Origin of the sequence: Streptomyces sp. NPDC013157 (assembly GCF_042899865.1) — a bacterium.
Lineage (GTDB): Bacteria > Actinomycetota > Actinomycetes > Streptomycetales > Streptomycetaceae > Streptomyces.
Window position 1 is genome coordinate 165,729 of record NZ_JBIBAK010000011.1, and the last position, 186,696, is coordinate 352,424.

175 protein-coding genes, 4 tRNA genes, 5 pseudogenes and 1 riboswitch (1 of these 185 cut by a window edge) are annotated in these 186,696 nt (G+C 69.6%); of the genes and pseudogenes, 121 read left to right on the forward strand and 63 right to left on the reverse strand.

The genetic code is table 11. From position 1 onward, the window contains the following. Positions 1 to 1,234: the 5' portion of a sigma-70 family RNA polymerase sigma factor gene (locus ACFY6U_RS30125; RefSeq protein WP_390043239.1), read on the reverse strand. The gene continues 302 nt to the left of window position 1, outside the view; 1,234 of the gene's 1,536 nt are visible here — the first part of the coding sequence; the start codon lies at positions 1,232 to 1,234; its stop codon lies off the left edge, out of view. A 196-nt stretch (positions 1,235 to 1,430) separates the two neighbouring features. On the opposite strand from ACFY6U_RS30125, the gene ACFY6U_RS30130 reads away from it, so the two are divergent. From ACFY6U_RS30130 to ACFY6U_RS30150, 5 genes are all read left to right on the forward strand, one after another. Beyond that, positions 1,431 to 1,781, forward strand: coding sequence for an SsgA family sporulation/cell division regulator (locus ACFY6U_RS30130; RefSeq protein ID WP_351487492.1), 351 nt, complete (start codon positions 1,431 to 1,433; stop codon positions 1,779 to 1,781). A 220-nt stretch (positions 1,782 to 2,001) separates the two neighbouring features. Beyond that, positions 2,002 to 4,977 (forward strand): BTAD domain-containing putative transcriptional regulator, encoded by a 2,976-nt coding sequence (locus tag ACFY6U_RS30135; RefSeq protein WP_390043241.1) that lies wholly within the window; start codon positions 2,002 to 2,004, stop codon positions 4,975 to 4,977. Further along, positions 4,974 to 5,870 carry a prepilin peptidase gene (locus ACFY6U_RS30140; protein ID WP_390043243.1) on the forward strand — a complete coding sequence of 299 codons (897 nt, stop codon included), beginning with the start codon at positions 4,974 to 4,976 and terminating at the stop codon, positions 5,868 to 5,870. Before ACFY6U_RS30135 ends, ACFY6U_RS30140 begins: the two co-directional genes overlap by 4 nt. A gap of 84 nt (positions 5,871 to 5,954) precedes the next feature. Beyond that, positions 5,955 to 7,154 carry a cyclic dehypoxanthinyl futalosine synthase gene (gene mqnC, locus ACFY6U_RS30145; protein WP_390043245.1) on the forward strand — a complete coding sequence of 400 codons (1,200 nt, stop codon included), beginning with the start codon at positions 5,955 to 5,957 and terminating at the stop codon, positions 7,152 to 7,154. 7 nt (positions 7,155 to 7,161) lie between these two features. Continuing rightward, the gene (locus ACFY6U_RS30150) at positions 7,162 to 7,611 is read left to right on the forward strand and encodes a hypothetical protein (RefSeq protein ID WP_390043246.1); all 450 of its coding nucleotides are present in this window, start codon (positions 7,162 to 7,164) and stop codon (positions 7,609 to 7,611) included. A 109-nt stretch (positions 7,612 to 7,720) separates the two neighbouring features. Here ACFY6U_RS30150 and ACFY6U_RS30155 read toward each other — a convergent pair whose 3' ends face one another. Beyond that, the gene (locus tag ACFY6U_RS30155; RefSeq protein ID WP_390043248.1) at positions 7,721 to 8,767 is read right to left on the reverse strand and encodes a chitinase; all 1,047 of its coding nucleotides are present in this window, start codon (positions 8,765 to 8,767) and stop codon (positions 7,721 to 7,723) included. A 305-nt stretch (positions 8,768 to 9,072) separates the two neighbouring features. Between ACFY6U_RS30155 and ACFY6U_RS30160 the strand changes: the two genes are divergently transcribed. The 4 genes from ACFY6U_RS30160 to ACFY6U_RS30175 are packed head-to-tail and all read left to right on the forward strand — an operon-like array spanning position 9,073 to position 13,941. Beyond that, a complete protein-coding gene (locus ACFY6U_RS30160; RefSeq protein WP_351487509.1) occupies positions 9,073 to 9,450 on the forward strand; it encodes a hypothetical protein in 378 nt (125 codons plus the stop codon). A gap of 22 nt (positions 9,451 to 9,472) precedes the next feature. Continuing rightward, entirely contained in the window at positions 9,473 to 11,887 is a 2,415-nt protein-coding gene (locus ACFY6U_RS30165) for a bifunctional polysaccharide deacetylase/glycosyltransferase family 2 protein (RefSeq protein ID WP_390043250.1), read from the forward strand. Next, positions 11,887 to 13,221 (forward strand): acyltransferase, encoded by a 1,335-nt coding sequence (locus ACFY6U_RS30170; protein WP_390043252.1) that lies wholly within the window; start codon positions 11,887 to 11,889, stop codon positions 13,219 to 13,221. Before ACFY6U_RS30165 ends, ACFY6U_RS30170 begins: the two co-directional genes overlap by 1 nt. A 24-nt stretch (positions 13,222 to 13,245) precedes the next feature. Then, the gene (locus ACFY6U_RS30175; protein WP_351487518.1) at positions 13,246 to 13,941 is read left to right on the forward strand and encodes a demethylmenaquinone methyltransferase; all 696 of its coding nucleotides are present in this window, start codon (positions 13,246 to 13,248) and stop codon (positions 13,939 to 13,941) included. 15 nt (positions 13,942 to 13,956) lie between these two features. Here the strand turns inward: ACFY6U_RS30175 and ACFY6U_RS30180 are convergent, their stop codons facing one another. Together ACFY6U_RS30180 and ACFY6U_RS30185 are read right to left on the reverse strand one after the other, a co-directional pair. Then, positions 13,957 to 14,268 carry a PASTA domain-containing protein gene (locus tag ACFY6U_RS30180; RefSeq protein WP_351487521.1) on the reverse strand — a complete coding sequence of 104 codons (312 nt, stop codon included), beginning with the start codon at positions 14,266 to 14,268 and terminating at the stop codon, positions 13,957 to 13,959. A 110-nt stretch (positions 14,269 to 14,378) separates the two neighbouring features. Next, positions 14,379 to 14,915 carry a GNAT family N-acetyltransferase gene (locus ACFY6U_RS30185; protein WP_390043254.1) on the reverse strand — a complete coding sequence of 179 codons (537 nt, stop codon included), beginning with the start codon at positions 14,913 to 14,915 and terminating at the stop codon, positions 14,379 to 14,381. Positions 14,916 to 14,963: 48 nt separating this feature from the next. Between ACFY6U_RS30185 and ACFY6U_RS30190 the strand changes: the two genes are divergently transcribed. Next, entirely contained in the window at positions 14,964 to 16,298 is a 1,335-nt protein-coding gene (locus ACFY6U_RS30190) for a geranylgeranyl reductase family protein (protein WP_390043256.1), read from the forward strand. Positions 16,299 to 16,304: 6 nt separating this feature from the next. Here the strand turns inward: ACFY6U_RS30190 and def are convergent, their stop codons facing one another. Together def and ACFY6U_RS30200 are read right to left on the reverse strand one after the other, a co-directional pair. Further along, the gene (gene def, locus ACFY6U_RS30195) at positions 16,305 to 16,931 is read right to left on the reverse strand and encodes a peptide deformylase (RefSeq protein ID WP_390043258.1); all 627 of its coding nucleotides are present in this window, start codon (positions 16,929 to 16,931) and stop codon (positions 16,305 to 16,307) included. Between the two features lie 230 nt (positions 16,932 to 17,161). Continuing rightward, positions 17,162 to 17,968, reverse strand: a complete 807-nt coding sequence (locus ACFY6U_RS30200) for a C40 family peptidase (protein WP_390043260.1) — start codon at positions 17,966 to 17,968, stop codon at positions 17,162 to 17,164. Between the two features lie 815 nt (positions 17,969 to 18,783). Here ACFY6U_RS30200 and ACFY6U_RS30205 point away from each other — a divergent pair. From ACFY6U_RS30205 to nuoN, 14 genes are read left to right on the forward strand one after another with little or no spacing between them, the layout of a single operon-like run. Further along, positions 18,784 to 19,143 (forward strand): NADH-quinone oxidoreductase subunit A, encoded by a 360-nt coding sequence (locus ACFY6U_RS30205; RefSeq protein WP_007383963.1) that lies wholly within the window; start codon positions 18,784 to 18,786, stop codon positions 19,141 to 19,143. 13 nt (positions 19,144 to 19,156) lie between these two features. Continuing rightward, positions 19,157 to 19,711: an NADH-quinone oxidoreductase subunit B family protein gene (locus tag ACFY6U_RS30210; RefSeq protein ID WP_152885510.1), complete on the forward strand. Its 555-nt coding sequence runs from the start codon at positions 19,157 to 19,159 to the stop codon at positions 19,709 to 19,711. After that, on the forward strand, positions 19,708 to 20,451 hold the full coding sequence (locus tag ACFY6U_RS30215; RefSeq protein WP_390043262.1) for an NADH-quinone oxidoreductase subunit C: 744 nt from the start codon (positions 19,708 to 19,710) through the stop codon (positions 20,449 to 20,451). Before ACFY6U_RS30210 ends, ACFY6U_RS30215 begins: the two co-directional genes overlap by 4 nt. Beyond that, positions 20,448 to 21,770, forward strand: a complete 1,323-nt coding sequence (locus ACFY6U_RS30220; RefSeq protein ID WP_390043264.1) for an NADH-quinone oxidoreductase subunit D — start codon at positions 20,448 to 20,450, stop codon at positions 21,768 to 21,770. The genes ACFY6U_RS30215 and ACFY6U_RS30220 overlap by 4 nt, the downstream gene beginning before the upstream one ends. Then, positions 21,767 to 22,645, forward strand: coding sequence for an NADH-quinone oxidoreductase subunit NuoE (gene nuoE / locus ACFY6U_RS30225; RefSeq protein WP_390043266.1), 879 nt, complete (start codon positions 21,767 to 21,769; stop codon positions 22,643 to 22,645). The genes ACFY6U_RS30220 and nuoE overlap by 4 nt, the downstream gene beginning before the upstream one ends. Then, positions 22,645 to 23,991 (forward strand): NADH-quinone oxidoreductase subunit NuoF, encoded by a 1,347-nt coding sequence (gene nuoF / locus ACFY6U_RS30230; RefSeq protein WP_390043268.1) that lies wholly within the window; start codon positions 22,645 to 22,647, stop codon positions 23,989 to 23,991. Before nuoE ends, nuoF begins: the two co-directional genes overlap by 1 nt. After that, positions 23,988 to 26,492, forward strand: a complete 2,505-nt coding sequence (locus tag ACFY6U_RS30235) for an NADH-quinone oxidoreductase subunit G (protein ID WP_390043269.1) — start codon at positions 23,988 to 23,990, stop codon at positions 26,490 to 26,492. Before nuoF ends, ACFY6U_RS30235 begins: the two co-directional genes overlap by 4 nt. Next, positions 26,489 to 27,853: an NADH-quinone oxidoreductase subunit NuoH gene (gene nuoH / locus ACFY6U_RS30240; protein ID WP_390043271.1), complete on the forward strand. Its 1,365-nt coding sequence runs from the start codon at positions 26,489 to 26,491 to the stop codon at positions 27,851 to 27,853. Before ACFY6U_RS30235 ends, nuoH begins: the two co-directional genes overlap by 4 nt. Beyond that, the gene (nuoI, locus tag ACFY6U_RS30245; protein WP_390043273.1) at positions 27,846 to 28,454 is read left to right on the forward strand and encodes an NADH-quinone oxidoreductase subunit NuoI; all 609 of its coding nucleotides are present in this window, start codon (positions 27,846 to 27,848) and stop codon (positions 28,452 to 28,454) included. Before nuoH ends, nuoI begins: the two co-directional genes overlap by 8 nt. Beyond that, positions 28,451 to 29,293, forward strand: a complete 843-nt coding sequence (locus ACFY6U_RS30250) for an NADH-quinone oxidoreductase subunit J (protein ID WP_390043275.1) — start codon at positions 28,451 to 28,453, stop codon at positions 29,291 to 29,293. The genes nuoI and ACFY6U_RS30250 overlap by 4 nt, the downstream gene beginning before the upstream one ends. After that, entirely contained in the window at positions 29,290 to 29,589 is a 300-nt protein-coding gene (nuoK, locus tag ACFY6U_RS30255) for an NADH-quinone oxidoreductase subunit NuoK (protein WP_046726439.1), read from the forward strand. The genes ACFY6U_RS30250 and nuoK (ACFY6U_RS30255) overlap by 4 nt, the downstream gene beginning before the upstream one ends. A 14-nt stretch (positions 29,590 to 29,603) precedes the next feature. Continuing rightward, positions 29,604 to 31,499, forward strand: coding sequence for an NADH-quinone oxidoreductase subunit L (nuoL, locus tag ACFY6U_RS30260; RefSeq protein ID WP_390043278.1), 1,896 nt, complete (start codon positions 29,604 to 29,606; stop codon positions 31,497 to 31,499). Positions 31,500 to 31,504: 5 nt separating this feature from the next. Beyond that, complete coding sequence (locus ACFY6U_RS30265) at positions 31,505 to 33,076, forward strand: NADH-quinone oxidoreductase subunit M (RefSeq protein WP_390043280.1); 1,572 nt, start codon at positions 31,505 to 31,507, stop codon at positions 33,074 to 33,076. Beyond that, the gene (nuoN, locus tag ACFY6U_RS30270) at positions 33,073 to 34,722 is read left to right on the forward strand and encodes an NADH-quinone oxidoreductase subunit NuoN (RefSeq protein ID WP_390043282.1); all 1,650 of its coding nucleotides are present in this window, start codon (positions 33,073 to 33,075) and stop codon (positions 34,720 to 34,722) included. The genes ACFY6U_RS30265 and nuoN overlap by 4 nt, the downstream gene beginning before the upstream one ends. A 111-nt stretch (positions 34,723 to 34,833) precedes the next feature. Here nuoN and ACFY6U_RS30275 read toward each other — a convergent pair whose 3' ends face one another. Then, a complete protein-coding gene (locus ACFY6U_RS30275; RefSeq protein WP_390043284.1) occupies positions 34,834 to 35,364 on the reverse strand; it encodes a hypothetical protein in 531 nt (176 codons plus the stop codon). A 266-nt stretch (positions 35,365 to 35,630) separates the two neighbouring features. Between ACFY6U_RS30275 and recQ the strand changes: the two genes are divergently transcribed. Beyond that, positions 35,631 to 37,646, forward strand: a complete 2,016-nt coding sequence (recQ, locus tag ACFY6U_RS30280) for a DNA helicase RecQ (RefSeq protein WP_390043465.1) — start codon at positions 35,631 to 35,633, stop codon at positions 37,644 to 37,646. Positions 37,647 to 37,673: 27 nt separating this feature from the next. Here the strand turns inward: recQ and ACFY6U_RS30285 are convergent. The 5 genes and pseudogenes from ACFY6U_RS30285 to fahA all read right to left on the reverse strand — a co-directional run. Then, positions 37,674 to 38,864, reverse strand: a pseudogene (locus ACFY6U_RS30285) (HEAT repeat domain-containing protein); the annotation flags it as partial. Next, positions 38,848 to 39,405: pseudogene (locus ACFY6U_RS30290) on the reverse strand (GntR family transcriptional regulator); the annotation flags it as partial. The pseudogenes ACFY6U_RS30285 and ACFY6U_RS30290, both read right to left, overlap by 17 nt. A gap of 220 nt (positions 39,406 to 39,625) precedes the next feature. After that, entirely contained in the window at positions 39,626 to 40,564 is a 939-nt protein-coding gene (locus ACFY6U_RS30295; protein ID WP_351487585.1) for a M56 family metallopeptidase, read from the reverse strand. 189 nt (positions 40,565 to 40,753) lie between these two features. Next, entirely contained in the window at positions 40,754 to 40,876 is a 123-nt protein-coding gene (locus ACFY6U_RS30300) for a hypothetical protein (protein ID WP_390043286.1), read from the reverse strand. Between the two features lie 46 nt (positions 40,877 to 40,922). Further along, positions 40,923 to 42,134: a fumarylacetoacetase gene (gene fahA, locus ACFY6U_RS30305; protein WP_390043467.1), complete on the reverse strand. Its 1,212-nt coding sequence runs from the start codon at positions 42,132 to 42,134 to the stop codon at positions 40,923 to 40,925. A gap of 277 nt (positions 42,135 to 42,411) precedes the next feature. Here fahA and ACFY6U_RS30310 point away from each other — a divergent pair, with 277 nt between their 5' ends. The 3 genes from ACFY6U_RS30310 (at position 42,412) to ACFY6U_RS30320 (ending at position 46,012) form a co-directional block, all read left to right on the forward strand. Beyond that, the gene (locus tag ACFY6U_RS30310) at positions 42,412 to 43,656 is read left to right on the forward strand and encodes an ATP-grasp domain-containing protein (protein WP_390043469.1); all 1,245 of its coding nucleotides are present in this window, start codon (positions 42,412 to 42,414) and stop codon (positions 43,654 to 43,656) included. A gap of 28 nt (positions 43,657 to 43,684) precedes the next feature. Further along, positions 43,685 to 44,920, forward strand: coding sequence for an FAD-dependent oxidoreductase (locus ACFY6U_RS30315; RefSeq protein ID WP_390043288.1), 1,236 nt, complete (start codon positions 43,685 to 43,687; stop codon positions 44,918 to 44,920). A gap of 285 nt (positions 44,921 to 45,205) precedes the next feature. Next, positions 45,206 to 46,012 (forward strand): HAD family hydrolase, encoded by an 807-nt coding sequence (locus tag ACFY6U_RS30320; protein WP_390043290.1) that lies wholly within the window; start codon positions 45,206 to 45,208, stop codon positions 46,010 to 46,012. A gap of 13 nt (positions 46,013 to 46,025) precedes the next feature. Here the strand turns inward: ACFY6U_RS30320 and ACFY6U_RS30325 are convergent, their stop codons facing one another. After that, complete coding sequence (locus ACFY6U_RS30325; protein WP_390043292.1) at positions 46,026 to 46,511, reverse strand: transglycosylase SLT domain-containing protein; 486 nt, start codon at positions 46,509 to 46,511, stop codon at positions 46,026 to 46,028. Between the two features lie 5 nt (positions 46,512 to 46,516). Beyond that, positions 46,517 to 46,713: riboswitch (cyclic di-AMP (ydaO/yuaA leader) on the reverse strand. A gap of 1,287 nt (positions 46,714 to 48,000) precedes the next feature. Between ACFY6U_RS30325 and ACFY6U_RS30330 the strand changes: the two genes are divergently transcribed. From ACFY6U_RS30330 to ACFY6U_RS30355, 6 genes are all read left to right on the forward strand, one after another. Continuing rightward, positions 48,001 to 49,011, forward strand: a complete 1,011-nt coding sequence (locus ACFY6U_RS30330; protein WP_390043294.1) for a polyprenyl synthetase family protein — start codon at positions 48,001 to 48,003, stop codon at positions 49,009 to 49,011. Positions 49,012 to 49,170: 159 nt separating this feature from the next. Next, a complete protein-coding gene (locus tag ACFY6U_RS30335) occupies positions 49,171 to 50,124 on the forward strand; it encodes a CHRD domain-containing protein (protein ID WP_390043296.1) in 954 nt (317 codons plus the stop codon). A 315-nt stretch (positions 50,125 to 50,439) separates the two neighbouring features. Next, positions 50,440 to 51,702: an outer membrane lipoprotein carrier protein LolA gene (locus tag ACFY6U_RS30340; protein ID WP_390043298.1), complete on the forward strand. Its 1,263-nt coding sequence runs from the start codon at positions 50,440 to 50,442 to the stop codon at positions 51,700 to 51,702. A gap of 59 nt (positions 51,703 to 51,761) precedes the next feature. Beyond that, entirely contained in the window at positions 51,762 to 52,808 is a 1,047-nt protein-coding gene (locus ACFY6U_RS30345; RefSeq protein ID WP_390043300.1) for an ATP-binding cassette domain-containing protein, read from the forward strand. Beyond that, positions 52,795 to 53,682, forward strand: coding sequence for an ABC transporter permease (locus ACFY6U_RS30350; RefSeq protein WP_390043302.1), 888 nt, complete (start codon positions 52,795 to 52,797; stop codon positions 53,680 to 53,682). Before ACFY6U_RS30345 ends, ACFY6U_RS30350 begins: the two co-directional genes overlap by 14 nt. A 168-nt stretch (positions 53,683 to 53,850) precedes the next feature. Then, complete coding sequence (locus ACFY6U_RS30355) at positions 53,851 to 55,068, forward strand: tetratricopeptide repeat protein (protein ID WP_390043304.1); 1,218 nt, start codon at positions 53,851 to 53,853, stop codon at positions 55,066 to 55,068. Between the two features lie 9 nt (positions 55,069 to 55,077). Here ACFY6U_RS30355 and ACFY6U_RS30360 read toward each other — a convergent pair whose 3' ends face one another. The 3 genes from ACFY6U_RS30360 to ACFY6U_RS30370 form a co-directional block, all read right to left on the reverse strand. Next, positions 55,078 to 55,542, reverse strand: a complete 465-nt coding sequence (locus ACFY6U_RS30360) for a VOC family protein (RefSeq protein WP_390043306.1) — start codon at positions 55,540 to 55,542, stop codon at positions 55,078 to 55,080. Positions 55,543 to 55,573: 31 nt separating this feature from the next. Beyond that, positions 55,574 to 56,539, reverse strand: a complete 966-nt coding sequence (rarD, locus tag ACFY6U_RS30365; protein ID WP_390043308.1) for an EamA family transporter RarD — start codon at positions 56,537 to 56,539, stop codon at positions 55,574 to 55,576. A 120-nt stretch (positions 56,540 to 56,659) separates the two neighbouring features. Beyond that, a complete protein-coding gene (locus ACFY6U_RS30370) occupies positions 56,660 to 57,511 on the reverse strand; it encodes an SDR family oxidoreductase (protein ID WP_390043310.1) in 852 nt (283 codons plus the stop codon). Positions 57,512 to 57,705: 194 nt separating this feature from the next. Between ACFY6U_RS30370 and ACFY6U_RS30375 the strand changes: the two genes are divergently transcribed. Next, positions 57,706 to 58,044 (forward strand): winged helix-turn-helix transcriptional regulator, encoded by a 339-nt coding sequence (locus ACFY6U_RS30375; protein ID WP_390043471.1) that lies wholly within the window; start codon positions 57,706 to 57,708, stop codon positions 58,042 to 58,044. 142 nt (positions 58,045 to 58,186) lie between these two features. On the opposite strand, the gene ACFY6U_RS30380 is transcribed toward ACFY6U_RS30375, so the two are convergent. From ACFY6U_RS30380 to ACFY6U_RS30400, 5 genes are all read right to left on the reverse strand, one after another. Next, on the reverse strand, positions 58,187 to 59,284 hold the full coding sequence (locus ACFY6U_RS30380) for a 2-oxoacid:ferredoxin oxidoreductase subunit beta (RefSeq protein ID WP_390043312.1): 1,098 nt from the start codon (positions 59,282 to 59,284) through the stop codon (positions 58,187 to 58,189). Then, the gene (locus ACFY6U_RS30385; protein WP_390043314.1) at positions 59,277 to 61,205 is read right to left on the reverse strand and encodes a 2-oxoacid:acceptor oxidoreductase subunit alpha; all 1,929 of its coding nucleotides are present in this window, start codon (positions 61,203 to 61,205) and stop codon (positions 59,277 to 59,279) included. The genes ACFY6U_RS30380 and ACFY6U_RS30385 overlap by 8 nt, the downstream gene beginning before the upstream one ends. Before the next feature lie 202 nt (positions 61,206 to 61,407). Continuing rightward, a complete protein-coding gene (locus ACFY6U_RS30390) occupies positions 61,408 to 62,115 on the reverse strand; it encodes a response regulator transcription factor (RefSeq protein ID WP_351487624.1) in 708 nt (235 codons plus the stop codon). A 326-nt stretch (positions 62,116 to 62,441) separates the two neighbouring features. Further along, positions 62,442 to 63,797 carry a sensor histidine kinase gene (locus tag ACFY6U_RS30395; RefSeq protein ID WP_390043473.1) on the reverse strand — a complete coding sequence of 452 codons (1,356 nt, stop codon included), beginning with the start codon at positions 63,795 to 63,797 and terminating at the stop codon, positions 62,442 to 62,444. 134 nt (positions 63,798 to 63,931) lie between these two features. Continuing rightward, the gene (locus ACFY6U_RS30400; protein ID WP_390043315.1) at positions 63,932 to 65,122 is read right to left on the reverse strand and encodes a sensor histidine kinase; all 1,191 of its coding nucleotides are present in this window, start codon (positions 65,120 to 65,122) and stop codon (positions 63,932 to 63,934) included. A gap of 249 nt (positions 65,123 to 65,371) precedes the next feature. On the opposite strand from ACFY6U_RS30400, the gene ACFY6U_RS30405 reads away from it, so the two are divergent. From ACFY6U_RS30405 to ACFY6U_RS30460, 12 genes and pseudogenes are all read left to right on the forward strand, one after another. Next, on the forward strand, positions 65,372 to 65,782 hold the full coding sequence (locus tag ACFY6U_RS30405; protein WP_390043316.1) for an NADH-quinone oxidoreductase subunit A: 411 nt from the start codon (positions 65,372 to 65,374) through the stop codon (positions 65,780 to 65,782). Beyond that, entirely contained in the window at positions 65,773 to 66,378 is a 606-nt protein-coding gene (locus tag ACFY6U_RS30410) for an NADH-quinone oxidoreductase subunit B (protein ID WP_390043318.1), read from the forward strand. The genes ACFY6U_RS30405 and ACFY6U_RS30410 overlap by 10 nt, the downstream gene beginning before the upstream one ends. Continuing rightward, entirely contained in the window at positions 66,375 to 67,937 is a 1,563-nt protein-coding gene (locus tag ACFY6U_RS30415; protein ID WP_390043320.1) for an NADH-quinone oxidoreductase subunit C, read from the forward strand. Before ACFY6U_RS30410 ends, ACFY6U_RS30415 begins: the two co-directional genes overlap by 4 nt. Then, entirely contained in the window at positions 67,934 to 68,902 is a 969-nt protein-coding gene (locus ACFY6U_RS30420) for an NADH-quinone oxidoreductase subunit H (RefSeq protein ID WP_390043322.1), read from the forward strand. The genes ACFY6U_RS30415 and ACFY6U_RS30420 overlap by 4 nt, the downstream gene beginning before the upstream one ends. Beyond that, positions 68,902 to 69,492, forward strand: a complete 591-nt coding sequence (locus tag ACFY6U_RS30425; protein ID WP_390043324.1) for a NuoI/complex I 23 kDa subunit family protein — start codon at positions 68,902 to 68,904, stop codon at positions 69,490 to 69,492. The genes ACFY6U_RS30420 and ACFY6U_RS30425 overlap by 1 nt, the downstream gene beginning before the upstream one ends. Continuing rightward, a complete protein-coding gene (locus ACFY6U_RS30430; protein WP_390043326.1) occupies positions 69,489 to 70,178 on the forward strand; it encodes an NADH-quinone oxidoreductase subunit J in 690 nt (229 codons plus the stop codon). The genes ACFY6U_RS30425 and ACFY6U_RS30430 overlap by 4 nt, the downstream gene beginning before the upstream one ends. Further along, positions 70,178 to 70,555 (forward strand): NADH-quinone oxidoreductase subunit NuoK, encoded by a 378-nt coding sequence (gene nuoK, locus ACFY6U_RS30435; protein ID WP_390043328.1) that lies wholly within the window; start codon positions 70,178 to 70,180, stop codon positions 70,553 to 70,555. The genes ACFY6U_RS30430 and nuoK (ACFY6U_RS30435) overlap by 1 nt, the downstream gene beginning before the upstream one ends. After that, complete coding sequence (locus tag ACFY6U_RS30440; RefSeq protein ID WP_390043330.1) at positions 70,552 to 72,546, forward strand: NADH-quinone oxidoreductase subunit L; 1,995 nt, start codon at positions 70,552 to 70,554, stop codon at positions 72,544 to 72,546. The genes nuoK (ACFY6U_RS30435) and ACFY6U_RS30440 overlap by 4 nt, the downstream gene beginning before the upstream one ends. A gap of 6 nt (positions 72,547 to 72,552) precedes the next feature. Beyond that, positions 72,553 to 74,127 carry a NuoM family protein gene (locus tag ACFY6U_RS30445; protein ID WP_390043331.1) on the forward strand — a complete coding sequence of 525 codons (1,575 nt, stop codon included), beginning with the start codon at positions 72,553 to 72,555 and terminating at the stop codon, positions 74,125 to 74,127. Continuing rightward, on the forward strand, positions 74,124 to 75,647 hold the full coding sequence (locus ACFY6U_RS30450; RefSeq protein WP_390043333.1) for an NADH-quinone oxidoreductase subunit N: 1,524 nt from the start codon (positions 74,124 to 74,126) through the stop codon (positions 75,645 to 75,647). The genes ACFY6U_RS30445 and ACFY6U_RS30450 overlap by 4 nt, the downstream gene beginning before the upstream one ends. A gap of 225 nt (positions 75,648 to 75,872) precedes the next feature. Further along, positions 75,873 to 76,736 carry a zinc metalloprotease HtpX gene (gene htpX / locus ACFY6U_RS30455; protein ID WP_390043334.1) on the forward strand — a complete coding sequence of 288 codons (864 nt, stop codon included), beginning with the start codon at positions 75,873 to 75,875 and terminating at the stop codon, positions 76,734 to 76,736. Further along, positions 76,733 to 76,831 (forward strand): annotated as a pseudogene (locus ACFY6U_RS30460) (YccF domain-containing protein); the annotation flags it as partial. The gene htpX and the pseudogene ACFY6U_RS30460, both read left to right, overlap by 4 nt. Here the strand turns inward: ACFY6U_RS30460 and ACFY6U_RS30465 are convergent. After that, a complete protein-coding gene (locus ACFY6U_RS30465; RefSeq protein WP_390043335.1) occupies positions 76,827 to 78,770 on the reverse strand; it encodes a recombinase family protein in 1,944 nt (647 codons plus the stop codon). The pseudogene ACFY6U_RS30460 and the gene ACFY6U_RS30465 sit on opposite strands and share 5 nt — an antisense overlap. 483 nt (positions 78,771 to 79,253) lie before the next feature. On the opposite strand from ACFY6U_RS30465, the gene ACFY6U_RS30470 reads away from it, so the two are divergent. Continuing rightward, the gene (locus ACFY6U_RS30470) at positions 79,254 to 79,694 is read left to right on the forward strand and encodes a hypothetical protein (protein ID WP_390043337.1); all 441 of its coding nucleotides are present in this window, start codon (positions 79,254 to 79,256) and stop codon (positions 79,692 to 79,694) included. On the opposite strand, the gene ACFY6U_RS30475 is transcribed toward ACFY6U_RS30470, so the two are convergent. The 4 genes and pseudogenes from ACFY6U_RS30475 to ACFY6U_RS30490 all read right to left on the reverse strand — a co-directional run bounded on the left by ACFY6U_RS30475 (position 79,691) and on the right by ACFY6U_RS30490 (position 81,251). Then, a complete protein-coding gene (locus ACFY6U_RS30475; protein WP_390043339.1) occupies positions 79,691 to 80,158 on the reverse strand; it encodes a transposase in 468 nt (155 codons plus the stop codon). The genes ACFY6U_RS30470 and ACFY6U_RS30475 overlap by 4 nt on opposite strands. Before the next feature lie 82 nt (positions 80,159 to 80,240). Further along, positions 80,241 to 80,528 (reverse strand): winged helix-turn-helix domain-containing protein, encoded by a 288-nt coding sequence (locus ACFY6U_RS30480; RefSeq protein WP_390043475.1) that lies wholly within the window; start codon positions 80,526 to 80,528, stop codon positions 80,241 to 80,243. Positions 80,529 to 80,618: 90 nt separating this feature from the next. Continuing rightward, positions 80,619 to 80,726: pseudogene (locus tag ACFY6U_RS30485) on the reverse strand (helix-turn-helix domain-containing protein); the annotation flags it as partial. A 123-nt stretch (positions 80,727 to 80,849) separates the two neighbouring features. Further along, a complete protein-coding gene (locus ACFY6U_RS30490; RefSeq protein ID WP_390043340.1) occupies positions 80,850 to 81,251 on the reverse strand; it encodes a YccF domain-containing protein in 402 nt (133 codons plus the stop codon). A 361-nt stretch (positions 81,252 to 81,612) separates the two neighbouring features. On the opposite strand from ACFY6U_RS30490, the gene ACFY6U_RS30495 reads away from it, so the two are divergent. Continuing rightward, complete coding sequence (locus tag ACFY6U_RS30495; RefSeq protein ID WP_390043342.1) at positions 81,613 to 82,179, forward strand: SMI1/KNR4 family protein; 567 nt, start codon at positions 81,613 to 81,615, stop codon at positions 82,177 to 82,179. 79 nt (positions 82,180 to 82,258) lie between these two features. On the opposite strand, the gene ACFY6U_RS30500 is transcribed toward ACFY6U_RS30495, so the two are convergent. Next, positions 82,259 to 83,506: an APC family permease gene (locus tag ACFY6U_RS30500; protein WP_390043344.1), complete on the reverse strand. Its 1,248-nt coding sequence runs from the start codon at positions 83,504 to 83,506 to the stop codon at positions 82,259 to 82,261. Positions 83,507 to 83,707: 201 nt separating this feature from the next. Between ACFY6U_RS30500 and ACFY6U_RS30505 the strand changes: the two genes are divergently transcribed. Then, positions 83,708 to 83,974, forward strand: coding sequence for a GlsB/YeaQ/YmgE family stress response membrane protein (locus ACFY6U_RS30505; RefSeq protein WP_390043345.1), 267 nt, complete (start codon positions 83,708 to 83,710; stop codon positions 83,972 to 83,974). A gap of 87 nt (positions 83,975 to 84,061) precedes the next feature. Here the strand turns inward: ACFY6U_RS30505 and ACFY6U_RS30510 are convergent, their stop codons facing one another. Next, positions 84,062 to 84,550 (reverse strand): YajQ family cyclic di-GMP-binding protein, encoded by a 489-nt coding sequence (locus tag ACFY6U_RS30510; RefSeq protein WP_093499708.1) that lies wholly within the window; start codon positions 84,548 to 84,550, stop codon positions 84,062 to 84,064. Positions 84,551 to 84,776: 226 nt separating this feature from the next. On the opposite strand from ACFY6U_RS30510, the gene ACFY6U_RS30515 reads away from it, so the two are divergent. Beyond that, positions 84,777 to 84,858 (forward strand) — tRNA-Tyr (locus ACFY6U_RS30515). Positions 84,859 to 85,055: 197 nt separating this feature from the next. Continuing rightward, a complete protein-coding gene (locus ACFY6U_RS30520; protein WP_390043347.1) occupies positions 85,056 to 85,268 on the forward strand; it encodes a hypothetical protein in 213 nt (70 codons plus the stop codon). 4 nt (positions 85,269 to 85,272) lie between these two features. Here the strand turns inward: ACFY6U_RS30520 and ACFY6U_RS30525 are convergent, their stop codons facing one another. Both ACFY6U_RS30525 and ACFY6U_RS30530 read right to left on the reverse strand, forming a co-directional pair. Further along, positions 85,273 to 85,929 carry an SDR family oxidoreductase gene (locus tag ACFY6U_RS30525; protein ID WP_390043349.1) on the reverse strand — a complete coding sequence of 219 codons (657 nt, stop codon included), beginning with the start codon at positions 85,927 to 85,929 and terminating at the stop codon, positions 85,273 to 85,275. Between the two features lie 177 nt (positions 85,930 to 86,106). Continuing rightward, entirely contained in the window at positions 86,107 to 87,375 is a 1,269-nt protein-coding gene (locus ACFY6U_RS30530) for a hydrolase (protein WP_390043351.1), read from the reverse strand. Positions 87,376 to 87,641: 266 nt separating this feature from the next. Here ACFY6U_RS30530 and ACFY6U_RS30535 point away from each other — a divergent pair. From ACFY6U_RS30535 to ACFY6U_RS30570, 8 genes are all read left to right on the forward strand, one after another. Continuing rightward, a tRNA-Thr gene (locus ACFY6U_RS30535) sits at positions 87,642 to 87,714 on the forward strand. A 46-nt stretch (positions 87,715 to 87,760) separates the two neighbouring features. Next, positions 87,761 to 87,833, forward strand: a tRNA-Met gene (locus ACFY6U_RS30540). Between the two features lie 90 nt (positions 87,834 to 87,923). Beyond that, complete coding sequence (gene rpmG, locus ACFY6U_RS30545) at positions 87,924 to 88,088, forward strand: 50S ribosomal protein L33 (RefSeq protein ID WP_003948671.1); 165 nt, start codon at positions 87,924 to 87,926, stop codon at positions 88,086 to 88,088. Positions 88,089 to 88,206: 118 nt separating this feature from the next. Next, on the forward strand, positions 88,207 to 88,671 hold the full coding sequence (locus ACFY6U_RS30550) for a MaoC family dehydratase N-terminal domain-containing protein (protein ID WP_351487208.1): 465 nt from the start codon (positions 88,207 to 88,209) through the stop codon (positions 88,669 to 88,671). Between the two features lie 7 nt (positions 88,672 to 88,678). Continuing rightward, the gene (locus ACFY6U_RS30555) at positions 88,679 to 89,107 is read left to right on the forward strand and encodes a MaoC family dehydratase (RefSeq protein WP_388905970.1); all 429 of its coding nucleotides are present in this window, start codon (positions 88,679 to 88,681) and stop codon (positions 89,105 to 89,107) included. A gap of 127 nt (positions 89,108 to 89,234) precedes the next feature. Next, entirely contained in the window at positions 89,235 to 89,816 is a 582-nt protein-coding gene (locus ACFY6U_RS30560; protein WP_390043353.1) for a TetR/AcrR family transcriptional regulator, read from the forward strand. A gap of 90 nt (positions 89,817 to 89,906) precedes the next feature. Continuing rightward, positions 89,907 to 91,343, forward strand: coding sequence for a DHA2 family efflux MFS transporter permease subunit (locus ACFY6U_RS30565; RefSeq protein WP_390043355.1), 1,437 nt, complete (start codon positions 89,907 to 89,909; stop codon positions 91,341 to 91,343). A gap of 53 nt (positions 91,344 to 91,396) precedes the next feature. After that, the gene (locus ACFY6U_RS30570; protein ID WP_390043357.1) at positions 91,397 to 92,452 is read left to right on the forward strand and encodes a UDP-N-acetylmuramate dehydrogenase; all 1,056 of its coding nucleotides are present in this window, start codon (positions 91,397 to 91,399) and stop codon (positions 92,450 to 92,452) included. 38 nt (positions 92,453 to 92,490) lie between these two features. On the opposite strand, the gene ACFY6U_RS30575 is transcribed toward ACFY6U_RS30570, so the two are convergent. Beyond that, the gene (locus ACFY6U_RS30575) at positions 92,491 to 93,123 is read right to left on the reverse strand and encodes an NAD(P)-dependent oxidoreductase (protein WP_390043358.1); all 633 of its coding nucleotides are present in this window, start codon (positions 93,121 to 93,123) and stop codon (positions 92,491 to 92,493) included. A gap of 156 nt (positions 93,124 to 93,279) precedes the next feature. On the opposite strand from ACFY6U_RS30575, the gene ACFY6U_RS30580 reads away from it, so the two are divergent. Continuing rightward, positions 93,280 to 93,897: a helix-turn-helix domain-containing protein gene (locus tag ACFY6U_RS30580; RefSeq protein ID WP_390043360.1), complete on the forward strand. Its 618-nt coding sequence runs from the start codon at positions 93,280 to 93,282 to the stop codon at positions 93,895 to 93,897. Positions 93,898 to 93,904: 7 nt separating this feature from the next. Here the strand turns inward: ACFY6U_RS30580 and ACFY6U_RS30585 are convergent, their stop codons facing one another. Together ACFY6U_RS30585 and ACFY6U_RS30590 are read right to left on the reverse strand one after the other, a co-directional pair. Beyond that, complete coding sequence (locus tag ACFY6U_RS30585) at positions 93,905 to 94,945, reverse strand: adenosine deaminase (protein ID WP_390043362.1); 1,041 nt, start codon at positions 94,943 to 94,945, stop codon at positions 93,905 to 93,907. 193 nt (positions 94,946 to 95,138) lie between these two features. Then, positions 95,139 to 96,365: a pyridoxal phosphate-dependent aminotransferase gene (locus tag ACFY6U_RS30590; protein WP_390043364.1), complete on the reverse strand. Its 1,227-nt coding sequence runs from the start codon at positions 96,363 to 96,365 to the stop codon at positions 95,139 to 95,141. 261 nt (positions 96,366 to 96,626) lie between these two features. Between ACFY6U_RS30590 and ACFY6U_RS30595 the strand changes: the two genes are divergently transcribed. From ACFY6U_RS30595 to ACFY6U_RS30640, 10 genes are all read left to right on the forward strand, one after another. Continuing rightward, positions 96,627 to 96,699 (forward strand) — tRNA-Trp (locus ACFY6U_RS30595). Between the two features lie 109 nt (positions 96,700 to 96,808). Further along, a complete protein-coding gene (gene secE / locus ACFY6U_RS30600) occupies positions 96,809 to 97,093 on the forward strand; it encodes a preprotein translocase subunit SecE (protein ID WP_093499675.1) in 285 nt (94 codons plus the stop codon). A gap of 80 nt (positions 97,094 to 97,173) precedes the next feature. Beyond that, entirely contained in the window at positions 97,174 to 98,034 is an 861-nt protein-coding gene (gene nusG, locus ACFY6U_RS30605; protein ID WP_390043366.1) for a transcription termination/antitermination protein NusG, read from the forward strand. 226 nt (positions 98,035 to 98,260) lie between these two features. Continuing rightward, complete coding sequence (gene rplK / locus ACFY6U_RS30610) at positions 98,261 to 98,695, forward strand: 50S ribosomal protein L11 (RefSeq protein ID WP_132857189.1); 435 nt, start codon at positions 98,261 to 98,263, stop codon at positions 98,693 to 98,695. 81 nt (positions 98,696 to 98,776) lie between these two features. After that, the gene (rplA, locus tag ACFY6U_RS30615; protein WP_351487233.1) at positions 98,777 to 99,502 is read left to right on the forward strand and encodes a 50S ribosomal protein L1; all 726 of its coding nucleotides are present in this window, start codon (positions 98,777 to 98,779) and stop codon (positions 99,500 to 99,502) included. Between the two features lie 176 nt (positions 99,503 to 99,678). Beyond that, positions 99,679 to 100,593 (forward strand): hypothetical protein, encoded by a 915-nt coding sequence (locus ACFY6U_RS30620; protein ID WP_390043369.1) that lies wholly within the window; start codon positions 99,679 to 99,681, stop codon positions 100,591 to 100,593. A gap of 290 nt (positions 100,594 to 100,883) precedes the next feature. Beyond that, positions 100,884 to 101,414 carry a 50S ribosomal protein L10 gene (gene rplJ, locus ACFY6U_RS30625; protein ID WP_009330729.1) on the forward strand — a complete coding sequence of 177 codons (531 nt, stop codon included), beginning with the start codon at positions 100,884 to 100,886 and terminating at the stop codon, positions 101,412 to 101,414. Between the two features lie 121 nt (positions 101,415 to 101,535). Further along, complete coding sequence (gene rplL / locus ACFY6U_RS30630; protein ID WP_390043477.1) at positions 101,536 to 101,922, forward strand: 50S ribosomal protein L7/L12; 387 nt, start codon at positions 101,536 to 101,538, stop codon at positions 101,920 to 101,922. Between the two features lie 556 nt (positions 101,923 to 102,478). Further along, positions 102,479 to 105,964: a DNA-directed RNA polymerase subunit beta gene (gene rpoB / locus ACFY6U_RS30635; RefSeq protein WP_351957568.1), complete on the forward strand. Its 3,486-nt coding sequence runs from the start codon at positions 102,479 to 102,481 to the stop codon at positions 105,962 to 105,964. A gap of 97 nt (positions 105,965 to 106,061) precedes the next feature. Further along, positions 106,062 to 109,961, forward strand: coding sequence for a DNA-directed RNA polymerase subunit beta' (locus ACFY6U_RS30640; RefSeq protein ID WP_390043371.1), 3,900 nt, complete (start codon positions 106,062 to 106,064; stop codon positions 109,959 to 109,961). Positions 109,962 to 110,022: 61 nt separating this feature from the next. On the opposite strand, the gene ACFY6U_RS30645 is transcribed toward ACFY6U_RS30640, so the two are convergent. The 13 genes from ACFY6U_RS30645 to ACFY6U_RS30705 all read right to left on the reverse strand — a co-directional run bounded on the left by ACFY6U_RS30645 (position 110,023) and on the right by ACFY6U_RS30705 (position 121,795). Next, positions 110,023 to 110,298 carry a hypothetical protein gene (locus tag ACFY6U_RS30645; protein WP_351487246.1) on the reverse strand — a complete coding sequence of 92 codons (276 nt, stop codon included), beginning with the start codon at positions 110,296 to 110,298 and terminating at the stop codon, positions 110,023 to 110,025. Then, positions 110,295 to 110,576: a hypothetical protein gene (locus tag ACFY6U_RS30650; protein WP_390043374.1), complete on the reverse strand. Its 282-nt coding sequence runs from the start codon at positions 110,574 to 110,576 to the stop codon at positions 110,295 to 110,297. Before ACFY6U_RS30650 ends, ACFY6U_RS30645 begins: the two co-directional genes overlap by 4 nt. Positions 110,577 to 110,603: 27 nt before the next feature. Beyond that, positions 110,604 to 111,470: a peptidoglycan-binding protein gene (locus ACFY6U_RS30655; protein ID WP_390043375.1), complete on the reverse strand. Its 867-nt coding sequence runs from the start codon at positions 111,468 to 111,470 to the stop codon at positions 110,604 to 110,606. Between the two features lie 117 nt (positions 111,471 to 111,587). Next, complete coding sequence (locus ACFY6U_RS30660) at positions 111,588 to 112,010, reverse strand: ATP-binding protein (protein WP_390043377.1); 423 nt, start codon at positions 112,008 to 112,010, stop codon at positions 111,588 to 111,590. A gap of 29 nt (positions 112,011 to 112,039) precedes the next feature. Next, entirely contained in the window at positions 112,040 to 112,729 is a 690-nt protein-coding gene (locus ACFY6U_RS30665) for a hypothetical protein (RefSeq protein ID WP_351487256.1), read from the reverse strand. Further along, positions 112,729 to 113,883 (reverse strand): hypothetical protein, encoded by a 1,155-nt coding sequence (locus ACFY6U_RS30670; protein ID WP_351487259.1) that lies wholly within the window; start codon positions 113,881 to 113,883, stop codon positions 112,729 to 112,731. The genes ACFY6U_RS30665 and ACFY6U_RS30670 overlap by 1 nt, the downstream gene beginning before the upstream one ends. Then, positions 113,880 to 114,977, reverse strand: coding sequence for a hypothetical protein (locus ACFY6U_RS30675; protein ID WP_390043379.1), 1,098 nt, complete (start codon positions 114,975 to 114,977; stop codon positions 113,880 to 113,882). Before ACFY6U_RS30675 ends, ACFY6U_RS30670 begins: the two co-directional genes overlap by 4 nt. A gap of 206 nt (positions 114,978 to 115,183) precedes the next feature. Then, positions 115,184 to 116,401, reverse strand: coding sequence for a hypothetical protein (locus tag ACFY6U_RS30680; protein ID WP_390043381.1), 1,218 nt, complete (start codon positions 116,399 to 116,401; stop codon positions 115,184 to 115,186). A 34-nt stretch (positions 116,402 to 116,435) separates the two neighbouring features. Continuing rightward, positions 116,436 to 117,629, reverse strand: coding sequence for a hypothetical protein (locus tag ACFY6U_RS30685; protein WP_390043383.1), 1,194 nt, complete (start codon positions 117,627 to 117,629; stop codon positions 116,436 to 116,438). A 4-nt stretch (positions 117,630 to 117,633) separates the two neighbouring features. Then, positions 117,634 to 118,554 (reverse strand): phage distal tail protein, encoded by a 921-nt coding sequence (locus ACFY6U_RS30690; protein WP_390043385.1) that lies wholly within the window; start codon positions 118,552 to 118,554, stop codon positions 117,634 to 117,636. A gap of 21 nt (positions 118,555 to 118,575) precedes the next feature. Next, positions 118,576 to 119,835, reverse strand: a complete 1,260-nt coding sequence (locus ACFY6U_RS30695) for a tape-measure protein (RefSeq protein WP_390043387.1) — start codon at positions 119,833 to 119,835, stop codon at positions 118,576 to 118,578. Continuing rightward, positions 119,832 to 121,022, reverse strand: a complete 1,191-nt coding sequence (locus ACFY6U_RS30700) for a phage tail protein (RefSeq protein ID WP_351487274.1) — start codon at positions 121,020 to 121,022, stop codon at positions 119,832 to 119,834. The genes ACFY6U_RS30695 and ACFY6U_RS30700 overlap by 4 nt, the downstream gene beginning before the upstream one ends. Positions 121,023 to 121,045: 23 nt before the next feature. Next, positions 121,046 to 121,795 carry a hypothetical protein gene (locus ACFY6U_RS30705; RefSeq protein ID WP_390043389.1) on the reverse strand — a complete coding sequence of 250 codons (750 nt, stop codon included), beginning with the start codon at positions 121,793 to 121,795 and terminating at the stop codon, positions 121,046 to 121,048. 443 nt (positions 121,796 to 122,238) lie between these two features. Here ACFY6U_RS30705 and ACFY6U_RS30710 point away from each other — a divergent pair, with 443 nt between their 5' ends. Continuing rightward, a complete protein-coding gene (locus ACFY6U_RS30710; protein WP_390043391.1) occupies positions 122,239 to 122,634 on the forward strand; it encodes a hypothetical protein in 396 nt (131 codons plus the stop codon). A gap of 79 nt (positions 122,635 to 122,713) precedes the next feature. Here the strand turns inward: ACFY6U_RS30710 and ACFY6U_RS30715 are convergent, their stop codons facing one another. Then, positions 122,714 to 122,851 carry a hypothetical protein gene (locus ACFY6U_RS30715; protein ID WP_390043393.1) on the reverse strand — a complete coding sequence of 46 codons (138 nt, stop codon included), beginning with the start codon at positions 122,849 to 122,851 and terminating at the stop codon, positions 122,714 to 122,716. Between the two features lie 104 nt (positions 122,852 to 122,955). Here ACFY6U_RS30715 and ACFY6U_RS30720 point away from each other — a divergent pair, with 104 nt between their 5' ends. Beyond that, positions 122,956 to 123,372, forward strand: a complete 417-nt coding sequence (locus ACFY6U_RS30720) for an ATP-binding protein (protein ID WP_390043395.1) — start codon at positions 122,956 to 122,958, stop codon at positions 123,370 to 123,372. Positions 123,373 to 123,380: 8 nt separating this feature from the next. Here ACFY6U_RS30720 and ACFY6U_RS30725 read toward each other — a convergent pair whose 3' ends face one another. Further along, a complete protein-coding gene (locus tag ACFY6U_RS30725) occupies positions 123,381 to 123,578 on the reverse strand; it encodes a hypothetical protein (RefSeq protein ID WP_390043397.1) in 198 nt (65 codons plus the stop codon). A gap of 294 nt (positions 123,579 to 123,872) precedes the next feature. On the opposite strand from ACFY6U_RS30725, the gene ACFY6U_RS30730 reads away from it, so the two are divergent. Continuing rightward, positions 123,873 to 124,760, forward strand: coding sequence for a hypothetical protein (locus tag ACFY6U_RS30730; RefSeq protein ID WP_390043399.1), 888 nt, complete (start codon positions 123,873 to 123,875; stop codon positions 124,758 to 124,760). A 32-nt stretch (positions 124,761 to 124,792) separates the two neighbouring features. Here the strand turns inward: ACFY6U_RS30730 and ACFY6U_RS30735 are convergent, their stop codons facing one another. From ACFY6U_RS30735 to ACFY6U_RS30755, 5 genes are all read right to left on the reverse strand, one after another. After that, positions 124,793 to 125,149, reverse strand: coding sequence for a hypothetical protein (locus ACFY6U_RS30735; RefSeq protein WP_390043479.1), 357 nt, complete (start codon positions 125,147 to 125,149; stop codon positions 124,793 to 124,795). 65 nt (positions 125,150 to 125,214) lie between these two features. Continuing rightward, positions 125,215 to 125,505, reverse strand: coding sequence for a hypothetical protein (locus ACFY6U_RS30740; protein ID WP_351487295.1), 291 nt, complete (start codon positions 125,503 to 125,505; stop codon positions 125,215 to 125,217). A gap of 76 nt (positions 125,506 to 125,581) precedes the next feature. Beyond that, a complete protein-coding gene (locus ACFY6U_RS30745; protein ID WP_351487298.1) occupies positions 125,582 to 126,181 on the reverse strand; it encodes a phage tail protein in 600 nt (199 codons plus the stop codon). Positions 126,182 to 126,318: 137 nt separating this feature from the next. Continuing rightward, positions 126,319 to 126,732, reverse strand: a complete 414-nt coding sequence (locus ACFY6U_RS30750) for a hypothetical protein (protein ID WP_351487301.1) — start codon at positions 126,730 to 126,732, stop codon at positions 126,319 to 126,321. 287 nt (positions 126,733 to 127,019) lie between these two features. Beyond that, positions 127,020 to 127,475 carry a helix-turn-helix domain-containing protein gene (locus ACFY6U_RS30755; RefSeq protein WP_390043402.1) on the reverse strand — a complete coding sequence of 152 codons (456 nt, stop codon included), beginning with the start codon at positions 127,473 to 127,475 and terminating at the stop codon, positions 127,020 to 127,022. 257 nt (positions 127,476 to 127,732) lie between these two features. Between ACFY6U_RS30755 and ACFY6U_RS30760 the strand changes: the two genes are divergently transcribed. The 3 genes from ACFY6U_RS30760 to ACFY6U_RS30770 all read left to right on the forward strand — a co-directional run bounded on the left by ACFY6U_RS30760 (position 127,733) and on the right by ACFY6U_RS30770 (position 128,929). Further along, a complete protein-coding gene (locus ACFY6U_RS30760) occupies positions 127,733 to 128,044 on the forward strand; it encodes a WhiB family transcriptional regulator (protein WP_390043404.1) in 312 nt (103 codons plus the stop codon). Between the two features lie 76 nt (positions 128,045 to 128,120). Then, entirely contained in the window at positions 128,121 to 128,738 is a 618-nt protein-coding gene (locus ACFY6U_RS30765; protein ID WP_390043481.1) for a hypothetical protein, read from the forward strand. Then, the gene (locus ACFY6U_RS30770) at positions 128,735 to 128,929 is read left to right on the forward strand and encodes a hypothetical protein (protein WP_390043406.1); all 195 of its coding nucleotides are present in this window, start codon (positions 128,735 to 128,737) and stop codon (positions 128,927 to 128,929) included. Before ACFY6U_RS30765 ends, ACFY6U_RS30770 begins: the two co-directional genes overlap by 4 nt. An 80-nt stretch (positions 128,930 to 129,009) precedes the next feature. Here ACFY6U_RS30770 and ACFY6U_RS30775 read toward each other — a convergent pair whose 3' ends face one another. Next, positions 129,010 to 130,266, reverse strand: a complete 1,257-nt coding sequence (locus ACFY6U_RS30775; protein WP_390043408.1) for a glycosyltransferase family 39 protein — start codon at positions 130,264 to 130,266, stop codon at positions 129,010 to 129,012. Positions 130,267 to 130,772: 506 nt separating this feature from the next. Between ACFY6U_RS30775 and rpsL the strand changes: the two genes are divergently transcribed. From rpsL to tuf, 4 genes are all read left to right on the forward strand, one after another. Beyond that, positions 130,773 to 131,144, forward strand: a complete 372-nt coding sequence (gene rpsL, locus ACFY6U_RS30780) for a 30S ribosomal protein S12 (protein ID WP_003948652.1) — start codon at positions 130,773 to 130,775, stop codon at positions 131,142 to 131,144. A 2-nt stretch (positions 131,145 to 131,146) separates the two neighbouring features. Further along, positions 131,147 to 131,617: a 30S ribosomal protein S7 gene (gene rpsG, locus ACFY6U_RS30785; RefSeq protein ID WP_003992340.1), complete on the forward strand. Its 471-nt coding sequence runs from the start codon at positions 131,147 to 131,149 to the stop codon at positions 131,615 to 131,617. A 39-nt stretch (positions 131,618 to 131,656) separates the two neighbouring features. Next, complete coding sequence (gene fusA, locus ACFY6U_RS30790; protein ID WP_351957571.1) at positions 131,657 to 133,783, forward strand: elongation factor G; 2,127 nt, start codon at positions 131,657 to 131,659, stop codon at positions 133,781 to 133,783. A gap of 170 nt (positions 133,784 to 133,953) precedes the next feature. Beyond that, on the forward strand, positions 133,954 to 135,147 hold the full coding sequence (gene tuf / locus ACFY6U_RS30795) for an elongation factor Tu (protein ID WP_093499665.1): 1,194 nt from the start codon (positions 133,954 to 133,956) through the stop codon (positions 135,145 to 135,147). Between the two features lie 88 nt (positions 135,148 to 135,235). Here tuf and ACFY6U_RS30800 read toward each other — a convergent pair whose 3' ends face one another. Next, on the reverse strand, positions 135,236 to 136,255 hold the full coding sequence (locus ACFY6U_RS30800) for a hypothetical protein (RefSeq protein WP_390043410.1): 1,020 nt from the start codon (positions 136,253 to 136,255) through the stop codon (positions 135,236 to 135,238). A gap of 132 nt (positions 136,256 to 136,387) precedes the next feature. On the opposite strand from ACFY6U_RS30800, the gene ACFY6U_RS30805 reads away from it, so the two are divergent. After that, a complete protein-coding gene (locus ACFY6U_RS30805) occupies positions 136,388 to 139,378 on the forward strand; it encodes a glycosyl hydrolase 115 family protein (protein ID WP_390043412.1) in 2,991 nt (996 codons plus the stop codon). A gap of 18 nt (positions 139,379 to 139,396) precedes the next feature. Here the strand turns inward: ACFY6U_RS30805 and ACFY6U_RS30810 are convergent, their stop codons facing one another. Beyond that, positions 139,397 to 142,924 (reverse strand): FG-GAP repeat domain-containing protein, encoded by a 3,528-nt coding sequence (locus ACFY6U_RS30810; protein ID WP_390043414.1) that lies wholly within the window; start codon positions 142,922 to 142,924, stop codon positions 139,397 to 139,399. Between the two features lie 503 nt (positions 142,925 to 143,427). On the opposite strand from ACFY6U_RS30810, the gene ACFY6U_RS30815 reads away from it, so the two are divergent. Both ACFY6U_RS30815 and ACFY6U_RS30820 read left to right on the forward strand, forming a co-directional pair. Then, positions 143,428 to 150,990 carry a ricin-type beta-trefoil lectin domain protein gene (locus ACFY6U_RS30815; protein ID WP_390043416.1) on the forward strand — a complete coding sequence of 2,521 codons (7,563 nt, stop codon included), beginning with the start codon at positions 143,428 to 143,430 and terminating at the stop codon, positions 150,988 to 150,990. A 596-nt stretch (positions 150,991 to 151,586) separates the two neighbouring features. Then, entirely contained in the window at positions 151,587 to 152,930 is a 1,344-nt protein-coding gene (locus tag ACFY6U_RS30820) for a fibronectin type III domain-containing protein (RefSeq protein ID WP_390043483.1), read from the forward strand. A gap of 28 nt (positions 152,931 to 152,958) precedes the next feature. Here the strand turns inward: ACFY6U_RS30820 and ACFY6U_RS30825 are convergent, their stop codons facing one another. The 4 genes from ACFY6U_RS30825 to ACFY6U_RS30840 form a co-directional block, all read right to left on the reverse strand. Beyond that, on the reverse strand, positions 152,959 to 153,804 hold the full coding sequence (locus tag ACFY6U_RS30825; protein ID WP_390043418.1) for an FkbM family methyltransferase: 846 nt from the start codon (positions 153,802 to 153,804) through the stop codon (positions 152,959 to 152,961). Between the two features lie 131 nt (positions 153,805 to 153,935). Next, positions 153,936 to 154,820: a hypothetical protein gene (locus ACFY6U_RS30830; protein WP_390043420.1), complete on the reverse strand. Its 885-nt coding sequence runs from the start codon at positions 154,818 to 154,820 to the stop codon at positions 153,936 to 153,938. A gap of 53 nt (positions 154,821 to 154,873) precedes the next feature. Beyond that, entirely contained in the window at positions 154,874 to 155,746 is an 873-nt protein-coding gene (locus ACFY6U_RS30835) for a helix-turn-helix domain-containing protein (protein WP_390043422.1), read from the reverse strand. A gap of 273 nt (positions 155,747 to 156,019) precedes the next feature. Then, complete coding sequence (locus ACFY6U_RS30840) at positions 156,020 to 156,454, reverse strand: ATP-binding protein (RefSeq protein WP_390043424.1); 435 nt, start codon at positions 156,452 to 156,454, stop codon at positions 156,020 to 156,022. Between the two features lie 158 nt (positions 156,455 to 156,612). On the opposite strand from ACFY6U_RS30840, the gene ACFY6U_RS30845 reads away from it, so the two are divergent. From ACFY6U_RS30845 to ACFY6U_RS30855, 3 genes are all read left to right on the forward strand, one after another. Then, positions 156,613 to 157,488 (forward strand): helix-turn-helix domain-containing protein, encoded by an 876-nt coding sequence (locus tag ACFY6U_RS30845; RefSeq protein WP_390043425.1) that lies wholly within the window; start codon positions 156,613 to 156,615, stop codon positions 157,486 to 157,488. After that, positions 157,485 to 157,712 (forward strand): DUF397 domain-containing protein, encoded by a 228-nt coding sequence (locus ACFY6U_RS30850; RefSeq protein WP_390043426.1) that lies wholly within the window; start codon positions 157,485 to 157,487, stop codon positions 157,710 to 157,712. The genes ACFY6U_RS30845 and ACFY6U_RS30850 overlap by 4 nt, the downstream gene beginning before the upstream one ends. A gap of 650 nt (positions 157,713 to 158,362) precedes the next feature. Then, positions 158,363 to 158,851 carry a hypothetical protein gene (locus ACFY6U_RS30855; RefSeq protein WP_390043485.1) on the forward strand — a complete coding sequence of 163 codons (489 nt, stop codon included), beginning with the start codon at positions 158,363 to 158,365 and terminating at the stop codon, positions 158,849 to 158,851. Positions 158,852 to 158,962: 111 nt separating this feature from the next. Here the strand turns inward: ACFY6U_RS30855 and ACFY6U_RS30860 are convergent, their stop codons facing one another. After that, positions 158,963 to 159,313 carry a hypothetical protein gene (locus tag ACFY6U_RS30860; RefSeq protein WP_390043427.1) on the reverse strand — a complete coding sequence of 117 codons (351 nt, stop codon included), beginning with the start codon at positions 159,311 to 159,313 and terminating at the stop codon, positions 158,963 to 158,965. Positions 159,314 to 159,392: 79 nt separating this feature from the next. Between ACFY6U_RS30860 and ACFY6U_RS30865 the strand changes: the two genes are divergently transcribed. From ACFY6U_RS30865 to ACFY6U_RS30880, 4 genes are all read left to right on the forward strand, one after another. Next, entirely contained in the window at positions 159,393 to 160,040 is a 648-nt protein-coding gene (locus ACFY6U_RS30865; RefSeq protein WP_390043487.1) for a hypothetical protein, read from the forward strand. A 4-nt stretch (positions 160,041 to 160,044) separates the two neighbouring features. Then, positions 160,045 to 160,515 (forward strand): hypothetical protein, encoded by a 471-nt coding sequence (locus tag ACFY6U_RS30870; RefSeq protein WP_390043429.1) that lies wholly within the window; start codon positions 160,045 to 160,047, stop codon positions 160,513 to 160,515. A 219-nt stretch (positions 160,516 to 160,734) separates the two neighbouring features. After that, positions 160,735 to 165,390 (forward strand): RHS repeat-associated core domain-containing protein, encoded by a 4,656-nt coding sequence (locus ACFY6U_RS30875; protein WP_390043431.1) that lies wholly within the window; start codon positions 160,735 to 160,737, stop codon positions 165,388 to 165,390. A gap of 3 nt (positions 165,391 to 165,393) precedes the next feature. Next, positions 165,394 to 165,861 (forward strand): hypothetical protein, encoded by a 468-nt coding sequence (locus ACFY6U_RS30880; protein ID WP_390043433.1) that lies wholly within the window; start codon positions 165,394 to 165,396, stop codon positions 165,859 to 165,861. A gap of 154 nt (positions 165,862 to 166,015) precedes the next feature. On the opposite strand, the gene ACFY6U_RS30885 is transcribed toward ACFY6U_RS30880, so the two are convergent. Next, the gene (locus ACFY6U_RS30885) at positions 166,016 to 168,811 is read right to left on the reverse strand and encodes a poly(A) polymerase (protein WP_390043435.1); all 2,796 of its coding nucleotides are present in this window, start codon (positions 168,809 to 168,811) and stop codon (positions 166,016 to 166,018) included. A gap of 3 nt (positions 168,812 to 168,814) precedes the next feature. Then, a complete protein-coding gene (locus tag ACFY6U_RS30890; protein WP_390043436.1) occupies positions 168,815 to 170,467 on the reverse strand; it encodes an RNA ligase family protein in 1,653 nt (550 codons plus the stop codon). Between the two features lie 539 nt (positions 170,468 to 171,006). Between ACFY6U_RS30890 and rpsJ the strand changes: the two genes are divergently transcribed. From rpsJ to ACFY6U_RS31040, 30 genes and pseudogenes are all read left to right on the forward strand, one after another. Further along, positions 171,007 to 171,315: a 30S ribosomal protein S10 gene (gene rpsJ, locus ACFY6U_RS30895; protein WP_003948644.1), complete on the forward strand. Its 309-nt coding sequence runs from the start codon at positions 171,007 to 171,009 to the stop codon at positions 171,313 to 171,315. 16 nt (positions 171,316 to 171,331) lie between these two features. Next, positions 171,332 to 171,976, forward strand: coding sequence for a 50S ribosomal protein L3 (gene rplC, locus ACFY6U_RS30900; RefSeq protein WP_046732368.1), 645 nt, complete (start codon positions 171,332 to 171,334; stop codon positions 171,974 to 171,976). An 8-nt stretch (positions 171,977 to 171,984) separates the two neighbouring features. After that, positions 171,985 to 172,641 carry a 50S ribosomal protein L4 gene (gene rplD, locus ACFY6U_RS30905; RefSeq protein ID WP_390043438.1) on the forward strand — a complete coding sequence of 219 codons (657 nt, stop codon included), beginning with the start codon at positions 171,985 to 171,987 and terminating at the stop codon, positions 172,639 to 172,641. Beyond that, positions 172,641 to 173,060 carry a 50S ribosomal protein L23 gene (gene rplW, locus ACFY6U_RS30910; RefSeq protein WP_390043439.1) on the forward strand — a complete coding sequence of 140 codons (420 nt, stop codon included), beginning with the start codon at positions 172,641 to 172,643 and terminating at the stop codon, positions 173,058 to 173,060. Before rplD ends, rplW begins: the two co-directional genes overlap by 1 nt. A 38-nt stretch (positions 173,061 to 173,098) precedes the next feature. After that, complete coding sequence (rplB, locus tag ACFY6U_RS30915; RefSeq protein WP_093499642.1) at positions 173,099 to 173,935, forward strand: 50S ribosomal protein L2; 837 nt, start codon at positions 173,099 to 173,101, stop codon at positions 173,933 to 173,935. A 12-nt stretch (positions 173,936 to 173,947) separates the two neighbouring features. Next, positions 173,948 to 174,229 (forward strand): 30S ribosomal protein S19, encoded by a 282-nt coding sequence (gene rpsS / locus ACFY6U_RS30920; protein ID WP_023547380.1) that lies wholly within the window; start codon positions 173,948 to 173,950, stop codon positions 174,227 to 174,229. 44 nt (positions 174,230 to 174,273) lie between these two features. Then, the gene (gene rplV, locus ACFY6U_RS30925; protein ID WP_003974262.1) at positions 174,274 to 174,621 is read left to right on the forward strand and encodes a 50S ribosomal protein L22; all 348 of its coding nucleotides are present in this window, start codon (positions 174,274 to 174,276) and stop codon (positions 174,619 to 174,621) included. After that, positions 174,621 to 175,448: a 30S ribosomal protein S3 gene (rpsC, locus tag ACFY6U_RS30930; RefSeq protein WP_093499641.1), complete on the forward strand. Its 828-nt coding sequence runs from the start codon at positions 174,621 to 174,623 to the stop codon at positions 175,446 to 175,448. Before rplV ends, rpsC begins: the two co-directional genes overlap by 1 nt. A gap of 5 nt (positions 175,449 to 175,453) precedes the next feature. Further along, entirely contained in the window at positions 175,454 to 175,873 is a 420-nt protein-coding gene (gene rplP / locus ACFY6U_RS30935; RefSeq protein WP_030788270.1) for a 50S ribosomal protein L16, read from the forward strand. Then, positions 175,873 to 176,097, forward strand: a complete 225-nt coding sequence (rpmC, locus tag ACFY6U_RS30940) for a 50S ribosomal protein L29 (RefSeq protein ID WP_018564811.1) — start codon at positions 175,873 to 175,875, stop codon at positions 176,095 to 176,097. The genes rplP and rpmC overlap by 1 nt, the downstream gene beginning before the upstream one ends. Next, positions 176,097 to 176,384, forward strand: coding sequence for a 30S ribosomal protein S17 (gene rpsQ, locus ACFY6U_RS30945; protein ID WP_093499639.1), 288 nt, complete (start codon positions 176,097 to 176,099; stop codon positions 176,382 to 176,384). The genes rpmC and rpsQ overlap by 1 nt, the downstream gene beginning before the upstream one ends. A gap of 103 nt (positions 176,385 to 176,487) precedes the next feature. Continuing rightward, a complete protein-coding gene (gene rplN / locus ACFY6U_RS30950; protein ID WP_003998823.1) occupies positions 176,488 to 176,856 on the forward strand; it encodes a 50S ribosomal protein L14 in 369 nt (122 codons plus the stop codon). Positions 176,857 to 176,858: 2 nt separating this feature from the next. Continuing rightward, positions 176,859 to 177,182 carry a 50S ribosomal protein L24 gene (gene rplX / locus ACFY6U_RS30955; protein WP_053674523.1) on the forward strand — a complete coding sequence of 108 codons (324 nt, stop codon included), beginning with the start codon at positions 176,859 to 176,861 and terminating at the stop codon, positions 177,180 to 177,182. Then, positions 177,182 to 177,739: a 50S ribosomal protein L5 gene (gene rplE / locus ACFY6U_RS30960; RefSeq protein ID WP_093499638.1), complete on the forward strand. Its 558-nt coding sequence runs from the start codon at positions 177,182 to 177,184 to the stop codon at positions 177,737 to 177,739. The genes rplX and rplE overlap by 1 nt, the downstream gene beginning before the upstream one ends. 5 nt (positions 177,740 to 177,744) lie before the next feature. Beyond that, positions 177,745 to 177,930 (forward strand): type Z 30S ribosomal protein S14, encoded by a 186-nt coding sequence (locus ACFY6U_RS30965; RefSeq protein ID WP_003948630.1) that lies wholly within the window; start codon positions 177,745 to 177,747, stop codon positions 177,928 to 177,930. 214 nt (positions 177,931 to 178,144) lie between these two features. Next, on the forward strand, positions 178,145 to 178,543 hold the full coding sequence (gene rpsH / locus ACFY6U_RS30970; RefSeq protein ID WP_030420829.1) for a 30S ribosomal protein S8: 399 nt from the start codon (positions 178,145 to 178,147) through the stop codon (positions 178,541 to 178,543). A gap of 24 nt (positions 178,544 to 178,567) precedes the next feature. After that, positions 178,568 to 179,107: a 50S ribosomal protein L6 gene (rplF, locus tag ACFY6U_RS30975; RefSeq protein WP_093499637.1), complete on the forward strand. Its 540-nt coding sequence runs from the start codon at positions 178,568 to 178,570 to the stop codon at positions 179,105 to 179,107. Positions 179,108 to 179,110: 3 nt separating this feature from the next. After that, on the forward strand, positions 179,111 to 179,494 hold the full coding sequence (gene rplR / locus ACFY6U_RS30980; RefSeq protein ID WP_030860987.1) for a 50S ribosomal protein L18: 384 nt from the start codon (positions 179,111 to 179,113) through the stop codon (positions 179,492 to 179,494). A gap of 36 nt (positions 179,495 to 179,530) precedes the next feature. After that, on the forward strand, positions 179,531 to 180,136 hold the full coding sequence (gene rpsE, locus ACFY6U_RS30985; RefSeq protein ID WP_019753099.1) for a 30S ribosomal protein S5: 606 nt from the start codon (positions 179,531 to 179,533) through the stop codon (positions 180,134 to 180,136). Beyond that, positions 180,136 to 180,318 carry a 50S ribosomal protein L30 gene (gene rpmD / locus ACFY6U_RS30990; protein ID WP_003974250.1) on the forward strand — a complete coding sequence of 61 codons (183 nt, stop codon included), beginning with the start codon at positions 180,136 to 180,138 and terminating at the stop codon, positions 180,316 to 180,318. The genes rpsE and rpmD overlap by 1 nt, the downstream gene beginning before the upstream one ends. A gap of 2 nt (positions 180,319 to 180,320) precedes the next feature. Continuing rightward, positions 180,321 to 180,776 (forward strand): 50S ribosomal protein L15, encoded by a 456-nt coding sequence (gene rplO / locus ACFY6U_RS30995; RefSeq protein WP_030745257.1) that lies wholly within the window; start codon positions 180,321 to 180,323, stop codon positions 180,774 to 180,776. Between the two features lie 188 nt (positions 180,777 to 180,964). Continuing rightward, positions 180,965 to 182,281, forward strand: coding sequence for a preprotein translocase subunit SecY (gene secY, locus ACFY6U_RS31000; RefSeq protein WP_351957586.1), 1,317 nt, complete (start codon positions 180,965 to 180,967; stop codon positions 182,279 to 182,281). Beyond that, positions 182,281 to 182,946 carry an adenylate kinase gene (locus tag ACFY6U_RS31005; RefSeq protein ID WP_390043445.1) on the forward strand — a complete coding sequence of 222 codons (666 nt, stop codon included), beginning with the start codon at positions 182,281 to 182,283 and terminating at the stop codon, positions 182,944 to 182,946. Before secY ends, ACFY6U_RS31005 begins: the two co-directional genes overlap by 1 nt. A 119-nt stretch (positions 182,947 to 183,065) precedes the next feature. Next, positions 183,066 to 183,902, forward strand: a complete 837-nt coding sequence (gene map, locus ACFY6U_RS31010) for a type I methionyl aminopeptidase (protein ID WP_390043489.1) — start codon at positions 183,066 to 183,068, stop codon at positions 183,900 to 183,902. 375 nt (positions 183,903 to 184,277) lie between these two features. Further along, positions 184,278 to 184,442 (forward strand): hypothetical protein, encoded by a 165-nt coding sequence (locus tag ACFY6U_RS31015; protein WP_390043447.1) that lies wholly within the window; start codon positions 184,278 to 184,280, stop codon positions 184,440 to 184,442. A gap of 271 nt (positions 184,443 to 184,713) precedes the next feature. After that, positions 184,714 to 184,935, forward strand: a complete 222-nt coding sequence (infA, locus tag ACFY6U_RS31020) for a translation initiation factor IF-1 (RefSeq protein WP_003948620.1) — start codon at positions 184,714 to 184,716, stop codon at positions 184,933 to 184,935. A gap of 61 nt (positions 184,936 to 184,996) precedes the next feature. Further along, positions 184,997 to 185,110 carry a 50S ribosomal protein L36 gene (gene rpmJ, locus ACFY6U_RS31025; RefSeq protein WP_003998809.1) on the forward strand — a complete coding sequence of 38 codons (114 nt, stop codon included), beginning with the start codon at positions 184,997 to 184,999 and terminating at the stop codon, positions 185,108 to 185,110. A gap of 190 nt (positions 185,111 to 185,300) precedes the next feature. Continuing rightward, entirely contained in the window at positions 185,301 to 185,681 is a 381-nt protein-coding gene (rpsM, locus tag ACFY6U_RS31030; RefSeq protein ID WP_031167100.1) for a 30S ribosomal protein S13, read from the forward strand. 70 nt (positions 185,682 to 185,751) lie between these two features. Continuing rightward, complete coding sequence (gene rpsK / locus ACFY6U_RS31035) at positions 185,752 to 186,156, forward strand: 30S ribosomal protein S11 (protein WP_003956432.1); 405 nt, start codon at positions 185,752 to 185,754, stop codon at positions 186,154 to 186,156. Between the two features lie 142 nt (positions 186,157 to 186,298). Beyond that, positions 186,299 to 186,696, forward strand: a pseudogene (locus ACFY6U_RS31040) (DNA-directed RNA polymerase subunit alpha); the annotation flags it as partial.

The window sequence follows — 186,696 nt, forward strand, 5'->3', positions numbered from 1 at the left end:
TGCCCCGGTCGCCGTCCCCGGTCCCGTCGCCCCCTGGGGGTTCCGTCGTCGAGCCGCCGTCGCTGCTGCCCGAGGGCGACTGCGCCGCGGGCTCGGGAGAGGACACGGCCGCCGCGGAATCGCCTCCGCCCGCACCGTCGTCGTCCGCGGCCTGCGGCCGTACCGCCTCCCCGCCGCTCTGAACCGGTGTCACCGCCTGCCGCGTCGCGGGCGGGTCCGTCGGGGCCACCGGCTGTCCGGCCACGGGTACCTGCGCCACCGGCGCGTCGGCGACCGGTGTCCGGGCGGGGACGGAGGCGGACTGGCCGGGGCCGAGTATCAGCACCAGCGCGGCCGCACCGGCCGCCATCGCGCCCGCCGCCGCGACCACCACCGGCGCCTTCGTGCCGGCGACACCGGTGGCCTGCCGCACGCCGTGCAGCACCCCGCTGCCGCCCCCGCCCGCGGCGTGGCCGCCCGCCGAGGCCCCGGCCGCGGTCAGGGTCAGCAGGAACCTGCCGGCCGTGCCGCCCACCGCGAACACCAGCAGGGCCGGGCCGACCAGGGCGGGGAGCCGGTCGTTGGCGCTCATCAGGGCGGCGAGCCGGGTCCGGCAGTCCTCGCAGGCGTCCACGTGGCCGAGCAGCCGGTCGGACTGACGCTCCGTCGCGGCGCCGCGCACGTACGCGGGCATCCGGCCCCAGTGGACCTGGCAGGCGGGGTCGTCCGGGGCCCCGGTCTGGGTGCGCAGGAAGGCCTGCCGCATCCCCTCCCGGGCGCGGTGCAGCAGGACGGCGGTGGCTCCCTCCTTCGTGCCCAGCTGCGGACCGATCTGGGCCAGCGGCTGGCCCTCCGCCTCGGCCAGCCACAGGGCCTTGACCCAGCGTTCGGGCAACTGGGCCAGGACGCGGACGAGCAGGTCGACGGAGGAGACGTGCTCGGCGGGGTCCTCGCCGTGCCGGCCGGACTCGGCCTGCTCGTCCCCGTGCGGGTCGCGGGGCGTCTCGCGCGCGGCACTGTTCGCGGCGTACGCGAGGTGCCGGACGGTCGTCGTCAGGTACGCCGACACGTTGTCGATCTCGTGGCCCTCGGCCAGCCGCCGCCAGACCCGGAAGTGCGCCTCGGCGACGAGGTCTTCGGCGACCCAGGCGTTGCGGGTGAGGGAGCGGGCGTACGCGACGAGCCGCGGCTGCTGTTCCTCGTAGATCCGGGCGTAGGCGGTGGTGCTGATGACTGCAGAGGAACCGTCGTGCATGGCGGAACGCTCCAGGTGCCGGCTCAGGGGCGGGAGAAGGTTTGTCAGCGTAGATGACGAAACTTTCAAGCAAAGTTTCCAGCGCATCAAGAAGTGACGCATGTCACTCAACTTCCTTGCGTTTCCGGCGTAATCAATCCGGGGCCGGGAGCTCTCACTTGTACGACGGCCCACCACGCACCCCCGGAGACGATCCGTGCCCATCACGCTCGAGCAGCCCACCGGCGCCCGCCTGCTCACCGCCGACGAGCAGGAGGTGGCGGTCCCCGCGACGCTCCGCTACACCTCGGCCGACCCGCAGGCCGTGCACTTCGTCTTCCCGCCGTGGATCTCCCTGGACGGCGAGGAGGTCACCTGGACCTTCGCGCGGGCCCTGCTGGAGGAGGGCCTGGCGGGTCCGGCCGTGCTCGGCAACGTGCACGTGCGCCCGTACGGCGACTCCCGCACGGTCGTCGAACTCCGCGCGGAGGAGGGCGTGGCGGCGATCAGCTTCCCGACCTCCGCCCTCACCCGCTTCCTGCTGTCCTCGCTGCGGGTCGGCGGCTGACGGACTGTGCGGGATGTGTGGAGGGGGTGTGCGCGGGGCGGGTGGCGGTAACTCCGGCCAATGGGGAACGGGTTGCCGAAAGCGGAGAAGTCGGGCGGTGGTCGGTCGTTCTACCCCTTCGACGCTGTCGGTGCCAGTCAATAGGATCGGCAAGGGGACCTCGGCAGGCTCGATGTGCCCCCGGCCCACTCCTTCCGCACACGACCCCGGGACACCCGCCATGGCGCGACGCAGCACATCAAGCTCGACGGGAAGGCCGACGGGCACCGGTCCGTCGGGTCCGCGGAACCGGACCCCGCAGCCGGTGCGGCTGCGTCGGCGTACGTTCGGGGACGTCGTCAAGGCGTTCCTCGCCTTCGTGGTGCTGCTCGTCCTCGTCGTCGGCGTCCCCGGCGCCCTCGCCGTGACGGTCGGCTGGCCCCTGCCGCGCAGCGCGCCCAGCATGGACTGGCTGTCGCAGCCGATCGACGTACAGACGTTCCTGAACGCGCTGACGGTCGTCGTCTGGCTGGCCTGGGCCCAGTTCACGGCCTGCGTGCTGGTGGAGGTCAAGGCGGCCGTCTCCGGTGTCGGCCTGCCCGGCCGGGTCCCCGGCGCCGGCCCCAGCCAGCTGCTCGCCCGTCAGCTCGTGGCCGCGCTGCTGCTGGTCGGCGCCACCGCCGCCAGCTTCACCCCGGGCCTCTCCCAGCTCGGCCACAGCCTGGAGGGCAACCAGAAGGGCACGGTGGCCACCGCGCAGGCGACCCCCGGCATCCTCGCCCAGCAGCAGGAGCAGGCGAAGAGCACCGCCGCCGCCCTCGCCGAGCAGGCCGGCCATGCCGCGGCCCAGGCCGAACAGGGCGGCTCCACCGCCACGCACGGGGCGACGAAGTACTACCGGATCCAGCCGCCCGAGGGCCGCCACCACGACTCCCTGTGGGAGATAGCGCAGCGCCACCTCGGCGACGGCCGCCGGTACAAGGAGATCTACGAGCTCAACAAGGACCGCGTCCAGCCCGACGGCTCCCGGCTCTCCGAGGCCAGCCTCATCCGTCCCGGCTGGATCATGGAGATGCCCGGCGACGCGCACGGCGGCGAGCTCGTCGCGAACCCCGACGCGCACGTCTCGCCGGAGGTCCGGCAGCAGATCGGGGACTACGCGCAGACCGGTGACCACGCCCAGCACCAGCAGCAGCACCAGGAGCAGGGCGGCGGGCAGCACGCGGGCGAGGACGGCGCCACCGCCCAGATCACCGTGCCCGCCCAGCGCCAGGCCGGCGACACCGCGACGCCCGCCGCACAGGAGTCCGGCAGCCACTCGTCCGGCCACTCCTTCGGTCTGCCCGAAGCCCTCCTCGGCGCCCCCCTCCTCGCCGCCGGCCTGCTCGCCGCCCTCGGCCGCCGGCGCCGGCAGGCCCTGTGGCAGTCGGCGCTGGGTGCCGTCGGCGGCCGCCGCGGCATGGAGCCGCCGATCCCGACCGGCGACGCCCAGGACGTGCAGGACGCGCTGCTGGTCGGCGCCGACCCGGAGGGCGTACGCCTGCTCGACCGGTCGCTCCGCGCCCTCGCCGCCGCCCTCACCGCCGAGTCCCGTTCCCTGCCCGTCGTCTACGCGGCCTGGCTCAGCCACGGCGACCTGCACCTGCAGCTCGCCCAGCCGGCCGGCAAGCCCCCGGCGCCCTGGCAGCTCGGCCAGGACCAGACGTTCTGGACGCTGTCCCGCGCGGACGCCGAGCGCTACGAGGACACCGACGCGGCGGCGCCGTACCCCGGTCTGGTCAGCCTCGGCACCATGGACGAGTCGCGGCTGCTGCTCAACCTGGAGGCCGTGCCCGGCATCGTCTCGCTGAGCGGCCGCGAGGCCGACCGGGCCGCCGTGTTCGCCTCCGTCGCCGCCGAACTCGCCACAAACGGCTGGTCGGACCGGATGACCATCACCCTCGTCGGCTTCGGCGCGGACCTCACCGCGCTCGCCCCCAACCGGCTGCGCCATCTCGACGACGTGGAGGCGCTGTTCGAGACGATGGAGGCGGAGACCCGGCAGCGGCGGGGCGCGCTGGGCGCCGCCGACCACCACTCGGTCCTCACCGGCCGGACCGGGCCCGCCCAGCACACCCGCTGGGCACCGAACCTCGTACTGCTCGCCACCCAGCCGACCGCCGAGGACGCCGTGCGCCTCGCCGAACTCGCCGCCGACGCCGCCCGGCTCGGCATCGGCTACCTGGTCGGCAGCGAGAGCGACGACCTGCCCGGCGCCGCCTGGGCGATGGAGATCACCCCGGACGGCAGGCTCCTCGCCCCGCTCCTCGGCCTCGAACTCGAGGCCCAGCTGCTGCCCGCGGTCCAGCAGCGCGCGGTCGTCGAACTCTTCGTGGAGGCCGACCCCGAGCGCGACCCCGACGGGCCCACCACCACCCCGCCGTTCCTCGTCGACATCAGCGAACAGGGCCGTCCCGCGGTGTACGCGCGGCTCGTCGGACCGTACGAGATCATCGGCCTGGAGACCCCCGACGGCGAGCGCAGCCCCCTCCTCCACGAGGCCCTCGCGCTGCTCCTCCTGCACCGTGAGGGCGTGCACCCGCGCGTGCTGTCGTCCGCGCTGTGGCCGCGGGGTGTGACGGAGGACGTCCGCGACGCCCTGCTGGAGCGGCTGCGCGGCTGGCTCGGCACCGACCCCGACGGCAGCCCCCGGCTGCGCGCGGACGCGGCCGGCCGCCTCACGCTCGCCAAGTCGGTCGTCTCCGACCTGGACGTGCTGCGCTCCCTCTACCACGAGGCCACCCAGGGCAAGGGCGTCGAGAGCCGCGCGGTCCGCGGCCGGCTGCTCACCGACGCGCTCGTCCTGGTGCGCGGCCCGCTCCTCGCCGACCGTGCGGAGGGCCGCTACCGCTGGCTCACCCACGAGATCATCGACGCCCAGCTGCCGCTGCTCGTCGCGGACATCGGTCTTGCGCTGTCCGCGTTCCACCTGGAGAAGGACCGCGCGGAGAAGGCGATCGAGGCGCTCGGCGCGGCGCTCAGGACCGCCCCGGCGGACGAGCGCCTCTGGAACGAGCTGCTGCGTGCCACGCACGCCACCGGCGACCCGGACCGGCTGCGCGCCCTCGCCGCCGACCTGATCGCCCGCAGCGGCGCGCGCGGTCTGCCCCCGCGCACCGAGGCCCTCCTCGACGAACTCCTCCCGACCTGGCGCGACGGCGCCGCCGCGACCGGATGACGACCGCCCTGGACCTCGCCCTCCCGGCCGCCGCCGCCCTCTGGGGCGCGACGGCCGGCGCCCTGCTGCCCCGCGCCGCGTACCGCTTCTCGACCCCGGCGGGGGAGGACCGGCGCACGACGTGCCCCGCGGGGCACCCCGTCAAAGGCTGGCTGGGCCGCGTGCCCTGCGGCGACTGCGCGACGACCGTCGCCGATCCCGGCACAGCCGAACCCACTGCCGACGAACGTGCGACCGCCGAACTTGCTGCCGCCGACGGCGAGGACGCCCCACCGGGGCCACCTGCACCTGACGACGAAAGCCGCACGGGTGGTGCGGGTGGGAACACCAAAACCGCAACCACCCACGCACCCGCACCCGCCCCCCTCACCCTCGCCCTCACCACCGCCCTCGTCTGCACAGCCCTCGCCCTCGCCACCGGCACCCGCCCCGAACTCGCCGTCTGGCTGCTCCTGGCCCCCGTCGGCGTACTTCTCGCGGTGGTCGACTTCCGCGTCCAACGGCTCCCCGACCCCCTCACGCTCCCCCTGGCGGCCGCCGCCCTCGCCCTCCTCGGGGCGGCCGTCCTGCTCCCCGAGCACGCCGGCGACTGGTTCACCTCCCTCTACGCGGCCCTCGCCCTCGGCGGCGCCTACTTCGTCCTCTTCCTCGTCAACCCGGGCGGCATGGGCTTCGGCGACGTCAAGCTGGCCCTCGGCACGGGCGCCGTCCTCGGCTGGTACGGCTGGCCCACCGTGCTGCTCGGCACCTTCGCCGGTTTCCTGCTGGGCGCCCTGTACGGCGGTGCGCTCGTCGTCGTACGCCGGGCGGGGCGCAAGACGGCGATCGCGTTCGGGCCGTTCCTGATCGCGGGGGCGTTCGCGGGGCTGCTGGTGGGGGCGTACACGGCCTGAGGTCGGGCCGTTCGAAAGGCGGGCACGGGGCTGGCGTAGGCTGGTTCGGTCCGTCCACAAGCCATTACGAAAGGGACGCGCCCGGTGACCGAGAAGGCCGACCTTCAGTCCGTCCTCGACCGTGCCGCTGCCGGTGGGCGGATCACTCCGGAAGAGGCGCTCGACCTCTACCGCGACGCCCCGCTGCACGCGCTGGGCGCCGCCGCCGACGCCGTACGCCGCCGCCGGTACGCGGGCACCGAGCACATCGCGACGTACATCATCGAGCGGAACATCAACTACACGAACGTGTGCGTCACGGCGTGCAAGTTCTGCGCCTTCTACGCGGCCCCCAAAGACACCGCCAAGGGCTGGACCCGCGACCTCGACGACATCCTGCGCCGCTGCGCGGAGACGGTCGAGCTGGGCGGCACCCAGATCATGTTCCAGGGCGGCCACCACCCGGACTACGGCGTCGAGTACTACGAGAAGCACTTCAAGGCCATCAAGGACGCGTTCCCGCAGCTGGTGATCCACTCCCTGGGCGCCTCCGAGGTCGAGCACATGGCCCGGATCTCCGGCGTCTCCGTCGAGGAGGCCATCACCCGCATCCACGAGGCCGGTCTGGACTCCTTCGCGGGCGCCGGCGCGGAGCTCCTCCCTGAGCGCCCCCGCAAGGCCATCGCGCCCCTCAAGGAGAGCGGCGAACGCTGGCTGGAGATCATGGAGACGGCCCACAAGCTGGGCGTCGAGTCCACGTCGACCATGCTCATGGGCACCGGCGAGACCAACGCCGAGCGCATCGAGCACCTGCGCATGATCCGCGACGTCCAGGACCGCACGGGCGGCTTCCGCGCCTTCATCCCGTACACCTACCAGCCCGAGAACAACCACCTGAAGGGCCGCACGCAGGCCACACTCTTCGAGTACCTGCGGATGATCGCGATCGCGCGCCTCTTCATGGACAACGTCGCCCACATCCAGGGCTCCTGGCTGACGACCGGCAAGGAGGTCGGCCAGCTCTCGCTCCACTACGGCGCGGACGACCTCGGCTCGATCATGCTGGAGGAGAACGTCGTGTCCTCCGCGGGCGCCAAGCACCGCTCCAACCGCCTGGAGATCATCGACCTGATCCGCAAGGCGGGCCGCGTCCCGGCGCAGCGCGCCACGACGTACGAGCACCTCGTGGTCCACGACGACCCGGCCAACGACCCGGTCGACGAGCGGGTGATGTCCCACATCTCCTCGACGGCGATCGAGGGCGGCACCGCCCACCCCGAGTTGAAGCTCCTCGCCTCCAACTGACGTAGCGGTGGAGACGATTCACACGGCGGACCGGGTCTTCGTCAGCTGGGACGCCGAGCCGGTCGAGAACGGCGCGGTGGTGGTCGTGACCGACCGGATCGCCGCGGTCGGAGCGTACGACGACCTGCGCGCACGCTTCCCGCGGGCACGGGTCCGCACCTGGCCGGGCGCCCTCGGCCCCGCCCGCCACCACGACGGCCCCCTCCCGGCCGCCCCCAGCCCACGGGAGCGCGTGCACGCCGTGCTGAAGCGGGGGGAGGCCGCGGTCCTGGAGCGGTACGTCGACTCACCCGAACTGAGGGCGGCGGCGGAGCGCAACGACGTCGTGATCACGCCGAGTCCGTGCCGGCCGCCGACGATCGTCGAATCCGGCCGGGCGGACCTGGCGGTCTTCGACGCGGCCGGGGCGTGTATCGCGACAGTGTGCGCGGGCCGACTGGTGCACAGACGAAGGTGACTTCTCGACGCCGTCCAGGGACGCGCCCCCTCAGGGGCGCTGGGGGTCCCCCGGCCGAAGGCTGGGGGAGGAACCGCGCGAGCAACCCCCACCGACCCGTAGCCGACACTCAACCGGCGAACGTCTCCCCAAACGCCCCCGAGCTCTGACTCACCCCACTGCAGTTCGTGGCCGCATCGTCGTCCCCCGAACTCCCGCTCGCACACTGCTGGTCCCGGAACGTCGACCACATCGACACCCACGCGATCCCCTCCTCCTCCGCGAACGCCCGCACGTCCTTCGCGTCGGACAGCGAGAACGTCTCCCCGTCCACGTCGTTGACCCCGATCATCGAGGTCAGCGCCATCCCGCCCCACGCCCCCGCGTCCGACAGCCCGAACACCTTCTTGAGCTGCGCGTGCGTGGCCTTCGCCGAGGTGACCGCGTAGTCGCCCATGTCCGCGTCGTACGACTCGCCGTAGTTCATGGTCATGATGTCGACCGTCGCGACCTGCACGTCGTACTTGTTCGCGGACGCCAGCAGCGCGAGGCTGTCGGAGTCCAGCCCGGACGGCATCACGGGCAGCGTGAAGGACACCTCCAGGTCCGGCCGTTCCTTCTGGAGCAGCGCGATCGCCTCCGACCGCCGCGCGACCGAGGCGGAGTCCGCCAGCGTGTCGCCCTCGATGTCGAAGTCGGCCTGTGTGGAGCCCGCGGCGTCCAGCGCGGCGCCGTACGCGGCGGCGAGTTTCGCCGCGCTGGAGCATGTCGTCGCCAGCTCCTTCCCGGAGGCCCCGCCGAAGGACACCCGGACCGACGCGCCGTCCTCCTTCAGCTCGGAGATCCGTGACTTCACGGTCGAACTGCCTATGGCGTCCGTCCCGTTCCAAGCGGGCGTGCAGCTGCTGCCGCCGGCGATCACGAAGGCCAGGTTGTAGGTCGAGGGCGATCCCGCGTCGTCCGTGTCGGCGGCCTCTGTCGCGCTGACGTACGGCGCGTAGGACGTGCCGGACCCGTCCGAGCCGTCCGACCCGTCGGCCGCGCTCGCGGAGGCGGACGCCTTCTGTGACGGTGCGGGCGCCGCGTCCGACGTGCCGTCGGAGCCCGAGGAGCACCCCGTGACTGCCATGGCAAACAGGCAGGTAAGCCCAGCAGCCGGCCTGAGGAAACTCCGCATCAAGATGCACCCGCTCTCGTGATTTGTGTCTCAGGCTCGAAACAAAGCCTGATTCCAAAGGAAAACGTCTCACACGGTCATGGTGTTCAACGGTTCGATCAATACATAGAATCCTCATGGAATGAAGGGCGCGAAAAGGGCAAAAGGTTCGGAACAAAGGGGGCGTTCAGGTGGGTTCCCATCCCCGTCGCGCACCGCAGGTATTCACAGAATCTCTCAGTGAAAAGACAGGTTAAGGGGTTTCTCATGGGGACCTCACAAGAACTCCGAAGACGATCACATAAAGGCTCCCTAATATCCGTGGAATGCAATCCGAGCCTGCCATCGAAAGCCGTGCCGCGGTGCGCGGTCGCCGCCGCAAACAAGGCAACGGGTCTGCCGAGGGGCCCGTCTTCGTCGACTCCTCCGGGCGCCGCTCCAAGGTGCTGCGGCGCGTCGGCCTTCTCCTCGGCGTCGTCTGCCTCGCCTACACGGGAGTGCTCGGCGCCGCCTTCATGGGCTGGGGAACCTCGCTCACCCCGGACTCGCTGATCCCCGACTTCGCGCGCGCCGGCAACGCCCCGGGCGGCGAGCGCCCGCAGGGCGGCGTCGGCCGTCAGGCCGGGCTCCCCAGCGGCCGTCCGTCGGCACCGCCCTCGGCCACCGCCACCCCGTCCGCCTCCGCATCCGCCACCGCGGACTGACCGGGAACGCAGGCCTCTCCCCATGACTACTCCGACCTCCGCACGCGGCCGCAGGCGCGCCCCCACCCGCATCGAGCGGGCGGCGGGCAGGGCCGCGGCGCTGCAGAAACCACGTGTCATCCTCGCCCTGCTGCTCCTGCTGGCGCTGACCTGCGTGATGCTGCTCGACGGCTATCTGCGCGCAGAGGTCGGCGGCGACCAGCGGGTGCGCACCGGCGCCGGCTCCAGCAAGGTGCCGGACAAGGTCCTCGACGGCGGCCCGATCCTCACCTTCCGGGGCGGCCGGGCGACCACTGTCTCGGTCCCCTCCAAGACCATCGCCCTCACCTTCGACGACGGCCCGAACCCGACGTACACCCCGCAGGTCCTCAAGATCCTCGAACAGTACGACGTGCCCGCCACGTTCTTCCTGGTCGGCTCGATGGTGTCGCGCTACCCGGGCATCGTGAAGACGATGGTCCAGCAGGGCAACGAGGTCGGCATCCACACGTTCACGCACGTCGACCTGTCGTACCAGAGCGACGCCCGGGTCAACCGCGAGATGCAGCAGACACAGCTCGCGCTGGCGGGTGCGGCCGGGATCACGACGACCCTCTTCCGTGCGCCGTACTCCTCGGAGACGGACGCCATCGACAACTACAGCTGGCCCGTCTACCAGAAGCTCGGCAAGGAGGGCTACACCAGCGTCTTCGTCGACACCGACAGCGACGACTGGAAGAAGCCGGGCGTCTCCAAGATCGTCAAGTGGGCCACGCCGAGCGGCACCAAGGGCGCCGCGGTCCTCTTCCACGACGCCGGCGGCGAGCGCTCGCAGACGATCAAGGCGCTGCCGCAGTACATCAAGAAGATGAAGGCGAAGGGCTACACCTTCACCACCGTCAGCGGTGTCATCGAGAAGCGGAACGCCGCGAGCCGGCAGACCGCCGCCGCGAGCACCACGTCGAACGGCCAGACCACCACGGGCCTCACCGAGGCCGGGGTGACCGGAACCGGCACGGGCAGCACGGGCACGGGTACCGGTACCGGCACGGGCACCGGCTCCCAGCCCGGCGGCACCGGCCCGAACGGCGAGGGCGGCACCGCCCCCGAGGGCGGGACCGGCACCGGCACCACCACCGTCTCGCGTCTCCAGGCCGCCCACCGCACGGCCACCGGCATGACCCTCTACGAGGGCAAGGCCCTCATCGTGGCGGTCGCGATAGCCGAGTGGGCCCTGCCCGTCCTCTCCGGCCTGCTGTTCGTCGTCGGCGTCGCGGTGATGGGCCGCTTCGGGATGATGCTGCTCATCGCCCGCCGCCACTACAGACAGCGCAACAAGCGCCGGTTCAGCTGGGGTGCGACGGTCACCCGGCCGGTGAGCGTGATCGTCCCGGCGTACAACGAGAAGGAGTGCATCGCCAACACCCTGGAGTCGCTGGCGCAGAGCACCCATCCGATCGAGGTCATCGTCGTCGACGACGGTTCCACGGACGGCACCTCGGAGATCGCCCGCGCCGCCGCCGACAAGCTCGGCATGCACAACGTCCGGGTCATCCGCCAGGAGAACGCGGGCAAGCCGGCCGCTCTCAACAACGGTGTGCGCAACGCCAGTTACGACATCGTCGTGATGATGGACGGCGACACGGTCTTCGAGCCGGAGACGGTACGGCACCTCGTGCAGCCGTTCGCCGATCCCGAGGTCGGCGCGGTCGCCGGCAACGCGAAGGTCGGCAACCGCAACACGATCATCGGTGCCTGGCAGCACATCGAGTACGTGATGGGCTTCAACCTCGACCGGCGCATGTACGACCTGCTGCGCTGCATGCCCACCATCCCCGGCGCGATCGGCGCCTTCCGCCGCGAGGCGGTCCTGGAGGTGGGCGGCATGAGCGAGGACACCCTTGCCGAGGACACCGACATCACCATCGCCATGCACCGCGCGGGCTGGCGGGTCGTCTACCAGGAGCACGCCAAGGCCTGGACGGAGGCGCCCGGTTCGCTGAAGCAGCTGTGGTCCCAGCGCTACCGCTGGTCCTACGGCACCATGCAGGCCCTCTGGAAGCACCGCAAGTCGCTCACGGACAAGGGCCCTTCGGGCCGCTTCGGCCGCGTCGGCATGCCCCTGGTCGTCCTCTTCCAGATCGTCACACCGGTCTTCGCCCCGCTCATCGACGTCTTCACGGTCTACTCCATGATCTTCGTCGACTTCGAGGCGGCCCTGCTGGCCTGGCTCGCCGTCCTCGGCATCCAACTGGCTTGCGCCGCCTACGCGTTCCGCCTGGACAAGGAGAGGTACCGCTACCTCGCGATGATGCCGCTGCAGCAGCTGGCCTACCGCCAGATGATGTACCTCGTCCTCATCCACTCCTGCATCACCGCCCTCACCGGCGGCCGCCTGCGCTGGCAGAAACTCAAGCGCACGGGCGAGGTCGGCACCCCGGCGGGGGTGAGCGGCTGATGACCTGGGACCAGCAGAACCCTTACCAGCAGAACCCGTACCCGCAGAACCCGTACCCGCAGGGCTACAACGGCTACGACTACGGCCCCTACAACGGCCAGCAGCAGTACGCCCAGCAGCCGTACCCCGACTACACCTACACCCCGGCACCCCACCAGACGGCCCCACTGCCCCTGGTGGAACCGGAACCGGAACCGGCCTTCGAACCGGAGCCGCAGCCGACCGCTGCCACCGCTACCGCTGCCGCTGTGCCCACAGCGCCGGGCACCGAACAAGCAGACGCCAAGGAGTCCACCCCCAAGCCCTCAAGGGACCGGTACTTCGACACCCTCAGGGCCGTCGCCCTCATCCGCGTCGTCACCTACCACACCTTCGGTTGGGCCTGGTGCGGCATGGTGTTCCCCTCCATGGGCATCATGTTCGGCCTCGCCGGCACCCTCATGGCGAAGTCCCTGGAGCGCCCGTCGCCGAAGGTCGTCAAGAGCCGCCTCCGCCGCCTCCTCCCGCCCTTCTGGTTCTGGGGCTTCTTCGTCGTCCTGGCGATGCTGATCCACGACTGGATGCCAGGCTGGCAGATCGTCTACTGGATCGTGCCGCTCGGTGACCCGCCGGGCAACGCGTGGGGCGAGCAGGCCTGGGAGATCCTCTGGTACCTGCGCACCTACCTCTGGTTCGTCCTGCTTTCCCCGGCCCTGCTGTGGATCTTCCGCAAGGCCCCGATCCCGGTACTCCTGGGCTCGCTGGCCCCGATCCTGGTCCTGAACTTCGTCTGGTCGGGCCCGGACAACCGCTTCGGCAGCGCCCTGTGGGACCTGTCGACGTACCTCTTCTGCTGGATCCTCGGCTTCGCGCACCGCGACGGCGTGCTCCAGCGGATGAAGCCGGCCCTGGTGATCGTGGGCTCGCTCGCCGCCGTCGGCTACGGCGGCTGGTACGCCTTCTCGCACCAGGCCGACTTCGGCACCTACGACCTGGACGAGAACCCCCTCGCGCAGGCCTTCTGGTCGGCGGGGTTCGTGATGCTGCTGATGTGGGCGAAGGCGTACTTCAAGATCGACTTTGGCTGGCTGACGCGGTTCAGGAAGCTCGACCGGACGGTCACGATCTTCAACGCCCGTGCGGTGACGATCTACCTCTGGCACGAGATCGCCCTGGTCCTCGCGGTCCCGCTGATCGACCAGATGTGGAACGTGCCGGCGTTCGAGAAGTGGCTCCCGCTGGACAGCCAGTGGTTCATGTTCGGCGTCGGCTGGATCCTGATCGCGGTGTTCATCGTGGCGTGCGGCTGGGTGGAGGACGTGGCCGCGAAGAAGAAGCCGAAGCTCCTCCCCTGAGGACGTGCTGCAAGAATGGCGAGCGTGACCCGCGCTTCCCTGAACAAGCAGCCGCACGAAGTCGCCTCGATGTTCGACGACGTGGCGGAACGGTACGACCTGACCAACGACGTGCTGTCGCTGGGCCAGGACCGGCAGTGGCGGAAGGAGGTCGCCAAGGCGGTCGACGCGCGCCCCGCGCAGAAGATCCTGGACCTGGCGGCCGGCACGGGCACCTCCTCCCAGCCGTTCGTCCGGGCCGGCGCCTATGTCGTGCCCTGCGACTTCTCCCTCGGGATGCTCCAGGTCGGCAAGCGGCGCAACGCCTGGATGCCCTTCACCGCCGGGGACGCCACCCGTCTGCCGTTCGGGGACGACACCTTCGACGCCGTGACGATCTCCTTCGGGCTGCGCAACGTCCAGGACACCGACGCGGCCCTGCGCGAGATGTACCGGGTGACACGGCCCGGCGGGCGGGTCGTGATCTGCGAGTTCTCGCACCCGACCTGGGCGCCGTTCCGGACCGTCTACACCGAGTACCTGATGCGTGCCCTGCCGCCGGTCGCCCGCGCGGTCTCCTCCAACCCGGACGCCTACGTCTACCTCGCCGAGTCCATCCGCGCCTGGCCCGACCAGCCCGCCCTGGCCGGACGGCTGCGGGAGGCGGGCTGGTCGAAGGTGGCCTGGCGCAACCTCACCGGCGGGATCGTCGCCCTGCACCGGGGCTTCAAGGAGGCCTGAGCCCCGACCGGGGACTCACAGGCTGCTCACCTCGAAGGTGGTGTCCCCGGGCTGGTCCAGCTCCCGTTGCAGCCCGCCCCTGGGCGGCCGTGGGATGCGGGGCTCGCGCACGCCCCCACCGCCCTCGCCCTCACCGAAGTCGAACCACACGTACACCATCGAGTCCCGCGGCACCTCGGCACCGGGCTGCGGGAACTGGCGCACGACGTAGTCGACGACCGTGAGATGGAATTCCGGCCGGTCCGGCGCGTTGAGGAACAGGCCCCGCGACCGGGCGGTCTCGCGCGCGTCCACGGCCATCAGTCCGACCAGCCGCGGCACGCGCACTTCGGGTGTTTTGGGTGTTATATGCACAGATGTCACCCCCAGCGGTACTGGAAGGGTAACCCCCGGCATATGGCGGCCGGAAGCTCCAAGTGTCTTTCTGTAACAGATCGTTACTCTGTGTAATCGCGGGCGGTGTTGTCCCGCAGGTCGAGCCGGAAGCAGAGCGCCTCCTCCGCGAAGCGCGGGTGCGGGAACGTCTCCGCCAGTTCCATCCCGAGGCGCCGGGTCACCGCGAGGGAGCGCTCGTTGCCCGGCCGCACCATCGCCACCACCTTCGGCACGCCGGCCGCCCGCAGCCGCTCCAGCGTCACGCGCGCCGCCACGGTCGCGTACCCCTGGCCCCAGTGGTCTCGTCCGAGCCGCCAGCCGATCTCGATCTCCCCCCTGGGGCCCCACTCCTGCGGCCACGGCTGGGCGCCGGTGAAGCCGATGACCTGCCCGGCCTCGTCGGTCATCGTCCACAGGCAGAAGCCGAGCTCGGCGTCGTGCCGGCGCTGGCGGGCGGTGAGCTCCTCGTAGACGGACAGCTCGGCGGACCGGCCGCCGTGGAACTCCATGACCTCCGGGTCGTCGAAGACCCGGTGCCAGGCGAACGCGTCCTCGTGCGTGGGTACACGCAGCCGTACCGCGGGGAGAGCTCGGTTCACAGGGGCAGCCCTTCAGCAGGGTGATCAGTACTGCTGAATAGACTGCCCATGTCCAGTGCCGGTCGGCACGCAGATTTCGAGCCTTGGGGAGACCCCGCCGTGACCGAGCCCCTCTCCGAAAACACCGCCGATGTCATCGTCGTCGGCGCGGGGCCAGCCGGCTCCACGACGGCCTACCACCTCGCCAAGTCCGGCCTCGACGTGCTCCTGCTGGAGAAGACCGAGTTCCCGCGCGAGAAGGTGTGCGGAGACGGACTCACCCCGCGCGCGGTGAAACAGCTGGTCGCCATGGGTATCGACATCTCCGAGGAGGCCGGCTGGCTGCGCAACAAGGGGCTGCGCATCATCGGCGGCGGCACCCGCCTCCAGCTGGACTGGCCGGATCTCGCCTCCTTCCCCGACTACGGCCTGGTCCGCAAGCGCGACGACTTCGACGAACAGCTCGCCCGCCAGGCGCAGAAGGCAGGGGCGCGGTTGTACGAGCGGTGCAACGTCGGCGCCCCGATCGTCGACGACCGCACCGGCCGGATCACCGGCGTGCACGCCAAGCTCGGCGAGGAGAAGCGCGAAGTCACCTTCCACGCCCCGCTCGTCGTGGCCGCCGACGGCAACTCCACCCGGCTCTCCCTCGCGATGGGCCTGCACCGCCGCGAGGACCGCCCGATGGGCGTGGCCGTCCGGACCTACTTCACCTCCCCCCGTCACGAGGACGACTACCTGGAGTCCTGGCTGGAACTCTGGGACCGCCGCGGCCCCCAGGACCGCCTCCTTCCCGGCTACGGCTGGATCTTCGGCATGGGCGACGGCACCTCCAACGTGGGTCTCGGCGTCCTGAACACCTCCGACTCCTTCAAGGAACTGGACTGGCGCGAGGTCCTCAAGGCCTGGTGTGCCTCCATGCCCGAGGACTGGGGTTACACCCCCGAGAACATGACCGGCCCGATTCGCGGCGCCGCTCTCCCCATGGCCTTCAACCGCCAGCCCCACTACACCCGCGGTCTGCTCCTCGTCGGCGACGCCGGCGGTCTGGTGAATCCCTTCAACGGCGAGGGCATCGCCTACGCGATGGAGTCCGGCCAGATCGCCGCCGACGTCATCGTCCAGGCCCACGCGCGGGCCACGCCCGGCGGGCGCGAGCTGGCCCTGCAGCGCTACCCGCGCGTCCTCAAGGACACCTACGGCGGCTACTACACGCTGGGCCGCGCCTTCGTGAAGCTCATCGGCAACCCGAAGGTCATGCAGATCGCCGCCCAGCGCGGCCTGACCCATCCGCTGCTGATGAAGTTCACCCTGAAGCTCCTGGCGAACCTCACCGACCCGACCGGCGGCGACGCGATGGACCGCATCATCAACGGCCTGAGCAAGGTGGCCCCGAAGGCCTGACCACTCCTAGGAACCGATCGCCTCGATGTTGGCGGCCCGGCGGGCGTACACGTCCTCCCGCCGGTCCGCCACCTGCCGCAGCGCTTCCTTCCGCTCCCGCTTGGAGAGCCGGTCGAGATACACGCGCCCGTTCACATGGTCGGTCTCGTGCGCCAGGCAGCGGGCGAAGTACCCGGTTCCCTCGATGGTGAGCGGATTGCCGTCCTTGTCCAGTCCGTGCACGACCGCCCGTTCCGGTCGTGGTACGTCCATCACTGCGCCCGGTACCGACAGGCACCCCTCGCTGTCGTCGAGCAGCCGCCGCCCGGCCCGGTCGGGTGCCTCCAGGACGGGGTTGACGATGTGCCCGACATGTCGGACACCGCCGTCGTCGGGGCAGTCGTAAACGAACAGCCGCAGGTCGACCCCGACTTGGTTCGCCGCGAGGCCGGCTCCCTCGGCGATGTACATGGTGAGGAACATGTCGTCGATGAGTGCGGCGAGGTCGGGACCGAACTCGGTGACGTCCCGGCACGGCTTGTGCAGGACGTCCTCGCCGGTCTCGGTGATCCGGCGCACCGAACCGCGCCGGGCCTCGGGGGCGTGCCGGGGGTAGTAGTCCATGGGGTTTCCCTGGACGAAGACGCGTGGCATCGCGGTGTCTCCTTCTCGGATCTCGGGGCCGCCGCTCCGTGCGAGCGGCCTGCACCGAGCATCCCAGGAACCACCGGATCACGGGCGGACCTGTGGAAAACCCTCGCGGTGGCCTGCGGCCTGTGGAAAACCGGGAGAAGGCCGGGCACGCCGGAAGGGCCGCTGCCCCCGAGCGGCTGCGGCCCTACCGTGCTTGCGTGATGCCTGAGTTGTCCTGGTTGCCCGGGTTGTCAGAGCACCCGCACCGCGCCGGTCGGCGGGTCGTACGACAGCGGGTGCTCACCGACGCCGCTGGAGGGGTTCTGCGCGCCCACGAACATGCCGTCGCCCACGTACACCGCCACGTGGTAGGCACTGCCGGCGCTGCCCCAGTAGAGGATGTCGCCGGGCTGGAGGTTGCTCAGCGAGACCTGGGTGCCCTGCGTCGACTGGTCCTGGGAGACGCGCGGCAGGCTGACGCCGACCGACTTGAAGGCGGCCTGGACGAGACCCGAGCAGTCCCACGAGTTGGGGCCCGTGCCGCCGGAGACGTAGGCGTCGCCGATCTGCGCCTTCACGAAGGCGACCACCGCGGCGGCCGAACCGGTCGCCGTGGACGCGCTCGTGGAGGTGCTGGAGCTCGTGGAGGCGCTGAGGGTGGTCCGCTCGGCGCTGCGTGAGGCGGCGCGTTCCGCGGCGGCCTTACGGGCCTCCTCGGCCTTCTTCTTCTTGGCCTCGGCCTTCTGCTTCGCCTCGGCGAGGTCCGCCTTGGCCTGCTTCGCGGCATTTGCGGCGGCCGCGTCGCGCTCGGCCTGGAGGGTGTAGTTCGCCGCGGCCTGCTGCGTGGCGTCGGCGGACTGGGCCACCTGGGTGGCCAGATCGGCCGTCAGGGTGGGCAGTTCGAGCGTCTGCGTCACGGGTTCGGCGGCACTCGCCGAGGCCGCGCCCGCCGCTGCCATGCCGAGGACGCCACTGGCAACTCCGGCGCGCACGGCGATGCTTGTCGTCGCGCTGCGGCGGGGCTTCCGGTGGCTGCGTATGTGAGCGGTGTGGGACATGGGAACAACCGGTATCAGGGGCTCCTTCATATCTACAAGAAACGTGTGCTGCGCCACAGTTGCTCAATCGAGACCGTGAATCCCTCGGGTGACTTTCTTTATTGACGCCGTAACGGACATTGCGGACGCCTGTGATCAAGCCCGTGATCACGCTCTTTCGCTGGTACGTCCGGATTGCCCCCCGCTTACCATCGGTTTGGATGGTTGGCCAAGCCCCGCTCTCAGGCGCCTCTCATGGATGTGGCGGAGGTCACGGAACGGTTACCTGGAGGGGTGCGTCTCGCGCGGGATCGAGCCGGGACCGGAGCGGCGTCGGGCCGGCGTCGGGCCGGGGCCGGATTCCGGGTCGCGGTCCGCCCCGGGTTCGTGAACGCGTGCACGCGTCCACACCGCACCCCGCGCCTCCCTCTGATGTGTGAATGCGGCCCTCTATCAAGACGCTCCGTCCATCGCGAATTTGCATGCAGGGGAACTCTCTTGATATTGAGACGCTCACCCGATACCCCCTCCCGCCAGCACCGACGGTCGAAAATGTCACGTCTGGTGATCAGCTGAACGCTTCGGGTGTGAAGATCACCGCTCATCCGACTTCATGATCGATCGTCAGGTGGTGGAGATCACAAAGCTTGTGTAATACCCCGTGTCGCAGATCACAGAGCGGCGGGCATAAGATGCGAGGCAGTTGGGCTTGTGACCTGCTTCACATGTTCGCGATCTTCGCCCGGGACGCGCGGGGTTCGCGTGACGGACGAGGCAGGTGGGGAGCCCGATCCGAACCGCCACCAGTCAGTGCCGACTGAGAGGAGCGAGGAGCGGTGAACGCCTATGCGCCCATCCTCGTACTGGGAGCCCTCGGGGCAGGCTTTGCGATCTTCTCCGTGGTCATGGCCACGCTGATCGGTCCGAAGCGGTACAACCGCGCCAAGCTCGAAGCCTACGAGTGCGGAATCGAGCCGACCCCCACGCCGGCCGGCGGCGGGCGTTTCCCGATCAAGTACTACCTGACGGCGATGCTCTTCATCGTCTTCGACATCGAGATCGTCTTCCTCTACCCCTGGGCCGTCACCTTCGACGCCCTGGGTGTTTTCGGGCTCGTGGAGATGCTGCTCTTCGTGCTCACCGTCTTCGTCGCCTACGCGTACGTGTGGCGGCGCGGCGGCCTGGAATGGGACTGAGGGGCTTTACGTCATGGGACTCGAAGAAAAGCTGCCGAGCGGATTCCTGCTGACCACCGTCGAGCAGGCCGCGGGCTGGGTGCGCAAGGCGTCCGTCTTCCCCGCCACCTTCGGCCTCGCCTGCTGCGCCATCGAGATGATGACCACCGGCGCCGGCCGCTACGACCTGGCCCGCTTCGGCATGGAGGTCTTCCGCGGCTCACCCCGCCAGGCCGACCTCATGATCGTCGCCGGCCGGGTCAGCCAGAAGATGGCGCCGGTGCTCAGGCAGGTCTACGACCAGATGCCCAACCCCAAGTGGGTGATCTCCATGGGCGTCTGCGCGTCCTCGGGCGGCATGTTCAACAACTACGCCATCGTCCAGGGCGTCGACCACATCGTCCCCGTCGACATCTACCTGCCCGGCTGCCCGCCGCGCCCCGAGATGCTGATGGACGCGATCCTCAAGCTCCACCAGAAGATCCAGACCTCCAAGCTCGGCGTCAACGCGAGGGAAGCGGCCCGGGAGGCGGAGGAGGCGGCGCTCAAGGCCCTGCCCACGATCGAGATGAAGGGGCTGCTGCGGTGAGCGACGCGAACGGCCACAACGGGGTCAACCCCGAGAAGGACCTCGCCGCCGACAACCTCCCCGGCCGCCGCGGCCAGGGCGGTGAGGAGATCCGCGTCCAGCGCGGCATGTTCGGCGCGAACAACGGCGGCGACACCTCCGGCTACGGCGGCCTGGTCCGCTCGGTCCGGCTCCCGGGACCGGCCACCCGCCCCTACGGCGGCTGGTTCGACGAGGTCGCCGACGAGCTGGAGGGCGCCCTGGAGGAGCAGGGACTGCTCCCGGACAACGCCATCGAGAAGACGGTCGTCGACCGCGGCGAGCTCACCTTCCACATCGAACGCGAGCACCTGCCCCGCGTCGCCCGCACCCTGCGCGACGACCCCGCCCTGCGCTTCGAACTGTGCACCGGCGTCAGCGGCGTCCACTACCTCCACGACAAGGGCCGCGAGCTGCACGCCGTCTACCACCTGCGCTCGATCACCCACAACCGGCTGATCCGCCTGGAGGTCAGCGCCCCGGACGCCGACCCGCACATCCCGTCCCTGGTCTCCGTCTATCCGACCAACGACTGGCACGAGCGCGAGACCTACGACTTCTTCGGGATCGTCTTCGACGGTCACCCGGCCCTGACGCGGATCATGATGCCGGACGACTGGCAGGGCCATCCGCAGCGCAAGGACTACCCCCTCGGCGGCATCCCCGTCGAGTACAAGGGCGCCCAGATCCCGGCTCCGGACCAGCGGAGGTCGTACTCATGAGCACGCAGCACGCAACTCCGCGGGAGACCACCGAGGGCACCGTATACACGGTCACCGGCGGCGACTGGGACGAGGTCGTCCAGTCCGCGGCCCGCGCCGACGACGAACGCATCGTCGTCAACATGGGTCCCCAGCATCCGTCCACCCATGGAGTGCTCCGCCTCATCCTGGAGATCGACGGCGAGACGGTCACCGAGGCCCGCTGCGGCATCGGCTACCTCCACACCGGCATCGAGAAGAACCTCGAGTTCCGCACGTGGACGCAGGGCACCACGTTCGTGACGCGCATGGACTACCTGACGTCCTTCTTCAACGAGACCGCCTACTGTCTCGCCGTCGAGAAACTCCTCGGCATCGAGGACCAGATCAGCGAGCGCGCCGACATCATCAGGGTCCTCCTGATGGAGCTGAACCGGCTCTCCTCCCATCTGGTGTGCATCGCCACCGGTGGCATGGAGCTCGGCGCCACCACGATCATGATCTACGGATTCCGTGATCGTGAAATGATTCTCGATCTCTACGAGCTCATCACCGGCCTGCGGATGAACCACGCGTACATCCGCCCCGGCGGCCTCGCCCAGGACCTGCCGCCCGGTGCGGTCGACCAGATCCGCGAGTTCGTGAAGAAGATGAGGAAGAACCTCCCGGAGTACGACAAGCTCGCCACCGGGAACCCCATCTTCAAGGCCCGCATGCAGGACATCGGCTACCTCGACCTGGCCGGCTGCATGGCCCTCGGCGCCACCGGCCCGATCCTGCGCGCCGCCGGCCTGCCGCACGACCTGCGCAAGGCACAGCCCTACTGCGGCTACGAGACGTACGACTTCGAGATCCCGACCGCCGACACCTGCGACGCCTACGGCCGCTTCCTGGTCCGCCTGGAGGAGATGCGCCAGTCGCTCGGGATCGTCGAGCAGTGCCTGGACCGGCTCCAGCCCGGACCGGTCATGGTCGCCGACAAGAAGATCGCCTGGCCCGCCCAGCTCGCCCTCGGGCCGGACGGACTCGGCAACTCCCTCGACCACATCAAGAAGATCATGGGCACCTCCATGGAGGCCCTGATCCACCACTTCAAGCTGGTCACCGAGGGCTTCCGGGTCCCGCCCGGGCAGGCTTACGCGGCCGTCGAGTCACCCAAGGGCGAACTCGGCGTGCACGCCGTGTCCGACGGCGGCACCCGCCCCTACCGGGTCCACTTCCGCGACCCGTCCTTCACCAACCTGCAGGCCATGGCGGCGATGTGCGAGGGCGGCCAGGTCGCCGACGTCATCGTCGCGGTGGCGTCCATCGACCCCGTGATGGGAGGCGTCGACCGGTGACCACCTCTTCTTCGGAGCGCGGTGTCAGCCTGGGCATGCCCGAGCTGCCCGCACCCGCGTACCCGGACGACGTCCGGGCCCGCCTGGAGGCGGACGCGCGCGACATCGTCGCCCGCTACCCCGACTCCCGGTCCGCCCTGCTGCCGCTGCTGCACCTCGTGCAGGCGGAGGAAGGGCACGTCACGCGGACCGGGATGCAGTTCTGCGCGGACGTCCTGGAACTGACCACGGCCGAGGTCACCGCCGTCGCCACCTTCTACACCATGTACCGGCGCAAGCCCTCTGGCGACTACCAGGTGGGCGTCTGCACCAACACGCTGTGCGCGGTGATGGGCGGCGACGCGATCTTCGAGACCCTCCAGGAGCACCTGGGCGTCGGCAACGGCGGGACCACCGGCGACGGCAAGGTCACCCTGGAGCACATCGAGTGCAACGCGGCCTGCGACTTCGCGCCCGTCGTGATGGTCAACTGGGAGTTCTTCGACAACCAGACCCCGGCCAGCGCCAAGCGCCTGGTCGACGACCTGCGCGCGGGCCGGGACGTCGAGCCCACGCGCGGCGCCCGGCTGTGCACCTTCAAGGAGACCGCGCGGATCCTCGCCGGCTTCCCCGACGAGCGGCCCGGGGCCGTGGAGGAGAGCGGTAGCGCGGGACCCGCGTCGCTGGTGGGCCTGCGCCTGGCACGGGGCGAGGCCGCACCCGCGCGCGTGGTCCATCCGCGGGGAGGTCCGCAGGAGGAGACGCAGGGACGGCAGGACCGGCCGGTGCACGAGCCGTCGCCTGCCGAGCACCTCAGTTCCCATGACGCACCGCAGGAGACCTCGGCCTCCGATCCGTCGCACCCGGCAGGGCCTGCCGCTGAGGAGGGGGAGTGATGACGGTGGTACCCGACCTCAAGGACACCAGCCCCGAGAAGCTGCTGGCACCCGTGCTGTCGGCCTTCTGGGACGAGGACCGGTCCTGGACGCTCGACGTCTACCGGCGGCACGAGGGATACGAGGGGCTCCGCAAGGCGCTCGCCATGTCACCGGACGACCTGATCGCCTATGTCAAGGAGTCCGGACTGCGCGGCCGCGGCGGCGCGGGATTCCCCACCGGGATGAAGTGGCAGTTCATTCCGCAGGGAGACGGCAAACCGCACTATCTAGTTGTCAACGCTGACGAATCCGAGCCCGGGACCTGCAAGGACATCCCGCTCCTCTTCGCCAACCCGCACAGCCTCATCGAGGGCATCGTGATCGCGTGCTACGCCATCCGGTCGTCGCATGCCTTCATCTACCTGCGTGGTGAAGTCGTCCCCGTCCTGCGTCGGTTGCACGAGGCCGTACGTGAGGCCTACGCGGCCGGCTACCTCGGCGAGAACATCCTCGGCAGCGGACTCGACCTGCAACTCACCGTGCACGCCGGCGCCGGCGCGTACATCTGCGGTGAGGAGACCGCACTGCTCGACTCGCTCGAAGGCCGCCGTGGTCAACCGCGGCTCCGTCCTCCCTTCCCGGCTGTCGAAGGGCTCTATGCCTGCCCGACTGTTGTGAACAACGTCGAGTCCATCGCCTCGGTTCCCGCCATCCTGCACAAGGGCAAGGAATGGTTCAGGTCGATGGGGAGCGAGAAGTCGCCCGGCTTCACGCTCTACTCCCTCAGCGGCCACGTCGCGAGCCCCGGCCAGTACGAGGCACCGCTCGGCATCACCCTGCGCCAGCTCCTCGACATGAGCGGCGGGATGCGCCCCGGCCACCGACTGAAGTTCTGGACCCCGGGCGGCTCCTCGACCCCCATGTTCACCGACGAGCACCTCGACGTCCCGCTCGACTACGAGGGCGTCGGCGCCGCGGGTTCCATGCTCGGCACCAAAGCACTCCAGTGCTTCGACGAGACCACCTGCGTCGTCCGCGCCGTCACCCGCTGGACCGAGTTCTACGCCCACGAGTCCTGCGGCAAGTGCACCCCCTGCCGCGAAGGCACCTACTGGCTCGTGCAGTTGCTGCGCGACATCGAGGACGGCAAGGGCGTGATGTCCGACCTCGACAAGCTGAACGACATCGCCGACAACATCAACGGCAAGTCCTTCTGCGCCCTCGGCGACGGCGCAGCGTCCCCGATCTTCTCCTCGCTCAAGTACTTCCGCGAGGAGTACGAACAGCACATCACGGGCCGGGGCTGCCCCTTCGACCCGGCCAAGTCGACGGCCTGGGCGGACCGCCCGGAGGTGAACGCATGACCGTGACCACGAGTTCCCCCTCCTCGGGGGGAACGGCGGCGGTCCCGCCGGAGGACCTCGTCACGCTGACGATCGACGGCATCGAGATCAGCGTGCCCAAGGGCACCCTGGTCATCCGCGCCGCCGAACAGCTCGGCATCGAGATCCCGCGCTTCTGCGACCACCCCCTGCTCGACCCGGCCGGCGCCTGCCGCCAGTGCATCGTCGAGGTCGAGGGCCAGCGCAAGCCCATGGCCTCCTGCACGATCACCTGTACGGACGGGATGGTGGTGAAGACTCACCTCACCTCGCCCGTCGCCGAGAAGGCCCAGCACGGCGTGATGGAGCTGCTGCTCATCAACCACCCGCTGGACTGCCCGGTCTGCGACAAGGGCGGCGAGTGCCCGCTGCAGAACCAGGCGATGTCGCACGGCAACGCCGAGTCCCGCTTCGACGGCCGCAAACGCACCTACGAGAAGCCCGTCCCGATCTCCACCCAGGTGCTCCTCGACCGCGAGCGGTGCGTGCTGTGCGCCCGCTGCACCCGGTTCTCCAACCAGGTCGCCGGCGACCCGATGATCGAACTCCTGGAGCGCGGCGCGCTGCAGCAGGTCGGCACCGGCGAGGGCGATCCGTTCGAGTCGTACTTCTCCGGGAACACCATCCAGATCTGCCCGGTCGGCGCGCTGACCTCGGCGGCGTATCGCTTCCGCTCCCGGCCCTTCGACCTCATCTCCTCGCCGTCGGTGTGCGAGCACTGCTCGGGCGGCTGCGCCACCCGCACCGACCACCGGCGCGGCAAGGTCATGCGACGGCTCGCCGCCAACGACCCCGAGGTCAACGAGGAGTGGATCTGCGACAAGGGACGCTTCGCGTTCCGGTACACGCAGCAGAAGGACCGCCTGGAGACCCCGCTCGTCCGCAACGCACAGGGCGTCCTAGAACCCGCCTCCTGGCCGGAGGCCCTCGAAGCCGCCGCCCAGGGCCTGGCCGCCGCCCGCTCCCGGGCCGGCGTCCTCACCGGCGGCCGGCTCACGGTCGAGGACGCCTACGCGTACAGCAAGTTCGCGCGCGTGGCCCTCGACACCAACGACATCGACTTCCGCGCGCGCGTGCACAGCAGCGAGGAGGCCGACTTCCTGGCCGCGCGGGTGGCGGGCCGCGGTCGCGACCTGGACGGTACGGGCGTCACCTACACCTCCGTGGAGAAGGCGCCCGCCGTCCTCCTGGTCGGGTTCGAGTCGGAGGAGGAGGCGCCCGGCGTCTTCCTGCGGCTGCGCAAGGCCTGGCGCAAGCACAAGCAGCAGGTGTTCTCCCTCGCCACGTACGCCACGCGCGGGCTGCAGAAGACCGGCGGCACGCTGCTGCCGGCCGCGCCCGGCACCGAGACCGAGTGGCTGGACGCCCTCGCGAGCGGCGTCGGCCTGGAGGAGTCCGGTGCCCGGGCCGCCGAGGCACTGCGCACCGACGGCGCGGTGATCGTCGTAGGGGAGCGGCTGGCGTCGGTCGCCGGCGGCCTCACCGCCGCCGTACGGGCCGCCACCGCCACCGGAGCCCAGCTGGTGTGGATCCCCCGCCGGGCCGGTGAGCGCGGCGCGATCGAGGCCGGTGCGCTGCCGTCGCTGCTGCCAGGCGGCCGTCCGGCCACCGACCCACGCGCGCGTGAGGAGGTCGCCGCCGCCTGGGGCGTCTCCGAACTCCCGCTCCGCTACGGCCGCGACACCGGCCAGATCGTCGAGGCCGCCGCCCGCGGCGAACTCTCCGCCCTGCTGGTCGCCGGCGTCGAGGTCGCCGACCTGCCCGACCCGGCACGCGCGCGTGCGGCACTCGAAGCCGTCGGCTTCCTGGTCTCGCTGGAGCTGCGGCCCAGCGAGGTCACCGAGCACGCCGACGTCGTCCTGCCGGTCGCCGCGGTCGCCGAGAAGGCCGGCACCTTCCTCAACTGGGAAGGGAGGGCGCGTCTCTTCGAGGCCGCCCTCAAGCCCGAGCAGATGACCCGGCGGCTCCCGCCCACCGACGCGCGCGTGCTGCAGATGCTTGCCGACGCCATGGACGTCCACCTCGGTCTGCCCGACCTGCGCACCGCGCGGGCGGAACTGGACCGGCTCGGCGCCTGGGACGGACCCAAGGCCTCCGGACCGCTGGAGACGGCGGCATCACTGCCCAGGCCCGCCGCCGGGGAGGCCGTGCTCGCCGGGCACCGGCTCCTCCTCGACCAGGGCGTCCTCCAGGACGGCGACGACGCACTGGCAGGCACCCGGCACGCCGCCCACGCGCGCCTGTCCGCGGCGACTGCCGCCGAGGCGGGCGTCGAGAACGGCGGCCTCCTCGCCGTCACCGCAGGCTCCGGCACCGTCGAACTCCCGCTCAGGATCACCGAGATGCCCGACCGCGTGGTCTGGCTCCCGCTGAACTCGGCCGGCGGCGGCGTTGCCTCCGACACCGGGGCGCTGCCCGGCTCCCTCGTCCGTATCGGCCCGGCGGCCACCGCCGGTGAGGCACCCAAGGAGGTGGAGGCATGAGCCCGTACCTCGCCGCAGAAGACCTCTCCATGTTCGGCCGCGACCCCTGGTGGCTGGTCGTCATCAAGGCGGTCTTCTGCTTCGCCTTCCTGATGGTGACCGTGCTGATCTCCATCGTCATGGAGCGCAAGGTCGTCGCCTGGATGCAGCTGCGCATCGGCCCCAACCGGCACGGCCCCTGGGGCATGCTCCAGTCGCTCGCCGACGGCATCAAGCTGATGCTCAAGGAAGACGTCGTCGTCAAACGCGCCGACAAGGTCGTCTACGTCCTCGCGCCGATCGTCGCGGCCATCCCGGCGTTCATGGCCATCGCGGTCATCCCGTTCGGCCCGGCCGACAACGAGATCTCCATCTTCGGCCACCGCACCACGATGCAGCTCACCGACCTGCCGATCGCGATGCTCTACATCCTCGCGGTCGCCTCCGTCGGCATCTACGGCATCGTCCTCGCCGGCTGGAGCTCCGGCTCCACCTACCCGCTCCTCGGCGGCCTGCGCTCCTGCGCCCAGATGATCTCCTACGAGATCGCCATGGGCGCCGCGTTCGCCTCCGTGTTCCTGTACTCCGGGTCGATGTCGACGTCCACGATCGTCGACCAGCAGCAGGGCCGCTGGTACATCCTGCTGCTGCCGGTCTCGTTCATCCTCTACGTCGTCACCATGATCGGCGAGACCAACCGCGCCCCCTTCGACATGCCCGAGTCCGAGGGCGACCTGGTCGGCGGCTTCAACACCGAGTACTCGTCGATCAAGTTCGCGATGTTCATGCTCGCCGAGTACGTCAACATGGTGACGGTCTCGGCCGTGTCGACCACCCTGTTCCTCGGCGGCTGGCGGGCCCCCTGGCCGATCAGCACCGTCTGGGCGGGCGCCAACCACGGCTGGTGGCCGATGCTCTGGTTCGTCGCCAAGGTCGTCCTGCTGCTGTTCGGCTTCGTCTGGGTACGCGGCACCCTCCCGCGCGTGCGCTACGACCAGCTGATGAAGCTCGGCTGGAAGGTCCTCATCCCGGTCTCCGTCGTCTGGCTGATGCTCGTCGCGACGGTGCGGACCCTGCGCAACCAGAACTACGACTTCGCCGACATCGCCCTCTACGTCGGCGGCGGAGTCCTCGCCCTGTTCCTGCTGTCCTTCGTCGTCGACATCTTCCGCGACAAGGGCAAGGAGGCCGCACAGCCCGCCGCCGAACCGGTCGCGTTCGACCCGATGGCAGGCGGCTTCCCCGTACCGCCGCTGCCCGGACAGGAACTGCCGCCGGTGCCCCGGCGCACCCCGCGCCGGGAGCGGGAGCTGATTGTCAGTGGCGGACCGGACACTGTCAGTGACGGACCTACGGATGGAAAGGAGGCGTCCGATGGCTGAGGAGCCCAAGGAGACCAAGCCCGGTTTCCAGAACCCCGTCGCCGGCTTCGGCGTGACCTTCAAGGCCATGTTCAAGAAGCGGCTGACCGAGCAGTACCCGGAACAGGCGAAGACCACGGCCCCGCGGTTCCACGGACGGCACCAGCTCAACCGCCATCCGGACGGCCTGGAGAAGTGCGTCGGCTGCGAGCTGTGCGCCTGGGCCTGCCCCGCCGACGCCATCTACGTGGAAGGCGCCGACAACACCGACGAGGAACGCTACTCGCCCGGCGAGCGCTACGGCCGCGTCTACCAGATCAACTACGCCCGCTGCATCCTGTGCGGCCTGTGCATCGAGGCGTGCCCCACGCGCGCGCTCACGATGACCAACGAGTTCGAACTGGCCGACAGCAGCCGCGCCAACCTCATCTACACCAAGGAACAGCTCCTCGCCGGCCTCGAGGACGGCATGGTCGACTCGCCCCACGCGATCTTCCCCGGGACCGACGAACAGGACTACTACCGGGGCCTGGTCACCGAGGCCGCGCCCGGCACCGTACGCCAGGTGGCCGTCTCCAAGGGTGAGAAGCCCGGGGAGCAGGACCAGGAGGTGGACGCATGAGCCCGCAGCTCGCCGCCTACGCCACCTCCACCGGCGAGGCCTTCCAGTTCTGGGTCCTCGGCACCGTCGCCGTGATCGGCGCCCTGTCCACCGTCTTCATGAAGCGGGCCGTGCACAGCGCGCTGTCGCTCGCCGGAACCATGATCGTCCTGGCGGTGTTCTACCTCGCCAACGGCGCGTACTTCCTCGGCATCGTCCAGATCGTCGTCTACACCGGCGCGATCATGATGCTTTTCCTCTTCGTGGTGATGCTGGTCGGCGTGACCGCCGCCGACTCCCTGAAGGAGACCATCAAGGGTCAGCGCTGGCTGGCCCTTCTGTGCGGGGTCGGCTTCGGCGTCCTGCTCCTCGCGGGCATCGCCAACGCCTCCCTGAAGGACTTCGCGGGCACCGGCCAGGCCAACGCCAACGGCAACGTGGAGGGCCTCGCCGCCCTCATCTTCACCAAGTACGTGTTCGCCTTCGAAATCACCGGCGCCCTGCTCATCACCGCCGCCATCGGCGCCATGGTGCTCACCCACCGCGAGCGCACCGAGCGCGCCAAGACCCAGCGCGAGCAGTCCGAGCAGCGCGTCCGCGACGGCAAGCACCTGCCGCCGCTGCCCGCCCCCGGCGTCTACGCCCGGCACAACGCCGTCGACATCGCCGGCCTGCTCCCCGACGGCACCCCGTCCGAGCTCACCGTCAGCAAGACACTCCGCGACCGCGGCCAGATCCGTGACGTGTCCGCCGAGGCGCTCGGCGACCTGCGAGCCCTGGAACAGCGCTCCGAGGAACGGCTGGAGCGGACCCCGGTCGAGCCCGCGCACTTCAAGCGCAGCGAGGAGGCGTCGAAGTGAACCCCGTCTACTACCTCTACCTCGCCGCCCTGTTGTTCACGATCGGCGCCACCGGTGTGCTGATCAGACGGAACGCGATCGTCGTCTTCATGTGCATCGAGCTCATGCTGAACGCCTGCAACCTCGCGTTCGTCGTCTTCTCCCGGATGCACGGCAATCTCGACGGCCAGATCATCGCCTTCTTCACGATGGTCGTCGCCGCCGCGGAGGTCGTGGTCGGGCTCGCGATCATCGTGTCGCTGTTCCGTACCCGCCACTCGGCCTCGGTCGACGACGCCAGCCTGATGAAGCTGTAAGGGGTCGCTGAATCGTGGAGAACCTGATTGCGCTGCTCATCGCGGCGCCTCTGCTCGGAGCGGCCGTCCTGCTCGTCGGCGGCCGACGCCTGGACGCCGTAGGACACTGGGTCGGCACGATCCTGTCGACGACGTCCTTCGTGTTCGGCGTCATCCTCTTCGCCGACCTGCTCGGCAAGAACCCCGAGCACCGCACCCTGATGCAGCACCTGTACACCTGGGTGCCGGTGGAGGGCTTCCAGGCGGACGTCACCTTCCGCCTCGACCAGCTGTCGATGACGTTCGTCCTGCTGATCACCGGCGTCGGCTCGCTCATCCACCTGTACTCCGTCGGGTACATGGAGCACGACGAGCGCCGCCGCCGCTTCTTCGGCTACCTCAACCTGTTCCTCGCGGCGATGCTGCTGCTCGTCCTCGCCGACAACTACCTGCTGCTGTACGTCGGCTGGGAGGGCGTCGGCCTCGCCTCCTACCTGCTGATCGGCTTCTGGCAGCACAAGCCCAGCGCGGCGACCGCGGCCAAGAAGGCCTTCATCGTCAACCGCGTCGGCGACATGGGCCTGTCGATCGCGATCATGCTGATGTTCACGACGTTCGGCACGTTCGCCTTCGGCCCGGTCCTCAGCCACGCCACCGACGCCTCCGAGGGCAGGCTCACCGCGATCGGCCTGATGCTGCTGCTCGCCGCCTGCGGCAAGTCCGCCCAGGTACCGCTGCAGTCCTGGCTCGGGGACGCCATGGAAGGCCCGACCCCGGTCTCCGCCCTCATCCACGCGGCGACCATGGTGACCGCGGGCGTCTACCTCATCGTCCGCTCCGGAGCCATCTTCAACGCGGCCCCCGACGCCCAGCTGGTCGTCACCGTCGTCGGCGCCGTCACCCTCCTCTTCGGTGCGATCGTCGGTTGCGCCAAGGACGACATCAAGAAGGCCCTCGCCGGCTCGACCATGTCGCAGATCGGCTACATGGTCCTCGCCGCCGGCCTCGGCCCCATCGGCTACGTCTTCGCGATCATGCACCTGGTGACGCACGGCTTCTTCAAGGCCGGTCTCTTCCTCGGCGCCGGCTCCGTCATGCACGGCATGAACGACGAGGTCGACATGCGCAAGTACGGCGGCCTCCGCACATACATGCCCGTCACCTTCATCACCTTCGGCCTCGGCTACCTCGCCATCATCGGCTTCCCCGGCCTGTCCGGCTTCTTCTCCAAGGACAAGATCATCGAAGCGGCGTTCGCCAAGGGCGGCACCGAGGGCTGGATCCTCGGCACCTGCGCCCTGGTCGGCGCGGCCATCACCGCCTTCTACATGACGCGCGTGATGCTGATGACGTTCTTCGGCGAGAAGCGCTGGCAGCCCGACGAGCACGGCCACGAGCCGCACCCGCACGAGTCCCCGAAGGTCATGACCATCCCGATGATCGTCCTGGCGGTCGGCTCGGTCCTCGCCGGCGGCTTCTTCAGCATCGGCGACCGCTTCCTGCACTGGCTGGAGCCGATCACCGGCCACAGCGAGGGCGACTCCCCGATCAGCGCGGGCGTCGTCACCGGCGCCACCATGGTCTGCCTGATCATCGGTGTCGGCATCGCCTACCTCCAGTACGGCCGCCGCGCCGTCCCCGCCGTCGCCCCGCGCGGCTCGCTGCTCACCCGCGCGGCCCGCCGCGACCTCCTCCAGGACGACTTCAACCACGTCGTCCTGGTCCGCGGCGGCGAACACCTCACCCGCTCCCTTGTATATGTCGACCACACCCTGGTTGACGGCGTCGTCAACGGCACGGCGGCGGGCTTCGGCGGGCTCTCCGGCCGACTGCGCAAGCTCCAGAACGGCTACGCGCGCTCGTACGCGGTCTCGATGTTCGGCGGCGCTGCCCTCCTGGTCGCCGCGACCCTGCTGATGAGGGCGGTCTGATACCGATGTCCTTTCCTCTGCTGACAGCGACGGCGGTCCTCCCGGCCGTCGGGGCGGTCGCCACGGCCGCCGTACCGGCCGCCCGGCGCACCGCCGCAAAATGGCTCGCGCTGCTGGTCTCGCTCGCCACGCTCGTCCTGGCGATCATCGTCATGGTCCGCTTCGACCCTGGCGGCGCCCGCTACCAGCTCACCGAGTCCCACGCCTGGATCAGTGACTTCGGCGTCCGCTACGAACTGGGCGTCGACGGCATCGCGGTCGCCCTGCTCGCCCTGACCGCCCTGCTGATGCCGTTCATCATCCTGGCCGGCTGGCACGACGCCGACCCGCTGGAGACCGGCAGCAAGCGGTGGCGGCCCACCCAGGGCTTCTTCGCCCTGATCCTGGCCGTCGAGGCGATGGTGATCATCTCCTTCGAGGCCACCGACGTCTTCCTCTTCTACATCTTCTTCGAAGCCATGCTCATCCCGATGTACTTCCTCATCGGCGGCTTCGGGGACCACGCCCACGCACAGGGCGAGGAGGCCGCGTCGACGCAACGGTCGTACGCGGCCGTGAAGTTCCTCCTCTACAACCTGGTCGGCGGCCTGATCATGCTGGCCGCGGTGATCGGCCTCTACACGGTCTCCGGGAACTTCTCCCTCGCCGAGATCGCGCAGGCCCGCGCCAACGGCACGCTGCACATGGCCACCAGCACCGAACGCTGGCTGTTCCTCGGCTTCTTCTTCGCCTTCGCGGTGAAGGCGCCGCTGTGGCCGCTGCACACCTGGCTGCCCAACGCCATGCAGGAGTCCACCGCCCCCGTCGCCGTCCTCATCACCGCGGTCGTCGACAAGGTCGGCACGTTCGCGATGCTCCGCTTCTGCCTCCAGCTCTTCCCGGAGGCGTCGAAGTGGGCGACACCCACCATCCTCGTCCTCGCCCTGATCAGCATCATCTACGGCGCACTCCTCGCCGTCGGGCAGCGCGACATCAAGCGGCTGGTCGCCTACGCGTCCATCTCCCACTTCGGGTTCATCATCCTGGGTATCTTCGCGATGACCAGCCAGGGCCAGTCCGGCGCCACCCTCTACATGGTCAACCACGGCATCTCCACCGCCGCCCTGATGCTGGTCGCCGGCTTCCTGATCTCCCGGCGCGGCTCCCGGCTCATCGCCGACTACGGCGGTGTGCAGAAGGTCGCCCCGGTCCTCGCCGGCACCTTCCTGATCGGCGGCCTGGCCACCCTGTCCCTGCCCGGCCTTGCGCCCTTCGTCAGCGAATTCCTGGTCCTGGTCGGCACGTTCACCCGCTACCCGGCCATCGGGATCATCGCCACCTTCGGCATCGTCCTCGCCGCGCTCTACACCCTCGTCCTCTACCAGCGGACGATGACGGGGCCGGTGAAACCGGCGGTCTCCGCGATGCCCGACCTGAAGGCACGCGAACTCGTCGTGGTCGCCCCGCTGATCGTCCTGCTGATCTTCCTGGGCGTCTATCCGAAGCCCGTCACGGACATCGTCAACCCGGCGGTCAAACAGACCATGTCGGACGTACACAAGACCGACCCCAAGCCCGCAGTGGAGGCGGCCAAGTGAGCGCAGCAGCCGTCCACAGCCTGTGGACAACCGCAGCCGAGCCGATCTCGAAGATCCCGGCCCCGAAGATCGAATACGGGCAGCTGTCGCCCACCCTGATCGTCGTCGGCGCGGCGATCGTCGGGGTACTGGTCGAAGCGTTCGTACCGCGCAAGTCCCGCTACTACGCCCAGGTGTTCGTCTCCGCCGTGGCCCTGTGCGCCGCCTTCGCGGCGGTCGTCGCCCTGGCCGCCGACGGATACGGCACCACCAAGGCGCACATCGCCGCCATGGGCGCCATCGCCGTCGACGGACCGTCCCTGTTCCTCCAGGGCACGATCCTGCTGGCCGGCCTCGTCGGCCTGTTCACCTTCGCCGAACGCCGCCTCGACCCCGAGGCCCACGGAAACCGCGTCGACTCCTTCGCCGCCCAGGCCGCCTCCGTGCCCGGCAGCGACAGCGAACAGGCCGCGGTGAAGGCCGGCTTCACCACCACCGAGGTCTTCCCGCTCCTGCTCTTCGCCATCGCCGGCATGCTGGTCTTCCCCTCCGCCAACGACCTGCTGACGCTCTTCGTGGCACTGGAGGTCTTCTCCCTCCCGCTCTACCTGCTGTGCGCCCTGGCCCGCCGCAAGCGCCTCATGTCACAGGAAGCCGCCGTCAAGTACTTCCTGCTCGGCGCCTTCGCCTCCGCGTTCACCCTGTTCGGCATCGCCATGCTCTACGGCTACGCCGGCTCGGTGTCGTACGCCACCATCGCCCAGGTCGTCGACGGCACCGTCACCAACGTCGACCCGGCCCTCGCCAACACCACGGGCAACGACGCGCTCCTCCTCATCGGCGCCGCCATGGTCGTCATGGGCCTGCTCTTCAAGGTCGGCGCCGTCCCCTTCCACATGTGGACCCCCGACGTCTACCAGGGCGCGCCCACCCCGGTGACCGGCTTCATGGCCGCCGCCACCAAGGTCGCCGCCTTCGGCGCACTGCTGCGCCTCCTGTACGTCGTCCTGCCCGGCATGCGCTGGGACTGGCGGCCGGTCATGTGGGGCGTCGCGATCATCACCATGCTGGGCGGCGCGATCGTCGCGATCACCCAGACCGACATCAAGCGGCTCCTCGCCTACTCGTCGATCGCACACGCCGGATTCATCCTCGCCGGTGTCATCGCGACCTCGAAGGACGGCGTGTCGTCCGTCCTCTTCTACCTGGCCGCCTACTCCTTCGTGACCATCGGAGCGTTCGCCGTGGTCACCCTGGTGCGCGACGCGGGCGGCGAGGCCACCCACCTGTCCAAGTGGGCAGGCCTCGGCCGCCGCTCACCGCTCGTGGCAGCCGTCTTCGCCGTCTTCCTGCTGGCCTTCGCGGGCATCCCGCTGACCTCCGGCTTCGCCGGAAAGTTCGCCGTCTTCAAGGCGGCGGCCGAGGGCGGGGCGGTCCCGCTCGTCGTGATCGGTGTGATCTCGTCCGCGATCGCCGCGTTCTTCTACATCCGCGTGATCGTCCTGATGTTCTTCAGCGAGCCGAGGCCCGAGGGGCCCACGGTCGCCGTGCCCTCCCCGCTCACCATGGCGGCGATCGGCCTGGGCGTCGCCGTCACCCTGGTACTCGGCGTGGCACCGCAGTACTTCCTGAACCTCGCCAGCCAGGCGGGAGTGTTCGTGCGCTGAAGCCTTCCGTGCGCCCCTGGGCCCCGGTTCCCCGCACAGGAACCGGGGCCCACGCGCGCGTACGCGGCACACCGCCACCGGGACACCGCCGCCATGGCTATGGCTACGCGGCTACGGGCACGTCACCGTGGTATTCCACTGCGCGAACAGACCGCTCGGATTGTCCTTCCAGATCCACGCGCGCAGCGTGTACACCGGCCCCGTGACACCCGGCACGGTCGTCGGCCCCTGGAACGGCTGCCCGAACAGCGTCGGCGCCGCGGTCCCGGTCCCCACCCGCACGATCCACTCCACCCCTGCCAGGGCCCGGCCACCGTCGGCGTCGGTCTCGTAGAGGAGACCCGCGGGCTCGGCCGGGTCCAGACTGCCGACACCTGCGGTCCTCACGTAGTGGTAGCCCGCGCCACCCTTGTTGTTCCGGGTGTCCTTGTCGCAGGAGCCGGCCGGGGGGCGGGCGTACCCGTCCGTGACCGCGAACGGCTCGTACTGGTAGTCCGCCGTCGCCGTGTACGTCGGGGTCAGATCCGTCCACAGGAACGGGTCGGAATCGGGGACGGGAGCCGCGCCGGCGGGAACCGCGGCCAGAGCGAACGGCACGGCCAGCGCCAGAACGGCGCCGGCGATGCGGGACCTGAGAGACATCCTGAAGCTCCTTGGGGCGGAAGAGGCACGCGAGCGGCACCTCCGTACAACACGGGCCTCCCCGGTCCCGCCCGTGCAGCATCGCCCGCGCCTCTCCCCGGCCGCCACGCGAAGACCGCCAAAGGACTGAGGACACCGCCGGACGGGGGAACCCCGCACTCGCACCCCTCTCCCGGGCGGGCAGCCTGTGGATAACTCCGGCGCTGTCGGTCCGGACCCCTATCGTGGAGGCAGTGGTCGAAGGACGACGTACGGGGGACACGACGATGGGCGGGACGGGCGGGACCGACGAGATGCCAGGGACGACCGAGACGCCGGGGGCGCCACAGGCGCACGGCCCGGCGGACAGCGAGGCACTGGCCACGCTGCACCGGGTCTTCGGGTACGACGCCTTCCGGGGTGAGCAGGAAGCGATCATCGACCATGTGGTGGCGGGCGGCGACGCCGTCGTCCTCATGCCCACCGGCGGCGGAAAATCACTGTGCTACCAGATCCCCGCCCTGGTCAGACCCGGTGCGGGCATCGTGGTCTCACCGCTCATCGCCCTCATGCAGGACCAGGTGGACGCCCTGCGCGGCCTTGGCGTCAACGCCGGGTTCATCAACTCCACCCAGGACTTCGACGAGCGGCGCGTGGTCGAAGCCCAGTTCCTCGCGGGCGAGCTCGACCTGCTCTACCTCGCCCCCGAGCGGCTCCGCCTGGACTCCACGCTCGACCTGCTCACCCGCGGCAAGATCGCCGTCTTCGCCATCGACGAGGCGCACTGCGTCTCCCAGTGGGGCCACGACTTCCGCCCCGACTACCTCACCCTCTCCCTCCTCGGCGAGCGCTGGCCCGACGTCCCGCGCATCGCGCTCACGGCCACCGCCACCCACGCCACCCACCAGGAGATCACCCAGCGGCTGCACATGCCGACGGCCCGGCACTTCGTGGCCAGCTTCGACCGGCCCAACATCCAGTACCGGATCGTCCCCAAGGCCGACCCCAAGAAACAGCTCCTCGCCTTCCTCCGCCAGGAACACGAAGGCGACGCGGGCATCGTCTACTGCCTCTCCCGCAAGTCCGTCGAAGCCACCGCCGAATTCCTGACCCGCAACGGCATCGACGCCGTGCCCTACCACGCCGGCCTCGACGCGGGCACCCGCGCTGCCCACCAGTCCCGCTTCCTGCGCGAGGACGGCCTGGTCGTCGTCGCCACCATCGCCTTCGGCATGGGCATCGACAAACCCGACGTCCGCTTCGTCGCCCACCTCGACCTGCCCAAATCCGTCGAGGGCTACTACCAGGAGACCGGCCGCGCCGGCCGCGACAGCCTGCCCTCCACCGCCTGGATGGCCTACGGCCTCAACGACGTCATACAGCAGCGCAAACTCATCCAGTCCGGTGAGGGCGACGAGGCCTTCCGCCGCCGCGCCCAGGCCCACCTCGACTCCATGCTCGCCCTGTGCGAGACCGCCCAGTGCCGCCGCGGGCAACTCCTCAACTACTTCGGCCAGGACCCCGACCCCGCGGGCTGCGGCAACTGCGACACCTGCCTCACCCCGCCCGAGACCTGGGACGGCACCGTCGCCGCACAGAAGGTCCTCTCCACCGTCGTACGCCTCCAGCGCGAACGCGGGCAGAAGTTCGGTGCCGTCCAGATCGTCGACATCCTGCTCGGCAAGCGCACCGCCAAGGTCATCCAGTTCGACCACGACCAGCTGTCCGTCTTCGGCATCGGCACCGACCTCGACGAAGGCGAATGGCGGGGCGTCGTCCGGCAACTGCTCGCCCAGGGACTGCTCGCGGTCGAGGGCGAGTACGGCACCCTGGTGCTCACCGAGGCCAGCGGGACGGTCCTGCGGAGGGAACGCGAGGTCCCGCTGCGGAAGGAACCGAAGAAACCGGCGGTCTCGCGAGCGACCGGAGGCTCCGGATCCTCCGGCAAGAGCAAGGCGAAGGCAGTCGTGGCAGAGCTGCCCGAGGAACTGCTCCCCGCCTTCGAGGCCCTGCGCGCCTGGCGCGCCGAGCAGGCCCGCGAACAGGGCGTACCCGCCTACGTGATCTTCCACGACGCCACCCTGCGGGAGATCGTCAGCCGGTGGCCCGAGTCCGTCGCCGAACTCGCCACCATCGGCGGCGTCGGCGAGAAGAAGCTCATGACCTACGGAGAGGGCGTACTCGGGGCACTGGCCGCCCTGAAGACGCCGGCCACCACCCCGGCCCCCGCGACGACGGGGACCGGGGACGAGGACCACTGGCCCGAGATGGACGCGGAGCCGGAACCGGAGGACTGGATATAGCAGCCGCGGCGGCAGCGGGGGAACCGCCTACAGCCCCCTCGCCGCATACGCCCTGACATCCGCGTCCGGGTCGGCCGTCGCCGTGGCCAGAGCCGCGCGGGCCTCCTCGGCACCGGCGTGCCGGGTCAGGGCGAGCACGGCAGCCTTGCGGGCGTCGGCGTTCCGGTCGGCGAGGGACTTGGCGAGAGCCGGCACCGCCACGGCGCCGTCAGCGGCACCCAGCGCCCTGGCGGCACCGACCCGCACCTGCCACGCCGGCTCGCCCAGCGCGGCCACGGCGGCCTCGGCCAGGGGCGCCGGACAGCCGACGCCCGCCAGGGCCTCGTACGCCGCACCCCGGACCAGCACATCGGAGTCCCCGACGAGCACGGTCAGAGCATCCAGAACGCCGTCCCCTCCCGAGACGGCACCGGCGGCCCCCACCGTCCCGAGGGCCTTCGCCACCGTCACCCGCACCTCACGGGACGGGTCGGCGACGGCACCCGCCAGGGCGTCTGCGGCATCCACCGAGACCAGGGCCCGCACCGCCTCGATCCGCACCGCCGGATCGGGGTCGGCCAGGAAACCGGCGAACAGACCGGCGTCACCCAGGCGCAGCGCCCGCAGCACGTCCAGCGCGGCCGCCCGCACCAGGGGATCGGTCACACCGAGCGCGTCGACGAGGGCGTCGCCCAGCGCAGGACCGGACGGAAGCGTCTCGACCAGCTCACGCAGCGAGGCCGCGGCCACCGAACGGACCCCGGCATCGGGATCCGCCAGCGCACCGGCCAGCGCCAGCCCGACCCCCGCCGGAGCCGTCTCCGTCAGCACCGAAACGGCGGTACGGCGCACCGAGGCATCGAGGTCGGTCAAGTACGGCTCAAGAGCAGCGAGTTCGGGCTCCTCATCGGCGAGGGTGAGGAGCCCCAGCAGGCGGGGTGAGACCGGCGCGGCCCGCTCCGGCTCCACCGGCCGCACGGCGGCAGCCGCCACCGGCCCCGCGGCCACCGGCGGCACGTCCCGGACACCCGCCGTGGCCACGTCCAGCGGACGCACCTCGCCGATGTGCCGGGACGGACCGCCGACCGGGGTGAACTCCTCGACCGGCACCAGATACGGAGCCACGGGACGAGCCGTGAACTCCATCGCACCAGAGGGGGACTTGTGCAGATCGAGATGGTGGAACCAGGAGGCGTCGTCACGCTCGGGGTGATCGAGCCGAGACGTCGTTGTTCTCCAGGTCGGCCCCGAGGAGGGCGGTGCCGATGTCGAGGGGGATGTAGGTGAGGTCCAGCGAGAGGGGAAGTCCGTTCAGGCGGCGCAGGCGTTCGATGTAGAGGACGTCGGCGCCGGGCGGGACGCGGAGGCGTTCAGCGACGGGGGTGGGTGCCGCGGAGGGTCCCACGGTGCGGACCTCGTTGGTGACCTGGCCGTGTTCGCGGAGGGTTTCCGCGAGGCCCATCAGGCGGTCGAGTCCGTGTGGGTACTTGCGGGCGACGACCACGGTGCCCACGCCGGGCAGCCGGTCGACCAGCCCTTCCGCCCGCAGCAGGTCCAGGGCCTGGCGGACGGTGTTGCGGGTGGCGCGGTAGTCGTCGGCGACGGTGGACTCGTGCGGGAGGGTGCCGTCCGGGAAAGCGCCGGTGAGGATCTGGTGGCGCAGGAGGTCGGCGAGCTGCCGGGCCTGGTCCGCACGCAGCCGGCGACGTGTCCGGTGGGCGGCGACCGTGGTCGCGGCGCCGTGACCGGAGTGGTCTCGGATGCGGTCGGTGGGTGGCATGGCTGGAACCATACCGACGAGGTAGGGAAGGGGGTGTTGCGGAAATGTTGCGCCACTTGAGGCACTGTCTGACGCGCCGCTGAACTGGGCTTTCAGGGCTGGCGCGGGGAAGATCTGCCACCGGGGTGCCGGTCTGCGCACCCGCGCACCCAAGGAGTCGAAACCCTTCTGAGGGCGGCTCTCCGGCCCTACCGTCCGCAGACAGGCAGGCGGGCTCGCTCTAGCCGAGCGCCGTCAGTCCCGGTGCGAAGGCGATCAGGAGCGGCAGCAGGGGGACCAGGGCGGCCACCGTCGTCGTCAGGGCCCGCTGGCGGCGCAGCAGCCGTGGTGGCGGTTCCAGCAGGCGGTCGACCCGCTCGCCGAGCAGCCGGCGGCTCGACGCGCAGGACAGGACCCCGCGGTGCTGGTTCAGTTCGATCAGGGCCAGTGCGGTGGTGAGGTGGCCGCAGCGGCGGGACGCCGTGTCGTCCGCGGCGAGTTCGACGAGCCGGTGGGTCTGGTCGCAGAAGTGGGAGAAGAGCGGCACGCGCGGGAAGCCCGTGGCCAGGGCGCTGGACAGGTGGAGCAGCCAGTCGTGATGGGCGCGGGCGTGGCCCCGTTCGTGGGTGAGTACGGCGTCGAGCTGGTGGTCGGTGAGACGGTGCAGTGCCCCCGTCGTCACGACCAGCTGGGGTGGATGGCCCGGCATCCACCAGGCGTCCGGGTACTCGTCCTCCAGCACCAGCATCGGTCCGCGTGCCGCGGGCAGTCCCGCCGGCAGCTCGGGTGCCCGCTCGCGCAGGTGTGCGCGGGTCCGGTCGCGGCGGCGCCGGGCCTCGACCAGTTCGCGGGCGAGCATCGCCGTCGTCCAGGCGGCTCCGGACGCCAGCAGCACCGTGAGGGCGACCGCCCAGGCGGGCGCGACGGAGAGGTCGTACGCGGCGGTGACCGCCGGTGGCGCCGGCGCGAACACCCGGTCGCGCACGGTGTGGAAGACGGCTGCCGCGCCCAGGGTCAGTGCGGCCAGGCAGCACATCAGCACGGTGGCGACCAGGCACTGCCACACCCACAGCGCGACGACCGGTTCCCGCTCCGGCCACAGGGACCGCACCAGGGCACGCGGCGCAGGTACCGCGGCCGTCAGGGCGACGACGGTCAGCAGGAGCAGGCAGACGGTCATGCCGGGGCTCCGTTTCCTGATCGGAGATGTGTGCGGGTGGTGGGTGGTGCGGGGGCGATACGCCGTTGCGTGACATGGTGCGTGCGCCGGCGCGTCACGTGATGCGTGCGCCGACGCCTCGCATGGTGCGCGTGCGGGCGCATCGCATGGTGCGTGTCCCGTCAGTATGACGTTGCCGGGCGCTCCGGGTCAGGTGTCGACGACGATCCGGGCGCCCCGCTCCCCGGTCCGGCGGCTCGCGCGTGGTTCCTGCTCCCGTGCCGCCTCCGGCACCACCCCGTCCGCGGAGCCCGCCGGTCGCACCAGGGCCACGAAGTCCCCGCTCACCTCGGTCGGCCGGGCCGTCCCGGCGTCTCCCTCACCCCGCCACGACCCGCCCGCTGACCTCGCCGAGCCCCACCCGGCTGCCGCCCGGCCCCGGAGCCCATCCCGACATCGTCACCACGTCCCCGTCCTCCAGGTACGTCCGCTTCCCGTCCGGGAGTTCGAGCGGATCGCGTCCGTTCCAGGTCAGCTCCAGCAGTGACCCGCGCTGCCCGGGCTCCGTGCCGCTGACCGTGCCGGAGCCGTACAGGTCGCCGGTGCGCAGGGAGGCGCCGTTGACCGTCAGATGGGCGAGTTGCTGGGCGGCGGTCCAGTACATGGTGGAGAACGGTGGCTCGGACACCGTCTGTCCGTTGATCGCGATCGACATCCGCAGGTCGTAACCGGCGGGCTCCTCTGTGGCGTCGTCGAGGTACGGCAGCAGCGGATGCGTCCGCCTCGGCGGGGCGATCCGTGCCTCCTCCAGCGCGTCCAGCGGGGTGATCCACGCCGAGACCGAGGTGGCGAACGACTTGCCGAGGAAGGGGCCGAGGGGGACGTACTCCCAGGCCTGGATGTCCCGCGCCGACCAGTCGTTCAGCAGGCAGAGGCCGAACACGTGCTCCCTGAAGTCGCCCAGCGCCACCGGGCTGCCCTGTTGTGACGGGGTGCCGACGACGAAGCCGACCTCGGCCTCGATGTCCAGCCGTACCGACGGGCCGAACACCGGTGCCGGGTCCGAGGGCGCCTTCCGCTGCCCTGAGGGCCGCACGACGTCCGTCCCCGACACCACGACCGTGCCCGCGCGGCCGTGGTAACCGATGGGCAGGTGCTTCCAGTTGGGGGTGAGCGGCTCGACGGCGTCGGGGCGGAAGATGCGGCCGGCGTTCCGCGCATGGTTCTCGGAGGCGTAGAAGTCGACGTAGTCGGCGACCTCGAAGGGGAGGTGCAGGGTCACCTCGGGCAGCGGGTGGAGGAGCGGGGCGAGCGTCTCCCGGTGCGCGGGCACGGTCACCCAGGCGGTCAGGGCGCGCCGTACGTCCGACCAGGCGGTGCGGCCGGCGGCCAGCAGCGGGTTGAGAGTCGGTCGGGCCAGCAGCGAGGCGTAGGGGGAGCCGAGGGCGAGGGCAGCGGCGCCGGCGTCGAGGACGTGGTCGCCGAGGCGGACGCCCACCCTCCGTTCCGTGCTCTCGGAGGTCGAGAACACGCCATACGGAAGGTTGTGCGGGCCGAAGGGATCACCCTCGGGGACCTCGAAGGGGGTCAAGGGGGGCATGGGGTGGCTGCCTCGCTCTCATCCGTGCCGCGCGGGGGACGGCCATGTGGCGACGTCGCTATGGCGTTGCGCGGCATTCCATGTGGTCGCGCCACACGTTACGGGTGAGTTGCCTGTCGTGACAGTGTCTAAAGAGTTCGCAATGTCCTAATAGGCCTTGCTGGAGTAGGCAATTCCGGCTTAGCGTCCTTTGGGGGACACGGACGGGGTGGGTCCGGTCCGTAGAGGGGGACACGTGGGGGGACCCGTGGCCAGGAATGCCGTCAGCGTGCCGTTCGAGGCGGACCGCGACGTGCCGGGCCTGATCGTCAAGTTCGGCGACTATCCGCTGCATCACGGCGGGGTCGGCGCGATTCGCAGTCTGGGCCGCCTGGGCGTTCCCATGTACGCGATAACAGAGGACGCGTACACGCCGGCGGCTTCGTCCCGTTATCTCAAACGGGCGTTCGTGTGGCCGACAACAGGCGCCGAGGAACCGGACCACCTCGTCGAGGGACTGCTGCGCATCGGCCGCCGCATCGGCCGTCCGGCCGTGCTGATCCCCACCGACGAGGAGGCCGCCGTCCTGATCGCCGAGCACCAGGACGCGCTCGCCGACCGCTTCCTCTTCCCGCGCGTCGACCCGGGACTGCCCCGCCGGCTGGCGAGCAAACAGGGCCTGCACGAACTGTGCGTGGAACACGGCATCCCGAGCCCGGCGGCCGCCTTCCCCGACTCGTACGACGAGATCGTCGACTTCGCGGAGAAGGCCCGCTTCCCCATCGTCGCCAAGAACCGTGAGGCGTTCGTCCGGCGCAAGCAGCCCGCCGTCAACGGGACGACGCGGATCGCCACCCGGGAGGGGCTGCTCACCCTCGCCCGTGACTGGGGCACCCATCCGGGTGTCATCCTCCAGGAGTACCTCCCGAGGGAGGAGGCCGAGGACTGGATCGTGCACGCCTACTTCGACGCCGACTCCACTCCGCGCGCCCTGTTCACAGGAGTCAAGGTCCGCTCCTGGCCGCCGCACGCCGGCATGACCGCGAACGCGTACGTCGTCGACAACCCGGAACTCGCCGACCTCGCCGCGCGTTTCATCAAGCAGATCGGCTTCACCGGCATCATCGATCTCGACCTGCGCTACGACCGGCGCGACGGCCAGTACAAGCTGCTCGACTTCAATCCGCGCATGGGCGCCCAGTTCCGGCTCTTCGAGAGCGAGTCGGGGGTGGACGTCGTCCGCGCCATGCACCTGGACCTGACCGGGCGCCGCGTCCCGGAGGGGGAACAGCGGGCCGGCCACCGGTACGTCGTGGAGAACATCGACCTGCCCGCCCTCCTCGCCTACCGTCGCAGCGGCTACACGACGCCGCACGCACCGAAGCGGCCGAGCGGGACCGAGTTGGCCTGGCTGGCGGGTGACGACCCGATGCCGTTCGTCACGATGCTCGCCCGCTTCGTGCGTCCGGGCGCGAAGCACCTCTACCAGCTGTGGCGCACCAACCGCCGCGGCTCCAGCAACGCCACGAAGTAGGCACCACGTTCCTGGGGGGAGGGACTTCGTGATCGAACCGGTAGCAGTCATCGGTGCGTGGCCCTTCGGCCTGTCCACCGCCGCTCATCTGCGGGCGCGCGGCATCCCGGTCCGGGTCTTCGGCGACCCCATGGTCAGCTGGCGCGACCACATGCCGGCCGGGATGATCCTGAAGTCCTCCCCGGCCGCCTCCAACCTGGACTGCCCGCAGCACGGGCACACCCTCGCCGACTACTGCGACGCCGCGGGCGTCCGCCGACTGGTGACCGACGAGGACGTCATCCCGGTGGAGACCTTCATCGGCTACGGCGAGTGGTTCCAGCAGAAACTGGTGCCCCGACTGGAGCGGGTCCGGGTGGTCTCCGTGGACCGGCACAAGGTGGACCGGCACAAGGCGGACCGGCACAACGCGCAAGGCTCGGCGGGTTTCGAACTGAAGCTGGACTCCGGGGAGTCGTTCACGGCCCGTGCGGTCGTCGTCGCCACCGGCCTGTCCGGGCTCGCCCGCCTCCCCGCCGAGCTCGCCGAGGCGGGCGCCGACGGACCCGCGGGACCGGTCTCGCACAGCTCCCAGCACCACGACCTGACCCGTTTCTCCGGCAAGGACCTGATCGTCGTCGGTGCCGGGCAGTCCGCGCTGGAGACGGCGGCCCTCGCCGCCGAGGCAGGCGCCCAGGTGCGGGTGGTCTCGCGAGGGCGAGGCAAGGTCGCCTTCGGCGCCCCGCCCTGGGACCAGCCGAAGCTGCGCCCCGAGTCGCCGTTCGGCCGTGCCTGGTCCCTCTGGGCCCTGAGCTACTACCCGCACCCCTACCGCTACCTCCCGGCGCAGGCCCGCCACTACCTGGTCCGCCGGGTGCTCGGCCCGCTCGGCGCCTGGTGGCTGCGCGACCGCTTCGAGGGCAAGGTCGAGGTCCGCGAGGTCGCCGCCGTGACCGGCGCCGAGACCTCCGCAGGCGCCCCGGTCCTCACCGTCCGCACCCACGACGGCGGCACCGACCGCCTCACCGCCGACCACGTCATAGCCGCCACCGGCTATCGCGTGGACACCGCCGCGATGGCCTTCCTCGGCCCCGGGCTGCGCACTCGTGTCGCCGTCACGCGCGGCGCCCCGAGACTCGGCGCCGGATACGTCTCCTCCGTACCCGGCCTCTACTTCACGGGCCTCCCGGCGGCCGCGTCGTACGGTCCTGTGATGCGGTTCGTGTGCGGTACGGAGTTCGCCTCTCCGCGCCTGGCCAGGCACCTGGCTGCGGCCCACGTCTGACACCCCGGGGCCGAACCGTCACCCGGCGCCCGCGAGGTACAGCCCCAACAGCCCCTGCACGCTGTCCAGTTGCACGGCATCGCCGTCTCCGTCGAACCAGAGTCCGAGCCATGGGACCTCTTCGACGTACAGCGCACCGCCGGCCGGGCCCCGGGGCAGCTGCCGGGCATCTCGGAAAACATCACGCCCGCTACTGACAGCGGCCCCATCACGGATACGGCGGGCGCCACTTGAGGCCGAAACGCACGGTGAGTCCCCGGGCCGTGCTGTCCGTATTCTCTGATCATGGTCGCACCCTCCCCGTACTCACTGATCGCCACCGACCTGGACGGCACGCTGCTGCGCGGCGACGACACCCTCTCGGAACGGTCGCTCGCCGCCCTCGGGCGGGCCGGCCGGGCCGGAGCTCAGCACCTCGTGGTGACCGGTCGCCCGGCCCCGAGAGCGCGCCCGCTCCTCGACGACCTCGGCTGCACGGGACTCGCGGTCTGCGGCCAGGGCGCGCAGGTGTACGACGCCGGCGCGAACCGGCTGCTGTGGTCGGTCTCCCTTGACCGGGAGCTGGCGGAGACCGCACTCGGCAAGATCGAGGCCGAGGTCGGCCAGGTGTACGCGGCGGTCGACCAGGACGGCGTGGACGGGCTCACGCTCATCGAGCCGGGCTATCTGATGCCCCATCCCACGCTGCCCGCGCTGCGCGTCGCCCGGCGCGACGACCTGTGGTGCGCGCCCATCAGCAAGGTGCTGTTGCGCCACCACACCCTGACCGACGACGAACTGGCGACGACCGCCCGCTCGGTGGTCGGGTCGCTGGCGACGGTCACGATGTCGGGGCCGGGGACCGTCGAACTCCAGCCGTGCGGGGTGACCAAGGCGACCGGGCTCGCGCTGGCCGCCGACCGTCTGGCGCTGAGCCCCGGGCAGGCCATCGCCTTCGGCGACATGCCCAATGACATCCCGATGTTCGAGTGGGCGGCCTACGGGGTGGCGATGGCCAACGCCCACCCCGAACTCAGGGCGGTGGCCGACGAGATCACCACGTCGAACGAGGACGACGGCATCGCCGTCGTCCTCGAAAGACTCTTCGGGTGACGCGGAACGTCGATCAGTACGCGCCGTGGACGTTGTCGATCGAGCCGTACCGCGCGGCGGCGTAGTTGCAGGCGGCGGTGATGTTCGCGACCGGGTCGTAGATGTCGAACGACGTGCCGTCCACGTGGTACGCCTTGAACGTCGGGTCGATCACCTGGAGCAGGCCCTTGGACGGGATGCCCTTGGCCGCGTTGGAGTCCCAGAGGTTGATGGCCCGCGGGTTGCCGGAGGACTCCCGCATCAGGTTGCGGTATATGCCGTTGTAGGTGCCCGGGATGTGCTTCTCCGCCATGATCGCGAGCGACTCGCGGATCCAGCCGTCGAGGTTGTTCGGGTACCCGGCGAGGGTCGTCGAGGCCGTCGTGGTGGAGCCGGCGGCGGACGCGGTCGTGGCCCCGATGAGCGGGAGGGCGAGGACGGCGGCGCCGGTGCCGACGACGGCGAGCGTGCGGACGATGCGGTTACGGCGGGGACGGCGGTGCTGAACGGCAGCAGGCATGGCGAAGTTCCTCTCCGTCGCCTGCGAGGTGAGCTGTCGGGTTCGGGCTCGGGGAGTGCCCGGCCACATCGCCCGAAGGCGATGAGGCTTCACCCCTAGCCGTTCCGGAACGACGTCTGTTCTCTGACGTCGGCCGTCCGGTCCGGCGACTTACCTGGGTCTCCCGCTCCTGCCGTGCGAATGAACTCGTCGATGGGTCACTACGGGCGGCGGCAGGATTCGGCGTCCGCCCGGCGAGCCGGAACGTATGCGAGAGCACATGTCCGAAACAAGAGGCTGATTCACACAACGTGCTGATTGACCTTGATCTGTGCCGTATGGGGCACTTGATCCTTTGCTGCAGCCAACCCTCAACTGGCCCACGGGAAAAGGAAAGGAAGGGTCGCCCCGCAGGTCGTACAAGCCTTGCGGCATTCGGGCCCGCGTGACCTACTTCACGAATTCGCAATAACGGCAAAGCGGACATGATGGATTCATGGAATCCGCCTTTTTCATGGTTCAACAGAAAACTTCACCACTTGCATTCCCGTGGAATGCCCCCCGCGGGGGCGCTTCCGACGGCCCCGATGTGAGCATTTTCGGCGAGTAGTCCGAATTGTCGGATTAGATATATTTCCGGCATGCTCTCCGTCAACCCCTCCGTCAACTTCGGAAGCCACGGCTGTGTGCGCGTGTCGTCGGGCATGCCCAACGGGGAGGTTGAGGCGGATGCTTGACGGGGCCCGGCATCGAGCGTCGTTGCATGCGCGCGTGATTCTCGTCACGTTGAGACAGGGGAGGCGCGGAACCGGTAATCCCCGGTGCGCGTGTCCAACGCGAGGGCGGAACCTCCCCTGTGGTGTGCGTCGTTGTCATGGCGGCGGCCCCGGGCGAGGCTCGAACGTGTCGACGCTCCGTGAGCCGACGGGGTGAGGTGCGGGCGCCACGCGCGCGCAGGGATGCCGTTCTGCCGGCCGAGGGAATGACGGTCAAGGAAATGCGGAGCGAGAGGACGTGGGTCAACGGAACGCGGAGCTCGACGTGCGGGGTCTCGCGGAGGAGAGCAGACGGGCGTGGACGGGGGCGAGGTGTCGCCGTCCGTGCATGGTGTGCCCCTGCGGGCATGGGTGGGCGGTGGAAGGGGTACGCCCGGGCAGGTGACGTCGGCCGGGGAGGTGTGGCGGTTTCCGGGCGGCGGTCATCCGGAGGGTTCGCCGCCGGACGGGCCCTCGGGTGCCTCGCCGGATCCGGACCCGGCGCGGAGCCCGGTGCGGGACACGGCCTGGGCCTCGGTTCGGGACAACTGCCCGCACTTCCTGTTAAGTCAGCGGATGTCGGGTCGTATCGGCTGATCAAAAACATAACGGTCGTGATCCGATAGCGCCCGGGGTGTAACCGTGGGCGCTATCGGTGATCGAAACCTGACCGGATACGCTGACTTGAGTGATGGCAGCGACCTATCGACAAACCGTGTAATCGCCAGTAGACACCAGCAGACAGGAGACCCCTCGTGACCGTCGTCGGGCCGTTCGGGCTGAGCGTGCGGGACCAGGCTCTGGAAGCCGCTGTCCAGGCCGGATTGACGGCTGTCGAGGAAGGCTTGCTAGACGCCACCAAGAGCGAGGTCCCGTTCATCACGGAGGCCGCGCAGCACCTCGTGCGGGCCGGGGGGAAGCGGTTCCGCCCGCTGCTGGTCATGCTCGCCGCGCAGTTCGGCGACCCGTACGCCCCCGGTGTCGTGCCGTCGGCCGTCGTCGTCGAGCTCACCCACCTGGCCACGCTGTACCACGACGACGTCATGGACGAGGCCGCCGTGCGCCGCGGTGTCGACAGCGCCAACACCCGCTGGGGCAATTCGCTGGCCGTCCTCACCGGCGACTTCCTCTTCGCCCGCGCCTCCCAGATCCTCGCCGACCTCGGTCCCGAGGCGGTCCGGGTCCAGGCCCTCGCGTTCGAGCGCCTGGTGACCGGTCAGATCCTGGAGACGGCAGGCCCGTCGGACGGCCGTGACCCGGTCGAGCACTACCTCGACGTGCTCAGCGGCAAGACCGGCTCGCTGGTCGCGGTCTCCTGCCGCTTCGGCGCGATGCTGTCCGGCGCCGACGAGACGGTCGTCGACGTTCTCACCCAGTACGGTGAGCGGCTCGGCGTCGCCTTCCAGCTCGCCGACGACGTGCTGGACATCGCCTCCGACTCCCACGAGTCGGGGAAGACCCCGGGGACGGACCTCCGCGAAGGCGTGCCCACGCTTCCGGTGCTGCGGCTGCGGGAGCGGGCGGCCCGACTGGGGCTGGCCGAGGACATCGCCCTGTGCGAGCTGCTGGACTCCGACCTCACGGACGACGCGCGGCACGCGGAGGCCCTGGCGGCGCTGCGGGCGCACCCGGCGCTGGAGCAGGCCCGCCGGGACGCGGTTCGGTACGCGGAGGAGGCGCGGGCCGCGCTGGGTCCGCTGCCGGAATGCGACCCGAAGGTGGCACTGGTGGAGCTGTGCGACGCGGTGGTGCACCGAGCCGGCTAGCCCTCCGGCCGGCGTTGCGGGCTCCGGGCTCCCGGAAAGCAGCCTCCATGTGACTCAGGTCACATGCTTGGGCTGAGTCCAATCCGGGACGTGTTCCGTACTTCTCCGCAGAAGCCGACGCAGGGGGCGTCGGCTGACACAGGGGGAGAAAACGGAATCATGGTCATCGACGCAACGCGCCGCAAGAGCCTCGTCGCCGCTGCCATCACCGTCACCGTCACCGCTCTCGGCTGTACCGCCGTCCCGGCATCCGCCGCCACCGGCCACAGCGACACCAGCTACAGCCACACCAGCCACAGCTCCACCACCTCCGTCGTCCTCGCCGCCAGCCTGCGCGGTGCCAACGAGGTGCCCGTCGCCGGTGGGCCCGCCGTCGGGGACAAGGACGGTGCCGCGCTGGAGTTCATCCAGGTCAAGGGGGACAAGGTGACCGTCGCCGTGACCTGGCGCGGCACCGGCAGGCCCACCGACCTGCACATCCACCAGGGCGCCAAGGGAGCCAACGGCGGCGTCAAAATCGACTTCGGGAAGCTGCTGAAGAAGGCCAGGGGCCACAGTGTCGCGGGCAGCGTCAAGGTCACCGACAAGGCCCTGCTCGCGCAGCTCACCACCGACCCCGGAGCCTTCTACGCCAACCTGCACACCGCCGAGTTCCCCGGTGGAGCACTCCGCGGCCAGTTGCACGCCGTCGCCACGGTCTCCGACCTCAAGGGCGGCTTCCAGGCATCCGTCGTCACCGGCAAGCAGATCTACGAGTGCAAGCCCGCCGACGGCGGCGGCTACGCCTTCGCCCAGCGCGACGTCAGCGCCAAGCTCGGCGGCGGCATCCGCCACTCCTTCGTCGCACCGAACTCCGGTACCCCGCAGTGGGCCGCACCCGACGGCACCGCGGTCACCGGAGCCGTCCTGACCAAGACGGCGAACGGCACCGGCAACATCCCCGAACTGGACCTCAAGACCACCCGGTCCGGCAAGAAGCACGGGCTGCTCGCCCGCACCGGCGAGATCCTGCGCCTCAACACCGTCGGCGGCGTCGCTCCGGCCGGCTCCTGCACCCCGGGTGCCGTCGTCGGCGTCCCCTACCGGGCGGACTACGTGTTCGTGCAGCACTGAGCCGACACGGCACGTGAACTGAGCTGACACGGCACGTGAACTGAGCTGACACGGCACGTGGCAGGAGCAGGCCCGGCACGTGACAGGAGGCGTCTTCGCGGCACGACCCCTACGGGTCGGGGGAGGCGCCTCCGCCCTTGTGTCATACCGCAGGTGTACGCGGAGTTGGCTCCGTGGTCTGACGCTTGTCCGCCCCCGATTTGGTGAGATGGAAACCACGGAAATCACCACCACTCACCGATTCGGGTGAGAATGGCGGCTCAGGGTGGGACACGTGCGAGGACGGCCGCCGCCGACGACGGAGGTAAGGCACACATGGCACCGTACGAATCCGACGACAGCACGGGGGCCACGCAGGCCGACGGCGAGCTGCGCGACGAGATGCGCGCCGAGCGACGGCGCAAGGCCGCACGATACGTCGTCCCCGTCGCGGTGGTGGGCGTGGCCGCAGCCACCATCGGCCTGGTCCCGGCACTCGCCGACTCCGGCGACCCCGACCTGCCGAAGATCACCGCGCAGGAGCTCATCGACAAGATCGCCAAGTCGGACGTGCAGCAGTTGTCCGGCACCGTGAAGATCAGCACCGACCTCGGCCTGCCCGACCTCGGCGGTCTGGAGAGCAGCCTGATGTCCGGGGCGGCCCAGGGCGGCGGCGACGGCTCGTCCGCCGACCCGACCAGCAAGCTCACCGAGCTGGCCTCCGGCACGCACACCCTGCGGGTGGCCGCCGACGGCCCCGAGAAGCAGAAGGTGTCGGTGCTGGAGAGCGGCGCCGAGTACAGCCTCATCCACAAGGGCGCCGACGTGTGGGGCTACGACAGCAAGTCGAACGAGGTCTACCACTCCACCGCCGCCGACTCCGGCAAGGCCGAGCAGCACGAAACCCCGGCCACCCCCAAGGACTTCGCCGACGAGGTCCTCAAGTCGGTCGACGACACCACCTCGGTGACGGTCGACGGCACCGCCCAGGTGGCCGGCCGGGACGCCTACCGGCTCGTCGTCAAGCCCAAGCAGTCCGGCACGACGGTCGGCGCGATCAGCATCGCGGTGGACGCCAAGACCGGTACGCCGCTGAAGTTCACACTCACCCCGTCGAGCGGCGGAGCTGCCGTCGTCGATGCCGGCTACACCCAGATCAGCTTCGCGAAGCCGGCCGCCTCCACCTTCGACTTCACCCCGCCCAAGGGCGCCAAGGTCACCGAGGGCGACAAGGCCGGCAAGGCGGGCGGGGCCGATGAGGGCACCGGGACGGACCAGGGCGGCAAGGCCTCCGAGGCGCCCGGCCACGGTTCCGCCAAGGACCTCGACAAGTCCGGCTTCGACGTCCTCGGCAAGGGCTGGAACTCCATAGCAGTCCTCGACACCGGCAGCAAGGGAGGCGTGCCCACCGGCTCCGCTTCCGGCAGCGGCGACCTGAGCGGCTTCCTCGGCTCGCTCGGCGACCCTGTCTCCGGCAAGTTCGGCAAGGGCACCGTCTTCTCCACCCGGCTGATCAACGCCCTGATCACGGACGACGGGAAGGTATATGTCGGCGCCGTGGACAAGGCTGCGCTGGTGAAGGCGGCCGACGCGGGGTAGCAGAGGGGCAGCGCGGCTTCGGTGAGTACCCTCTGCCGCACGACGAATCGAGGGAGCCGATGGACCGACCGTCCGTCACGGAGCGGGAGCCGGAGGACCCCGGGGACTCCCCGAGCCCCGGGGAGTCCCGGCGTCCCGGGGGCCCGGACGCCCCGGGGGACGACGCGTCGGTGGCCGCGGGTGTCATCGACACCCGTGGCCTCACCAAGCGCTACCGCGGCGGACAGCTCGCCGTGGACGGTCTCGACCTGACCGTCCCCGCGGGCAGCGTCTTCGGCTTCCTCGGCCCGAACGGCTCCGGCAAGACCACCACCATCCGCATGCTGATGGGCCTGATCGCACCCACCTCGGGCACCGCCCGCGTCCTCGGCCACCCGATGCCGCGCGCCTCCCGCGTCGTACTGCCACACGTCGGTGCCCTCATCGAGGGCCCGGCGCTGTACGGCTTCCTCTCCGGCCGCGACAACCTGCTGCGGTACGACGCAGCCGACCCGGCCGCCGACCCGCGCACCCGGCGCGCCCGCGTCGAGGCCGCCCTGGACCGGGTGGGCCTCGGGGCCGCCGCGGCCAAGAAGGCGAAGGCCTACTCCCTCGGCATGAAGCAGCGCCTGGGCCTCGCCGCCGCGCTGCTCCAGCCCCGCAAGCTGCTGGTCCTGGACGAGCCGACCAACGGCCTCGACCCGCAGGGCATGCGGGAGATCCGCTCCCTGGTGCGGGAACTGGCCGGGGACGGCACCACCGTGTTCCTCTCCTCCCACCTCCTCGACGAGATCGAGCAGGTCTGCACCCACGCGGCCGTGATGGCGCAGGGACGGCTGATCGCCCAGGGCGCGGTGGCCGACCTGGCGGCCGGGGCGCGCGGTCGGCTCGTGGTGGCCACCCCGGACCCCGTGGAGGCGGCCCGGGTGCTCAAGGAACAGGGCGTCGCGGACGTCGTCGTCGCCGAGGACCGGGTGACCGGCGAGCCGCCCGAGCGCGACCTCGCCGAGGTGAACGCGGCGCTCGTCACCGCGGGCGTCCGGGTCCGCGGCTTCACCGTGGAACGGGCCTCGCTGGAGGACGCGTTCGTGGCACTGACCGGGGAGGGTTTCGATGTCGCGGGCTGACCTGGCCGCCGTGGACACGGCGGCCGTACGGCCGAACCCGCTGTGGAGCCTCGGCCTGCTGCGCAGCGAACTCGTCACCACGTTCCGCCGCTGGCGCACCCTCGCCCTGCTCGGTGTGCTGGCGGCGGTGCCGATCCTCGTCGGGGTCGCCGTCAGGATCGAGACGCGGGGCGGCGGACAGGTCGGCCGGGGCGGCGGCGACGGCCCGGCGTTCATCACCCAGGTCACCAACAACGGACTGTTCCTGGTGTTCACGGCGCTGGCCGCGACGCTCCCGTTCTTCCTGCCGATGGCCGTCGGGGTGGTGGCCGGGGACGCGATCGCGGGTGAGGCCGACGCCGGCACCCTGCGCTACCTGCTGGTCGCGCCGGCGGGCCGTACCCGCCTCCTGCTCGGCAAGTACGCGACGACGATGGCCTTCTGCCTGGTCGCGACCCTGGTGGTGGCGGCCTCCGCACTCGCCGTCGGCGCGCTCCTCTTCCCGCTCGGCGACCTGACGACGATCTCGGGCACCCGGATCTCCTTCGCCGACGGTCTCGGCCGCGCCCTGCTGATCGCTCTGGTGGTCGCCGCGTCCCTGGCCGGCGTCGCCGCCCTCGGCCTGTTCGTGTCCACCCTGACCAACAGCGGCATCGCGGCGATGGCGACGACCGTGGGCCTGGTCATCACGGTCCAGATCCTCGACCAGATACCCCAGTTGCACGCGCTGCAGCCGTACTTCTTCTCCCACTACTGGCTGTCCTTCGCCGACCTGATGCGCGACCCCGTCTACTGGGACGACCTGGTCAAGAACCTGGAGCTGCAGGCCCTGTACACGGCGGTGTTCGGATCGGCGGCCTGGGCGCGGTTCACCACGAGGGACATCACCGCCTAGCGGATGCCCTAGGGTCCTGGTCAGGCCGCGCCCCGCCGGGCACTCCTTCCTGGTGCGAGGCTGTGACGTCGCGGTGACGTGCGAGCCGTGCCGAGCGGAGACACTGGACCGTACGCACGAGTACGACCTGGGTACGACCGGATGGTGACGCCGGGGGAATGAGGGCCGATGTCCCGACTCAGCCGCGAGGAGAAGCGGGAAGTCCAGCAGGAGGGGCGCCTGGCACCCGTCGACGTCCGGGTGGCGGGCGCGGCGGCGTCCGTGGACGGCGTACCGCTGCTCCCGGGCCCCGGTGAGGAGCCCCAGCAGGCGGTTCTCAACCACCTCCAGCGCCTCGCCCGCGCCAGCGGCCGCCCGGTCCTCGCCACCGTCCACGACACCCGCATCGGCTACGTCGTCCCCCTTCAGGTGAACCTGGACGGTTCCAGCAGCTTCACGGGTGACCCGGTACGACTGGCCGCACCGGCCGCCGAACCCATGGAACAACCCGCACCGAGGACATCCGCGCCGACGGCACCGGCACCGGCGCCGAAGGAACCCGCGCAGGCCGCGGCGCCGGCGTTCCCCCAGCAGGTGTTGCATGCGGCACCGCAACCGCCCGCCGCCCCGCCGGCACCGCCCGCCCCGTCGACCGTCCCGCCGGCCGTGGTCCCGCCTCTGCCGCCCACGCCCGGCACCGTGCGGCCGCCCACCGGAGTCTTCGGCCCGCCGCCCGTCATGAGCCCTCCCGCCCCCGCGCCTGCCCCCGCCCCCGCTCCGTCCTCTGAGAAGGCCCCCGCCCCCGCCCCGGTAGAGCCGTTGGCAGACCGGGACCGGGACCCGGACCCCGACCCGCGCTTCACCCCCACCCCCGCCCGCGGCTTCGACGCGGTCGCCGAGGAGGTGCTCGGGGACGAGCCCGTGACGCTGACGGCGGAAGGGGCCGCGCTGCTCACCGAGCCGGTGGCGCGGATCAACGAGGCCGTCCGGACGGGCCGTATCGAAGCGGCGGCCGAGCTCGCCGAGCGCACCGTCGCCAAGGCCGCCGCGGTCCTCGGCGAGGACCACACCGAGGTCCTGCACCTGGGCGAGCTGACCGCGTACATCTCCTACCTGGCGGGCGACCCGGTGCGGGCCTTCCACCTCTCCCTGGACCTGGCCCGGCAGCGCCGGCACACGCGGGACGGCGAGGCGGCGTACGGGAACGTGCGGAGCGCGGCGACCGCCTGGCGCGCGGTGCGCGACCCCGAGCACGGACTGCGCCTGGGCCGCGAGCTGATCGACCTGTGGGCGCAGCTCACCGCCGAGGGCGGACCGGCGGCCGACGACGCCGAGGAACTGGAGTCGGCCCGCGCCCGGATGGCCCGCCTCACGGAACGCGCCCGTCGCGCGGCCGGGAACGCCTGAGCGTCGCCGTCACTGCACGCAGAACTCGTTGCCCTCCGGGTCGGCCATCACGGTCCACGCCCCGGAGGGCTCGGAGACATGCCGCACCATGACCGCGCCCAGCGCCTCGAGGCGCGCCACCTCGTCCGCCCGCCGCCCCTCCCCGGCGTGCAGGTCGATGTGGAGCCTGTTCTTGCCGGACTTCGCCTCCGGCACCCGCTGGAACAGCAGCCGCCGCCCCAGTCCCGTCCCGCGCTCCTCGTCGTACGGGTCGTCCGGGTGCCGTACGGCGATCAGGTCGCGGAAGGCGGCACGGCCGTGGTACTCCAGGGTGGCCGCGCCCGGCAGCGCGCCCAGCTCCAGCAGCCGTTCCACGAACACGCTGTTGTCCTCGGCCACGTAGTGCAGCGCGGCGGCCCAGAAGTCGGCCTGCGCGTGCGGGTCACGGGCGTCGACGACGAGCTTCCAGTGCAGGGGTGCGGGCGTCTGCGTCATGCCGCCCACTTATAGCCGACGGCCCGGACGGTCACACCTGGGTTGCGGGAGTCTCCACGACCGGGGCGGCCGGCCGTGGTAGAGGCGCCACCGCGAGTGCTCGTGCGGCCCGGCGGGCGGTGCGCAGCGCATCCCAGGTGAGCAGGGTGAGGGCAAGCCAGACCAGGGCGAAGCCGGCCCAGCGCGCGGCGGGCATCGCCTCGTGGAAGTAGAGGATGCCGAGCAGGAACTGGAAGACCGGCGCCAGGTACTGCAGAAGACCGAGCGTGGAGAGCGGCACGCGGATCGCGGCGGCGCCGAAGCAGACCAGTGGGACGGCGGTGACGATGCCGGTGGAGGCCAGCAGGGCCGCGTGCCCGGCGCCGTCGTTGACGAAGCTGGACTCGCCGTGGCCGGCCAGCCACAGCAGATAGCCGAGCGCCGGCAGGAACTGGATCGCCGTCTCTGCCGCGAGTGACTCGATACCGCCGAGGTTGACCTTCTTTTTGACGAGCCCGTAGGTGGCGAAGGAGAAGGCGAGGACGAGGGAGATCCACGGCGGCTGCCCGTAGCCGACGGCCAGCACGACGACGGCGGCGAATCCCACGCCCACCGCCGCCCACTGCGCGGGCCGCAGCCGTTCCTTCAGCAGCAGCACGCCCATGGCGATGGTCACCAGGGGGTTGATGAAGTAGCCGAGGGAGGCCTCGACCACGTGCCCGGCGTTCACGGCCCAGATGTAGACGCCCCAGTTGACGGTGATCACGGCGGCGGCGACCGCCACCAGGGCCAGTCGGCGCGGTTGCCGCAGCAGCTCGCCGGCCCAGGCCCAGCGCCGTACGAAGACGAGTGCGACGGCGACGAAGACGAGGGACCACACCATCCGGTGGGCCAGGATCTCCACCGACCCGGCGGGCTTCAGCAGCGGCCAGAACAGGGGGACCAGCCCCCACATCCCGTAGGCCGCGAAGCCGTTCACCAGTCCTGTCCGCCGCTCACCCTTCGATATGCCGGCCACCGGCCCTCCTCACACCCAGCATCAGCACGCCGGGACGAAGGTAGCGCCGGGCACCCCGGTCTGTCATGGCCGTATCGGCATACGGTCATGACAGGCCGGGGTGGCTCGTCTTGGCGGTGCCTACTTGAGGGCGGCGGCGATCGCCTCGGAGATCGGGGAGGTCGGGCGACCGGCCAGGCGGGAGAGGTCGCCGGAGTCGACGACCAGCTCGCCCTTGGCGATCGACACGTCGACGCCGACCAGGATCGCGGCGAACATCTCCGGCACGCCGGCGCCCGTCAGGATGGACTGGAGCGTCTCGCCGGGCACCGCGTTGTACGCGATCTCCTTGCCGGTCTGCTTCGTGAGCTCGGCCGCGTACTCGGCGAAGCTCCAGGCGACGTCGCCGCCGAGCTCGTACGTCTGGTTCTCGTGGCCCTCGCCGGTCAGCACGGCCACCGCGGCGGCCGCGTAGTCGGCGCGGGAGGCCGAGGAGACCCGGCCCTCGCCGGCGGCCGCGACGACGGCGTTGTGCTCCAGGACCGGGGCGAGGTTCTCGGTGTAGTTCTCGTGGTACCAGCCGTTGCGCAGCAGGGTGTACGGCAGGCCGGAGGCGAGCAGCACCTCCTCGGTGGCCCGGTGGTCGTCCACCAGCGAGGCGTGCAGGCTGCCCGGGGCGCTGGTGTACGCCAGCAGGGCGACGCCGGCCGCCTTGGCGGCGTCGATGACGACCTTGTGCTGGGCGGGACGGCCCTTGTCGAACTCGTTGCCGGAGATCAGCAGCACCTTGTCGCCGGCGGCGAAGAGACCGTCGAAGGTCTCGGGGGTGTTGTAGTCCGCCACGGCGATCGTCACGCCCCGGGCGGCGAAGTCGGCGGCCTTGGCCTCGTCGCGCACGACGGCGGTGATCTGCTCGGCCGGGACCTTCTCCAGCAACTGCGTCACGACGTGACGGCCGAGGTGTCCGGTGGCTCCGGTGACAACGATGCTCATGGTGTGCGATCTCCTTGTGGGGTTCCGATGCCACTAACCCTAGGGGAAGCGCTAACCACAGGAAAGTACCCACTTTGAAGTAAGGTACTGGCATGCCCGTAAGTGCCTCCGAAGCCCGAGCCGAAGTCGCAGCCCGAGCCGAAGTCGAAGTCGTAGCCGCACCGCGGACCGGGACGTATGTCGTCGGCGCGGAGATGTGCCCGTACCGCCTGGTCCTGGAGCACGTCACCAGCCGCTGGGGCGTCCTGGTCCTGATCCAGCTTCTCGACCGTCCGCACCGCTTCAGCGAGCTGCGCCGCGCGATCGGCCGGGTCAGCGAGAAGATGCTCACCCAGACCCTCCAGACCCTGGAACGCGACGGCCTCGTCCACCGCGACGCCAAGCCCGTCATCCCGCCCCGCGTCGACTACTCCCTCACCGACCTCGGCCGCGAGGCCGCCCAACAGGTGCGGGACCTGGCCCTGTGGACCGAGCGGCGGATGGCGGACGTGGAACGGGCCAGGAAGGCGTACGACGACGCCAAGCGCGCCTGACGCCTGCCCTGCAGCCATCGCGCCTGCAGGCCATCGCCTGCAGGGCAGGCTGGAAGGCCCTGAGGCCGCTGCGGACGCGAGTGGGGGCCCGGACGCACCGTCCGGGCCCCACTCGCACACTCACACTCGCGACTTCCCGGGGTCAGCCCACGACCGTCCAGGTGTCCCCGCCGGCCAGCAGGGTCGCGAGGTCGCCCTTGCCGTGCTGTTCGACCGCGGTGTCCAGCTGCCCGGACATCTGCACGTCGTAGACGGGGCGTTCCACCGAGCGGAAGACGCCGAGGGGCGTGTGGTGCAGGGAATCGGGGTCGGCCAGCCGGGACAGCGCGAAGGCCGTGGTCGGGGAAGGGGAGTGGGCGTCGTGGACGAGGACCTCGGACTCGTTGTCCGCGGTCACGTCGACCACCTTCAGGTCACCGGTGAGCCGGTCGCGTACGACACCGCGCGCGTCGTCCGCGCCGAAGCGGATGGGCTTCCCGTGCTCCAGGCGGATCACCGCCTCCTCGGCCGACTGCTTGTCCTTGAGGGCGTCGAAGGCGCCGTCGTTGAAGATGTTGCAGTTCTGGTAGATCTCGATCAGGGCCGTGCCCGGGTGGGCGGCGGCCGCGCGCAGCACCTCGGTGAGGTGCTTGCGGTCGGAGTCGATCGTGCGGGCGACGAAGGACGCCTCCGCACCGATCGCCAGCGACACCGGGTTGAACGGGGCGTCCAGTGAGCCCATCGGTGTCGACTTGGTGATTTTGCCGACCTCGGAGGTCGGTGAGTACTGCCCCTTCGTCAACCCGTAGATGCGGTTGTTGAAGAGGAGGATCTTCAGGTTGACGTTGCGGCGCAGGGCGTGGATGAGGTGGTTGCCGCCGATCGACAGCGCGTCACCGTCACCGGTCACCACCCACACCGACAGGTCACGCCTGCTGGTCGCCAGCCCGGTCGCGATCGCGGGGGCGCGGCCGTGGATGGAGTGCATGCCGTACGTGTTCATGTAGTACGGGAAACGCGACGAGCAGCCGATGCCCGAGACGAAGACGATGTTCTCCTTCGCCAGTCCCAGTTCCGGCATGAACCCCTGTACGGCGGCCAGGATCGCGTAGTCACCGCAGCCCGGGCACCAGCGCACCTCCTGGTCGGACTTGAAGTCCTTCATGGACTGCTTCGCCTCGGCCTTGGGGACGAGCTGCAGCAGCCCGTCGTCGGCGTCGGTCCTGGCGTCGGTCCTGGCGTCGGTCATGGCGTCAGTCATGGATGGCCTCCTTGAGCGCCGTGGCGAGCTGCTCGGCCTTGAACGGCATGCCGTTGACCTGGTTGTACGAATGCGCGTCCACCAGGTACTTCGCCCGGATGAGGGTGGCGAGCTGACCGAGGTTCATCTCGGGGATCACCACCTTGTCGTACCCCCTCAGCACGGCCCCGAGATTCCTCGGGAACGGGTTGAGGTGCCGCAGATGCGCCTGCGCGATCGGCTCACCGGCCGCGCGCAGCCGCCGTACCGCCGCCGTGATCGGCCCGTACGTCGATCCCCAGCCGAGCACCAGGGCGCGCGCTCCGTCCGGGTCGTCGACCTCGAGGTCGGGGACGTCGATGCCGTCGATCTTGGCCTGCCGGGTGCGGACCATGAAGTCGTGGTTGGCGGGGTCGTAGGAGATGTTGCCCGTGCCGTCCTGCTTCTCGATGCCGCCGATGCGGTGTTCGAGACCGGGCGTGCCGGGGACGGCCCACGGGCGGGCCAGCGTCTGCGGGTCGCGTTTGTACGGCCAGAAGACCTCGGTGCCGTCCTCAAGGGTGTGGTTGGGGCCGCTCGCGAACTGCACCCGCAGGTCGGGAAGCTCCTCCAGCTCCGGGATCCGCCAGGGCTCGCTGCCGTTGGCCAGGTAGCCGTCGGAGAGCAGCATCACGGGCGTCCGGTACGTCAGCGCGATCCGGGCCGCCTCCAGCGCCGTGTCGAAGCAGTCGGCCGGCGTGCGCGGGGCGATCACCGGGACCGGTGCCTCGCCGTTGCGGCCGTACATCGCCTGCAGCAGGTCCGCCTGCTCGGTCTTGGTCGGCAGCCCGGTGGACGGCCCGCCCCGCTGGATGTCGACGACCAGCAGGGGCAGCTCCAGCGAGACCGCGAGCCCGACCGTCTCCGCCTTCAGGGCGACACCGGGGCCGGAGGTCGTCGTCACCGCCAGCGAGCCGCCGAACGCCGCCCCCAGGGCCGCGCCGATGCCGGCGATCTCGTCCTCGGCCTGGAAGGTCCGCACACCGAAGTTCTTGTGCTTGGACAGCTCGTGCAGGATGTCGGAGGCCGGGGTGATCGGGTACGACCCGAGGAACAGCGGCAGGTCCGCCTGCCGGGACGCGGTGACCAGGCCGTAGGCCAGGGCCAGGTTCCCGGAGATGTTCCGGTATGTGCCGACCGGGAACGCGGTCGTCGCCGGAGCGATCTCGTAGGAGACGGCGAAGTCCTCCGTCGTCTCGCCGAAGTTCCAGCCCGCCCGGAAGGCCGCCAGGTTGGCTTTCATGACCTCGGGTTTGCGGGCGAACTTCTGCTGGAGGAATCTCTCCGTGCCCTCGGTCGGCCGGTGGTACATCCATGACAAGAGGCCGAGCGCGAACATGTTCTTGCTGCGCTCGGCCTCCTTGCGGCTGAGGTCGAATTCCTTCAGTGCCTCCACGGTGAGCGTGGTCAGCGGCACCGGATGGAGGCTGTAGCCGTCGAGTGACCCGTCCTCCAGGGGCGAGGCGTCGTAGCCGACCTTCTGCATCGCCCGTTTGGTGAACTCGTCCGTGTTGACGATGATCTCCGCGCCGCGCGGCAGATCCCCGATGTTCGCCTTCAACGCGGCCGGGTTCATCGCGACCAGTACGTTCGGCGCATCACCCGGGGTGAGGATGTCGTGGTCGGCGAAGTGCAACTGGAACGACGAAACCCCCGGCAGAGTGCCTGCGGGGGCCCGGATCTCGGCGGGGAAGTTCGGCAGGGTGGACAGATCGTTGCCGAAGGACGCGGTCTCCGACGTGAACCGGTCACCGGTGAGCTGCATACCGTCACCCGAGTCCCCCGCGAACCGGATGATCACCCGATCGAGGCGCCGGACGGCCTTCACACCGCCCGGCTTGCGCTGCTCTCCAACGACGGTTCCGTCGGCCTGTTCCGTTGTCCTGCTGACCTGGCTGGTCACTGAACTGGACCTCCTTCGAGGCGGCTGCCCGGGCGTGGCCGTCCCACGGACCATCCCGTAATCAACCCTACGTCGGTTAGGGTCGCCTTCCCGTGCCTGCTCGCATGCTGGACGGAGTTCTGAGACGACCTGTCGCCCTGACTTGTCACGATTTTCCCTCCCCCTGGCCGCCATCCGGTGCCGACACGGTGCCGTCGGCCCGTCAGGAGTTCAGATACGTCAGAACGGCCAGAACACGCCGGTGATCACCGTCGCTCTGGGAGAGCCCGAGCTTGAGAAAGATGTTGCTGACGTGCTTCTCGACGGCTCCGTCGCTCACGACCAGCTGCCGGGCGATCGCCGAGTTCGTCCGCCCCTCGGCCATCAGCCCCAGCACCTCCCGCTCCCGCGGGGTGAGGCCCGCCAGCACGTCCTGCTTGCGGCTCCGCCCCAGCAGCTGGGCGACGACCTCCGGATCGAGCGCCGTACCTCCTTCGGCGACCCGCACCACGGCGTCCACGAACTCCCGCACCTCGGCGACCCGGTCCTTCAGCAGGTACCCCACGCCCCGGCTGGAACCGGCCAGCAGTTCGGTGGCGTAGCGCTCCTCCACGTACTGCGACAGCACCAGCACCCCGAGCCCCGGATGCGTCTTCCGCAGCCGAACGGCGGCCCGGACGCCCTCGTCCGTGTGTGTCGGCGGCATGCGCACATCCGCGACGACGACGTCCGGCAGCGCGCCCTGGGCATCCAGGTCGGCGATGGTCTTGACCAGCGCCTCCGCGTCCCCGACGCCCGCGACGACGTCATGCCCCCGATCGGTCAGCAGCCGGGTCAGCCCCTCCCTGAGCAGCACGGAATCCTCGGCGATGACCACCCGCACCCTGTCCTCCACGATCTCCCGGCCCCCCACACCCCGTCCGGCGTACATGCCTGCCCTGTCCGAAAGTCCAGCATTCCAGCATTCGGATCGGAGTGCGTGCGGGTAACGACAGGAGGCGAACCAAAACAGGCCGCGGGGTACGGACGAATGCCGGTCCGCACCCCCTCTCGGCCCGCACTCCCTCTCAGCCCGTCCGGCGTTTGAGGACGAGAGCCGGTCCGCACCCCCACCAGCCCGTCCGGCGTTTGAGGACGAGGCCGTTCAGACCGAAGCGGGGGTCCGGGGGCGGCAGCCCCCGAAACGGGCGGTCGAAGGGGGCCCACCCCCTGGAAGGACGGGACACGGGTAGGGGCGGCGGGGGCGAGAACCCGCCCTCAGCCACGCCAGGGCAGCTCCGCCGTCACCCGCGTAGGCCCGCCCACCGGCGAGTCCACCACCAGGATCCCGTCGACCGCGTCCAGCCGCTCGGCCAGCCCCGCCAGCCCCGACCCCCTCGCCGTGTCCGCACCCCCCACCCCGTCGTCCACGACCTGCAGCATCAACCGGTCCGCACTCCGCCACACATCCACCGTCGCCTCACTCGCCCGCGCGTGCTTGCTGACGTTCTGCAGCAACTCGGACACCGTGAAGTACGCGATCCCCTCGATCGCCGCCGCCGGCCGCTCCGCCAGATCGACCTCCACCCGCACCGGCACCGTGCACCGCGAGGCCACCGAGGACAGCGCCGCATCCAGCCCCCGGTCGGTCAGCACCGCCGGATGGATCCCGCGGGCCAGGTCCCGCAGCTCCTGCAGCGCGGTCTTCACCTCACCGTGCGCCTCGTCCACCATCCGTGCCGCGACCTGCGGATCCTCTCGCAGCTTCTCCTTCGCCAGCCCCAGATCCATGGCCAGCGCCACCAGCCGCGCCTGCGCCCCGTCGTGCAGATCCCGCTCGATCCGCCGCAGATCGGCGGCGGCGGTGTCCACGACGACCCCCCGGTCCGACTCCAGCTCCACCACCCGCGACGCCAGCTTCGACGGCCCCAGCAGCCCGTTCACCATCACCCGGTCCACCAGCGTCAGCGCCCGGACGATCCACGGCGTGGCCAGCGTGAACAGCAGTCCCACCAGCGCGGTCACCGTGATCTCGAACGGGTTGTCGAGGTAGACGCTGTGGTGAGCGTCGCCGTACAGCTGGAGCCCGCCCTGCCCGGCCCACATCGGGAACACCCAGAACCACAGCGGGTACGTCAACAGGGCCCAGCCGTACGCCCAGAAGTTGAGGGCTACGACGAAGGAGAACATCGACCAGGGGAACTGCAGGACCGCGTACAGCAGATGACGCCAGGACGTGCCGCTCTTCAGCACCGCGCCGACCCAGGCGAAGAACCCCGGCTTGCGCATCCGCAGCGGCTCCGGGTCGGCCACCTCCAGCTTCAGCAGCCCGCGCGCGCGTGCCCGTTCCAGTGCCCCGAAGCCACGGCACCCGGCGAGGGCCACCGCCAGCAGCGGGATCCCGACGAAGGTCACCAGCAGCCCGGCACCGAGGGACAGCATCGTCACGGTCCACACGAACAGCGTGACGCCGACCGGCAGGCCCAGCAGGACATAGCCGAACTCACGCCAGCTGCGCGCCTCGAACGGCGCCCGCAGCACCGCCGGCACCCGATGCGGGCGCTCGCCGTACGGCTCGTAGCCGTATCCGTGGTCCTGCCCGTACCCGTACTCGTGTCCGTACTCCGTGGCCATCGGCGCCGTCCCGTCCTGTTCCAGCCTCATCGGCCCTGTCCTGCCGTATCTCCACCCTGCTCTGCCGCAGATCGCGGAACCATGGAGTCCGTCGGCGTCTTGAGCGGGGGGTTTTCCCCACCCCCTGCGCCGCCCTACGCCCGGTCGCGCCAGGGCAGCTCCGCGGTCACCGTCGTGGGCCCACCGGCCGGTGAGTCGACGACGAACAGGCCGTCGACCGCGCCCAGCCGGTCCGCCAGCCCGCGCATCCCGGAGCCGCCGTCCAGGCTCGCCCCGCCGCGCCCGTCGTCCCGTACCTGGATCAGCAGCCGGTCGTCGGCCCGCCACACGTCCACCGAGGCGGTACGCGCCCCGCTGTGCTTGCTGATGTTCTGCAGCAGCTCGGAGACGGTGAAGTAGGCGATGCCCTCGATCGCGGGCGCCGGTCTGGACGGCAGGTCGGCGGTCACCTGGACCGGCACCGTGCAGCGCGAGGCGACCGAGGACAGCGCCGCGTCCAGCCCCCGGTCGGTCAGCACCGCCGGATGGATACCCCGGGCGAGATCCCTGAGCTCCTGCAACGCCAGCTTCACCTCGCCGTGCGCCTCCTCGACCATCGCGGCGGCCGCGTCGGGATCCTCCAGGAGCTTCTCCTTCGCCAGGCCGAGCCCCATCGCCAGATTGACGAGCCGGGCCTGCGCGCCGTCGTGCAGATCCCGCTCGATGCGCCGCAGGTCGGCGGCGGCCGTGTCGACGACCACCCCCCGGTCCGACTCCAGTTCGGCGATACGGCGCTCCAGCTCGTCGGAGGGCGACAGCAGGCCGCGCACCATCGCCCGGTCCACGTTCGCCAGCCCGCGCGCGACGAACGGCAGTACCGGCCACAGCACGAACAGCGAGACCAGCGTGACGCAGAAGGTGAGGACGCCCCACGGCAGCCGGATGAAGTCGTACAGCAGCGTCCGCCAGCCCACCGGGTCCTTCAACGTCATCCACAGCCGCCCGGAGCGCGCACCGCGCCGGTTCCACGGCAACGGGGTCGGCTCCTCCACCCGCACCCCGAGCAGCGCACGCGCGCGTGCCCGTTCCAGCTTCCCCAGCTGCCGGGCGCCCAGCAGGGTCAGGGCGAGCAGGGGTATGCCGATCACCGTCAGCGTCAGTACACCGCTCACCCACACCGTCGTGACGACATAGACGAAGCCGAACAGCGACATCGGCAGATTCAGCAGGAGGTGCGCGATCTCCTTCCAGGTGTGACCGTCGAAGGCGAAGCGCACGGGCGGCAGTCGCTCGCGGTGCTCACCGTCGTCGGCGAAGATGGGGGATCGGGGTGCTGGTGCGGTCATATGCGCCAGCGTGCCGTGTGCCGTGGCACGACGCCATGGAGTTCCCCGCCCGGGCCCCCCTGGGGAAAACCCCACCAGCCGGCTCCGGTCCCGTGTCTCCGGGGTGTCCCACCGCGTGACTGCCTGCTTACCGTGTCTTTATCAGGGCCTAGACTCCCGTGCGTACAGATCGTCGAATCAAGAGTTGACTGAGGTCACGGCACCGGGCCGGTCAGGCCCGTGGTCTGTCGAGGGAGTGAGGGACGGGCGATGCGGGAGACGGTGGGCGGTGAACCGACCGTGGTCCTCGCCGCGGACTACTTCGCGTCCTACTCGGTCGTGGGACTGCTGACGCTGGTCGGCGTGGTCTTCGTCGCCGTGGCCTTCGGCGCCGGCAAGCTGCTGCGCCCGGTTGTCCCCACCCCCGAGAAACTCCTCACCTACGAGTGCGGCGTCGATCCCGTCGGCGAGGGCTGGGCCCACACCCAGGTCCGCTACTACGTCTACGCCTTCCTCTACGTCATCTTCGCCGTCGACTCGATCTTCCTGTTCCCCTGGGCGACGGTCTTCGCCGCCCCCGGCTACGGCGCGACCACGCTCGTGGAGATGTTCGTCTTCCTCGGCTTCCTCGCCGTCGGCCTGCTGTACGCATACAAGAAGGGCGTCCTGACATGGACGTGACGCCGGAACCCGTGCCGCTGCCGGAGCCGAAGCGGCTGGGCACGCTCGCCCGCCTCGCCCCCGAACCGATGAAGGTCGTTCTCAACTGGGGCCGCCGCTACTCGCTCTGGGTCTTCAACTTCGGTCTCGCCTGCTGCGCGATCGAGTTCATCGCCGCGTCGATGGCCCGCCACGACTTCATCCGCCTCGGCGTGATCCCCTTCGCGCCGGGCCCCCGCCAGGCCGACCTCATGGTGGTCTCGGGCACGGTCACGGACAAGATGGCCCCGGCGGTCAAGCGGCTGTACGAGCAGATGCCCGAACCGAAGTACGTCATCTCCTTCGGCGCCTGCTCGAACTGCGGCGGCCCCTACTGGGACTCCTACTCCGTCACCAAGGGCGTCGACCAGATCATCCCCGTCGACGTCTACGTCCCCGGCTGCCCGCCGCGCCCCGAGGCGCTCCTCCAGGGCATCCTCAAACTCCAGGAGAAGATCGCGGCGGAATCCCTGGGCGAGCGCTACGGCACCCCCCGCCCCTCCGCCGCGGCCCTCCAGAGCGGCCTGGTCCTGCCGCCGGCCCCCACGGGGGCCGAGCACGAAGGGGACACGCGATGACGGCCCCGGCCGGCTGGCTGCCGGCCCCCGTCGAGGAACTCTTCGGCACGGACGCCACGGCCGACGAGTCCTACGACGTCCTGACGGTCGACGTTCCTCCCTCCTTCTGGCTCGCCGCCCTGGAGATCGCCCGTACGACTCTTTCCTGCACCTACTTCGACTGGCTGAGCGCGGTCGACGAACCCGGCACCGGATTCCGCGTCTCCGCCCACGTCGTCGCCCTCGCCCCGGTCCGCCGGCTGCTCCTGCGCACGACGGTCCCGCACGCCGCCCCCGAACTCCCGTCCGCCGTCGGCGTCTACGCGGGCGCCCGCTGGCACGAACGCGAGACCCACGAGATGTTCGGCGTCCGCTTCACCGGCCACCCCGGCCTGGACCACCTCCTCCTCCCGGAGACCTTCGAGGGTCACCCCCTCCGCAAGGACTTCGTGCTCGCCGCCCGCGTCGCGAAGGCCTGGCCCGGCGCCAAGGAACCGGGCGAGTCCGACCACGGCGGTCCCAAGCGCCGCCAGATGCTCCCGCCGGGCGTCCCCGACCCGAACGAGTGGGGCCCCCTCAAGGGCCAACTCCCGGCCGCCCCCGCCCGCCCGGCCCGCACCGCGGCAAGCCGCGCAGCAGGCGACCGGCCGCCCCGCGCGGCCGACGACCGCCCGGTGCGCCGCTCCCGCACGGCCGCGGAGGGCTCGGCGAGCCAAGCGGCCGAGGCCGCCGAGGCGACTGCGGCGCCGGGTGCGGCGGGGCCGACGGCCACTCGGCGCAGGGCACGGAGCGCGAGCGCGGGGTCCGCTTCACAGCGGGCAGCCTCCGGTGCGGAGGACGCGCCCACTGAGGCCGCTCCGGAAGGCGCCGGCGCAGAGGGGACCGTTCGGGCGGCGGGGCCGTCGGCTGCTCCCCGGGGGCCACGCCGGACGCGTACTGCCTCGGGCGGCTCCGCTTCCCAGCGCGCGCAGGAAACGGAGACGGAGGCAGAGACGGACACGCCGGAGGTGCCTGCCACCCCGGCCCGCCCCGCAACCCCCCGCAGCTCGGACGCGCCGTGGCACCACGCCCGTCCGGCCTTCGATGAACCGGAGGCCGGGGGGCCAGGTGGCGGAACGTCGGCCGACCCGACGGAGGGTGCCGAGACCGGGACCAGGGCAGAGGAGCCGGCGGCGGGGGAGCCGACGGGACCGGACCCGACCGGGCCGGAGCCGACCGGGCCGGAGGCGACCGGACCGGAACCGACCGGGCCGGAGCCGACCGGACCGGACCCGACCGGGCCGGAGCCGACCGGACCGGAGCCGACCGGACCGGAACCAACCGGACCGGAACCAACGGCCTCGGCGTCGGGTTCGGATCCGGGGGAGTCGAACCCGGCCGCGCCCGCGGAGCCCGAGCCGAACCCTGCCGAGTCCGCGCAGCCCGGGGAGCCCGGGGCGCCCGGCTCCGAACCATCAGCCCCGGAGGCACCGGCCTCCGAAGCCCCCACCCCTGAGCCCGCGCCAGAAGCTCCTACCCCCGACGACACCGCCCCCGAACACCCCGCCCGCGACGACGACCCCCCAGGAGGCCCGCAGTGAACGACGCTCTGGACGTCGCCCTGCGACTCCTCCTCGTGTTCGTCGTCTTCCTCACCTTCCCTCTGATCGTCGGTCAGACCGAGCACAAGGTGATGGCCCATATGCAGGGCCGCCTCGGCCCGATGTACGCCGGTGGTTTCCACGGCTGGGCCCAGCTGATCGCCGACGGCGTGAAGTTCGCGCAGAAGGAGGACGTGGTCCCGGCCGGCGCGGACCGCCGCGTCTTCCAACTGGCCCCCGCGGTGGCCCTCCTCCCGTATCTGCTCGTGCTGCTCGCCATCCCGATCGGCCCGGGCGAGGGCGCGGTCGGCCAGGTCCTGGACGCGGGTGTGTTCTTCGTGCTGGCCGTGATGGGCGTCGGCGTCCTCGGCTCGCTCATGGCCGGCTGGGCCAGCGCCAACAAGTTCTCCCTCCTCGGCGGCCTGCGCACCGCCGCCCAGCTCCTCGCCTACGAACTCCCGATGCTGCTCGCCGCCGCCTCCGTGGCGATGGCGGCCGGTACCGTCTCCCTGCCGGGAATCGTCGGCGCCTTCCACTGGTGGTGGCTGCCCTGGCAGATCACCGGCGGCCTGGTCTTCTTCGTCGCCGGCCTCGCGGAACTCCAGCGGCCCCCCTTCGACATGCCCGTCGCCGACTCCGAGATCATCTTCGGCGCGTACACCGAGTACACCGGCCTGCGCTTCGCCCTGTTCCTGCTCGCCGAGTACGCCGGGATCGTCGTCCTGTGCGGCCTGACCACCGTCCTCTTCCTGGGCGGCTGGCACGGCCCGTGGGGTGCGGACGGTCTCGGCTGGCTGTGGACCCTCCTGAAGACGGCGCTCCTCGCCTTCGTCGTGATCTGGCTCCGCGTGACCTACCCCCGGTTGCGCGAGGACCAGCTGCAGAAGTTCTCCTGGACCCTCCTCGTCCCCCTTTCTCTCGCCCAGATCGCCCTCACCGGCATCGTCAAGGTGGTGATCTCCTAGTGGCCCCCATCCCTGGCTCGGGCCTGGCCAAGGGCCTGGCCGTCACCCTGCGCACGATGACCCGGAAGTCGGTCACCGAGCAGTACCCGGACGCCCTTCCCGACCTCCCGCCCCGCACCCGCGGTGTGATCGGGCTGTTCGAGGAGAACTGCACGGTCTGCATGCTCTGCGCCCGGGAGTGCCCCGACTGGTGCATCTACATCGACTCCCACAAGGAGACCGTCCCGGCGGCGGCCCCGGGCGGCCGTGAACGCAGCCGCAACGTCCTGGACCGCTTCGCCATCGACTTCTCCCTGTGCATGTACTGCGGTATCTGCATCGAGGTGTGTCCTTTCGACGCCCTGTTCTGGTCCCCGGAGTTCGAGTACGCCGAGACCGACATCCGCGAGCTCACCCACGAACGCGACAAGCTCCGTGAGTGGATGTGGACGGTCCCGGCCCCGCCCGCCCTCGACCCCGGCGCGGAGGAGCCGAAGGAGATCGCCGCCGCCCGCAAGGCCGCTGAGAAGCTCGAGGCCGCCCAAGCTGCCCAGGCCGCTCAGACCGAGCAGGCCGCCGACCGGGTCGAGCCGGGGGAGGGGGAGGCGTGAGCCCGCTCGCCCAAGCGCCGCACGGCTTCCTGTCCCCGACCGGCGTCGAGATCGCGTTCCTTCTCGTCGGCCTGGTCACCTTCGGCGCCGCCCTCGTCACGGTCACCACCCGCCAGCTGGTGCACGCCGCCCTGTGGCTGGTGGTCGCCCTCGGCGGGCTCGCCGTCGAATACCTCCTGCTCACCGCCGAGTTCATCGCCTGGGTGCAGGTCCTCATCTATGTGGGTTCCGTCGTCGTCCTCCTTCTCTTCGGTCTGATGCTCACCAAGGCCCCGATCGGCCGCTCCCCGGATGCCGACTCCGGAAACCGCTGGGTCGCGCTGGCCGTCGCCGTGGCCGCCGCGGCCGCTCTGGTCTGGGTGGTCGTGGACGCGTTCCGTACCACCTGGATCGACCTGGACGGCGCCGCCGCCGGCTCGACGAAGGTCACCGGCGCGAGCCTCTTCCAGAACTGGGTCCTGCCCTTCGAGGCCCTCTCCGTCCTCCTCCTGGCGGCCCTGGTCGGCGCGATCGTCCTGTCCCGGAAGGCGAAGGCGGAGTCGGCCCCGCCCCCCGTGAACGGCCGGGTCGTCACGCAGAGTTCCCCCTCCGCCACGGATTCCGGGATTCACCCGATCGAGCAGGAAAGCGATCAGGAGAACGAGCGGGAATCCGAGCAGGAATCCGAGCAGGAAGGCGCCCGCTGATGCACCTCGCCTATCCCGCCGTTCTCTCCGCTCTCCTCTTCTGCACCGGCCTGTACGGCGTCCTCGCCCGCCGCAACGCGATCCTGGTCCTGATGTCGGTCGAGCTGATGCTCAACGCCGTCAACCTCAACCTCGTCGCCTTCGACGTCTGGCTGAGCAAGGCTGCCCGGGACGCACTGCACTCCGGCCAGGCCCTGACCCTGTTCACCATCGCCATCGCCGCCGCCGAGATCGGCATCGGCCTGGCGATCGTCCTCGCCGTCTACCGCAACCGCGGCACCTCGGACATCGACCGGCTCCGCGACACCGCCGAGGGCCACGGGGGCGGCACGCCCACGGGCGGGTCGGCCGACGAGAAGGCTGAGGCCACCGCGTGACCACGACCACCCTCGCCGTCCTCGTCCCCCTCCTGCCCTTCCTCGGCGCCGCCGCCGGACTGCTCCTGGGGCGCACCGCTCCCGGGTTCGTCCGCCCGCTGGCGGTCCTGCCGGCGCTCGCCGCGCTGGCCCTCGCCTGCACGGTCGCCGCCGACCAGGGCGGCGGCCAGGCCGTGGACGCCCACACCGAGCTCACTCCGACCGGCTCGGTCCCGATCGAACTCGCCCTGCACATCGACGGCTTCGCCGCCCTCGTCGCGGTCCTGGTCGCCTTCGTCGCCACCTGCGTGCAGATCTACTCGACCGGCTACCTCCGCGACGACCCGCGCTACCCCTCGTACGCCGCCCTCGTCTCCCTGTTCACCTCCGCGATGCTGCTGGTCGTCTACTCCGGCGACCTGATCGTGCTGCTGGTCGGCTGGGAAGTCATGGGCATCTGCTCCTACTTCCTGGTCGGCCACTACTGGGAGACTCCCGAGGCGCGCGCCGCCTCCGTCAAGGCCTTCCTGGTCACCAAGCTCGGCGACGTGCCGTTCCTGATCGGCCTGTTCGCGCTGGCCACCGACGCCGGGTCGTTCCGCATCACCACGGTCCTCGGCACCGTCGCGAACGGCGGGCTGCACCATCCGACCCTGGTCGGCCTGCTGCTCCTGTGCGGCGTGGCCGGCAAGTCCGCGCAGTTCCCGCTGCACACCTGGCTCCCCGACGCGATGGCCGGCCCGACCCCCGTTTCCGCGCTGATCCACGCCGCGACGATGGTCGCCGCCGGTGTCTACTTCGTCGCCCGTCTCCTTCCGGTCTTCGAGGCCAGTGCGGCCGTGATGGTCGTCCTCGCCGTCATGGGCGCCGTCACGATGGTCGGTTCGGCCCTCGCCGCGCTCGCCCAGGACGACATCAAGCGCGTCCTCGCCTACTCGACGATCGGTCAGCTCGGCTACATGACCGGCGCCCTCGCCGTCGGCGACCGTGGTGCCGCCGTCTTCCACCTCCTGTCCCACGGCGCCTTCAAGGCACTGCTCTTCCTCGCTGCCGGCGTGATCATCCACGCCTCGGGCACCAACTCGCTGGCCGTCATGTCCCGCACCTCCGGCCTGCGCGACCGCGTCCCGGACGCCTACTGGACGATGACCGTGGCCCTGCTCGCGCTGGCCGCGATCCCTCCCTTCAGCGGCTTCTTCTCGAAGGAGTCCGTCCTGGGCGCCGCCGAGCATGTCGCCACCGGCCACACCGAGCACGCCCCCGGCAGCGCCGGCTGGATCGTCCTGGTCGCAGGCCTCGTCACCGCCCTGCTCACCGCCGCGTACGCGACCCGGCTGTGGCTGCTCACCTTCCGGGGCCGGGGGGCCGAGGCACCGGACCACGGCAGGCAGCCGCTGTCCATGACCGTCGTCCTGTGGGTCCTGGCCGTGCCGTCCCTCGCGTTCGGCGGGTTCGCCTACCGGTCGCTGCCCGGCTGGTTCGACGGCCGCGCCCTCACCCCGACCCTGACCACCTCGATCCTCGGCACCGGCCTCGCGCTCGTCGGCGGACTCGTCACCTACGGCGCCTGGCAGCGCACCAGGACGCCGGCCGCCCGCGCCCCGCTGGGTGCCGTCGCCGCCCACCCGGAGGGCGACGCCGGACTGGTCGAGGCCGAGGCCATCGCCGCACACAGGCCCGCGTTCGGCGACGTGGCCTACGCACCCGATCCGGCGGACCCCGGCCGGCTGCTGCTCGGCCCGCTGCACCGGCACGCGGCCGAAGGCTTCCACCTGGATGCCGTCTACGACGCGCTGTTCGTCCGCCCGGTCCTGGCCGCGGCGAGCCTCGTCCAGTTCCTCGACCGCGAGGTCGTCGACACCTACGTCCGAGGCGCGGCCGCCGCGCCCCGCCTGCTCGGCGCCGCCGTACGGCGCGCCCAGACCGGCAACGTCCAGACCTATGTGAGCGCGCTGCTCGCCGGCACCGTCGTCCTGGCGGTCGCCGTCCTCCTCGTCGCCACGGGAGCGTGAGCAGGCGTGATCGATATCAGCGAGTCCGTGATGCAGTTCCTTCTGGCATTGATCGTCGTAGGCCCGCTTCTCGGCGCCGTCGCCGCCCTGCTGCCCGCCCCGCCCGGGCTGAAGGGGAAGTCGCCCGAGCAGGCCGTACTCCGGCACGGCGTGACCGTGACCGGCGCGATCCTCGTCGCCGCGATCGTCCTCGCGCTCGGCTTCGACAGCGGCCACCCGTCGAAGATGCAGGCCACGACCGACATCAGCTGGATCCCCGCACTCGACGTGCGCATCCACCTCGGCATCGACGGCATCTCCCTCCCCCTCGTGGTCCTGACCGCGCTGCTGACCTTCCTCTGCGCGCTCTACTCGTACTTCAACCCGCCCGCCGGGCCGTCCCCGAAGGCCTTCGTCGCCCTGCTGCTCGTCCTGGAATCCGGCGTCCTCGCGAGCTTCGCCGTCCTCGACCTGCTGCTGTTCTTCCTCGCGTTCGAGACGGTGCTCATCCCGATGTACTTCCTCATCGCCCGCTGGGGCGGGGCGGGACGGACCCGGGCCGCCTGGAAGTTCATCCTCTTCACATTGCTCGGATCCGTCGTCATGCTGCTCGGCCTGCTCCTGATCGGAATCAAGGCGGGCACCTTCGACATGGTGGCACTCGCCACTGACAACGGCCGGTCGCTGACCACATCCGTGCAGGTCATCGCCGTTCTTGCGATCGGGATCGGGCTCGCGGTCAAGACCCCGATGTGGCCGCTGCACAGCTGGCTGCCGGACGCCCACACCTCCGCGCCCACCGTCGGCTCCGTGCTGCTGGCCGGTGTCCTGCTGAAGATGGGCACGTACGGGTTCGTCCGGATCCTGCTGCCGGCCGCGCCCGACGGTTTCCGCACCTTCGCGCCCTATCTGGCCGCCTTCGCAGTCGTCGGGATCATCTACGGGTCGTTGGCCTGCCTGAACCTGGCCAAGCGCGGTGCGAAGGGCGACCTCAAACGGCTGATCGCCTACTCCTCCGTCGGCCACATGGGCTTCGTCCTGCTCGGTATCGCCACCATGACCCCGACCGGCGTCAACGGCGCCCTGTTCGCCAACATCGCCCACGGCCTCATCACCGGCCTGCTGTTCTTCCTGGTCGGCGGCCTGAAGGACCGCACCGGCACGACCGACCTGGACACCCTGGCCGAGGAGACGGGGGCCGCGCTGTACGGCAGGGCACCGCGCCTCGGCGGACTGCTCGCGTTCGCCGCCGTCGCCTCGCTCGGGCTGCCGGGACTCGCCGGGTTCTGGGGCGAGATGCTGGCCCTGTTCGGCTCGTTCAAGCCCGCCGCCGGCCTCAGCCGCCCGGCCTTCCTGACCTTCATGGCGATCGCGGCCTTCGGCACCCTGCTGACGGCCGCCTACATGCTGGCCGTGGTCCGCCGCGTGTGCATGGGCGCCGCATCGCAGGAAGTGCCGAGGCTCGCGGACGTCCGCAGCTACGAATTCGCGGCCTGGACCCCGCTCGTCGCCCTCACCGTCGTCGCCGGACTGTGGCCGAAGGCCCTGCTCGGCCTGACCGACCCGGCCGTGCAGCAGCTCCTCGCAGGAGGCACCCGATGAGCGCCCTGGCCCAGCCGCTGGCCGCGAACCTCGTCCAGTCCGTCGACTGGCTCGCCATCGCCCCACCCACCCTCACCGCGGTCGTCGGCCTGGTCGTCCTGGTCGCCGACCTGTTCGTACCCGAGGCCAGGAAGCCGCTCCTCGGCTGGATCTCGGTCGCCGGACTCGCCGCGGCCGCCCTCCTGCTGCTCCCGCTCCTCGACCACGACCGCAGCACCTTCTGCCTGACCGGCAGCACGCGCGCGTGCAGCTACACAGCTGACCGGTTCACCCTGGTCGTGCAGTTCCTCGTCCTCGGCGGTGCCCTGCTCACGGCCCTGCTGTCCGTCACCACCCTGAAGGACGGCAACCGCCGCTTCCCCCAGGGCGAGTTCTGGTTCCTGCTGCTCTCCTCGGCCGCCGGCGCCGCCCTGCTGCCTGCCTCCCGCGACCTCGCCACCCTGATCGTCGCCCTGGAGGTCGCTTCCCTCCCCGCCTTCGCCCTCGTCGGCATCCGGCACGGCGACGAGAGGTCCTCGGAAGCGGCCCTGAAGTTCTTCCTGTCCTCGGTGACCGCGACTGCCGTCAGCCTCATGGGTATCAGCTTCGTGTACGCCACCACCGGCAGCCTCTACCTCACCCAGATCGCCGGCCGCCTCCAGCACGTCGACGGACAACTGCACACGCTCGCCCAGACGGGCGTCGTCCTCACCCTTGTGGGTTTTGCGTTCAAGACGGCCGCCGTCCCCTTCCACTTCTGGGTGCCCGACACCTACGTCGGAGCCCCGCTCCCGATCGCCGCGTACCTGTCCGTCGTCGGCAAGGCCGTCGGCTTCTCCGGGCTGATCCTGGTCACCGTCGTTGCCTTCCCGTCGTACGCCGACGTCTGGGGCCCCGCGCTCACCGCCCTGGCCGCGCTCACCATGACCATCGGCAACGTCGCGGCCCTGCGCCAGCAGGCCACGCGCGCGTACAGCGCGGTACGACTGCTCGCCTGGTCGTCGGTGGGCCAGGCCGGCTATCTCCTGGTGCCGATCGCCGCCGCCGGATACACCGCGGACGCCCAGAAGGCCGTCGGCTCCACCGTCGCCTACGCCCTCATGTACGCCGCCGTGAACCTCGGCGCCTTCGCGGTGGCCGCCGCCGTCGCCCGTACCGCGCGGCTCAACCGGATCTCCGACTATCGCGGCCTGTACGCCAGGAACCCGCTCACCGCCCTGCTCCTGGCGTTCTTCCTGCTGTGCCTCGCCGGACTCCCGCCCGGCATCATCGGCCTGTTCGCCAAGGTCACCGTCTTCTCGGCGGCCGTTCACGCCGGCCTCGGCTGGCTCGCCGTCGTCATGGCCGTCAACGTCGTGATCGCCCTCTACTACTACCTCCAGTGGACGGCCCTGCTGTTCCGTGCCCCTGAGGGCGAGCCCGCCAGGCACCGCCTCCCCGCCCCTCTCACGGCCGCGCTCGCCCTCACCGGCACCCTCGGCGTCGTCCTCTCCGGCGCTCCGCAGCTGGTACTGCGCTTCGCCACCACCGGCCTGTTCTGACGGCCTCACGCGCGCGTGCGAACCCGTCCGCGCCCGGGCGCTGCCTCTCACCCGGACGGCTCACCCGGCGCACAGCGGACACAAGGGAACTAGTGGCCGTCGCCTGGCGTTGACCAGTGCGGGAGGGTCCACTGGACGTGACACCACGACACCGGTGGCATCGCAGATCGGAAGGCAGCACCTAAGGCAAAGGGTTCCCCTGCCGCACGACTTGGAGGGCGTACCGTGCACCGCCGGCACAACGGGCTCAGGACCGCAGTTCTCCTCGGGGGACTGTCGGCACTCATCATCGTCATCGGCAGCTTCTTCGGCCGAACGGGTCTGATCGTCGCGGTCCTCGTCGCCATCGGCACGAACGCGTACGCGTACTGGAACAGCGACAAACTGGCGCTACGCGCGATGCGCGCGCGCCCCGTGAGCGAGTTCGAGGCCCCGGCCCTGTACCGGATGGTCCGCGAGCTCTCCACCCAGGCCCGCCAGCCCATGCCCCGCCTGTACATCTCCCCGACGGAGGCACCGAACGCCTTCGCCACGGGCCGCAATCCGCGCAACGCCGCCGTGTGCTGCACGGAGGGGATCCTGCGCATCCTGGACGAGCGCGAACTGCGCGGCGTCATCGGCCACGAACTCAGCCACGTCTACAACCGCGACATCCTCATCTCCTCGGTCGCCGGCGCCCTCGCCTCGGTGATCATGTTCCTGGTCAACTTCGCCTGGCTCATCCCGGTCGGCCGTTCGGACGACGACGACGGCCCCGGCTTCCTCGGCCTGCTGCTGATCATGATTCTGGGTCCGCTGGCCGCCAGCCTCATCCAGCTCGCCATCAGCCGCTCCCGGGAGTACGAGGCGGACGCCTCCGGCGCCCAGCTCACCGGCGACCCGCTCGCCCTCGCCAGCGCCCTGAGCAAGCTGGACGCCGGCACCAAACAACTCCCGCTGCCCCCCGAGCCCCGGATCGAGACCGCGAGCCACATGATGATCGCGAACCCCTTCCGTCCGGGCCAGGGACTGTCCAAGATGTTCTCGACGCACCCGCCCATGGCGGAACGGATCGCCCGGCTAGAGAAGATGGCAGGTCGCCCTCAGTGAAGACCATCCTGAACATCATTTGGCTCGTCCTGAGCGGCTTCTGGCTGTTCCTCGGCTACCTGCTGGCCGGCGCGATCCTCTGCATCACGATCATCGTGGGTTCAGCATCGCGCTCGGGTCGACTCGCCCTTCGATGATCATCGGTGGGAGGAGCTGAGGTTCGGGAAGAGGGACCTGCTCCACGTGCGACAGCGCGGCGTTCACGCGGGCCCACGTGTCATCGGATGTCCAGGCATTGAAGTGCTTCGAAGCCTGGATTGTGGCGCCGGTGTCCTTGATCACTTCAGGCCACGATTTTCCGGTACGCGCCTTGTAGAAAATGGCGTCCAAGGACCGGCGGACGGTGCCCCTGCGGCCCTTGAGCAGTAGGGGAGCGACTCTGGCCCATTCCTCGTCGGAGACGTCGGCGACCGGGATTCCGAGACCACTGGCGGCGTACCAGGCCCGCACGGTGCACGGGACACCGCGGCGCCGATCGTCCGGGACGGGCCCTGTGATCGTGACCTTCAGTTCCAGCATGGACAAGATGGCCGCTTGCTGCTCCGGGGCCATGTCTGGGAACGACCTCTTCGCCATGGCAGCCAGGGCGATCAGATCACGTGCACGCTGGTCCGACTCCTCCATATCCGTCAGCCATTCGACCGCTTCATCACGCAGATTCTGAAGCTGCTGGAGTTCCTCGTTCAGCACGGCCGTGGCTGTCTCGATGGCATCCGCGGACTTGCTCTGTTTGGCGGTGGCCACGATGACGGCGGCAATCGATGCGTTCATGCCCTCGATCTGCCGGTCAAGGTCGGCGATCCGGTCGCCCAGCGCGGCGGTGTCGACTTCCGTCATCCCGATCCACTCGGCAGCCAGCGTCTGAAGTTTTTCGCTGTCGCTCGCGATTTCAGTGACGCGGGACCAGACATGCGCCTCAAGAGCGTCAGCGTCGATGCGAGAGCAGCCGCATGACTTCTGACTGAGATCCTTGGGCGCGATTCCGGTGCACCGGTAGAACCGGGCGTACTCGCCGTCCACTTCGTAGCTCATCCCTGAGTACGTCCGCTTGCAGAGGCTCGTGATCCGGCCACTCAGCGGATAGAAGGAGCGCTGCCCGCTGCTGTGCTTTGCGGTCTCGGCAACCTTGCGCCGTAGCTCAGCGCTCTGTTCCTCGGTCAGGATCCGAGGAAGCTCGATCCTGACCGAGTCGCCCCAGAGGGGGGTGCCGTCGTCGTCGGTCCTGGCATGCTTCCCGCGAAAGACGAGCACGGCATCGAGTACGGGCGTCGACATCACTCGATCACGGAGGTTGTCACGCGTCCAGGACTTGCCCGTACGAGATTTGATCCCCTCCGAATTCAGACGGATCGTGGCTTTGCGGAGGTTGAGGCCCTCGCCGACGACCAGGTCGTACACGCGCTTGATGACCTTCGCCTCATCCTCGTCGACCACCAGGTACGAGCCGGGAGTTCCCTTGTCGGCGATGCGGTAGCCGTAGGGAGGGCGCCCACCGATGTGCGCGGCCGGCGTGAGTTCTGCCTTTTCCTGCAACCCGCCCTGGGTGCGGTCTCGGATCGTCTCCCACTCGGTCTCTGCGTAGTCGGCATCGCGGCGCATCTTCTTGCGCCCCTCGGTCGTCGTGTTGTCGTAGTCGTCGGCGACGACGGCGACGTAAACGCCGATGTCTTCGAGGGCCCACACCCAACGCCAGAAGGCGCGGCCCTTACGACCGATCACACGGCCGTCCGGCACCACCACGATGTCGAACGGCCGCGGAGTCTGCTGAGCGGCCTCCATCAGGCGCTTCAGTTCACCCCGGTCAGCAGCTTCCAGGGAACCGGAGACGCCCTCGTCCTTGTAGGTCCCGACATGCGCCCACTGCTTCAGCGCGATGTGCCTTGTTGTCTTACGGCTTTGCCTGGCTACGCCGTAGCCCTTCTTCTGCTCCTCGGTCGAGACGCGGAGGTAATCGACGGCACGCAGCGAGCGAGTGCCGACCACCCGAGCAGTGGTCTCGATGGGTGAGGACAGGGCTGTGCTTTTATTGGACACGTCGACTCCCAATCAGTCGGCCAGCCCCGGGGCGGTGCCAGCCGCTGCCGGGGCGTCTGTCTCTAACTCCATTTTACTGCCACATGCTGACGTCTCATCAGGTCTTTGCTGACTTCGTAGACGCCTAGAGATCTTTAATGGCTGGGGTTACGAAGCATCCCCTTGGACGGGCCGTGGGTGCCGCGCCAAACCATCGATCTGGCAAGGTCGACCGCCAAGTCGGCGGCAGGCTGCTGATGGCTGCGACCGTCGCCTACGACGTCTACGATGTGGCGGCCGCACCGAGCGGACCCAGACGGCCATCCACGACGGTGTCAGCCTGGCGGGCGCCTCGCGGGCGCGGGTTACGGCGCCAGGTTCGGGGCGGACCTTGGGTCTGTCGGCGGCCCTGTCGGGCTCGTGGTCGACGGGAACTTGGGAGGTGGCGTGGTCCGCGGCGGCATCGGCGAGGGCATTGTGGACGGGATCGGGGAGCTGTTGTAGATGAGGACTTGGCTGGAGGGGCTGTTCAGAAAGGGACGGCCACGCACCGCGGATGAGACCTCGCTGGAGAGCCGGGCGGTGTCCTCTCCCGAGGATGCGGTGGTGGGCCGGGCGGAGATCTCGCCCGAGGAGCGGGCGGTTCTGCTCGTCGGAATCCTCGACGACCCTGCGGCACGCGAGGATGAAAAGGATGACGCGGCGGGGTATCTGGAGGACTTCTCCGGCCCGCTTGTCGAGTCGGGTCTGATCCGGACCGTTCGCGCCGAGGACTTCACCAGCGTGCTGGCCCAGAAGTGCGCGGAGTCCCTCGGCGGCATCTGGGCCAGGACGGGCCGCGTGGACCCCGCCTTCATGGCGGAACTGCGGGGGCCGGCGAAGGACGAGGTCTTCGGCATCCTGAGCGTCCGTGCCCCGCACCTGCTGCCCCCTAACGCCCTCTAGAAGATCTTTATCGGCTGAGGTCGCGGAAGTTGGAAGTCAAGCCCGGTTTTGGCGATGAGGCCCTCGATGAGGCGGGGTCGGTACTGCATCCGTTTCAGCCGTGTCTTCACCAGCTCGGTGAGCTGGTCGAGGCTGTGTTTTGTGAGGTTGGCCAGCGATCTCTTCAGGCGCAACCACACGCCCTCTACGGGGTTGAGTTCGGGGGCGTACGGCGGCAGCTGGTAGACGGTCAGCCACAATCGGGCGGCGATCAGCTCGCGCATGGTGCGGCTGACGCGCGTGTTCAGATTATCCCAGACAAGGACGATGGGGCCGTCGAGCTGCTGGTGCGCGGCATCCAGCAGGCGGGCGTAGTCGGTCTCGGTGAAGCCTTTGCGACGGTCTTTGGCGGGACCGCGGTCGTGGTGGATGCGGTAGATCAGCCGAGGCCGGTGGCCGGCTTTGGTGCAGATCAGCGCCGCCATGGAGACACGTTTGGTGCCAGCGGCGGTGCCCCGCACCTCGGGGTGTGACCTCGACGGCCCCAGGTGCGGCCCCTGGGCGGCCTCAGGCCCTGGCCGGCTTCGTCCTCGAAGCAGACCCAGGCGCCCAAGTCCGCCGCCCTCTTTTTATGACGGGCCACTGCTCGTCCTTCCACGTGGCGATCTTCGCCTCGTCCCGCTCGGTGGCCTTGCGGGAGGGGACCTGCACGCTCCAGCCGATGCGGTGAAGCAGCAGGTCCAGCCCCGCCAGGGTGTCCTCGGCACCGAACCGACGGCGCACGACCTCGGCGATCCTCGTCAGCGTCCAGCACTGGTCACTCCAGCCGGAGGCGGCAGGACCGGCATCCAACACCGTCTCCAGAAGGAGCAGTTGTTCAGCATCGAGCTTGCAGCGGGCACCGCCGGGGCCCTTGGAGGCCAGGGACCGCCGACCACCCGAAGCCAACGCCCGCCGCCAGCGGTTCGCCGACATCCGGGTCACCCTGAACCGCCGGGCCACCTCCCGGTCACTGGCCCCGGCCTCGATCAGGTCAGCGGCTGCGAGCCGGACTTGCTCACGCCGAGCCCGTTCCCCGGCCGTTTATCCACCGCCATCGGGATACCTCATCCTCCCGGCATAGCGCCGCCCACGACAGCCGTCACGACCAGACGTAACCCGCGCCGTTAAAGATCTCTAGCGGATGCCGAACTGCTGGTTCGTGGGGATCACGTCACGGCCCAACGGCATGAGAGAGATTGGGATGAGCTTCAGGTTCGCCCACCCGAACGGGATCCCGATGATCGACAGGAACAGCGGGATGCTCGTGATCAAGTGGGCCAGAGCCAGCCACCATCCCGCGAAGATCACCCAGATCACGTTGCCGATGAAGGATCCGGCGCCGGCGTCCGGCCGCTCCACTGTGGTCCGCCCGAACGGCCACAGGACGTAGCCGGCGATACGTAGGGACGCGATGCCAAACGGGATGGTGATGATCAAGACGAAGCAGATCAGCGCTGCGATCAGGTAGCCGAGCGCCATCCAAAATCCGCAGAAGACGAGCCACAGGATGTTGAGCAGCAGGTTGAACAGCTTCATGGTCGGTACCCTCTCCAGGTCACTCCGTCGGCATGCCTGCTGCCACAAGTATCAGCCGGTCAGGCGTCCAGGCGGAAGCGCAGCGCCCTTGTAGCGCGATTGGGAACGTCCCGAGACGATGCCGTTCGGCATCGCCAACTTCAAGCTGATCCCGGTCTCCCTGCTCCCGCTCGGACGCGAGATCGTCCCCACGGACCAGCCGTTCGCAACCCGCTGACCGCACCTCGTCCGACCCGACCCGGCGCCTTCGTCCGACCCGACCCGGCGCCTCCGGCACACGAGTTGTCCACAGGCCGGAGCGTCGGCGGGAGGTTGTCCACAGGCCGGGCCGACTGTCGGTGGCGGCCTGCATCATGAAGCCATGACCGAGATCGAGCAGTTGCTGACACGGGTGACCGTTCAGGCCCGCAACTCCCGCCCGTGGGGCTGGCCTTCGCTCCCCGCGCCCGTCGACGCCGCCACGCTCGACCGCGCCGGTCAGACCCTCGGCTTCCCGCTGCCGCCCCTCCTCGCCGCGCTCTACGAGCGGGTGGGCGACGGCGGTTTCGGCCCGTCGTACGGCCTGCTGCCCCTGCTCGATTCCGCGCCCTCGGGGGAACCGGCCGCCGTCGCCCAGTACCTCGCCAACCGCGAGTATGGCCGCAAGAACCCGGACTGGCCCTGGCCCGAGGGTGTCCTGCCGATATCCCACTGGGGCTGTGGCATGTACGCGTGCGTGGACTGCCGGGCCCCGCAGGCCGCGGTCCTGCTCTACGAGCCCAATGCCGACGACGCCGACGGCGCCTGGTTCGTGGACGCGCCCAGCCTCACCGACTGGCTGCGCACCTGGCTGGAGGGCACGGGCTGGTACGAGGAGACCGACACGGGCACGGACCTGGCACCCTGGGCCGACTTCCGGACCCGCACGGCCCCGGAGCAGGCTCTCTGAGAGAGGGCGCCTCCAGAGCGCGGCCGCCACTTTCCCGCGCCGCAGCTCGCGGCCACTGCCGTCGTGGCTGCCACCGTGCCTACCGGGCGGCCATCCACCGCCGTACGGCGTACGCCGCCGCACCCACCGCCAGTACGGCCGCCCCCGCGGCCACCGAGGTCACCGGCAGCGCGAAAGCGAGGATCACGCACCCCAGCAGACCCACCACCGGTACCACCCGCGCTCGCGGCGCCGGATCCAGCGTCCACGCCGAGGCGTTGGCCACCGCGTAGTACGCCAGCACACCGAAGGAGGAGAAACCGATGGCGCCCCGTACGTCCGCCGTCGCCGCTGCCACGGCGACCACCGCGCCGACCGCCAGTTCCGCGCGGTGCGGGACCTGGAAGCGTGGGTGCACCGCGGCCAGCGCCCGCGGCAGATGACCGTCGCGGGCCATGGCCAGCGACGTCCGCGACACTCCGAGGATCAGGGCCAGCAGCGAGCCGAGCGCGGCCACCGCGGCCCCCACCCGCACCACGGGCACCAGCCCCGGCACCCCGGCCGCCCGCACCGCGTCGGCCAGCGGCGCGGCCGCCCGCCCCAGCCCGTCCGTGCCCAGCACCGAGACCGCGGCCACCGCCACGCACGCGTACACCACCAGAGTGATCCCCAAGGCCAGCGGGATCGCACGCGGAATGGTGCGCGCCGGGTCCCGCACCTCCTCACCGAGGGTCGCGATCCGCGCGTACCCGGCGAACGCGAAGAACAGCAGGCCGGCGGCCTCGAGCACCCCGCCCACGCCCGCCGAGAGCCTGATGTCCAGCCGCCCCGCGTCCGCCGCCCCGGACGTCAGGCACACGACCACCACGGAAGCGAGGACCGCCAGCACCACGGCCACGATCACCCGCGTCAGCCAGGCCGACTTCTGGATGCCGCCGTAGTTCACGGCGGTCAGCGTCACCACGGCCGCGACCGCCACCGCGTGCGCCTGCCCCGGCCAGACGTACGCGCCCACGGTGAGCGCCATCGCGGCGCAGGACGCCGTCTTGCCGACGACGAACGCCCACCCCGCGAGGTACCCCCAGAAGGCGCCGAGCCGCTCCCGCCCGTACACGTAGGTGCCGCCCGACTGCGGGTACCGGGCGGCCAGGCGCGCCGAGGACATGGCGTTGCAGTAGGCGACCAGCGCGGCGACGGCCAGCGCGGGAAGCAGCCCCGACCCGGCCGCGCGGGCCGCGGGGCCGAGGGCGGAGAACACTCCGGCCCCGACCATCGAGCCCAGGCCGACGACCACGGCATCGTGCACGCCCAGCGTGCGCCGCAGACCGGAAGGAGGAGTGGAAGCCATGCGGCGCACCCTACTGATCACTGCAACCGTGCGGTATCGCGCAGGCGTCCTCGTCATCGACAGGGCACGAACACGCGCGCGACGGACACATGCGGACCGCTCGACGGCCCGTCCGGCCCAACCTGTCCGGCACAGCCGGCCCGGACCTGAATCACCGGGCCGGAAGAGTGCGAACGCAGCGCGGAAGGGCAGGTTCAGGTCATGGGCATCATCAGCTGGATCATCCTGGGACTGGTGGCCGGCGTCATCGCCAAGTTCCTGCTGCCGGGACGCGACCCGGGCGGCTTCATCGGCACGACCCTCATCGGCATCGTGGGCGCGTTCCTCGGCGGCTGGATATCGGCCCGCTGGCTGGACCACCCGATCGCCAAGAACTTCTACGACGGCGCGACCTGGGTCGCGGCGATCGGCGGCGCACTGGTCCTGCTGATCGCCTACCGCATCCTGTTCGGCAACTCGCGCGACTGACCACCCTCGGCCGGAGCCGACCCACGAGAGTACGAGAAGGGCGGGCACGACGAGGTGCCCGCCCTTCTCGTACTTCGAAGGCGCTGCCTACCGGTAGTTCACGAACTGGAGCGCGAAGTCGAAGTCCTGGCCCTTCAGGAGCGCGATCACGGCCTGGAGGTCGTCGCGGCTCTTGGAGCTGACACGCAGTTCGTCGCCCTGGACCTGGGCCTTCACGCCCTTGGGGCCCTCGTCGCGGATGATCTTCGCGACCTTCTTCGCGTTCTCCTGGGAGATTCCCTCCTCGATCGACGCGAAGATCTTGTACTCCTTGCCGGAGAGCTGCGGCTCACCCGCGTCCAGCGCCTTCAGCGAGATGCCACGCTTGATCAGCTTCGACTGGAAGACGTCGAGGATCGCCTTGACCCGTTCCTCGGAGTTCGCCTGCATCAGGATCTTCTCGCCGGACCAGGCGATCGAGGCGTCCACGCCCTTGAAGTCGTAGCGCTGCGAGACCTCCTTGGCGGCCTGGTTGAGGGCGTTGTCGACCTCCTGCCGCTCGACCTTCGAGACGATGTCGAAACTGGAGTCGGCCATGTCCTGTGGCTCCTTGTATCGGGGGGTGTGACGGGATGCGTTGCGGCGCGCGCGGCGGCCGCCGGACCCGGGGTGGGCACCGGGCCGCATCCGCACCAGCCTAGCCATCCCGCGTCCCGCGGGCGGCGATCAATCGGGTGGCGGAGCACCCCTGCGGATCGGGTATTGTTTACGTCGTTGCCAGGGAGCACCGCCGAAAAGCGGTTCGATCTGGTGGCAGAACCCCGGCGGTGTGCCCGAGCGGCCAAAGGGAGCAGACTGTAAATCTGCCGGCTCAGCCTTCCCAGGTTCGAATCCTGGCGCCGCCACACGGGAACGAAGGGCCCGTGACCTGCGATCAAGCAGGTCACGGGCCCTTCGTCATGTGCCCGTGCGTATGCCTTGACGCGGAAGGAGCCCCGTGGACGCGGGGCGAGGCGTGATGAAGATCATGGAGGCGCTTCGTCGGTGAGGCGGCCGGGCAGCAGTCCGTCACGGATGCCCCGCTCCGGGGCACACTGAACACATGTCCTCCCGACGCAGAACCTGCCCGGTGTGCCGCCGTGAAATCGCCGTCGTGGCGGGCCGTTTCGCACGGCACGACCCGCCCGGGGCGCGGGAGGCCGGGGAACTGGTCTCCTGCTCCGGCTCGCGGCAGCAGGCCCTGATCGGGGCCGTAGAGCCCTCGTTGGACGGTTACGTCTTGCCGGAGTTCCCCGGGCAGCTGCCGCTGTTCTGAGAACTCAGTTCCCGGCCACCGACTTCACGGCCACCGTGACCGGCGTCGACCCGCCGATCAGCTCCAGGGTCAGGCCGGCCGTCGCCGAGGTGTCCACCAACTCAGCCAGTACGGCGGCCACATCGTCGCGCGTGACCGCACCCCGGCCCGTGTGCGCCTCCAGACGCACCAGACCCGTGCCCGGCGCGTCCGTCAGCGCACCGGGGCGCAGGATCGTCCAGTCCAGGGCGTTCTGCCCGGCCACATATGCGTCGGCCGTACCCTTGGCCCGCAGATACACGTCGAAGACCTCGTCGCCCTGGTGCGCCGGATCCGCGCCCATGGAGGAGACGACCACGAAACGGCGCACGCCCGCGCGCACGGCCGCGTCCGCGAACAACACCGCCGCGCCCTTGTCCACCGTCTCCTTGCGGGCCGTGCCGCTGCCCGGGCCCGCGCCCGCCGCGAACACCGCCGCGTCCGCCCCCTGCAGAAGAGCCGCGGCCTCGTCGACCGACGCCGACTCCAGGTCCAGCAGCACCGGTTCGGCACCGGCCGCCCGCAGGTCGTCGCCCTGCTCGGCGTTCCGGATGATTCCCGCGACCTCGTCCCCGCGCGCGGAGAGCAGCCGCTCCAGCCGCAACGCGATCTGACCATGACCACCAGCGATGACAATGCGCATGTTTCAGACCGTACGCCCGAAGCCCCGCATCCGCTGCACGACTTCATGCGCCCCACACGCCCGGGTGGTTCCGCCCGGCGCGCGGGGCCGGTTCCAGCGCGCGACGGGGATCCCTCGCTCCGAGCCGCGCGCTCCCGCGCCTCGGCCCGCGCGTGGGCGGTCGCGCTCCCGTGCCCCTCAGGACAACTCCCCACGCCCCTGCCGCGGCAGCCCCAGTTCCGCTGCCACCGCAGAGTTGCAGTACTCGCGGACCGCGCTCGTGCGTGCCACCACGCGCCCCCGGTGCACCACGATCCGGCTGTAGGCGAGCGAGAGCGCGCCGGCCAGGTGGTCGCCGCGTACCGCGAGGAGTTCGGCGGGGAAGCCGGCCTCGACGCGGACCTCGGGAAGGCCGAGGGCGGCGCGGGAGGCGGTGCTCACGGCGTCGTAGGCGTCCTCGGGGCGCAGTCCGTGCCGGGAGGCCAGGAGGTAGGCGGCCTCCAGGGGGTCGCCGCGGCCGACGGGGTTCGACAGGTCGCGCAGGGCGCCGCTGCCGGCGGCGATCCGTACCCCGGCCGCACGCAGCAGCCGTACCGGTGCCGTGCCACGGCGGTCCACGGCACCGCAGCCGCCCTGGGGCAGGCACACCACCGTGATGCCGGCCGCGGCGAGCTGGTCCGCGACCCGCGCGGCCACCTCGGCGGGCAGGCGTGCGAGTCCGGCGCACGGTCCGAGGGCCACGCCGGGGCGCATGCCGCCCGCCATCGCCGCGAGCCTGGCCAGCCGGGCCGGGTCGGTGGCGTCCGTGTGCAGGTCGACGGGGCAGCCGTGTTCGGAAGCCACCTCCAGGACCGCCTCCGCATAGCCGGTGGGGTCGGGGTCCAGGTCGGGGCAGCCGCCCACCACGGACGCGCCCATCTTCGCGGCGTCCCGCAGTATGGCGAGCCCGTCGGCGCCCGCGATCCCGGTCAGCACGCGCGGCATCGCGACCGCTGTGAGCTCCGCGAGCCCGCGCAGCGAGCGGCGCGCCTGGAGGACGGCGGCAAGGGCGCCCAGGCCCTGGACGTCGCCCACGCGCACGTGCGCGCGTACCGCCGTCGCACCGTGTCCCAGTTGCAGCAGGACCGCCTCGGTGGCGCGGCGCTGGACGTCCTCGGGTTCGTAGGAGACCGGGCCGTCGTGTTCGGCGGAGAGCGCGGTGTCGCCGTGGGCGTGCGGTTCGGCCGGGGCGGGGAGGAGGAGGTAGCCGGTCAGGTCCACGCGCGTGCCGCCGGTGCGGGCCGGCCCCGGGGCCAGGCTGCCGGCCGTACCCACCGCCTCGATGCGCCCGCAGCCCAGCCGTACGTCCACGGTCCGGCCGTCGGTGAGCCGTGCCCCGCACAGCAGGAGTGCGGCGGGGTCGGGCTGGCCAGAGGAACCCTGCGGGTTGGGCGACGACGAGGGCGGCTGCGGCTGGCTGTCGGGCATCGCGCTCCATGAGGGTCGGTCCAGGCATTGGACTCAAGATCACGCAGAGTGAGTCGAGCCTAGGGTGGCGAGCCGCGTGCGGCCGGGAGGAGCGCAATAGTCGTACCGGAGCCGTCGGACCTGCGGGGAACGGTTCGGCACGCGCGCGTGGGGAGTGCCGGAAGGGGCCCGGGAGGCCGTCGTGAGCCGTGCGGAAGGGGCCGGGAAGGGCGGCGGGAAACGGATTTGGGTGAACGGCGGCCGAGCGTGTAATGTCTTCATCGCTCGCCCCAATAGCTCAGTCGGCAGAGCGTCTCCATGGTAAGGAGAAGGTCTACGGTTCGATTCCGTATTGGGGCTCTGGTGTGGGAGGTTCCCGTCGCGAGGCGGGGGCCGATCTCATCAAAGCGGTGTAGCTCAGTCGGTAGAGCAAGCGGCTCATAATCGCTGTGTCACCGGTTCAAGTCCGGTCACCGCTACTGACAGTAGCCGATTGCGGGGTCGGTCCTTCGATCGGCTACTCTTTCTTGCGTTGAATCAGTCCATCCGTTCGTCTTAGGAGCACTCACGTGGCTGCCACCGACGTCCGCCCGAAGATCACGCTGGCCTGCGTGGAGTGCAAGGAGCGGAACTACATCACCAAGAAGAACCGGCGTAACAACCCGGACCGTCTTGAGATGAAGAAGCACTGCCCGCGTTGCAACGCGCACACTGCGCACCGCGAGACGCGATAACAAACAGGCTCGTCCGTGAGGCCGTCCCCGACTCGGGGGCGGCCTCACGGCGTTTCGGCCGATGCCTTTCCCGCTACTTTGTGGGGCAGCACAGCAGACATCAGGAGGTGCCGGGCCAATGGCGCTCGACCAGTCCTTCGTGGGACGGACCTACCCACCCACCGAGCCCTACGAGGTGGGCCGGGAGAAGATCCGTGAGTTCGCCGAGGCGGTGGGTGACACCAACCCCGTGTACACGGACCCGGAGGCCGCCAAGGCACTCGGCTATTCCGATGTGATCGCCCCGCCGACTTTTGTTTTCTCGATCACCTTCCGCGCGGCCGGCCAGGTCGTCGAGGACCCGCAGCTCGGCCTGGACTACAGCCGGGTGGTGCACGGCGACCAGAAGTTCGCCTACCGGCGTCCCGTCCGCGCCGGCGACCGGCTGACCGTGACGTCGACCATCGAGGCCATCAAGTCCCTCGCGGGCAACGACGTCATCGACATCCGCGGTGACGTCCACGACGAGGCGGGCGAGCTCGTGGTGAGCGCCCTGACCAAGCTGGTGGCCCGCGCGGCCGGCGCAGAAGAAGGCGGGGCGTGAGGATCCGATGACGTCGAAGATCGCGTACGAGGACGTCGAGGTCGGCACCGAACTGCCGGCCCAGACCTTTCCCGTGACCCGCGCCACGCTGGTGCGGTACGCGGGCGCCTCCGGGGACTTCAACCCGATCCACTGGAACGAGAAGTTCGCCAAGGAGGTCGGCCTGCCGGACGTCATCGCCCACGGCATGTTCACCATGGCCGAGGCGATCCGTGTCGTCACCGACTGGACCGGCGACCCGGGTGCGGTCGTCGACTACGGCGTCCGCTTCACCAAGCCCGTCGTCGTGCCGAACGACGACCAGGGCGCCCTGATCGAGGTCAGCGGCAAGGTCGCGGCCAAGCTCGACGACAACACCGTGCGTGTCGACCTGACGGCGATGAGCGCCGGGCAGAAGGTGCTGGGCATGTCACGGGCGGTCGTCCGGCTGGGCTGAGTCCGGCGACTCGGTAAGGGGCGCCCTCCTTTGCGGGGCGCTCCTTACCTGTATGTGGCGCCCGGGATGCAGCGGCTTGGTTCCCCGGCCCTTGACTTGGTTAGTGATTGAGTACTAACTTTCTCGCATGGTCAGGATGAGTGCGGAGGAGCGGCGCGAGAGCGTCATCCGCGCGGCGATCGCGGAGTTCTCGCAGAGGGGCTACTACGGCACCTCCACCGAGGCGATCGCCAAACGGGTCGGGGTCTCGCAGCCGTATCTCTTCCGGCTCTTCCCGGGCAAGAAGGCGATCTTCGCGGCCGCCTCGGAGCGCTGCATCGACGAGATGTGCGAGCTCTTCGAGAAGGCGGCCGAGGGGTTGCAGGGGGAAGAGGCCCTGCATGCCATGGGCGACGCGTATGTGCAGCTCATCCAGGAGCGGCCGGAGCGGCTCCAGATGCAGATGCAGACGTACATCACGGTCGCGGCCGCCGAGGCGGAGGGGGAACACGAGTTCGGCGAGCTCGTGCGGGCCGGCTGGGGGCGGCTGTGGGACACCGTCCATCTGCTCTCGGGGGCGGATGCCGACCGCACCACGACCTTCCTGGCCAAAGGGATGCTCATCAACACCTACGCGGCCATGGGGTTTCCGCCCGGGCACCGGGTCTGGCAGGGGATGTACCCGGATGCCGGGACCACGGGGCGGCTGGACAAGTGCGGCGACGGGTGAGGGGGCCGGTCCGCCTGCCCTGGCCTGGTCTTTTCATGGGCCGGAAACTTAGTGATCGATAACTATCCACACGCACGCTCTGGGGGAGCGATGTCAGAAGAAACCGCACGTCGTTGGGGCGCCGGATGGGCGCTCGTCATCACCAGCGTCGCCGGGTTCATGGCGGCCCTCGACAACCTCGTCGTCACCACAGCCCTGCCCTCCATCCGCAAGGACCTCGGCGGAGCCCTGGACGACCTCGAATGGACCGTGAGCGCCTACACGCTCACCTTCGCCGTCCTGCTGATGTTCGGCGCCGCCCTGGGCGACCGCTTCGGCCGGCGCCGGCTCTTTCTCGCCGGGCTCACCGTCTTCACCGGCGCCTCCGCCGCCGCGGCCATGGCGCCCGGCATCGACTCCCTGATCGCCGCCCGCGCGGTGCAGGGCGTCGGCGCGGCCATCATGATGCCGCTCACCCTCACCCTGCTGACGGCCGCCGTGCCCGAGGCCAGGCGCGGAATGGCCTATGGCATCTGGGGTGCCGTCAACGGACTCGCGGTCGCCTCCGGGCCGCTCATCGGCGGCAGCCTCACCGAACACGTGTCCTGGCACTGGATCTTCTGGCTGAACGTACCGCTCGGCCTCGCCCTGCTGCCGCTCGCCCGCCTCCGCCTCGCCGAGTCGCACGGCACCGGCGCCCCGCTCGACGTCCCCGGCACCCTGCTCGCCAGCGGCGGCCTCTTCGGGATCGTCTACGGCCTGGTGCGCGGCCCCGCCGACGGCTGGACCAGCCCGCTCGTGCTCACCGGGCTGTTCGCGGGCGCCGCCCTGCTCGCCGGCTTCGTCCTCCACGGCAGCCGCGCCAAGAACCCCATGCTGCCCATGCGGCTCTTCCGATCCCGCGCCTTCTCCGGGATCAACGCGGCCAGCCTGCTGATGTTCCTCGGGATGTTCGGGTCGATCTTCCTGCTCAGCCAGTACATGCAGGGCGTGCTCGGCTACTCGCCCACCGAGGCGGGCCTCCGGATGCTGCCCTGGACGGGCATGCCGATGATCGTCGCGCCGATCGCGGGCATCCTGTCCGACCGCACAGGCGGCCGCCCCGTCGTCGCGGCCGGGCTCTTCCTGCAGGCCGCCGGGCTCGGCTACCTGGCCTCCGTCGTCACCGCAGACGCCTCCTACGGCGCCCAGCTGCCCGGCCTGATCGTCAGCGGCATCGGCATGGCCCTGTACTTCGCCCCGGCCGCCAACCTGGTGATGTCCGCCGTACGTCCGCAGGAACAGGGCATCGCCTCCGGCGCCAACAACGCGCTGCGCGAGGTCGGCGGCGCACTCGGCGTCGCGGTCATGTCGTCCATCTTCTCCGCCCAGGGCGGCTACGAGAGCGCCCAGAGCTTCGTGGACGGCCTGAAGCCCGCCCTGGTCACCGGCTCGGCCGTGGTGGCGCTCGCCGGGATCGCCGCCCTGGCCATCCCCGGCCGACGCCGCGCAGCGCGGCTGGTGGCCGAGGGGGAGCCCGCCCCGGCGCTGGAGACCGTCGGCGGCTGACGACGCCGCTCGTGGCGGCCGGACCGCCGACGGCGTCTCGTAGTCTTGGGCGCGTGCAGGAACTCCACGACGCCCCCCTCGCCCCCCTCACCACCTTCCGGCTCGGCGGCCCCGCCACCTGGCTGGTCACCGCGACCACCGACGCCGAGGTGATCGCCGCCGTCCGCGCGGCCGACGACAGCGGGACCCCGCTGCTGGTCATCGGCGGCGGATCGAACCTGGTCATCGGTGACAAGGGCTTCGACGGCACCGCCCTGCGCATCGCCACCACCGGTATCGAACTGCGCGGTACGACGCTGGAGCTGGCGGCCGGCGAGGTGTGGACCGACGCCGTCGCCCGCACCGTCGAGGCGGGCCTCGCGGGCATCGAGTGCCTCGCGGGTATTCCGGGGTCCGCGGGGGCCACGCCCATCCAGAACGTGGGGGCGTACGGGCAGGAGGTCTCCTCGACCGTGACCGAGGTCGTCGCATACGACCGGCGGACCGGCGAGACGGTGACGCTGGCCAACGAGGAGTGCGCGTTCTCGTACCGCCACAGCCGGTTCAAGGCCGACCCCGAGCGGTACGTCGTCCTGCGCGTCCGGTTCGGGCTGGAGGACGCGGGCGGGCTGTCGGCGCCGGTGCGGTACGCGGAGGCCGCGCGGGCGCTCGGGGTGGAGCCGGGAGACCGGGTGCCGCTCGCCGACGCCCGCGAGACCGTGCTCAAGCTGCGCGCGGGGAAGGGGATGGTGCTGGACCCCGAGGACCACGACACCTGGTCGGCGGGCTCCTTCTTCACCAACCCGATCCTCACGGACGAGCAGTTCGCCGCCTTCCACGCGCGCGTGCGGGAGCGGCTGGGCGACGCCGCCGAGCCGCCCGCCTACCCCGCCGGGGACGGACGTACCAAGACCTCGGCGGCCTGGCTGATCGACAAGGCCGGGTTCACCAAGGGGTACGGCAGCGGAGCGGCCCGGATCTCCACGAAGCACACGCTGGCGCTGACCAACCGGGGCGGGGCCACGACCGAGGACCTGCTGGAGCTGGCGCGGGACGTCGTCGCCGGGGTCCGCGAGGCCTTCGGCGTGACCCTCGTCAACGAGCCGGTGACCGTCGGCGTGAGCCTCTAGGAGACGGACGCGAGCCTCACCGGCTCGCCGGAGGAGGCTCAGTACGCCACCCCCACCCCCTGCTTCACCGTCCCCTGGTCCTCGGTCATCGCCAGCATCGCGTGGGCCACGTCCGCTCGTGCGATGAAGCGTCCCTTGCGCGGGAAGCCGCCCACCACCGTGCGGTAGGTACCGGTCAGCGGCTTGTCCTGCAGGCGCGGCGGGCGTACGGAGGTCCAGTCCGTGCCGCTGCCGGACAGTTCCGCCTCCATCTCGCGCAGGTCGTCGTAGACCGGCCTGAGGATCGTGGCGACCAGACCGCGCATGGTGCGGTCCAGGAGGCCGTCGTCGTCCGGTTCCGGGCCCACCGGCGCGGCGCTGACCACCACCAGCCGTCGTACGGCCTCCGCCTCCATGGCGGCCAGGACCGTGCGGGTCAGCCGGGCGGCGACGCCGGCGTCGCCCCGGCTGCGCGGGCCCAGGCCGGACAGGACCGCGTCCCGGCCGGTCAGTGCCGGGCGGATCACCTCGGGGTCGGTGAGGTCCGCGCGGACCACTACCAGGCCCGTGCCGGTCACGGTCAGCCGGGCGGGGTCGCGGACGACCGCCGTGACCCGATGGCCGGACGCCAGTGCCTGACGGACGATCTCCCGGCCGATCCCGCCGGTCGCGCCGAACACAGTGAGATTCATGACTGCTCCCGTTCCAGCACAGTGATGCCGACGAGGTGGGTGAGTATTCACTCACCCCTGCTTGTCTCTAGAGTGGGTAAGCACTCACTCACCCGTCAAGGCTTCTCGGGAAGTCCGTCGGAATCGCCGGAAGGGGGCATGTGATCCTTGGATGCCATGGAGCAGAAACCGGCCCGCGTCCGCATCCTCGACGCCGCTCACGAGCTGATGCGCACCGTCGGGCTCGCCCGTGCCACGACCAAGGAGATCGCCAGGGCGGCCGGCTGCTCGGAGGCGGCCCTCTACAAGTACTTCTCGAGCAAGGAAGAGCTGTTCGTGCACGTGCTCACCGAGCGGCTGCCGCGACTCCTCCCGCTCCTGGGCGAGCTCACCGTCGAACCCGGACGGGGCAGCCTGGAGGGCAACCTCACGCAGATCGCCCGTCAGGCCGCCCTCTTCTACGAGGAGAGCTTCCCGATCACCGCGTCCCTGTACGCCGAGCAGCAGCTCAAGCGGAAGCTCGACGACACCCTCCGCACCATCGGCGCGGGACCGCATGTGCCGATGAGGGCTCTGGACGGCTACCTGCGCGCCGAGCAGGCGCTCGGCCGGATCCGCCCCGACGCCGACACGTCCGCGGCCGCCGCCCTGCTCCTCGGCGCCTGTGTCCAGCGCGTCTTCTCCTACGAGGCGACGGCGACCGGCGAGCGCCCGCCGGTGGACACCTTCGCCGCCCGCATCGCCCGCACCCTGCTCGGCGGGCTCTCCGTCGCCGAGGAGCCCGCCCGCCCGTGACCGTGGATCAGGACGCCGGGGCGACCAGCCAGGCGTCGATGTCCGCCAGGAGCCCGGACTTCACGTCCTCCGGCGCCGCCGAGCCGCGGACCGACTGGCGGGCCAGTTCCGCCAGTTCGGCGTCCGTGAAGGCGTGGTGCACGCGCGCGATGTCGTACTGCGCGGCCAGCCGGGAGCCGAACAGGAGCGGGTCGTCGGCGCCCAGGGCCATCGGCACACCCGCCTCGAAGAGGGTGCGCAGCGGGACGTCCTCGGGCTTCTCGTAGACGCCCAGGGCCACGTTGGAGGCCGGGCACACCTCGCAGGTGATCTCCCGGTCCGCCAGGCGCTTGAGCAGCCTCGGGTCCTCCGCCGCCCGGACGCCGTGCCCGATCCGGGAGGCGTACAGGTCGTCCAGGCAGTCCCGCACCGACGCCGGGCCGGTCAGCTCGCCGCCGTGCGGGGCCGCCAGCAGGCCGCCCTCGCGCGCGATGTGGAACGCCCGGTCGAAGTCCCGCGCCATGCCCCGCCGCTCGTCGTTCGACAGCCCGAAGCCGACCACACCCCGGTCCGCGTACCGGACGGCGAGCCGGGCCAGCGTGCGCGCGTCCAGGGGGTGCTTCATACGGTTCGCGGCCACGAGCACGCGCATCCCGAGGCCGGTCTCCCGGGAGGTCGTCTCCACCGCGTCCAGGATGATCTCCAGGGCCGGGATCAGGCCGCCGAGGCGCGGGGCGTACGACGTCGGGTCCACCTGGATCTCCAGCCAGCGCGAACCGTCCTTCAGGTCCTCCTCGGCGGCCTCCCGGACCAGGCGCCGGATGTCCTCGGGCTCTCTCAGGCAGGAGCGCGCAGCGTCGTACAGCCGCTGGAAGCGGAACCAGCCCCGCTCGTCGGTGGCCCGCAGTCTCGGTGGTTCGCCGCTGGTCAGGGCGTCGGTCAGCGCCTCGGGGAGGCGTACGCCGTATTTGTCGGCCAGTTCCAGGACGGTTCCCGGCCGCATCGAACCGGTGAAGTGCAGATGCAGATGAGCTTTCGGCAGCTCAGAGACATCACGTACGTGCTCCATTCCAGGATCCTGCCGTACGTACCTGCCGTACCGGTAGCCGATTCCCTATTAGTGGCCTTGCTCGCACACGAGAACGCACACGAGAACGCACACGAGAACGCACACGAGAACGCGTACGAGAACGGGCCGCCTCCCCGGTGGGAGACGGCCCGCACGCGCGCGTGCAGCGCGAAGAGGTACCAGGCGTCAGACGTCAGTCCTTGGCCTCGGCCAGCAGCTTCTGCATCCGGCTCACGCCCTCGACGAGGTCCTCGTCACCCAGCGCGTACGACAGGCGCAGGTAGCCGGGCGTGCCGAACGCCTCGCCGGGGACGACCGCGACCTCGGCCTCCTCCAGGATCAGCGCGGCCAGCTCGACCGAGTCCTGGGGGCGCTTCCCGCGGATCTCCTTGCCGAGCAGCGCCTTGACCGAGGGGTAGGCGTAGAAGGCGCCCTCGGGCTCGGGGCAGACCACGCCGTCGATCTCGTTGAGCATCCGGACGATCGTCTGGCGGCGCCGGTCGAAGGCCTCGCGCATCGTCGCCACGGCCTCCAGGTCACCGGTGACGGCGGCCAGGGCGGCGACCTGCGCCACGTTGGAGACGTTCGACGTGGCGTGCGACTGGAGGTTCGTGGCCGCCTTGACGACGTCCTTGGGGCCGATGACCCAGCCGACCCGCCAGCCGGTCATGGCGTACGTCTTCGCCACGCCGTTGACGACGATGCACTTGTCGCGCAGCTCGGGCAGGATCGCCGGCAGCGAGGTGAACTTCGCGTCGCCGTAGACCAGGTGCTCGTAGATCTCGTCCGTGAGGACCCACAGACCGTGCTCCACGGCCCAGCGGCCGATCGCCTCGGTCTCGGCCTCGCTGTAGACCGCGCCGGTCGGGTTCGACGGGGAGACGAAGAGCACGACCTTCGTCTTCTCGGTGCGGGCCGCCTCCAGCTGCTCCACGGAGACGCGGTAGCCGGTGGTCTCGTCCGCGACGACCTCGACGGGGACACCGCCGGCCAGGCGGATGGACTCCGGGTACGTCGTCCAGTACGGGGCGGGGACGATGACCTCGTCGCCCGGGTCGAGGATCGCGGCGAAGGCCTCGTAGATGGCCTGCTTGCCGCCGTTGGTGACGAGGACCTGGGAGGCGTCGACCTCGTAGCCGGAGTCCCGCAGCGTCTTCGCGGCGATCGCGGTCTTCAGCTCGGGCAGACCGCCGGCCGGGGTGTAGCGGTGGTACTTCGGGTTCTTGCACGCCTCGATGGCGGCCTCGACGATGTAGTCCGGCGTCGGGAAGTCGGGCTCACCGGCGCCGAAGCCGATCACCGGGCGCCCGGCGGCCTTGAGGGCCTTGGCCTTGGCGTCCACGGCGAGGGTGGCGGACTCGGAGATCGCGCCGACTCGGGCGGAGACCCGGCGCTCGGTGGGAGGGGTTGCAGCGCTCATGGGGCCCATCGTTTCAGACCGGAAACCTGCCCGGCACGCCGGTTTCACGGACTGAACAACTACGGGCCGAACCATGAACAAGCGTGCGGATCCGCCCCCGGGCCAGGACGATCTTCCGTACGGTCGGCCCGGTCTGCCGCTTTCTGTTCGACGCGGCGCCGCGGACCACGTACACTCTCCACTCGTTGGCCTTCAGCGGCCGTGCCTGAGCCGGTGCACACCGAGCGCCCGGCCGGATGCGGTACGTTGGGGACACAGCAAAGGGTCGTAGCTCAATTGGTAGAGCACCGGTCTCCAAAACCGGCGGTTGGGGGTTCAAGTCCCTCCGGCCCTGCTACACACACCGCCAGGATGTGTGCGCATGTACGTACAAGCATTGCACCGCCGTGCGGCTCCAGAAACCGGGCGCGGCACGGCCATGACCCGGGACCAGGTGAGGACGAATGACGGACGCCGTGGGCTCCATCGACACGCCTGATGCCGACGAGGTGCAGGAGTCCAAGAAGAAGGGCCGCAAGGGCGGCAAGCGGGCCAAGAAGGGCCCGCTGAAGCGCCTTGCCACCTTCTACCGCCAGATCATCGCGGAGCTCCGCAAGGTCGTCTGGCCGACTCGTAACCAGCTGACGTCGTACACCACCGTGGTGATCTTCTTCGTCGCCATCATGATCGCTCTGGTGACCGTGATTGACTATGGACTCAACCACGCGGCCAAGTACGTCTTCGGCTGAGCACAGAGCGAAGGGCGCCGTGGTACCGGCGCCCGTTTTCGCATGTTCCACCCCTATGTATCCAGGAAGAAGCAGCCATCGTGTCTGACCCGAACCTGAACGACGCCGTCGAGCCCCAAGAGGCCGTCGAGGACGAGCTGGACATCGTCGAGGGCGCGGACGAGCAGGACGAGTTCGAGGCTGCCGAGGCCGAACTGGGGGAGCCGGCCGAGGAGACCGCGGTCCACGTCGAGGACGAGGACACGGCGGAGGACGAGGACGCCGACGAGACCGAAGAAGCCGAAGAGGCCGAAGAGGTTCTCGAGGAAGCGCCCGCCGAGCCGGTCGACCCCGTCCAGGCGCTGCGCGAGGAGCTCCGTCTGCTCCCCGGCGAGTGGTACGTCATCCACACGTACGCCGGCTACGAGAACCGCGTGAAGACCAACCTGGAGCAGCGCGCCGTCTCGCTGAACGTCGAGGACTACATCTTCCAGGCCGAGGTGCCGCAGGAAGAGGTCGTCCAGATCAAGAACGGCGACCGCAAGACGATCAAGCAGAACAAGCTGCCCGGTTACGTGCTGGTCCGTATGGACCTGACCAACGAGTCGTGGGGTGTCGTCCGCAACACCCCTGGCGTCACCGGCTTCGTCGGCAACGCGTACGACCCGTACCCGCTGACCCTGGACGAGATCGTCAAGATGCTCGCGCCGGAGGCCGAGGAGAAGGCGGCGCGCGAGGCGGCGGAGGCCGAGGGCAAGCCGGTGCCGCAGCGCAAGGTCGAGGTCCAGGTGCTGGACTTCGAGGTGGGCGACTCGGTGACGGTGACCGACGGTCCGTTCGCCACGCTGCAGGCGACGATCAACGAGATCAACCCGGACTCCAAGAAGGTCAAGGGTCTGGTGGAGATCTTCGGGCGTGAGACGCCGGTCGAGCTTTCGTTCGATCAGATTCAGAAGAACTAGAGGTAGCACCTCAGCTGCGAGCCGGTCGGGGCTGGTCGCGCAGTTCCCCGCGCCCCTTTCGGGGCGCCCGAGTGGACGTCCGTGCCAGGTCAGGTGCCTTTCTCCGGCCCCTGACCTGCTCGGTTTTTGGCCGCGCATCTATACCCGTTATCGTTGTGCGGTATGCCTGCGTTCGGGTTGGTCCCCTCGCGCAGGCAGGACCCGAAATGAAAGGACCCGGAGAGCTATGCCTCCCAAGAAGAAGAAGGTCACGGGGCTCATCAAGCTCCAGATCAACGCCGGTGCGGCGAACCCGGCCCCGCCGGTCGGCCCCGCGCTCGGTCAGCACGGCGTCAACATCATGGAGTTCTGCAAGGCCTACAACGCCGCGACCGAGTCGCAGCGCGGTTGGGTCATCCCGGTGGAGATCACGGTCTACGAGGACCGCTCCTTCACCTTCGTCACCAAGACCCCGCCGGCCGCGAAGATGATCCTCAAGGCCGCTGGTGTCGAGAAGGGCTCCGGCGAGCCGCACAAGACCAAGGTCGCCAAGATCACCCAGGAGCAGGTCCGGGAGATCGCCCAGACGAAGCTTCCCGACCTGAACGCCAACGACCTGGACGCCGCGTCGAAGATCATCGCCGGCACCGCCCGCTCCATGGGCATCACGGTCGAGGGCTGAAACCCACCTTCGTAGAACCACCGTGGTAGGGCCTGCTCGGCCCGTACACCACGACTCCTTCGGAACACACAGGAGCAAGTTGTGAGCAAGCGCAGCAAGGCTCTCCGCGCTGCGGACGAGAAGATCGACCGGGAGAAGCTGTACGCCCCGCTCGAGGCCGTCCGTCTCGCCAAGGAGACCTCCACGACCAAGTTCGACGGCACCGTCGAGGTCGCCTTCCGCCTGGGTGTCGACCCGCGCAAGGCCGACCAGATGGTCCGTGGCACCGTGAACCTCCCGCACGGCACCGGCAAGACCGCCCGGGTCCTGGTCTTCGCGACCGGTGACCGTGCCGAGGCCGCGCGTGCCGCGGGCGCCGACATCGTCGGCGCCGACGAACTGATCGACGAGGTGTCGAAGGGCCGTCTGGACTTCGACGCCGTCGTCGCCACCCCGGACCTCATGGGCAAGGTCGGCCGCCTCGGCCGCGTCCTCGGCCCGCGTGGTCTGATGCCGAACCCGAAGACCGGCACCGTGACCCCGGACACCGCCAAGGCTGTGACCGAGATCAAGGGCGGCAAGATCGAGTTCCGCGTCGACAAGCACTCGAACCTGCACTTCATCATCGGCAAGACGTCCTTCGACGACGACAAGCTGGTGGAGAACTACGGCGCGGCGCTGGAGGAGATCCTCCGTCTGAAGCCGTCCGCCGCCAAGGGCCGCTACATCAAGAAGGCCGCGGTCAGCACCACCATGGGCCCCGGTATCCCGGTCGACCCGAACCGCACCCGCAACCTCCTCACCGAGGAGGACCCGGCCGCCGTCTGAGCCCCGCGCTCGGTCCGGTAGCCGCGTCAGGGACGCGACACCAACAGGACGGGCCCCGCAACCGAGAGGTTGCGGGGCCCGTCCTGTTGTTTGAGTGACTCCCGGCGCGTTGTCGGTGCCCTGGGTTAGCGTCGGGGTACGGGGCCGGGGGACGGAAATTCATGGGGGTGGGCGGGATGAAGAGCAGGCGAGTACGCCGTACGGCCGTCTCGATCGCGGTGGCGGCCGCGCTGACCGCAGTGGCCGCCTGCAGCTCCTCAGGCGGCTCAGGAGGCTCCGGCAAGGAGGACAAGGCCGGTGCCCGCGCCGCCACCAGGGTCAGCCCCATCGCCGCGCTGCGCTCCGCGGAGAAGTCCACCGACAACGCCGACTCCGCCCGGGTCCGCTCCACCACGACCATGGGCTCCCTGCTGTCCATGACGACCGACGGCAGCCTCGCCTGGGACGACGGCATAACCGGCACCGTCACCATCACCTACACCGGCGGCAGCACGGCCGAGCTGATGCGGAAGCTCGGTACGACGTCGATGGAGGCCCGCTACCTGCCCGACGCCTACTACGCGAGGATGAGCGACACGTTCGCCGCGCAGACGGGCGGCAAGCACTGGATCCGGTACGGGTACGGCGACCTGGCCTCCGTCGCCGGCGGCTCGGGCGCCCTGCTCAAGGACCAGATGCAGAACACCACGCCCAACAAGTCGGTGCAGATGCTGCTCGCCTCCGGGGACGTGAAGAAGGTGGGCGAGGAGAAGGTCGACGGCCAGGCCACCACCCACTACGCGGGCACCGTGGACATGGCCGACCTGGCCGGGCGGAGCAGCAGCCTCACGGCGGGCCAGCTGGCCGCCCTGAAGAAGCAACTCACCCAGGCAGGCGTCAGCACCGAGACCGTCGACATCTGGGTCAACGGCCAGGACCTGCTGGTCAAGAAGACCGAGAAGGCCGCCACGGCGAACGGCACGATGACCCAGACCGCGCACTACAGCGACTACGGCGTCAAGATCAGCGCCCAGAAGCCTCCGGCCGGCGACACCGAGGACTTCAAGACGCTGCTCCAGAAGCAGGGCGCGACGACCGGGCTGACCTCCTGAGCAGTGGATGGCATGGGACCGATTTGCTCGACAGCGCACAGGTCCCGTACTCTCCTACAGAAGCCAAAGACCGCTGGTCGTTGCCGTGTGCTTGCAAGAGCGTGCGGTGGCCGAAGGATCCGCTGAACCGCGGACGACCCGCGCAGGTGACTGTGGAAGTGCTCCCGGAGCCGCATGCATCGCGTGTGTGACCTCGGTCGAGCTACGCCCCGTGCGCCTGCGCCGGGGCGTTTCGTTTTCCCCAGCCCCTTCCGAGCGGTCCTCATCACCCGGAAGGAGGCCGACGCTCTATGGCAAGGCCCGACAAGGCTGCCGCGGTAGCCGAGCTGACGGAGCAGTTCCGCAGCTCGAATGCCGCCGTGCTGACCGAGTACCGGGGTCTCACCGTGGCGCAGCTCAAGACGCTGCGCCGGTCGCTCGGTGAGAACGCCCAGTACGCCGTGGTGAAGAACACGCTGACCAAGATTGCGGCCAACGAGGCCGGGATCACGACGCTCGACGACCTGTTCAACGGTCCGACGGCGGTCGCCTTCGTCACCGGTGACCCGGTGGAGTCGGCGAAGGGTCTTCGTGACTTCGCCAAGGACAACCCGAACCTCGTCATCAAGGGCGGTGTCCTTGACGGCAAGGCGCTGTCCGCCGACGAGATCAAGAAGCTTGCGGACCTCGAGTCCCGCGAGGTTCTGCTCGCCAAGCTGGCGGGCGCCCTGAAGGGCAAGCAGACGCAGGCTGCTCAGGTCTTCCAGGCGCTCCCGTCGAAGCTCGTCCGCACCGTGGACGCGCTTCGCGCCAAGCAGGACGAGCAGGGCGGTGCCGAGTAACTCGGCTCGCGAAATGACCGCCGCCTGAGGCAGCCCGCCGAAGGCAACGGTCGTAGCGGGCCGAACGTACGCCCGCCAGACATGTACATACGGCACCAGCCGAATTAGTGGAAGGAAAGCCATCGTGGCTCTCACCCAGGACGAACTGCTCGCCGAGTTCGAGGGCATGACCCTCATCCAGCTCTCCGAGTTCGTGAAGGCGTTCGAGGAGAAGTTCGACGTCACCGCCGCCGCCGCCGCGGTTGCCGTCGCGGGCCCGGCCGGTCCGGCCGCCCCCGCCGAGGCCGTCGAGGAGAAGGACGAGTTCGACGTCATCCTCACCGGCGCCGGCGACAAGAAGATCCAGGTCATCAAGGTCGTGCGTGAGCTGACCTCGCTCGGCCTGAAGGAGGCCAAGGACCTGGTGGACGGCGCCCCGAAGCCCGTCCTCGAGAAGGTCGCCAAGGACGCCGCCGAGAAGGCCGCCGAGTCCCTCAAGGGCGCCGGCGCCTCCGTCGAGGTCAAGTAACACCTCCGAGGTCGGCCAAGACCTCTGTGTGCTGAAACACCCCCTCGGGGGCTGTAACGCGCAGACCGCGAAGAGCGATCATCCATCCGGGTGGTCGCTCTTCGGCGTTCCTGGAAGGCCGACCACGGTTGCCTTGCACCCGCCCCGTCGGGAGGTATGGTGATCTTCGTCGTGTCACCGGGCGCACCGGGTTTGCGCAGGGGGGCCTTGACGAACCGCACGCAGCGCGCAATTCTCAGGACGCGTCGCCAGAACGGTCCGAATCCGAGGCATGGATCGGCGACGAAGAGGGCAGTATCAACGTGCGTTGAGGGCAGGCATGACGCAGGCGTTGACGATGAAGAGGGTCTCAGAAAATGGAGACTGGACATCAGTGTGCCAAGTGGCTACACTGACCCTTTGCGCTGCCTGTTAGCCTTCCCCTGCCCGTCACCAGGGGTCTGCCCTCACCCGAATGCCGACGACCGAACCTCCTCTGAACTGGGGTTTCTGTCTCTGTGTCCGGGAAGGGACCGGGGAGCGCGTAGTGAGTCCGAGCCCTCGGAAGGACCCCCTCTTGGCCGCCTCGCGCACTGCCTCGAACGCGAATATGAACAACGGCGCCAGCACCGCCCCGCTGCGCATCTCCTTTGCAAAGATCAAGGAGCCTCTTGAGGTTCCCAACCTGCTCGCGCTGCAGACCGAGAGCTTCGACTGGCTGCTCGGCAACACCGCCTGGCAGAGTCGGGTCGAGGAGGCTCTGGAGTCCGGTCAGGACGTCCCCACCAAGTCCGGTCTGGAGGAGATCTTCGAGGAGATCTCCCCGATCGAGGACTTCTCCGGGTCGATGTCGCTGACGTTCCGCGACCACCGCTTCGAGCCGCCGAAGAACAGCATCGACGAATGCAAGGAGCGCGACTTCACGTACGCCGCCCCGCTCTTCGTGACGGCCGAGTTCACCAACAATGAGACCGGTGAGATCAAGTCCCAGACGGTCTTCATGGGCGACTTCCCGCTCATGACGAACAAGGGCACCTTCGTCATCAACGGCACCGAGCGTGTCGTGGTGTCGCAGCTGGTCCGTTCGCCCGGTGTCTACTTCGACTCGTCGATCGACAAGACGTCCGACAAGGACATCTTCTCCGCCAAGATCATCCCCTCCCGGGGTGCCTGGCTGGAGATGGAGATCGACAAGCGCGACATGGTCGGTGTCCGTATCGACCGCAAGCGCAAGCAGTCCGTCACCGTCCTCCTGAAGGCGCTCGGCTGGACCACCGAGCAGATCCTCGAGGAGTTCGGCGAGTACGAGTCGATGCGCGCCACCCTGGAGAAGGACCACACCCAGGGCCAGGACGACGCGCTGCTCGACATCTACCGCAAGCTGCGTCCGGGCGAGCCGCCCACGCGCGAGGCCGCGCAGACGCTGCTCGAGAACCTGTACTTCAACCCGAAGCGTTACGACCTGGCCAAGGTCGGCCGCTACAAGGTCAACAAGAAGCTGGGCGCGGACGCCCCGCTGGACGCCGGTGTGCTGACCGTCGAGGACGTCATCTCGACGATCAAGTACCTGGTCAAGCTGCACGCGGGCGAGACCGAGACGGTCGGTGACAGCGGTGGCACGATCGTCGTCGAGACCGACGACATCGACCACTTCGGCAACCGTCGTCTGCGCAGCGTCGGCGAGCTCATCCAGAACCAGGTCCGTACCGGCCTGGCCCGTATGGAGCGCGTCGTCCGCGAGCGCATGACCACCCAGGACGTCGAGGCGATCACGCCGCAGACCCTGATCAACATCCGGCCGGTCGTCGCCTCCATCAAGGAGTTCTTCGGCACCAGCCAGCTGTCCCAGTTCATGGACCAGAACAACCCGCTGTCGGGTCTCACCCACAAGCGCCGTCTGTCGGCTCTTGGCCCGGGTGGTCTCTCCCGTGAGCGGGCCGGCTTCGAGGTCCGTGACGTGCACCCGTCGCACTACGGCCGCATGTGCCCGATCGAGACGCCCGAAGGCCCGAACATCGGCCTGATCGGCTCGCTCGCCTCCTACGGCCGGGTCAACGCGTTCGGTTTCGTCGAGACCCCGTACCGCAAGGTCGTCGACGGCCAGGTCACCGACGAGGTGGACTACCTGACCGCCGACGAGGAGGACCGCTTCGTCATCGCGCAGGCCAACGCCGGCCTCAACGACGACATGCGCTTCTCCGAGGCCCGCGTCCTGGTCCGCCGCCGTGGCGGCGAGGTCGACTACGTCGCCGGTGACGACGTGGACTACATGGACGTCTCGCCGCGCCAGATGGTGTCGGTCGCGACCGCCATGATCCCGTTCCTGGAGCACGACGACGCCAACCGTGCCCTCATGGGCGCGAACATGATGCGCCAGGCCGTGCCCCTGATCAAGAGCGAGTCCCCGCTCGTCGGCACCGGCATGGAGTACCGCTCCGCGGTCGACGCCGGCGACGTGGTCAAGGCCGAGAAGGCCGGTGTGGTCCAGGAGGTCTCCGCGGACTACATCACCACCGCCAACGACGACGGCACCTACATCACCTACCGCCTGGCCAAGTTCGCCCGGTCCAACCAGGGCACCTCGGTCAACCAGAAGGTCATCGTCCTGGAGGGCGACCGGGTCGTCGAGGGCCAGGTCCTCGCCGACGGTCCCGCCACCCAGAACGGCGAGATGGCCCTCGGCAAGAACCTGCTCGTGGCGTTCATGCCGTGGGAGGGTCACAACTACGAGGACGCGATCATCCTGTCGCAGCGCCTCGTGCAGGACGACGTCCTCTCCTCGATCCACATCGAGGAGCACGAGGTCGACGCCCGTGACACCAAGCTCGGCCCCGAGGAGATCACCCGGGACATCCCGAACGTCTCCGAGGAGGTCCTCGCCGACCTCGACGAGCGCGGCATCATCCGCATCGGCGCCGAGGTCATCGCCGGTGACATCCTGGTCGGCAAGGTCACCCCGAAGGGTGAGACCGAGCTGACGCCGGAGGAGCGCCTGCTGCGCGCGATCTTCGGTGAGAAGGCCCGTGAGGTCCGTGACACCTCGCTGAAGGTGCCGCACGGCGAGACCGGCAAGGTCATCGGTGTGCGCGTCTTCGACCGCGAGGAGGGCGACGAGCTTCCCCCCGGTGTGAACCAGCTGGTGCGCGTCTACGTCGCGCAGAAGCGCAAGATCACCGACGGTGACAAGCTCGCCGGCCGCCACGGCAACAAGGGTGTCATCTCCAAGATCCTGCCGATCGAGGACATGCCGTTCCTGGAGGACGGCACCCCGGTCGACATCATCCTCAACCCGCTGGGTGTGCCGTCCCGAATGAACCCGGGACAGGTCCTGGAGATCCACCTCGGCTGGCTCGCCAGCCGCGGCTGGGACGTCTCCGGCCTCGCCGACGACTGGGCCCAGCGGCTCCAGGCCATCGGCGCCGACCAGGTCGCCCCGCGCACCAACGTCGCGACCCCGGTCTTCGACGGTGCCCGTGAGGACGAGCTGGCGGGTCTGCTGCAGCACACCATCCCGAACCGCGACGGCGACCGCCTGGTGCAGCCGACCGGCAAGGCACGGCTGTTCGACGGCCGCTCGGGTGAGCCGTTCCCGGACCCGATCTCCATCGGCTACATGTACATCCTCAAGCTGCACCACCTGGTCGACGACAAGCTGCACGCCCGGTCGACCGGCCCGTACTCGATGATCACCCAGCAGCCGCTGGGTGGTAAGGCCCAGTTCGGTGGCCAGCGGTTCGGCGAGATGGAGGTGTGGGCGCTGGAGGCCTACGGCGCCGCGTACGCCCTCCAGGAGCTGCTGACCATCAAGTCCGACGACGTCACCGGCCGCGTGAAGGTCTACGAGGCCATCGTCAAGGGCGAGAACATCCCCGAGCCCGGCATCCCCGAGTCCTTCAAGGTGCTCATCAAGGAGATGCAGTCGCTCTGCCTGAACGTGGAGGTGCTGTCCAGCGACGGTATGTCCATCGAGATGCGTGACACCGACGAGGACGTCTTCCGCGCTGCGGAGGAGCTCGGCATCGACCTGTCCCGGCGCGAGCCGAGCAGCGTCGAAGAGGTCTGACGGGAGTCCGGCGGGCCCTGAGGAATCAGGGCCCCGCCGACCCCCAGGCCCCCGTTTCAGACCACAGACTTACAACCCTGAGAGGGATTGACGCATAGTGCTCGACGTCAACTTCTTCGATGAGCTCCGGATCGGCCTGGCCACGGCTGACGACATCCGTCAGTGGAGCCACGGCGAGGTCAAGAAGCCCGAGACGATCAACTACCGCACCCTCAAGCCGGAAAAGGACGGGCTCTTCTGCGAGAAGATCTTCGGCCCCACCCGGGACTGGGAGTGCTACTGCGGCAAGTACAAGCGTGTCCGCTTCAAGGGCATCATCTGTGAGCGCTGCGGCGTCGAGGTGACCCGCGCCAAGGTGCGCCGTGAGCGGATGGGCCACATCGAGCTGGCCGCGCCCGTCACGCACATCTGGTACTTCAAGGGTGTCCCGTCGCGCCTCGGCTACCTGCTGGACCTGGCGCCCAAGGACCTCGAGAAGGTCATCTACTTCGCGGCGTACATGATCACGTTCGTCGACGAGGAGCGCCGTACCCGCGACCTGCCCTCCCTGGAGGCGCACGTCTCCGTGGAGCGCCAGCAGGTCGAGAACCGCCGGGACGCCGACCTGGAGGCCCGCGCCAAGAAGCTGGAAAGCGACCTGGCCGAGCTGGAGGCCGAGGGCGCCAAGGCCGACGTGCGCCGCAAGGTGCGCGAGGGTGCCGAGCGCGAGATGAAGCAGCTGCGCGACCGTTCGCAGCGCGAGATCGACCGCCTCGACGAGGTGTGGACCCGCTTCAAGAACCTCAAGGTCCAGGACCTGGAGGGCGACGAGCTCCTCTACCGCGAGCTGCGTGACCGCTTCGGCACGTACTTCGACGGCTCGATGGGTGCCGCGGCGCTGCAGAAGCGCCTGGAGTCCTTCGACCTCGACGAGGAGGCCGAGAAGCTCCGCGAGATCATCCGCACCGGCAAGGGCCAGAAGAAGACCCGTGCGCTCAAGCGCCTGAAGGTCGTCTCCGCGTTCCTGCAGACCAGCAACAGCCCCAAGGGCATGGTGCTCGACTGCGTGCCGGTCATCCCGCCGGACCTCCGCCCGATGGTGCAGCTGGACGGTGGCCGCTTCGCGACCTCCGACCTGAACGACCTGTACCGCCGTGTGATCAACCGGAACAACCGCCTGAAGCGGCTTCTCGACCTCGGTGCCCCCGAGATCATCGTGAACAACGAGAAGCGCATGCTCCAGGAGGCCGTGGACGCCCTCTTCGACAACGGTCGTCGTGGTCGCCCGGTCACCGGTCCCGGCAACCGGCCGCTGAAGTCCCTGAGCGACATGCTCAAGGGCAAGCAGGGTCGTTTCCGTCAGAACCTGCTCGGCAAGCGAGTCGACTACTCGGCGCGTTCCGTCATCGTCGTCGGCCCGCAGCTGAAGCTGCACCAGTGCGGTCTGCCCAAGGCCATGGCGCTGGAGCTCTTCAAGCCGTTCGTGATGAAGCGCCTGGTCGACCTGAACCACGCGCAGAACATCAAGTCCGCCAAGCGCATGGTGGAGCGCGGCCGCACCGTCGTGTACGACGTCCTCGAAGAGGTCATCGCCGAGCACCCGGTGCTGCTGAACCGTGCGCCCACCCTGCACCGCCTCGGCATCCAGGCCTTCGAGCCGCAGCTGGTCGAGGGCAAGGCCATCCAGATTCACCCGCTCGTCTGCACCGCGTTCAACGCGGACTTCGACGGTGACCAGATGGCCGTGCACCTGCCGCTGTCCGCGGAGGCGCAGGCCGAGGCCCGCATCCTGATGCTGTCCTCGAACAACATCCTCAAGCCCGCCGACGGCCGGCCGGTGACGATGCCGACCCAGGACATGGTCCTCGGTCTGTTCTTCCTCACCACCGACGGCGAACTGCGTGACACCAAGGGCGAGGGCCGGTCCTTCGGCTCCACGGCCGAGGCGATCATGGCGTTCGACGCCGGCGAGCTGGCGCTGCAGTCGGCGATCGACATCCGCTTCCCGGTGGGCACCATCCCGCCGCGCGGCTGGACCCCGCCGGCCGTCGAGGAGGGCGAGCCGGAGTACCAGACCGGTGACACCTTCCGGCTGCGCACCACCCTGGGCCGCGCGCTCTTCAACGAGCTGCTGCCCGAGGACTACCCGTTCGTCGACTACTCGGTGGGCAAGAAGCAGCTCTCCGAGATCGTCAACGACCTGGCCGAGCGCTACCCCAAGGTCATCGTGGCGGCGACGCTCGACAACCTGAAGGCGGCCGGCTTCTACTGGGCGACCCGTTCCGGTGTCACCGTGGCCATCTCCGACGTCGTCGTTCCCGAGGCGAAGAAGGAGATCGTCCGCGGCTACGAGGCGCAGGACGAGAAGGTCCAGAAGCAGTACGAGCGCGGTCTGATCACCAAGGAAGAGCGCACGCAGGAACTCATCGCGATCTGGACCAAGGCGACCAACGAGGTCGCCGAGGCGATGAACGAGAACTTCCCCAAGACGAACCCCATCTTCATGATGGTTGACTCGGGTGCCCGAGGAAACATGATGCAGATGCGGCAGATCGCCGGTATGCGTGGTCTGGTGTCGAACGCGAAGAACGAGACGATCCCGCGTCCGATCAAGGCGTCGTTCCGTGAGGGCCTGTCCGTGCTGGAGTACTTCATCTCCACGCACGGTGCCCGTAAGGGTCTGGCGGACACCGCTCTGCGTACCGCCGACTCGGGTTACCTCACCCGTCGTCTGGTCGACGTCTCCCAGGACGTCATCATCCGCGAGGAGGACTGCGGCACCGAGCGCGGCCTCAAGCTGCACATCGCGGAGGTCGGCGCGGACGGCGTGCTGCGCAAGGCGGACAACGTCGAAACCAGCGTGTACGCCCGTGCGCTGGCCGAGGACATCGTCGTCGACGGCGTGGTGCTGGCCCCGGCCAACACCGACCTCGGTGACGTGCTCATCGACGAGCTGGTCGCCCGTGGCGTCTCCGAGGTCAAGACCCGCTCGGTCCTGACCTGCGAGTCCGCCGTCGGCACCTGCGCCATGTGCTACGGCCGCTCGCTGGCCACCGGCAAACTGGTCGACATCGGTGAGGCGGTCGGCATCATCGCCGCCCAGTCCATCGGTGAGCCCGGTACCCAGCTGACGATGCGTACCTTCCACACCGGTGGTGTGGCCGGTGACGACATCACCCAGGGTCTGCCGCGTGTCGTCGAGCTCTTCGAGGCCCGTACCCCGAAGGGTGTCGCCCCGATCTCCGAGGCCCAGGGCCGCGTGCGGATCGAGGAGACCGAGAAGACCAAGAAGATCGTCGTCACCCCGGACGACGGCAGCGACGAGATGGCCTACCCCATCTCCAAGCGTGCCCGTCTCCTGGTCAGCGAGGGCGAGCACGTCGAGGTGGGCCAGAAGCTCACCGTGGGTGCCACCAACCCGCACGACGTGCTGCGCATCCTGGGTCAGCGTGCCGTCCAGGTCCACCTGGTCGGCGAGGTCCAGAAGGTCTACAACTCGCAGGGTGTGTCGATCCACGACAAGCACATCGAGATCATCATCCGGCAGATGCTGCGCCGCGTGACGATCATCGAGTCCGGCGACGCCGAGCTGCTGCCCGGTGAGCTGGTCGAGCGCTCGAAGTTCGAGCACGAGAACCGTCGTGTGGTCCAGGAGGGCGGTCACCCGGCCTCCGGCCGTCCGCAGCTGATGGGTATCACGAAGGCGTCGCTGGCGACGGAGTCGTGGCTGTCCGCGGCCTCCTTCCAGGAGACGACCCGAGTCCTGACGGACGCGGCGATCAACGCCAAGTCCGACAGCCTCATCGGTCTGAAGGAGAACGTCATCATCGGTAAGCTCATCCCGGCCGGTACGGGTCTGTCCCGCTACCGCAACATCCGGGTCGAGCCGACCGAGGAGGCGAAGGCCGCGATGTACTCGGCCGTCGGCTACGACGACATCGACTACTCGCCGTTCGGCACGGGCTCCGGCCAGGCCGTTCCGCTGGAGGACTACGACTACGGTCCGTACAACCAGTAGTAGTTGGTTCTGAAGGGCGGTCACCCCGTTTCGTACGGGGTGACCGCCCTTCGGCGTCGGGTCAGCGTGCGGTGATCTCCAGCGCGGTGACGACCACCGTCGCCACGGCGGCCAGCGCGCCGATGCTCGCCAGCGGCCACCGCGTCCGCTCCAGGGCGTCCAGCCGCTGCTCATGGTCGGCGAGCTGCTTGTCGGTCTGGTCGCTGCGCTGGACCAGCAGCGCGAGCGAGCCGTCGACCCGGGCGAACCCGGCCTCGACGGTCCCGCGCAACCGCTCCAGCTCGACGGCGACGGCGGTCGGATCGGACAGCGAGGAAGGTGCGGAGGGTTCGTTCACGCATTCCCCCCTGACTGGTCCGGCTCCGTCCTCGCCAGGCTCAGCAGCGCGGCGTCGGCGTTCGCCGGCGTGTCCGTCCGCAGCCACGCGGGCAGCAGCGCCTGTACGGCGGGCACGGCCATGACCCTGGTGACGCCGGCCGCGACGGCCAGCGCTCCGGCGACCCAGGGCAGGGTGTCCGGGATGCCGGCGGCGTCGACGACCGCCGGCAGCAGGACGCACAGGCCGACAGCGGTCTGGACGACGGTACGGAGGGTGCGCTTGGCGGCCTCTGACATCGTGAACCTCGTTTCTCGGAAGGCCTTTCAGCCGCTGTACGGGACCTTCAGCGCCGCCCAGGACTTCGCGCCCGGCCAGCCGTCGGCCGAGGAGCCGGTGTAGCCGAGCCTGCGCTGCCACTTCGCGTACGACGCCCGGTCGGCGTCGGTCCACTGCGGGCCGGGTCCGTCGGCGTACGCGGAGCAGCCGTTCGCGACCAGCCGCCTGCCCATCGCGGTGACGATCGCGGACTTCGGGTTCTTCCTGAACCAGTCGGCACCTGGGAAGGGCTGGTAGGCGGGGGCGCTGGGTGAGGTCTTCGTCTGCAGCCGGGCGGCGACCCGGCTGCGGAAGTCGGCCATCGCGAAACCGCGCGGGTCGATCTTGGTGTTCGTCCACTCCTTGTGGCCGATCACCGACCGTGCGCTCCAGCCGTGCGCCCGGCACAGCGCGGCCGACGCCCGGACCATGGCGTCCAGCTGGACGTCGGGCCAGGGATCCTTGCCGTCGCCGAGGTTGACGCACTCGAAGCCGTAGAAGTGGACGTTGCCGTCGGTGTCGTTCTGGTTCGGCGCCGGCAGCGAGGCGCTCTCGGCGATGACGGCGTTCAGGACGTCGCCGTCGCCGCTGCCCGCGTGGTTGGCGCGGCCGTTGCCGACCAGGTGGACCGTGCCGTCCTTGGCGATGACGCCGTGGCAGAGCGGGCCGGGCAGGTCGGAGCGGCCGTTGAAGCACATGCTGACGGAGGTACCGGTGCCGGAGGTGACGGTGTGGTGGATGATCACGCCGTTCACCGGGCCCCAGGCGCCGTGCCCGGCGCGGTTGTGGGTGCGCCAGCCGTCGTGCTCGACGACGGTGACGCCTTCGGCCCTGAGGGCGGACAGGAGGGCGTCTGCGGAGAGGGGTGTGGCCATGGGAGGGTCCTTCTGATGCGGGGTGTGGGCATGAAAAAACCCGGGCCGGGGGAGGGCGGCTCGGGTGGTGTGCGGTGTGCGGGTCGTGGGGGTTGATCGGGCAGTTCCTCGCGCCCCTTACGGGGCGCTGGTCTCCGTAGGGGAGTCGGTCGTGTTGCCGTCGCCCGAGGAACCGTCGTCCGTGGACGTCCACTTCGTGCACAGGGTCGTGTAAGCGGCCGTGTTGTCGGCGAAGTTGGTGAGGGCCGCGGCCACCGCGCGCTGGATGGCGGTCTGGTCGGGGACCACCGGGGCCGTGCCGACGGGCAGGACGGTGACCCGTCCGTAGCCGCGCAGCACCGAGTTGTTCGCGCCGCTCTCGGTGAACTGGGCGGTGATGTTGACGGGCGAGTACGTGCCGGTGATCGAGTCCGGGCCGATGATGTCGCTCAGGCTGGTGTCGGAGACGTTGACGTGGACGGTGTGGCCGGCCTCGGTGAGGGTGGCGCGGCCGGCGAAGTCGATGGCGAGGCCCCAGGGCTGGCTGGTGTCGATGTCCATGGCGGGCGGGTTCCTTTCTCTGCGGTGATTCAGGTCTGGCGGCCGTGCATCAGCACGGGGTTGACGTAGACGGTGCCGCCACTGGCGCTGACGGCGGCCTGGACCTCGACCTTGAGCAGGGCGCCGAAGACCGCGCCGAAGTCGGAACTGACCAGGCCCGTGTAGTCGAAGTCCGTGTTGGCGCTGACGACGGTGCCCCACTGGACGCCGTTGACGAGCACCTGGACGGAGCCGGTGTAGCCGGAGGTGACGCGGGTGTTCATGAGGAGCCGCATCTTCGGCTGCCAGGCGACGTTGTAGGACGTCGCGATCGTCGTCATGGACGTCGACGTGGTCCGCGGCCAGCGGGTGTAGTCGGAGTCCTGGGGCGGCAGCATGGCGAGCCAGGGCCGGGCGAGGCCGCCGTGGCCGATGTCGTCCGAGAGGATCTCGCGCTCGTCGGTGTCGTAGACACGCAGCGGCTGGTCGGAGGTGGCGGTGCCGTCGCCGTTGTACATGCTCAGGGCCCGGCTGCCGGTCTGGCGCCGGAGTTCCATCTGGTACTCGTCGCCGTTCCACCTGCCGACCCGGAAGACGGTGGTTCCGTCGGTCGGCCCGACCGAGAGGGAGCCGGAGACCGTGCTGAGGGGCGGCCGGGTGTTGACGGCGGTGGACAGCTGCTGGATCCGGCGTTCCATCTGGGTGAGCCGGTCGATGATGTCTTCGGGGAGCTGGGGCATCAGGCGGCCTCCTCCAGGTAGAGATCGGCGGTGTCGGGACGGCCGCGCTGGGCCGGGCTGACCTTGACGCCGATGATCCGGTAGCTGGCGTCCAGGCCCTCGGTGAACCACTCGTCGGTGATCCGGATGCGCGCGGTCCGGCCGAGCAGGGCGGTCGGCACCAGGTCGTCGAGCCGGATGCTGATCTCCGGGATCACCACCGCGCCGGTGGCGGCGGTCAGTTCGGCGCGGGCGAGGGCGTCCAGGGTGTTCTGGTCGGTGACGTCGTTGTGGTCGGAGGTGAGGTCGATGCGCGGGTAGCCGCCGTGTCCGGTCCCGGTTCCGATCAGCTGGTCGTCGGAGGCGACGTCGGAGGCCAGCGGCCGGGACTCGGTGGACTGGTCGTCGTTGACGGAGGCGCCCCGGGCCCGGGCGGTGGTGCCGCCGCGGGTGGCGTCGCGCGGGAAGGAGTACGACAGGATCGTGCCGGGCCGGTCCAGGACCAGGGGCGTGGAGCCGGTCTCGATCCGCGGGGAGCCCAGCACCAGCCGGCGCACCCGGGTCCCGGCGACCGGGTCGGTGTAGACGGTGATGTGGTACTCGAAGCCGTTCTCCAGGGCGGCCAGCGCGTCCAGCGCGTCCTGGTAGGAGGTCTCGTCACCGTCCCGGTAGGTGATCGTGCGCAGCACCTGCGAGGTCTCGGTGCCGGGGGTGACGAGGATGTTCCCGCCGTCGAGCTGGGTCTGCATGTGGTCCCACAGGCGGCGGGCGATGTCCAGCTGGTCGGCGTCGGTGAAGGGCAGCTTGAACAGGGGGTCGTACGTGGGGCCTTTCGCCCGGATCACCCGCCGTCCCGCGTACGACTCGAAGGTCGCCGCCTGGATGCCGAGGGTGAGGATGCCCTGGTCGTCGCTCTGCAGGGTGCTGGTCCAGATGATCCCGCCCCACCACAGGTCGGTGCCGCGCTGGAGGTAGACCGCGGTACGGCCCTCCTCGATGCGGCGGACCCGGGCGGCCATCTCCGCGTTCGGGACGGGGATCGTGCCGGACAGGGAACCGGCCTTGCCGATGTAGTCGTCGACCGTGACGTCGCGCAGCGGCAGGATGTCGATGGTGCGGTCGGTGAGCAGGTCGCAGAAGATGGCCCGGTACGGGGTGTTGGCGGTCGTGCTCATGAGGCCGCCTCGTAGGTCGCGCCGCCCCTGATGACGTTGCCGGCGGCCCAGGTCCAGGGCGTCAGGGCGTCCACGGCACCGGTGTTGGCGAGCGCGGCCGCGCTCGGCTGGCCGGAGATGACGAGCAGCTCGAAGGTGCTGGTGGTGGCGCAGTACAGGCGGGCGGTGGCGCGGACGGTGTTGGAGACGCCGAGTTCGGCGTAGCCGAGGTGCGGTTGCACGGAGGCCGCCGTGACCGGCAGCGAGAACCGCCAGTTGTCGCTGGTCGTCGCGCCGGTGCCGTAGGTGGTGGTGCTGCCGAACGCGATCGAGAAGGTCATGTGCACGGTGGTGCCGAACTTCACGTACCGGCCGCTGACCGTGGCGTTGCCGAAGGCGGGCAGGGCGCTGCCGCTGCCGGTCGTCCAGCTCGGCGTCCAGTCCTGCCAGGTGGGCAGCACCGGGTAGTTGGTCCAGGCGGAGCCGCTCCAGCGCTGCAGCTGGCCGCCGAGGTCGCGGTACTGGCCCGGGTAGGCGCCGCCGGCGGTGTCGGTCGTGACGGGCAGGATGCCGCCGAGGCCGACGGTGGCGGTGCGCAGGCCGGTGACGGCGCTGGTCCAGGCTATGGCGCCGGCACCCGCGCCCGCGCCGGCCGGGACGGTGACCTGGTACAGCGGCAGCGACAGCCCCGGTGCGGCGGGCGTGGCCGGAGTGGCGGCGGGGGTGCCCTGGACGATCTCGACGACGGCCTCGTTGCGGCCCAGACCGTCGTACAGGTCGTCGTACACCCGCAGCACGACCAGGTCGATCCGGCCGTACTGGGCGTCGCCGTCGGCGAAGACGAGGGTGAGGGACTCGGTGAGCGCGAGCGGGTAGGCGCCCCGGGCGTCGGTGCCCTGGAGGACGGCCCGGCCGGGGCCGACCGTGGCCGTCATGGTGCCGGTGACGCCGGTCAGGGTGAAGCCGGACAGGCGGGTCTGGCCGTCGGACGAGCCGGGCAGGATGCCGGAGCGGGTGGTCACGGGCGAGGTCGGGGTGAGGGCGCCGAACGAGACGAGTCGGGTGTCCTCGCGGGTCTGGCCGTCCGGGGACAGCCAGCCGGAGCGTACGGGCATGGTGAACTCCTCTGCAGAGTAGGTAAGTTGGCCGGGCCGGCGGGGTGGCGATGTTGTCGACGGCGCAGGTGACGGCCGAGTCGCCGGACCGGTGGAGCGCGGTCACCGTGCAGCTCGTCCCGGCGGCCGGCGCGTGGCGGAAGACGGTGGAGGCGGATGCCCGGCCCGCGGTGACACGGGCGTTCAGGGTGGGAGAACCCCCGTGGTCAGGAAGCGGACTCGTAGGTGCCGTAGACGGACAGCACGTCGCCGGAGGCCCAGGTCATGGGTGCCGATTTGTCCCAGATGGCGGTGGTCGCGGCGATGCCGTCACGCAGCGAGCGGACGACGCCGCCGTTGACCGTCGCGAGCAGGCCGGTGCCCTGGTAGAACAGCTGGGCCGACGAGTCGAAGGCGACCGCGGTCAGCACCCGCCCGTCCAGCTTCCACGCGGTGGAGACCGGTGCGACCGGCAGCGAGAACGTCCAGTTGGCGTTGGCGTCCTGGGCGGAGAGGTTGGTCGTCGAGCCGATCAGCAGATAGATCCGCACGTGCACGACCGTGCCCGTCTTCACGTACGACCCGGTCAGCGTCCCGTTGCCGATGCTCGGCGCTGTACCGGTCTCCGCACGCCACACCGGCGTGTAGTCGGTCCAGCTCGGCACCGGCTGGTACGACACCCAGGCCGACCCGTTCCAGCGCTGCAGCAGCCCGCCGGAGGAATCCCGGTACTGCCCGGTGTAGCTCGCGGTCGTGACGGCGCCGGCCGGGGCGATCCCGCCCAGCGCGCTCGGATACGCCACCCACGCCGACCCGTCCCAGCGCTGCAGTGCGCCCCCGGAGTCCCGGTACTGGCCCGGGTAGGCGCCGTTGCCGGTCTCGCCGTACACCGGCAGGATGCCGCCGACCGCGACGGTCGGGGTGCGCAGGTCGGTGAGGACGGTGGTCCAGTCCAGGCCGCCCTTTCCGGCGCTGGCCCCGGCGGGGACCCTGACCTGGTAGACCGGCAGCGCGATGGCCGGGGCGGCGGGCGCGGCCGGGGTGGCGGCCGGGGTGCCCTGGACGATCTCCAGGGCGGCCTTGGTCTGCCCGGAGTTGTCGTACAGCGAGTCGTAGATCCGCAGCACGACAAGGTCGATGCGCGGGTTGGTCGCGTCACCGTCGGCGAAGGTGAGGGTCGCGGGCTCCGGCAGGGTGACCGGGTAGGCGCCCTGGGTGGCGCCGGCCGCGATGACGGCCCGGCCCTCGTGGACGGTGGCCTTCATGCTGCCGCCGGTGCCCTCCATCCAGAAGCCGGACATCCGGTAGAGGCCGTCGTAGGACCCCGGCAGGATGCCGGAACGCACTTCGAGCGGGTTGACCGGGGTGGTCGCGCCCAGCTGGGTCAGCCGGGTGTCCTCGCGGGTCTGGCCGGTCTCGGCCACCCATGAGCTGCGCAGGTTCATCTGCTGTCTCCTGTGTCTGCTTGCGTGCGGGGGGTCAGGAACGGAGCCATTCGGCGGTGAGGCCGGTGGCGTAGCCGGAGCCGCCGAGGGTGGTGATCGTGGAGCCCGAGTTCTGCAGCCCGTAGAGCGCGAGTTTGTCGCCGGCCGCGCACTTGACCAGCGCGCCGCCGCCGACGCTGGTCGCGCCCGGACCGGCGCCGACCAGCCAGGTGGCGCGCGGCAGCCCGGAGCCGTTCTGGTAGATCCGGGCGCCGCGCGAGCCGGTCGTCGACTCGGTGAACCAGGTGATGGCCGCGGTCACCCGCCACCACCCGGCCCGGGGCACGGTGTACGTGTTCGACCCGGACCAGCCGCCGACGTCGTCCACGTCGGTGGTGGACATGGTGATCTGGGTCCAGCTGCCGGTGGCCACGGACTGGGCAGTGCTCTGCTCGACACTGAGCAGGATCTTCGAGCGGCCCTCGGCGTACTGCCACGCGCTGCCGTCCCAGCGCTGCAGCAGCCCGCCCGCGTTCTCCTGGTACTGGCCCACATAGCTGCCGGTGCTCAGCGCGCCGGTCGGGGCGATCCCGCCGACCGCCTTCGGGTACGACACCCACGCGGTGCCGTCCCAGCGCTGGAGGGTGCCCGGGGTGTCCCGGTACTGGCCGGCGTACGCGCCGTTGAAGCCGCTCGCCGGGACGATGCCGCCGAGCGCCGCGGTCGCGTAGCGCAGGCTGGTGACCGCCGTGTCCCAGGCGAGCCCACCGGTCCCGGCCGAGGCGCCGGCGGGGACGAGGACCCGGTAGAGCGGCAGGGCCTGGCCGTTGGGGGTGCTGGGCACGACGGGAGTGGCGGCAGGCGTGCCCTTCACCAGCCGTACGACCGCCGTGGCAGCCCCCGATCCGTCGAACTCGTCGTCGAGCACGGCGAGTTCGACCAGGTCGATCCGGGAGTACTGGGCGTCGCCGTCCGGCACGGTGAGGGTCTCCGGGTCCGTCACGGCCACCGGGTAGCACCCCTGGGGGATCAGCGCGCTCTGCACGAAGGCCCGCCCGGTGCCGATTGTGAACGTCATCGTCCCGGTGCCGCCGGTGAGAACGAACCCGCCGGGCACGATGCCGCCTCGTGCCTTGAGCGGGACGTTCTCGGCCGTGCTCGCGTTGACGGTGAGCAGGCCGGAGAGGGTGAGCCGGGTGTCCTGTCTGGTCTGCCCGGTGGGGCTGAGCCAGGAGGCTGCGACCGTCATGCGATCACCACTCCGCCGAGCGCCAGCGGACGGACAGCTGCGCGCCGGTGTCGTAGGTGTCGGGACGGAACGCCAGCTGGGCGCGGCCCGGTTCGAAGGCGAAGAGTTCCTCGGGGCTGCTGTCGGTGGCGGCGGTGTGGCGGCGGGAGGCGGTGGCGTTGAGGGTGACGGTGCCCTCCGCGGTGTCGACGACCAGCTCGTCGCCCGCGGCGAGGGTGATCTCGTAGCGGAGCTTGCGGCCCGAGGTCCGGTCGGTGACGGTCGGGTAGGCGCAGGGGCCGGTGAAGGTGAGCACGGGGTGGGTCGGCGCCGAGCCGTTGTTGTCGGCGTTGACGTCGCCCGTGGAGGCCGCCTGGCCCCAGTACAGCGGCCAGGTCAGCGGCCAGGTGAGCCCGCTCTCCGGCTGCGGGGCACCGGTCGCGGCCGTCTGCTCGTCGACGGCGTAGCGGCGCGGGTCCGTCGCGTACCACTGCACGGACGCCTTGGAGACGCCCTGCGTGGTGTACGTGCGGTCGGCGGCGAGCACCCGCTGGCCGACCCGGGCCCGGACGGCCAGCGTCTCGCCGTGCAGCCGCACCGCGAGCCAGCGCTCCGAGTCCCCGAGCAGCAGGGCCTGGCGCAGGGCGCGGGTCACCGAGAGGTAGGAGTCGGTGTCGTCGGACGGCGGTACGGTCCACACCGTGCCGCCGACCTTGCGGGGCTTGGCGTACCGCGCACCCGGCCAGGCGCCGTGCGCGGTGGGGTGGTCGGCGTCGGTGGTGTCGTAGTCCGGGAGGTCCTCCCAGCCGGTGAGCCCGTCACTGCCGATCTCGTACGGCGTACCGGGGCCCATCAGCAGTCCGGCCCACTGCATCTGCCCGTCGCGGGTGATGAGTGAGCCGGGGGGAACGTCGTCGGTGTATGCGGTCGTGGTCAGGTCGGCCATCGGGCCTTCACCTCACAGGGGTCAGGGACAGGCGTGGGCGGAGGCCAGGAAGAGCAGGTCGGTCGCGGTGGCGTGGGCGCCGGCGCCGTGGCTCTCGTGGAACTCCTCGATGCGGTGGGGGCTTGGGCCCACCGAGGTGGGGTGTCTGCGGGCGAGGGCGGTGAGGGGGAGCACCTTGCCCGGCCGGGCCGCGCCGGGGACGGCGACCCCGCCCTCCGCCAGCATCGGGATCTTGCTGAGATGCACGCCGAACTTCTTGCCGAAGAAGCTGAAGCTGAGCTTGTTCAGCCCGTCGATCACCCAGTTCGCGAAGGCGACGAGCCCCTGGATCGGGCCCTTGATCACCCCGGCGACGGTCTGCGCGCCGGTGGTGACGAACTGGCCCATGGCGTTGAGGGCGTGGGAGGTGGCGTCCTTGATGCGGGTGAAGCCGCGGGGGATGTCCCTCGTGATCCAGTCCAGGACCGGCCGGACGGCGCTCTTGAACCCGCTCCAGACCGCCGAGACCTTGCCGCTCAGCGCCCGGGTGTCGCCGGTGGTGAGCGCCTTGAGGACGGCGAAGCCGGTGCCGATGAGGGTGCCGAGGGCCGTGAGGACGCCGGTGATGACGGTGAGGTAGCCGGTGACGTACGTGTTCACGGCACCGGCGACGGCCTTGAGGATCGGGGTGAGGATGGTCAGGTAGCTCTGGACGTACTGGAGGATCAGCTTGGCGAGCTGGTCCATCAGGCGCTGCCCGGTCTCGGAGTTGACGGCGATGTCGATCAGCCAGCCGGCGACGGGCAGCAGGATGCCGGTGACGAAGCCGATGGGGTTGGCGCGGGTCAGGACGTTGATGAGGATCATCACGCCGGAGCCGATGGTCATGGCGGTGCCGAAGGCGTCGAGGAGACCGCCGAGGGGGCCGGCGAGATCGACGAGGCTGAGGATCAGGGACATGACGCCGCCGAGGCCGGTCAGGAGCATGCCCAGCTTCGAGCTTGCGCCCCTGGTACGGCCCTTGAGGGACTTCACCCCGCCTGCCGCGGTGGAGGCCGTCCGTCCGTTCTGGGTGACGGAACGGGCGGTCGCCTCGGCGGCCTCCTTCGTCTTCCGTACGGTCCCGACGGCCTCGGCCGCGGCTGAGGCGAGGCGGTCGACACCGATGACGGCGTCCTTGAAGCGGCTGGTGACGGTGCGCTGCGCCGTGACGCTCTGTTCGGCATGCGCGCGCAAGGAGCGCACGGTGGGGATGAAGCCACCGAGCGGGTTGGCCGGTACGGCCCCGAGCGCGGCACTCATCCTCGCGCCTTCGCCAGGAACATCAGCGCGTCGGCGGTGCGCTGCGGGCTGCTGGTCTCGGCCGCGTAGTAGTGCTCGATGTGCAGCGCGCCGGCGCCGTCGGTGGCGCCGGACGCCCTGCCGCGCGCGGCCGCCCGCTTCAGCAGCCGGTCGAGCTTGCTCAGCGGCAGTACGGCCTCCGCCTCACCGGCCTCGGCCAGCAGCGCCGGGACACCGCCCGAGCGAGGCATGACGACACCGCCGGTGGCCAGCGCCGGGATCCTCGGCAGGCTGACGCCGAAGGTCTTGCCGCCGACCATGGGCACCCAGCCCGGGATGGAGACGTGGATGCCGTTGAGGGCGCCGATCGCGGAGTTGATGATGCCGATGACCGCGTTGATCGGACCGCGGACCGCGCCCTTGATGCCGTCGAAGGCACGGCTCGCGATGCCCTTGAGCCCGCCCCAGATGCTGGAGAGCCGGTCCTTGACCGCCTTGAAGGCGCTGGGGATCGCGGACTTGATCCAGCTGACGACCGGGGAGATGACGGCCTTGATGCCCTTCCACACCCCGGAGACGACCGAGCGGATCGCGTTGAGTACGCCGCTGATGATCGTCTTCCACATGGTGACGTAGGTGCGGATGACGGTGGCGACGGCCTTCACGATGTTCGTGATCGCCGTCTTGATGCCGCTCCAGACCGACTTGATCAGCTTGCCGGCGTTCTTCATGATCGGCCCGATGGCCTTCATGACGTTGCTGATCACGGTCTTGATGACCTCGAAGGCCTGCTTGAGGACCTTCTGCATGGTCTTCGAGTTGGTCACCATGTCGATGACCTTGTCGATGAGCGGCTGGAGCAACTGCATGAGCAGGCCGAAGAAGTTGCCCTTCATCGACTTGTTCATCTTGTCCTGGCCCTTGGCGGCCTTGCTCGCCCCGGACTCGTACTTCCCCAGGTTCTTCCCGGCACTGGAGCCGGTCTTGCCGGCCTTCGCGACGGATTTCTCCGCCTTGTCGGAGGCGGACTTGAGGTCCTTCAGCTCCTTTCCGGAGTCCTGGGCGGCGGACTTGAGGCTCTTGAGCTGTCCGGCACCCTTCTGACCCGCGCTGCCGACGTTCTTCGCCGCCGTACCCGCTCCAGAGGCCTTCTCCTTGAAGTCCTGGAGGGAGCCGGACGCCTTCTTCAGTGAACTGACGAGGCTCATGTGTGGTCTCCTCGGCGTGGGTGTCAGCTCGCGGCCGTGCCGGCCAGCTCGCGCATTTCGGCGTTGAGGTCACGGATCGAGCCGGCGAGTGTGTCGACGGACTGGTGGTTCTTCGCCGCGCTCTCCAACTTCTTGGCGGCGGAAGCCATCTGGCGCATGGCACGGGGGGTGGCGAGACCGCGCACCTTTTCGCGGTAGGTACCGACCTCGGCGTTGAGGAGATTCATCGCGTCTTTGACGCGGGTGATCTCGGCAACCGAGGGAAGATTCGGCTGCTGTGCCTCGGGCTCCGGCCGCTGGAGCCCGGGAAGACCGTTCTCCCCGACACCGAAGAACCGCCGCTGTTCCTGTCGTTCCTGCGGGGTTCCGCGACTGCGACCCCAGAGGATGCCCTGCCGCTCCCGCCCGGTGAAGGCCAGAGTCAGGGCCTTTACGGCTGCTTCCAGATCGAAGAATTTGATGCCGATAGCACCGATGGCGGCGGCTGCGGCACCCAGCCCCAGAATGATTTTCGCTACCACGTCCTTGCCGTTCAGGACTTCAAGAAATGCCTTTACCGGCTCCCAGTCCTTGACCAGGTCCTGCCACCTTTTCTTCTCTTCGTCGTCCTTCTTTCCGGCGTTCTCGATGGCGGTCTTCAGGGATGCGATCTTCTTGTCCAGGTACTGCTGCGTCACGGCAGCATTTGCACCCTGCTGAGGCCGGCTCTTGTCCAGCTTCTGCTCGATGTCTGTGACCTTGTCGTAGACATCGTCCGTACTGTGCTTTCCCATGGGGCAGCCTTCATCTTGATGTGCGGATGTCATCTGAAATCTGCACATGTCGGGTTGATTTGTAGTGGGGCGGGTATTCCTTTCGGACTCTCGCTATTGCTTGGCCGATGCAGGCCGAGTTACTCTTTGCTGAGGCACTCGGAGGGGGAGGAACTGTGAGAATCCTGTTCTGGTTCATCGGGACCGGTTTTATAGTGCTCGCGTTCATCTGTTTCGTGGTCGCTGTGACCATTTGGAATACGGCGCGTACCGATCCGGAGTACCCTCGGAAGCCCAAGCATGTTATTGCATGGGCCGGTGGCGGGGTTTTGAGTCTGGGCCTGATGTTGCTCTTCTATTCGCTGTGATCCGTCTCCGGCATGTCGCGGAGTGGCCCGGTGCGCTCCCCTTCGAGGCGTTGTGCAGGATCACTGGGGTGTGGGGGAAATGAGAGTCGGGCCGCTTTGATCATCTTCCTGGTGTATGTGCCGGCCCTGGTGTTCCTGGGGCTGGGAATGTTCGGTCTGCGTGACGTGCGGATCCTCAGGAGAAGAGGGGTTCGAACCGGAGGCCGATGTGGCGGTACGAGCTGGAACGCGAACATTCCGTCGACCGACGTCATTTACCGGGACGAAGGCAATGAAAGGCACTACATCACGATGTCGGCCGAGGAACTTGGGCTCGCGGAAGACGAGTCCGTCGTCAGCGTCGTTTACGACCCTCGCAAGCCGGACCGGGCGACTACCGAAAAGGTCCTGAAGAAGGCGATGTGGAGGACTCAGGAGGGATACCTGGTCATCGTGGGTCTGTGCCTGGCCGCAGCGGCGACTGCATTGATCGCGGTCGCTTCCTCTCAGTAGCGACCGTCTTTCTTCCCGCGCGCACTCCGCGCCTGGAGGTTCTCGTGCCCCTCGCGTCGGCGGCCCTGTTCAGCCTGGATCAGGAAAGGGCGCCTGCCACCGCTGCGGCCACGATCAGCAGGGTGAAGAGTGACTGAACCACGACGCCCGCGCGGGAGCCGAAGGACGCGAGGCAGCGCACGCTCTCCGCGGACGACGGCTTTCGTTCCTCGTACACGACGGCGACGTCCTCTCCTTCCCACGGTGGCGGTTTCGGGGCCGTGGTCAGGAGCCAGATCCACCCTGTGCTTTCGCAGCCGCCGATAGCGCAACTGCTGGGGTATGAACAGCAGCGATACGACGCCGAAGGGACGGCGTGCTCTCGATCCGCTTCGGCCCGTTGCCGAGGCCCGGTGTCGGGCGCGGGTCTGGGTTCGGGAGCGATGGCAGTCGCCCGAGCTGGTCGACTCCGTCGAGCTGGCCGTCGGGGAGCTGTGCGCGAACGCCGTACGGCACGGGGGTGGGCTCGCCGGGCTGGAGCTGGTGCTGGGGCGGGGTGGGCGGCGGTTCGCGCCGCCGTCGCTCCGGGTGGTGGTGGTCGATCGGGAGCCGGGGCGGGTGCCTCAACTCGCCCTCAGCAGCGACCCGTTGGGTGAGAGCGGGAGGGGGCTGCGGCTGGTCGAGGCGGTGTCGCGGCGGTGGGGGTGGCACCGGGCGGGGTGCGGCGAGAAGTCGGTGTGGTGCACGTTCGCCGTGTGAGCCGGGGTTCAGGGGCGGCTTCGGCGGGCTTCTGTCAGGGCGTCCGTCCAGCCGGCGGCGTAGGCGCGGGACTCGCGGGTGAGCAGTTCCTCGTACAGCCGGTCGAGCAGTGCCTCGCGGTCGGGCGCGGGGGAGTGCAGGAGGTGGGCGAGGCGGGAGTAGGTGTCGATCGGCTGCTGCGGGAAGTTGCTCGGGCCAGTCGCCATGTCGTCGTCCTGCTTTCCGGTCTGTCCGCTGGGCTGGTGGTACAGGTGGGCGCTCCTGACGCGTTCGAAGCGTCTGTTCGAACTAGTGTACGAGTAATCTGTTGGTGTCGCTCCGTGTTTGGCGAAGCCGGTTTGTTTCACTCTCCGTTGCCACCGGGTCCGGACCTGCGGCGTTGCGAGGGTGCAGTGGATGTTGTGTCAGATCCGTGGAGTAGGATCCGGCCGTTCTCCCGTCGGTGAATCGAAAGTGAACGGTGCGGCCTGACAAGGGACCTGAGGGCCTGTCATACGACGGTGGACGGCCACCGGGCGGCCGTCCTCGCGCGGGGGGCGCGATGGGGCAGGGACGAGAGCAAGGCCTACGGGGTGGACGGGGACGCGAGCAGCGCGCGGCAACGGCACGTGATCGACTGGCTGGAACAGGCAGCTGATCTGCCACATCTCATCGCTCGTCTCTCCGAGCTGGTGCTGAGCCTCGGCTACCAGCCCGAGGACCTGGTCATCCTGCCGCGAGGTGAGCTCGACCGGCGGGAGACGGCCGCCTACAGCGCCGGCTGGGCCGATGTGGTCGACGAGCAGCTTCCGGCCGTACGGCGGGCGTACGAGCAGCGGATCACGGCTGCCTATCTCCAGGGCCAGGAGGACGCCCGGAGCGGACGACGACCTCGGCGCGCCCGCAGGACGGAGACGGAGAGGGAGCAGGGCGGTGATGTGATTCCGCTGCCCTATGTCCAGCTTCTGCGGCCGCCGTCCGAATTGACGCGGGTAGAGCAGCGTGGGGAGCGGGAGCGGTCCGTCGCGGACGGGACGCCGTGGGACGGCGTCGTCGACGAGGCCGACGACACTGAAGATGCCGACGACGTCGATGACGTCGATGACGTCGACGGTGATGCCGACGCCGGGCCCGGTGCCGACACCCTGCTGTCCGCGCGGGAGGTGCGGGGGAAGCGGGCGGTGCCGGCCGCCGCCGAACGGCGTTCGGTCGTGCGGCGGAACGGACGGCCCAGTGTGCCTCCGTTGAAACGCGATGGCTCCGGCGGTGGCCGGGACAAGGGGCGTCGGGCGGAGGACCGGGGGCAGCAGGAGGCCGCCGACGCGCCCGGTACCCGGCTCTCCGACAGGGCCCGGGCCCTCGCGGACGAGCTGGAGGGCCGGGCCCCCGGTCGGCGCCGGGACGAGTGAGCGGCCGCCGACCGGGGCGCCGTACGGCCTGGTCAGCCGAAGAAGCGGGCCAGCTGGACGGCCGACGGTGCCGCATCGGAGGCGGGCGGGGCCGCGGCCGGCTCGGGGTCCTCTTCGGCCGAGGGCGGTTCCGCGTCGTCGTACGACGGCCTCGGTACCGGCGCCGGAGGCTCCGGCTGGTCGCCCTCCTCCGAGTTGACGCTCGCGAACATCCAGTTCGCGGCCGCCAGATGGTCCACCGCGGCGGCGAGGAGATGGTCGGAGACCGACCACTCGGCGGCTTCGCCGTGCAGCTCCCTGTTCAGCGCGCTCTCGCGCGGCAGGTGCTTGATGAGCAGCGCGAGACGCCGTGCGGTCAGCGTCTCGCGGTGCCAGTCGAGCAGGTCGATGCCGTAGTAGCGGAGCAGGTCCGCTTCGAGGGCCTCGGCGTGTTCGTCCACGAACCCGACGAGGCTCAGCCTTCCCCCAGGCCGAGCCCCGTCTCCTTGCCGTAGGCCTCCAGGATGGCGGCGATGTCCTGCATGGTGACCTCGTGCTGTTCGAAGCGGGTGAACTGCTTCTCGCCGAGCAGCAGGCGCAGCAGCCCGTCCACGTCGTTGTCGTCGAGCTTGCGCAGGGCCTTCGCGGTCGCGCGCGTCAGCTCCGTGGGCAGGGTGTAGCTCTCGCTGTCGAGTTCGAACGACCAGGTACGGCCGAGGGCTTCGAGGCGCTGGGCGCGCGCGGCGTTGACGTCGAAACGGGCCATGGGGACTCCTTGGGCAGAGAAGGAAAGAGGAGGAGGCAGGGGTGGGGCGGACCGGGGTCCGCCCCACCCCGGGGGGTCAGGACGCGGCGTACGCGGCGTCCTTCATCACGAAGCTGGCCAGCGCCGAGCCGTCGGCGGCGGCCATCGCGGTGTAGGTGATGCCGAGCTGGGCCGCCGACTTGCGGGCCAGCTTGATGTCGTCCGCCGCGGTGACCTGGCCGCGCGGGATGCCGAAGCGGTAGGTCACGGTGGTGCCGTCGCTCGCCCGGACGTCCGTGAACTCCAGGCCGAGGGCGCGCACGTCGGCGAACGGGCGGTCGGCGATGTCGTACTTGTAGACACCGGTCGAACCGGTCACCGCGTCCACCGTGCCGCCGCCCATGAAGAACGGCAGCGTGTCCTCGTTGAACTGCATCAGCGAGAACTTCAGGGTGAGGTCGCGGTCCGAGTACACGAAGTGCACCGGGCTGACGGCCTGCCACACGTCGACCGGTTCCAGCTTGTCCTTCTTGGAGAAGGTGACGCCGTCACCGGAGGTGAAGCCGAGGTTCTTCCAGCTCGCCCAGTCGGTGGCGGTGTCGGAGGAGAAGGTCGTCGGCACCTTGGTGTCGGCGGTGGCGACGTAGAGGCGGCCTACGCCGGCGATGCGGATCTCGGAGGAGTTGGTTCCTGCCATGGTGGTTTCTCCTTGTTGTGAGGTGGGTTGTTCGGGTGGGGTGCCGTACCCGGCGGTGTCCGGGTACGGCGAAGGCCCCGCCGGGGTGGCGGGGCCTTCGGTCTGTGGGGTGCGGAGCGTCGTCCGCCGGTCGTCCGTCAGTAGACGTCGACGTACACCTTCATCACGGTGACGTAGCGGTTGGCCGCCGAGTAGAGGTAGTCGGGCAGCCAGCGCGGGCCGTCCTGTTCCTCGACCTCCGTGACGAGGTTCGTGCCGTACCGGTTGTTCGCCATCGACAGCAGGATCTGCCGGGCGTCGTTGGCCAGGACGTGTGCGGCCTGCTTGGTCGGGCCGTACACCTCCAGCTCGATCAGCGGCTGGTCGACGTGGCGTTCGCCGACCCAGGCGCCGCCGCGGCGGTTCACGAAGACGGCGGGGGTGGTGCCGTCGAAGCCGGTCGGCGCCTGTACGGCGACGGTGGCGCCGGAGAGCCGGGGGTCGTCGTCCAGGACGTCGACGATCATCGCCTCGACGTCGGGGAACGAGGCGGGTGGGGTGGGTGTGGTCATGCGTCACCTCGGGGCAGCGGGTGGGATGCGTGCGGAGGGGGCGGGGCGCCGGGCACAGCTCCGCCGCTGCACCAACTGTGACAGAGAGCGTGCGCGCACGCAACTAAATCGGTGAGGTGGTCGAGGGGGGAGGAGGGAGAGGGCCTGGACGGGGGGTTCGCTGCGGGTGAGTGGGGGCTGGTCGCGCGGTTCCCCGCGCCCCTTCGGGCGCTCGGCGCCACCCCCGTGAAGAAACACCCGTCGGCCCACGGGTGTCCTCGATGGCGCGTCGGCGATGGAGGCGGGGCTCAGTCCGCGGTCGTCGTCGCCGCGTCCACCGGCTGGTCGTGTGCGTCGTTCGGCAGGAACTGTTCCACCACCCGCACGAACATCTCCCGTCGGTCCGACGGCACCCCCAGCAGGTCGGCCACCTCCTCCAGTGTCGGCCGGCGGGCGAACTCCGCGCTCGGTGCGGGCGCGGCCAAGTAGTCGTGCGGGTCGGCCAGTTCCTCCGCCGTCAGGCGGCCGGATCGGATCAGCATCTCGCGGACCGGGACGCCCAGCACGCGGGCGAGCCGGCGCGTCGTCTCCAGGTCCGGCATGCTCTGGCGCTGCAGTAGACGGGTGACGGCGGCCCGGTGGACCCCCGCTTCGTCCGCTATCCGCGACTTGCCGCCGCCGCGCGGGCTGTCGATGTCGTAACCGCGGTCGCGCATCAGGTCTTCGACCCACGCGGCGAACGCGTCCAGATCCTGGCTGGTCATCTGAGGGCTCGCTTCCTTTAGAGGGCAGCAAGTTTAGCTTGCTTGCGCGCACGGAATTACGTGCTCTCGTGCAAGCACTGAGGAAAGTCCGCGCAATGCGGGGAGATTCGGTGGCGGCGCATGCCCGAGTGATCCCGATCCTTCCATGATCTCCCGAATGGGTCAGGGGCATATTTGTTGCGGGCGCGCGCGCAATCTGTAAGTCTGGACGGCGCTCGCCTCACACCAGCCCCACTGGAGCCACATTGGGAGGCCCCATGACCGTCACCGGCAGCTCATGCCCACCACCCGCCTGGCAGGCCGCGGCCGCCTGCGCCGGGCTTCCGCCCCGGGTCGTCTTCTCGAAGAAGGTGAAGGAGGCCGCCCCCGCGTTGCGCGCCTGCGCCCGCTGCCCGGTCCGGCGTGACTGCGAGGAGGCCGTCGCCCCCGCCGACAACTGGTTCGACGGCGTCTGCGGCGGCCGGCTGTGGCGCCGCGGTCGTCCCGTCGAGATCCCCGCGCACCTCCTCCCGGCCCTGCAGAGCCCGGTCGTCCAGGGCGCCCTGCGCCGCGGAGGCTCCGTTGCCTGACCGTCGTACGACCCCCGCACACCCACCCTCCGAAGACCGCGCCGCCGACACCGCCGCCGACAACGCCGCCCTCTGGATCGGCCTGCTCCTCCGGCAGTTCCCCGAGCTGGCCGTCGAGCTCGCTCCCGGCCGCGGCGCCATCCCGGCCCACCGGGCCACGCCCGCCCCGCCCCCCGCGGACCTCGCCGGCCGGCTCCGGGAGGAGCGCGCCGAGGCGCTGCTGCTCCAGCAGGCCCATGGACTCGTAGCCCCCGGTCACAGCGCCGCGCCCCTGCGGCTGCACATCTCCGACACCATCCGCGACATCACCGACGGGGTCGTGGAGCTGGAGGAAGCGGTACGGGACCGGCTCGGGCTGCCCCGTGTCCGCCGTGCCTCGGTGCCCGAGCGGCTGCGCCGGATCGTCGGGCTCCTCGACGGCATCGCCGCCGACCCCGTCCTCGCCGCCCACGTCCGGGACGAGACCCGCCGGATGGCCCGGCGCTGCGCCCGCGCCCTGGGCGACACCGAGACCGTCGTCCGCGTCTCCGGGCGCTGCCCCTGGTGCGACTCCGTCTCCCTGCGTGCCTTCCCGGACCGCGCCGCCGTCCTCTGCGTCAACCCGGCCTGCCGGTGCACCGACCCCGACTGCGGCTGCCACGACGACCCCGCCTACCGGCACACCTGGGACGAGGGGGAGTGGAGCCACCGGTGAAGACGGCCCAGGGTTCCCCCACCCTCATCCCCGGCCCCCTCGCCGCGCAGGAGGCCGGCGTCGCCCCGGCGACCATCCGCAAGTGGGTCCAGCTGGGCCACCTCACGGCCGCCGGCAAGGCGGGCCGGGCGGCGCTGTTCCGCCTGGAGGACGTCTTCGCGGCGGAACGGGCGGCCGCCCGCCGCCCGTAGCGCCCATAGTGGACGCAGCGGACGCAGCGGACCAGGGGCGGGGGCCACCGTGGCCCTCGCCCCTCCGCTCGTATCCGCCCTTACGGAATCCCCAACTCGAAGATCACGTAGTGCGCGTACCACCCCGACGCCACCGCGGCCGTGGAGAAGAACACCGCGAGGGCAGGCCACCGCAACCGGCTCATCGCCGCCGCCGGAGCCAGCAGCAGCGGGAAGACGGGGAGCAGGTAGCGCGGGGTGTTGCCGAACATCTGCTGGGTGCCGAGGATCGTCACGATCGAGGCGAGGGTGTAGGCCGTCAGCACCAGCGGTGGCCGTTTCCGCAGCAGGAGCGCGACGAGGAACGGCAGCGCCACCACCACCTGCACGGCGATCAGGTCCGGGACCGAGTAGGCGAAGAGGTAGTCGCCGTGCCCCACCGCCACGTTCCGCAGCACGTCCAGGGTGTACGCGCCGAAGTCGACGTAGTGGGCCCAGGCCTCGCGCTGGAGCGAGAAGTACGCGCCCGGGCCGCCCATCGACCAGCCGACCCAGGCGATGTAGGTGAGCAGACCGAGGGGTGCGGCGACCGCCGCGTACAGCGGGGCCGCGACGCCCTGCTCGCGCCTGCTGTCCCGGCGCAGCAGCGTCGCCAGCGCCGCCAGGCCGACCGCGCCGATCAGGACGGCCGCCGTGGGACGGCTCAGGCCGGACAGGAAGGCGAGCAGGCCCGCCGCCACCCAGCGGCGTCTTATCACGGCGTGGCAGGTCCAGGCGGCGATCGCCACGAACAGGGACTCCGTGTAGACCGCCCACTCGACGCCGGCGGCGGGAGCCACGGCCCACAGGCCGGCCGCGATGGTGCCGGCCCGGGCGCCGGCGAGCAGCGAGATCACCGCGTAGATGCCGGCCGCCGCGACGAAGGAGCAGAGGACCGAGACGAGGATCGCCGCGCCGTACAGGCCGAGGCCGGTGACTTCCGAGACGGCCCGGACCAGACCCGGGTACAGGGGGAAGAACGCGACCGAGTTCTGCTCGGCGCTGAACTGGCCGCCCGGGGCCAGGGGCCGGAGCGGCTCGGGGTGGTAACCCTTCTGCGCGACCTGGAGGTACCACCAGCCGTCCCAGGTGGACAGGACGTCCCACCAGTGGGCGCCGCCGCCGAAGCGGGGGTCCTTGTTGCGGTAGTCACCGGCGGACGTCAGCAGCCAGGCGAAGACGAGGAGGCCGGTGAGCTTGGCGGCGCCGTAGAGGGCGAGGGGCGGGAGGTAGGGGCGGGCGGCCGACGGGAGCGGGAGACGGAGGGGACGCTGCGGGTTCGCGGTGGTCGGCGCGGTGTCGCTCTGAGCTGCGCTCATGACTGTGAAGCCCCCATAAGGAATGCGCCGCGCGCAGTGCCGCGAATGGCCTCCGGGCGTCTGCGGGTCCGTCGTGGCTGGTCGCCCAGTTCCCCGCGCCCCCTACGGGGCGCTCCTGGGGACCGGCGATCAGAAGATCTGATCAGCGTCGCACAGCTGTGAATCCGATCGGCGTCAGCTCGCGCCGCTCTCCGTTCGCGTGTCGTTCGTCTCCGTGGTATAGCGGAAGGCGCCCCAAAACACCAGCTCACGCCCCACGCAACCGGTCCCCCTTCTTTTGTTTTGACCGGAGTGATTGCGCTGGGTACGCTCAGACCTTGTGCCTGGGGTGTGCCCTGACCCTCGTGCGTGCCTTCAAACCGCACCGGAGTGACGAAGCGGCCACCGCGATCCGCGCCCCCTTCTGCCTCGCGGCAGGAGTACGCGGAATCCGACACACCCGACCGCGTGGGTCGGCGACGTTCCAGGTTAGCTTCACCATTCGGCACACAGAAACCGGAGAAGTAGTGCCTACGATCCAGCAGCTGGTCCGCAAGGGCCGGCAGGACAAGGTCGAGAAGAACAAGACGCCCGCACTCGAGGGTTCCCCTCAGCGTCGTGGCGTCTGCACGCGTGTGTTCACGACCACCCCGAAGAAGCCGAACTCGGCCCTGCGTAAGGTCGCGCGTGTGCGTCTGACCAGCGGGATCGAGGTCACCGCTTACATTCCGGGTGAGGGACACAACCTGCAGGAGCACTCCATCGTGCTCGTGCGCGGCGGCCGTGTGAAGGACCTGCCGGGTGTTCGCTACAAGATCATCCGCGGCTCGCTCGACACCCAGGGTGTCAAGAACCGCAAGCAGGCCCGCAGCCGCTACGGCGCCAAGAAGGAGAAGTAAGAATGCCTCGTAAGGGCCCCGCCCCGAAGCGCCCGGTCATCATCGACCCGGTTTACGGCTCCCCTCTGGTGACCTCCCTGATCAACAAGGTGCTGCTGAACGGCAAGCGCTCCACCGCCGAGCGCATCGTCTACGGCGCCATGGAGGGTCTGCGTGAGAAGACGGGCAACGACCCGATCATCACGCTGAAGCGCGCGCTGGAGAACATCAAGCCGACCCTCGAGGTCAAGTCCCGCCGTGTCGGTGGTGCGACGTACCAGGTTCCGATCGAGGTCAAGCCCGGTCGCGCCAACACCCTCGCGCTGCGCTGGCTCGTCGGTTACTCCCGCGCCCGTCGCGAGAAGACCATGACCGAGCGTCTGCTCAACGAGCTTCTCGACGCTTCGAACGGCCTCGGTGCGGCCGTCAAGAAGCGCGAGGACACGCACAAGATGGCCGAGTCCAACAAGGCCTTCGCGCACTACCGCTGGTAGTCGCTACCCCCATCGAGACCGAGAGAAGACCGAAGCCTTATGGCTACCACTTCACTTGACCTGGCCAAGGTCCGCAACATCGGGATCATGGCCCACATCGACGCGGGCAAGACGACCACCACCGAGCGGATCCTGTTCTACACCGGTGTGTCGTACAAGATCGGTGAGGTCCACGACGGCGCTGCCACCATGGACTGGATGGAGCAGGAGCAGGAGCGTGGCATCACGATCACCTCTGCTGCCACCACCTGTCACTGGCCGCTGGAAGACGTCGACCACACCATCAACATCATCGACACCCCGGGCCACGTCGACTTCACCGTCGAGGTGGAGCGTTCGCTTCGCGTGCTCGACGGTGCCGTGACGGTGTTCGACGGCGTCGCCGGTGTCGAGCCGCAGTCCGAGACGGTGTGGCGTCAGGCGGACCGCTACGGCGTTCCGCGTATCTGCTTCGTCAACAAGCTCGACCGGACCGGTGCCGAGTTCCACCGCTGCGTCGACATGATCAGCGACCGCCTGGGCGCTCAGCCGATCGTCATGCAGCTCCCGATCGGTGCCGAGGCCGACTTCCAGGGCGTCGTGGACCTCGTCCGCATGAAGGCGCTCGTGTGGTCCGCCGAGGCCACCAAGGGCGAGATGTACGACGTCGTCGACATCCCGGCCACCCACACCGAGGCTGCCGAGGAGTACCGCGGCAAGCTGCTGGAGGCCGTGGCCGAGAACGACGAAGAGATCATGGAGCTGTACCTGGAGGGCGAGGAGCCCTCCGAGGAGCAGCTGTACGCCGCGATCCGTCGTATCACCATCGCGTCCGGCAAGTCCGACGGCACCACCGTCACCCCGGTGTTCTGCGGTACCGCGTTCAAGAACAAGGGCGTTCAGCCCCTGCTCGACGCGGTCGTGCGCTACCTCCCCTCCCCGCTCGACGTCGAGGCCATCGAGGGCCACGCCGTGAACGACCCGGAGGAGGTCGTCAAGCGCAAGCCGTCCGACGACGAGCCGCTGTCCGCGCTGGCGTTCAAGATCATGAGCGACCCGCACCTCGGTAAGCTCACCTTCGTCCGGGTCTACTCGGGCCGCCTGGAGTCCGGCACCGCCGTGCTGAACTCCGTCAAGGGCAAGAAGGAGCGCATCGGCAAGATCTACCGCATGCACGCGAACAAGCGTGAGGAGATCGAGTCGGTGGGCGCCGGCGACATCATCGCCGTCATGGGTCTGAAGCAGACCACGACCGGTGAGACGCTGTGCGACGACAAGCAGCCGGTGATCCTGGAGTCCATGGACTTCCCGGCCCCGGTCATCCAGGTCGCCATCGAGCCCAAGTCGAAGGGCGACCAGGAGAAGCTCGGCGTCGCGATCCAGCGCCTGGCCGAGGAGGACCCGTCCTTCCAGGTCCACTCGGACGAGGAGACCGGCCAGACCATCATCGGTGGCATGGGCGAGCTGCACCTCGAGGTGCTGGTCGACCGTATGCGCCGTGAGTTCAAGGTCGAGGCCAACGTCGGCAAGCCGCAGGTGGCGTACCGCGAGACGATCCGCAAGGCCGTCGAGCGCGTCGACTACACCCACAAGAAGCAGACCGGTGGTACCGGTCAGTTCGCGAAGGTGCAGATCGGCATCGAGCCCCTCGAGGGCGGCGACACGTCGTACGAGTTCGTGAACAAGGTGACCGGTGGCCGTATCCCGAAGGAGTACATCCCTTCGGTGGACGCCGGTGCGCAGGAGGCCATGCAGTTCGGCATCCTCGCCGGTTACGAGATGACCGGTGTCCGCGTGATCCTGCACGACGGTGCCTACCACGAGGTCGACTCCTCCGAGCTCGCGTTCAAGATCGCCGGTTCGCAGGCCTTCAAGGAGGCCGCGCGCAAGGCGTCCCCCGTGCTCCTTGAGCCGATGATGGCCGTCGAGGTCACCACGCCCGAGGACTACATGGGTGAGGTCATCGGTGACATCAACTCCCGCCGTGGTCAGATCCAGGCCATGGAGGAGCGGGCCGGTGCCCGCGTCGTGAAGGGCCTCGTGCCCCTCTCGGAGATGTTCGGTTACGTCGGCGACCTGCGCAGCAAGACGTCCGGCCGGGCCAGCTACTCCATGCAGTTCGACTCCTACGCCGAGGTTCCGCGGAACGTCGCCGAGGAGATCATCGCGAAGGCCAAGGGCGAGTAAGTACCGCGTTTAACACGGCGCGCACACACGCCTTAGGCTTGACCCCGGAGCCTCACGGGTCGTTCCTCCGCATTCGTGGTGGAACGACCCGGGGCCCGGGACCCAACAGCAAAGATCACCTGGCGCCGACTGAACCCAGGCGTACAGAACCACTCCACAGGAGGACCCCAGTGGCGAAGGCGAAGTTCGAGCGGACTAAGCCGCACGTCAACATCGGCACCATCGGTCACATCGACCACGGTAAGACGACCCTCACGGCCGCCATTACCAAGGTGCTGCACGACGCGTACCCGGACCTGAACGAGGCGACCGCGTTCGACAACATCGACAAGGCGCCCGAGGAGCGTCAGCGCGGTATCACCATCTCGATCGCGCACGTCGAGTACCAGACGGAGACCCGTCACTACGCGCACGTCGACTGCCCCGGTCACGCGGACTACATCAAGAACATGATCACGGGTGCCGCGCAGATGGACGGCGCGATCCTGGTCGTGGCCGCCACCGACGGCCCGATGCCGCAGACCAAGGAGCACGTGCTCCTGGCCCGCCAGGTCGGCGTTCCGTACATCGTGGTCGCCCTGAACAAGGCCGACATGGTGGACGACGAGGAGATCATGGAGCTCGTCGAGCTCGAGGTCCGTGAGCTCCTGTCCGAGTACGAGTTCCCGGGCGACGACCTGCCGGTCGTCCGCGTCTCCGCGCTGAAGGCGCTGGAGGGCGACGCCGAGTGGACGCAGTCCGTGCTCGACCTCATGACCGCCGTCGACGAGAACATCCCGCAGCCCGAGCGTGACGTCGACAAGCCGTTCCTGATGCCGATCGAGGACGTCTTCACGATCACCGGTCGTGGCACCGTCGTCACCGGTCGTATCGAGCGTGGTGTCCTCAAGGTCAACGAGACCGTCGACATCATCGGCATCAAGACCGAGAAGACCACCACCACGGTCACCGGCATCGAGATGTTCCGCAAGCTGCTCGACGAGGGCCAGGCCGGTGAGAACGTCGGTCTGCTGCTCCGTGGCATCAAGCGCGAGGACGTCGAGCGCGGCCAGGTCATCATCAAGCCGGGCTCGGTCACCCCGCACACCGAGTTCGAGGCGCAGGCCTACATCCTCTCCAAGGACGAGGGTGGCCGCCACACGCCGTTCTTCAACAACTACCGTCCGCAGTTCTACTTCCGTACGACGGACGTGACCGGCGTCGTGACCCTCCCCGAGGGCACCGAGATGGTCATGCCGGGTGACAACACCGAGATGAAGGTGGAGCTCATCCAGCCCGTCGCCATGGAAGAGGGCCTGAAGTTCGCCATCCGTGAGGGTGGCCGCACGGTCGGCGCCGGCCAGGTCACCAAGATCAACAAGTGATCTCGGCCCGCAAGGGCTGACCAGGCAGGTCTGAAGGGGCCCGTACGACTCCGGTCGTACGGGCCCTTTTCGCTGCTTCGGCAGGAACTCACTGCATGTTCTGCACGGGTGGATGGTCGTACGACGCCTCGCACACGTACACCTGGAGGCTGTAGCTGCGCCCGATGGTGATCTGCGTGTCCAGCGCCGGTCCGAGGGAGTGGTAGCCGGTGTACCCCGCGTCCTCCACCGGCGCCCAGCTGCCGCTGCCGCCGTCCCACTCGGTGCCGTCGATGGTGAGCAGGGGCCGCACCCCGGCGCCGCACTCGGCGCAGGCCATGGGGAACGGGTCGGAGAAACTCCAGGGCGCGTGTCCCCCGAGCTTCCACCCAGGGGCCACGGCAAGGTCGTACTGGTAGCAGACCCCCGGCTCCTCGTCCTCCCCCTCGATGCCCTCCTCCCACTCGTGGATCCGGTCCGCCAGCTCCTGCGGCAGCTCGTGCGGGGCCGGGTACTCGGTGACGGTCTCGGGGTGCAGCACACACGGCTCGGGCAGGTAGTCGTCGTTGCCGATGACGGCGGGCCGCGGGGGAGCGGCGAGCGGGGTCACGACATCGGCGGCCCTGCGCCAACGCAGCTCGACCCTCGGCGAGTAGTCGTCCTCGGGATGGTCGAAGGCGCACCACAGCACCTGGAGCAGATCGGTGCCCTCGGGCCGGGGCAGCGCCGGCACATCAGCGGCACGTATCTGCGCGACCGGCACCAGCGGCACCGGCCCGTCCAGGGCGGTCCGGTACGGCTCGGTCCCCCGGTCGACCAGCGCGCGCTCCTCCTCGGTCAACAGGTCGGCGCCCTGGGCGCGCGGCCGGGCCCAGGCCTCGCGCAGGACCCGCCGACCGACGTGTACATCGTCCGGCGCCACACCGCGCTGCCAGGGACCCGCATGCTCCGGACAGGTCGGCCACTGCTCCTCGGCCGGCCATAGCAGGGGTCCGCCGACGGAACTGCCGGCCGCGGTGGGCGCACCGGCACGGGGATGCAGGCGTACGGCGGTGCGGGCGAGCGGGGCCAGTTCGGGGAAGACCGCGGTGATGTCCAGGGGGCGAGGCGGCGTCGTACGGGTCGTCATGGCCGGAGGCTACCGGCCCGGTCTGACATCACCGCTTCGAAAGTATTCGTCGCGTACGACCCGTTCCCACCAGGGGCCCCTCGCCCCACTATTTGTCATGCCACTGACCAAATTCGGGTGGAGGGCTGAGGCATGTCCGTGCGTCGTAGGACCGTCCTGGGGGCGGGGCTGGCCTCCGTGCCCGTGCTGTCGTCGGGCGTCGCGTGGGCCGGGGGCGACGGGGCACCGCGGGCGACCGATCCCGGCGCGTACATCTCCTTCACCGGGGGAGCGTTCCCGCTCGTCGGTGCCCCGGTCGTGGTGAGCGCCGACGACCATCCCGGAGTCGTACGGGTGGCCGGCGACCTCCGCGACGACATCGAGCGGGTGACCGGGGTGCGGCCGGCCGCCACGATCGCCCGCCGCGCGGTCCTCGTCGGCACGATCGGCCGCAGCCCGCTGATCGACGGCCTGGTGGCCTCCGGCAAGCTGGACGTGACGGGGGTCCGGGGCCGCTGGGAGACCTCGCTCCAGGCGGTGGTCGACCACCCGCTGCCCGGCGTGGAGCAGGCCTTCGTCATCGCGGGCAGCGACCCGCGCGGCACGATCTTCGGGGCGTACGACGTCTCGTACGGCATCGGCGTCTCGCCCTGGCACTGGTGGGACGACGTGCCCCCCGTCCACCGCGACGAGGTGTGGGTGCTGCCGGGCCGCCACACCCAGGGCACCCCGGCGGTGAGGTACCGCGGCTTCTTCGTCAACGACGAGAACCCGGCGCTCGGCACCTGGGCCCCGGCGTACTTCGGCCCCGGCAAGGCCCCCGGCTATCCCGGCGGCTTCAACGCGGACTTCTACGCGAAGGTCTTCGAGGTCCTGCTGCGGCTGAAGGGCAACTACCTCTGGCCCGCCGTATGGGGACGGGCGTTCGCGGAGGACGACCCGGAGAACCACCGCACGGCGTCGGCCTACGGCATTGTCATGGGCACGTCTCACGAGGCGCCGATGATGCGCGGGATCGAGGAGTGGAACCGCCACGCGACCGGCGGCACCGACCCCTACGGAGGCACGGGCGAGTGGTCGTACCTCCGCAACGCCGAGGCGATCCGGGCCTATTGGCGGGCCGGCATCCAGCGCATGGTCGACGAGGGCTTCGAGGGCGTGGTCACCCTCGGCATGCGCGGCAACGGCGACACCGGCCTCCCCGACGGCGACGGCATCGAGCTGATGCGGGAGATCATCACGGCCCAACGGAAGATCATCGAGGAGGTGACCGGGAAGCCGGCCGCCGAGACCCCCCAGGTGTGGACCCTCTACAAGGAGGTCCAGCGCTACTGGGACCGAGGCCTGCGGGCGCCCGACGACGTCACCGTCGTCCTCACCGACGACAACTGGGGCAACATCCGCAAGCACCCCTCCCCCGAGGAGCCGCGCGACGGCGGGTACGGCCTCTACTACCACTTCGACTACGTCGGAGCCGGACGCAACTACAAGTGGGTCGACACGGCCAACCTCCGCAACGTCTGGGACCAGCTCCACCAGGCGCACGCCTACGGCAACCACGGCCTGTGGGTGGCCAACGTGGGCGACCTGAAGGGCAACGAACTCCCGACGGAGTTCTTCCTCACCTACGCCTGGAATCCGGACCGCTGGACCTTCGACCGACTGGGCGAGTGGGAACGGAGATACGCCCGCCAGAACTTCGGCGCGGAGGCGGCACTGGACATCGCCGAACTCCTCGCCGCGTACGGCAGGTTGCAGGCGCGCCGCAAGCCGGAGCTGCTCAACCGCCGTATCACCCTCTCCGACACCGGCGAGGTGGTCTACGACGACCGGCAGACACCCTTCTCCTTCGGTCACGACGAGCTGGAGCGGGTGACGGAGGAGTGGCGGAAGCTGGGGAGAGAGGCGACGCGGATCGCCCGGCGGCTCCCGGCGGCCGCCCAGGACGCGTGGTTCGAGCTGGTCGGCTATGAGGTGACGGCGACCGCGAACCTGTACGCGCTGCGGGCGGCCGAGTTCACCAACCTGCTGTACGCACGGCAGGGCAGGGCTGCGACCAACTCCCGCGCCGCGGAGGCGGAGCAGGCGCTGGAGCGGGACTTCGCCCTGGCTGACCGCTTCAACTCGCAGGTGGCGGGCGGCAAATGGAGGGGCTTCCAGACCCAGCCGCACATCGACTACGGGGACGTGGACCGGTACGGGCCCAACGCGCCCTGGCAGCAGCCGGAGAAGGACAACGTGGCCCTCCCGGACATGCTCTTCCCGGCGGTGCGGCGGATCGAGGTGCCGGAGGCGGCCGGGCTGGGAGTGTCGGTGGACCCGGACGAGGGGGCCATGACCCTGCCGCCGTTCAGCCCCCACCAGACCCGGCCGCAGCAGTACGTCGAGATCTTCAACCGGGGCCGTACGCCCTTCGACTATCGGGTGTCGTCGTCGGTGCCGTGGCTGACGGTGGACCGCCCGCGGGGCCGGGTGACGGAGCAGGTCAGGGTGGAGGTGCGGGTGGACTGGTCGCGGGCCCCGGCCGGGCGCGCGGAGGGGACGCTGACGGTGAGCGGGGCGGGGGAGTCGGTGACGGTGGGGTGCGTCGCCGAGCGGCCGTCGCCCCGTGGCCTGCGGGGCTTCGTCGAGGCGGGTGGCTACGTGGCGATCGACGCGGAGCACTACGACCGGGCGGTGGGGGAGTGGCGCCGGCTGGACGGGATCGGCCGCACCGGCGCGGGGATGACGGCGTGGCCGGTGACGGGCGGCTGGGGCGACTCCCCGGACTCCTGGCCCCGCCTGGAGTACGAGGTGAGCCTGCTGTCGGCGGGCGAGGTGACGGTGTGGGCGTACCTGTCCCCGCGGAACCCGGCGCTCCCGAGGGGCGCGGGCCTCCACTACGCCCTGTCCTTCGACGACGCCGAACCCCAGCGGGTCGACATCACCGCGGGCGCGGACGACGGCCTGCTCAACGCGGTGTGGGCCCGGAACACCTCCGACAACATCAACCGGACGGCGACCCGCCACACCCTCGGGTCGTCCGGGGTCCACCGCCTGAAGTTCTGGTCGGTGGACCCCACGGTGGTGGTGCAGCGGCTGATCATCGACACGGGCGGGCTGACGCCCACGTATCTGGGGCCGCTGGAGAGCCGGCGGCTCTAGCCGCCGGCTCTGCGGGGCTCAGCCGAAGGCGAGCTTTCCTGTCCAACTGCCGATCACCGTGCTGTAGCTGCCGATCGCCGTCTTGCCGCCGAAGTAGAGGCGCACGCTGCCGCTGCTCGTGTGGGCATACAGGTCGGGGATCCCGTCGCCGTTGACGTCCGGGATGGCGAAGAAGCGGGGCACGTCGGTGCTGGACCAGCCGCTCGCCGCGTATTCGGTGTCGGTGCCGTCAGCACTCGCCGCCGCGGTGGCGAGGGAGAGGACGTCGACGCCGGTGCCCGCCGAGTTGGCCTTGCCCTTGCGCAGGAGCAGTCGGCCGGAGTCGGAGCGGTAGAGCAAGTCCGGGATGCCGTCACCGCTGACGTCGGCGACCGTGACGAGATCCCGGGTGGTCCAGGCGCTGCCGGTGTTCAGCAGGGTGGCACCGGCGAAGGAGCCGCCGGTGTAGCCGGTGAACGCCCAGTACTGGGTGCCGGAGGTCATGAACAGGTCCGGCTGGCCGTCGCCTGTCACGTCTCCGACGGCGAGGATCTGGTCGAAGGCGGACGGGGCGGGGACGTTGACGCTCGCTCCGTTGGTGTCCGTGCCCTTGGACGGCAGCAGGATCGGCAGTCGGGCGCAGGTGTTGAAGCCGCCGAACCCGTCACCGGGGTAGACGTAGAGCTTGCCGTCGCCCATGCGTGCGATGAGGTCCTGTAGCCCGTCGCCCGGGTAGTAGTCGCCGGTGTGGGTGATCAGCGCGCCCTTCCAGCTGAGGTCGGAGGAGGTGCAGCCGTCGGTGTAGGCGGTGTTCTTGGTGACCTTGCCGTAGGACGGGTTCATTCCGTAGAACAGGTCGCCGTCCTTGCCGGAGGGGTAGTCGCGCAGGGTGTAGGAGGGGTTCCCGTCGTCGTCGGTGGACTCGTTGATGGTCAGCAGGTCGGGTTTGTCGTCACCGGTGAGGTCGGCGGCGGACTCGTCCCGGTCGCTGGGGCTGACGAAGATCCGGTAGGAGTTCGGGCTGGCCGACTCGTTGCCGGCGGCGTCCACGGCCTTGACGTACAGGACGGCGATACCTGCGAGCGGGGGTGTGACAGAGGCGACCGCGGTGTAGGAGTTGGTCTTGACCACGTCGCCCGATGTGGTGGTGCAACTGGTGCCGTCGCCCACGGTGGCGGTTTTGTCGTAGGTGGTGTTGTTCCAGCTGTAGACGTACTTCGAGGCCCGGTCCCAGGGAAGGTTCCAGAACGACATGCAGCCGGAATGGCCGAAGGTGGCCTTGGACCACTGGTCCTCGCCGCTGTCGTTGTCGACGTCCGCCTCGTCGAAGTCGTCGGACGACACGATCGGGGTCTTCGGGGCCACAGTATCGATCTTGAAGTAGCAGGTGTAGCTCGTGGCTGACGTGCCGCCGCTGCCGCCCGTGTCGTCCTTGACGTACACGTTCCAGGAGTACGTCCCGTCCTTGAGGACGTAGTCGCCGCTGCTGTTGATGTTGTCGAACGTGTAGCTTGTCGTGCTCTTGCCGGAAGCGGACGCCTCACGGTTGTAGACCGTGCCCGTCCCCACGTTCTTCAACGTCACGTGCATGACGTCGAGGTCGTCCTGGCCGTCCGGGTCGGAGGTGGCCGCCGAGAAGACGATCTGGTCGTTCCCGCCGATCGCCACGTAGGGCGAGCTGGTGGTGCACTTGCCCGGGCTCATCTTGAGCTTGGTCGGCTTGTTGGGCTTGGTGTTGAAGGTGACGTCGATGTTCGGGCCGGCGTTGTCGTTCGTGGCCTGGAACTTCTTCCACGCGTACTGGTCGTCCTCGTTCGAGGCCTGGATGCCCAGGGTCCAGTGATCCAGGCTGTGGTCGGCCGCGTACTGGGCCGCGTCCTCGACGTCGAAGGTCGTGTTCCCGGCCGCGCAGCGCTTCTGGTAGCCCTTCGCGTACGACTTGGTGTCGAGACGGGCCGTCCAGCCGGGCTGGTTGGACCAGCTGGTCTTCTTGTCGATGTCACCGGTCCGCCACACCTCGACGTCCTTCTTGGTGCACGACCAGGAATACGTTTCCTTCATGTTCAGGGTGGCCGCGGTGACGTCCGTGGTGCGCACCTTCTCCGGCCACTCCATGGTGAAGAAGGAGCGGCTGGTGCCGTAGGTGTCGGACTCGTAGCCGGCCCGCGCCTCGTTGGTGCCCTTGTTGAAGCCGCGGCCGTTGAAGAAGGTCGCGGTGTTCCAGCTGCCGCGTTTGTAGACGGTGGTCCAGTTGCCCGCGTCCGTGTTGGTGTTCGGGTCGATGAAGACGGGGTACTTGGTGCTGGCCTTGGTCAGCAGGTCCTGGTCGGGGGTGATGGTGATGGTGCCGTCGTCCGTGAGCGTGGGGTCGATGCGGGACGAGTGGGTGCCGGGCTGCGGACCGGCGAGACCGGGCAGCTCCTGGTCGATGGCGGTGGTGGCGGGGACGACGACCGCGTCCTCGTCGCCGGCCGGTTCGGTGGTCGCCGGGTCGGTGGCGGTTGCGGCGGACGCGCTGTCGCTCACGGTCGGGGAGGCGGTGGCATCGCCGTCGGTCTCCGTGGTCGCGGTCGGCCCGGGGGAGGCGTCGCCGAAGTCGGTGTCGGCGTTCTGGTCGTCCTCGATGTCGCGGCGAGCGGTGTCCGACGCGTCGCCGCGGGCGGTGGCGGTCGGCTCGGCGGAGGAGCCCGGCGTGGTGCTCGGCGTCGGGTCCGGGTCGTCCGGGCCGCCGTCGGCGTGGGTGAGGTTGTCGGTGTTGGCTTCCTTGCCGGCCGAGTCCCACATCAGCAGGGTCGGCGTGGCCGCCACGTCGTTGCCGTCGGCGTCGTAGGCGTGGACGGAGCCGCTGCGGGAGTCCAGCTTCATCGTCAGATCGGGGGAGGAGAGGCCGTAGGAGATGGTCCTCAGTGCCGGATTGGCGGCCGCCTCGGCCGACTTGACGACCAGGACCTCGGAGAAGCCGCCGTCGTTCGCGGCGACGGCCAGGTCGACGCCGGGGAGCACCTCGCGGTAGAGCGCTTCGTTGCTCTCGACCTGGGGGGCGGGCAGGTTGCCCGGCCAGGTGAGGTCGATGGTGTGGCCGGCGGTGGTGAGGGTGACGAGGGTGCTGGTCGGGCCGTCGGCCGCGGACTCCGCGCGATAGGCGGCGGGGTGGACGTAAGAAGCCTTGTTCGCATGGGACTTGGTGGCCTTTCCCGTCGTCCCGCCCGAGAACACCACCGGCGTGGTCGTGGCCGTCGTGGCCCAGTTCCCGTCGGCCGTGCGGCGCAGCGTCGGGTCGATCGCCTTCCACTTGCCGTCGATCTTCGTGCGTACCGGTGAGACGTGGATGCGGGTGGTGAGGGTGTGGTCCGGGTTGGCCCAGGTTGTGGTCTTCGCGGTGCGGGCGGTGACCACCTCGACCGACTTGCCGGTGCGCTTGGCCAGGGCACGGGCCTCGGTCTCCGTGCGGGGGTGCTGTGTCGCCTCGTGCTTCGCGGTGCCGTCGCCGCTGTCGCGGTCGGGGAGCAGCACCCAGGCGGTCGCGGCGGCCACGATCAGGGCCAACAACCCCGCGAGCAAGCGCATTTGGCGGTGACTCAGGCTACCTGGCCATGAAGCGGAGGACACCGGACCGTTTCCCCTCTGACGGTGGCGACATGCGAACGGCCCTCCGCACGCTCACTTTGGTGGCCTTTTGCCGTGGCATGGGGAGTCCGTGTGCAGATCATGGAGGGGCCGGGTGTGCGGGACAAGGTCCTTTGGGGCGAAGGCCGACGTCTGCGCAGGTCGGAGGGGCTTATTTCGCCCTCAATTGCCTGCAATCTGGGCCTAGTTGAACTAACTTGTCATGTTACCGTCAGTGATCAATCCCACACCCACTCGAACACTCTGGCGCAGGAATCAACGCCTGATCAATAATCCCCGCTGTTTTCTCCTTACTTCCTCCACACCTCTTCACGCGGCTCTTCTTACGTTCGACGGCTTCGTCCGTTTCGCCGACCGGGTGTCTTCCCGGCCGTGCCCACCGGGGGGTTCCTTTCGTGTTCGGTCGATCACGTCTGCGCTGGCACCGCGGAATCCGCCGCGCGATGGCGCCCGGAGGCGTCCTGCTCCTGTCCCTCGCCCTCTCGATAGGGGTGCTGGACAGCCAGGCTTTCGCCGAGCCGCCGCCGGACGACGATGTGGCCGCGATGGTCGATGTCCCGGCCACCGATCCGGTGGACGGTGCCGACCAGTCCCTGGACGGCTACGCCCGCCAGTACGCCATCGACCCGGCCGAGAACGACACGGAGCCGCCGGACGGCAGCACCTCCATCCCGGCCGCCGGACCCGACGGCACCGCTGACATCACTCCGGAGAAGCTGGCCGCCGCCGACGACGGACTGGTCCAGGTCGACGGCGGTGTCCCGGTGAAGATCGGCGCCGTCTCGGACGACACGGCCGAACAGCCCACCGGCACCTGGTCGGTGAATGTGCTCGACCAGGCCGACACCGCCGCGTCCGGCGTCAGTGGTCTGCTGATGCAGATCACCACCAGCGACGACACTCCGGCCCCGGCCCGGGTCCAGATCGACTACACCGCCTTCAAGAACTACTTCGGCGCCCAGTGGTCCGACCGCCTCCAGCTGGTCCGCTACCCCGAGTGCTTCCTCACCCAGCCCGACAACGAGGCATGCGCCACCCCGGAGCCGCTCGACAACTCGGCCGACCTGCAGGCCGACACGACGACCACGGACGCGGACGGCAACGAGACCACCGACCTGGGCGCGACCAAGGTCGGCGCGACCCTGGACCTGTCGACCCCGATGGCGGCCGACACCGCCACCGGCACCACCACCGCCGACGCGGCCGCGGCCCTGAGCAAGGGCAGCGTGCAGCCGGCGGTCTGGCACGGCGCGTCCGCCAGGGCGATGGCTGCCGCCGCCTCCGCCGGGGCCGGCGGGGTCCTCGGCACGACCGACACCGGCAGCGGTCCCGGCGGATCCTTCCGGGCGACGCCACTCTCCTCGGCGGGCAGCTGGGCGGCCGGCTCGTCCTCGGGCGGCTTCTCCTACACCTACGGCATCGACACCCCACCGGTCTCCGCCGGCCCCACGCCGACGATCGCGTTCTCGTACAACTCCCAGGCGGTGGACGGCAAGACGTCCGCCGCCAACCCGCAGACCTCCTGGATCGGCGAGGGCTGGTCGTACGAACCCGGGCACATCGAGCGGTCGTACCGGGGCTGCGCCCAGGACCAGGACGGAGAGGACGCCAACAACAAGGGCAAGAGCAGGAAAACGGGCGACCTCTGCTGGGCGTCGTCGAACGCGGTGATGACCCTCGGCGGCACCACCGTCGAGCTGGTCCGCGACGACACCAGCGGTGAGTGGCACCCGAAGACCGACGACGGCACCGAGGTCGAGCTGAAGACCGGCGCCGACAACGGCGACGGTGGTGACACCGACGACAAGGGCGAGTACTGGGTCGCCACCACCCGCGACGGCACCAAGTACTACTTCGGCCTGGACAAGGTCGGCAACGGCCACGCCGACACCGACTCGGTCTCCACGGTCCCCGTCTTCGGTAACGACCCGAAGGAACCGTGCCACGCGGACGCCTTCAAGGACTCCTCCTGCAACCAGGCCTGGGCGTGGCAGCTCGACGAGGTCGTCGACCTGCACGGCAACGCCATGGTGATCACCTACCAGCAGGAGGAGAACTACTACGCCAAGAACAAGTCGACCAAGGAGAACGTCAAGTACGACCGGGGCTCCTACCCGCTGACCATCGAATACGGCCTGAACAAGGACGCCCTCGGTGCGGTCCCGGCCGCCAAGGTCGAGTTCAAGACCGACGAGCGTTGCCTCAACGCGAACAACGGCAAGTGCAACGCCGACGACTTCACCTCCGACGACCCGGAGAAGTACCGGGTCTGGTACGATACCCCGCGCACGTTTCTCTGCAAGTCGGACACCGCCAAGCAGTGCCCGACCTTCCCGTCCTTCTGGACCCGCAAGCGTCTGGAGAAGGTCGTCACCTGGGCCCACCGGGACGGCACCAGCACTCTCTACCCGATCGACGAATGGACGCTGAGCCAAGCCTTCAACAAGGGCTGGTACCAGACCTCGCCGGGCATGTGGCTGTCCGGCATCCAGCACGGCGCCTACGACACCGACACCACCGACCCGGACGACGCACCGGGCCAGGCTCTGCCCTCTGTCGTCTTCGACGGCACCGCGATGCCCAACCGGGTCCGCGACGGCGGCACTGACGAGGAACTCACCTACCTCCACCCCCGCATCACCGGCATCACCGACGAGAACGGCAAGAAGACCGTCGTCGACTACAACAAGGGGTGCACGTCCGCGCCGGCCGACAGCGACATCGCCGGCAACACGGCAGCCTGCTACCCCGTGCACTGGTCGGCCGACGATACCGTCGAGAACCCGCCGCTGGCCTGGTTCAACAAGTACACGGTCGCCCGCGTCACCGAACAGGACACGGTCGTCAGCACGACCGCCCTCGCCTCACCGGACCTCGTCACCACCTACACCTACGGGGGCGGCGGTTACTGGGCGAAGAGCGACGCCGAGTTCACCAAGCCCTCGCAGCGCACCCACAGCGACTGGCGCGGCTACGCCTACGTCACCACGCAGGTGGGTGACCCCGACGGGCCCGCCGCCACCCGCTCCAAGTCGACCGCGTACTACCTGCGCGGCTCCGGCAAGACCCTGAAGGACGACACCGGAGCCACCCTCAGCTCCGACGACGTGGACGAGTACGCGGGCCAGGCCGCCGAGACCGTCACCTACCTGTCATCGGAAGCCGCAGCGGCCGCACACAGCCGGGTGATCACGGTGCCCGGCGCCACCACGGAGACCGCCCGCCGCAAGCGCACCGACGACACCGACCTGGTCGCCCGCCGCTCCTACATCCGCCGCGTCGACGACCTCACCGCCTACGACGGCAAGTGGCGCGGCACCCGCACCACCACGACGGTCGACGACGACGGCCTGGCCAAGCTCAGCGAGGTCTCCACCGTCACCCTGTCGTCCCCCGGTGACACGACCCCGACGACCGGCGACACCACCTGCACGTACACGACCTTCGACAACAAGGCGTCGGCCAACCTCTACGGCCTGCCCAAGCGGGTCCTGACCACGGCCACCGACTGCGACGACGTCACGACCGCGGCCACCGACAAGGTCGTCTCCGACGTCACCACCGGCTACAACGCGGCCGGCGACGCCACCGACGAGAAGACCCTCAACGGAGACGGCACCGCCCTCGTCACCAGCTCCCACACCGACTACGACACCTACGGCCGCGCCACCAAGGTCAGCGACGGCGCCAGCCCCGCCCACGAGACGAGAACGGCGTACAACCCGGGCAGCAGCCCGTACGTCGTCACCGGCACCACGGTCACCAACGCCAAGAGCCAGGCCACCATCACCACCCTCGACCCGGCCCGCGGCCTGACGCTCACCACCGAGGACCCCAACGGCAACGTCACCCGTTACGGCTACGACGAGCTCGGCCGCCTGACCACGGGCTGGCTTCCCGGCGACGACGACGCCCTGCCGTCGACGAGGATCAGCTACGCCCTCGGCGCCAAGACCCCCACCCGGGTCACCACCAGCACCCTGCGCGACAACGGCACCTACAGCGACTCGGTCACCTTCTACGACGGCATGATGCGCACCGTCCAGACCCAGTCGCCGGACGCCACCGGCCTCGGCCGCATCGTGACCTCGGTCCGCTACGACGACCACGGCAACGCGGCCCGCACGGACAACGGCTACTACGTCCTGGGCCTGCCGGCGAAGTCCTGGTATCTGCCGACCAGCCAGCAGCCGATCCCCAACTCGACGAAGGCGACCTACGACGGCCTCGGCCGCCCGGTGAAGACGACAACTCTGCACCACAACGCCGAGTTCTCGTCCGCCACCAGCACCTACAGCGACACGGACGCCTCGGTCACCGTCGTCCCGCCCACCGGCGCCACCGCCACCAAGACGATCGGCGACGCCCTCGGCCGCGCCGTCAAGCAGATCACATACACCAACGCCGACCGCTCGGCGAGCACGTACACCGAGACGACGTACGACCCGCTGGGCAACCGCACCCAGATCAAGGACAAGTCCGGTCGCGTCTGGTCCTGGACCTACGACTCCCGGCATCGCGTCCTGACCAGCACCGACCCCGACGCCGGCACCAGCCGCACCTGGTACGACGACCAGGACCACGTCACGCAGACCAGGGACGCCACGGGCAAGGTCCTGCACTACGGCTACGACGCGCTCGGCCGCAAGCTGTCCATGACCGTGGGCTCGGCGAGCCTGCCCTCGGTGGAGTGGACGTACGACACGGAGGCCAACGGCATAGGCCTGCCGGCCACCTCCGTCCGGCACACCACCCCCGGCTCCGCCTCCGGAGACATCGTCACCGAGGCGACCGGCTATACGGAGAGGGGCCAGCTCACCGGCAAGACGGTCACCATCCCGGCGATCAGCGGCCAGACCAACAACGTGTCCGGCTCCTACCACTGGTCGTACACGTACACCCCCACCGGCAATCTCCAGTCGACGACACTCCCCGCCACCCCCGGCGGTATGACGACCGCAGAGAAGGTCATCACCCGCTACAACGCCCAGGACCTGCCGATCTCCACGTCCGGCTGGGACTGGTACACGACGGGTGCGATCTACAACCCGTACGGCCAGATCACCCGTTCCACGACGGGCAAGAACCCGTACCGGGTCTGGACCAGCGCCGAGTACGACGAGCCGACGGGTCTGCTCCTCCACTCCTACGCGGCCACCCAGACGGCGAACGGCCTGGTCTCGCAGACGGCCTACGCCTACGACCAGGCGGGCAACACCAGCCTGGTGGCGACCGGTTCGACCAGCGGGTCGACCACGACCTGGGACAACCAGTGCTTCACGTACGACGCCCGTGGCCAGTTGGTCGAGGCGTGGACGGGCGCCACGGCGAAGCAGTGCACGGACTCCTCGGGCACGACGTGGAAGGCTACGGACTCTTCGGCGACCGCTTCCGGCGGCGTGGGTGCCACCCCGTCGACCTCGACGATCGCCACGGGAACGGCGGCGTACGGCGCCCTCTCCTACTGGCAGTCGTACCGCTACGACGACCTGGGCAACCGCACGACGGTCACGAACCACAGCACCCAGCGCACGTCGTCGGGCGACCTCAACGCCGCACTGGACGGCTCGACCTCGTACGCCTACGGCGACACGGGCCAGCCGGACACCCTGACCGGCTGGACGGAGAAGACGGTCACGCCGGCGGACTCGGGGACCAAGACGGTCACCGAGGTGAACTCCGCGACCTACGACGACGCCGGGCGCACCGACACCCGCACGATCAACGGTGACGCGCAGTCCTTCGTGTACGACGGCGAAGGCCTGCTGACGTCCGTCTCCGGCTTCGGCGCGGGCAAGGGCGCGATCACCGGACCGGGCGGCCTGTGCCTGGACGACTCCAGCTCGCTCACGGCCGACGGCACCGCGATCCAGGTCTACACCTGCAACGGCACGACAGCCCAGAAGTTCAGCGCCAACGGCGGCAAACTCACGGTGCTCGGCAAGTGCGCCACGGCCGCGGGCACGGCGTCCGGGGCGGCGATCACCCTCCAGACGTGCGTCCCGGACGCGACGACGCAGTCCTTCGTGCTCCGCGCGGACGGCACGTTCTACAACGCGACGTCCAAGCTGTGCCTCAACGCCCCCGCCACCACGGCGGGCACCGACCTGACTCTGGCGGCCTGCACGGCGAGCGCGTCCACGCAGAAGTTCACGATCGCGGCGACCACGTCCTACCTCTACGACGCGGACGGCAACCGGATCGCGAAGACCACCGGCGGCTGGACGACCCTCTACCTCGGCGAGACCGAGGTGATGGGCTCCCAGACGACCACGGCCACCAAGGCGATGCGCAGTTACGCCCAGGCCGGCGCCCCGACGGTGGTCCGCTACACGTCGAGTGCCACGAGCAGTCAGACCCTGGCCGCCCAGATCACCAACACCCAGGGCACGGGCACGGTCCAGATCAAGCTGGCGTCCGGGATGGCGATCTCCTCCCGCTCCTACGACGCGTGGGGCAACCTGCGCGGCGACCTGGCCGGCGCGGCGGCCTGGGCGGGCTCGCGGACGTACATCGGCGGGGACGACGAGTCGAGCACCGGCCTGATCCACCTCGGCGCCCGCGACTACGACCCGGTGACCGGCCGCTTCACGACCATTGACCCGGTCATGGACTTCTCCGACCTCCTCCAACTGGGCGGCTACGCCTACGCGGACAACAGCCCGGTGACCAAGGCGGACCCGAACGGCGAGTTCTGGGGCTTCTCCCAGATCGCCCACGCGGCGTGGAAGGCGACCAAGGTCGTCGCGCACGTGGCGTACGAGTACTCGGGCGTCGCGGACATCGTCAGCTGCGCCACCAACCCCTCCCTCGGCTCCTGCCTGATGGCGGCGGCGACCATCGTGATCACGGTCGCGACCTTCGGCGAGGGCGGCCTGGCCCTGGCCGCCGCGAGGGGCGCCATGCGCTTCGGCGGCGGGGTACTGGCGCGAGGCGCCGAACAGGCGGCCGTGAAGACCGCCGAGAAGACGGTCGCCAATACGGCGGCGAAGGCGGTCGAGAAGAAGGTCGTGAAGACCGCCGAGGAGAAGGCGGCTAAGGCGGTCGAGAAGAAGACCGTGAAGTCGGCGGAGGAATCGGCCGCGAAAACGGCGGAGAAGGACGCGGGCAAGGCCGCGGAGAAGGAGACGAGCAAGGCCTCCGACGAGGGTGCGGACGCCGCCGAGTCGTCCGGCAAGTGCAACAGCTTCACGCCGGACACGAAGGTCCTCCTGGCCAATGGCAAGACGAAGGCCATCAAGGACCTGAAGCCCGGCGACAAGGTGAAGTCGACGGACCCGGTCCTGGGCGGTCTCGGCGCTCAGACGGTCACGGCGACGATCCAGGGCCACGGCACGAAGCACCTGGTCCGCCTGACCCTGGCCAACGGCAAGTCCATCACCGCTACGGACGGCCACCCGATCTGGTTGCCGAAGTTGCACCGCTGGGCGAAGGCGAGCCAACTCCGGCCGGGCGACTGGCTGCAGACGGCGGCCGGGACGTACATCCAGATCACAGCAGTACGGGCCTGGACCCAGACGGCAACGGTCAACAACCTGACTGTCTCCAGCGCGCATACGTACTATGTGTTGGCCGGGACTACAGCTGTTCTCGTCCACAACTGCGACGATCCCGCGCATGCAGACGACTGCTATTGCGATTTCGGAGATACCCCCAAGCTGCGTGCAGATGCTCTGAGTGATGATGTCTGGGAATCTGCCGAAGCGAGCGGAGGGGGAATCACCGACGCAGAAAGGGCCGGCGATGCTGGGTCGATCGCGCGCGGACACGCCAATGCCAAGCATGGCGGTGAATTTCCTGGAATGTCCGCCGAGGATCTCGAAACTCACGTCCGGGGTGTGATGAACAATCCCGCTCGCGCGAAGGATCTTGGCAGTGGCCGGAGAGCCTATCAGGGGAACGACGGGTCTACGGTAGTGATTCACGACCCCATGAGCCCTGATATGGGGACGGTCTTTAATCGAAGTGCCGCAACGATAGATGAATACTGGAACGGCTTGAACTGATGGATGAAAATTCACCGCGCCCGAGCCAGGTGCTGGCGCAATCAGAGGTTGAGTTGCTTCGGCGCGCCCTCCTGGAGTGGGGAGGGCCTGCTCGTTGCAGTGATGAACTGGCTGCAGCGATCGGATTCAGGGACTTTGCCGACCTAGTCGAAGAGAGTCGCAGGATCCGCGAGATGTTGGCGAAGGATGTTCAGATTTCCCGCGTTGACTGGGCGCGGATAGTCCTGGGTGTGGAAATTGTCTTTGTCAGCGATCTGGCTGGGTCGGGTGTCGAGTGGGCGACGACGACCGGATTCGGAGATGAGGTCACTGTGATGGCGATTCGGTCGGTCCAGCGAAAACTGGCAGGCGTTGTTCGTCCGTATTATGGGAGACGCCCGCAGTGAGCTCAGTGACCCCGACGGATCGACGGGGTCGAAAATCCCGCCAGGTTGTTCTCTGGGCGCTTCTCCGCGCTTCTCAAGTGCTCGGCTGTACGGCTCGAGGCCTGCCACAATCCTCACCGAGGAGGAAAATTGAATTTTTACAGTCAGAGCAGTGGGGTCAGTAGAGCCCCACTTGCCGTCGCCTTCACCACCATGGCCGCGACTCTCGCAATGCCTGTTGGTGTTGCGCAGGCAGCCTCCTCTTGCGGAGCCGGGGTGTGGACGGAGCGGTACTACTCCAACACCAGCTTCAGCGGCATGCCCAAGAAGTCCGTCTGTGACAAGGCCATCGACGAGAACTACGGCTCCGGTGGCCCACCGGGTGTCGGCCTACCAAGGGACAAATTCGGTGTCCGATGGACCATGAACCGAGACTTCGGTTCCGGTGGACCGTTCGTCTTCACGGCGACCGTTCGCGACGGCATCCGCGTGTACCTGGACGGCCAACGCAAGATCGACCTCTGGGGGGACGTGGACAAGACACGTACCAAGTCGGTCAACGTCAACATACCTAGGGGAAAACACGCCCTGCGTGTCGACTTTGCGGCCTTCACCGGCAAGGCCGACGTGACATTCGCCTACCAGTCCCGAACGTCCCCCGATGTCGACAAGGTGCGGCCGCTGGCTCCCACCGGGGTAGGCGGTGCGTTGGTCCCGGGCTACCGGGCCATCGGCGTGTCCGTCAAGTGGGCGAAGAACGTGGAACTGGACCTGGGAGGCTACCGGCTCTACCGTCGTCCGACCGGCAGCACCACCTGGACCCTCATCAGCGGCCGTAAGCTCATCCCCGGTCACTCTTACACCGATGTCCCAGCAACGGACGGCAGTGCCTTCGACTACGCGGTCACCGCGGTGGACCAGGCTGGCAACGAGTCTTCCCCGGGGGTGGTGAAGGGCGTCGCGTCGGGCGACATCACACCGCCCGCCACCCCCACCGGTCTGACCGCCACCGGCACCGACGCGGGCGTTGAGCTCAGCTGGCATCCTGTGCCCGGCGCGAAGTACTACGAGGTCGTCCGGGTCAACCCTCAGCTGACGGAACAGGTACTGGTGGGCACTCCCAAGGGAACCACCTTCACCGACACGACCGTTGCGCGCGATGTGGACGCGCTCTACCGAGTTGCCGCGGTGGACGAGGCGGGCAACACCTCCGCGTACTCCTCAGACCTGACCACCCGTCGACTGGTCGCAGCGCCGGGTGACGTCGCGGCGACAGTCAGCAAGTCCGGCGCGAAAGTCACCCTCACATGGACCGTGCCGGCGGACGGCGGCGACTACGTCGGCTTCAACGTCTACGTCTCTGAGTCGCTCCCGGTTGACCTCTCCGCCAAGCACTGGGGATGCACCAGCAGCGTCGCATGGTCCGAGACGGCTGACGGCCGGTGGCAGGCGACCTGCACGATGTCCACAACTGGATGGACGGGCACGCTGTACTTCGCCCTCACAGGCTATGACCAGTACAACGACGAATCCCTGCCGTCCCAGCCCGTGACCGTCACTTTCCCGGACAGCTGAAACGAGGCCCCTGCTCTTCGGGCTGGCCTCAGTCCCGCGGCGCGAAGAGCAGGTTGCGGGTGTGCGGCGGGCGGGGTTCGTTCCAGGGCACCAGCGTGCCGTCGTGCTCGGCGATCCAGTGGACGTCGTAGCCGAGGGGTTCGAACTCGTCGACGAGGTCGTCGAGGGAGGCGTCGACAAGGGCCTCCATCACCAGGGTCGGCCGGTCCCGCTTCAGCACCTGCCGGGCGCCGCGCAGCACCGACATCTCGTGCCCTTCCACGTCGATCTTGACGAGGTCCAGCTTGGTGTCGGCGAACACCTCGTCGAGGGTGAGCAGTTGGATGCGCTTCTGCTGGGCGTCGGGGGCGGCGCCGCCTTCCAGGGTCGAGCCGGTGGAGAGCAGGTTCCCGGAGAAACGGACGCTGATGTCGGCCCAGCCGGGCTCGCTGGAGACGCCGGCCTGGTGGAGCCTGATGTTCTGGACGCCGTTGGAGCGGACGTTCACCGAGAGCCGGGCGTGGATCTGGTCGACCGGCTCGAAGGAGTGCACCTTCGCCTTGGGGTTGGCATGCGCGGCGATCATCGAGAAGTAGCCGACGTGGGCGCCGACGTCCGCGATGGTCGAGCTCTGCGCGGCCAGCCGCGACCAGGTGGCGAGCGTGCCGGGCTCGTAGCCGAACGTCCCGTTCCACAGGGTGTCCATGGCCACCGCATCGTCGTTCACGCAGAACATCACGAACGGCGGACAGTACGGCGACTCGATCTCCACGTAGCCCCGGTACGGGTACTTCTTGCGGTGCACGCGGATGATGTCCCCGGTGGCGACCGGCCTGACCGATGGCGCGTGGGCCAGCATGCGGGCGTTGGCGGCTTCGACCTCGGAAATGCGCATTGGGCGATGTTAAAGCCAAGGTCAGAAAATGTCACAGGGTTTGAAAATGACCAGGAAGGGAAACTCACAGGTTCGTGAGCGAAAATTCCGGAGGTTGTTCATTTCGAATAACCCGGGATTAACCCGTCCTTTTACTTGGGCTGCATGAAGAGCTCGGCTGTGGTGGTGGCTGTGGCGGCGCGGGTGAGCCAGGTGGTGAGGGTGTCGTGGTCGTCGCAGGTGGTGATGCGGTCGCGGGCTTCGTCGCTGATGTCGATGCCGCGACCGCTGAGGACGACGAGGAGGGCTTCGGCGAGGCCTTCGGTGAGGCCTTCGGCGCGCAGGGCCTGGGCCGTCTGGGACTGGAAGATGGAGAGGTCGACGGCCATGAGGTGCCTCCAGAGGTCCGCGGCCGGCGTCTTGCCCAGGCCTTGTTCGGTGAGCTCGATGTAGATGCTCGCGGTGTCTTCGTCGTCGGCCTGCAGGCCCTTCAGGGCGGCTGCCAGTGCTTTCAGTATGGCATCGGACTCCGGCGCACGGCTGTGCAGCGCGGAGGACAGCACCGCGAGGGAGATGTCCTTGGCGGCCGCTTCCGGCGTGTCGATGACGGGGACGGTGTCCGGGCCCAGGACGAGCGGGCGCAGGGTGAGGGTGGGCCACTGCGGGGGACCGAGGCTGACCTGTTGTGCCGCCCAGGCGGCCGTGTGCCTGTCCCCGCAGACGACCAGCAGTACCGCCGGCATCTTGTACTTGGCGTAGAGGTACGCCGGGTAGTAGGCCCAGCTGGCGGGCTTGTCGAGGTCCCGCCCTCCCTGGGCCTCCACGGCGAGGAGGAAGCTGCCGTCTTTCGCCGTGTCGAGGCGGAGGAGGGTGTCGACCCGGCGTTCCAGGGGGCGGTTCTCCGTCAGGTCCGTGGGAAACGGTGACGCGGAGACCGGATTGCTGAAGGAGACGCCGAGCGCCCTTACGGCTCGGGGGAAGAGCGCCGGATCCTGCTGGAAGATCCGGTGCATCGCTTCGTGCGGGGAGCTGACCATGAGGGGAATCGGGGCCTCTCGTCGTAGTCGTAGGGCCTGTCAATGGAGGGTGGTCATGCCGCTCTCGGTAGCGGCCGGTGGGTGCGGCAGTCACGGCAGCGGCCGGGGTGCGCCGCGCGGAACGGGCGGTCGCAGCCGTCGCAGTCCTGGAAGGGGAGCGGGCGCGGTGGGGCGGGCGGTGGTGGCGGTGGCAGGTACTCCGTGAGGCGGTGGGCCAGGAGGCCCGCCGGGTGGTGGAGCGGCTCGGCCGGGAGGCAGGACGTGAGGGTGCGGCGTACGGCTTCGGGCGAGGCGCCTCGCTCCAGCCAGGCATCGACGGCCGGGGCGAGCCGTCGTACCTCGCGTTCGGGGAGGAGGAGGCGGGGGTCGTCGTGGTGGAGGCGGGAGAGGAGCGTGGTGGCCGTGCGCCGCGGATCGGGCGTGCTGCGCGTGGGCTCCGGCAGAGGTGGCTTCGGCGGGCGCGGCGGCGGTGCCGGTGCCGGTGTCGGGGGACGCGTCCGATCGGGGCGGGGCACCGGTGGCGGCACGGGTGGCGGCGTAACCTCCCGTACCTCCTCCACCCCCGTCGGCCGGTTGTACGACACCGTCCGCGAGACCACCCGGCCGTTCGGCAGCCGCTCGCGCGTCCGGGACAGGTAGCCGTGGGCCTCCAGTTCGCGCAGCGCCGCCGCGATCCGCACCTCACCCTCCGGGAAACGCCCGGTCAGCGACTTGATGTCCACGCGGGCGCCGGTCGGCAGCGACTGGATGTGGCCCGCGAGGCCGATCGCGGTGAGGGAGAGTTCGCGGTGCTGGAGAAGGCGGTTGTCGACCACCGTGTACCGCGTGGTGAGCCGGACATTGACATGGGTCACCCCGTACGAGGGGTTCGCCCCGGGAACGGCTGACCGGGCGCGCGAGGGCGCGCTAGTGTGCTCTGCATCCATCGGGAAGTTGCAGTCTTCCTAGGTGGTCAGGCCCTCGATCGGGATCGCTACTCCCGGCCGGGGGCCGTCGTATGTGCGTCACGGGTGACGGGTGACCGTGTGTTGCCCTGGCCGTCACCCGGTGTTGTCGCGGCGAGCATATGCCGGGCAACCGGGACCGAATCCAGTCCAGTTGGCCATGTTCACTCCGGAGGGTGACGGGCGGCGGCGGGGAGGCGGGTGGGGTTGGGGAGGGGGATTTCCCTGGGTTTTTTAACTACTTGGCGGCGGGCGTCACCGTCCCGCGGCGGACCGCGTGACGGTCAGTTCGGCCCAGACGGTCTTGCGGGGACGGGGCCCGAGGGAGACGCCCCAGCGGTCGGCGAGGGCCTCGACGATCACCAGCCCGCGACCGTTCTCGTCCGCCCCGGAGGGGAGTTGCAGGCGGGGGCGGAGTTCCTCGCAGGTGTCCGTCACCTCGACGCGGACCGTGTTCCCGACGACGTACATCAACAGCCGGAAACCACGGCCCGCCGTCCGCCCGTGCGTCGCCGCGTTGGCCGCCAGTTCCGCGACGACGTGCGCCACGTCCTCCGACGGCAGCCCCCACGACCGCAGTTGCTCGGTCGCCAGCAGCCGCGCCAGCCGGGCTCCTCTGCGCGTGGGGGACAGCAGCACGCCGAAGTTGCGGATCGGGCATTCGAGGGGGGTGGAGATTTCCTGGTTCACGTCACTCAGCGTGGCCGCCTGTGCCTACCGTGAACAGTGACGGAGTCGTTGCGTACGGTCACTGTCCGCTGCTTGTCCGGCGCTGTCCGGGCTGTCGGACGCGGTCGTACGGGTAGGGCGTCGTCGAGGCACGGTCGTACGGCGGAGGGGCGGCGGGGATGAGCGTGGACGGCGCGGTGGGGCGGCTCAGGAGCGAGGCGGACGAGCCGGGTTGGGAGGTGGATCCCGACGACGAGTGGGGCGTCGCGGTCATCGCGACCGTCGGGCGGCAGCTGAAGCTGCGGCGGGAGGCGGTGGGGATGCGGGCGGCCGAGTTCGGGGTGGCGGTCGGGTACGGCGAGGACATGGTCTACAAGATCGAGGGCGGGAAGCGGATTCCCCGGCCGGAGTATCTGGACAGGGCGGACGAGGTGCTCGCGGCGGGCGGCCTGCTCTCGGCGATGAAGGAGGACGTACGGCGGGTCCGGTACCCCAAGAAGGTGCGTGATCTGGCGCAGCTGGAGGCGAGGGCGGTGGAGCTCCAGCTCTACGACCCGCTCCACATCCACGGCTTGTTGCAGACACCTGAGTACGCGCGCGGGCTGCTCCGGACGCGTCGCCCGGCGTACAGCGGCGACGAGGTGGAGCGGTTCATCGCCGCGCGCGTCGCACGTAAGACCGTCTTCGAGCGGGACCCGGCGCCCGAACTCAGCTTCGTTCTGGAGGAGTGGACGCTTCGGCGTCCGCTCGGCGGGCGGGCGGTGCTCCGTCAGCAGTTGGAACATCTGCTGGAAGTTGCACAGTTGCGGAACGTCGAGCTTCAGGTGATGCCGATGGATCGTGAGGAGCACGCGGGGGTCGACGGCGGAATCGAGGTGCTGAAGTCCGAGGACGGCTCGGCGGTGGGGCGTTCGCCGGCAGTGGCCAACGGCCGACCGGTGTCCGATGCGAAGCAGCTCCGTATCCTTGAACTGCGGTACGGGATCATCCGGGCGCAGGCGCTCACCCCGCGTGAGTCGACGGCCTTCATCGAACAACTGCTGGGGGAGACATGATCCGCAGGACCTCGGCCGAGGACGCCTCCGGTCTGACGTGGTTCAAGAGCAGTTACAGCAGCGGCAGTGAAGGCGACTCCTGCGTCGAAGTCGCCGTCAGCCCCTCCACCGTCCACATCCGCGACTCCAAGAACACCGCGACCCCCTCCCGCGGCCCCCACCTCACCTTCCCGCCCGCCACCTGGACGGCCTTCCTCTCCCACGCGGCCGCCGCCGGGGAGTGAGGTACGCCCGCGACCTGTTCGCACCGCTGGGAGCGGTCGTGGCTGTGGGCGCGCTGAACGCCACCGGCACGTGGTTGTTCGCCGACGTCTCGGTCGGCGCGTTCCTGGCGGACAGACGGCAGCGGTGGGACCGCCTCTTCGCTGTGGTCTGCGCGCTCTGCGCCTTCGACCGCGACGAGGCGACGGCGATCGCCGACGAGATGGCCTACTTCCGCGACTACGACCTGTCCGCGCCGCTCCTCGTCCTCTGGTCCGCCGGAGTGACGGGGGTCGAGAGCCTGCACGACCCGTCGCCGTCGGTCGTACGCCGCATGTGCCGCATGGCTGCCGACCTCCAACTGACCGAGTTCCTGGACATGCTGGTGGGGGTGGCCCTCGACGCGGGTACGGACGCGGTTACGGGCGCGCCCCAGGTCATCGAGATCCTCACCGCCGCCTGCGACCTGGCGGACCCGGCCGGGAACGTCACCCCCCACCACGTCCACCGCATGTGGCGAGTCGCCCGGCTGCCGTCGGTGCTCCGCCCGGGCTCGTCCACTGCGGACCACGTCAAGGCGGGACTCCGGTCGTACGACGGGACGCTGGAGGAACTGCTCGGCGGCGGTCCGCCGCAGCGTGGCTACCGCTATGTCGGCCCAGCCGAACTCGCCGTGACGGCAGGGCGATCCGCGGCAGCCGGCACCCGGATCGCCTCCGTGACCGACTTCGAGTCGTGGGCCGCTCGGCAGTCACCGGCGGAGCTGGCCGAGCCGTTCACGTACGTCGTCGGTCTCGACGGTCGGCTTCGGCTGGCCCCCCGCCGTAGCGAACACGTGGCCTGCGCGGGCGGCGCGGCCGTGCTCGGCGCCGGGGAGATCACCTTCGTACGCGAGGCGGGGCGGTGGGCGGTGAGCGAGGTCAGCAACCAGTCGACGGGCTACTGCCCCGACGTCACGTCGTGGCCCGCGGTGGCCCGCGCACTCGACGGCGTCCCGCTCCGTCGCCCCGCCGCCTTCACCCACGAGGTGGTGTTCCGCCGCTGCCCGTTCTGCTCGGAGCACAACATCGTCCGGGAGGCCGACTTCGTCTGTGTCTTCTGCGGCGGCGAACTGCCCGAGGCCTGGAACGTGGACGACCTCGGCAGGTCGGCTCGCCCGTGAGGCGTCGAAACGGACCTCCGTCGCCGGAGCCACCACGACCGACCGCCCGCGTACCGGACGACGGAGAAGGACCCCGGGGAAGGACCGGAGAAGGACCCCGGAGTACGCGGACTACTCCGCCTTGTCCCCGCCGCCACCCTGTTGCTGCTGCTGGCCCTCCGGTCGCACCGCGTCCTTCGCCTTCTTCGCGAGGTCGTCGTCCAGTTTCTTGAACTCGCGGACCACGGTGTCGGACATGTCGGCGAGGGAGTCGATCTGCTTGGTGATGTCCTCGCGCCCGTCGTGCCAGTTGGACTCGAAGTCGTCGAGGGCGTCGTAGACCGTGCCGCTGCCGACGTCGTCCTTGTAGGACTCGAACATCTTCTTGGTGTGGTTGAGGCGTTCCTTGATGGAGCGCAGCTTGCGGCCGTAGTCCTCAAGCTCGCTCAGCGGTATGGCGAGATCGCTCTTGCCGTTGCCCACGTGACCGTCCCCCGTTCGCGCGTCTCGTAGTCTGGGCCGCACCGTATATCAGATCATCGGGGGAGGGGTGGCGTACAGCATGGCCCGCTACATGGAGACGCTCACGATCGAGCGCGGCGGCTTCCGGATCAAGGTGCCGGAGTCGTGGTGGGAGTTCGACGTGCGGCCGGAGTCGCGGGACGACTCGATCCGGCGGATGGTGAACGAGCGCATCGCCCAGTACCCGGAGCTGGCGCAGTACCGGGACACGTACGTCGGCTTCCTGCGCAAGTCCGCGGCCGACGCGTGGAAGTCGGGCGCGATGTACTGCGGCTGCATGGCGGAGAGCTTCGGCGGAGACACCCCGATCACCGGTTCGGTCACGGTGTCGCTGGTCGGCGGCCGTACCCGTGAGGGCGCGCCGCTCTCCAACGACCCCGCCGCCATCGCCGCCCAGCTCGCCCCCAAGGAGGCCCACCGGGAGGGCGACTCCTGGCGCAAGGTGACGACCGTCGACATCCCCGGCGTGGGCGCCGCCGCGCGCACCTACGGGATCGAGGACATTCCGGTCCCCGAGGACAGCCTGGGCCGCACCATCCGCGCGGTCCTGATGCAGACCTTCATCCCGGTCCCCGGCCAGGAGGGCAAGGTCGCCCTGGTCGCCGGCAGCAGCCAGGTCCTCGATCTCGCCGACTCCTTCTTCGACATCTTCGACGCGATCACGTCGACGTTCCGGTTCGCGGACTGACCCTTTGCGGGGGGAGACGCGGTGGCAGACCGGCGAGGGTCTGCTGGGGCTCGACGACCCTGCGGAGTGGGACGCCGCGTTCGAGCGCGGCGAGGATCATCTCGGTACGGCGGTGATCGGGCTGGCTCTCAACTGCCCGTTGGAGGAGGCGTCGCCCCGGATCGTGAGGGCGATGAAACTCCCGGACCACGAGGAGCGGGGGTACGCCTGCACGGCGGCGGGCACCGCTGCCCGCCTCAACGGCCGAGTGACCCCGGAACTGTTTGCCGCGCTGCGCGCCGAGGGGCCGGTCGGTACGGCCGAGGACGCGATCGGCGACACACTCACCTTCGTGCCGTTCCGGGACCTGCCACCGTGGTTCAAGCGTCGGTGGGTGTACGTGACGGTGCGCGGCACGCTGGAGTACTGGTGGCTGCGGTATACGGACGCGGTCGAGGACGGTCGGCGGATCCTGCGTGGACGCCGCCCTCGCTGAGGGACTGAAGCGGATTGTTCTGCACCCCCGGGTAAGCGACTTGATCTACTACTCGGACCCGGAACTCACGGCCGAGGAAGTGGTGGACCAGGCTCTGGCCTACCGCCCGATCGCGTTGTGAGCCTGACCCGCCGGGCTTCACCTCGAACGGCCGTTCCTAGTAAGTTCGCGTGTGCACAGGCTTGTTGACGGGGCGTACGCGACGGGGGTTGCGGGGACATGGCGGGGTATCGACCGGCGGACTGGCATCCACTCGACCTGGACAAGGACCCGACCCCCGGTGACCCGCAGCGCGTCCGCACTCTCGCGCAGCAGCTGCACGCCTTCGCCGACGACGTCTCCGACGCGCTCCGCCTGGTCAAGGGCATGGCCGGCGAGGACACGCTCCTGCAGTGGGCGGGCAAGTCGGCCGAGGTGTTCAAGGAGCAGTTCAAGGACGTCCCGAAGAACCTGAAGAAGCTGAAGAAGTCCTACGAGATGTGCGGTGACGCCCTCGCGGACTACTGGCCCAAGCTGGAGCGGGCCCAGGCCCTGGCGGACAAGGCCCTGGCGAAGGCGAAGGAGGCGCAGTCGGACCTGTCCTCCGCCAAGTCCCGCCTCTCGTCGGCCGATTCCTGGGTCACCCGGGCTACGAAGGAAGCGGACAAGTACAAGGACGACCCCACCGGCAGCAAGTCGGACGCCGACAAGCCCGACGAGGGGAAGGTGCGCGCCGCCACACGCGACGTGCAGAGCGCCAAGTCGGCCCACACCAAAGCCCAGTCGGACGTCACCACCGCCCAGAGCGCCCTCGACGCCGCGAAGAAGATGGCCGAGGACGCCCGGAAGATGCGCGACGACGCGGCCGGGGAGGCGAAGCGGAAGATCGACGAGGCGTCGGACGCCGGGATTCCGAACCGGCACTGGTGGCAGGACGTCGGCCACTGGTTCGAGGACAACTGGGACACCATCGTCACCGTCTGCAAGGTCGTCGTGGCCGTGGTCGGTGTCATCGCGATGATCATCGGCGGGCCGATCCTCGGTGCGATCGTGCTGGTCGCCGCGCTCGTCGTCCTCGCGGACACCCTCTACAAATACTCCCAAGGCCAAGCATCCCTGTGGGACGTGGCGTTCGCGGCCATGGACTGCATACCCGGCGGCAAGGGCATCACCAGCCTCGGAAAACTCGCCAAGGGCATGCGGGGACTTGGCAAACTGGGGCTCAAAGGCATGGCCGAGGCCGTGCGTGGGCTCGGAACTCGTGGCCTGACCAGTCTGCGCTCCGGGATGACGGATCTGGTCGCCAGGGGCAAGGCACTCGCAGGGCGTTGCCCGGGCGGCGATCCGATCGACCTGGTGTCGGGCGAGATGCTCATGGTCGCTTCAGATGTGACGTTGCCGGGCATCCTGCCGCTCGAAGTCAAACGGACGCATCTGTCCACCTACAGCTACGGCAGGTGGTTCGGCCCGTCCTGGGCATCGACGCTCGACGAACGACTGGAGGTGGACGACCAGGGGATCGCCTTCGCCTCGGACGACGGAATGCTGCTCGCCTACCCCCGGCCCGTACCTGGCGAACCCGTGTATCCGCTGGAAGGGCCCCGCTGGCCGTTGGAGTGGGACGGAAACCCCGGCGGGCAGATGACCATTACCGATACGGAGACCGGGATCACCCGCGTGTTCCAGCCGGACGGTGCGCCGGGTGCCGACGGCAGCACAGTGTTCTCCCTGCACAGCCGGAGCGACCGCAACGGACATCGCCTCGACATCGAGTACTCGGCTGCCGGGGAGCCGGTGGCCCTGCACCACAGCGGGGGGTACCGCGTCGCGATCGAAACGGAGGCCGGGCGCATCGCAGCGCTGCGACTGGCGGAAGCGACCGGCTCGGACGACGCGACTCTGGTGCGCTACGCCTACCGCGACGGCGACCTGGTCCAGGTGTACAACTCCTCCGGGCTGCCCTTCCGGTACGCCTATGACGACCGGGGGAGGATCACCAGGTGGGAAGACCGGTGCGGTTCCTGGTACGAGTTCGAGTACGACGAAGAGGACCGCTGCGTACGCGGCGCGGGTGCGGACGGTTTCCTCGACTGCCGGCTCACGTACGACCGTGAGGCGCGCCGGACCGTGTACTCCGACTCGTTCGGACACGCCACGGTGCACGAGTACAACGAGCGGCTGCAGCGTACTGCGGTCATCGACGCGCTCGGGAACATCACGCGATACGAATGGGATCGCCGGGACCGGCTCGTAGGGCATACGGACGCGCTGGGCAACAGCACGCGTTATGCCTACGACGCGGCCGGAAACCTGGTCAGCATCACGAGCGCCGACGGCACCACCGCTCGGGCCGAGTTCAATGAGCAGCGCCTTCCAGTGCTGACCGAGGCCGCCGACGGCTCCTGCTGGTCCTACGCCTACGACGACCGTGGCAACCGCACGTCGGTCACCACTCCACTCGCGGAGACGACCCGGTTCGCCTATGACGGCAAGGGAGCGCTGACCGAGATCACCGATCCGGCCGGAGCGGTCACAAGGGTCGAGACCGATGCACGTGGGCTCCCCGTGAAGTCGGTCGACCCCCTGGGCGGCACAGTGCAGCACACACGGGACGCTTTCGGCCGGGTCTCCGAGATCCGGGACGCTCTGGGCAATGTGACCCGCCTGACCTGGAACGTCGAGGGCAAGCCCCTGTCGCGGACCACGCCCGACGGCGGCAGGGAGGTCTGGGAGTGGGACGCCGAGGGGCGTCTCGTGCGCCACACGGATGCCGCCGGCTCCATCACTCGTTTCGGGTACACCCATTTCGATCTTCCTGCCTGGCGGTCCGATGCCGACGGCCGGCAGCGGCATTTCCGCTACGACACGGAACTCAGACTGGTAGGCGTCACGAACGAGCAGGGCCTCAGGTGGGAGTACCGATTCGGCGCCACGGGGCTCCTGGAGTCGGAGACCGACTTCAACGGCCGCACGCTGTTCTATTCGTACGATGCCGCCGGCCGACTCGCCCGGCGCACCAATGGCGCCGGGCAGGTCACGTCCTACGAGCGTGACGCGGTGGGCAGAGTCGTCGGCAAGACCACCGCGGAGTCCTCGACGACGTTCTCCTACACGTCGAGCGGACAGGTGTACCGGGCCCGATGCGGCGATGTCGTCGTGGAGGCGGAGCGCGATCCGCTCGGACGGGTACTGAGCGAGACGACCAACGGCCGAACCATCAGTCACGCCTATGACCGACTGGGCCGCCGCACGGTGCGCAGGACGCCGTCCGGAGCGGAGAGCCGGTGGGAGTACTCGGAGCGGAGTCTGCCGTCGAGGCTTTCGAGCGCCGGCCACGAGATCGTCTTCCGGCACGACGAAGACGGCAAAGAGGTGGTCCGGGACTTCGGCGATTCCCTCCGCTTGGAGCGTCACTGGGACGAATGCCGCCGCATGACGTCCCATGTGCTGCGGGCACCTGACGGCCACGGCCTCGGCGACGAGAGCCGGGTCGTCAGCCGCCGCGACTACATGTACGGAATCGGTGACCGACTGACCGAAACACGCGACCTCCACGGTGGCCGGCAGCAGTTCCGGCACGACGAGCGCGGTCGCGTCGTGGCGGTCGACGGTGACTCCTGGCAAGAACGCTACGCGTACGATGCCGCGGGCAACCCGACGTCCTCGTCCTCGTCACCCACGGGCCGGGCGGACGGGGAGAAGGCCCGGCACACGTATGCCGGGAACCAGGTTCGTCGCGCGGGCAGGAGGTCGTACTCGTACGACGGCCAGGGCCGGGTCACCCGACTGGTGCAGCGGACACTGTCCGGGGGCCGCCGGGCGTGGTCGTTCAGCTGGGACGCGGACGACCGGCTCACCGGCATGACCGGCCCAGACGGTCGTCGCTGGAGCTATGACTACGACCCGTTCGGACGCCGCACGGAGAAGCGGTGCCACGCCGAGGACGGGCAGGTCATCGAGCGGACCGTCTTCACCTGGGAGGGCCAGCGCCTGGCCGAGCAGTCCCGCTGGAGCGACGCGGGCGAGCACACGGTCACGTGGGAGTACGAACCAGGTACGCACCGACCGATGGCACAGGCGGAGCGGACGCGGTCGCGCGAGCTGCCTCAGGAGGAAGTCGACGAGCGGTTCTTCGCCATCGTCACGGACGTCGTCGGCACGCCTGTCGAACTGATCGGTCTCGACGGCACGGTGCGGTGGCGGGGCGGATCCGGTCTCTGGGGCGACGAACGGGCCCTCGACACGGCCGCGGCGGGCGGGCTGTCGTGCCCGCTCCGCTTCCCCGGGCAGTACGCGGACGAGGAAAGCGGCCTGCACTACAACTTCCACCGCTACTACGACCCGCACAGTGTCCGCTTTCTGACTCCCGACCCGCTCGGGCTCCATGCAGGGCCCGACCACTACGCCTACGTCTCCAATCCCCATCTCTGGGTCGATCCGCTCGGCCTGCAGCGGTGCCCGACGTTCGTGGGCATCCAGTGGATGACCGACAAAATGCTGCAACGCGTTTCATTCCGCTACCAACGGTTCGTCACGCACACGGACTACGAGCAGGTGTGGCGCCTCGGAGACGGTCGTGAGGTACACGTGGACGGTGGTCCCACCGCGGACGGCTTCATCGTCGAGGCGAAGTGGACCGGTGGTGACCATCCGGGTGAGTGGGCGGCGTCTCAGTACAATCCTGCGCATCGTCACTACGACGAGGACCGGATCACCAGTCAGGCAGAGAAGCTCCTGGCGCTGAACGAAGGACTGGGCGGCAAGGGGGTGCGGTATGCCACTTCCCACCCGGAAGGAGCCGAGCACCTCCGGGATCTTTTCAGCAGCAAGTTCCCAGACGAATTCGCCGATGGAAGGCTGAACGTCTTCCACGTGCCGGGAAACGGAATGGATTGAGGCGTGGACGAGGTCGTTGCAGTTCTGGAACTCCTGGCCGACGACGAGGCCCTGACGGGTGAGGGGATCGTTGCCGTCCTGGAACGGCTGGGCTGGGGCGTGGCGCGCCAGGTGCCGGGTGCCGCGTTCGCCCGTGTCTGGCGCAAGAACGACCTCCTGGCGGGTATCGAGGGGGACGCCCCGCAGGTGCGCCTCGCTGTCACCCTGTGGGAGCGCGAGGTCGACGAGGAGGCCGGCTTCGACGCGCTGGAAGCGCTGTACGACGAGTCCGCGCAGGTGGTCGGACGGATCGCACATGAGGTGGAGACCGGTGTCCTTGCCGGGCGCCTCGTCCGACCGGACGGTGGCCGGACGCAGGGCATCGACTACATCGAGCAGCGGGCCTGGGTCCTGGGCCGCCGGTCGCTGCTCGTCGGTGCGGTCCAGGACGACACGGAACTCCCGGTGAGGGTCGACGCCGTCGTTTCATGAACCCGGGCGTGCGGTGAGTACCGGCGCGATGTCTGATGTGCCGCAGCGGAATCCGGCGGTGTACCGGCTCCTGCCGAGCACGGCCGATTTCCAGCTCCTCCACTTCGGAGACGACGTTGTGGACCTCCTGCGCCGGCAGCGCGGTGGCTCCGAGTCAGCGCAGGGTCGGCGCCCCGCCCCCTTCGGCCCGCGTCAGCGTGACTCCGGTCAGGCCGCGCAGTCGGCGCTCCGCGAGGGCCGCGAGATGGTCGGGGGCCGGCGGGGTGCAGCCCAGGCCGATGGCGTAGCGGACCGGGTTCGTGGTGAACGGGCGGGGCCAGGCGTGGCAGTCGGGGACCGACGTGGAGAGGTCGGTGAGGAGGGCTCGCATCCTGCCCCGCACCCGGCCCTCGTCCGCGTCCGGGCCCACCGTCAGGACCGCCCAGGCCGCGTGGCGGCGGTGCAGCGGCGGCGGGGCGAGGAGTTCGGCCCGGGGGTAGGGGTCCGTGGTTCCTTCCAGCAACTCCCAGGCGCGGAACAGCTCCTGGGCCACCAGGTCACGCATGCCCGCCGTCACCTGGTCGGTGCAGGGGCGTACGGGGTCGGAGGGGGTCGTGACGGTGAGGGGGAGGAGAGGCGGGGTTCGGTCGGTTGTCCTGCCTACCGGTTCCCGCCAGTCCCAGGCCGCCCACGTCGCGAAGAAGTGCCGTAGGAGATCGCCCGGCGCGAGGTCGCCGGCCTCGGCCGTGGTGCGGGCGGCCAGGACGGACCAGGCCAGGCCCGGCAGGCCTCCGAACGGCGCCGAGTCCAGGCCCCGGGCCTTCGCCCATGCCTTGACCCGCGTGGCCAGCCGGGCGAAGGCAGGCCCGTGCCCGCCCACCGAGGCCAGCACCGCGTCGGCGTCGCTCACGGCGCTGAGCGCGAGCGCGGCCGCCTCGCCCAGCTCGGCCCGGCGGGTGACCGCCTCGGCGGGGTCCGTCGAGCCCGTGGTGACCACGGCCAGGTCCACGTCGAGCCCGTTGATCCGCAGCCGCAGACCGGGTACGCGGGCCCCGACCACCTCCCGCACGTCCGTCGCCTCGGGGAGAGCGGCGGCCAACCGCGCCCGTACGGCGGGGAGTCCGACCGTGCCGGGCAGTACCGCGACCAGGTCCAGGTCCGCACCGGGCAGTGCGCAGCCCATGCGCCGGGAGCCGACGACATGGACGACACCGTCGGAGAACGCCTTCTCGATGCGGTGGGTGGTCTCCTCGGCAACCCCTGCCAGGTCCTGGGCCACGCCCTGCGCCGCCTCCTCCGCCCACCGCACCTCGCCCGTTCCCAGCGTCACCGTGGCCCGCACCCGCATCGGCTCGTGCCCGCGCCGCGAGAGCAGGGCCAGCTCGCCGACCCTGACCGGCATCGGGGCGAGCCGGGCCGCGCAGGCGTCGGCCAGGGTGTTCGGGTCGGTGGTGCGGCCCAGGCTCAGGTGCGGGGTGAAGCCCGGGTGCCGGCCGCCGCAGCGGGGGAAGTGGCGCAGGAGCGTGCGGTACAGGTCGGCCCAGGGCTCCTCACCCGCGGCGGTGGGGTCGAGCCAGACGGTCGCGTCGTCCCGGTGCCCGAACCACTGCACCCCCTCCAGCCGGGCGTCGAAGGGAGCGGTGGCGGCCGTCGCGAGCACCGCCGCCGCCCGCTCGAAGGCGTGTTCCGGTACGAATCCGAAGAGCAGGTTCACATGCGGGGGCCAGCGGCGGATCTGCGGGTCGTGGTCCCGGCGGATCTCCTGCAGCGGGGCCCACAACTCCTCGGGCGGCAGCCACGCCAGCGCCGTCCGGGGCGTCGGTCCTTCGGCAAGGGTCTCCAGGGCGTCCGCCTCCGGAGCGCCCACCGCGAGCTCGGCAAGGACACCGTAGTGGTCGGAGATGTACGTCCCCTCCGCCGACGGCACGTCCCCGCGGAGTTCGGCGTGCCGTACCCGCAGCCCCTCGCCGCGCAGCAGCACCCGGTCCAGCCGCGAGGCCCGGCCCGTCAGCGACGAGATCGCGGCCAGCGGATTGCCGCCCGGGTCGAAGGTCGGGGTCGTGTCGTCGGCGCCGTGCACCTCGCTCCACGCGTCCCGCAGGCCCAGCGTCAGCTGCGGTGTGCCGCCGCCGTCGTTGAAGTCGCCCATCAGGAGCAGATCGGCGTCCACGCCCGCCAGGCCCTCGGCGACGCGGGTGAGTTCCGCCGTGCGCCGGTCGGCGCCGTTCTCCGAGTGGTCGCTGCTCAGATGGGTCGCCGCGATGACCACGGGCCGTCCGCCCGCCGCCACGACGAGGGCGGTCACCGCCTTGTGCGGGCCCAGTTCGTGGTGCGCGGCCTCGATGACGGGGAGCCGGCTCAGGAGCAGCAGACCGCACGCGTCGACGTCCCGCCCACGCGGGTCCGTGCCCAGGGTCCAGCCCGTCCGCACCCACTCCTCGCCCAGCAGCAGGGCGAGGAGTTCCGCCTCGACCTCCTGCAGCGCGATCACGTCCACGTCCGTGTCGCGCAGGGCCCGTGACAGGAGAGGTCTGCGCCTGGCGGTGTCGATGCGGTCGGCGTCGTACCGGTCCCAGAGCGTGTTCCAGGTCAGTACCCGCACACCCCCGGATGCCCGCACACCGCCGGACGTGTCCCCGCGCCGCGAGGGCACGGGCGTCCAGTCCGCGCCGTCCCACGCGTACGGCGTACGGGCCGTGAAGAACGGCGCCCGGAGCAGCCGGGCCTCGCGGACCCGTCCCGCCTGCGTCGCGTCGATCCGGTCCGCCCCCGTGGCCCGGTCCCACACCACCTCGCCGTCGGCCTCGATGAACAGCACCCGGTGCCAGGGGATCTCGCCCCCGGGCACGAACGCGGGCAGCGGGACACGCTTGGGCGCGGCGCCGCGCTGGAGGACGCCGAGGACGAAGCGGGCCGGGTCGAAGCGCGCGTCCCAGCGCACCCGGTGGTAGATCTCCTCGCTCGTACGCACGCGTCAGACCTCTTCCTCGACGGTCCCGGCCGCCCCGATGTACCAGGTGCGATGAGCGTCGCCGGGATACGGCGGGACGAAGCGCCGCAGCTGGCCGGTGAGCACGTCGGGCGGCACCGGGTGCTCGCGGCGGGCGTTGCGCCGTACCAGTTCGTCCTCGTCGACCAGCACCACGGCGTGTGTGATCAAGGCGTCACGGCGGTGGGCGATCCCGTGTACCAGCGAGCGCTGCTGCTTGGTGAGGGACGTGGCGTCCCACACCACGGTCCCGCCGCCGGCCAGGGCCCGGTCCAGCCGGCCGAGCCCCTCGCGGAGGACCTCGCCGTTGGCCCGCTGGTCGGCGCGTGAGCCGCGTGCCTCGCGCAGGTCGTCCAGGGAGACGTACGCGTCCACGCCCGGGAGCCCCCGTGCGAAGGTGCTCTTGCCGCTGCCGGCCGGACCGACCGTCTGGACCAGCTTCGGGAACGCGCCGGACCGCCAGCGCCAGGTCGCGGCGACGGCCTCGTCGGCACCGCCGATGCGCCCCAGCGCGTACGCCTCCCGGGCCTCGGCCCGGCACCGGGCGGCCGTGTCGGCCGGCAGCCCGGCGAACGCCTCCCGCAGCCCGGGGGGCCGCACGTCCTCGGCGTGCAGCGCCGACCACTCCACCTGTTCGCGCACCGCGTCCGTGTGCGCGGTGGCCCGGGCCACCGCATGCAGCAGACCCAGGTCGGCGGCGTACGACAGGCGCACCAGACCGGCCCGCCGGTCCTCGTCCGGATACGGCCGGTGCAGCGCCGGGTACAGCCCCACGAGGTCGGCGACCCGGCGGGCGAGCGGTACGCCCGCCACCGTGGCGAGCCGCGCCGCCAGCCGCCCCCGCCGCACCCCGTGCAGCAGCGCGGCCAGGACGCCGGCCAGCAGGTCGTCCCCGGACCGCCCCGCCGGATCGAAGCGGCCGACGGCCCGTGCGTCCCCCTCGCCGGGCAGCCCCACGGCCTCCTCCAGCGCCCGCACGTCGACGGCCGCTCCCGATCGCACCGCCCACAGGGCCGCCCCGGCCCCGAGCCCGTTCTCGACGACGGCCGCGTGCATCCAGTGCGTGTCCGTCCGCACATGTCCCGCCCGCACCCACTTGGCCACGCGCTCCCCGAACTCCTGCGCGTCGAACCCGTCCGCGACCCGGACCACGTATCCCTCCTGGCGCCCGGGATCCAGCCGCAGAGCGCGCAGCGCCCGCTCGTCGAACACGCCTCGCCACAGCACCCGGGGAACGGGAACGCCGAGCCCGCGCAGGAAGACCACCGTCCGGTCCCACCCCAGGCAGCGGCCCTCTCCGTCCCACACGGAGAAGCCGTAGAAATAGCTCTCCAGGTCGTCGTACGCGATCGAGTGCCGGGCGAACACGTTCTCCCCGCACACCCGCCACCCCTCCGGGACGGCGTGGCCGATCCGGGCCTGGAGTGCCTTGACCCAGGTGCGGGAGGGATGGTGGGCCGAGTCCAGGGAACGGGCGTGCAGGCCGTCGGTGTAAAGGGTGGTGTTCTCGCCGTCGAGCTTCTCGGTCACGACGACCTCGCGGCCACGCAGGCCGGACAGGTCGGTGACCCGGAGGTCGTCGGAGGTCGCGCCGGGCGACCAGGGCAGATGCCGGGTCCGTGGATAGTGCGTACGCATGGTGAGCGTCCCCCGTGACAGCTGTCGTGCCTGTTCAGCGTAGGGGTGCGGGGTGGCGGCGGGCGAGCGGATTACGGTGCGGCCGGGACCGGCCGAGGCCCTCGGGAACGCCGCTGCGGAGGGCCCCGGTTTGACCTGCGTCACTCCGGGGGTATGCTCCCCGGCCCGATTGGCCAGCCCCCCGCCCTCTGTGGCAGACTGTCGGAGTTGCTCGGTCGAGTGTTGATGCTGCGCGCCTCCCGCCGGGAGGACCGGAAGCGAGTCCCACAGTACTCGTCGTCCTAACTGCCACCACGGCAGCACTGGGGCGGACGTACGGGAATCTTCCGGGAAGTGCGGTGCGGCACCGGCCAGGCACCCGGTGGGCCTTTCGCCCCCGGCTTGCGGTTCCGGAAGGGCCGTGTGCATTCCCCGCAGGGATGTTCGAACAAGGGGCATCTGTGTCAGCGGGAGCGCGACACGCCCGACCGCGTGGGTCGGAGAAGGATGGCGGAACCGCCGGGTTCCAGAGCGTGCAGAGACAGGACTACTGAGTAGCCATGGCGGGACAGAAGATCCGCATCCGGCTCAAGGCCTACGACCACGAGGTCATCGACTCCTCGGCGAAGAAGATCGTCGAGACGGTGACCCGCACTGGTGCGTCGGTCGCGGGCCCGGTGCCGCTGCCCACTGAGAAGAACGTGTACTGCGTCATCAAGTCGCCGCACAAGTACAAGGACTCGCGCGAGCACTTCGAGATGCGCACCCACAAGCGCCTGATCGACATCCTCGACCCGACCCCCAAGACCGTTGACTCTCTGATGCGACTCGACCTCCCGGCCGGTGTCGACATCGAGATCAAGCTCTGAGGCCGGTGATCTGAGAATGGCTAAGCAGATCAAGGGCATCCTGGGCGAGAAGCTCGGCATGACGCAGGTGTGGGACGAGAACAACCGTGTTGTTCCGGTCACCGTCGTCAAGGCCGGCCCCAACGTCGTCACCCAGGTCCGTACCAACGACGTCGACGGCTACGAGTCGGTCCAGATCGCCTTCGGCGAGATCGACCCGCGCAAGGTGAACAAGCCCCTCAAGGGCCACTTCGCGAAGGCCGACGTCACCCCCCGTCGCCACCTCGTCGAGATCCGGACGGCCGACGCCGCCGAGTACACGCTCGGTCAGGAAGTCACCGCCGAGGTCTTCGAGGCCGGCGTGAAGGTCGACGTCACCGGCAAGAGCAAGGGCAAGGGCTTCGCCGGTGTCATGAAGCGTCACAACTTCAAGGGCCTCGGCGCCGGTCACGGCACCCAGCGCAAGCACCGCTCGCCCGGTTCCATCGGTGGCTGCGCCACCCCGGGCCGCGTGTTCAAGGGCCTCCGCATGGCGGGTCGCATGGGCAACGAGCGTGTCACCACCCAGAACCTGACCGTCCACGCCGTTGACGCGGAGAAGGGTCTGCTGCTCATCAAGGGCGCGGTTCCCGGTCCGAACGGCGGCCTCGTCCTGGTCCGCACCGCGGCCAAGGGGGCCTGAGGTAACCGATGAGCACTGTTGACATCCTTTCGCCTGCCGGCGAGAAGACCGGTAGCGTCGAGCTCCCCGCGGAGATCTTCGGCGTGGAGAAGGTCAGCATCCCGCTGATCCACCAGGTCGTCGTCGCGCAGAACGCGGCCGCCCGCCAGGGCACGCACAAGACGAAGACCCGTGGCGAGGTCCGTGGTGGTGGCAAGAAGCCTTACCGCCAGAAGGGCACCGGCCGCGCCCGTCAGGGCTCGACCCGCGCGCCGCAGTTCGCCGGCGGTGGCGTCGTCCACGGCCCGCAGCCGCGTGACTACTCGCAGCGCACCCCCAAGAAGATGAAGGCTGCCGCTCTGCGTCACGCCCTCACCGACCGGGCGCGTCACAACCGCATCCACGTCGTCACCGGCGTGGTCGAGGGCGAGACCCCCAGCACCAAGGCCGCCAAGTCGCTGTTCGGCAAGATCTCGGAGCGCAAGAACCTGCTCCTGGTCGTCGACCGCGCCGACGAGGCCGCGTGGCTCTCCGCCCGCAACCTGCCCCAGGTCCACATCCTGGAGCCGGGCCAGCTGAACACGTACGACGTGATCGTCTCGGACGACGTGGTCTTCACCCAGGCCGCTCTCGAGTCCTTCGTCGCCGGCCCGAAGGCCAACGACACCGAAGGGACCGAGGTCTGATGGCTATCCGTCACCCGAGCATCGCCTCGAAGGCCGCCAAGGCGGCCAAGGCCGCGCGCGTCGCCAAGGCGCGCCGCCACGAGGCCGAGGGCAAGAACACCGTCGAGACGCCGCTCAGCAAGTCGTACACGGACCCCCGTGACGTGCTGCTGAAGCCGGTCGTCTCGGAGAAGAGCTACGCGCTCCTGGACGAGAACAAGTACACGTTCGTCGTCGCCCCGGGCGCCAACAAGACCCAGATCAAGCAGGCCGTCCAGGCGGTCTTCTCGGTCAAGGTCACCGGGGTCAACACCCTCAACCGCCAGGGCAAGCGCAAGCGCACCAAGACCGGTTTCGGTCAGCGCGCGGGCTCCAAGCGCGCGATCGTGACCCTCGCTGAGGGCGACCGTATCGACATCTTCGGCGGTCCGACCGCGTAAGCGGGTCGGATCGTCCGATATCGGACGAGGACTGAGAAATGGGAATCCGCAAGTACAAGCCGACTACGCCGGGCCGTCGTGGCGCCAGCGTCGCCGACTTCGTCGAGGTCACGCGGTCCACGCCGGAGAAGTCGCTGGTCCGCCCCCTGCACAGCAAGGGCGGCCGTAACAACGCCGGTCGTGTGACCGTTCGCCACCAGGGTGGCGGACACAAGCGCGCCTACCGAGTGATCGACTTCCGTCGTCACGACAAGGACGGCGTGCCGGCGAAGGTCGCGCACATCGAGTACGACCCCAACCGCACCGCGCGCATCGCGCTGCTGCACTACGCGGACGGCGAGAAGCGCTACATCCTCGCCCCGCGCAACCTGCAGCAGGGCGACACCGTGGAGAACGGTCCCGGGGCCGACATCAAGCCGGGCAACAACCTGGCCCTCCGCAACATCCCGGTCGGTACCACGGTCCACGCGATCGAGCTCCGTCCCGGTGGTGGCGCCAAGTTCGCCCGTTCCGCGGGTGCCTCGGTGCAGCTGCTCGCCCGTGAGGGCGCCATGGCGACCCTCCGTATGCCGTCCGGCGAGATCCGCATGGTGGACGCGCGCTGCCGCGCCACCGTCGGTGAGGTCGGCAACGCCGAGCAGTCGAACATCAACTGGGGCAAGGCCGGCCGCAAGCGGTGGCTGGGCGTCCGCCCGACCGTCCGTGGTGTCGTCATGAACCCGGTCGACCACCCGCACGGTGGTGGTGAGGGCCGGACCTCCGGTGGCCGTCACCCCGTGTCCCCGTGGGGCAAGAAGGAAGGCCGTACTCGTTCGCCCAAGAAGGCGTCGAACAAGTACATCGTCCGCCGCCGCAAGACGAACAAGAAGCGCTAGGAGCGGGTTTAGATGCCGCGCAGTCTCAAGAAGGGGCCCTTCGTCGACGACCACCTGATCAAGAAGGTGGACGCCCAGAACGAAGCCGGCACCAAGAACGTCATCAAGACCTGGTCCCGTCGCTCCATGATCGTGCCGGCCATGCTCGGCCACACGCTTGCGGTGCACAACGGCAAGACCCACATCCCGGTGTTCGTCACCGAGTCGATGGTCGGCCACAAGCTCGGCGAGTTCTCGCCGACGCGCACCTTCCGGGGTCACGTCAAGGAAGACCGGAAGTCGAAGCGCCGCTAGTAGCGGATCGCATTCAGACACGTAAGTAACTGAGAGGGACAACCATGGAAGCCAGGGCCCAGGCGCGGTACATCCGCGTTACGCCCATGAAGGCCCGCCGCGTGGTGGACCTTATCCGTGGCATGGATGCCACGGAGGCTCAGGCTGTTCTGCGATTCGCTCCGCAGGCAGCCTCCGTGCCGGTCGGCAAGGTGCTCGACAGCGCCATCGCCAACGCCGCGCACAACTACGACCACACCGACGCCGACAGCCTCTTCATCTCCGAGGCCTACGTCGACGAGGGCCCGACCCTGAAGCGGTTCCGGCCGCGCGCCCAGGGCCGTGCCTACCGGATCCGCAAGCGGACCAGCCACATCACCGTGGTCGTCAGCAGCAAGGAAGGAACCCGGTAATGGGCCAGAAGGTTAACCCGCATGGGTTCCGGCTCGGTGTCACCACGGACTTCAAGTCCCGGTGGTACGCCGACAAGCTGTACAAGGACTACGTCAAGGAAGACGTCGCCATCCGTCGGATGATGACGTCCGGCATGGAGCGCGCCGGCATCTCCAAGGTCGAGATCGAGCGCACCCGTGACCGCGTCCGTGTGGACATCCACACCGCGCGTCCGGGCATCGTCATCGGCCGCCGTGGCGCCGAGGCCGACCGCATCCGCGGCGACCTCGAGAAGCTCACGGGCAAGCAGGTCCAGCTGAACATCCTCGAGGTCAAGAACCCCGAGACGGACGCTCAGCTGGTTGCCCAGGCCGTTGCCGAGCAGCTCTCCTCCCGCGTCTCCTTCCGCCGTGCCATGCGCAAGAGCATGCAGTCGGCGATGAAGGCCGGCGCCAAGGGCATCAAGATCCAGTGCGGCGGCCGCCTCGGCGGCGCCGAGATGTCCCGCTCGGAGTTCTACCGCGAGGGCCGCGTGCCCCTGCACACGCTCCGCGCGAACGTGGACTACGGCTTCTTCGAGGCCAAGACGACCTTCGGCCGTATCGGTGTGAAGGTCTGGATCTACAAGGGCGACGTCAAGAACATCGCCGAGGTCCGCGCCGAGAACGCCGCTGCCCGCGCCGGCAACCGCCCGGCCCGTGGTGGTGGCGCTGGTGACCGCCCGGCCCGTGGTGGCCGTGGTGGCGAGCGGCGCGGTCGCAAGCCGCAGCAGGCTCCCGCTGCCGAGGCCCCCCAGGCCGAGGCCGCCGCCGCTCCGGCTGCTGAGAGCACCGGAACGGAGGCCTGACCGACATGCTGATCCCCCGTAGGGTCAAGCACCGCAAGCAGCACCACCCGAAGCGTCGCGGTGAGGCCAAGGGCGGTACGACGGTCGCGTTCGGCGAGTACGGCATTCAGGCCCTCACGCCGGCGTACGTGACCAACCGCCAGATCGAGGCGGCCCGTATCGCGATGACCCGCCACATCAAGCGTGGCGGCAAGGTCTGGATCAACATCTACCCGGACCGCCCGCTCACGAAGAAGCCCGCCGAGACCCGCATGGGTTCCGGTAAGGGTTCTCCGGAGTGGTGGATCGCGAACGTGCACCCGGGCCGGGTCATGTTCGAGCTGTCCTACCCCAACGAGAAGATCGCCCGTGAGGCCCTGACTCGCGCAGCCCACAAGCTGCCGATGAAGTGCCGGATCGTCAAGCGCGAGGCAGGTGAAGCGTGATGTCGGCCGGTACCAAGGCGTCCGAGCTGCGCGAGCTGGGCAACGAGGAGCTTCTGGGCAAGCTCCGCGAGGCCAAGGAAGAGCTGTTCAACCTCCGCTTCCAGGCGGCCACGGGTCAGCTCGAGAACCACGGCCGTCTGAAGGCGGTCCGCAAGGACATCGCGCGGATCTACACCCTGATGCGCGAGCGTGAGCTGGGCATCGAAACGGTGGAGAACGCCTGATGAGCGAGAGCAATGTGACTGAGAAGACCGAGGCGCGCGACAGCTTCCGCAAGACCCGTGAGGGTCTCGTCGTCAGCGACAAGATGGACAAGACCGTCGTCGTCGCCGTCGAGGACCGCGTCAAGCACGCCCTGTACGGCAAGGTCATCCGCCGTACGAACAAGCTCAAGGCGCACGACGAGCAGAACGCCGCGGGCGTCGGCGACCGTGTCCTCCTCATGGAGACCCGGCCGCTGTCCGCGACGAAGCGCTGGCGCGTCGTCGAGATCCTCGAGAAGGCCAAGTAAGTCTCCTGCGGGGCATCCCTCGCAGGACAGTTCCGCCAGGCTCGGCAGGGGCCCTCGTCACTGAGGCCCCTGCCGGGAACCGGCAGACAAACAGGAGATAGACGTGATCCAGCAGGAGTCGCGACTGCGCGTCGCCGACAACACTGGTGCGAAGGAGATCCTTTGCATCCGTGTGCTCGGTGGCTCCGGTCGCCGCTACGCGGGCATCGGTGACGTCATCGTCGCCACCGTCAAGGACGCGATCCCCGGTGGCAACGTGAAGAAGGGTGACGTCGTCAAGGCGGTCATCGTTCGCACCGTCAAGGAGCGCCGCCGTCCGGACGGCTCGTACATCCGCTTCGACGAGAACGCCGCCGTCATTCTGAAGAACGACGGCGACCCTCGCGGCACCCGCATCTTCGGCCCGGTCGGCCGTGAGCTGCGCGAGAAGAAGTTCATGAAGATCATCTCGCTCGCGCCGGAGGTGCTGTAAGCATGAAGATCAAGAAGGGCGACCTGGTCCAGGTCATCACCGGTAAGGACAAGGGCAAGCAGGGCAAGGTCATTGCCGCTTACCCGCGCGACGAGCGTGTCCTGGTCGAGGGTGTCAACCGGGTCAAGAAGCACACCAAGGCCGGTCCGACCGCTCGCGGTTCGCAGGCCGGCGGCATCGTCACGACCGAGGCGCCGATCCACGTCTCCAACGTCCAGCTGGTCGTTGAGAAGGACGGCAACAAGGTCGTCACGCGTGTCGGTTACCGCTTCGACGACGAAGGCAACAAGATCCGCGTTGCCAAGCGGACGGGTGAGGACATCTGATGGCTACCACCACTGCTCCGCGTCTGAAGCTGAAGTACCGCGAGGAGATCGCGGGCAAGCTGCGTGACGAGTTCAAGTACGAGAACGTCATGCAGATCCCCGGCCTCGTCAAGATCGTGGTCAACATGGGTGTCGGCGACGCCGCCCGTGACTCGAAGCTGATCGAGGGCGCGATCCGCGACCTGACCACCATCACCGGTCAGAAGCCGGCCGTCACCAAGGCCCGCAAGTCCATCGCGCAGTTCAAGCTGCGTGAGGGTCAGCCGATCGGTGCCCACGTCACGCTCCGTGGCGACCGCATGTGGGAGTTCCTGGACCGCACCCTGTCGCTCGCGCTGCCGCGCATCCGCGACTTCCGTGGTCTGTCCCCCAAGCAGTTCGACGGCCGTGGCAACTACACCTTCGGTCTCACGGAGCAGGTCATGTTCCACGAGATCGACCAGGACAAGATCGACCGTACCCGGGGTATGGACATCACCGTGGTGACCACGGCGACCAACGACGCTGAGGGCCGCGCGCTCCTTCGTCACCTCGGCTTCCCGTTCAAGGAGGCGTGAGCGAGATGGCGAAGAAGGCTCTGATTGCCAAGGCCGCCCGCAAGCCCAAGTTCGGTGTGCGTGGCTACACGCGCTGCCAGCGCTGCGGCCGTCCGCACTCCGTGTACCGCAAGTTCGGCCTGTGCCGCGTGTGCCTTCGTGAGATGGCTCACCGTGGCGAGCTGCCGGGCGTGACCAAGAGCTCCTGGTAATCCCGACTTTTAGGGATTCCTGAAGCTCTCGGTAAGCAATGGGCGTGTCAGGCGCCCGCCCCTTCATGGCTTAGGCTTGGAGGGTTGGGCGCCTGACGGTCGCCCGTACGACTTACTACGCCGTAGGTCCACCGCGCCGCACCCGTCCCGTCTCGGATCGGGGAGAGGGATGGCGCACCAGGAAACCCCGGCGAGAGAGGCCGAAGGCCAATTCATGACCATGACTGATCCGATCGCAGACATGCTTACGCGTCTGCGGAACGCGAACTCGGCATACCACGACTCCGTGACGATGCCGGCGTCCAAGATCAAGTCTCACATCGCGGAGATCCTCCAGCAGGAGGGCTTCATCACGGGCTGGAAGGTCGAGGACGCCGAGGTCGGCAAGAACCTCGTCCTGGACCTGAAGTTCGGTCCCAACCGTGAGCGCTCCATCGCGGGCATCAAGCGGATCTCCAAGCCCGGTCTCCGGGTGTACGCGAAGTCCACCAACCTGCCGAAGGTGCTCGGCGGCCTGGGCGTGGCGATCATCTCCACGTCGCACGGGCTCCTCACCGACAAGCAGGCCGGCAAGAAGGGCGTAGGCGGAGAAGTCCTCGCCTACGTCTGGTAGCAGAAGGGAACGGAGGAAACAGCTATGTCGCGCATCGGCAAGCTCCCCATCGCGGTTCCCGCCGGCGTGGACGTCACCATCGACGGCCGCACGGTGAAGGTCAAGGGCCCCAAGGGCGAGCTGACCCACACCATCGTGGCTCCGATCGACATCGCCAAGGGCGAGGACGGCACTCTCGCGGTGACCCGCCCCAACGACGAGCGTCAGAGCAAGGCCCTGCACGGCCTGTCCCGCACGCTGGTGGCGAACATGATCACCGGCGTGACCCAGGGTTACGTGAAGAAGCTCGAAATCAGCGGTGTCGGTTACCGCGTGACCGCCAAGGGCTCGAACCTCGAGTTCGCGCTCGGTTACAGCCACCCGATCCTGGTCGAGGCCCCCGAGGGCATCACCTTCAAGGTCGAGGCTCCGACCCGTTTCTCGGTCGAGGGCATCGACAAGCAGAAGGTCGGCGAGGTCGCGGCCAACATCCGCAAGCTGCGCAAGCCCGACCCGTACAAGGCCAAGGGCGTCAAGTACGAGGGCGAAGTCATCCGCCGCAAGGTCGGAAAGGCGGGTAAGTAAGCCATGGCATACGGGCAGAAGATCCTCAAGGGCGACGCCTACAAGCGCGCCGCGATCAAGCGCCGTCACATCCGGATCCGCAAGCGGATCGCCGGTACGGCGGAGCGTCCCCGTCTGGTCGTGACCCGCTCCAACCGCCACATCGTGGCGCAGGTGATCGACGACCTGAAGGGCCACACCCTGGCCTCCGCGTCCACGCTGGACGCGTCGGTCCGTGGTGGCGAGGGCGACAAGTCCGCGCAGGCCAAGCAGGTCGGCGCCCTGGTCGCCGAGCGTGCCAAGGCCGCCGGTGTCGAGGCCGTGGTGTTCGACCGTGGTGGCAACCAGTACGCCGGGCGCATCGCCGCCCTGGCGGACGCCGCCCGCGAGGCCGGGCTCAAGTTCTGAGCCGCTTGTAGCTAGCGGAAAGAGAGAGGTAATCCAATGGCTGGACCCCAGCGCCGCGGCAGCGGTGCCGGTGGCGGCGAGCGGCGGGACCGGAAGGGCCGTGACGGCGGCGCTGCTGCCGCCGAGAAGACCGCGTACGTTGAGCGCGTCGTCGCGATCAACCGCGTCGCCAAGGTTGTGAAGGGTGGTCGTCGCTTCAGCTTCACCGCGCTGGTCGTGGTGGGCGACGGTGACGGCACCGTGGGTGTCGGTTACGGCAAGGCCAAGGAGGTGCCGGCCGCCATCGCCAAGGGCGTTGAGGAGGCCAAGAAGCACTTCTTCAAGGTCCCGCGTATCCAGGGCACCATCCCGCACCCGATCCAGGGTGAGAAGGCTGCCGGCGTCGTTCTCCTCAAGCCGGCCTCGCCGGGTACCGGTGTTATCGCCGGTGGTCCCGTGCGTGCCGTCCTGGAGTGCGCCGGTATCCACGACGTGCTGTCGAAGTCGCTCGGCTCCGACAACGCGATCAACATCGTGCACGCGACCGTGGAGGCCCTGAAGGGCCTGCAGCGTCCCGAGGAGATCGCGGCCCGCCGCGGTCTGCCCCTCGAGGACGTCGCCCCCGCGGCTCTGCTCCGTGCGCGTGCCGGGGCGGGTGCGTGATGGCTCAGCTGAAGATCACGCAGGTCAAGTCCTACATCGGCAGCAAGCAGAACCACCGTGACACCCTGCGCTCCCTTGGTCTCAAGGGCATCAACACGCAGGTCGTCAAGGAGGACCGCCCCGAGTTCCGCGGCATGGTGCACACCGTCCGCCACCTCGTGACGGTCGAGGAGGTCGACTGATCATGGCGGAGCAGAACCCGCTCAAGATCCACAACCTCCGTCCGGCCCCGGGCGCCAAGACCGCGAAGACCCGTGTCGGTCGTGGTGAGGCGTCGAAGGGTAAGACGGCTGGTCGTGGTACCAAGGGTACGAAGGCCCGTTACCAGGTTCCGGAGCGCTTCGAGGGTGGCCAGATGCCGCTCCACATGCGCCTCCCGAAGCTGAAGGGCTTCAAGAACCCGTTCAAGACCGAGTACCAGGTCGTGAACCTCGACAAGCTGGCCGCGCTGTACCCGGAGGGTGGCGAGGTCACCGTCGAGGGTCTCGTCGCCAAGGGTGCCGTTCGCAAGAACAGCCTCGTCAAGGTCCTCGGCCAGGGTGAGGTCTCCGTGGCGCTGCAGGTGACGGTCGACGCCGTCTCCGGCTCCGCCAAGGAGAAGATCACCGCCGCCGGCGGCACCGTCACCGAGCTCGTCTGAGCGTTTCGGACGTCTCGATGACGTAAGCATTTCCCGACCGGGGATACCTCACAATGAGGTATCCCCGGTTGGTCGTTCCTCGGGGGGCAGTACGGCCGGTAAGGTGGCCAGCACTGTTCTTTTTCCCATTCGTCGAACCTCAAGACCGTCACCCTTGACGCACTTGCGCGGGGGTCGCAGGAGGCACCGTGCTCACCGCGTTCGCCCGGGCGTTCAGGACGCCCGACCTGCGCAAGAAGCTGCTCTTCACGCTGGGCATCATCGTGGTCTACCGGGTCGGTACGCACATCCCGATCCCGGGTGTGAACTACACGTCTGTGCAGCAGTGCGTGAAGGAGGCCTCGGGCAACCAGGGTCTCTTCGGCATGATCAACATGTTCAGCGGCGGCGCGCTGCTGCAGATCACGATCTTCGCGCTGGGCATCATGCCGTACATCACGGCCAGCATCATCCTTCAGCTGCTGACCGTGGTCATCCCGCGCCTGGAGGCCCTGAAGAAGGAGGGCCAGGCCGGTACGACGAAGATCACGCAGTACACCCGGTACCTGACGGTGGCCCTCGCCATCCTCCAGGGCACCGGTCTGGTCGCCACCGCGCGCAGCGGCGCGCTCTTCAACGGCTGCTCGGTCGCGTCGAGCATCGTCCCGGACCAGTCGATCTTCACGACGATCACGATGGTCGTCTGCATGACCGCCGGTACGGCCGTCGTGATGTGGCTCGGCGAGCTGATCACCGACCGCGGCATCGGCAACGGCATGTCGATCCTGATGTTCATCTCGATCGCCGCGACCTTCCCGTCCGCGCTGTGGGCCATCAAGAAGCAGGGCACCCTGGCCGACGGCTGGATCGAGTTCGGCTCGGTCATCGCGATCGGCCTGGTCATGGTCGGGCTCGTCGTCTTCGTCGAGCAGGCGCAGCGCCGCATCCCGGTGCAGTACGCGAAGCGCATGATCGGCCGTCGTTCCTACGGTGGTACGTCCACGTACATCCCGCTCAAGGTGAACCAGGCGGGTGTGATTCCCGTCATCTTCGCCTCGTCGCTGCTGTACATCCCGGCCCTCGTGGCGCAGTTCGCGGGCGGCAACTCGGGCTGGAAGAGCTGGATCGAGCAGAACCTGACCAAGCAGGGTGACAGCCCCACGTACATCACCCTGTACTTCCTGCTCATTGTTTTCTTCGCGTTCTTCTACGTGGCGATCTCCTTCAACCCCGAGGAAGTCGCCGACAACATGAAGAAGTATGGTGGCTTCATCCCGGGCATCCGGGCTGGCCGACCGACCGCTGAGTACCTTTCGTACGTGCTCAACCGGATCACCTGGCCGGGTTCGCTGTATTTGGGGCTGATCGCTCTCGTACCGACAGTGGCGTTGGTCGGCTTCGGGGCGAGCCAGAACTTCCCGTTCGGCGGGACCAGCATCCTCATCATCGTGGGTGTCGGTCTCGAGACGGTGAAGCAGATCGAGAGCCAGCTCCAGCAGCGCAATTACGAAGGGTTCCTCCGCTGATGCGTATCGTCCTCGTCGGGCCGCCGGGTGCCGGTAAGGGAACGCAGGCCGTCCGCCTCGCCGAGATGCTGGGCATTCCGCACATCTCCACGGGCGACCTGTTCCGCGCCAACATCAGTAAGCAGACCGAGCTCGGCAAGCTTGCCAAGTCCTACATGGACGCCGGTGACCTCGTACCCGACGAGGTCACCATCGCCATGGCCAAGGACCGCATGGAGCAGCCGGACGCGGCGAACGGCTTCCTGCTGGACGGGTTCCCGCGCAACGTCTCGCAGGCCGAGGCGCTGGACCGGCTGCTGAGCGACGAGGGCATCGAGCTGGACGCCGTCCTGGACCTGGAGGTCCCGGAGGCGGAGGTCGTCAAGCGGATCGCCGGCCGGCGCGTCTGCCGCAACGACTCGTCGCACGTCTTCCACGTGACGTACAGCCCGCCGAAGCAGGAGGGCGTGTGCGACATCTGCGGCGGTGAGCTGTACCAGCGTGACGACGACTCCGAGGACACCGTCCGCACGCGGCTGGAGGTCTACCACACGCAGACCGAGCCGATCATCGACTACTACAAGGCGCAGGGGCTGGTCGTGACGATCTCCTCCCTGGGCCCGGTGGACGAGATCACGCAGCGGGCGCTGGAGGCGCTGAAGCGCGAGAAGGCCGAGAACAACTAGATCGCGGTTCTTCCGGCCGCGGTGCCCTTCCCCGGACCTCGTCCGGGCCCGGGGCGCCGCGGCCGTAGTGTTGTACAGGTAACCCAGTCCACGTGAGTGACGGAGAGCGCAGGCCGCCCATGGTGCAGATCAAGACCCCCGAGCAGATCGCCAGGATGCGGGCGGCGGGCCTGGTCGTGGCCGCGATCCACGCGGCGACCCGCGAGGCCGCGGTTCCCGGCGCCACCACCAGGGACCTGGACGAGGTCGCCCGCAAGGTGCTCGCCGAGCACGGCGCGAAGCCGAACTTCCTCGGGTACGGCGGCTTCCCCGCGACGATCTGCACCTCGGTCAACGAGGTCGTGGTCCACGGCATCCCCTCCGGCGACGTCGTCCTGAAGGACGGCGACATCATCTCCGTCGACGCGGGCGCGATCGTCGACGGCTGGCACGGTGACGCCGCCTACACCGCCTTCGTGGGCTCGGGTCACGCCCCGGAGCTGATCGAGCTCTCCCGGGTGACCGAGGAGTCGATGTGGGCCGGCATCGCGGCCGTCAGGCAGGGTAACCGCCTGGTCGACGTCTCCCGGGCCATCGAGTCCTACATCCGCCGGCAGCCCAAGCCCGGCGGTGGCCGCTACGGCATCATCGAGGACTACGGCGGCCACGGCATCGGCACCGAGATGCACATGGACCCGCACCTGCTGAACTACGTCGACCGCCGCCGCGGCAAGGGGCCCAAGCTGGTCACCGGCTTCTGCCTCGCGATCGAGCCCATGGTCTCCCTCGGCACGCCCAGGACCGAGGTCCTGGAGGACGACTGGACGGTCATCACAACGGACGGCACCTGGTCCTCGCACTGGGAGCACTCCGTCGCCCTCACGGAGGAGGGCCCGTTGGTGCTGACGGCTCCCGACGGGGGCCGGGCGAAGCTGGCGGAGCACGGGGTCACGGCGGCGCCCGACCCGCTGGGCTGACCGCCAGCTGAAGATCGCAAAGAGATCACCAAGCACCAGGCCCCCTCCGATTAGCTCGATCGTGTGGTGGTCGGCGTCTGGGCCTGCGGCGTGCTGGGCCGTTCGGGCTACGGTGATGGTGTGATCTGGGACGCCGGGTAAGGCGCCAGCGTGCGGGGCCCCTGCTCCACCGGAGTGATGGTTCAGGGCCTCCCCGTCGCCTCTGGCCGTATCCACATGGCCAGGTCATGAGGGAACCGGCCTCCCGGGATCGGACCACGGACAGGATCCGCGTCGCTGGCTCGGGGTCGAGTACGCCGGGGACCAGTGCGCCCAAGACCGTTCGGGGCGTGCGGCCGAGCGGGCTCACTCCTGCTCGGTCCCCAGGAACGGTACGTGAAGTACTCGCCGCCGCCGACGTACTACAACAACGGCAACCACTTCACCTACTACCGGGTCGCGATCAACGCGAACTGGAAGGACGGTACCGACATCTGCGTCCAGGCTCTCCTGGACGGCACGCACGATGACGGCACCGCCTGCGAGACCGTCGAGAAGTAGGCGGCGAGAAGCAAGCGGCGAGAAGCAAGTGGCGAGAAGCAAGCAGCGAGAAGTAGGCAGTAACGAGCGGTCGGGGGAACGACCGCTCGCCCCGCCCCGTCCGTCGCGCATAACGTGCCGACGGGCGGGGCATTGTCATGGGCAGGTGCGGAGCACAGTGAGTTCGTCTTTTTCTGGGCGCTGACGTAGACTGACTCGTCGGCTCTCGTGCACCCGCATGTCCGCATGCCTCTCGTGAGTCGATCAAGGTAGTCGATTCGAAGGGCGAAGCGTGGCCAAGAAGCAAGGTGCCATCGAGATCGAGGGCACTGTCGTCGAGTCTCTTCCGAACGCCATGTTCAAGGTCGAGCTCCAGAACGGCCACCAGGTCCTGGCACACATCAGCGGCAAGATGCGTATGCACTACATCCGCATCCTCCCTGACGACCGGGTCGTGGTGGAGCTGTCTCCGTACGACCTGACGCGTGGCCGGATCGTCTACCGATACAAGTAGATCTTGCCCACGTCCCGCGTGAGCGGGGCCGCCGGCAACTGACCCGGAGAACCTCAATCCCATGAAGGTCAAGCCGAGCGTCAAGAAGATCTGCGACAAGTGCAGGGTGATCCGCCGTCACGGTCGGGTCATGGTCATCTGCGAGAACCCGCGCCACAAGCAGCGCCAGGGCTGACGCACGACCGATCCCTCTGCATCCATCGCAGAGATTCGCGCGACGCAAGCTGAACATGTTCATACGCAGAACCCAGGTGCCACGGCGCCTGACACCCCCGGTTCGGAGGCCGGGGACCCAGTTCGTACCTGACACGGCGGCTGGGAACCGGTTCTGCGGAAGACCTCCGAAGATCACCAGGAGCCATTGAATGGCACGCGTTTCCGGTGTTGACATCCCGCGCGAAAAGCGCGTGGAGGTCGCGCTCACCTACGTGTTCGGCATCGGCCGGACACTCTCGCAGCAGACGCTGGCCGAGACCGGCATCGACCCGAACACCCGCGTTCGCGACCTGACCGAAGAGCAGCTGGTCGCCATCCGCGAGTACGTCGACAACAACATCAAGACCGAGGGTGACCTCCGTCGCGAGATCCAGGCCGACATCCGCCGCAAGGTCGAGATCGGTTGCTACCAGGGTCTGCGTCACCGTCGCGGTCTGCCCGTCCGCGGTCAGCGCACCAGCACCAACGCCCGCACCCGCAAGGGCCCGCGTCGCGCCATCGCCGGCAAGAAGAAGCCGGGCAAGAAGTAGTCCGCAGCGGACAACGCTTCATCAGCGGTCTTCGCTGTAGGACCGACCACCTCCCCGTAGGAGTTACTAGATGCCCCCCAAGGGTCGTCAGGGCGCTGCCAAGAAGGTGCGCCGCAAGGAAAAGAAGAACGTCGCTCACGGCCACGCGCACATCAAGAGCACGTTCAACAACACGATCGTCTCCATCACGGACCCGTCCGGCAACGTGATCTCCTGGGCCTCCGCCGGCCACGTCGGCTTCAAGGGCTCCCGGAAGTCCACGCCGTTTGCCGCGCAGATGGCCGCCGAGTCGGCTGCCCGCCGCGCCCAGGAGCACGGCATGCGCAAGGTCGACGTGTTCGTGAAGGGCCCGGGTTCCGGTCGTGAGACCGCGATCCGCTCCCTGCAGGCCACGGGCCTCGAGGTCGGCTCCATCCAGGACGTCACCCCGACCCCGCACAACGGCTGCCGTCCGCCGAAGCGCCGTCGCGTCTGACGTCGCTTCGCAGGGCTGCTCGGGCGGTACGGCTCCGTAAGGGTCGTGCCGCCCGTACCCTTGCAGTACCCGCGCTCTTACGGGTGCGGTTCCGTCGGGCGTCAAATAGCGGGCGTCCACGAAAGAAGGATCTGATCCACACATGCTGATCGCTCAGCGTCCCTCGTTGACCGAAGAGGTCGTCGACGAGTTCCGCTCCCGGTTCGTGATCGAGCCGCTGGAGCCGGGCTTCGGCTACACCCTCGGCAACTCCCTGCGCCGTACCCTCCTGTCCTCGATCCCCGGCGCGGCTGTCACGTCGGTCCGGATCGACGGTGTGCTGCACGAGTTCACCACCGTGCCGGGCGTCAAGGAGGACGTCACCGACCTGATCCTCAACATCAAGCAGCTGGTCGTCTCCTCGGAGCACGACGAGCCGGTCGTGATGTACCTGCGCAAGCAGGGTCCGGGTCTGGTCACGGCCGCCGACATCGCGCCGCCGGCCGGTGTCGAGGTGCACAACCCCGACCTCGTCCTGGCCACGCTCAACGGCAAGGGCAA

What these genes read in the sequence shown, in the direction of transcription:
- ACFY6U_RS30135 (WP_390043241.1), top strand. Translation starts at nt 2,002, where the DNA reads ATGGCGCGACGCAGCACATCAAGCTCGACGGGAAGGCCGACGGGCACC.
- ACFY6U_RS30140 (WP_390043243.1), top strand. Translation starts at nt 4,974, where the DNA reads ATGACGACCGCCCTGGACCTCGCCCTCCCGGCCGCCGCCGCCCTCTGG.
- ACFY6U_RS30155 (WP_390043248.1), bottom strand. Translation starts at nt 8,767, where the DNA reads ATGCGGAGTTTCCTCAGGCCGGCTGCTGGGCTTACCTGCCTGTTTGCC.
- ACFY6U_RS30160 (WP_351487509.1), top strand. Translation starts at nt 9,073, where the DNA reads ATGCAATCCGAGCCTGCCATCGAAAGCCGTGCCGCGGTGCGCGGTCGC.
- ACFY6U_RS30165 (WP_390043250.1), top strand. Translation starts at nt 9,473, where the DNA reads ATGACTACTCCGACCTCCGCACGCGGCCGCAGGCGCGCCCCCACCCGC.
- ACFY6U_RS30170 (WP_390043252.1), top strand. Translation starts at nt 11,887, where the DNA reads ATGACCTGGGACCAGCAGAACCCTTACCAGCAGAACCCGTACCCGCAG.
- ACFY6U_RS30190 (WP_390043256.1), top strand. Translation starts at nt 14,964, where the DNA reads ATGTCCAGTGCCGGTCGGCACGCAGATTTCGAGCCTTGGGGAGACCCC.
- def (WP_390043258.1), bottom strand. Translation starts at nt 16,931, where the DNA reads ATGCCACGCGTCTTCGTCCAGGGAAACCCCATGGACTACTACCCCCGG.
- ACFY6U_RS30200 (WP_390043260.1), bottom strand. Translation starts at nt 17,968, where the DNA reads ATGTCCCACACCGCTCACATACGCAGCCACCGGAAGCCCCGCCGCAGC.
- ACFY6U_RS30210 (WP_152885510.1), top strand. Translation starts at nt 19,157, where the DNA reads ATGGGACTCGAAGAAAAGCTGCCGAGCGGATTCCTGCTGACCACCGTC.
- ACFY6U_RS30220 (WP_390043264.1), top strand. Translation starts at nt 20,448, where the DNA reads ATGAGCACGCAGCACGCAACTCCGCGGGAGACCACCGAGGGCACCGTA.
- nuoF (WP_390043268.1), top strand. Translation starts at nt 22,645, where the DNA reads ATGACGGTGGTACCCGACCTCAAGGACACCAGCCCCGAGAAGCTGCTG.
- ACFY6U_RS30235 (WP_390043269.1), top strand. Translation starts at nt 23,988, where the DNA reads ATGACCGTGACCACGAGTTCCCCCTCCTCGGGGGGAACGGCGGCGGTC.
- nuoH (WP_390043271.1), top strand. Translation starts at nt 26,489, where the DNA reads ATGAGCCCGTACCTCGCCGCAGAAGACCTCTCCATGTTCGGCCGCGAC.
- nuoI (WP_390043273.1), top strand. Translation starts at nt 27,846, where the DNA reads ATGGCTGAGGAGCCCAAGGAGACCAAGCCCGGTTTCCAGAACCCCGTC.
- ACFY6U_RS30250 (WP_390043275.1), top strand. Translation starts at nt 28,451, where the DNA reads ATGAGCCCGCAGCTCGCCGCCTACGCCACCTCCACCGGCGAGGCCTTC.
- ACFY6U_RS30265 (WP_390043280.1), top strand. Translation starts at nt 31,505, where the DNA reads ATGTCCTTTCCTCTGCTGACAGCGACGGCGGTCCTCCCGGCCGTCGGG.
- ACFY6U_RS30275 (WP_390043284.1), bottom strand. Translation starts at nt 35,364, where the DNA reads ATGTCTCTCAGGTCCCGCATCGCCGGCGCCGTTCTGGCGCTGGCCGTG.
- recQ (WP_390043465.1), top strand. Translation starts at nt 35,631, where the DNA reads ATGGGCGGGACGGGCGGGACCGACGAGATGCCAGGGACGACCGAGACG.
- ACFY6U_RS30295 (WP_351487585.1), bottom strand. Translation starts at nt 40,564, where the DNA reads ATGACCGTCTGCCTGCTCCTGCTGACCGTCGTCGCCCTGACGGCCGCG.
- ACFY6U_RS30320 (WP_390043290.1), top strand. Translation starts at nt 45,206, where the DNA reads ATGGTCGCACCCTCCCCGTACTCACTGATCGCCACCGACCTGGACGGC.
- ACFY6U_RS30325 (WP_390043292.1), bottom strand. Translation starts at nt 46,511, where the DNA reads ATGCCTGCTGCCGTTCAGCACCGCCGTCCCCGCCGTAACCGCATCGTC.
- ACFY6U_RS30335 (WP_390043296.1), top strand. Translation starts at nt 49,171, where the DNA reads ATGGTCATCGACGCAACGCGCCGCAAGAGCCTCGTCGCCGCTGCCATC.
- ACFY6U_RS30340 (WP_390043298.1), top strand. Translation starts at nt 50,440, where the DNA reads ATGGCACCGTACGAATCCGACGACAGCACGGGGGCCACGCAGGCCGAC.
- ACFY6U_RS30345 (WP_390043300.1), top strand. Translation starts at nt 51,762, where the DNA reads ATGGACCGACCGTCCGTCACGGAGCGGGAGCCGGAGGACCCCGGGGAC.
- ACFY6U_RS30350 (WP_390043302.1), top strand. Translation starts at nt 52,795, where the DNA reads ATGTCGCGGGCTGACCTGGCCGCCGTGGACACGGCGGCCGTACGGCCG.
- ACFY6U_RS30355 (WP_390043304.1), top strand. Translation starts at nt 53,851, where the DNA reads ATGTCCCGACTCAGCCGCGAGGAGAAGCGGGAAGTCCAGCAGGAGGGG.
- ACFY6U_RS30360 (WP_390043306.1), bottom strand. Translation starts at nt 55,542, where the DNA reads ATGACGCAGACGCCCGCACCCCTGCACTGGAAGCTCGTCGTCGACGCC.
- ACFY6U_RS30370 (WP_390043310.1), bottom strand. Translation starts at nt 57,511, where the DNA reads ATGAGCATCGTTGTCACCGGAGCCACCGGACACCTCGGCCGTCACGTC.
- ACFY6U_RS30375 (WP_390043471.1), top strand. Translation starts at nt 57,706, where the DNA reads ATGTGCCCGTACCGCCTGGTCCTGGAGCACGTCACCAGCCGCTGGGGC.
- ACFY6U_RS30380 (WP_390043312.1), bottom strand. Translation starts at nt 59,284, where the DNA reads ATGACTGACGCCATGACCGACGCCAGGACCGACGCCAGGACCGACGCC.
- ACFY6U_RS30390 (WP_351487624.1), bottom strand. Translation starts at nt 62,115, where the DNA reads ATGTACGCCGGACGGGGTGTGGGGGGCCGGGAGATCGTGGAGGACAGG.
- ACFY6U_RS30395 (WP_390043473.1), bottom strand. Translation starts at nt 63,797, where the DNA reads ATGGCCACGGAGTACGGACACGAGTACGGGTACGGGCAGGACCACGGA.
- ACFY6U_RS30400 (WP_390043315.1), bottom strand. Translation starts at nt 65,122, where the DNA reads ATGACCGCACCAGCACCCCGATCCCCCATCTTCGCCGACGACGGTGAG.
- ACFY6U_RS30405 (WP_390043316.1), top strand. Translation starts at nt 65,372, where the DNA reads ATGCGGGAGACGGTGGGCGGTGAACCGACCGTGGTCCTCGCCGCGGAC.
- ACFY6U_RS30410 (WP_390043318.1), top strand. Translation starts at nt 65,773, where the DNA reads ATGGACGTGACGCCGGAACCCGTGCCGCTGCCGGAGCCGAAGCGGCTG.
- ACFY6U_RS30415 (WP_390043320.1), top strand. Translation starts at nt 66,375, where the DNA reads ATGACGGCCCCGGCCGGCTGGCTGCCGGCCCCCGTCGAGGAACTCTTC.
- nuoK (WP_390043328.1), top strand. Translation starts at nt 70,178, where the DNA reads ATGCACCTCGCCTATCCCGCCGTTCTCTCCGCTCTCCTCTTCTGCACC.
- ACFY6U_RS30450 (WP_390043333.1), top strand. Translation starts at nt 74,124, where the DNA reads ATGAGCGCCCTGGCCCAGCCGCTGGCCGCGAACCTCGTCCAGTCCGTC.
- ACFY6U_RS30470 (WP_390043337.1), top strand. Translation starts at nt 79,254, where the DNA reads ATGAGGACTTGGCTGGAGGGGCTGTTCAGAAAGGGACGGCCACGCACC.
- ACFY6U_RS30475 (WP_390043339.1), bottom strand. Translation starts at nt 80,158, where the DNA reads ATGGCGGCGCTGATCTGCACCAAAGCCGGCCACCGGCCTCGGCTGATC.
- ACFY6U_RS30490 (WP_390043340.1), bottom strand. Translation starts at nt 81,251, where the DNA reads ATGAAGCTGTTCAACCTGCTGCTCAACATCCTGTGGCTCGTCTTCTGC.
- ACFY6U_RS30495 (WP_390043342.1), top strand. Translation starts at nt 81,613, where the DNA reads ATGACCGAGATCGAGCAGTTGCTGACACGGGTGACCGTTCAGGCCCGC.
- ACFY6U_RS30500 (WP_390043344.1), bottom strand. Translation starts at nt 83,506, where the DNA reads ATGGCTTCCACTCCTCCTTCCGGTCTGCGGCGCACGCTGGGCGTGCAC.
- ACFY6U_RS30505 (WP_390043345.1), top strand. Translation starts at nt 83,708, where the DNA reads ATGGGCATCATCAGCTGGATCATCCTGGGACTGGTGGCCGGCGTCATC.
- ACFY6U_RS30510 (WP_093499708.1), bottom strand. Translation starts at nt 84,550, where the DNA reads ATGGCCGACTCCAGTTTCGACATCGTCTCGAAGGTCGAGCGGCAGGAG.
- ACFY6U_RS30520 (WP_390043347.1), top strand. Translation starts at nt 85,056, where the DNA reads ATGTCCTCCCGACGCAGAACCTGCCCGGTGTGCCGCCGTGAAATCGCC.
- ACFY6U_RS30525 (WP_390043349.1), bottom strand. Translation starts at nt 85,929, where the DNA reads ATGCGCATTGTCATCGCTGGTGGTCATGGTCAGATCGCGTTGCGGCTG.
- ACFY6U_RS30530 (WP_390043351.1), bottom strand. Translation starts at nt 87,375, where the DNA reads ATGCCCGACAGCCAGCCGCAGCCGCCCTCGTCGTCGCCCAACCCGCAG.
- ACFY6U_RS30550 (WP_351487208.1), top strand. Translation starts at nt 88,207, where the DNA reads ATGGCGCTCGACCAGTCCTTCGTGGGACGGACCTACCCACCCACCGAG.
- ACFY6U_RS30555 (WP_388905970.1), top strand. Translation starts at nt 88,679, where the DNA reads ATGACGTCGAAGATCGCGTACGAGGACGTCGAGGTCGGCACCGAACTG.
- ACFY6U_RS30560 (WP_390043353.1), top strand. Translation starts at nt 89,235, where the DNA reads ATGGTCAGGATGAGTGCGGAGGAGCGGCGCGAGAGCGTCATCCGCGCG.
- ACFY6U_RS30565 (WP_390043355.1), top strand. Translation starts at nt 89,907, where the DNA reads ATGTCAGAAGAAACCGCACGTCGTTGGGGCGCCGGATGGGCGCTCGTC.
- ACFY6U_RS30575 (WP_390043358.1), bottom strand. Translation starts at nt 93,123, where the DNA reads ATGAATCTCACTGTGTTCGGCGCGACCGGCGGGATCGGCCGGGAGATC.
- ACFY6U_RS30580 (WP_390043360.1), top strand. Translation starts at nt 93,280, where the DNA reads ATGGAGCAGAAACCGGCCCGCGTCCGCATCCTCGACGCCGCTCACGAG.
- ACFY6U_RS30585 (WP_390043362.1), bottom strand. Translation starts at nt 94,945, where the DNA reads ATGGAGCACGTACGTGATGTCTCTGAGCTGCCGAAAGCTCATCTGCAT.
- ACFY6U_RS30590 (WP_390043364.1), bottom strand. Translation starts at nt 96,365, where the DNA reads ATGAGCGCTGCAACCCCTCCCACCGAGCGCCGGGTCTCCGCCCGAGTC.
- secE (WP_093499675.1), top strand. Translation starts at nt 96,809, where the DNA reads ATGACGGACGCCGTGGGCTCCATCGACACGCCTGATGCCGACGAGGTG.
- rplK (WP_132857189.1), top strand. Translation starts at nt 98,261, where the DNA reads ATGCCTCCCAAGAAGAAGAAGGTCACGGGGCTCATCAAGCTCCAGATC.
- ACFY6U_RS30620 (WP_390043369.1), top strand. Translation starts at nt 99,679, where the DNA reads ATGAAGAGCAGGCGAGTACGCCGTACGGCCGTCTCGATCGCGGTGGCG.
- rplJ (WP_009330729.1), top strand. Translation starts at nt 100,884, where the DNA reads ATGGCAAGGCCCGACAAGGCTGCCGCGGTAGCCGAGCTGACGGAGCAG.
- ACFY6U_RS30650 (WP_390043374.1), bottom strand. Translation starts at nt 110,576, where the DNA reads ATGTCAGAGGCCGCCAAGCGCACCCTCCGTACCGTCGTCCAGACCGCT.
- ACFY6U_RS30655 (WP_390043375.1), bottom strand. Translation starts at nt 111,470, where the DNA reads ATGGCCACACCCCTCTCCGCAGACGCCCTCCTGTCCGCCCTCAGGGCC.
- ACFY6U_RS30660 (WP_390043377.1), bottom strand. Translation starts at nt 112,010, where the DNA reads ATGGACATCGACACCAGCCAGCCCTGGGGCCTCGCCATCGACTTCGCC.
- ACFY6U_RS30665 (WP_351487256.1), bottom strand. Translation starts at nt 112,729, where the DNA reads ATGCCCCAGCTCCCCGAAGACATCATCGACCGGCTCACCCAGATGGAA.
- ACFY6U_RS30670 (WP_351487259.1), bottom strand. Translation starts at nt 113,883, where the DNA reads ATGAGCACGACCGCCAACACCCCGTACCGGGCCATCTTCTGCGACCTG.
- ACFY6U_RS30675 (WP_390043379.1), bottom strand. Translation starts at nt 114,977, where the DNA reads ATGCCCGTACGCTCCGGCTGGCTGTCCCCGGACGGCCAGACCCGCGAG.
- ACFY6U_RS30680 (WP_390043381.1), bottom strand. Translation starts at nt 116,401, where the DNA reads ATGAACCTGCGCAGCTCATGGGTGGCCGAGACCGGCCAGACCCGCGAG.
- ACFY6U_RS30685 (WP_390043383.1), bottom strand. Translation starts at nt 117,629, where the DNA reads ATGACGGTCGCAGCCTCCTGGCTCAGCCCCACCGGGCAGACCAGACAG.
- ACFY6U_RS30690 (WP_390043385.1), bottom strand. Translation starts at nt 118,554, where the DNA reads ATGGCCGACCTGACCACGACCGCATACACCGACGACGTTCCCCCCGGC.
- ACFY6U_RS30695 (WP_390043387.1), bottom strand. Translation starts at nt 119,835, where the DNA reads ATGAGTGCCGCGCTCGGGGCCGTACCGGCCAACCCGCTCGGTGGCTTC.
- ACFY6U_RS30700 (WP_351487274.1), bottom strand. Translation starts at nt 121,022, where the DNA reads ATGAGCCTCGTCAGTTCACTGAAGAAGGCGTCCGGCTCCCTCCAGGAC.
- ACFY6U_RS30705 (WP_390043389.1), bottom strand. Translation starts at nt 121,795, where the DNA reads ATGGGAAAGCACAGTACGGACGATGTCTACGACAAGGTCACAGACATC.
- ACFY6U_RS30720 (WP_390043395.1), top strand. Translation starts at nt 122,956, where the DNA reads ATGAACAGCAGCGATACGACGCCGAAGGGACGGCGTGCTCTCGATCCG.
- ACFY6U_RS30725 (WP_390043397.1), bottom strand. Translation starts at nt 123,578, where the DNA reads ATGGCGACTGGCCCGAGCAACTTCCCGCAGCAGCCGATCGACACCTAC.
- ACFY6U_RS30740 (WP_351487295.1), bottom strand. Translation starts at nt 125,505, where the DNA reads ATGGCCCGTTTCGACGTCAACGCCGCGCGCGCCCAGCGCCTCGAAGCC.
- ACFY6U_RS30745 (WP_351487298.1), bottom strand. Translation starts at nt 126,181, where the DNA reads ATGGCAGGAACCAACTCCTCCGAGATCCGCATCGCCGGCGTAGGCCGC.
- ACFY6U_RS30750 (WP_351487301.1), bottom strand. Translation starts at nt 126,732, where the DNA reads ATGACCACACCCACCCCACCCGCCTCGTTCCCCGACGTCGAGGCGATG.
- ACFY6U_RS30755 (WP_390043402.1), bottom strand. Translation starts at nt 127,475, where the DNA reads ATGACCAGCCAGGATCTGGACGCGTTCGCCGCGTGGGTCGAAGACCTG.
- ACFY6U_RS30760 (WP_390043404.1), top strand. Translation starts at nt 127,733, where the DNA reads ATGACCGTCACCGGCAGCTCATGCCCACCACCCGCCTGGCAGGCCGCG.
- ACFY6U_RS30775 (WP_390043408.1), bottom strand. Translation starts at nt 130,266, where the DNA reads ATGAGCGCAGCTCAGAGCGACACCGCGCCGACCACCGCGAACCCGCAG.
- rpsG (WP_003992340.1), top strand. Translation starts at nt 131,147, where the DNA reads ATGCCTCGTAAGGGCCCCGCCCCGAAGCGCCCGGTCATCATCGACCCG.
- fusA (WP_351957571.1), top strand. Translation starts at nt 131,657, where the DNA reads ATGGCTACCACTTCACTTGACCTGGCCAAGGTCCGCAACATCGGGATC.
- ACFY6U_RS30800 (WP_390043410.1), bottom strand. Translation starts at nt 136,255, where the DNA reads ATGACGACCCGTACGACGCCGCCTCGCCCCCTGGACATCACCGCGGTC.
- ACFY6U_RS30805 (WP_390043412.1), top strand. Translation starts at nt 136,388, where the DNA reads ATGTCCGTGCGTCGTAGGACCGTCCTGGGGGCGGGGCTGGCCTCCGTG.
- ACFY6U_RS30810 (WP_390043414.1), bottom strand. Translation starts at nt 142,924, where the DNA reads ATGCGCTTGCTCGCGGGGTTGTTGGCCCTGATCGTGGCCGCCGCGACC.
- ACFY6U_RS30815 (WP_390043416.1), top strand. Translation starts at nt 143,428, where the DNA reads ATGGCGCCCGGAGGCGTCCTGCTCCTGTCCCTCGCCCTCTCGATAGGG.
- ACFY6U_RS30820 (WP_390043483.1), top strand. Translation starts at nt 151,587, where the DNA reads ATGCCTGTTGGTGTTGCGCAGGCAGCCTCCTCTTGCGGAGCCGGGGTG.
- ACFY6U_RS30825 (WP_390043418.1), bottom strand. Translation starts at nt 153,804, where the DNA reads ATGCGCATTTCCGAGGTCGAAGCCGCCAACGCCCGCATGCTGGCCCAC.
- ACFY6U_RS30830 (WP_390043420.1), bottom strand. Translation starts at nt 154,820, where the DNA reads ATGGTCAGCTCCCCGCACGAAGCGATGCACCGGATCTTCCAGCAGGAT.
- ACFY6U_RS30835 (WP_390043422.1), bottom strand. Translation starts at nt 155,746, where the DNA reads ATGGATGCAGAGCACACTAGCGCGCCCTCGCGCGCCCGGTCAGCCGTT.
- ACFY6U_RS30845 (WP_390043425.1), top strand. Translation starts at nt 156,613, where the DNA reads ATGAGCGTGGACGGCGCGGTGGGGCGGCTCAGGAGCGAGGCGGACGAG.
- ACFY6U_RS30850 (WP_390043426.1), top strand. Translation starts at nt 157,485, where the DNA reads ATGATCCGCAGGACCTCGGCCGAGGACGCCTCCGGTCTGACGTGGTTC.
- ACFY6U_RS30865 (WP_390043487.1), top strand. Translation starts at nt 159,393, where the DNA reads ATGGCCCGCTACATGGAGACGCTCACGATCGAGCGCGGCGGCTTCCGG.
- ACFY6U_RS30875 (WP_390043431.1), top strand. Translation starts at nt 160,735, where the DNA reads ATGGCGGGGTATCGACCGGCGGACTGGCATCCACTCGACCTGGACAAG.
- ACFY6U_RS30890 (WP_390043436.1), bottom strand. Translation starts at nt 170,467, where the DNA reads ATGCGTACGCACTATCCACGGACCCGGCATCTGCCCTGGTCGCCCGGC.
- rpsJ (WP_003948644.1), top strand. Translation starts at nt 171,007, where the DNA reads ATGGCGGGACAGAAGATCCGCATCCGGCTCAAGGCCTACGACCACGAG.
- rplC (WP_046732368.1), top strand. Translation starts at nt 171,332, where the DNA reads ATGGCTAAGCAGATCAAGGGCATCCTGGGCGAGAAGCTCGGCATGACG.
- rplD (WP_390043438.1), top strand. Translation starts at nt 171,985, where the DNA reads ATGAGCACTGTTGACATCCTTTCGCCTGCCGGCGAGAAGACCGGTAGC.
- rplW (WP_390043439.1), top strand. Translation starts at nt 172,641, where the DNA reads ATGGCTATCCGTCACCCGAGCATCGCCTCGAAGGCCGCCAAGGCGGCC.
- rplB (WP_093499642.1), top strand. Translation starts at nt 173,099, where the DNA reads ATGGGAATCCGCAAGTACAAGCCGACTACGCCGGGCCGTCGTGGCGCC.
- rpsS (WP_023547380.1), top strand. Translation starts at nt 173,948, where the DNA reads ATGCCGCGCAGTCTCAAGAAGGGGCCCTTCGTCGACGACCACCTGATC.
- rplV (WP_003974262.1), top strand. Translation starts at nt 174,274, where the DNA reads ATGGAAGCCAGGGCCCAGGCGCGGTACATCCGCGTTACGCCCATGAAG.
- rpsC (WP_093499641.1), top strand. Translation starts at nt 174,621, where the DNA reads ATGGGCCAGAAGGTTAACCCGCATGGGTTCCGGCTCGGTGTCACCACG.
- rplP (WP_030788270.1), top strand. Translation starts at nt 175,454, where the DNA reads ATGCTGATCCCCCGTAGGGTCAAGCACCGCAAGCAGCACCACCCGAAG.
- rpmC (WP_018564811.1), top strand. Translation starts at nt 175,873, where the DNA reads ATGTCGGCCGGTACCAAGGCGTCCGAGCTGCGCGAGCTGGGCAACGAG.
- rpsQ (WP_093499639.1), top strand. Translation starts at nt 176,097, where the DNA reads ATGAGCGAGAGCAATGTGACTGAGAAGACCGAGGCGCGCGACAGCTTC.
- rplX (WP_053674523.1), top strand. Translation starts at nt 176,859, where the DNA reads ATGAAGATCAAGAAGGGCGACCTGGTCCAGGTCATCACCGGTAAGGAC.
- rplE (WP_093499638.1), top strand. Translation starts at nt 177,182, where the DNA reads ATGGCTACCACCACTGCTCCGCGTCTGAAGCTGAAGTACCGCGAGGAG.
- ACFY6U_RS30965 (WP_003948630.1), top strand. Translation starts at nt 177,745, where the DNA reads ATGGCGAAGAAGGCTCTGATTGCCAAGGCCGCCCGCAAGCCCAAGTTC.
- rpsH (WP_030420829.1), top strand. Translation starts at nt 178,145, where the DNA reads ATGACCATGACTGATCCGATCGCAGACATGCTTACGCGTCTGCGGAAC.
- rplF (WP_093499637.1), top strand. Translation starts at nt 178,568, where the DNA reads ATGTCGCGCATCGGCAAGCTCCCCATCGCGGTTCCCGCCGGCGTGGAC.
- rplR (WP_030860987.1), top strand. Translation starts at nt 179,111, where the DNA reads ATGGCATACGGGCAGAAGATCCTCAAGGGCGACGCCTACAAGCGCGCC.
- rpsE (WP_019753099.1), top strand. Translation starts at nt 179,531, where the DNA reads ATGGCTGGACCCCAGCGCCGCGGCAGCGGTGCCGGTGGCGGCGAGCGG.
- rpmD (WP_003974250.1), top strand. Translation starts at nt 180,136, where the DNA reads ATGGCTCAGCTGAAGATCACGCAGGTCAAGTCCTACATCGGCAGCAAG.
- rplO (WP_030745257.1), top strand. Translation starts at nt 180,321, where the DNA reads ATGGCGGAGCAGAACCCGCTCAAGATCCACAACCTCCGTCCGGCCCCG.
- ACFY6U_RS31005 (WP_390043445.1), top strand. Translation starts at nt 182,281, where the DNA reads ATGCGTATCGTCCTCGTCGGGCCGCCGGGTGCCGGTAAGGGAACGCAG.
- map (WP_390043489.1), top strand. Translation starts at nt 183,066, where the DNA reads ATGGTGCAGATCAAGACCCCCGAGCAGATCGCCAGGATGCGGGCGGCG.
- rpmJ (WP_003998809.1), top strand. Translation starts at nt 184,997, where the DNA reads ATGAAGGTCAAGCCGAGCGTCAAGAAGATCTGCGACAAGTGCAGGGTG.
- rpsM (WP_031167100.1), top strand. Translation starts at nt 185,301, where the DNA reads ATGGCACGCGTTTCCGGTGTTGACATCCCGCGCGAAAAGCGCGTGGAG.
- rpsK (WP_003956432.1), top strand. Translation starts at nt 185,752, where the DNA reads ATGCCCCCCAAGGGTCGTCAGGGCGCTGCCAAGAAGGTGCGCCGCAAG.